This is a genomic window from Flavobacterium cupriresistens, from assembly GCF_020911925.1.
Classification (GTDB): domain Bacteria; phylum Bacteroidota; class Bacteroidia; order Flavobacteriales; family Flavobacteriaceae; genus Flavobacterium; species Flavobacterium cupriresistens.
The window spans coordinates 2651735-2882420 of sequence record NZ_CP087134.1 but is presented as its reverse complement, the minus strand read 5'-3'; the positions used below and the strand labels follow the sequence as shown (position 1 = coordinate 2882420).

Below are 230686 nucleotides of genomic sequence, written 5' to 3'. Positions count from 1 at the left end.
TTGGATTGGCCGCATCTTTTGATAGTGGAGAAATTACCGGTATATTGTACGAATGCAATGCATTAGCGGTACTTTCTGCATTACCTTGATAAAAAGGTCCTACCACTGCATCGGCATCCTGCAATTTATTCTGTGCGATTAAACTCAATACATTAGAAGTACTTTTTGTTTCTTGCGAATCGTAAATCGACACATCAATTGGTAATTTTAAGGTCTTCGCCGAGTCAATTGCCATCATCGCTCCTGAATAAAAATCAAGAGTCATGTTCAAAAATTTATCGCTTTTAATTCTATTTGTAGTACTTACGGTATCAGTCTGCATTTTTGCCAAATTAAACGGCATTAATAAAACTAATTTTTTACGCTCACCTTGTCCTCTTTTTTTAGTCAACTCGACTATTTCAGGATTCGCAGAAGTCGTTTCCGATTTTACTTTTTCAACAATTTTTATTGCTCCTGAACCGGAATTATCAACTGGCTTTTCTACCGCTTTTTCAGTTGGTTGGTGCTGAACAATAATTGGAGTTGGTGCAAGGAATCCGGATGGCACTTTTAAAACCATTCCTTCTTTCACTCCTTCAGAAAGAGAAGGATTCAATTCTGTTAATTCTGCTTGAGTTAATTGAAATGTTCTTGACAAACTATAAAGTGTTTCTTTTGGTTTCACTTGATAGTCCATATAAGTTGTGCCTTTCTTTGAAGACTCATCAACTTTTTTAGTTTCAACCGGTTTTGCAACTTTAGCAACAACAGGGGTAGCCACTTCTGTTTTTGGAGCGGTTCCTTTAATCGTTACTCGGTGTCCAACTTCTAAATTTGCTACAATATCCGGATTACGTTTCTCTAAATCTTCAACCGTCGTATTGTATTGTTTTGCAATAGAATATTTGGTCTCTTTTGGTACAACATCATGATATATGTATTTTTCAAGAGCTGGTGTTTTAGTGGCTTTAGGACTTACTGCGGCAGTAGTTTTAACTGCAGCTCCTTTTGATGGAATAGTAAGCGTCTGACCAATTTGCAAACCATTAGTCACCAAAAATGGATTGGCGGCTTTTAATGCTTCATCCGAAATACCGTATTTTTTTTCGATCCCAAAAAGTGTTTCTTTAGGTTGTACTTCATGCACAATTGTTTTTCCTGATGTACTTGGCTTTATTGAAGTTACTTCCGTTTTAGCGGGTGTTGATTTATCACCTTTAGTCGGAATTAACAGTACGGTCTTAGGAGCTAAAGCTTTTCTGGCATCCGGATTTAACTGATAAATATCGTAAGGAGTTACCTTAAATTTTTGCGCAATCTGATTAATTGTTTCTCCGCTCGAAACTGTATATTTCACTACCTTTTCCTGAGAAAAAGCAGAACAGGTTACTAAAAAAACGAGAGACAATAATGTAAAATAATATTTCATAATGGGGCTTAAAACAATTTAATTTTTAATTCAAAAAACAAGATACTAATTTTTGCTTAAAGCAGGATTCAGACGGCTTGTTTTTTTTTTGATTATTGTCTTCAGTCCATTCCGATCTTAACAATAATCCTTTACTTATATAACTCCTGTTCTTCCTTTTTCTTGCATTTATTCGCATAAAAATTCATCCGTATTTTTGATATACGTACCGGAGTTAAGAAAATAAGGCGTTACAAATTGTAACGCCTTACTTTAAAATAATACTATTCCCACTCAATTGTTGCAGGTGGTTTAGAACTTATATCGTATACCACACGATTTACTCCTTTTACTTTATTGATAATATCATTTGATACTTTCATTAAGAAATCATAAGGTAAATGTACCCAGTCGGCAGTCATACCGTCGGTAGATTCCACGGCTCTAAGCGCTACTACTTTTTCGTAAGTACGCTCATCTCCCATTACACCAACACTATTTACAGGAAGCAGGATCGCTCCGGCTTGCCACACTTTGTCATATAATCCCCAAGATTTTAATCCATCGATGAAAACAGCGTCAACATCTTGTAAAATCTGAACTTTCTCAGGAGTGATATCTCCTAAAATTCTAATGGATAATCCTGGTCCCGGGAAAGGGTGTCTTCCCAATAATTCAGGGTCTATTCCTAAAGTAGCTCCTACTCTTCTTACTTCATCTTTGAAAAGCATTCTAAGTGGTTCTACAATTTTTAATTTCATATAATCCGGTAATCCACCAACATTGTGGTGTGATTTAATTGTAGCCGATGGTCCTTTTACAGAAACCGACTCAATTACGTCGGGGTAAATAGTTCCCTGAGCCAACCATTTTACGTCTTCGATTAAATGTGATTCATCATCAAAAACTTCAATGAATACACGACCAATTGTTTTACGTTTGGTTTCAGGATCACTGATTCCGGCTAATTCACCAAGAAAACGATCCCCGGCATCTACTCCTTTTACATTCAATCCCATTCCTTTGTATTGATCTAATACATTTTGGAATTCGTTTTTACGAAGTAAACCGTTATTTACGAAAATACAGTACAGGTTTTTACCAATTGCCTGGTGTAATAAAACTGCCGCTACAGTAGAATCTACTCCTCCTGACAATCCTAAAACAACTTTATCATCACCTAATTTCTCTTTTAATTCTGCCACCATTTCTTCTACGAAAGCACCTGGTGTAAAGTTTTGAGGAACTTCAGCAATGTTAACTAAAAAGTTTTCTAACATTTTTGATCCATCAGTAGAGTGAAAAACCTCCGGATGGTATTGAATCGCGTAAGTTGTCTCGCCTTCAATTTTATAAGCTGCATATTCTACATCATGAGTACTTGCCAATTTTACTGCATTTGTCGGCAAAGCTTTGATACTATCGCTGTGACTCATCCAAACCTGGCTGTTTTCTGAAACGCCGTTAAAGAAAACTTCATTCTCCTTAATATAAGACAAATTAGCTCTACCGTATTCTCTGGTATTAGAAGCAGCTACTTCTCCACCACTAAAATGCGCTAAATATTGTGCTCCGTAACAAACTGCCAACATTGGAAGTTTACCTCGAATTTGAGACAAATCAGGATGTGGAGCATCTTCTGCACGAACAGAAAATGGGCTTCCTCCTAAAATTACAGCTTTATAAGGTGATAAATCACTTGGAAAGTGATTGTAAGGGAAAATTTCGCAGAATATATTTAATTCGCGAACTCTACGCGCAATAAGTTGAGTATATTGCGATCCGAAATCTAAAATAAGTACGTTGTGTTGCATGCGCAAAAATACTTTTTATATTCGAATTTGAAAAATCAGAACAATGAAAAAACTAATATTTTTTTCATTGTTCTGATTTTAGCTACAAAGATTCGAAGTTACAAAGGTTTATAAGGTGTAAAAAAAACAAATAGCAACCCGCTTTTCCTTTTATACCTTTTAAATTTTATGTCTTTTTGAAATTATTTTGCAGCTTTTGTAAGAAGCTTTTTCTGTTTTACGATAACAAATTTCGCTTTAAATCCTGTATCCAGGTTGTTCCAATAATCAGATAAGATCAGATTACCTTCGGCATCGTAGATTTCAAATCCACCTGTATTTCCTCCAAGGCTTCCGATATTAAGTGCTTCTAATTCGAAAGTATTAAAACCTTCATTAAAAGTTATTTTAAATTGCTGATAGTTGGACTCTAATACCATTCTCTGCACTATAACATTTTCATTAAAAACGGCCTTTATCATATCACCATCGATCGCCCCGGCATCACGGCATTTTATTATAAAATAAGTAGAACTTGTATAAATATCACCAAATTCAAGGTTTTTTCTAACTAATGGTCCCCTGCCTTCTTTTAATCCCGCTTCTTTTACGGCCTTATCCAAATCCTTTTCCATTTTCCCAACATAACGATCTCCAGGATTGGCAAAATCAGTTTCGGTTGACATTGTAAAAGTACTTTTCTGCTCTCCTATTTGAAATTTAGACTTAGGAGTAATACTGGTATTATCAAAAACGTTAGGTGTTTTTATACTTGGAACATCTAAGTTAGTTCCCGCAGGATTTTTGATTTCCGGAGACGGGATCTTTTTAGGTTTCGCACTAAATTTTGGAGCCGGAATCGACTTAAATTTTGTACTGAATTCAGTTTGAGCTGATACAGTTACAGCAGTAAAAAATAATATGAAAAATAGAATTTGCTTCATTGAAAAAGTATTATCGAATAGGCTTTTATAATTTTTATAAAATCAAGTGTAGCTTCACAAAAATAGCATAATTTAATTAGGCACTACAACTTTAAGACTTTTATAACAATATATTAGGCTAATTTTTGGAAACAAAAAACCTGCCAAAAAATCAAAAAACTAAATTTTTAATACCACAAAAATATACCGATGCTATTTTACGTCTTAGTTAAATTCTTCTTTTAAAAAAATATATCATTTTGATAATTAACAACTTACTCCTAATTTCAATGTTTTAATCTACCTTTATTAAAAACTAGAAAAATGGATTATATCGACTACTATAAAACATTAGAAATTACAAAGTCTGCTACTGACGCCGAAATAAAAAAAGCCTATCGAAAAGCGGCTCGAAAGTACCACCCCGACTTGAATCCAAACGATAAAGAAGCGGAGAAAAAGTTCAAAGAAATCAATGAAGCCAATGAAGTTTTAAGCAATCCCGAAAACCGAAAAAAATACGACAAATACGGAAAAGACTGGAAACATGCGGACGAATTTGAAAAGGCAGGTTACAATCCCAATCAACAACAGCAAACCAGGCAACAAAGCAGTTCTGATTATAACGACTTTTCAGGAGGTGATTTCTCCGGTAGTGATTTTTCTGATTTTTTCAATTCCATGTACGGTTCAACTGGCGGCAACAAAAGGCAATCCAAATACAGAGGCCAGGATTATAATGCCGAACTACAATTGGATTTAGATTCTGCTTACAACACCCACAAACAAAATCTGACGGTAAATGGTAAAAATATCCGGATTACGATTCCTGCAGGAGTGGAAAACGGTCAAATCATAAAAATTCCGGGACATGGCGGACCAGGAGCAAACGGAGGCCCCAGCGGTGATCTGTACATTACCTTCACTATAGAAAACAATTCTAATTTTAAACGCGAAGGCAATAATTTATACGCCGATGTTGCTCTCGATTTGTACACCGCTATTTTGGGAGGTGAGATTTTCGTAAACACTTTTGACGGAAAAGTAAAAATAAAAGTTCCCGAAGAAACACAGCCCGGAACAAAAGTCAAATTAAAAGGAAAAGGTTTTCCGGTCTACAAAAAAGAAGGTCAGTTTGGAGATTTATACATTACTTATACTTTAAAACTCCCCACAAAATTATCCCAGAAGGAAAAAGAATTATTTGAAGAATTATCTAAAATAAGCAATCATGAGCAGTAAAAACCTAATCCAAATCAAACAATTTTGTACGTATCACGAAATTGAATACACCTTTATAACCGAACTAAATAATTACGGATTGGTAGAAATTATTGTTCAGGAAGATGATGAATATCTGCACCTTAAACACTTGCCTGCCATAGAAAAAATGATCCGGTTGCATTATGATCTGAAAATTAATTTTGAAGGGATTGATGCCATAGCGCATTTATTAAGTAAGATTGAAACGCTACAACAAAACTTAACGATAACTCAAAATAAACTTCGTCTTTTCGAACACCATCAAACCAAGTAGGTCTTAAAAAACGATTTCTTAAAATATCACAAAAAAGCTTGATTTTGAAATTGATTTCAAATAAAATTTGCGCTTTTCAGTTTCCTATTTTATAAATTGCAGCCTAATTAACTAACCGGGATTTGTTTTAAAAAAGGAATAAAACAATTCAATAAAATACTACCAAATGAAAAGAGAAAACATCTTAACAGGATCACCTTGGGAAGACAAAATGGGATATTGTCGCGCTGTACGCATTGGCAATATCATTGAAGTTTCAGGAACTGTGGCAATTGTTGATGGCGATAAAGTAAAAGCTGACGATGCGTATGCACAGACTTTTAATATTCTGGAACGTGTAGAAAAAGTGCTGGAAGATCTAAATGTTGGAATGAAAGATGTAATCAGAACTCGTATTTTCACAACCGATATTACCACTTTTGAAGAGGTTGCCAGAGCGCATTCTTCTTTTTTCAAAGATGTAAAACCGACAACGGGTTTTTATGAAATCAGTAAATTGGTTGCTCCAGAATATTTAGTTGAAATTGAATTTACGGCTGTAGTTCAGTAATTTTTTTTTCCACGAATTAAACTAATTGCGTTAATTACTTTGCCACAGATTAAAGGATTAAAATGATTAAACAATCTGTGCGAATCTTTTTAATCTGTGGCAAAAAAAATAAAATTCGTGTACATTTGTGAAATTCGTGTTTAAAAAAACTAAACCTACAAATGGCTCTACCTGATTCTAAAACTACACTCCTGACAGTCCTTAAATGGATTCTCATTTGTCTTTTAATAGGCTTTTTTTCAGGATCGGCTTCAGCATTTTTTTTAGTTTCGTTAGAATGGATTACACAATTTAGAATCCACCACAACTGGATCATCTGGTTTTTACCCATTGGCGGATTACTTGTTGGATTGAGTTACTATTACTGGGGAGAATCTGTTGTAAAAGGCAATAATCTATTGTTGGAAGAATACGAAACCCCAAAGAAAACCATTCCGTTCAAAATGGCTCCTTTGGTCCTTGCGGGAACCTTACTTACCCATTTATTTGGTGGTTCTGCCGGACGCGAAGGTACAGCAGTACAAATGGGAGGCGCTATTGCCGATCAGTTTACAAAACTTTTTAAATTAGAGCAATCAGAGCGAAAAATTCTGATTATTCTCGGGATCAGTGCGGGTTTTGCATCTGTTTTCGGAACGCCTTTGGCAGGAGCAATTTTTGCTTTGGAAGTACTGTACTTTAGTAAAATCAACCTTAAAAGTATTATTTTATCCTTCTTAGTAGCTTACGCCGCTTATTTTACGGTTGAATTCTGGCAGGTCAAACACACGCATTACCGTATTCCCGATGTGCCCGAAATCAATCTTACGAACTTATTTTACACCGTCCTTATTAGCGTCTTATTTGGCATTGCAGCTTTGCTGTTCTCGAGAACTACTCATTTTTGGAGTTCTTTATTTTCAAAAAACATTAAATATCCGCCATTGCGTCCATTTGTTGGAGGAATCGTTTTGTCCATTGCCATTGCAGGTTTCGGATTTACCAAATTTGCTGGTTTGAGTGTCCCTGTCATTGTGGATTCCTTTTCAAATGCAAATCCGTGGTATGACTTTTTACTCAAAATTCTATTTACGGGATTCACGTTAGGAGCTGGTTTTAAAGGTGGAGAAGTAACTCCGTTATTTTTTGTCGGAGCTACATTAGGAAGCGCACTTTCTCTTGTCGTCCCTATGCCAATAGCCCTTTTGGCCGGAATGGGTTTTGTAGCCGTGTTTTCGGGTGCTACCCACACTCCCATTGCCTGCACCATTATGGGAATGGAGTTATTTGGAATCCAACCCGGGCTATTTATTGCGATCGCCTGTACCATTGCTTATTTTTCTTCAGGTTCGGTAGGGATTTATAAATCGCAGATTGTCAAGGGTGCTAAATATAAGTTGTATCAGAAGTGGCTTTGATTTTTTTTTTGTGGTTCAAGATCAAAATTATGAAATGTGAATTGAAGACTGAGACTGAGACCGAAAACTAAGAACTTAAACCACGGCTATAAACTGAAACCCAAGAATCTCTAAAATCTTTTCAGCATTACATTAAAAAAATGTAAATTCGCACACTATGAAAATACAAGATATTCAAGCGATACAATTGTTGCTCGCAACCCCAAAGAAAATCGCTATAATCCCGCATAGAGGTCCAGATGGTGATGCCATGGGATCTACGTTGGGTTTATACCATTTTTTATTAAAAAACAATCATCAGCCAACGGTGATTGCACCTAATGATTTCCCTGATTTCTTAGCTTGGTTACCAGGTTCGGAAACCGTAAAAATATTTGAAAAAGACACCGAAAACTGTACTAAAATATTAGAAGAAGCAGAGATCGTATTTACACTCGATTTTAATGCTTTTCATCGTACGGGTGAAATGGAACACACTTTAGCCAAGCTAAAAGTTCCGTTTATTATGATCGATCATCATCAAAGACCTGATGATTATGCGACTTATATGTACTCTGATACTACTTTTGGTTCTACTTGTGAAATGGTTTACAATTTCATTTCCTTTTTAGATAAAAAAGAAGATCTAGACCAAACCATTGCTACCTGTATTTATACCGGAATCCTAACCGATTCAGGTTCTTTTCGCTTTCCCGGAACTACCGGAAATACACACCGCATTATAGCCGAATTAATTGATTTGGGTGTCGAAAATACGCAGATTCCAGTACTTTTATTTGATAATAGCTCGTACAGCCGTTTACAATTGTTAGGTCGCGCTTTGCAAAACATGAAAGTATTTGAAGAGCATAAAACCTCTTATACAACGCTTACACAAGACGAATTGGATTCTTTTAACTACATAAAAGGCGACACAGAAGGAATAGTTAATTATGGATTAAGCATCAAAGGAATTAATTTCACAGCTATTTTTATAGAAAACAGAGACGAGAAAATCATCAAAATATCATTTCGTTCGCAAGGAGGATTTGATGTAAATCAGTTTGCCAGAGACCATTTTAATGGTGGAGGTCACAGCAATGCCGCTGGTGGAAGATCTGATGTTTCTATGGAAGAGACCATCAAAAAATTTGAAGATTTAGTAACTAAACTAAAAATATAACCCCATATGAACTACTTAAAACTAAGCAGCTGTGCCCTACTTTTTGCCGTTTTATTGGTAGGCTGTAAACAACACGAAGAAGCCAGAAGACCTATTTCAAGAACTTCGGGTACATTCATGAAAAAATCAGCTGATCGGAACAAAAAATTAGTTGCCAGTGAAGAAGATATCATCAAAAAAATAATCAAAAGTAATCCCAAAGTAAAGTATTTTGCTTCACAAAAAGGTTATTGGTATGCTTATGAGGAACAAAATCTGATTGATACGTTACGTCCAAAAAGAGGAGATATAGCTTATTATAATCTGGAAATAAAAGACATACAAGGCAAAATTATCTATCCCGAAGCTGAACTTGGCCCGCAAACGTATCATGTAGACAAACAAGAAATCATGATGGGATTGCGCGATGGAATTAAATTGATGCGCAAAAACGAAACTGTAAACTTCTTATTTCCATCACATATCGCTTATGGTTATCATGGAGACAATAAAAAAATAGGAACCAATCAATCCTTAATTTGTACCGTTACCCTTAAAAATTTCACACCTGAAGAAGCTCCAAAAGCAACGACACCGAGTACACAAACTCCAAAACCGGTTGCTCCAAAGCCAGTAGTTCAGACTAAAAAAGACACTTTAAACCCATAAAACAACATTTAAAAAATGAAAAAGAGTATTTTAATATTACTATTAGCCGCTACCTCGTTTTATTCTTGTAAAGACAAACACAGTGACTTACCGGATGGTTTATACGCTGAAATTGAAACTAATAAAGGAAGCATTATTGTTGAGTTAGATTATAAAAAAGCACCTATAACAGTTGCCAATTTTGTAACGTTAGCAGAAGGCAAAAATGAATTTGTAACGGATGAAAACCTAAAAAAGAAACCTTTCTTTAATGGATTAAAATTCCACCGTGTTATTGAGAATTTTATGATCCAGACCGGAGATCCTTTAGGAACAGGTTCTGGCGATACCGGATACAAATTTAAAGACGAGTTCACTGATTTAAAATTTGACAAAAGTGGTGTTTTGGCCATGGCAAATAATGGTCCGGGAACAAATAGCAGCCAATTTTTCATCACACATGTTGAAACACCATGGTTAGACGGAAAACATACTATTTTTGGTCATGTAGTGGACAAAGGAATGGATGTCGTTAATAAAGTCGTTCAAAACGATAACATCACCACTGTTACTATTATCAGAAATGGTGAAGCTGCAAAAAAGTTTGATGCTGTAAAAGTATTTCACGATTATTTTTCAGAAATAGCAAAAGAAAAAGGTAAATACGCAGAAGTTCAGAAAGAAAAAGTAGCTTATTATACTTCTTTAAAACCAAAAGCTACCAAAACAAGCACTGGTTTAGAATATGTTATTACTGAAAAAGGTACAGGTAAAAAACCGGCGATCGGAACACAATTGTACATTCATTATGCAGGATTTCTAGAAGACGGAACTTTATTTGACAGTAGTATCGAAGAGGTTTGCAAAACTTTCGGAAAATTTGATGCTGCAAGAGCTGAAGCAAAAGGTTACCAGCCAATTCCATTTCAGGCAGGTCGTAAAGACGGTATGATTCCGGGATTTATTGAAGGAATCGAGAAACTTTCTTTTGGAGACAAAGCGGTTCTTTTTATTCCGGCACACTTAGCTTACGGAGAAGCCGGAGCTGGAGGAGTTATTCCACCAAATGCGAATATCATTTTTGAAGTTCAATTATTAGAGAAACCACAATAATTAATATAGACTTAAATTCTAAATACAATGAAATTTAAATTTCTATTCTTATTTTGCTTGGCAGTAGTCAATATTCAGGCACAAGCAACCAAAAAACCGGCTGCAAAACCGGCCGCAAAAACAACTACAACAAAAGTAGCTCCGAAAGCAACAAATCCTGCTGAAGGAATTTTTGCAACAATTGCTACAACTAAAGGAACCATTGTTTTGTCTTTAGAGTATGTAAAAGCGCCTGTAACAGTAGCTAACTTTATCACTTTAGCTGAAGGAAAAAACCCTAATGTAAAAGTGGAAAAACTAAAAGGAAAGCCATTTTACGACGGATTAAAATTCCATAGAGTTATCAATGATTTTATGATTCAGGGTGGTGATCCGGACGGAAACGGTTCGGGAGGTCCTGGATTCTCTTTTAAAGATGAATTTGTACCAGATTTAAAATTTGAAAAAGGTGGTGTTTTAGCTATGGCCAATTCAGGTCCGGCTACCAACGGAAGTCAATTTTTTATCACACATAAAGATACGCCTTGGTTGAATGGCAAACACACTATTTTTGGTCACGTAGTTTCAGGAATGGATGTTGTGAATAAAATCGTTCAGGACGATGTGATGACCAAAATTACCATTACACGCAAAGGTGCTGCTGCTAAGAAATTTGATGCTTTAAAAGTAATCAGTGATGATGCTAAAAAAGGAGAAGCTAAAAAAGCCGAAAGTCAAAAAGTGGTAACCGAAAAAGCAGCTTACTTTGCCGCTACTAAAGCTACTGCAACTGCAACGGCTTCCGGTTTAAAATATAAAATCACTCAAAAAGGTTCCGGAGTAAAATTAGCAGAAGGAAGTAATATCTATTTCCACTATGCAGGTTATTTTGAAGATGGAAATCTTTTTGACAGCAGCATTGCCAATGTAGCAAAAGCCTATGGTAAATATGATGCGAACAGAGATGCGCAAAAAGGATATCAGGCTTTTCCGTTTGCAGTTGGTAAAAAAGACGGAATGATTCCAGGTTTTATCGAAGCATTAGACATGATGACCGACGGAGAAAAAGCAATCTTCTTTCTTCCTTCTAATTTAGCTTATGGAGAAAAAGGTGCCGGAGGAGTGATTCCACCAAACGCAACTTTAGTTTTCGAAATCGAAACTTACAATACGCAACCTGTGAAATAAATATTTCAGACTTCGGTTGTTATATAAAAATTAAACCATCAGGAATTGTTTTCTGATGGTTTTTTTATTGACTAAAACTTAAATCCTGTCTGCCAACATTTAACACATCTTCTTATCTCCTGCAAGCTCTTTTTTTCTCTCCATCGCCATTTCAACGAACGAGAAATCTCACTAAGAAAGAACTAGCCCCTGATACTTAAGGGCTAACAAGTTTATCACAGTTTTAACATTTAATCCTAAGCAAAATAGCTTACCTTTGCCGGCTTTAATTTTTTAAACTAAACAAGTCAGAATGTCACAAAACAATGTATTAAAAGGAGTATTTTTAGTTGCTTTAGGCGCTACAACTTTCGGAATGTTAGCCACTTTTGTAAAAATGGCCTATTCAGAAGGATATACCACAGCCGAGGTAACAACATCTCAATTTGTACTTGGAATTGCAGGGATTTTATTAATCAATGCCTTTCAGAAAATAAGAAATAAAAATCAAGTAGTAAAAGCTACTCCTAAAAATATCATTAGTTTAATGACAGCGGGAACTTCTCTGGGAATGACCAGTTTGTTCTACTACCTGGCTGTAAAGTATATTCCGGTTTCAATTGGTATTGTTTTATTAATGCAAACCGTTTGGATGGGGGTTTTACTTGAAATGATTTTAGAGAAAAAATTACCTTCTAAACAAAAAGTGATCGCCGTATTTATTGTACTGGTGGGAACTGTACTGGCAACCAATATCATTCAAAATGATGTAGTCCTTGATTGGAGAGGTATCGCCTGGGGGGTTATGGCTGCAGCTTCTTTTACGACAACAATGTTTACTGCTAATCGTGTTGCAACCGAAATTTCATCGGCACAACGTAGTTTGTACATGCTATTGGGTGGCGCTGTAATTGTGTTTTCTTTTGCTTTTTTTACTCAAGTAACACCTTTTAACCTTGCTATTTTCCTGAAATGGGGAATTGTATTGTCATTATTCGGAACGATCATCCCTCCAATGCTTATGAATGCTGGTTTTCCACTAACTGGAATTGGTTTAGGAAGTATCGTTTCAGCACTTGAACTTCCTGTTTCAGTAATGATGGCTTACTTCTTACTGAATGAAAAAGTAATCTTTTTACAATGGGTTGGAATTATCCTAATCATTCTGGCTATCATTATAATGAATGTAAATTTTAAAGGCAAAAAATAATCTATTTTATATAGTTCCAAAAAAAAGAGCTTAATAATACAATATTTGTTAATTTTTTTATAAATTCGTGATAAACAAGATATCATGAATTTACCTTGGCATTTATATTTAATGGCTTTTCTATATATAATTGCCGGAATTAATCATTTTAAAAACCCGGGAATGTACATCAGAATCATTCCCCCTTATTTTCAGAACCCCAAATTATTAAATAGTTTAAGTGGAGCTGCCGAAATTATTCTAGGCATCCTCCTCACCCTTCCTTTTTCGAGAGTTATTGCCGCTTGGGGAATTATAGCCTTGTTAATTGCTGTATTTCCTGCTAATTGGTATATGTTTCAAAGGAGTAAGAAGGGTTTTTCTTTGTTAAATTTCATTCTATTAGTACGCTTGCCCTTACAAGTCGCATTGATTTTATGGGCGTATCTATATACCCGTTAACAACTAAATATTAATTAAAATTATTTACTATGAAAAAATTATTTGCAGAGTTCTTCGGAACTTATTGGCTAGTTTTTGGAGGTTGTGGTAGTGCAATTTTTGCAGCAGGAATTCCTGATTTAGGAATTGGTTTTGCCGGTGTAGCACTTGCTTTTGGTCTTACGGTTCTGACAATGGCTTACGCTGTCGGGCATATCTCAGGCGGACATTTTAATCCCGCTGTATCATTTGGTTTATGGGCCGGAGGCAGATTTCCTGCAAAAGACCTGATTCCCTATATCATTGCACAATGCGTTGGAGCTATAGCAGCCGCTGGTACTTTGTTTACTATTGCATCCGGAAAAGCGGGTTTTGCAATCGACAATACCAAAGCCGGAGCCTTTGCCTCAAACGGATTCGGAGCTTTTTCTCCTGATGGTTATTCTTTGCAATCTGCCTTTATAGCTGAATTTGTTCTGACTTTATTTTTCCTATTGGTAATTTTGGGTGCTACAGATAAATTTGCCAACGGAAAATTCGCCGGAGTTGCAATTGGTTTGGCACTAACCTTAATTCATTTAATTAGTATTCCAATCACAAATACTTCTGTAAATCCTGCAAGATCTTTATCTCAGGCTGTTTTCACTGGTGGAGAACCATTATCACAAGTTTGGTTATTCTGGGTGGCGCCGATCTTAGGGGCTATAGTCGCAGGGTTTATATACAAAACCTTACTGCAGAATCACGACGAAGCGTAAAACGAAGATTCAAAATCAATTAATAACTTATAAAACATAAACTTATGGGCTTTTTATATTTTTTACTTATTGGAGCAATCTCAGGATGGCTAGCAGGTCAATTATGGAAAGGTGGTGGTTTTGGCCTTTTTGGTAATATTATTGTTGGAATAATTGGTGGAATCTTTGGCGGATGGCTGGCAGCTAAACTTGGCATTGGCGGTGGCGGACTGTTATGGCAGATTATTATAGCCGCTGGAGGTGCATGGGTTTTGTTGTTTATTATCAGCCTCATAAAAAAATCATAATCCCGAAATAAGTAGACATACAGTACTACTACAATCGCAAAAAAGAGAAAAGTGAAGTAACCCCTTCGCTTTTCTCTTTTTTTATGTTTAACTACTAACGAACATCATATAAAGCGACACAAATTCAAAAGTTACAGGACGTAAAAATCTCGCAAAGTCGCAAAATCGCAACCTTTTAATGAAAAAGCAGAAAAAAAAACTTTGAGACTCCATGACATTTCGAGAAACTAATAGTGGAAAACAAAAAGGTAAAGCTTAAAAATAAGTAGAAAAAACTTAGCGGCTTAGCGACTTTGCGAGATCGTAAAAGCGAAACAATCACTTCTTTTATCCCTATATTTCAATAAATTACTTAAATTTGATAAAATCCTTTATAGAATCATGAATGAAATAATAGCCTATTTTAGCACGATTCCCTCTTCCCACCGAAGTTTAATTCTGATTGGAGGAATAACCCTTTTTTGGTTAATTGAGAATGCCTTTCCCCTATTTCAAATGAAATACAAAAAATGGAATCATGCAGGTCTCAATTTCTTTTTCACCTTTACGACGATTATTGTCAATTTTATTCTGGCTTTTATTTTGATTCAAACTGCCAATTGGACTACGGAACATCATTTTGGATTTTTAAATTGGCTACCCGAAATCCCAATTGCATTATACACCATTATGGGATTATTACTTTTAGACTTAATTGGCGCTTATTTGGCCCATTTTGTACAGCACAAAGTAAAATTCATGTGGCGCTTTCACTTAATACATCACACCGATACCTGGATAGACACCACAAGTGCCAACAGACATCATCCCGGAGAAAGTGTCATCCGTTTTGTATTTACTACATTTGGGGTTTTACTGGTTGGAAGCCCGATGTGGATGGTGTTTTTATACCAATCCTTATCCGTAATAGCTTCTCAGTTCAATCATGCCAATATTTCGCTGCCTGTAAAGCTGGATGCTTTTTTAAGTTATTTTCTCGTTTCTCCCAATATGCATAAAGTACACCATCATTATGTTTTGCCTTATACAGACAGTAATTATGGAAATATATTCTCGATTTGGGACCGTCTTTTCGGAACTTTTACCTCACTTCCGAAGGAACACATTGTTTATGGCGTAGACACTCATATGCAACCCGAAGAAAATAATAAATTAAAAAATCTACTTCATATTCCCTTTCAGGAATCCAGATCAGCAAAAAACAGTTAAAAACACAAAAAAAATATACTCGATCGAACCAACTAATTATTTTTTTTATTAATATTGATATATAAATTGAAAATCAATCTACTAATCATTAACCCCTATTTTTGAATTAATTTTCACGAGATGAAAAAGAGTAACCGCAAAGAATTGAATTGGGAGCAAACGGAAAAACTTGTTTCGTTAGCCCTGGAAGAAAAGAATCCATTTGAAATTATCAAAAAAGAATTTGGATTGGCAGAAAAAGAAGTACTGGAAATCTTGAAGAAGAAGATGCCTCTTGAAAAATTTGAGATGTGGAAAAAGAAAGCTTTAGCAAATAAACCGAAACCAAAACCCGTTAAAATTGATGATTTTGATGAAGATTTGGATGGCAAATATTATATAAAGAACAAACTAGACTAAAATAAAGCTCCTGTGAATCAGGAGTTTTTTTTATTTTTAAAAGTTTCCTGACAATTCTGTAACAATTTTACATTTTGTCAGTCCAACACAGATAACTAAACTCAAACATAATGAAAAAAATAATTTACACTTTAGCGCTCGCCATAACATTATGGAGCTGTAAAACCGGTACTTCTTCCGGAGCTGCAAAATCAAATACGGTCGACGTTAACATTAACCTTACAGATGTTAAAGACGATAAGGTTTTAGTAACCGTTACACCTCCACAAATCAAGACAGACGAGGTAATTTACAGTATTCCTAAAACAGTACCGGGAACTTATTCTACTGATAATTACGGTAAATATTCTGATGATTTCAAAGCTTTTGACGCTAAAGGAAATGCATTAACAGTAAAAAGAATTGACGATAATTCATGGTCAATCTCAAATGCTAAAACATTAAAAAAAATCACCTATTTAGTTGGTGATACTTTTGATACTGAAAAAGGAACCGGATTTGGTAATGACGATGTTTTCTCACCAGCCGGAACTAATATCAACGCGGGAGTGAACTTCATGGTCAATACACACGGTTTTGTTGGGTATTTTAAAGATAAGTTAGATGTTCCTTATAAAGTAACCATCACACATCCTGAAGCACTTTGGGGAGCAACGTCAATGACAGACGAAGACGCAAGCAAAACAAGTGATGTGTTTTCTACGCCACGTTATGCCGTTTTGGTTGAGAATCCGATTATGTATTCTAAACCGGATTACACTACGTTTAATGTAAACGGAATGGATATTTTGATCGCAGTATATTCTCCAACAGGAAAATTTACGGCTGAAAGTATCACTCCGGAAATGAAAACGATGATGACCGCTCAGAAGAACTTTTTAGGAAAAGTAAATGCTACAAAAAAATACACGGTTTTGTTGTATTTATCAAGCATGGCTAAAGATGACGCTCATGGTTTTGGAGCTTTAGAGCATCCTACTGCTACAACAGTAGTTTTACCGGAATCTATGCCAAAAGAAAAGTTGGTAGAATCTATGAAAGATGTGGTTTCTCACGAGTTTTTTCATATCGTAACACCATTAACGATCCATTCAAAAGAAATTCAATATTTTGATTATAACGCGCCAAAAATGTCTGAGCATTTATGGATGTACGAAGGGGTAACAGAATATTTTGCGAATCTTTTTCAAATCAATCAAGGTTTAATTGATGAAGCTGAATTCTACACTCGTATTGCTGATAAAATCGAACAAGCTAAACGTTTAAACGACACGATGTCTTTTACGGTAATGAGTGCGAATGTTTTAGAGCAACCTTATAAAGATCAATACCTAAATGTATATCAAAAAGGAGCTTTAATTGGTATGTGTATTGACATCATCATCAGAGAAAAAAGCAACGGAGAAAGAGGAATCCTTGATCTAATGCACAAATTATCTAATGAATATGGTATAGACAAACCGTTTAACGACAATGAGCTTTTTGCAAAAATCACAGAATTGACGTATCCTGAAGTGGGTGAATTCCTGAAAACATATGTACAAGGTACTACTCCAATTCCTTATGACACTTATTTAGCTAAAGTTGGTGTAACAAAAGCAACAGAGAAAAAACCGGGTTCAATTTTCTTAAAAGGTCAAACTCCTTATATCACAATTGACAAACAAACCAAAGAGATTGCGGTTCGTTCGGATATCGAGCCAAATGATTTTTTCAAAAATCTAAACTTAAAAGGTGGTGATATCATTGTATCTGTAAACAATAAACCATACTCATTAACGAACATCTATGAGTTAATCACAGAAAGTGAAAACTGGAAAGAAAATGATGCTATCACGCTTCAAATTAAACGTGGTGGTGCAGCGCAAACTATAAAAGGAACTGTAAAATTACCGTATGAAGAGACAGAAACTTTTAAAGCTACCGATGCTTCAAAAGAGAAACTTAAAAATGCTTGGTTAAAAGGATAATCTTTTTAATCTGAATATATAAAAACCGACAAGTGATTGTCGGTTTTTTTGTTTATTATTTATAAAGAAAACGCTCTATTTGTCCTTTCGACGAAGGAGAAATCACACTAGTGGATTACACTCACTATTGTCGAATATTGGATGCGATTTCTCCTTCGTCGAAAGGACACGGTTTGATAAAAATCACTACAAACGAGCCAATTTATAACACATGGCTACCTCCCTAAAACAACAAAGGCTTTCAGTTTTACTAAAAGCCTTTGTTTTAAAATTATTTTTTTACTGGGAATTTCCAGTCAAATTCGTCTTTGTCGTTGATGATTGCTCCAACTTCAAATTTTACTACTTCATCAAATTCGGTTTGAAGAATAAACCAGTTGTCTTCGTTGAAGTAATTCTCGAAAGTATCAAAGGTTTCCTGATTGTATTTTGTGATTCCTTTTGTTGCCAAATCTTTCTTTACATCAGCAATTTTTCTTCCGATTAGTTTGAATCCAAAAACTTCTAAATCATTGGCTGAAGCTACTAAATAACCTAATCTCATGTCTTCTTCCTGATAAAAAGTCAGTCTGATTTTTTGGGCATTATATACGAAAATTACATTATCATCTTCGTCATTGTAATTTTTATCCGGTTTTCCTAAAGCAGCCGTTACATCATTTTGCTTCATTCCGAAAAGCAATTTATCAATTCCCGATTTTAGATTTATTTTCATAGTGATTGTAATTTTATTTGAAAGGCAAATTTCGTGAAGTTTTTTGCAAACTCCATTATGTTTGTCTTTTTTGTTTGCAATGTTTTTTTAGCCACGAATTGCGCTAATATTCGCAAATTTCAATACCATCCGATTGTCAGGCTGAGCGAAGTCGAAGCCCTGTTCGTTATAAAAGCCCTTCGACTTCGCTCAGGGGGACATTAACTTATGAGGAAATCTGACAGGTTTTAAAAACCTGTCAGATTAAAAATTCTTCTTTATTAGTTTTGGTACTTACAACCCATAACTCTTATTAGGTTTACTACTCATATAAAACGTAATTTTTCCTCCGTTAATCACATCTGAGTGTTTTAAGAAAGGTTTGGAAAGTAATTTTCCGTTTAGAAGAACTTTGCTCACAAACACATTTTTATCTGATTGGTTTACCGTTTCTACTTCGAAATTTTTACCGCTTTCCAGATTAAAAATCGCATTTTTTACTAATGGACTTCCTAAAGCATATTCGTCAGAACCGGGGGCAACAGGGTAAAATCCTAAACTACTAAAAATATACCAGGCGCTCATTTGTCCGAAATCATCATTTCCTCCTAAACCGTCTGCTCCGTTGCGGTACATTTTTTTCAAAATCATTCTAATCTTGTCTTGTGCTTTCCACGGTGAATTGGTCCAGTTGTACAGATAAACTACATGGTGTGATGGCTCATTTCCGTGAACATAATTTCCGATGATTCCTTCTCTTGTAATGTCTTCTGTATTTTCGAAATATTTCTCCGGCAGATGCATATTAAATAAAGAATCTAAACGAACCTTAAATTTATCATTACCCCCCATTAATTTTATCATTTCAGCTGGGTCGTGCGGTACATACAAACTGTAATTCCATGAATTTCCTTCAATAAAACCTTGTCCGTGTGTATCTAAAGGATCAAATTCTTTTTTGAAAGTTCCGTCATTTAATTTCGGGCGCATGAAACCTGTTTTGGCATCATACACGTTTTTATAGTTTTTTGACCTTTCAATAAATTCATTATAAATTTCGGTTTTGCCTAATTTTTTAGCGGCCTGAGCAATTGCCCAGTCGTCATAGGCATATTCTAAAGTTTTAGAAACCGAAGCTCCGTTTTTGTCTTCCGGAACGTACCCTTTTTTCATATAAAATTCTAAACCGTCGTAATACGGAACTTTAGCGGTATTTACACAAGCCTGAAGTGCCTTTTCGGGATCAAAATTGGTATTTCCTTTTACAATAGCATCTGCAATTACCGAAACGGAATGATAACCGATCATACACCAATTTTCGTTGGCATAATGCGACCAGATCGGAAGCATTTTATGTACACTTTGATCTGAATGTGCCAGCATAGAACTGATCATATCTGAATTTCTTGCCGGTTGTACAATATTAAACAACGGGTGCAAAGCTCTATAGGTATCCCATAAAGAATAACTGGTATAATTACGGAAATTATCGGCTTTGTGTACATTCATATCCAAACCTTTGTACGTACCATCAAGATCCATGTACTCTGTTGGCCCTAAGAAAGAATGGTACATCGCGGTATAAAAATTAACCAAATCTTCTTTTTGAAGGGCTTCAATTTGAATTTTATTCAACTCTTTGTTCCAAACTTCCTGACTTTGCTTTTTAACACGTTCGAAATCCCAGTCCGGAATTTCTTTCTTCATGTTTTCAAGAGCACCAGCGGAACTCACAGGAGATAAAGCCATTTTAATTTTGATTTTTTCGCCTTCTTGAGTATCAAAATCAAAAAATAATTTCAGGTCACGTCCGGCCATTTCAGGAAAATTCTTGGTTTGATCAAATCTTCCCCAAAAACCTCTGTACACACTTTTTTCAAGGGTACCTTGTCCGTAACTCTTAATAGGTTTATTGAAAGACATGGCAAAATAAACCGTTCTGGTTCTTGCCCATCCGCTGGTTTGGCGATATCCTGTTATTAAAGTATCGTTTTCTACGCGAACAAAAGTCCACACATTCTTTTTATCGTAGTTGTAAATTCCTGAAGTTAAATCGAGAATAATATGTGCCTCATCTGACTTAGGGAAAGTATACTGATGCATTCCGACACGCGTTGTAGCCGTGAGTTCTGCTTTGATCTTATGATCTTCCAGAAGAACACTGTAATAGGCCGTTTCTGCTTTTTCTGTTGCATGCGAAAAGGCAGATCGATAACCTGACAAAGGCTTGGAGGCTGTTCCGGGATTCAATTGTAATTTTCCGGTTGTGGGCATAATTAAAAAATCTCCCAAATCAGAGTGACCTGTTCCACTAAAATGGGTATGGCTGAAACCTACAATTGTTTTGTCTTCGTATTGGTAACCGGCACAATATTTATAAACTTCGCCATTGTACTTCCCGTTTGAAGCGTAAGCAATTGTATCGGTTTCGGGACTTAGCTGAACACTTCCAAACGGAACTGTGGCACCCGGATAGGTATGCCCCATTTTGGCTGTCCCAATCATTGGATCAACATACTGAATCAGATCTTTTAAATCTGTCTTTTTTTTCTGTGCTTCGATAGTGTAAGAACCTGCGATCATCAAAAATGATGACAACAAAAGGGTTTTACGATACTTCACAGCTTTTAAAATGCTTGGTTTAATCATTCTTTTGGTTTTATTATTCGTTAGAAAGTTAATACTCCTCCATAGAGGTTGTTTGTGCATATATTCGAAATATTAATTAGAGTCACTTTCAATTAAAGAATTAATAAATCGACCGGTTCCTAAAATGCGATTACAGCACTCTATTTTACGCCCAAAAAACAATCCATTAACCTACTGAAAATCAATTACAAAATCGATTTAGTAACTCAGTCTTAAAGTTTTAATTTCCGGGTAGAAAAATACAATAAAATTGGTTTCTAAAAAATTAAAATGACTGTAAATTAAATCCCTTTTGAATATCTTGGTTTAGCATCAAGTCAAATAGTAAGAGTTAAGTAGTTTTTTTTCGCCACGAATTGCACCAATTTGCACTAATTTCTTTGTGAACTGTGCATTGGCTAATTCATTCTAATCCTTTAATCAGTGGCAAAAAATTCCCCACAAAGAATATCAATAATTAATTCGTGAAAATTCGTGCAATTCGTGTTCAACTTTAATTACACCTAAAATTACAATTTTTGCTTTAGGTTTTCTTTTACCTCATCAAACCATTCGTTTCTTAGAATACTCAAAACAATAGAATCACGACGGATTTCACTATTAGCTGTTGGCATGTGGCTGCGTAAAACACCTTCGACTTTACAGCCGATACTTTTCATGGCGGCAATACTTCTTTGGTTATTATTATCGGCACGAAATTCAACGCGTTCCATCCCCAACGTTTCGAAAGCGAATTGTAGCAGTAAAAATTTACAATGTTTGTTAAGTCCTGTTCCTCTAAAGGCAGAACCGTACCAGGTATATCCTAATTGCAGGGTTTTATAGTCCAGACTCATATCGTAAAAACGAGTTGAACCTGCATATTTCTGAGACTTTTTATCGAAAACAATAAAAGGAAATTCCTTTTGATTTTCTCTTGCTTTTATGGCAGACTGAATATAGTTAATCAGATTTTCTTTCCCATCGGCACCAACCAAAGAATATTTCCAGGTTTCAGGTTCATTAATAGAAATTTCCAATAGATTTTCTACATCTAATTCCTGTAGCGGACGCAGTAGAACGGAGTCGTCTTCGAGTATTATGGTGGAGGTAAAACTAAAATTCATTGCAGTATTTATTTTAGAAAATCGTTCTTTTTTAATTTAATGAAATCCGATTACTCACTCATTTCATCATAACGTTCCGGTACTTGTGGGTCGTACAACGGGCATTTGAATTCTTCCATCAGGCTTACCAGCTGATTCATTGTTTTGCCTTCGGTTCCGTAACAGTCGATTCGTACACTTTGTGGAGTGGTGATTACTTGAAATGCTCCTTTTCCTTTTGGATTTTTCCAACTGTTCTCATCGACTTTTTCCCATTGAGAAAATACCGATTTGATTCGGTTCATAATTACATCTACCGGAAGTTTTTCAAGTCCATTTACCTCTTCGTTCTCCACAAGAGCTTCATAAACTTCATGATGGTTCAGGTAAATTTCGTCTAAATATCTCCAAAAAAGTAATTCGTACATAATCTAGTGTTTTTTTTAAACCATATAAGTTATGTAAGTTCATTTAAATTGTTGGCGTTGTGCCTGAATGAACTTACATAGCTTATCGGATTAATATTTTTTTTTAGCTCCTATTAGAAGCGTAGCTGTTTAATTAGAAAGCTCTCGGTCTCAGTCTCAGTCTCAGTTTTCAGTCTCAACTGTGCTAACAAATCTCAGAAACTTTGTAACTCAGAATCTTTGCTAACAAATCTCAGAAACTTAGAAACTTTGCAACTCAGAATCTTTACAAAAGTTTGCAGTCGCAGTTTTCAGTCTCAACTGCGCGAACAAATCTCAGAAACTTAGAAACTTTGCAACTCAGAATCTTAAAAAAATTAATACTCGAAAGTACCGTACTCGCTGGTGATCGTTAATTTTTTAGCATCAGCAGCTTCTACTCTACCTACAATTTGAGCTTCTACATTGAATGCTTTTGAAATCGCGATGATATCCTGTGCAATGTCTTCCGGTACATAGATTTCCATACGGTGACCGCAATTGAAAACCTGATACATTTCTTTCCAGTCTGTTTTTGATTGCTCCTGAATTAACTTGAACAATGGTGGAACCGGAAATAAATTGTCTTTTATAATGTGTAAATTCTGAACGAAATGTAAAATTTTAGTTTGTGCTCCACCACTGCAATGCACCATTCCGTGAATTTCGTTTGGTGTATAGGTGTCTAAAATTTTCTTGATAATTGGCGCATAAGTTCTTGTTGGAGAAAGTACCAACTGACCTGCGTTTATCGGGCTGTTTTCTACTTCATCTGTTAAGTTAACCTGTCCGGAATAAATCAATTCTTCGGGAACTGCAGCATCGTAACTTTCCGGATATTTAGCAGCCAAATATTTCCCGAAAACATCATGACGTGCAGAAGTAAGTCCGTTACTTCCCATACCGCCATTGTAACTTTTCTCGTAAGTTGCCTGACCAAAAGAAGCCAAACCAACAATTACGTCACCCGCTTTGATGTTTGCATTGTCGACAACATCGCTGCGTTTCATACGTGCCGTTACGGTAGAATCTACAATAATGGTACGAACAACATCACCAACATCTGCGGTTTCTCCTCCTGTTGAATGAATGGTTACGCCAAAAGATTTTAATTCGTTGATTAATTCTTCTGTTCCGTTGATAATCGCCGAAAGCACTTCACCAGGGATTAAGTTTTTGTTTCTTCCAATTGTGGAAGAAAGTAGAATATTATCGGTTGCACCAACACATAATAAATCATCTATGTTCATGATTAAAGCGTCCTGAGCAATTCCTTTCCAAACCGAAATATCTCCTGTTTCTTTCCAATACATATAGGCCAAAGACGATTTTGTACCGGCTCCGTCTGCGTGCATGATTAGGCAATAGTCTGAATCCTGAGTTAAATAATCAGGAACAATTTTACAAAATGCTTGTGGAAATAAACCTTTATCAATATTTTTTATGGCGTTGTGTACGTCTTCTTTTGATGCCGAAACACCTCTTTGTGCGTACCTTTTGCTAGAATCTGAACTCATGAAAATTAGTTTGTGTTGATGTGGTGCAAAGATAATCAGTTTTTTTAATTCTTTGGTTGATTCAATTGTTTGATTCGCAAAAAAATTCGGCATGTTTTTAGGCAATGCCGAATTCTGCTATTAAATCTGGTTTTGAAACTTTTAGCATTCCTTAAATCATTCCCAATCGGGCATCGAACTTCCCGAAAACAATACCTGTCTGGAATTGGCAATACCGATACTGGTTTTTAAAATATTTTTCGCTGAAATACCATCATTAGACGTGTTCGTGAAAATTAATTCAGATTCATTAGGCGAATAGCGAACATCTAAATCATTTGTTCCCGATGTCTTCTCCGTTACAATCTGGGTCGAAGTCGACGTTAGAAAACTATATTCAAAAATTCTGCTATCTAACTGTCGGTAGGTCGAATTTTCAAATCCTGAAACATCTTTGGTATAAACGAGTTTTTGTCCGGTAACTGAAAAATTCACACTGCCCAACGCTCCGTCTTCTCCCGAAATAATCGATGTTGTTAGTACTCCCGACAAATTAATGATATAAATTTCAGCACCATAACCATCTGAATCATTTACTTTCAAAGCAATTTTCTTTCCATCAGCACTCCAATCACATTCTGATATAAACTTACCTGTTGGTGTTTGGTATATTTTTGTGAGACCACTTCCGTCACTGCTTATTTTGTACAATTTATCGAAATTGGGGTAAATCAGTTCACTACCGGAAGTATTCCAAGAGAAGCCTACATAATTTGAATTGAAGCCGGCTATAGGAACTGAACTGGTTACTTTTTTTGCTCCTGTTCCGTCTAAATTCATGGTATAAATATCATTTTGAGAGCCATTTGTTGCGATGTAAGCAATTTTATTGGCCTGATTATTTCTCCTTGGACGCCAACTGTTTTTGTCGGAACTGGTTAATTGGTATTGTTTCCCGGTATCATCGGCTGCATAAATTACATTATTATCGTTTACTTTTTTAACCAATAAATAGCGTGCCGTTGGAAATGCCATTGTCGTAAAGCTACTTAAAGCACTTAAAACGGGAGTATTTACACCATCTGTCACCTCAACTTGCCAATAATATTTTACACCGTAGAGCAGATCAGTCAAGGTTAGTTTTTTCTCTTTTACGGCGTCATAGATTTTTACGTCACTGTTTTTATTGTTCCTTACTGTTATTTTAAAAGTCAGTTCGTCTGCATCGGGGTCGGTTACGGTCCAAGTCAAATCTAATGGAATCACCTGCCCTGTACTATTATCTGTTGGTGCCGCCAATACCGGAACGGTTGGCGGTTTGTTGTTTGCTGTTGATTTTTTAAGTTCGAATACAATTTCTGCCGCTTTATTAGCTCCAACCGTCACTGCTTCAAACTTGGCAATATACCCGTCTTTTTGAGCCTGAAAAGAATATTCACCCACTTTGACGTTTGGAATAGTAAATTTTCCATCAGCACCTGTAAATACAATACTGGAAGTTGGACTCGAAAATACTTTTACGTTTTCCATAGGGGTAAAAGTATCTGCTGAAACTACTCTTCCTGAAACCGTTCCAAACTGAGATTCGTCTATTTTTTCTTCACTGCATGCCGTCAAAAACAATAAAAAAAGTACGCTTGCTATTTTGTATAAATACTTCATTATTCATTTGTTTTTAAGTTTAAACTTCCTGCTGTCTCCTCCTTTATTTTAACGTATAGAGCACCCTCTTTTTTCGAATGCAACTCCATAGCTCCTTTTAGTTTTTCTTACTTGCTTTATTTTTATTTTTAGCAAAATAATAGGTCAGACCTAATCCGAATTTATAATAGTAATCGTCTCGGGTTCCAGCTTTTATATAATCGACATTGTCGCTAAAATTTACATTTTGTTCTGCGAATACTTTTATTCCGATTCTTCTCGATGCTAAATATTCAAGACCTAAACCGTATTGAAATTTGCCGTAAACGTTTTCAAATTTTCGATTCATCGCATATCCGCCACCTCCGTAAACATAAGGCGTAAACCGGTCTCGGGGCAGTATAATCCATTCCAGATTAAGATCGAAGGTGATGTAACCAACGTCGAGTAAGTTTTTATTGGCAAGATTTACCACGTTTGTGGAAGCACTGATATCTAAACTGGGAGAAATAAAAAACTTCAACGCTCCTCTACCAAAAGGTCTCACAATTGGATTGGCATAATCACCGTCCATTAATGTTCCTCCACCGGAAATTTCCATGGCAAATTTACTTCTGCGTTCTTCTAAAAGTCTTCCGTAAAGTGCCGTTGCTTCTGCTGTTTCGGTTTCTTTACTGTAGGCTTCCAACAGCGCATCAACTTTTTCTTTTGGTGCATCGGCCTGCCAGATATTGTCTTTAATTCCTTCTAAAACCAAAGATTCTACCGCTTTTTCTATCGCTTCTGTCACGGCCATATGAACCGGTTCATTAGTAGTATAACCGGTTTCTACTTCCAAAAGTCTTTTAAAATTCACATATCTAAATAAACTTTCATCAATTGCCTGTGATAAAATAGTCTTGGAAACATAAACTGATTTTAAAATTTTTCCATTGGAAGTTGAGATCATCCGCAAATAAACCGTCACCCGATCCTGACGGTATTTAACCGAACCTCCGGCTCCAAAATAACGCGCTCCAAAACCTCCGGTAATAATATTCGAATCGTACGAAACGATACCGCCTTCCAGTAAAACTCCGGCATACAGCAAAGGCGTTAATTGTGGTTCATTTGGATTTGCATTTTTAATATACTCCTGGCGGGTAGCCCGAATTAGATTTCGTTCCTGAAGTAAGTTGCCTATATTCTCCCTTTCGATAGGAATAAACCATTTGGAATCTTCAAGTGCTTTAATCAAAATTGAAGTGGCACCCTGAGTGACCGCCGTACTAAAGCTGCTTCCGTTTTCCTGCGGTTTATATTGTCCGGTCTGGTCTCTGAACTTATAGACTCCTACTATGACTGGTTCTTTTGGTTTAGGCAATTCTTTTAATAAGGAGGTCGCAGGCGTGCTCTCACCTAAAGTAGCTTTTTCTACTCCTGTAGGCTGATTGAAATAGGCACCGCAACCGGTAAAAAGAATTCCGACTAGGATACATAAATAGTGATGCGATCTCATGTTATTGATTTGGGATAATTACCTGAGTCTGCTCTCCTGTATTGGTATCTAAAATATTAAGTGTTAAACCATCTGCTGACGGGTAAACATCTATTGAAAAGCTCCCAAAAGTATAAGATCCTTCTTTGATTCCGTCTGTACCAAATTGCTGTTTGTAGAGTGTACTGGAAATCTGACTCAATAATTGCGAATTTAAATTGGCTTTAAATCGCTCTAAATCGGTTTGTGGGGTGGTATCTACTGTTTTATCCTTTTGCTTATTTTGGGCTTCTGCACTACTTAAAAGCCATTGATAATTAAAGGTATCTCCTCCAAAAGCCGGATTGACAGGTTTATACACCAAGGCCTGGGCTCTTATAGACAGAGGGATCAGAAATACTACTATTGCGGTGGTTAAAATAAATTTCATATCGCTAATAATAAAGTTAATACTGAGTGAAATATTTGCTTTGTTTTTCTTTCTCTTTAAAATAGGCATAGGTCGCGTTTACAGATTCTTCTGCGACAGCATCTAAAAAATCATCATCGGGTCTGGCTAAAAATTCATAAATAACTTCATTATCAATGGTAATTGATATGGAGGTATTTCGTGCAAAACTATATTCTTCGCCTATTGTTACTATTTTTTCAGCATTTATTCCAATATCATTGTATCTGTAATAATAGCGATCGTAAAAATCCTTTCCTATTTTAGTTTTCGTATCGTCTGTAATGATACCTCTCAACTCAAACCCGTCTACAGGGAGAACTTTCACATCATCTTTTTTTTTTCATCCCCAATCATCACACGATCTTTTGCTATGATTTGTTTATTTTCATCATAAAACAATAACAAAACTATTACTTCATCATCGGGTTCCAGATTTACCTGGGCAGTAGACAATTTTTTAATTTCGCTTGGCTGGAGGGTAAAAATCCCTTCCTGAGAATTATTAGACTGATTATTACTTTTATTATTATTTTTTATAGCAGACAATCTATAACTGGCACTTCTAATTACTTCTGTGAGATTTTCAGCACTGGCCGTAATTTTTACGTTTCCTTCTATTTTTTCAATCTCTATTTTTGCCTTTATTTTATCCTGAGGAACCTGTCCATAGGATATCGTGGTAAAGACAAGTAATAAAAGGGTTATATGTCTGTATAAAAAATGCATACTTACTTATTTATAAGAATTAATGAGGCACCATTTCCGGTTTGGGTAATCTTCATGTTTTTTGACATGGAATTGGTTCCGATACTTTTAATATTTTGATTATCTCCATTCTGAATCATCTGCGTATTTACCTTATAATTGGTATGCAAAGTGAAGTCAGAAATAGCATTGTCATTCCCTTTTTGGATAATATTCTGCGTAATTGTTTTTGCATTTTTGTCTAAAAACAATTCGTTGTTATTCCCTTGCTGATTAACCGAAACTTTTACTTCTGTTGCTTTTAAATTGGCGTTTACGGTATTATAATCTCCAATCTGTTGTATCTGAACTCCCGATTGGATTCTTGCATATAAATCATTCTGCGCTTTTTTATCCAAAGAAGAAATCACACTCAGCGCCACTTCTTTTGTATTAAACACAGAAGAACTGTATGGTCTGAAATAAGGACTGTCTTCTTTCTCCTGCGCATAAAATGCGGACGAAAAAAGCAAAAGCAAGACACTATTTAAAATGTAAGTTTTCATCTTTACTCTTTTAAAATTAAAAAATGAGATAGTCGTTCTACGACTATCTCATCTATTTCATTCCTTACATTCCTGATTGTGTCACCAAGATCGTATTTGAATTTCCTTTTGAGAAAGAAATACTACTGTGAGAAGCTCCTGTTTGAGTTACAGTTGCTTTGTTGTAATCTCCAATTTGTAGTGTGTTTTCAGTCAATTTAGTACCAGTTTGAGTACTTTTTGCTTCATTTTCATTTCCATATTGATAATGGTTGGAAACGTTTTTATCCGCTGCAGAAGTACCGGTTGGAGAAGTTTGAGTTTGCCAAGATTTGTTTTTAACTCCACCTTGACTAGCATAAGCTACATTGTTATCTCCATTTTGAGTTTGGGTTGCTTCGTTTTGGCTGTGAGGAGCAAACGGAACACTAACTGCTGCTGCATACCCCAATTGAGTAGCATTGAAAGGAAGTCCGGTTGGTTTTTCGTTTCCTGTTGTACCCTGATCTACGGTAGCTGAATTATAGTTTCCTGTTTGAGTTTGAGTTGCTTTATCCCATCCTCCAAGAGCTGAAGCCGGTGGTGCTATCTGATCTTGCCAGATAGTTGCGCCATTACTGTTTCCTGTTTGAGTTTGATACGCTTTGTTATCATGATTACTTTGAGAAATAAATGCACCATTGTTGTCTCCTTTTTGTTTTACATCTGCCATATTACTTTTAGCATTGTAAACTCCCGGCATAATACCTTGATAAACTTCTGATTTATTGGTATTTCCTAATTGATCAATTGTAGAAGCATTCGTTTGTCCGTTTTGATTTACGATACCTTGGTCAGAGTTACCAACCTGATTTACAGAAGAAGTGTTTCCCTGAGCAAAAGCTGCTGCACCTACAAATAGCATCGCGGAGATGCTTAAAATTACTTTTTTCATAATAAATATATTTAATTGGTTATTAATACAACTTATTATGTAGGCTAAAGCGAATCTTGGGGTGAAATTCTTTAAGAATCTAACATCATTTGAAAACAAATTTTTGCACTTATTTTCTCTTTTCTGATTCAAAATTAGAAAAAGTTACCCAAACAAAAATCAAGTACAAATACCTATTTTACAATACATTAACGTCTTTTCGATGAAATGTAACACTATCTCGACGAACTACTATTTTTGTTATTTTGGGTCGTCAGAAATTAATTACTTATTGCAATTTCCTTACATTTAATCCAAAACATTTGTTAAAATTAAAAAATAACCGACTTAATTTTAACATAATCGCAAAAAAGCCTGTCTTTTTGAGACAGGCTTTAAATAAATGTTCAGCAAATGTTATTTTGTAAACAACAATTCTCTGTATTTTGTTAATGTCCAGCTTTCATCATCTACCAATAATTCTAATTTATCACAGTGATTACGAATATCTTCAAAATAGGGTTTTACTTTATCGCAGTAGGCTTCTGCCATTTTTTGCGCATCTGTTAACTGGTTGGCTGTTTTTCTTTCGTTGGTCATCGCCTCAACTTTAGAATTAATTCCTTCAATGTGACCGGAGATTTCTTTAATCAAAACAATCTGCTCTTTTGCAATGGTTTCAAATTCTTTTCCGAAGATTTCTTTTAATCCTTTTACGTTTTCAATCAAGGTATTTTGATAACGAATTGCAGTAGGAATTACGTGGTTTCTCGAAATATCGCCCAAAACTCTTCCTTCAATCTGAATTTTTTTGGTGTATTCTTCCAATTCAATTTCGTAACGTGCTTCTGCTTCGATGTGATTTAAAATTCCCAATTCACTAAACAAATCTAAAGCCTGTTTAGAGACTTTGGCTTTAATGGCTTCAGGCGTAGTTTTAAAATTACTTAAGCCTCTTTTTTTGGCTTCTTTTTCCCAGGCCTCGCTATAACCGTCTCCTTCAAAAAGTATTTTTTTGGACTGTTTGATGTATTCTCTTAAAACATTAAAAATAGCATCGTCTTTTTTCATGTCTTTTGAATCGATCAACGAATCTACTTCTTTTTTAAAGTCTATTAATTGTTTGGCAACAATAGCATTTAGTGTAGTCATCGCGTTCGAACAATTGGCAGTTGAACCCACCGCTCTGAACTCAAATTTATTTCCTGTAAAAGCAAATGGTGATGTTCGGTTTCTATCGGTATTGTCTAAAAGAACATCCGGAATTTTACCAACCACATTCAGTTTTAAATCTGTTTTTTCTTCCGGTGATAATTTACCGGTAGTTACACTCTCTAATTCGGATAATACCTTTGTCAATTGTGCTCCGATAAAAACAGAGATAATGGCAGGCGGTGCTTCATTGGCTCCTAATCTGTGGTCGTTACTTGCTGTTGCAATAGAAGCTCTCAACAAAGTTTCATTATCATTCACCGCTTTAATTGTATTGATAAAGAAGGTTAAAAACTGTAAATTACTCATTGGCGTCTTACTCGGACTTAACAAGTTTACTCCCGTATCGGTTGCTAATGACCAATTGTTGTGTTTTCCGGAACCGTTTACTCCTTTAAATGGTTTTTCGTGAAATAATACTTTAAAATCATGACGCTCTGCCACTTTTTGCATCACGTCCATCAATAAAGAGTTATGGTCTACGGCAAGATTGGTTTCTTCAAAAATAGGCGCTAACTCAAATTGGTTAGGTGCTACCTCATTGTGACGGGTTTTTACCGGAATTCCCAATAACATACATTCTTGCTCTAAATCTCTCATATAAGTTAAGGCACGAGTCGGGATAGAACCAAAATAATGATCGTCTAATTGTTGCCCTTTTGCCGAAGTATGTCCCAACAAAGTTCTTCCGGTCATCATTAAATCCGGACGGGAATTTGCCAATGCTTTATCTATAAGGAAGTATTCTTGTTCCCATCCTAAAGTAGCGGTTACTTTTTTGACATTTTTATCAAAATATTTACATACTTCTGTTGCAGCCTCATCCATAACAGACAATGCTCTTAACAACGGAATTTTATTATCTAAGGCTTCCCCTGTATAAGCTATAAAAACGGTTGGAATACATAAAGTGGTACCATATATAAAAGCGGGAGAAGTAGGATCCCAAGCAGTATACCCTCTGGCTTCAAATGTATTTCTGATTCCTCCGTTCGGAAAACTTGAGGCATCAGGTTCTTGTTGTACCAATTGTGCGCCTCCAAATTTTTCAACAGGATCACTGCCATCATAAGAGGTTTCAAAAAAAGCGTCGTGTTTTTCTGCAGTTGTCCCCGTAAGTGGCTGAAACCAGTGTGTATAATGTGTTACTCCTTTGGCAAGAGCCCATTCTTTCATTCCCATGGCAATATAATCTGCCAGTTTTCTGTCTATTTTAGTTCCGTGCTGAACGGCGTCTCGTACCCCTTTTAAAGCATCCGAAGTTAAATATTGCTTCATTGCTTTCTCATTAAACACATTTGAACCAAAAATGTTAGACTTTCTGTCTATTTCCTCAAAATGTACCGGCTTTCTTGTAGAAGCTTCTTTTAAAGCTTGGAAACGTAATGTTGACATGTATATAATTTTAAAAATTCGTACTCATTTTCACTAAAAAAAAGAAAAACAAATATAACGAATTAAACCCCCTGTTTGAAACTTAAATCCCAGAATTTTATCCAACGATTTATCAACAGAAAAAGCATTTTACCAAGAATAATTAATTTGAATTGAATAAATATAACAAAACACCGCAGTATTCTTCATTAAACAAACATTTTTTCGCAATTCAGCAGACAGAAAATTCAATAAACAACCCCAATTTTTACGAATTTGCCTTTTTAAGCCTTTAAAAATGCTTTTTACAAAATACACCCCTATCAAAATTATGCTTTTCTAAAAAATTATAGTCATTCAAACAAAATAGCCCCCTAATTTTCAGGAGTAAAAAAATAAATATATCTTTGACCCAGCGAAAAAACAAAAAAACAAAAATTTATATTATTATGGCTAAAATTAAGTTAGAGTACATTTGGTTAGATGGATATGAACCAACTCAAAATCTAAGAAGTAAAACTAAAGTTGAAGAGCACGAAAATTTCAAAGGAACATTAGAAGAACTTGGAAACTGGTCATTTGATGGTTCGTCAACTAAACAAGCTGAGGGAGGTTCTTCAGATTGTCTTTTGGTTCCTGTTGCCATTTATCCAGATCCAACTCGTATTAATGGATACTTAGTTATGTCAGAAGTAATGTATGCGGACGGAAAGCCACACCCTTCTAACGGTAGAGCTACGATTGATGATGATAATGATGATTTTTGGTTTGGTTTTGAACAAGAGTATTTCATCATGGATACTAAAACTTTATTGCCATTAGGTTTCCCTGTTGGAGGTTATCCTGCTCCACAAGGTATGTACTACTGTTCTGTTGGTGGAAAAAACACACACGGAAGAAAATTAGTAGAAGAACATGCTGATTTATGTATTGCTGCGGGAATTAACTTTGAAGGTATTAACCAAGAGGTTGCTTGTGGACAATGGGAATTCCAATTATTCGCTAAAGGAGCTAAAAAAGCCGGTGACGAAATCTGGATTGCCAGATACTTACTGGATCGTTTGACTGAAAAATACGGTTACTATATCGAATACCACCCAAAACCACTTGGTGATACGGACTGGAATGGTTCTGGTATGCATGCTAATTTCTCTAACGAAGTTTTAAGAACATGTGGAGATCAGGCTACTTACGAAAGAATCTGTGAGGCTTTCAGACCTGTTACTGCTGAGCACATCGCGGTTTACGGAGCTTACAACGACTTACGTTTAACCGGTAAACACGAAACAGCTTCTATTCACGATTTCTCTTATGGAATTTCTGATAGAGGAGCATCAATCAGAATCCCTTTAATTACAGTTCAAAAAGGTTGGAAAGGTTGGTTAGAAGACAGAAGACCTGCTTCAAACGGAGATCCATACAAAATCGCAGCAAGAATTATCAAAACTGTAAAGTCAGCGTTGTAATTCATCGCTTAAATTATATTCAAAAGTGCCATCAAAATTGATGGCACTTTTTTTTTAGCCGTTTTCATTATCTAAACCTAACAGGTTTTAGAAACCTGTTAGGTTTTTAAAAACGATTCGTTGTCAGTTCGAGCGAAGTCGAAAACCTTTCCACCTTAAACCTAACAGGTTTTAGAAACCTGTTAGGTTAAAAAAAACGATTCGTTGTCAGTTCGAGCGAAGTCGAGAACCTTTTCATCTTAAACCTAACAGGTTTTAAAAACCTGTTAGGTTTAGAAATAACTTTTGAATAATTACTTTTTAAGTTTAATTTCAAAAACTATCTTTGTAAATCACTAATAAATAGCATCATGACAGTCTGGATTCTCTTCTTGTTAGCCGTAGTTTTTATTTTAGCTTTGGATTTAGGTGTTTTCAATAAAACGCCACATATTATTAGTACCAAAGAAGCCAGCAAATGGACCCTGATCTGGGTAACGCTTTCTTTTCTGTTCTCCGGAGTAATATACTGGTTGTACACTACCGACTATATTTCAAATCCCGACAATCTGAAACCTGCTGTGGCTTCAATGAAATTCATCACAGGATATTTAATTGAATTGTCCTTGAGCGTTGACAATATTTTTGTGATTGCTATTATTTTTGCTTCATTCAAAATACCTCAAAAATACCAACACCGCGTTTTATTCTGGGGAATTTTAGGTGCGATTGTCTTCCGCGGACTAATGATTTTCTTTGGTGTACTATTAATTAATAAATTCACCTGGACGACTTATGTATTTGGTGCTTTCTTGCTTTTTACCGCCATCAAAATGTTATTCTCGCGTGAAGAGGAAGATTTCAACCCCAAAGATTCTTTCGTATACAAAACCTTAGGAAAAATTATTCCGATCACTTCCCATATGGATCATGAGCGATTTTTCATCCTGACCGACAAAGGAAAAAAAGCCGCTACCCCCCTATTTGTTGCTTTGATCGTCATTGAAGTTATGGACGTACTTTTTGCCGTAGACAGCGTTCCGGCAATCCTGGCCATCACATCTGATCCGTTTTTAGTGTTTAGTTCTAATATTTTCGCGATTCTCGGATTGCGTTCAATGTATTTTTTCCTGGCCAATATGCTGGAAAAATTCAGTTATTTAGAATACAGTTTGGTGGCTATCTTAGCTTTTGTGGGATTAAAAATGCTGCTACATCATTATATCTACATTCCAGAGTGGGCTTCTTTAGGGTTTATCGCACTCTCGCTTTTAGTTGGGATTTTGGTTTCTTTGAAGTATGGTAAAACCAAGGAAGCTGTAGAAAAAGAAAAATAAGGTTTGCATCTGTATTTAGAGATACAAAAAAAGGAAATCTTACGATTTCCTTTTTTTATGTAAAAACTAAACTCTTAGTTTAGTTTCTTAACATTACTATCATCAATATTATATTTTTTAATAACTGCATTGTAATCTAAGTAATCAGCTTTGCTAGTTGATTTTTTCGCATTAATGTCGTCGTCACCTGGAATAATAACAATTCTAAATGTTTTCTTTGTTGTAAAGCTAGAAGGCAACCCAGACAGATCACTCAGACTACCCTTAATAAAAATTCTAACATTATTTTTGGAAAAAGTAAAATTATACTGGGCAGTTTCTGTCCCATTACTAAAGTAATATATCTGAGGTAATAATGCCCATCTATCAGCCTCATTTGAAGCACTAACTAACTCATACACTAGAATATTATCTCCCGACAACATTCCTGTTAGCGAAACATTCTTATCATAATTTGGACCAACAAAGTCAGTTGTAGTTTCAGTAACAAAAGCAATTGGAGCATCAAATCCATTTTGTCCCGGAGGCCCTTCAGGTCCTTCACAACTAGAAAACACAATTAATCCAACAACTGCGAATAAGGTAAGTATCTTTTTCATAATTTATATATTTTTAAGTTTCTATATATAAAGGTATTCCAAAAACCAAACCAAAAAAAGCGATTGAGGGTATTTTACCTTAATATTTTTTGCTATTTCTCATTATTTCTTGCTAACTACCTGATTTTTAAGTAGTATTTTATTAAAAAACAACACATGGTACGGCAATGAATTCTCCCAATAGTCCCAAGTGTGTGCTCCGGGGCGTTCGGTATAGTCATGATCTACTTTATTGTAAACCAATCTGCGGTGTAATTCTCTATTGGGCTCAATCAGAAAATCGTTAACACCACAGTCTATAATTAAAGGTAGCTTATTGGCTTTTAGTTTATCTGTCATCGCCAATACAGAATTCTGCTCGTACAATTCCGAATTACTGCTTTTATCACCAAAAACTGGCTGCATTAATTTTATCACCTGAGTAGAAGAATCCCTGTTGAGCATCGCGCTCATGTCTACTGCCCCACTCATGCTTCCGGCTGCACAAAACAAATCAGGGTGCCTGCCGGAGAGATACAAAGCACCGTGTCCGCCCATAGAAAGCCCTGTAATGACACGACCATTTCTATTGCTTATCGTTCGGTATGTTTTATCTACTTTCTGAATCACTTCCTGCGTGATAAAAGTCTCAAACTGACTTTCTTTGTTCATAGGACTATCCAGATAGAAACTAAATGTTTCTCCTTCGGGCATTACAATAATCATATTGTATTGGTCCGACAAATTTTGGACTAGCTTTTTATTCGGAGTGTTTTTCAACCAGTCACTAAAATGACCGTAGGCACCATGCAATAAATACATAACGGGATAGGTCGATTTGCTTTTAGCATAGGTATTTGGCAATACAACGGCGGCTTTGTAGGTCTTGCCCATCGCTGTACTTGCAATTTGTAAAGTATCTACTTTTGCAGCATAACTCACTGAGGTGATGCCTACAAGAAATACTACTACTAGAGCTCTGATCTTTTTCATATTGGTGTTTTTTTTGATTAGGGATTGTAAATATAACTTTTTCCAGGTAAAAGATTATTTGTGTGCGTGTTTTTTAACCGCAAGGGTCGCAAAGGGTTAACGTAAAGTTGGCTGAGATTTTTTATTCTGGAAATGGTTGCTTTTTTTTAAACTACAAGGGTAGCAAAAGCATAATTTTAGCTCGTGGAATCGTAAGGTTTTTTTCTCTGGCGAGCGAGCAGATTAAGCAGATTTATTTACCTTTTATCAACGCAACAAAAAAATCTGCCAAATCTGCGTGAAAAAAAATCAAGCACCTAAAAAAGTCTTTACTTGATAATTATCTTATGTTCATTACGGTACTGCGAGGCGCTTTTACCCGTATATTGCTTAAATGATTTGCTAAAGTGACTAAAGTTATTAAAACCACTTTCGTAGCAGACTTCATTTATGGTTATTGGTTTTTCCGCCAAAAGTTTTGAAGCATGAACCAAACGATATTCGTTTACAAATTCTGTAAATGTTTTGCTGGATATTTTCTTGAAATACCTGCAGAAAGAAGGCGTAGTCATACTCACTAAACTCGAAACTTCATCTATGGCAATCGATTCCTGGAAATGATCCTTAACATAATTAAAAACCACATTTATCCGGTCACTGTCCTGTGCATTTAATTCAAGAGAAAAACCATTAGCATTAAGCACTGTATATTCCTCTGAAGATTCTAACTCATCCAAAATACTCAGGAGTGTTAATAAACGTTCGAAAGGAAGCTGATCCCCCATCATTTCAATCTTTTTTCCAATATTTTTTTTAGTCTCCCCGCCAAATGCGATTCCGGCGTTGGCTTGGTTAATGACACTTAACACCCTTTTCATTTCGGGAGCGACAAAAAAATCATTTCCTAAAAATTCCGGTTTAAGATGAATCACGATTTCGTTTTTATTTCCTGTTTGTTCATTAGTAAAACCGCAATGAGGCATATTCGAACCGATTAAAAGTAAATCTCCATTTGTATAATACGAAATATGGCTCCCAATTTGTCTTTTTCCTGCTCCTCCGTTTATATAAACCAATTCAATTTCAGGATGATAATGCCACAAATGTGTTTTGCTATTGGTCTTTTCAGCATGTTTCGTATAGGTAAAAGAACTTCCGTATGAATTGGATATTATTTCAAGAGTCGGAACGATAGTCTTCATGCTAAGGATTTTAAAAAATAATAACAAATTTAACAAAAACGCCTAACATAATTTATATTTTAACCTATATCGGTTTCGTAAATAAGAATATAGTGCAAAAAATCCAAAATAGCCAAAGCTAAATAATCGTCGAAATAGTCATTTTTTTTGCATCTGATTTTTTATCACTACTTTTTTTTTACAAATCGTATTTAATCTGCTTATTTTATACAAATACGGTAATTTTTGTAAGAAAGTTGGAAGAAAAAATAAAACACTATATTCAATAAATAATTAAAAAATAATTACTCAATCAACCAAAACACCTACAATACTTTAAATTTTAACCTATAACGGTTTCGTAAATGAGAATACAGCATATAAATCAGTCAATAGAGTTGTGCAAAAAAAATTAAAATCGAAGTACTTTAGCAATAGAAATACAAGCATGGTAACATGCTGGTAGAGTTTATACTGCATAGTATAAAACGAGGTTTGATAGTTAGTAAAGTTTAAAAACATTTAATTGTTTTTCAAAACAGCTCTTTGTGGTTACTGAGCTGTTTTTTTATGCCTTATTTGGATCAGCTTCAAAAGGATCAAAACATATTGTTGTGGAGGAACAAATATCTTGTAACTCTGTAATTTCGAATCAAGTTAAAAAGTTGTGAAATAATTTTTAGAAATTTCTTTTGTTAGAAGTAGCAGATCATATACTTTTTGGCCAGAGCCTTTTATTAAGTACCTTATTTTCTAACTTCTCGCTTTGATGATCTCGCAAAGACGCCAAGCCGCTAAGTTTTTTCCTGTTTTTAAGTTCCACCTTTCTGTTTTCTACTTTCTCGCTTTGGATTTCTAAAAATAGTATAGAGTCTCAAATTTTTTTTCTGTTTTTTCATTAAAACTTTGCGATTTTGCGACTCTGCGAGATTTTTACTTCCCCACAACTTTAGGACTTGATCCTTCAAAGGTCAAAAAGGGACAAAAGGACAGAGGTTGAAAAAGCAGACAAAGACTTGGTCGCTTTGTATTATCCCGAACTACTATGTGACACAATAAAACGTCTTTTATTTCACTAGCACTTTTTTTGTAAGAATAATAGAAAAAAGTAAAAATCAACCCACCACACTCAAACCTTAAATAATAATATCATAATTAACAAAAACACCTAAAATAATTCAAATTTTAACCTATAACGGTTTCGTAAATGAGAATACAGCATCACAATTAGCCAATAGAGTTGTGAAAAATAATGTAAGACTGAAGTAATTTAGCACCATAGAATTAGAACTATTAATCTAAAAAACAACAGTCATGAAAAAGATTTTAAAATTAAGTTTAGTATGTGCAGTGCTTTTCACAGGAATGAGCTCTTATGCAATCGACGGGAATGAAGATTTTAATCTTCATGTATTAAAAGCAAACGGAAAACAAATTACGTTTGCATTGAATCAGGTTAAGAAAGCCCATTTGGCGATCTATGACAAAGAGAATACTCTTATTTATTCTGAAAATGCTTCGGGCACAGTTGGAATTTTGAGAACTTTTAACCTGGAAGAATTACCGCAAGGAACGTACTTCTTAGAAGTGGAAGATAATGCAAAAAAAGTAAGACATGAAATTACAATTACGGATGACACATCTGTTTTATCCCGAAAAGCAGTTTCATCTGTTTACAAAACCGGTTTGTCTGCCAAAAACAGCAGCATAGCGGTACGTTAAAAAACATACCTATTATCTGGTATAAAAATGTTTTTATATTGTTAGTTATATAAAACGATTGTTTAAGAAACAGCTCCTTGTTAATCATTGAGCTGTTTTTTTATGCAGAATGTTATTGAATATTTCACAAAAGCCTAAGCGAGCCTTGTGTTTCATTTTTTAACCGCAAGGGGGGCGAAGTTTAATTATGGTATAGTAAATCCTTTTAAATTTTGTACCTATTTTTTTTCACACAGATTTAGCAGATTAGACTGATCTGCTTACCTCTTATAAAAAATCTGTTCAATCTGCTAAATCTGCGTGAAAAAGAAAAACTTTGTAACTCTGAACCTCTAAGCCTATTTCCAAAAGCCTAACCCCTTGTGCACTTAGCGTTCAACACAAATAAAAGCCTTTGCGGACTTTGAGATTAAACTTCCTAATCGCAAAACCCACAAAGGTTTCGCAAGAAACACAAAGAACAATCTTAAATGAGCTTTTATCACTTATATGGTTAAAAAAAAATATCGCTGTTCTTTTTTGTATCCCGTCACAGATTAAAGGATCAAAATGATTCACTAATCTGTGCAAATCTTTCTAATCTGTAGCAAAAAATAATTCGTACCAATTCGATCAACGGAGCAGTTATTTTTGTCAGAAATTACATGATTTCAAAACATAATTCGTAGTGCTTTTTTTCATTTGAAAAATTATTCTTAATAATTTTTAAGATCCTGATTTGTACTGCATTAAAAAAAAACACCTACAAAAACATCCGGAAATCCAGTAATGACGTACATAGTTCGCACAAAACACCGAAAGCGTTTTAATTCAACTACTTATGTCTTTTAAAAAAATATTTTTTTTATATGAAATTCAATTTCTATTTGTAGTTTTGCGCGGTTCACGATTTAAATTTAAAAAAAATGACAAGATTTATCAAATTAGGCTTGGTTGTAGCCGTGTTTTTAACAACTGTATTTACTTATGCAATTGATGGAAAAGGGGATTATATCTTGTATATAAAAACCGGAAATGGAAAGGTAGTAAGCTTTACTATAAACACCGTTGAGAAATCAAGTTTTTCAATCTTCGACGTAAATAATAATTTAGTCTATACAGGAACTTCTGCTACAGATGAATTAGAAATTTCAAAAACATTAAGTTTAGAAGCTTATCCAGCTGGAACTTATACCTTGGAAGTAACTGAAAATGGTAAAATCACAAAGCATGAAATTACGGTTTCAACAAAGAAAACAAAAACCGTTAAACTTGACGAATCTGTAAATAAAAGTCCAGCATTCCGTCGTTAATTTTTTGCCTGAAAAAACAAAAGCAGCTCTTTACGGAGCTGCTTTTTTTGTTTACCACAGATTTTTATTTTACAATTACAGTATAATTAATGTCTGTTGTTTGACTTTTATAATAAGAAACAGCGATATCCTTAATGGCATTTACTCTTTGCTTTTCTAAACTAACTTCGTCGTTGTATTGTTTCATTTGAAAATCCCATTGTTTCTTTTCCTCCGCGTTCACTTTTGTTTCTACGGTTTTCGCCATAGTTTGTGACTCTTTAAAACAAGGGGAAGAAGGATCAATTTCAGCTAAAATATTCAACGCTCCAACATAATCGTTTGTTGCGATTGTTGTTCTCGCTAATTGCATTTGTTTCGCACAATTATTTTTCTGAAAACCTTTGTACGCTTCAATTGCTTTCACCTGAACTTGGCTATAACAACTCACAGCGTCAGGAATTGACATCAGTAAACCTAAAGCCTGTTCATATTGCTGCGTTTTTACAAATCCATCCGATTTTTTAATAAGCTCAGTGCATTTGGTTTCGTAATATTGAAAAATTTTCTTTTTACTCTCCTCAATAAACTTTTTGTAGCCCGGATCGTTTGTTGCAATTTTAGAAATCGCATTGGTGATGGCCAATTCTTTACTACTTCCACTCCCTTTGATTGCTTTGGTAATAGTCGAAAACAAAATATTGCTGTCTACTTGTTTCACAAACAAACTAAAATCAATAGTAACAACTGTTATATTTTGCATTCCGCCTTCCACAACATTAGTTTCGTTAACGGCAAATTTCGGATAAATCACAAAATTATTACCATAACCCGAATCCGACAAACCTGAACTTGTCACGATCTGAGAGATTTTTGTATCTAATTTTGAGAGTTGAGAATCGCCTAAATCCTCCATGTATTCAGGTACCACTACCGAAAGAGAAATTTTTCCGATATCATTGGTTGTTTGTGCTTTTGCCATTAATGAAAAAAGCCAAACAATTAGTATAAAGTAAATATTTTTCATCTCTATTTATTTAATTGTGATGTAAATAGTACTGCTTTTAACATCTTTTGCCGGTTGCAATCCTAATCCTTTGAAGAATTTAAAAAGCTCAAGCGCAAATTTATTTGGATTGTAATTATTACCCGTTGCTTGATCCTTTAATGGGATTTTAACATCGTCAAGTATCATTTTCAAGTCAGTTGTTCCCTGAATATGATAATTGTTTTTAAAGGCATTTTTTTCCATCCAGGCCTCGATTTGGTCAGATAATGGTAAACCATCAGAACCAATTTCCGACGCCATATTGTGCTGTGAACCCGCATCAAAACTAATGTCTACAATTACAGACTTACCATTATTTACAATGTCTGTAAATTTGGCTTGCATAACATTAAGAAAATCCTGAATACAACTTTCAACCGCTTTTGAGGCTAATTTGTTGTAATCTTCGGTGTAAAATCTTCCGCTTTCTCCAACTTTATTCGCCAATGAATTTCCGGTTGATGCTTCATAAGCCGTCAAAATTAACTTAACCGAATTTCCCGAACTTGTATTGTCAATGATAACTTCTGCCTGCACATAAACATCTGCACCGGACATTTGAATAATCTGCGACTTAATATCCGTTTGATTATCTGAGGTAAAAACGTGATTGTCTTTGGCAGCTTTTAATTTTGCAATAAAATCTACAGTTGTAAAACCTCTGCTGTCAAAACCTTCCTTTATTTTTGTTATGGCAATTCTTTTGTTTGGATCATCTTCTAAAACAGTCCTCAAATCTTCCCCTTCTCTTGTATAAGGGATTACCATTATTTTGGGTTGAACTGTTACTACTTGCCCACCGCTATTTGTTGCAGGATTTTGACTAAATGCAAAATTTGTAACGCATAACGTTACAAATAAAATCATATAATTAATATATTTATATTTCATAAATTTTATTTTAAAATCCAAACTTGCGGATTATGTTGTTTTGTTCAAGGTCTGTTCGCAATGCCGCCAGATTAACTTTGACATCTAAAGTCAGACTTTTTGCCCCTCCCTTTTGTTTTGCAAAATCGCTTACCGGAATACTCGACATAAAGAAAGTTTTATACCTTTTTTGAGTATAAAATTTTTCAAAATAGGTTTTATGCTTTTCGATCTCTTCTGACTCATGAGTTCCAACTAAGGCCGACTTCTGCTCTGATTCCGGAAGTCCTCTAAAAAGCAATACGTTAATCGCATTTTTTTCTGCTTCACTAATTGCTTCCATCTCATTTGAACCATTACCAATGGTTCGCATTGTAATTGTTCCTGCGTTTCCTGAAACATAATTAACCTCAGAAGTTGGAAGTATTTTTTGACTACAGCTATACGTGAATGAAATTAAAATCAGAAGAACTAAAACACCTATTCTTTTTGATAAAGTCATGTTGTACTTATTTTACGATTAGTTTACACGTCAATTTTTCTGCCGCATTAAATCTTGACAAAATTTCTTTCCCGCCGTCAGAAACAGCACATTCAGAGAAATCATTTCCGGCTACTTTAACCACTTTTAATTCTCCGATCTGAGATGGGTAAGGCTTACCGTCAATCAATTCGTTTTTTTCAACGATTAATTTGTCTCCTTCTTTAAAACCAAATTCTTTACCACCTGAAATTAAAACAACAGCAGCTGATTCTTTTTTTACGGTCAGGACTTTACTGATTTTTGTTGTTAACGGAAAGGTTTTGATAAAATACTCACTCAATTTAGGTTCAATAGACTTCAAAGCTTCGTTCACAGCACTTTCAGGTGATAACATCAACGGACTAACAGAGGTTTGAAAACTTTCTGCCTCAGTAGTTTGTCCTGTTTCTACTTCGTTTACTTTTAGCGTAAAAGCAACACTTGATTTGTAACCGTTTACACTACCGTCTGTATTTTTTATCGCGTAAACACTCATTTTTAGTATATTCCCAATAATCATATTTTGGGCCGCCAAAGCAACATCTTGTTTGGCAGTGTTTTTACTATCAAGAAAAGCTTCCGTTTTTTGAAACTCCAATTCCTCTTTTACTTTGTCATAACTTGTTCTGTCAACAACGGTAAAACGTCTTGTATTAGTAACAATCTGAACTACTTTTTCGGCAACTGCTCCCGAATATTTAGAATCTACTTCAGACGTAAAAGCAGCAACACCTACAACCGGTTTCGTTGCTGCTTGTGAATAGCCCACAAGGCTATTCAAAAGCAGTACTAAAAGAAAATATAAATTTCTCATATAATTAATAGTTTCCTGATGATTTCAAAGTAGAAATTAAATTGTTTACCACTTTTAAGTTTAAGTTTAATTCCGGTAAAACCAAAGCCATTACGTCTTTTGAAAAGTTTAATGATTTAGCTCCTTTTGGTGCTTGCATCATTCCAGCTCCTTTTAAATCTGTTGAAGCAGTAGCAACAGTTGCTGATGCCTCCGAAACTGTTTTGATTTGTGTAGCAATATTTAATCCTAGAGCATTAAGTTCGTCTAAAGTTGGTTTTTTAACGGTTACATCTGCAACACCGTCAACAGATTCTCCAACTGTTCTTTTGTACATTTCAGGAATCAATACATTTAATTCTTTTGAAGAAGTTAACATTTGTGATGAATTTGCTGCAAGTCCATCAACGCTTGAGATACCTGAAGGTTTTGGTGCAGATAATTTTTCCAATTTAGCTTTACGTTCTTCAGCATCTTTTGATTTCATTTCTGATTTCAAAACTTCACGTTCTGCTTTTAATTCGTCTTTTGTTTTGGCTTGTGCAAAACAGTTTTGTTGCATTACTAAAATTAAACCTAGGCAAATTGCTGCTTTGTAAACTAATTTTGTTAACATAATTCTTTTGTTTTTTGTTTTGATTTCCTTACTCTTTAGGATTTTCAGTTACTCCCCGTTTATTTAAGTGGTGTCTGAACTCCACCCTTATTTTGGCTAAACTAGGTATTATCTTCGGAATTTTTTTACGGTTTTCCACATTCTGGCTGTTTTAAATTTTATTTTTTAATAAAACTTAACTTACCGCAACATAAACAACTATTTTTTTGGAAATAAGTGATCACTTTTATAAAGATCTGATTATCCGAAACTACCCATAACAAAGGGGCTCGAAGAGCTATTAGTGCAAGTTTAAGGTCTCTTAATTTTTTATTATCAACTACATTCTATATGTAAGTGATCGCTTGATAAAGAGAAGTATTCTTTTGAAAATAAAAAAGGTGGGGAAATAATCCGGATTTGAATAGCCGTTGGTTTTAACCAACGGTCATGTATGTTTGAGTCAGGGGGTTTTAGCCAAAAAAAACTAAGAGTAAAGTTTTGGCTAAAGCCTTGCAGCTGTAACTTCTTAATCCGTTGGTTAAAACCAACGGCAATTCAAAAAGTACAATATTATTTAAATGTATGACGGGTATATTTGAAAAAAAATCTGCAAAATCCGCAGAATCTGCGTGAAAAATGTCTTAACTTAATGACTTTGGGCGCGAACGTCCCGCTCATGTACAACGATTTAATTTCAATTCTGTTATATAAACTTTGAGTTCACGAACAGCAAACTAGTGCCGGCAAAAGATTAACGACTACTATTTACAATCGTAAATTGAATAAACAGCAATCCACATACCACGATTAATAAATATATAAATCCCTTAATATCATTAATCTCTCGGTCTTCTTTCAGAATTAATTTTCTGAATTTTTCTGAAACTAAAACCAAAATCGAGCTGATCAGAACCAGACCAACAGCCAGGTTCATACCTATTCCAATTGGAAAACCTTCTGGTTTCTCTTGCAGAAAAAAAGGAACAATATCATATAAAAAAAGAAAATTCCAAGTCACAACAAAAAATAGAACAGCGCCTTTTTTTATTGGAAATCCTCCCTTGTTTTGTCTTTCTATAATTTCAAAATCATGTTCGCTTAATTCTGAGTTTGTGTTTTCTAAAAATCCTGTATTCTTAATTTCATTAAGTACCGTCTCTAGATTTTTAAAAGTCCAGAATATAACTTCTGAATTGTATTTTTCGACCCTGTGTTTAATTTTTATTCCATTTCCAATTATCGGAATCGAGGTATAGGCTTCTATAGAAATGATATCTTTTGGTAGAAAAACCAAATTCCCCACAATAGAAGCATTAATTTTTAAAACATCTTTATCAACATACAAATTAGCAAGCGGATAACTTGCGTTTGCTTTACCTATTCTTGCTCCTCCGGTAAGGGTATATTTTTCGCTCATCAATTATTATTTTTATTTGTATCAATCTGTCGTTGGCGCAGGCACAATGTCATTAAGTTAAGATATTTTTTCACGCAGATTCTGCGGATTAGGCGGATTTTTTTTATTTTAATCTGCTAAAATCTGCGTGAGACTATTTTTGATAATCCATAATATAATGACATTGGGCACGAGCGTCCCGCTCTTATACCGTTTCTAGTGTCCGAAAAAATCAGTAATAAATATCTAAAACAATCTTCTTATCAGAAGCATCAATTAGCTTCTCGATTCGTTTATAAAACCTTTCATTGACCATTGGACAACCGTAACTGTTGCAAATCGGGGTATCTTGTTCCTCATACGGAACCTTACTATACTTATGCAAAACAATATTTCTTAAAAAGGCATTGTCATTTGTCTTGTCTAAACCATGTAATTTGTATGCCTTTCCGAAATCTCCGTTATAACTATACCCAATGTAATATTTTCCTAATGATGTAGAAAGTGAATTATTGACATTGCTAAATTTCAATTCTCCTTCAACTTTTGTTTCAGATCCCGAACCGTGAGCCACTAAACCTTTATCAATTACTCTATTATTTTGTAAATCATAAACAAAGAATCTGTTCTTTCCCGAACTAATTTTCATGTCGATAAAAAAGGCAGTTTTGTTACTGTATTTAGAATCACTCGCAACTAGTTTTTTTACTGCACTAACTCTTTTGGTAAATTTATTGTCAGCTTTTTTATCAAAAACTTTCTCTTCTTTAGGATTCTTTACAAATAATATTATACCAAATAGCACAATTATAAGAATTAGCAAAGAGAGGATTATTTTACGCATGATTTTATATTACAGAAGTCGAAATATACTATAAATTAACTTTATAAAAATAAAAAATTAGTCGCATAAACATTCTTCCCTTAAAAAAAATGTTCTGAAATTAACTGTAAATTATTTCTTATAACCGCTTTAAAAAATCGATAAAACGAAAAAAAATCAGCCAAAAAACAAGTTATACTACTGATTTAGATATATTTGTAAACATAAGAATACCAAAAAAAATATTCAATAAAAAATGAGAATCAAAACTACTATTTCAAATTAATACTATGCAAAAAAACCTTATTGTTTTACTGGTATTAATTGTATTTTCATTTCGTGCCGCTGCGCAAAATCAAACTGTTTATATCACGGATAAAGTAAGCGACAAATATGCTTATGTTGACGTCATAAAAACATATGAAAAAATCGCTGCAAAAGGCTATAAATCAATAGACTTATTTCAGAAACTAGGAGATTCGTCTTATTCTCGCAATAAATTAGAAAAAGCTGCTGTGTGGTACGATCAATTATTTGCCATGACATCAGATTTAGAGGCTGAATATTATTACCGTTATGCAGAATCTCTAAGGTTTATTTGTCAAAATGAAAAAGCCGACGCTGTTATTAAAAAACTGCAAGGCAGATCTAAAACATCAATTAAAAAGAAGGTTTAATTTGTTTTTTGGACTTCGCGATCTGTTTTGTTTAAAATTTTGCTTTTAAATCCATTCTGTCATGAAGGATTCTTACTATTTGGATTTCAAGATTTTTAAATGTTCATTTGGATCGAAATCCTCCACTCTTCCACTATTTATTCCTTGCTGAATAGCATTTTTTAAAATTGAAAGTCTGCTTTCTTCTTCTTCCAAAAGATGTAAACCTGCCCGGACAACTTCACTGGCATTTTTAAATCTGCCATTAGAGAGGCTGTCTTCTATGAAATTTTCAAAATAACTGCCCAATGATATGGATCTGTTCTTTCTCATGAGATTAAAATTTTGAGTAAAATTAGAATCAATTCTAAAAGTTGTGGAGAAACAAAAATCTCGCGAAGTCGCAGAGTCGCAAAGCTAAAAAACAGCTTCCAAAAAAGCTGTTTTTATAAATAAATCTCAGTAGAGATTATTATTTTCCTTTTAATAATTTTTCTAAATATTCGATTTTGTCTTTTTCGGATTGAAGCAAACGTTCGTAGAGCTTTTTATTTTCTTCTACTGTCTCTATTAATTTATCTAACGGATTGAAAGTACACTGATTGTTATTCCCAAAATGACTGTTATTTACCGCTTCATTAAAACTATTGAAATAATTAATCGCAGCTTCTTCGGAAAAATTCTTAATGGCTTCAACCGTCACACCAAGCGCTTTTGCTACTTCAATAAGTTTTTCCTCATCAATCGTCTCACTATTTTCTATAGCCGATATAGCTTGTTGGTTTGTTCCTAAAGCTTGCGCCAAAGCTTCCTGTTTCATATCACGAAGTTCACGAATACGGCTTATTTTGCGCCCTATATGATTTGGTTTTGTTAGTGTGCTCATAATTCAAAGATAATAATTAAGTGTAATAATTGGTAAGATGTAAAAAACATATTTAGCGATGTACAATACGACCAAAAATGATTTAATACAGTAGAATCTTTTTCTTTCTTCGTCAAGTTAAACAAATGTACGATTTTTCTTTAAAAAATAATAAAACGTTTAACAAAACATAAACTAAAAATATATGCCTTATGGAAACAAATGAAATTAAAAATTTAGAGTATCTTAAAAAATTAGCTACCGAGCATTTTCAGACCTTAAAACCTGTAAATGACCAATCCCAAACCTACACGGCACAGATTAGAGTTCTTAACTATTTCGAATTGGGTTGTGTTATTACCGATCTGCTAAAGTTATGCATTTTAGCACTTCATCATAACAGGCATAAAATTTCAGAAAATAACGAAAAGGAATCTGTTGATGTTGCACTGCTTTTAGAAACCGTGCTCTCTCTGTTTCCTTTGGATGAGTTGGAGTTTTTGAGTTATGTTAGGGAGATGGTTGATGGGGATTTACATCTCAAATCGTGACAAATAGTCACGGTTTCAAACTTGACCAATATTCTTCAGGGTAGTTTTTCAGAGTTGACTACAATTTGTAGTCAACTCTAAACCCTGCTAGTGCTCAATGCCATTGAGTTAAGGGTTTTCAAAAAAACTCACGCAGATTTTAGCGCAATGAAAAAAAAAATCTGCAGAATCTGCGTTAAAAAAGATCTTAACTCAATGGCATTGCGTGCGAGCTGAGTTTTTAAATTGTGGCTAATAATTTAATTTTATTAATAAAATTCGTATTTTTTCATGTGTTTCCTTTTTAGTGGTCAAAATATTCTTTATCATTGCATTTTTACAGAAATCATGGAAGAAAAATCAAGAAGAAAAAGAGTTCATATTAAACCTGCTTCTAAAGGTGATATTGTAATTGATATAGAAGAATATAAAGAAAATTGCTCTTCTTCTAATGCAAAACATGTCGGAAGTCATTCTGAAAAAATTATAATTAATTTTTGGGTCGACAAGCACTATTCTGATCGAGACCAACATGGTGAAGATGATGGAACAAAAAGGGAGGATATTGGTTTATTGCACATTCAACCCTTAATTCAAAAAGCTTTACCTCATTTACTATATTATTCATTAAAACATAAATCATTTCATTTTATAAACCACCCACCTCCAGGACATAGAGCCTTGAGGGTCGTTTTAAAAGATCAATTTAATAATGAAACAACATTAAATATAATAGCTGAGTATCATTTCTTTGATACAAATATCTATGAAGTTACTGTTGTAACTGCGATGCGAAAAGAGGATTTTACAATTTCTGTTGGTCAATATGAATTAATATTTGATAAAAATCAGTCAACATTAAACTTAAAGAATGGAAACAACATTATGTTTATAGACCAATTCGAAGCATCATAAAATACTATAATCAAAGCAATTACTATAGTTATTAAATATCAAATTCAGTTGTTATATTTTACAATCTGCATTAAATTTGTTATTTAAAGAAATAACTGGGACAGAATACAAATTTGGGAAGCCAAAAGGCAGAATGCGTATTTGGGTAGTTCCAGCAATATAAAAAGAAGCTTCTAAATTTAGAAGCTTCTTTTGTTTCAAAACATTAATTGAGAAACTTTTTAATTTATCCTCTGCCAGTGCAAACGTCTGACTATTCAGAGGCAAAGAGAGAATTATTTTAATGATTTTTTTAAGACTTCGCGTAGCAATTGCAAACACTTCGTGGAGCTAGGTACTAATTGACTATAATATTTCCCTGAGTATCATAGACAAATTTCCATCCTGTTTCTTTTGTTGAGACATCGTCATGGTAATAGGAAGTCTCTGTATACTTTCTAAAATTATTTTTGGAAAGTGAACGATAAAAATATTCTTCTACTAATTGCATCCTCTTAAACGGATTATAAGAGGTATCATATTCTTCAAAAGTCCTTACGATTTTTCTTCCATCGCTCTTTCCATTATGTAACTCTGTATATTCTGTCTTCGTCAGGTTATTCTTGGCGTCGTAATAGAATTTCTCCGAAAATGTCAATATAAAATCGGTTTCATCATCCGGGTAGTAGGTCATATTTGGATAACTCGTTACGACCTCTGTAAGTTTTCCGTCTGAATATTTATAAACTAGCTTTTTGGAATTAATGGCAATACTATTTGGCACTTCTTTTTCGACAATGAGATTAGCACTGTTTAATGTATAATAGATCGTGCCTTTAGCAACTGCATATACATCTGAATCATAAAAATTTTCAACAGTAACCTTATTATTGCTGTAAACAAAGGATGTATATACCTTATTTGAAAAAATTCTGTCAAAACCAGTATTAGAAGAAATAGCTAAATAGCCGCCCACTTTTTTGGTTAATCTTTTGCTATTGTCGTATTCAAAATTAAAATTAATCTCCTGAGAATTAATCGCAAGACCAGTATTAGTAGCCCCATCAAATTTTATTTGTTTTACCAATGGATCGCTGTTAGTATCCGTTGCGTCATCTTCATTACTGCTGCAGGAAAAAAATAAGATTCCAATAAATAAAATTGTAAATAAATGCTTCATATCAAGTCTCTTTGTTTTCGTTAATTCGTCAGTAAATATAACACCGTTTGAATTTAATGACCAAAAATTGATCGCTTAATAAATGAATGTTTTTCTAATTGCTTTGTAACTATTTCAAGTTTATTCTAATTCTTTTTCAAGGATCAGGCTTTTCATATTAATCAGCTTCAGTAATAATTTTATACAATTCTTCGCAATAAGCAAATTTATCATTTTGTTGGTTTCTTTTACTTTCCTGCCCCGTTTCATAAACCGAAACCTGAAACCAATATAATACCCTAACAACCATATTCTGTAACAGAGGATTTTTGTCGTCTGACTTCATCATCTTCAAATCTTTAATTTCAGATTTCCAAAACTTAAAATTAGCCTTACCCTTAGCCGATTTTAATTCCTGATCAAAGCGAAGCGAAAGTTTATCTAAAAGTTTATTTTCTAAAATATTTATCTTCTCCATTTTGGTAACTTCCTCCTTATATTCTCTGGTTTTTTTGATTTCAGCAATCTTAGCTCTTAGAAAATTGTCTTCATTGGTATTAAAAAAAGTAATGCCTTTTTCATAGGCATTCATCGAGGAAACCATTTCTTTATTGGCCTTTAAACTATCGGCGATTTGCACATTGACGTCGTAAATTCTTTTACTAATGGTATCGTTCTTTGGTCTTATATTTTTTCTATAAGCCTGAATTTCCAACCAGTCAAATGCGCGAAGCATTTCAGATTGTTTGGGCCAAACGTGTTCCTCATGAGAAATAAAAAGGGTGTTCACCATCTTTGTGTTATCCAGCCATTGTTTATTTCCGATCATTTCCTGATAATTCATATCCCGATCGCCAACCATGCCTACATAGGAGAATTTATTAGAAGGAGGTATAAACTTATCCATATTATTAAAAGAAGCGCCACAAGCAATAACTCCTTGAAAAGCACCCGTAGATATCCCGAAATAACTGGCTAATCTTGCACCACCCGAAAAACCTGCTATATAAAGTTGTGAAGTATCAATAGCATAGGTTTGCAATACATCCTCAAATAATCTATTGGCAACAGCAATATTATCCTGAATAGATCCATTTCTTAACGTATTAGAACATACCAAAATATAATGATATGTTTCTGCAGCCAGAATAAAGGGTTCAATCCCTATTTTACCTCTCGCATCGGGTTCAAAAATAAAAACTAATGCCAATGGAGTTTTAGCATCGTATTTTTTAGGAAAATAGAGCGCATACGATTCCGTTGGAGCGGTTGTAATTTTCACCGAATCGATAATAACTCCCGTTGGTAACAATTGCTTCTCCTGAGTGTATCCAAAAACCGTAACAAAAAGAAACAGAATAGAATAGATAGTATTTTTCATAACACTAAAATAAAAAAAACCTCTCATTTCTGAGAGGTTTTCTGATATTAAAAAGATAATCATTTGAAGATAGTTCCGCTAAATGTTATTTAACACATAGAAACATAGTTACTCTCAACGGGTTGAAATAACTACATATTCCTTCTATACTGCCCGCCCACTTCAAACAACGCCGAAGTAATCTGACCTAAAGAACAAACTTTTGTAGCCTCCATTAAATGATCGAATAAATTTTCGTTTTTAATGGCTGCTTCCTGTAGTTTGCTTAGATGCTCGTTTACTTTTGCTTCGTGAAATTGATGCAAATTATCCAGCATCGTGATTTGATATTGTTTTTCTTCTTCGGTGGCGCGAATTACTTCTGCCGGAATAACGGTTGGTGAACCTTTTGAACTCAAGAATGTATTTACACCTACAATTGGGAAATCTCCGTTGTGTTTTAAGGTTTCGTAATACAAACTTTCTTCCTGAATTTTAGAACGTTGGTACATGGTTTCCATAGCACCTAAAACGCCTCCACGTTCTGTAATACGGTCGAATTCCTGTAAAACGGCTGCTTCCACTAAATCGGTTAATTCCTCGATGATGAACGAACCTTGAATCGGGTTTTCGTTTTTCGCTAAACCTAATTCTTTATTGATAATCAGCTGAATTGCCATAGCACGACGAACAGATTCTTCTGTTGGTGTTGTAATCGCTTCATCGTACGCATTCGTGTGCAACGAGTTACAGTTGTCATAAATCGCATACAAAGCTTGCAATGTCGTACGGATATCATTGAAATCAATTTCTTGTGCGTGCAACGAACGTCCCGAAGTCTGAATGTGATACTTCAACATCTGCGCTCTTTCGTTAGCACCGTATTTGTTTTTCATGGCTTTCGCCCAGATTTTACGCGCTACACGACCGATTACAGCATATTCAGGATCAACTCCGTTAGAGAAGAAGAACGATAAATTCGGCCCAAAATCATTGATATTCATTCCACGGCTCAAATAATATTCCACGTAAGTGAAACCATTTGAAAGCGTAAAAGCCAACTGCGTAATTGGATTGGCGCCCGCTTCAGCAATATGATACCCCGAAATAGAAACTGAATAAAAGTTACGAACGTTTTTGGTAATAAAATATTCCTGAACGTCACCCATTAAACGCAAAGCAAATTCGGTAGAGAAAATACAGGTGTTTTGCGCCTGGTCTTCTTTTAAGATATCGGCCTGAACCGTTCCACGAACTTGCGACAGGGTTTTAACTTTGATTTCGTTATACACTTCCAAAGGCAAAACCTGATCTCCGGTAACGCCTAAAAGCATTAATCCTAAACCATTATTTCCTTCCGGTAAATCGCCTTGATATTTAGGACGCTCTACTCCTTTTCCTGCATATATTTTATTGATTTTAGCTTCAACTTCTTTTTCTAAAGCATTGGCTTTGATATAATGTTCGCATTGCTGATCGATCGCCGCGTTCATAAAAAAGCCTAACAACATTGGTGCCGGTCCATTGATCGTCATACTTACCGAAGTCATAGCATGAACCAAATCGAAACCGGAATACAGTTTTTTAGCATCATCTAAACAACAGATCGAGACTCCTGCATTACCAATTTTTCCGTAAATATCGGGACGTAAATCAGGATCATTTCCATATAAAGTCACACTATCAAAAGCAGTCGAAAGCCTTTTTGCAGGCAATCCCGCACTTACATAGTGAAAACGTTTGTTGGTTCTTTCCGGTCCACCTTCGCCCGCAAACATTCTCGACGGATCTTCTCCCTCACGTTTAAACGGATACAATCCTGAAGCAAAAGGAAATTCTCCCGGAACATTTTCCTGCAAACTCCAACGCAAAATATCACCCCATGCCTCATATTTAGGCAAAGCAATTTTTGGAATTTGAAGGTGTGATAAACTCTCTGTATATGTTGCGATTTTGATTTCTTTATCACGAACTTTAAACGAGTAAACCGGATTTTTGTATTTGTTTACTTTCTCTTCCCAATTCAGGATAATCTCCCAGTTGTACGGATCTAAATCCATTTTTACTTTATCAAATTGATTGAGTAAAAGATTTAAGAAAATACGGTTTTCGTCGTGTTCTGCAATTCCTGTTGGCAATACAGTACTATCGTCGATTCCCGCTTTATTGATTTGTGGAACTTTTCCTGAAACAGATTCCAGCGTTTTAAAAATTCCGTATAATTTTTGCGCTACTTTTTGTTGTGAAAGTGCCGATTCATCATAACTTCTGTTGCTTTCTGCAATTTCAGATAAATAACGGGTTCTGTGAGGTGGAATCACGAAGATTTTCTCACTCATTTCACGTGTGATTTCAAAAGTCGAATGCAGCTCAGAAGCTGTTTTTTCTACAATTTTATCCATAATCGCTTTGTAAAGCGTGTTCATTCCCGGATCATTAAACTGAGAAGCAATGGTTCCGAAAACCGGCATATCATCCGGATTTTTATCCCAAAGATTATGATTGCGTTGGTATTGTTTTTTTACATCACGAATCGCATCAAGCGCACCTCTTTTGTCAAATTTGTTTAAAGCAACTAAATCTGCAAAATCAAGCATATCAATTTTCTCTAATTGTGTTGCCGCACCAAATTCAGGCGTCATCACATATAAAGAAACATCAGAATGATCCATAATCTCGGTATCCGATTGTCCAATTCCGGAAGTTTCCAGAATAATCAAATCGTATTTTGCGGCTTTTAAAACCTGAATTGCTTCGGCTACATATTTAGACAATGCCAAATTAGACTGACGTGTTGCCAACGAACGCATATAAACACGAGGGTTATTAATGGCATTCATACGGATTCTGTCTCCTAAAAGGGCTCCTCCGGTTTTTCTTTTTGAAGGGTCAACCGATATTAATCCGATTGTTTTTTCAGGGAAATCAATTAGAAAACGACGTACTAATTCGTCAACCAAAGAGGACTTTCCTGCTCCACCCGTTCCCGTAATTCCTAAAACCGGAATCTTAGAATCGGCATTGTTTTCATGAATCTGATCAAAAACAGGTTTTGCAATTTCAGGGAAATTTTCTGCGGCAGAAATCAAACGCGCAATTGCGGTTGGATTTTTACTTTCGATATGATCAATTTCTCCGTTTAGTTTATCTCCAATCGGAAAATCTGCTTGTTGCACCAAATCATTAATCATTCCTTGTAGTCCCAAAGAACGGCCATCATCCGGAGCATAGATTCTTGTAATTCCATATTCATGTAATTCTGAAATTTCACTTGGCAGAATTACACCACCACCACCACCAAAAATCTTAATATGTCCTGCTCCTTTTTCGTGAAGCAAATCATACATATATTTAAAATATTCATTGTGTCCTCCTTGATAAGACGTCATTGCGATCGCATTGGCATCTTCCTGAATGGCGGTATTTACAACTTCTTCAACACTACGGTCGTGACCTAAATGAATCACCTCAACACCGGTTGACTGAATAATACGTCGCATAATATTGATCGCAGCGTCATGTCCGTCAAAAAGTGAAGCTGCAGTTACAATTCTTACTTTATTTTTAGGAATATATGGTATTTGTTGTTCCATTTTATGAATATGATAATTTTAGAGGAGCAATTTACAAATTATTTTAATATTTGATCACTTTGATAGCTTTATGTTAACAAAAAAAATCGTTTTTTTTTAATCGAGGGGTAACAATTTAAACTTTCTACGTATATAAGGTATATTAACCTACAGGACATGGTAATTTCGAAACATTTAAAAGAAATACAACAACTTGAAAAACAACATAATACATAATTTAGTAGTGTAGAAAAACCCCAAATTTTTACCACGACTTTTCAAACTTAAGTAGTAACGTAAAAATTTAATGCAATGAAAACAATATATCTCTTCACCATCATTCTATTCACTGGTTTAATAACTTCTTCCTTTGATTTGAAAAAAAATGACCCTACAGAAAATAAGAAATCACAGGATCTTCCTTCTGCCTTTTCAACTAATTCTGATCCTTTAGTAGATAATGAGGTACTAAATGACTTTTTTAAAAGATATACCGATTTAAAAAAATACCAAAACAAAGTGGTGGCCTTGTACAAAAACAGATCGTATGAATCGATTTGGTTTGAAGACAATAAAATCAATGAATTTGGCCAGTTGTTACACCAAAAATTAAAATCAACACATGAAGAAGGATTAGAAATTGAAATTCCTTACGAAAATGAAATTGATAAAATTTTCAACAAAAAAGCGAAAGAAAGACCTTCGAAATCCGATTCTGATCTGTTGTTAAGTGCTGCTTACATTATCTATATGAGCCAGGTTTATGAAGGACTAGATGCAGAAACGGTAAAAAAAACCGGTTGGCTTCTACCTAAAAAACAATTGTCTTATGAAACTTTATTAGATTCTCTTATTGTAAATCCTGCTTTACTGGAGAAAAATGACGAACTGCTTTTTGATCAGTATTATAAATTACAAGGCGCTCTGGAAAAATACAGACAGATCGAAAAAGACGGTACATGGACACCAATTAGAACAGAAACTCCTTATAAAGATTTACGTCCTGATGCTGTTTCGAATACAATAGCTCAGGTGAGAACACGATTGATGGTTATGGGGGATTTAAAACAGGATTCTAAAAGTAATGTGTATGACAGAGAACTGATGGATGCTGTAATGAAATATAAATTAAGAAACGGTTTTAAACCTAACTACATTCTGGCCGAGGAACATATTAAAGACATGAACACGCCTATTGCCGATAAAATCAAAATATTGACGGTTAATATGGAACGTTGCCGTTGGATTTCTCCAAAATTGATCAAAGACAAAGAATATATCATGGTTAATGTGCCTTCTTTTGAATTGGTATATGTGAAAAACGGAAAAACAGCCTTAGCATCCCGCGTATTTGTGGGTTCAGCATTGACTAAAACATCAATCTTTAGCGGTAACATCGACCGAATTGTTTTTAGCCCATATTGGACTGTACCACAAAGTATTGTTGACAACGAATTAAAATTAAAAATGGCCGCTGATAAAAACTATCTGGCCGATCATAATATGGAAATGGTAAATGGTCAGGTGAGACAAAAACCGGGTTCTGAAAACTCTCTTGGATTGGTGAAATTTATTTTCCCTAACCCTGAAGATATTTATATGCACGACACACCGGCAAAAACGTTATTCGATTTTGAAAAAAGAACCTTCAGCCATGGTTGTATTAATGTAAAAGAAGCAAAAAATCTAGCTATCGCGATGCTTAAAGACTATCCTGAATGGACTACCGACAGAATAAACAAAGCTATGGAAGGGAAAGAAGAGACTACCTTTAAATTAGCGAACAAAGTACCTATTTACATCTGTTATTTTACTTCATGGGTGAATGAATCCGGGGAAATAAGCTTCTTTAGAGATGTTTATGAGAAAGATGATGATCTGAATAAAATTATGTATCAGGAATCTGTAGCATTTAACAACTAATATTTAAATTCAAAACTAACTGATTTTTAAATTTTTTAAACGGGGTAATTTTAAGTTTGTTTAAAATTTTGGGAGAAAAAGAATATCTTTCAAGTGTTAAACTTAAATTTAAAATTACCCTATTTTATTATGGAAGAAAATTACAATGAAGTTAAAAAAAATTGGTGGGACAGAAACTGGAAATGGTTTGTACCAACCGGATGTTTAAGCCTTATCGTGCTTTTTGGTTTGTTTATTGCCGGTATTTTTTTTGGAGTTACTTCAATGATGGAAGAATCAGAGGCTTATAAAAATGCAATGAATCAGGTTCGCCATAATGAAGTAGTAATTCAAAAATTAGGAAAACCTATCGAAATGGACGGACTACCTTCCGGCAGCATTCAAATAAATGGCAATTCTGAAAATTGTGATTTAGAAATTCCGATAAAAGGTCCAAAAGGTACGGGTACTTTGTTTGTAAGTGCCCAAAAAAGAGGAACCTGGGAATACCGTGAAATGGCTGTTTATATTAAAGCTACAGACGAAAAAATCGATTTACTAAAGAAGTAAAACTCAAATTTAAAACTCTTTACTAATGAACCTACGTGTCATTTTCTCCCTGCTTCTTCTAATTTTAAGTCTTTCTGTTTTTTCCCAAACCAAAAATAAAAGTACTTCAGCCACCAATAAAGAAGCTACCAATCCAGCATCGCAAGAAGATTATGTAACAGTATTGTGGCTGGACAAAAATCGCAACCTTCAACTTAATGATGACTTTATCAAAACAATAACAAACCAACAGCGCGCAGCATTAGGCTATATTGCAACTTCTATTGGTAACGAATGTTCTTGGGACGGGGATGAAAAACCGGACAAAAGTAATCTAAAATGTAAATTTCTATGGGCTCTTAATCTGGGTTACCAATGTTCTGACACGCATTTGTCTTTTTTAAAGAAATGGTTTAAAGAGGATGCAGCTCTTTTGCAAAACCTACAATATTGCAGTAAAACGGAATCTTCAGAAAAAAGTCAAGATTTTTTTATTGTATTAAAAATGGCTACCCTAAACAATACGATAAGAATTATTTATACTGCGGCTGGCTTTGACGAAAAAACACCTCAAAAATGGAGCTGGACGGAAGAATCTACCTATTCTTTTACAAAAAATGGAATTAAACAAATACACCGAAGAAATATCAATGGTGGTTTTAACTAAAATTATTTAAGAAAATAAACTCTTTTTTTCGATATAACACCTGTAACCATTTTGCTTTGCAATAGTGTCGAAAGATTTTTCTTATGATAACTACCAATCCTGAATTGGCATAAAAAACACATTCTCAAAAAAACTAAAACGTATAATATAGCCCCGATAGCAGTGAAAATCCTTTTGTGTCGGAGTTCGACGCAAAAGATTGCAACGGATAGCGGGACTACTGTTAATTCTAAAACAAATTGTTTCTGCTCCTGCAATAAAATTGTGGCTTTATTTTTGAATAAGTAGTATTTTTGAAACTTATAAAAAATAAAATTTAATGAAAAAAATTATCCTTTTAATGTTCGTCTTTTCTCTTAGTTCTAATGCCCAAGTGAAAGACATTCTAAATAAACTTCCAAAATCATCTTCAAAAGTTCTAGGGGTTGGCGGTATTGATATCGCTTCCGGATTAAAAGAAGCACTAAACAAAGGAATTACAGAACAGGTAAGTAAATTAACAGCCGTTGATGGTTTTTATAAAAATGAAGCGGTAAAAATTTTAATGCCCGAAGAACTTCAAAAAGTAGATGCTACTTTACGCAGATTTGGTTTGGGTTCTCTTGCTGATGAAGGTGTTAAAGTATTGAATCGTGCTGCAGAAGATGCGGTTAAAGAAGCGACTCCGATATTTGTTTCTGCAGTAAAAAACATATCGATTACAGATGCTAAAAACATACTGCTTGGAAACGAAAGCGCTGCAACAACCTATCTTCAGGGAAGCACCACAAAAGACTTATACGGAAAATTTAATCCGGTGGTTAAAAGTTCATTCGAAAAGGTAGGTGCCGATTCAATCTGGACAAAAATCATTACTAAATACAACAAACTACCTTTAGTTAAAAAAGTAAATCCTGACTTAACTGATTATACAACGAATCAGGCTTTAGCCGGTGTTTTTAAAATGATTGCCGTAGAAGAAAAAGAGATCCGCGAAAATATCAAATCCAGAACAAGTCCTTTGTTACAAAAAGTTTTTGCGATGCAGGATGCTAAATAATTACTTTTAATCGCAAGGCTCTAAGTTGCTGAGTGACTAAGAGCCTAAGATTTTAATTGTTTGAGCGCATAGTATAAACCTTTAAAGACTTTATATTTAAATCTAAAACCAAAAAACTATAAACAACCCGGAAAAAATGCAAAAAATAACCATTCTGATTCACTGCAAAGACCAAAAAGGAATTATCGCCGCAGTAACTACTTTTATCGCAAAAGTAGATGGAAATATTATCTATATTGATCAACATGTTGACGTGGAGCAAAATGTTTTTTTTATGCGTCTGGAGTGTGAATTTACCAATCCCAACAGTAGTATTGAAGTCATAAAAAATGAATTCAGTCAAACGATTGCCACCGATTTTCAAATGTCGTGGGATTTGTACAACCAGGAACAAAAGCCCAGAATGGCACTCTTTGTTTCAAAGTACGATCATTGCTTGTTTGATATTTTGGGTCGTTACAGTGCAGATGAATTGAATGTTGAAATTCCTGTAATTATAAGCAACCATAATGATCTGCGATCGATAGCAGAGCGTTTTGACATTCCGTTTCATTGTGTTCCTTTTACAAAAGACAATAAGGAAGAAGGGGAAGCAAAACAAATTGAACTGTTAAAAAAATATCAGATCAACTTTATTGTTTTAGCACGCTATATGCAGATTATTACGCCTAAGCTGATTTCGCTTTATGAAAATAAAATCATCAATATCCATCATTCGTTTTTACCTGCTTTTCCGGGTGCAAAACCCTATCATTCGGCTTTTAAACGTGGTGTAAAAATTATTGGAGCGACAAGTCATTATGTAACCGAGGAGTTAGATGAAGGTCCGATTATAGAGCAGGATATTGCACCGGTATCGCATATTCATTCCGTTGAAGATTTTATAATGAAAGGACGCGATCTGGAACGAATTGTTCTGGCACGTGCGATTAAACTTCATGCAGAAAGAAAGACAATGGTTTATAGCAATAAGACAGTGGTGTTTTCTTGATAAAGGTACTGAGGGGCTGAGTTGCTGAGGTTCTAAGTTTTCTCTCTGAACCTTTAAAAAATAACAAACCCGACAGGTTTTTGAAACCTGTCGGGTTTTATTTTAAATTTAAATTTCAACTTTGAATCTTTGTAACTAAACAATGGTGTTTTCTTGAAAAGGTACTAAGAGTCTAAGTTGCTGAGGTTCTAAGTTTTTTTCTACTTATCTTTAAACCCGACAGGTTTTTGAAACCTGTCGGGTTTTATTTTAAGTTTAAATTTCAACTTTGAACCTTTGTAAATAAACAATGGTGTTTTCTTGAAAAAGGTACTAAGGAGCTGAGTTGCTGAGGCTCTAAGTTTTTTCTCTGAACCTTTAAAATAACAAACCCGACAGGTTTTTGAAACCTGTCGGGTTTTATTTTAAATCAACTCTGAGTCTTTGCAACTAAACTCAGAAACTTAGTAACTCAGAACCTCCAAAAAAACTAAACCAAATCAAATCGATCTAAGTTCATCACTTTGGTCCAGGCAGCAACAAAATCTTTTGCAAATTTTTCTTTCGAGTCGTTTGAACCATAAATTTCAGCTACGGCGCGAAGTTCTGAATTAGAACCAAAGATAAGATCGGCTCGGGATGCAGTCCATTTGGTTTCTCCGGTTGCACGATTACGTCCTTCGAATGTTTCTCCGGTTTCGTCTGTTGCTTTCCATGTTGTCGTTAGATCTAATAAGTTAACAAAGAAATCATTACTTAGTGTCTCTGTATTTTTTGTAAAAACACCTTTTTTAGACCCGTCATAATTAGCATCTAAAACTCTAAGTCCACCAACCAAAACGGTCATTTCAGGAGCCGTCAGAGTCAATAATTGCGCTCTGTCCAGTAATAGTTCTTCTGTAATCGAATTATTATTGGCATTTTTATAGTTTCGGAATCCGTCTGCTTTGGGCTCTAATGCATTAAAGGAATGTACATCCGTTTGCTCTAAAGTAGCATCTCCTCTACCCGGTGCAAATGGAACTTCGAAATTAAAACCGGCGTTACTAACCGCTTTTTCAACTGCAGCAGAACCTCCCAATACAATTAAGTCCGCTAAAGAAACCGATTTTCCTGAATTTTCAAATTGATTTTGTATCCCTTCTAAAACAGCCAATACCTTTTTTAATTGATTTGGATTGTTGACTTCCCAATTAATTTGAGGCTCAAAACGGATACGTGCACCATTAGCACCTCCACGTTTATCCGAGCCACGGAATGTAGAAGCAGAAGCCCAGGCAGTAGAAACTAATTGCGCTATTGAAAGTCCGCTTGAAAGGATTTTATCTTTTAATACAGCTATATCATTTTGATTTAATTCACTTTTAGCCGCCGGAATCGGATCTTGCCAAATTAATATTTCACTAGGAACTTCAGGTCCTAAATAACGCGCAATTGGTCCCATATCTCTATGCGTCAGCTTATACCATGCTCTGGCAAACGCATCCGCAAATTTGTCAAAATTTTCAAAGTAATCTCTTGAAATTGGCTCATAAACAGGATCCAATTTTAAGGCCATATCAGCCGTTGTCATCATTGGAGCGTGACGTTTGTTCGGATCGTGCGCATCTTCTACTGTAGTGGCAGCACTTTCATCAGAAGGTTTCCATTGGTGTGCTCCGGCAGGGCTTTTTGTTAATATCCAATCGTATTTAAATAATGTTTCAAAATAACCATTATCCCAAGTAGTAGGATTTGGTTTCCAGGCACCTTCGATACCACTTGTAATGGCATCACCTGCAATACCGGTACCATACGTACTTTTCCAGCCCTGTCCCATTTCTTCAATACTCGCACCTTCGGGAGCAGCTCCTACTAAAGCAGCATCTCCTGCACCATGCGCTTTTCCGAAAGTATGACCACCGGCAACTAATGCTACAGTTTCTGCGTCATCCATCGCCATACGAGAAAATGTTTCTCTGATATCTCTTCCTGAACCAAGCGGGTCCGGATTACCGTCCGGGCCTTCAGGGTTTACATATATTAATCCCATTTGTACGGCAGCAAGTGGGTTCTCCAAATTTCGATCACCAGTATACCTGCTATTCGCTTTATCACTGGTAGCTAACCATTCTACTTCTGAACCCCAGTTTACATCTTTCTCAGATTCCCAAATATCTTCTCTTCCTCCTGCAAATCCAAAGGTTTTAAATCCCATGGATTCCAAAGCACAATTTCCTGTCAAAATCATCAAATCTGCCCAGGAGATTTTATTGCCGTATTTTTGTTTAATTGGCCAAAGTAAAAAACGTGCTTTATCTAAATTACCATTATCCGGCCAGCTATTTAGTGGAGCAAATCGTTGATTACCCGAACTTGCACCACCACGACCGTCCGATATACGATATGTACCTGCACTATGCCACGCCATACGAATAAACAAAGGCCCGTAATGACCATAATCTGCAGGCCACCAGTCTTGGGAGTTTGTCATTAGATCATAAATATCCTTTTTGATTTCACTTAGATCTAAACTTTTAAACGCAGCCGCATAGTCAAAATCCTCTCCTAATGGATTTGACAAATTAGAATGCTGACGTAATATATCAACGTTTAAGCGATTTGGCCACCAATCTTTATTAGATGTTCCTGACCCGGCCGTTTCTTTCACTTGTCCATTATGAAAAGGACATTTACTTTGATTTGATTCACTCATTTTGTTTGTTTTTTTTTGAGACAGCTGCCTGTTTTTTTGTGAAATGGTAATTTTTTCACAAAACCACATTACACTGATATTTAACGTTTTATCAAATATACAAACAAAAGCTTTCGATATTCATAAACAAAATTGATTGTTATTATATTTTAATAACCAAAAGTTATTTAACGCTACAGAAAGCTCAGAACAGCGTATTAAAAAATCTTAACTTATGTTCAACAAAGTAATAACAAAACCTTAACAGCAAACGATTCATATATGTCTGATCTTTGTAATGTAATAAACTGGTTATTTATTATTTTGGTTTTGGTTAGTTAAATGATGCCGGCGTCTTCGAGATGCCGGCATTCTTTTTTTGGTAGAAGTTTGAAATGTTTCAGGGTTGAAATGTTTCAGGTTTCAAGTTTCAAGTTTCAGGTTTCAGGTTGCTTGACTTTGCTTATTTAACCGCAAAGTACGCGAGGAGTTACGCAAAGGCCGCAAAGATTTTAATAAATACTTTGCGGCCTTTGCGTGAAAAACTTAACGATCCTTACGGTTAAACTTGAAACTTGAAACCTGAAACTTGAAACATTTCAAACTTGAAACCTGAAACTTGAAACTTTTAAGCTTCAAACAAATTAATTCTTCAACCTTTCATGAAGTAACTTAAAGTATGGAAAGGCTTTTAGCAATCTGCTACCATGCCACGAAAACATCTCACCGTCAACAAAAACAGTTTTGGCGTGATGGGTAAAACGTCCTATTTCGAAAGCATCTTCTTCTTTGAAAGGATAAGGTTCTGAGGAAAGAAAAACCAAATCGGGATCGCCTTCCAAACGCATTTTTTTGAGTTCGACTTCAGGATAACGTCCTTTGTCTTCGTAGATATTCTGAAAATGATTCAATTTCAGTAATTCATTTATATAGGTATCTTTTCCGGCCACCATGTGAGGATTCTTCCAAATAAAATAAGCTGCTTTTTTTACAGGGATGTCCTCAATATATTTTCTGAAATCGCTCAAGGCGAAAGCCAGTTTGTTATTCCACTTTTGAGCTTCGGTTCGGCAATTAAAAATTTGACCGAAATCTGAAATCATCTGAAAATTGTCTTCCAAAGTAACAATGTTCGTAACCCAAACCGGACAAATCTCACTTAATTGTGCTACAATTTCTGCCGTGTTTTCTTCTTTATTACAAATGATAATATCGGGTTGTAATAGTTTTATTTTTTCGAAATGAATCTTCTTTGTTCCGCCAACTACTTTTTTGGTCGCTTTTAAATGATACGGATGTACACAGAACTTGGTTATCCCGATGATTTTTTCTTCTAAACCTAAATCATATAATAATTCGGTTTGAGAAGGTACCAACGAAATAATACGTTTTGGAGCCGTTTCAAAGGTGTGTAAAGTTCCTAGCTGGTCGGGGAATTGTTTCAAAGGGAGATTTGTTTTTTTTGTTTCAGGTTTCAGGTTTCAGGTTTTCTTAACCGCAAAGGGCGCAAGGGCTACGCAAGGTTCGCAAAGGTTTTTTTCTTGCGATCTTTGCTTAAAACTTTGCGAACCTTGCGGTTAAACTCACAAAGCCGATCCGGCTGAGACCGAAAACCGAGACTGCAAACTTATTTAGTATTAATAATCGATTCCATTTCCTGCTGTACCTTCAAAGCTTCTTCTCTTGCTTTCTCTGCAAAATCAGTTCCTTTTGAGGCGTAGATAATAGCTCTAGCAGAATTTACCAACAGACCGATTTTATCATTCATTCCATATTTGCATACTTCAGATAAACTACCGCCTTGCGCACCAATTCCGGGAACTAACAAGAAACTATCCGGAACAATTTTTCTGATGTCTGCGAAGTATTCTGCTTTTGTAGCGCCCACCACGTACATTAGGTTTTCGCTGTTTTTCCATGTTTTAGACGTTTCCAAAACTTGTTTGTACAACTCTTTTCCATTTGTAGTTAACGTTTGAAAGTCGAAAGCACCTTCATTTGACGTCAAGGCTAACATAATAGTATGTTTGTTTTCAAAAGCCAAAAAGGGTTCAACAGAATCTTTTCCCATATACGGTGCAACGGTCACACTGTCAAAATTTAAATCTTCGAAAAAAGCTTTGGCATACATACTCGATGTATTTCCGATATCACCGCGTTTTGCATCGGCAATGGTAAAAATATCCGGATAATTGGCATTGATATAATTGATCGTTTTCTGAAGCGAAAGCCATCCTTTGATTCCATACGCTTCAAAGAAAGCCGTATTGGGCTTATACCCTACCGTTAAATCGTGTGTTGCATCGATTATCGCTTTATTGAATTCGAAAATAGGATCTTCAGTTTCTAATAAATGAGGTGGAATCTTCGTTAAATCAGGATCTAATCCAACGCATAAAAATGATTTTTTCTGAAGAATTTGTTCGTGTAGTTGTTGTGTTGTCATTCTTGTTTTTTTAATCCTTCCAATTCGCAAGAAATAATTCTTTTTTAGAAGTATGCAAAAATAAAAAAAGCCACTCAATTAAGAATGGCTTTTTGGTATTATATTCAATTTGGCTTATAAATTGCCTAAATAAACAATTTCTGTTCTTCTGTTTTCAGCTCTTCCTACTGCTGTTTTATTTGATTTTACCGGTTTTGAAGATCCAAATCCCTGAGAAGTCAAATTAGCAGGATTTACTCCTTTACTAATTAAAAGATCCATAATTGCTTTGGCTCTGGCTTCCGATAATTTTTGATTCGCTTTAGCATTACCAACATTATCCGTGTGACCGTTAATTGCAAATTTAGCATTTGGATAATTTTTCAGGATTTCTTTGATTGCATCTAATCTTCCTGATGTTTCTCCTTTTCTGGCATCGTTCAACGTTGCTTTACCTGTTGTAAAAAAGATCGATTTTGCTTCTACTTTTAATTGCTCTAATGTCGCTTTAGAAACTTCCGGGCAACCTTTATTTTCTTTTGGTCCCGCAATCAATGGACAATTATCTTCATTATCCGGAATACCGTCTTTATCTGCATCTAAAACCGGACAGCCTTTGTTTTCAACCAAACCAGGAACATCAACACAAGCATCATCTTTATCTAAAACGCCGTCTTTATCCGTATCTGGCCAAGGACATCCTTTGTTTTCTACAGGACCTGCCACTTTTGGACAAGCATCAACATTGTCTAATAAAGTATCGCCATCTGAATCTTTCCATGGACATCCTTTGTTTTCGATTGGGCCTTTCACATCCGGACAAGCATCATCTTTATCAAAAACGTTATCACCATCTGTATCCGGCCATGGGCAACCATTATTTTCTGCTGGTCCTGCTACTTTTCTACAAGCATCTTCTTTATCGATAACACCGTCTTCGTCTGTATCCTTAAATTTCTTTTGGTAAACCGGAATCTTCATACCCAAATGAAAATCGGCTCCTTTTGATTCTTTAGAAACTAAATTAGTCAACACAGATCCTGAACCAATAAAGAAAGCTCCTACGCGAATTCCTGAACCAACTTGCATTCCGCTGTATTCCATCCAGGTCATCGGCATATAAAAACTAAACCATCTGCTTTCGTAACGAGGAGTTAAACTTACTCGGTCTGCGATTCCGTAACCGTTTAGTTTATTAGCAGAAACCATATTGATATCTCCGTTCAAATTCAAATAGAATTTTCTGTACATATTCCAATCCACATCAGCATGAAGTGCGGTTGGCAAATTTGTTTTTGCTCCTTTTGAAGTTGATGTTTTCGTATAATGTTCGTTTAGAAAATCGTATAAATTACTCATGTCATCGATCATCTTTTCTGTCACAACACCAGTCACATTATAGGTATCCTGTTTTGCGTTTCTGTAATCTATAGATCCAATATCTGTAACAGACAATCCAAAGCGAAGTTTGTATTTGTTTAAATCTCTGAAATTATTATCAGCCGGTTTTGCATTACTCAAATCGTATTGCTCATAATCCGGTCTCCATTCGTAAACAAGTCCAAAATCAAAACCGAATCCTCTTGAACCGGAATCAAATTTGTAATCGTCATTGGCTTCAAAATCCTGACTTGCACCAATCGTAATTTCTCCTGTAGATGCCAGAACACCAGCCTGAGGATTAGTTGTATTTTCAACATACGCTACTTTTACATCTTTTCCTTGTACATAACCGTTTACACCACCTTGCAAATACTTAGCTGTTAAACCTCCTTTTAAGAAATGTTGGTTCTTTTGGTATAAAACTGCTGCATACGAAATTCCTAATTCAGCCCATGAGTTTGAAGCTGCATTTAGATTCCCGGCATCGAAGTTAAAATTGCCTGACATGTCCAATCCGTCCTTAACCTGATCTACAAGGTATCCGTTAATATTTCTAACATTAGATACTGATCTTGCTCTTGTAAAAACTGCCAAAGTATGCTTCGGAGCGATATTAAACATAAAAGACGGCCCCATAATATCAAAATTGGCAAGGCCACTATTTGAGCCAGAAGGCGTCATCTTTGCTTGTTTATCAAAATCATAACCATCCTTGTAAACATCAAAAAGACGTACCCCGTACAAATCGTTTTGTACCGATCCGCTCACTGAGAATATATTGATATCAGTTTTAAAACGAGAATCAGCTATAGAAGCCGGGTTAAAAAGTACACTTTGTACACCAGCATAATTATCATGAAAATAACCGGAATAAGATTGGGCTTTGACTGTAAAAGAGGCGCTGAAAGTTAATAGAATAAGTATTTGTTTTTTCATTCAAATCGGGGTTTAAGTTAATTCGGCGGCAAAACTACAATAAAGGATTCATTCGGAGGTTACCAAAACATTGAATTCCTGTAACATCTTTGTCAAATTCTATAAAAAATAAAACAGCTCTTTATGTTAAATTTGGAATGAACCGAAAATCAAGCGATTATGATTCCAAATATTGGTATTACCACAAAAAATTTAAAGAAAAGCACGAATATATTAGCCACAATTTTATCTAATGAAATGACATTATATGTAAAAACCAGGAAATTTCACTGGAATATTTCAGGAAACAGCTTCATGGAATTGCATAAATTGTTTGAAGAACAGTATCGAATTTTAGAAAACAACATCGATGAAGTGGCAGAACGCATTAGTCAATTGGGTGAAAAAACAATTGGAACGATGCACGAATTTATCGAAAATTCAACCTTAAAAGAATCTCCTAAAGTATATGCTTCACAGAAACATATGTTACAGGAATTACTCGATAATCATGAACAACTGGTGACCGAATTCAGAGCTTTTATTCCGACTTTCGAAAATGACAATCACGATGTGGGTTCTGCCGATTTTATTACGGGATTATTACAACAACACGAAAAAATGGCCTGGATTCTTCGTCGTTATCAGGTTTAAAATACCATAACTGTGAATAATGTAACATTCCTAAAAATCGATGTAAGAGATAAACGATGATTAATTTGCAATTTTACAATACTATTAATCATTAAAGAAAACTATTATGAATACTACAGAAATAAAAGGAAACTGGAATGAGCTAAAAGGGAAACTGAAACAAAAATTTGCCGAACTGACAGATGATGACTTAATGTATGCTGAGGGAAAAGAAGAAGAAATGTATGGAAAACTTCAGCAAAAATTAGGCAAAACGAAGGAGGAATTTAAGCAAATGTTATCTGATTTATAAACCTTTTTTGGCCCAGAGAGAATACCGTCTGAATTTTAAACTTAGACGGTATTTTTTTCGTTACGACAAACCATAAATTTTCAAGCCCCAAAATCTTAATTAAATCTATAAGCCAACAGTAAGCATGAAAAAAATAATTATCTTTAACCCTATTTTAATCCTATGAAACTATTTATAAAGTTCGATATCAATGCGATTTGTTCCCTTTTTTTACAAGAAAAGCTGGACGAACAAAATATAGACTTTAACACCCTGGGGTTTGGTGAAATTGAACTTACTAAAATGCTTGATGCAGAAGGACTTGAAAACTTAAAAAATTCACTAAGTCCATATGGGTTTGAAGTTGTTGAGAATCAAAAGAGTGTCTTGGTTCAGAAAATCAAAGATGCGATTATTGAACTGGTTTATGTAGATGACAATAACAACCTGAAAAGTTCTGTTTTTTTGGCGGAGAAATTAAATCATAGTTACGGGTATTTATCGAATGTTTTTTCGGAAGTAACCTATTCTTCGATTGAAAATTTCATCATTATACAAAAAATAGAAAGAGCCAAACAGTTGATGTTAGTCAATGAGATGAGTCTGACCGAAATTGCTTTTTTATTGAATTATTCGAGTGTTGCCCATTTGAGTACACAATTTAAAAACACTACCGGAATTACGCCATCGGCTTTTCAGAGGATTATAAAAAAGAGACGAGAAAATTTACAATAAATACAAATACCATAAAATAGATGCAAAAAAACGCATTACACATTTTACTCGCTGATGACGATGAAGATGACAGACTTTTTTTTAAGGATGCCTTTGAAGAAGTAAGAGTTCAAACCGATGTAACCTTCGTTCATGATGGTCTTCAATTGATGGAACATTTGAAAACGCCGGACATCAAAATACCTGATATTTTATTTCTGGATTTAAATATGCCGAAAAAAACGGGCAAAGAATGTTTGAAGGAAATCAAAAAAACCGAGCATCTTAAAAATATCATTATCGCTATATATTCTACTTCGTCTTCAGAAGAAGACATCGAAGATACCTTTATTGAAGGGGCTAATATTTACATCAAAAAACCAAGTGATTTTAGTACACTGAAAAAAATTATTAATGAAGTCGTTACCTTAAATTGGCACTATCACACGTCTGGTCTTAACCGTGATAATTTTTTGTTACGCCTAAAATAATAACATTCCATGAAATGGCTACCCAAGTTTAATTCTTCAAACTCATTGAGAGTTATTTTTGTAATTGCAGTTTTCATTCTGTTATTTCTTTCCTCTATTGCATACAAACACAACCAGGATCTAAACGAATCCAGTAAGTTGGTTATGCATACGTATGAAATAAACATTCAGCTGGAGCGGTTAATGTCGGCTATAAAAGATGCCGAAACCGGACAGCGCGGTTACATCATAACGCGCAATAATCGCTTCCTGAGCCCTTACCTTTATTCCCGGGACAAGGTAAATACTTCCTTTATTACTTTAAAAAAACTCACCGCAGATAACGCAAGGCAACAACAAAACCTTCGAAAACTATTTAAATTAATTATTCAACGTTTTACTTCGTTCGAAAATTGTTTTAAATACAGTGATCCAAAAACATACGACAAAAGAAGACTAGACAATTATATGTTCGGAGGCCGGATTCTAATGGAGAACATTCGCTTTCAGGTAGACAAAATGAATGATATCGAAAAAGAGTATCTCCAAAAACGTTTGAAAATTTACGATGAGGAAATTTCTTTGGGGCCTGTTTTTTCGATCTCCTTATTCCTGACCGCTTTAACCTTCATCATACTGGCTTACAGACAAATCAGCCGGGACATTCATCGTTTGATGGTCTACAACAAAAAACTCCTGATCTCGTCCCGTTTAATGGCAGAGTCTGAAATAACAGGTAAATTTAGCACCTGGCAATGGGACTTAGACACTCAAAAAATTGATTATTCCGACAATCAATATCGTTTACTGGGCGTTAAACCCAATTCATTTGTTCCCGAAAAAGAGACCTTTTTAGAGTATGTCCATCCTGATGACAGAGACGCTATTGCAAATTCTATGGACGGTATTTTGAACAAAAAACAATTGCCGTTTATCTATTATAAAGTTTTACGTGCCGATCATGAAATCAGACATTTTAAATCGACAGGAAAACTACTGACGGATCAACAGGGTGGTAAAATTTTACTCGGAATTAATTTTGACATCACAGACGAGCATTTGCTGAATATAGAACTGCAAGAGCGAAATGACGAATTGGAAAAAAGTAATAAAGAGCTGGCCTCTTTCAACCATGTAGCCAGTCACGATTTACAGGAACCGCTTCGAAAAATTCAAACCTTTATATCCAGAGTTTCAGATGCCGATAAAGCTGTTTTATCCGACAGCGCTAAAGAATACCTCAATAAAATTGAGGCCTCAGCCAAGAGAATGCGCGTTTTAATTGATGACTTACTATTGTTTTCAAGAACCAATACCACCAAAAAAGAGTTCATTAAAACCAATCTGAATGATATTTTTGAAAATACCAAATCGGAACTAACAGAAGTTATTGACGAGAAAAAGGCAACTATCACCGTTTCTAAATTGCCTAAGCTATCTGTAATTCCCTACCAGATCGAACAGCTTTTTATTAATTTAATTGGAAATTCACTAAAATACAACCGTCCGGGTATTGCGCCTGAAATTCAGGTTGAAAGTGAAAAAGTAAACTCAGCCGACTATCACAATTTGTTAGATCAAAACGTAAAAAAGTATCACAAAATCACATTTAAAGATAACGGAATGGGATTTGACCCGCAGTTTAAAGAAACCATTTTTGTGCTCTTTCAACGTTTACACTCCAAAACAGATTATCCCGGAACCGGAATTGGCTTAGCCATCTGTAAGAAAATAGCCGACAACCATAAAGGTTATATTATAGCCGACAGTACTCCCGACGAGGGCTCTTTATTTACTGTTTTTCTACCGGATTAAAACGCAAAAAACCGACCTATGAGACGTTATATAAGCCCATTATGGGAATTATATAACGTTTCTTTTTTATGCTGTAAAATAAAATAATCATTTCGGTGGCATCTTTGTAATGTAATACTTTATGAAGTTCTAAATGAAAGCAAAACCTGACGTAAAAGCATCTATTTTAAGAGTCTTTTTTTTATTGATTATGACCCTGTGCATTTCATCATGCAAAGAAAGTGATTCAATAGAAACGACTTTAAAAAATGAAGTTTTTATTAAAAGTGACAAAGAACATACTGAGGCTTATTTTCTAATTGCGACGGCAAATATTGGTAAGTCTATTATTTCTAAAAGTCAGATTGCCGAACAAAAAAGTTCACAAAGTAGTATCCGGGAAATCAGTAAAAGAATAGAAAGTCATCAGAATCTTTTGTTAGAGGATATAAACAAAATGGCCAATAACAGGCTTGTAATCGTTACCGATATAAACGCCAACAACACGCCAGGTTTACGAGAACTAATTGATAAAAATGACGTTGACTTTGATGAAGCTTATCTTAATTCGATTGCAAAATTATTAGAACAGCAAATCAAGTTATTTGAATCCATTTCTAAAGACACAAACGACAGAGTGATTTTAAAATTTGTATTACAGTATCTACCGGAAAATTATCAGTTTTTAAGAGAAACTGCGCAAATCAGAGAACAAATAAACTAAACGCCTTTAATTAATCTATCTACTATTAACTAAATTATTTAACTATGAAAATGCAAACCAATTTTTTATACGCCTTGACCCTTTTTTTAACAGCCTCATTTGGAATGCTGCACGCTCAGAACAATAATGTGAATACAGAGTTTGGTGTAAAAGGAGGATTCAACATGTCTAACTTATACAGCAACGACGCTGACGATGAGAATATATTGTACGGCTTTAATGCCGGTCTTTATGCAACATTACCTATTTCGGACTTTATCGCTATTCAGCCCGAGATTCTGTTTACCACAAAGGGTTCAAAACTAGACTACAATAACGCTTTCGCAAGTGGAAATACGAAGTTCAAATTAAGCTACATCGAAGTTCCCTTGTTAGTACGCGTAAATATTACCAAAAATTTTAATGTTCATGCCGGTGGTTATGCTTCCTATCTGGTAAGCTCCAAAGTCAGCGGTGAAGGAGACTTCAACTTTACCCAAGACATAGACACCGATGATCTAAACAAATTTGACGCCGGTCTGTCAGCAGGTGTAGGAGTTGACTTTAACCCTCTAAGTGTCGGATTACGTTACAATTATGGTCTTACTACAATTGGTAAAGAACGAACAGTAGCAGGAACAACCTATACTTTTCCTGATGCCAAAAACAGCAATTTGACTTTATACCTCTCGTATAAGTTAAATTAAAAACAATAACTGAATATTAACCCTAAATATAAAAGCCATGTCAAACTTACTATACACAGTAGCATTGATTTTAGTTATTCTTTGGGCCCTTGGATTTTTTGTTTACAGCCTGGGAAGTATTATTCATATTTTATTAGTCATTGCTATTATCGCTATTTTATTGAGGCTTATAAAAGGCCGTGAAGTTTAAAACAACACTAATTAATAATCCAATAAATCAAATATTATGAAAACGAGCACCACAGTTTTAGGAATTTTAGGAGCCGCAGCGGCGGGAGCATTTTTAGGAGTATTATTTGCACCGGATAAAGGATCAAATACAAGAAAAAAAATCTCAGATAAATCGAAAGATTACAAAGATAATTTAAAAAGCAAAGTTGATGATATCATGCACACCATCTCTTCAAACGGTAAAGAAATTATCGAAGAAGGTAAAGCAAGATTCAACGCTGCCAAAGAAGACTTCAACACCATTAAGGAGGAAGCAAAAACCGTAAAAACGAACTACTAGAAAAAGGGAATTTTTCAAACCATAAAACCAAATATAATGGAACCGAATGCAACAACAAACGAGAACCTTAATCTTTATGAAAAGGCTGAAAATTATACCAAAACGAGTTTTGAATTAATCAAACTCAAAACAGTGTCGTCGTCTGCAGACGCGCTGTCAACCTTAACATCCAGAATAGCAGTTGGCGCTGTTGTTGCATTCTTTACCTTGTTCCTGAATATTGGACTTAGTTTATGGATTGGGAGCGAACTGGGACAGTATTATTACGGTTTCTTTATCATGGCACTGGTTTATCTGATTGCGGCCATCGTATTGCATAAAATGCAACACAAACTAATCAAGACTCCGATTGGGAATATGATTATTTCCAGTATTTTAAAAGATGAAAATACAGAAATAGATCCTGATTTAAAGTAACGTTAAATCAAAAAAGACTGTTATGGAAACTTATACTATTGATACCTTAAATCAGAGGATTCGACTACTCGAAAACCGACAGGACAGAGAATGGTGTGCCATAAAAGAGGAAATCGATGAGATCAGAGACAATCTGAAACCTCTTAACCTCATTCGGAATACCGTTGAAGAAATCAACGAAACAGTCGGTTTTAAAAGCAATTTAGCACAATCTGCGGTTAGCATCGTTATTGGCTATCTCGCCAAAAAAATCGTAGTCGGAAAAAGTGATTCTAAAATCAAAAATATCTTTGGTACACTCTTACAGTTTGCCGTAACCAATATCGTTTCTAAGCCGCACGAATCATCAAAGGAGTAATTGTCTAACTTAAATCTTATAGTATGGAAAAGTTCAATGAAGTACTTATAAAAAATGGTGTGCAACTCTACTCTAATCTATATAAATGTTTTGAATTTACGAGAGTATTTTTTGGAGTCTAGGTTCTTTGCTTAGTTGCAAAGGCTCAGAGTTGCAAAGGTTCAAATTTGAAATTTAAAATAAGACCCCGATAGATTTTAAAAAATCTATCGGGGTTTTTGTTTTTTTGTTACTAGAAAAAGGAAGGCTTTTTCTTTGTTTTTCCGCAGCGTAACCACAATCTTGTCATTTCAAATGAGAAATCACACAAGGCGCTCCATTTCTATTTTCCACAATTTTGTCATACTGAGGAACGAAGTATCTTCGCAAGTAATTCCGCAAAGTAAAGCGCAACGGTATCGATTCAGCAAACGAAGATCCTTCGTTCCTCAGGATGACAAACTGTACGGAGTTTCTTGTGCGATTTCTCGACTTCGCTCGAAAGGACACAAATGACCAAAAAAAAGGCCGTTTCACAAAGTGAAACAGCCTTTTCTATAAATCTTAGCATCTCAGTAACTCAGAACCTCAGCCCCCTTAGAAAACCTCCGAAGCTTCCTTCAATTTCTCCATATTATTCACCAATTGCAGCTCAGCCACAATTTTCTGAATATCACCATTCATAATATTTCCTAAATCGTATAAAGTCAATCCAACTCTGTGATCCGTTACACGACCTTGTGCGTAGTTGTAAGTACGAATCTTAGCCGAACGGTCACCTGAACTTACCTGAGAAGTACGTTTTGTAGCATCCTCAGCCTCTTTCTTAGCCAATTCTTGTTCGTATAAACGAGAACGTAAAACCGTTAACGCTTTGTCTTTATTTTTATGTTGCGATTTCTGATCCTGACATTGCGCCACCAATCCGGTCGGAATGTGCGTTAAACGTACCGCAGATTTTGTAGTATTTACAGACTGTCCACCAGGTCCTGACGAACAGAAGAAATCCACACGAACATCGTTCATATCAATCTGTACATCAAACTCTTCCGCTTCCGGCAAAACCATAACGGTAGCTGCCGAGGTATGCACACGACCCTGAGTTTCCGTTTGAGGAACACGTTGTACACGGTGTACACCAGCTTCAAACTTCAAAGTTCCGTAAACATCTTCACCCGTAACCTCAAAAATAACCTCTTTAAAACCACCCGAAGTTCCTTCGTTCATATCTACAACCGAAGTTCTCCAACCTTGATTTTCACAGTATTTTGTATACATTCTGAACAAATCCCCTGCAAAGATACTCGCCTCATCTCCACCCGTACCAGCACGAATCTCGACCATCACGTTTTTAGCATCTTCAGGATCTTTAGGAATCAACATAAATTTAATTTCTTCCTCAAGTTCAGGCAGTCTTTCTTTTGCTTCATCCAATTGCATCTTGGCCATTTCGGTCATATCTGCATCACTTCCATCAGCAATAATTTCGTTTGCCTCTTCTATATTAGCCATCAACAGCACATATTCATCACGCTTTTCAGCCAATGCTTTCAAGTTTTTGTACTCTTGATTCAATTGCACATAACGTTTCTGATCCGAAATAACATCCGGCTGGATAATCAAATCCGAAATCTCGTCAAAACGTTGTTTTACTATTTGAAGTCTATCTAACATTTTATAATCCCTTTTATTTGGAGTGCAAAATTACGAAATTTTTGTTTATAGTTGTATGTTTCATGTTTCAAGTTTTTTAGAAGCCTATTCTCACTTAACATTAGGAGACTTATATTCTTTTTCAGGAGCTATTTCCTGCTATCCGCTGTATCTTTTTAGGCAGCGATTTTATGGTTGAATTAGACGATTTTGACTGCCTAAAAAGGATGCCGCTGCTATCAGGGCTAGGGCAATTATTTTCAGAAAAACTTCTATACTTTCCTATAAGACTCAGAACAAGAGGACATTATTTTAACAAAAAAGAGTAAAAAGCAAACTTTATTCTGTCCGTATTTTCTGTATCAATTTATATATTTGATTCTTACCAAAAACCTATTTTTTAATTATTTTTTCTAACGCTACTACTAATGAAAGAACTTACTAAAATCGGTCGTCTGTTTTATGGCATCGGCATTGTTGCTTTGGGCATACATCAACTTATTATCAAAGATTTTCGTTCCGAAATTTTATCTCCTTTTCCAGAATGGGCACATCACTTTAACATCTTCCCTATTCTTACCGGAATAGCCTTAATACTGACAGGAATTATCATTTCAGGATTATTTAAAATCAAATTTGTTGACACCAAAAAAACGTGCCTCTATTTAGGATTTTGTTTTCTTGCCCTCGTACTAATTTCTCATCTTCCGTATATATTCATACCCAGTCCTAAAGTTTCAGGACCACAAATTTTGATTAGCGCTGTCGAAGAGTTAGCCTATAGCGGTGGTGCGTTTGTCATGGCAGGCTCATTTCCAACGAACGTTTCTGATAAAAACCAAACAAGCTCCTTTACCTCATTTTTAGAAAAACTAATCCCATGCGGACGGATTTTTTATTCCCTTCTTATCCTATTATTTGGATGCAGTCATTTTCTTTTTGCTGACTTTATCGCTACCATGATTCCTAAATGGTTACCGACACCTATGTTTTGGACTTATTTTACAGGTGTTGCTCTTATCTGTGCCGCCATTTCAATTATTTTTAAAATAGCGATCAAACCAATTACCTTTCTTCTGGCAATCATGCTGTTTCTTTTTTTTCTCCTCTTCCATATGCCTTACGCCATTGCAAATCCCTCAACAGAAGGTGGAAATGAAATTGTACGTACCATTATTGCGTTGCTATTTTGTGGTATTGCGCTGGTGATTGCGGTGACAAATGGTTCTAAAAAAGACTCTTTTAGTTGAGACAATATAAAATCGGTCTTATCGCTGATTTGTGCGTGTCTTTTACGAAGTCTTTCCTATCTCGGTCGTTATCGGGACTGGTATTTTTATAGCAGTAGTTTTTAAGAAAATAGAAATTTCTGATTACCTAAAAAAAGACCGTCTTCATCTAAGATAGGTATAATCTTTTTTTTTAGAGACTTATGGTTTTCCGTAAAGTACTGATATTAAAAGTAATTACTTTTGAAAAACAGTTGTAAACCAGAACTAAAAATTAAATCAGTATGAAATCAATCTTATATGTTTCACTTCTTATTATTCTAATCATTGGCTGTAAACACGAAGAACAAAAAGAAACGGATTTAGAAATAAAAACTCAAGTTCAAGAAATTAAAAAAGTTAAAAAAGTACTTTTAAAAAATTTCACTTACGAAGATATTGCCAGATATACAATGGCTTCGATTATGGGACAACCAACGAAGACAATTAAAGTGATAAAAAAAGACGAATTGTATTTCGTGTCCTACATTAGAAAATCTGACAATGAAAAATTCGATTACAAAATAAAGTTTGATGGAAACAAAATTCTTTGGGCTAATCTTGATGGACGATGGAGGAATTCAAAATATGATGAAAAAATAACTTTTGTCGAAAAAGAAAACAAAGTACATATTATTCAATCCTTCGATGACAATTCGCAAAATAGTAAAGAATTTAAAAAAGGAGATTAAAATCTGATAATACTAATTTTTGTTTTCTTTTTTGTTCTAAAATCAGGTATTTATACGTGGTGATTAATTTGAATTAAAGGCGATGTTTGTTTTTATATTAAAATTTATGTAAAATCAATTGTTATAAATGATTTTATGTAATAGCTCGAAAAATAAAAACTTAATTTTTTCAGACATAGCACTCCAATTAAGGAGTGATAAGTCTGATATCACCAGACTTATATAGAAGTTGGGCGGCATTTAAAAAAAACGACGAGAAATGATAGAAACTCCAATATTAGAAGACTTAAAAAAACACAGAATAGAATTCTCGGATTCAATGGCTTGCATTGTTATCGCTCCAAAATTTAGTAACAAAGGTTATTCTGATATTATGAATAGAATTGGTTACTTAAATTTAAGGTCAGGTGAAAATTTGCATTTTTATTGTGCTGGCTACGGAGCATATTTACCTCCTTCTTATGCACCAGATATTGAAGAGTTACCAGATGGAAAAATTTATGAAGGTACTTTTATACCTTGGAATTTTAGTCAAACTCTTTTTGCCAAATTTATAAATGAATTAGAAGATGAAACTAACTGGAAATATTCGGGAAATACTGAACTAATATTGTTGAACAAAAATTTAGATTTTAAGAACTGCATAGTATTTAAAATTGATGAAATGATAAAAGACAAAATAATTGAAAGCGCTAATGATATTATTGAAGCCTTAATTCAAGCATCTAAACAAAATTCAAGTGTTTCTAAAGTAAGTTTAGAAGGATTAGGAAAAGTATCTATTGAAGAAACAATTACAGCTATTTTGACTTATTTACCAAAACCTTTCGAAAGTATTTGGAATGTTTGGAAAAAGGGTCGACATTTTACTTTAGTAGATTTAAAATAAACGTTTCCTAACAGCCTTTACATGAGATTTGAGTATTAGACTAAATTTGAAGATCGTTTGTATTTGAAAAATTTGTGAATAATAAAAAAACCTCAAGTCTTTAATTTCAAAGCTCATGTAGCGCCAGAACGTTATATACAATAGTAATCACCAACACCTAAAATATGACGCTAGTAAAGCCTTGTTCTCTTGAAATAGATAGTAGTTTAAAAAAATGGGACAGTTTAGAAAATTATGTTTTACAAGAAAGTAGTTTAAAGAAATTGTTTACGCAAACATATCCACTGAACGAAAATATAGATGATGTTCTAATAAAAGTTTGTTCACTTAATGATTTTTATAGCACAAATATTTACTCCCCTTTTTCAGTAGCCAAACACATCGTTTCATTAAACATAGATGAAAAGCTTAATGCTAATGATTTAAAAATTGTAAATAAGATTGCCGAAGTTCAAATGCCAGGAGATAAGAAAAGAAAATTTTACTCATTTGCATCAAAATATTGTAGTCATCACAAGCCTAGTATTTACCCAATTTATGATTCTTTCGCTGAGAAAATGCTTTGTTATTTTAAAGAAAAAGATAAGTTTCATAAATTCAGCAAAATAGATTTGAAAGACTACGAAACTTATAAATCGATTATTCAAAAATTTATTGAATATTATGGTTTAAATAATTATGATTTAAAACAAATTGACAAGTATTTGTGGATAAAAGGGAAAGAGAATTTTCCAAAAGACTATAACAAAAATAGAATTATTGCACATAGCAGCCACTTGGCGAGATCGTAACTTTAGTGGAAATATCGTTTTTATTTGTATATTCATTCAGCCGAAAATACCCAGCTCCCGCCTCTTGAAAATGTTCTTCCAATACTGCGATCGCTGTGCGAAATCTCCCGACTTCGCACACACTGCTATATTCCGCTACAACTTTTTTCACTCATTGGAACAGGTACTAAGTCAGCAGACTTCGCACAGCAGAAGGTATTATCTTTTAGCAAAATAAAATACGCATTGCATCATTTGAGAATTAACCAAATAAACCCATAAAACAAACTTAAATTAAAAAATAATCAATTATGAAATATTTCCTTTTACTTCCTTTTCTATTAATTTTCACCAAAAACTTTGCACAAGAAGCTAAAATAAAAAAGGAAAAATGGCATTGGAACAATGAGGCAAAACAAGATACCGATATTGGTTATACTCAAGTTTTAAAAGTTGACAATGTTCTTTACATTTCCGGTGCTGTAACAACCGAATTAACTCCTGAAGGAATCACAGCTGTCTATAACGATTTAAAAGCGTCACTATCGAGTTATGGTGCCACATTTGAAAATGTTGTAAAAGAAAATCTATATACAACAGATATAGAGACAATGAAAAAATACAATAACGTTAGAAAAAAATTCTATAATGGTGATTTTCCTGCTGCTACATGGATTCAAATAGTACAATTATACCTACCAAATGCAAAATTAGAGGTTGAATTGATTGCACATCTACCGAAATAATTTGATTCAATTGGGATTTCAGCGAACAGATAGGCCTCGCAAAATTTAGTTTGAATATGAACTTATTTTCTTTCCTCATAAACGTCCTCAGCTTTGTTTTCTACTTGTAAAACTTACTTTGTCAGTACGCTATTGCTCGGGCATGCATAGTGGGGAAAATTTATTTTTAAGAATATAAAACAGAAACTAATTTGGTCTAATATCGAAAACCGGACACTCTTTCTAAACAATAACAATAGAAAAATAAAAGTGGAGTTCAGAAACCACATAAATAAACGAGAATTAACTAAAGATTGTAAAAATTAAAATTATGGAAACAAAAATGGAAACACCTAAAAAAACAAGTAAAGCGAAAACAATCATTTCAGCAATAATTTTTATCGGAGTTATATGGTATTTTTTTGGAGGCGGAATGGATAAACAAGTTGCTAACGATATGCAAAAAATAGAGAATCAAGTTGCTTTGGATGCCGAACAACAATATGAAATAGCAAAAAATGGAGGTGATAAAATGCAAACTTATGTACAAGCAAGTTTGGTTGCTGCAGCATATTTACAAGCAAAAGATGAAGTGAATTATAATAAATGGAAAGCTATAGAAAAAGAAGACGCTAAAAATGCGGGAATACCAACTGAATAAAACCAGTCTGCTGTGCGAAGTCTCCTGACTTCGCACACACTGCTATATTACACTACACCTTTTTTCGTTCATTGAAACGGATACGAAGTCGCGCGACTTCACACAGCAGCGTTAAATAACTTTATTAGTGTAACTATTCCTAAAAGGTACTTTTTAAAATTAAGATAAAAAATATGAAAAAACTTATTGGACTTTACGGAACTTCAAATGTTGGAAAATCTCAAACAATCAAATTGGTTTATAAAAAACTTCATGAAAAATTTCAAGGCTTTATCTTTCATGAAGACTTTGAACAAATAACCCACGAAAACGGAGATATTTCAGTTATCGTAATAATAAATGACAAAATAATTGGAATTGAAAGTCAAGGCGACCCAAATTCAAGAATATTTTTTTCACTACCAATATTTGCAAAATTAAAATGCGATATTATTTTATGCGCAACAAGAACAAGAGGCGGAACAGTTATTGAAGTTGAAAAACTAAATAGTGATTATGAAATAATATGGATCAAGAAAAATTGGGAACAAGAAAAAGCAAAACATGAAATTGAAAATGAGAAAATTGCAATTGACATTTTAAAAATAATTACAGAACAATTAAAATAAAAACTAATACCTACCCCAGCTTTTCAAAATGTTCTTCCAATACTGTGATCGCTGCGCGAAGTCTCCCAACTCGCAAACACTGCTCTACAACTTTCTTCGCTCATTGGAACAGGCACGAAGCCGGGAGAATTCACACAGCAGAGGTCTATTTAAAAATTTTAACAATGTTTTTATGTCAAAAATGGTGGTACTAATGGATGAAAATTTAAATAAAAGTCTTTCATTTCTTGTGTCATAAGATTCATAACTGATCCATTTTGCTGGCTTTCTAAAAAGCTTTGAAGGGTTTTATAAGGTTTAAAAAACACATCTGAGTTCGATGAATGTGCACTAAAAGAACCATCACTACCATGACCAAAAAGAATAAAATCCCCATCTTCAAATACCCCAACAAAATCTCCATCTTCATCAATCATCTTTTTATTACTCAAATCAAATTTTTTAGAGCACCCTCTAGTCGGTTGATCATTGTTATCATACCCTATGCCCGAAACATAATCTCCATTCTTATTAAAAACTTCTTTACTATATAAATTACTTAATTCTCCATCGTCGAAATAATTTCTCTTCCAAACATTATATCCGTTTATTACTTGTAAGTCATTCATAATTCCCCAACGATGTGATGGGTCGATTTGCGAAATTACATTAAGAATATTTTCAGAGGGATCCATATAATATACTCCTTCATTAATGACTCCCTTACCAAAATAGTGGAATGTTGTTTTTAACTTATTCGTATTTGAATCATAAACTAATTTAAAATGTTCTGATAAATTGTCTTTTTGTTGTTCTGTTATTATTGAACCAAAAGAGTCCTTATATTCTACTTTTGCACTCATTTTTTATTTTTAAAATTTAAATTCTATAAAATACCACCCGCTATTGCAAAGGCAACGTTCGTAAACACAGTATTTGAATCATTTGACTTTTCGCAACGGAAAAAGTAATCACAATCGACATACTCACGACAAACTCGAACAAATATAGATTAATACTTTTCAAAACAAAAAAAGTCTAATCACACAGATATACCCACTCCGCTAGTACGAGCATTCCAATCGTGCACACAACCTGACTTCACAAAGCAGAGTTTTAGTCCGAATTTAAAGATGGTTTTACACTTGAATAATTTGTGCATAATTGAAAAAACTCGCATCTTTGATTCAAACCACCGCTTACGCGAACGTCCCGCTCGTGAACGCAATCTAGATAAAAACTAACACTAAAAGAATAACCAAAAAACCAAAATGAAAAGAGTAACACTACTAGGACTATTAGCTTTGTTAACATTCACCACTAAAACTTTCTCCCAATCAAAACCGGATTCTTATTTAGAAAAAGCAATTGCTATAATGGAACAAAACTCGGTCAACAAAAAGAAAATAGATTGGGCAAAAATAAGAACTGAAGCCAAACTTGAAAATAACAAATCGAATTCAATACAAGACACTTATCCAATTATCAAGAATATTTTGAATGAATTGGGTGACCAACATTCGGGCTTTTATGAGCCACAAGTGGTGGAATTTTATTTAAAAAGATACAAGGACAGCGGTTTGCCTTTTCCTTATGCAAAAGACAGTATAATAAACGACAAATATGCCTACATCACCATTCCTGCCATTGGAAATCTAAACCAGGAAGATTGGGAGGAATACGTGAGTTCTTTTTACAAAAAAATTAAAAAACTGGAAAAGATAAATCCAAAAGCCTGGATAATTGATGTGAGAGAAAATGATGGAGGAATGTTTTCGCCCATGTTTAAATCCATTTATCCTTTTTTAGATGCTGTAAATGTGGTGGGTTCAATAGATAATTCGGGAGAAATTGGCTACTATAGTAACACCAATTCGAACATCAATTTTAATAAAACTGTAATTGCGACCTTTCAAACACCGGATATAAAAATCAAAAAAAAGAACAAACCTATATACATTTTAACGAGTAAAAAAACAGCGAGCTCGGGAGAATTTATTGTTGCCAGTTTCAAAGGACAAAAAAACGTAAAAATAATTGGCTGCAATACACAAGGATTAACTTCCGATAACTCAGAATTCAGACTTTCTGATAATGCAATTTTAAAAATAACAACGGGTATTCTAATGGATCGAAACAAAACAGAATATCGTGAAATTGGAAAAGGAATTGCTCCGGATATTCAGGTTGAAACAACGGGCTTAAAAAATTACATCGAAAAAATTACTAAATAACAATAATAATAATAATAATAATAATAATATTCGTGTTCCGCTCGTGAATACAGTTTAAATAAAGGCTAACATTAAAAAAAGTCATGAGCGGGGCGCACAAGCTCAACGTCATTAAATTAAGGATTATCAAAAAAATCTCATGCAGATTTTAGCGGGATGGAATAAAAAAAATCCGCAGAATCCGCAGAATCTGCGTGAAAAAATTTTAAAACTTAATGACAGTACCCAAGATCTAGCCGGAAGAAATCTTATTGGTTCACTTTACACAATACCATAGAAGAAATATGTTCTCGAAAATCCAAATGTTGAATGTTTTTCCAACAGAATAAATTTAGAAGAAAAATATCTAGCAAAAAACAGTCCATAACAGCCGTTACAACTCAGCTGTGTTTTGTACTTACAAAATTTGTGCATAATGGAAAAAACTCGCATCTTTGATTCCAAACCTCGTCTAGCGTCAGAACGTTAGCGGCTATTAATACCTCAACAACCAAAAAAAACAACCAAAACAGAATAAAATCTATGAAACTATTACCGTTAATTTTTGCTTTAAATTTTGGACTTATCACATTCGGACAAACTCAGAAAACAAAAATTTTATTAATTGGAACTATCCATTTTGAAACCCCACATAAAGATAGTTTTGAACTAAAAGTGGACGATTTTTTTAATGCTAAGCGACAAAATGAATTAGAAGACTTAACAAATGTTCTATCTCAGACAAAAGCGACTAAAGTGATGATTGAAAGACCATTTGAAAATCAACGTTCCAGCGACAGTTTGTATCATTTATATTTAACCGATCATTATAAACTTACCGTTTCAGAAAGAGAACAAATTGGCTTTAGGTTAGCAAAAAAATTAAAACTAAATCAAGTAAACTGTATAGACAAATTTTATGGGTTACACGATAGCTTAATGGCTGTAACCGCAAAAGAAAATAATCAACTTTATATACTAAAAGATTTAGGGACCCAGGCAAATGCAATGCTAAATGATTATAATAATAAAGTAAAAAAAAGCACCATAACCGAAGTTATAAAATACGTAAATAAACCCGAAGAGTTAAAAAGAAATTTATCCATTTATCTAAAGTTTTTAGTAAAGATTGGAGGAGGCAAAAATTATGCAGGAGCACAATATGTATCAGAATGGTATTTAAGAAATCTTGCTATTTATTCAAATATTATAAATCAAGTTGAAACCTCGGACAAATATGTTATTTTAATTTTTGGACAAGGACACATACCAATAATAAAACATTTTTTAGAAAACAACGATAACTTTGATGTTGTGGAACTTAAGGATGTATTAAAATAATAGCCGCTAACAGTCATTTTGAGCGAGTTACAATTTAGTAAAATCACTGTTTCTTATCCAGTTTTCGTTCAGCCGAAAACGGAGCGTATGCGAATTCTCAGTCGTTTCAAAGTGGCAAAATGTTGTGTGTCACTTTATAGCAACAGAAATAACGAATAAACATTTAAAATTACAAAACTACAAAGATGCAAGACGAAATAATAAAACACACAAAAAAAATATACTCAGAGATGAACAATAAAAAACATTCCTTCAAAGAAAAAGTAAAAGAAATATTTACTGAAATTTTAATTATTGTATTTGCGGTTTCACTTTCAATATGGCTTCACTCTTGGAGCGAAGAAAAGCATCAACAGAAAGATGCACAAAAATTTTTAGTGGGATTGAAAGGAGATTTACAAAATGACATTTCGAACCTGGAAAACACAAAAAAGTTATTAAGTAAAACGCAAAAACAAATAGATTTTGTTTTACATCTTACACCAAAAAAAATAGACAGTATTGAAGCGAATCATAAACAGATTAATTCAGGTACAAATTTCATTAATACCTTAATAAATAATGGTAGCTATGAAGGCTTTAAATCTAGTGGAAAAATAAATACTATAGAAAATCAAAAGGTAAGAAATAAGATTTTGAGTTATTACCAGCAAACTATTCCACAAATAGCAATTGTCGAAGTTTCATACGAAAGACTTATTTCAAGATATGTAGATTTATTAATATCCGGAAAAGAAGATGAAGATATTAATACAACTGTATTGAAAAAGAAGACAAAAATTGTTTTATCGGGACTTAGTAAATTCACCCAATATAGTCAAGAACCTTATCAAAACGCAATTAAGGAAGCAAAAGAAATTATAAAAGAAATTGAAGCAGAAGAGGCTAAATAAAAAATGATATCTTGTAGTCTTTTATGCTGTTTTTATTAAAATCATGCAGCAGCAGTCTAGTTTTATAAGACATATATACTAGTTAGCATCAATTGTAAAACGACAAATAATATGGACATAGTAAAACATAATAAATTAGCTTGGGACAATTACGTCGACAAAAAAGACCGTTGGACAATTCCTGTTTCAGACCAAGAATTGGAAAATGTGAAAAACGGAAATTGGAGTATCGTTTTGACACCTAAAAAAGCGGTACCTAAAAATTGGTTTCCTACTTTAAAAGGTTTAAAAATATTAGGACTTGCCTCCGGTGGTGGACAGCAAGGTCCAATCCTTGCGACCTTGGGTGCAGACGTAACCATTTTTGACAATTCCGAAAAGCAATTATTACAAGACAAAACGCTAAGCGACAAATTCGACCTTGACATAAAAACTGTTCAAGGAGATATGAAAGACCTTTCTGTGTTTGCAGACAACTCATTTGATTTAATTTTTAATCCTTGCTCCATACTCTTCGTTGAAGATGTTTTGCCCGTTTGGAAAGAATGTTTTCGAGTTTTAAAACCCAACGGAATTTTAATGACGGGTTTGATGAATCCAATTTCACTTCAGCTTGACGAAAAAAACTTGAAGTTAATTTACAAGCAACCCTTTTCAGACCTGCATTCATTGCCGACAGAAGAATTAGAAGAGTTGAAAAAGAACAAGGAAGCATTGCTATTTGGACACAGTTTGACAGACCAAATTGGTGGACAACTAGAAGCTGGTTTTACAATAACTGCAATGTTTGAAGACTCTTGGGGCGGAGAAAATAAAATCGACGAATTTTTACCTGCATTCATTGCGACAAGAGCTATAAAACCAAAAGAGTGACAAAACAACTGCTGCTCACGGACGTTTGACAAAAAAGCGGGTTATTGAATGAATTGTATAAAAATGACCCGCTAGTAAACCAACGAAAACTGACTGTAGGACAAGGAATTGGTAAACAGCTACGTTGCAACGAAAAAAAAAGTTTTCTAAAAATTGAAATAAAAAACAGAAAAGATATGAATAGAAAAATCATAGCCTACTTTTTAATATTTGCAAGTTTAATTTTGCTCATTTTCAACATAAGTGAATTAAACTTTGACAACTTAAAAGAAAATCGATACACAAGTATTATTTCAAATTTGTTATTAATACTAGCAATGATTTTCACAATTCGGGATATCAATAAAAAGAAAAATGTATAAAATTTTAAGTCCTGTATTTGATAGTGCATGCGCTTTAAAAATTTATGCTTCGGGAAAAAACTTGCATATTTAATCCTCAGTTCTTCGAAGTGTTCTTCCAATACTACGATCGTTGTTCGAAGTCGGAAGACTTCGAACAACAGAGAGGATTTTGCACTACAAAATCAATTATTCTAAACCGTATTTTGCTACCATTTCTTGATAGTATATCTCTCCTACCGTTTTCCAGTGATCTAGTAAGTTTCCACTATTATCATATTTGTATATTTCTAAACTGGTTTCACCGACTGTCAAACAAGAATAAACAAGTTGACCACTTATGTTATATTCATTTTCCCAACCAACATGACTTCCTTTCTTGTATTCAATTTCATTCATAATATCACCAGTATCAAATCTGTCATATACCACAAATCCTGAAAACAATTTACCACCAACTAATACTTTTCTGGAACCATCATGATCCCAATCACCCCATTGAATATCTTGGAAATCAATTCTATTTCTATTTGGCAGCTTTAATTTCATAATATTTTTACATTAGTATAGATTCATGTTTTCTTTAATTCTTTGAATTCTGAAATTTATTAAACTCTTTATAGCAAGACTCGTTGTGCGAAATCTCCCGACTTCGTACCCACCCCATGATGTCTTGTCGTTTTTTGTGCTCATTTTATTAAAATCAAGTAGCAGCACAATCCACCTTTTTTAGCTGGACAATCTGCAAATCGATTATTTTCTGAGCCACAGTTCCTTTTTCAAACAAACGAATGAATTTGAAAATAGCACTAACAAAATAACCGGGGTTTGAAACCAATCGAGCGATTTCTGTGATTTTTTTATCTCTTAGTTGGATACAGGCTTCCGTTTGATTTTCGGGAAGTGCTACAAATTCATTGGCAAATTTCCAGGCACCATCTCTGGCGACTTCCATACTAAAATCAATAAAGAAGTTGTCCATTTTTCCTGTCCATTTTAGTAAGATCGTCAGCGTTGGCCAAATTTTAATTAAACATTGTTCGACGTTTCCTACCAGACTGCTCAGAATACCGTTTATTTTATCAAAATCACCTTTTAAGTCTCCGATGTCATCTACTGTACTGACCTGAGCTGCGGCTACTCCTAAATCCAAATTCACATGGGCATTAATCCCAAGCAATAAGTGTTGAACCACTATAGGCCAAAATTTTTCTGCTTGTTGAAACGAAAACTCCCAACATTCGGATGGCTTTTCTTTGGCTTTATATTGGTAATAAGCCTTTATATATCGATTGGCAAAAATGACATCGAGTTTCTCCATTCGCTCTCCGTTCTGAAAAGAATGATCCGCGATGCCTTCTTTTATTCTTACCGTAACTTCACGATACAACATAGTAAACAAACCTATAGCGCTTTGTTCTACTTTTGATATTTCTATTATCTCATCCAATAACTGAATGACCTCGTCTATAGTAGTGGCTTGTTTTATATTCATTGTAGTGGGTTGTGGTTAAATTAGCAACAACGAATATAATTCTTTTAATCTGTTAAAGCCTATTATTTTGAAGCAATTATCTTGTTATTTTTTCTACTTTTAATATTCAAATAATAACTAAATCCATTACATGTAATTGCTTTACAGCTTACCATACACCCGAAAATATTTCGTTGGTAACTCACTCCGGAAAAATGTATCTTCATAAAAAATTGGAATACCAGCAAAAGTTTTCCAACTTTACAGAACGGCACATTATTAAAAGAATAGACCATATGAACAACGACTTCTATTATAAATTCATTCTGCCGAACCAATCCATTAGCGATTTTGTAGAAAATATTGGAATGTTTCACAATCCGTCTGATAAAGCAAAAGAAGTCGTTCTAATGCCTGATGGAAGAGTTGATTTATTTTTTATGAAATCTCAATCAGACTCTTTTCATAGTACGCTTATCGGTTTGGAAACAGTACCGGAGCAGAGAACCATTCCGCCACATACCCTTGCTTTCAAAATTAGTTTTAAACCGTTGGGAGTCGAATATATTTTACAAACTTCTATTGCTGCTTTTTTAAACAGTGCTCAAAATCTACCTCCGGATTTTTGGGAATTTAATGCCGCTGACTTGAAAGATTTTGATGCCTTTCATAAAAAAGCAGTACAAAAAATAACAACCCTTTTACCAACTAAAATTGACGAAAGAAAACGCAAGCTATTTGAACTGGTTTACGCTTCAAACGGCGAAATAAAAGTCAAAGAACTTTCTGAAAAAATAGCCTGGAGCAGCAGAGAAATCAACCGCTATTTCAATAAACAGTTTGGACTTTCTTTAAACGCATTCTGCAAAATTTTACGTTTTAAAGCCTCCTTAGAGCATATTGCACAAGGCAAACTTTACCCCGAATTAAACTTCACGGATCAAACCCACTTTATCAAAGAGATCAAAAAATTCTCAGGTGTAGTGCCAAGTGAATTATTAAAAAATAAAGATGACCGATTTGTACTATTATCCGTTCTGAAACAGCAATAATTTTGTTCCGACCGAGGCAGATAAGCCAAACGGAATAAAATTAACGGAATACGATACAAAATGATACTACAAAATAAACAAGTCGCGATCATTGGCGGCGGTCCTGGCGGACTTACATTGGCAAGACTTTTACAATTGCAAAACGTAAATGTAAAAGTATACGAAAGAGATTTTAATAAAGAAGCACGAGTGCAGGGATCACCACTGGATCTGCATGACGATTCAGGACTGGCAGCGATTAGAAAGGCCGGTTTATTGAACGAATTTAAAACCAATTTTCTTCCCGGTGCCGACAAAACACTGATTGTAAACGAACATGCTGAAATATTTTTCAGTGACCACGAAACAAATGGTCAGGAGGATTTTGGCGATGAACATTTTCGTCCTGAAATTGACCGAGGTTCATTAAGAAAAATATTGCTGGAATCTTTACAACCGGAAACGGTAGTCTGGGACAGTCATTTTATGGCAATGGAAAAACAAAATGAAGGCTGGCTATTGCATTTCAAAAACGGTTTATCAATTTATGCCGATATTGTAATTGGTTCGGATGGCGCCAATTCAAAAATACGACCTTATATCACCGACATCAAAGCATTATATTCAGGTATAACAATGCTTGAAGGAAATATTTACGAATCTCAAAAAACGGCTCCTTATATTTCATCCTTACTCAATGGCGGAAAAATAATGGCCTTTGGAGATTCCCAAAATCTATTACTTGGACAAAAAGGAGACGGAAATCTTGGTTTCTATGCCAGTTTTAAAACCGATGAAAACTGGTCAATAAACAGTGGATTGGACTTTTCTAACAACACACAAATACTGGAATGGTTTAAAAAAGAATATCCGGAATGGAGCAGCATTTGGTATGAATTATTTCAAAATGTCAGTGTACCATATATCCCTCGTCCTATTAATTACATGCCCTTAGATCAGACTTGGAAAACTTTGCCTAATGCCACCTTAATTGGCGACGCTGCCCATGTTATGCCCCCCTTTGCAGGCGAAGGAGCCAATATGGCCATGCTGGATGCGTTGGAATTAAGTGAATGTTTAACCTCTGATCAACATGAAAATGTGCAAGAAGCACTCTCTTTTTATGAAAAAAATATGCGCAAAAGAGCCGCAAAAGCAATACAAGAGTCCCTTGAAAACGGTGAAAAAATGCATTCGAAAGACGCCTTAAAAACAATGTTAGATTTTTTCAAAGGAGAAAATTAAAAGCAAAAATGACTTTCACACCAACCTAAAAGCAGCCCAAATACGAGAAACTTAGCGTGTCTCTTCGAAAAAAAAACTTTGTATCCAAGTCTCTTTAACGCAAAACAATAAATACTTTAAAGTCCAGCTCCTCACATGCCAAAAAACAAAAAAACTTAGTGCCTTTATCCCTTTGTGGCAAAAAACTTCAATACCAATTTCTAAATCCCTAATTTTACCCCTTCAAATTAGAAGGAGAAAATGAAGGTCTGTATTGCTGAAAAACCAAGTGTAGCACGAGAAATAGCATCCGTTTTGGGTGCCAATACCAAACACGATGGCTATTACGAAGGCAATGGTTATGCGGTGACCTACACCTTTGGGCATTTATGCACCTTGAAAGAACCCAACGACTACAAACCACATTGGAAAAGCTGGGATTTGAACAATCTTCCGATGCTTCCCGAAAAATTCGAAACCAAAGTGGTACAGAATACGGGAATTCAGAAGCAGTTTAAAATCATAAAAACCTTATTTGACAAAGCCGAAGTAGTGATCAACTGCGGGGATGCCGGGCAAGAAGGAGAACTCATTCAGCGTTGGGTGATGAATGAAGCTCATTATAAAGGTGAAGTACAACGTTTATGGATTTCGTCCCTAACAACCGAAGCCATAAAAGAAGGTTTTGAGAACTTAAAACCATCAGCCAACTACGATAATTTATTCTACGCCGGATTTTCCAGGGCCATTGGTGACTGGTTATTAGGTATGAATGCGACCCGTTTGTATACCGTAAAACATGGTGGTTACAAACAGGTCTTGTCTATTGGACGTGTGCAAACCCCAACACTGGCAATGGTTGTAGATCGTTTTAAAGAAATTGAAAACTTTAAACCTCAACCCTACTGGGAACTTCAGACTTTATACCGAGAAGTGCTTTTTAGCTATGAGGAAGGTCGCTTTTTGAAAAAAGAAGATGGGGAACATTTAGCGAATAAAGTTAAAGAAAGTGAATTTGAAATTGTTTCTGTTGAAAAAAAGAACGGAAATGAATACGCTCCCAAATTGTTTGACCTAACAGGATTACAGGTTTTTTGCAATACAAAGTTTGGATTTTCGGCAGATGAAACGCTGAAAATTGCCCAAACCTTATACGAACAAAAAGTAATCACCTATCCCAGAGTGGATACGACATTTTTACCGAATGACATTTACCCGAAAGTGCAAGGCATACTGCAGAAACTAACGGATTATGCGACACTAACTCAGCCCGTTTTAGAAAAGAAAATCAAAAAATCACCTAAGGTTTTTAATGATAAAAAAGTAACCGATCACCATGCGATTATTCCAACAGGGATTCAAAGCAATTTGCAATACAATCAGCAACAGGTCTATGATATTATTACCAAGCGTTTTATTGCAGTGTTTTATGATGATTGTTTGGTTGCCAATACCACAGTAATTGGAAAAGCCGCCGAGGTAACTTTTAGAACTACCGGAAAAGAAATCTTAAAAAAAGGATGGAAAATTGTTTTCGAAGATCCTAACGGTAAAGAAAAAGAACCCGATTTGTTACCTAGTTTTGTTGTGGGTGAAAAAGGGCCACACGAACCATCATTTCTGGAAAAAGAAACCAAACCACCGAATCAGTTTACGGAAGCAACTTTGCTGCGCGCCATGGAAACCGCCGGAAAACAAGTCGATGATGAGGATTTACGCGAGTTGATGAAAGAAAATGGTATTGGTCGTCCGTCAACGCGGGCAAATATTATTGAAACGCTTTTTAAACGTCAATACATTGTTCGAAATAAAAAACAGGTTTTACCAACACCAACAGGGATTCAGCTTATAGAAACCATTCAAAATGAGTTGATAAAGTCGGCTGAACTTACCGGTTCCTGGGAAAAACAACTGAAAGATATCGAAAAAGGCACTTTTACCGCCGCCGCCTTTATTAGAAACATGAAACGTATGGTGGAAGCTTTGGTTTATGAAGTCCGAAGTGAAACCAAACATGCTAATATCTCGCATGTCGCCAATGTTCCCAAACCAGTTGCTAAAGTAGAAAAAAAGAAAGCTGCCGGAATTGCCGCAGAAGTTTGTCCAAAGTGTAAAAAAGCGACACTTATAAAAGGAAAAACGGCTTTTGGATGCAGTGAATACAAATCGGGTTGTGATTTTGTATTACCTAATGTTTTTGCCGGAAAAAAAATAACCGAAAGCCAATATTTGAGATTGCTTCAAAAAGGCTCAACGGTAAACATAAAAGGTTTTAAAGATGATTCGGGAACGGTTGAGGGTTTAATTCGTTTTGAAGAGAACTTCAAACTCAAATTAGAACCAAAGAAAACACCATCAAAGCCGACATCAGAGACCACAGCAGATTCTTTGACGTGTCCAAAATGTAAAAAAGGGACAATTCTAAAAGGAAAAACCGCTTATGGTTGTGGTGACTATAAATTGGGTTGTGATTTTAAAGTGACTTTTGATGATGTCAGAATCAAACTCGGAGACAATAAACCAACTAGAGAATTGGTTTATTCTATTTTGTCTGAAAGCGTTTAATACAAATAGTATTTTTTTGCCACAGATTAGAAAGATTAAAGTGATTTCTTTTCAACACTAATTACACTAATTTTCACGAATTGTTTCTTTGCTGTTGCGGGGAAAATCATTTTAATCCTGTAATCTGTGGCACTATTTATCCACCAATAATTTTAAAATTTAATTCGTGGAAATTCGTGTAATTCGTGGCAACATCTTGTTTGCATTGATCTAACTCCAAACTAGAAAATATTTTTGCCACAGATTAGAAGGATTAAAGTGATTTCTTTTTGCCGCGAATTACACTAATTTTCACAAATTGTTTCTATGCTGTTGCGGGTAAAATCATTTTAATCCTGTAATCTGTGGCATTCTTTTTCATGATTAATTCGTGTAAAATTATGCAATTCGCAGCAACCTTTTTTTTACTAACTTAGCTCATTAATCTAACACTAAATATCTCTAAATATGTTTCAGAAAATTACTCTTTTAGCGCTTGTTCTAGCCTCTGTTTCCTGCCAGAAAAAAGCAACTGTAGAAAAAGACAAAATCAAAGTAGCCGACTGGCTTATCGGAAATTGGGAGAATAAAAATCCGGATGGTGTACTTACCGAAAACTGGCAAAAACTAAACGACAGCACTTTTAGCGCTGCATCGTATTTTATAAAAGGAAAAGATACTATCCATTTTGAAAGCATCGTTTTGGCACAATTAGGCGAAACCTTAACGTACAAAGCAACCGTAAAAGGGCAAAATGATGGTAAAGCGGTTTCATTTCCTTCTACAATTTCAAACGATAAACAATTGGTTTTTGAGAATCCAAAACACGATTATCCTCAAAAAATTACTTATACCAAAGGAGCCAATAATACTATGACAGCCGAGATTTCCGGGAAACTACAAGGGAAATTGACTACGGAAAGGTTTATTATGACTAAGAAGTAGCTCTTTTTTTTGTGAAATTTTTTTTCTGTACCATGTGTCAACCTGAGCGAAGTCGAAGGCTTGTTAGATAAAAGGGGGGCTTCGACTTCGCTCAGCCTGACATATGGGGAAAGAAAACTTTGTGTCTTTGTGTCGTTGCAACTTTGTACCTCAGCAACTTTACTCTTCTACTCCTCTTCCTCTCCAATCTTATTAACCATCAAAATCATAAGTCCGCCTAGAAGGGCCATTATCAGAAAAGCCCATTTCATACTTAGATATTCTGAGATAAAACCAACCATTGGCGGCACAAGTAGAAATCCGAGATAACCTATTGTTGATATTGAGGTTAAGGCTGATCCGCTGCTTAATTTTGATGATCTTCCGGCGATACTAAATACCAACGGCACAACGCAGGAAACCCCTACTCCGATTAAAACATATCCAAAAATTGTTGGATAAATATAAGGTAACAAAAAGCAGATTAAAAATCCCACAGTGATAAAAACACCGCTGTTTAATAAGATATTCTTAATCCCGAATTTTGTTACAGCATAATCTCCCAAGAAACGTCCTAAGGTAACAGCAGTCATAAAAAATACAAATGCTGCGGTGGTTAATTTGGGAGAAGCATGTAATATATTCTGGAAATAAATCCCGCTCCAGTCGTACATGGTGTTTTCGCATGCCATGGAGACGAAGCAAATCATGGCAAACTTAATCAGGTTTTTTTCCGGCATAGAAAAGAATTTCTTTTTCTCGGGAACCGGTTCTGTATGAATACTCAGCGGGTAAAAACAAGCTGTAACGGCCAGCATCAAAATACTAACACCCAACAAATGCTGAGATGGATCGATGTGCTGCGTTACCATTACATAACCCAAACCCGCACCGGCAAATCCGGCTAGGCTCCAAACCGCATGAAAACGCGTCATAATTGATTTTGGATACAGTTTTTGCACTTCAAGAGCTTGCGCATTAATCGATAAATTGAAAATATTCCGTGACGCTCCAAAAACTAAAAGTATAATAATTAGCTGCCACACAAAAGCGGCAAAACCCGGCAAGGCCAATACAAGGTTAAACATCACCGCTCCTAAAAGCATGATGTAACGACTGCTGTATTTGTTTAACAGCTTTCCTGTAAAGGGCATTGTCAGCATTAAACCAATCGGGAATGCAAATAAAACAGCTCCAAATTGGGCCTCGGTCAAATGTAATTGTGCTTTGATGTGTGGAATCCGTGATGCCCAGGAAGAATATCCAAATCCGGACAGGAAAAAAAATACGGTATTGGCCAGTCTGTATCCTTTAGGAGAATGGCGAAGTTTATCAAAATAGGCTTTTATCATCGATTGTATCTGCACTTAATTAAGTTGCAAAAATAAGACTTTTTTAATCCCTGCCTAATGCAGTTGTAAAGACGATTCTTACTTTAATTACTGCAAAATCAACATTTAACAATTTCATCACCAAATTTTAAAGAATTACAATTGTTAAAATAATATTAATTTTTAAATTTGCACAGTTTTTATTTATTCCAAATAAAGATATTTTAATTAATTTAAATAACCATGAATTATCTAAACCCCAGAGTGCAACAAATTCTTTTTGTTTTCTTCTTATTCTTATTTTCAATAACTACTATTTCTGCCCAACAATCTTTCGGAAGTATTAAAGGAACCATAACAACTTCTGACGGCGAAAAGGCAGAAGATGTTTACTTGAACTTAAAAAATTCAAAATACGCTACAACTTCCAACGAATATGGCGCATTTGAACTAAACCGAGTAAAATCGGGAAGTTATACTTTACAAATTTCATTGGCCGGTTATGAAAAACTGACACAAGAAATAATCGTTACCGAAAATCAGGTTACTACACTACAATTACAGTTAACGGTTTCTAACAAACAATTAAAAGAGGTTGTAATTACCAGTAATAAAGGAAAGGCTTTTCCAAAGCAAAGTACTTACGTTTCTAAAATGCCATTGAAAAACATTGAAAATCCGCAAGTTTATAATGTTGTTTCTTCTGAAATAATGAAAGAGCAAGCCATTACCAATTATGAAGATGCCTTAAAAAATGTTCCCGGAATTCAAAAACTTTGGGAATCTACCGGACGTGGTGGTGATGGAGGATCTTACTATACTTTACGTGGTTTTGAAGTTCAAGCCAATGTTGTAAACGGATTGCCGGGCTTAACAAACGGAAGTCTTGATCCTGCCAATATAGAACGAATAGAAGTAATTAAAGGACCATCCGGAACTTTGTTCGGAAGCTCCTTAGTTAGTTATGGTGGTCTTATTAATACCGTTACCAAAAAACCATTTGTTGGTTTCGCCGGCGAAGTTTCGTATACAAGCGGAAGTTTTGGACTAAACAGAGTAACGGCAGATGTCAATACAGCGCTGGACGATAACGACAACATTTTGTTTCGCATCAATACTTCGTATCAAACAGAAAACAGTTTTCAGGACGCGGGCTTTCGTACAGCTTTGTTTGTAGCTCCTTCCCTTTCTTATAAGGTAAATGATAAATTGTCTTTCCTTATCAACACCGAGTTTATGCAGGAAGAAAAAACAACTCCGTCCATGTTGTTTTTAGGAAGAGACCAGCAGCTGCAATTTGCAAACCTTGGGGAATTAAATTACAACACCGATCTTTCTTTTTACAGCAATGATTTATCGATAAAAAATCCTCGTTTTAGTTTACAGGCACAGATGAATTATAAAATCTCTGATCAATGGACATCTCAAACGGTTTTATCACGAGGTTCTTCTAAATCAAACGGATACTACTCTTATATTTATGATAACGAAGATGGAAAAGGAGATTTTGCTTTTTGGATTAGCGACCAACAGTCCCAAACCAGTACAACAGACATACAACAGAATTTTGTAGGTGATTTTAAAATTGGGAACCTGCGCAATCGTATCGTGGCCGGTCTTGATTATTTTGAAAGAAATGTAACCTATGCAGGATCAGGATATGCAAAATTGTACAATATTACCGCACAAGGAGAAGTCAGACAATTTGATCCTTTAGCTCCAAATTACCTGACCAGAACATCGGTTGATAATGTTCTTTCTAAGGAAGCAGCACAAAACTTTAACCAACAAGATGCGACCTATAGTGCTTATGCTTCAGACGTACTTAACATTACGCCAACTTTATTGGCAATGGCCAGCTTGAGAGTTGATTATTTTGACACAAAAGGCGACATCAAAAATGACAAAGACGATTATACTCAAACAGCTTTATCTCCAAAATTCGGATTATTGTATCAGCCTATTGAAGATAAACTAGCTGTATTTGCCAATTATATGAATGGTTTTAGAAATGTTGCTCCAGGCAGTACTACTGATGCTAACGGAGATATACAACCTAAAACTTTTGAACCTGAACATGCCAATCAATTAGAATTTGGAGTTAAAGCCAATCTTCTTTCTGATAAATTAAATGCAACTGTAAGTTTTTATGATATTAATGTTGCCAATTTAGTAGTAAGCTCCAATACATTTACTGTGCAGGGAGGTGAATCAAGAAGTAAAGGTTTTGAACTTGACTTGAATGCGGCTCCAATAAAAGGATTAAGCATCATAGCAGGATATAGCTACAATGACAGTAAAATTACCAAAGGAAACGACGGTGATGTCTGGTTGGAAAATGGAAAAAGACCTTTCTGGGCCGGACCAAAAAACCTGATCAATCTTTGGGCTACTTACAAATTTGATTCCGGTACTCTTGAAGGATTTGGTTTAGGATTTGGAGGAAATTATGCCAGCGAAAACGCTATTTTGGACAGTCCAAAAACAGGGAAATTTGTACTTCCTGAATATACGGTTGTAAATAGTTCTGTTTTTTACAGCTCTACTAAATTCCGTGTGGCTTTAAATCTTAATAATATGGCTAACAAAGATTACTTTAACGGTGGCTGGTCTACCGTAAATCCACAAAAACCAAGAAATCTGGTAGCAAGCTTCTCGTATAAGTTTTAATCCATTTCAATTTAAATAAAAAGCCTCGAAATCCTATATGCAATTAGTGATTTCGAGGCTTGTTTTTTTATTAAAGTTAAAAGCTATTGCTTCAATTTACTAGGCAAATAGCCGAATGTCTTTTTAAAAGCTACTGTGAAATGATGTTGATTTTTATATCCCAATTCTTCTGAAACGGCAGAAATCGGATAGTCTTTTTCGACCAACAATTGTTTGGCATATTCCATTCTCACCATTGTCAGATAATTAAAAACAGTAGTATTATAAACTAATTTAAAATACTTTTTAATTTTAAAATTATTCAACCCAACCTCAGCGGCAATACCTGCCAGCGTAAGTTTCTCTTTGAATTGTGTTTTTAAGATATTCTCGACTTCCAGAACTTTTGCATAATCACCGGCGCTTATTTCGACACTTACTGAAGTGTTTTCCTCTTCGTTAATTATCGTAAACAAATACGAAAGAATCTCTACTATTTTTGACTCTAAAAAGGCTTTTTTGATCGCTCCCGAATAAGAACATTGCAGAATATCTTCAATCAAAATATTTAGTTTTGGCGAAATACTTTTACTGGTTTCCCACATGGCGTATGAAGTCTGGTTTGTTATTGCGTCTGCCAGCAATGGTATGGTAGTTTTTAAATTCGGATAAAATAACTTCTCTAAATACGCTTCCGTAAAAGTAATTTCGAGCGTTCTTCTTCTTTTGGTTCTGTAGTTTAGAACTCCTTTTATTTTGGGTAAATAAAATAAATTATAATGTCCTTGCGGAATGTAAATTCCACGCTGGGATTTATCTTCAGGACAATATTCGTTATCTCCCTCCATTTCAATATGAAGTTTTACAAAAGAAAAATCATGTTCTACTTCAATCGCATACGAATCATTCTCCATTGTCAAATCTCTCGCAACCACGTGAATTCCGTTTAGCATAATATCAGTGATTACACCTTTGATTCCTTTGTTGTCAAAATTGATTTTTTTCTCAATAAGATCTTCTTTATTAAATCGAATAGGATCATTTACAACCACCACTTCTTTTTTGAAGATATCACTTCTCATCATTGTTTTCATTGGCCCTTTTTTATCCACTTTTTTATTGCGTAAGATAGCGCTTACATTCCTTACAGCCGTTGCAACTAACTGAGGCTAGGCAAGTTTCACAAAATCCCTTTTGCGTTTATATTAATCCTTTTTGCGTTTATTAAGTTTTTGTTAACACATTACTTTTGCGTAAAATTATCAATTTATAACTAATCTAAATAAGGATAAAATGTTTTTTATTAAAACCAAAGCAAAAAAAATGTTAAACAAGCTATTTTTAGGGGCAATACTGCTGTGTCTGTCTATAACGCAGACATTTGCACAACAAAACACCGGTTCGATAAAAGGAACCGTAATCACAGCTGATGATCAAAATGCGGTATCGGTAAATGTAATTATAGCTGAATTAAAAAAATCAGCAACTACAGACGAAAATGGTGTGTTCCTTTTTCACAAAGTACCGGCAGGAACGTATCAGATTGAAATTAATATGACGGGACATACACCATCAAAACAAGAAGTAACCGTAACCACAGGAGAAACTGCTACAGTTTCTTTTCAGCTTCAGTCTTCGTTAAAAGAATTAAACGAAGTTGTTGTAGTCTCTGCAGCTAAAAAATTCGCTGAAAAGAAAAGTGAATTTGTTGCAAGACTACCAATTAGTAATCTTGAGAATCCTCAGGTTTATACGGTAGTGCCAAAAGAACTTTTCCAGGAGCAAATTGCAGTTGATTTTAGAAGCGCATTAAATTCAGCACCGGGATTAAATAATGTAACACAAAGTTTGGGATCAGGAGGAATTGGTCTGAGCATCAGAATGCGTGGTTTTAGTGGTGCATCTGCAGCAGGATCTATCCGTAACGGAATGAACACCAACTGGGTAACTTTAAGCGATCCTGTAAATCTGGAAAGCATTGAAGTAATAAAAGGACCATCTGCAACACTCTTCGGATCTGCTTTAACTACCTACGGAGGTCTTATCAACCGCGTAACCAAAAAACCATTTGAATTTACTAAAGGTGAAGTGAGTTACACTACCGGAAACTGGGCGTTAAGTCGAACAACTATAGATTTTAATACGCCTTTGAACGAAGAAAAAACAATGCTTTTTAGAGTAAATGCTGCTCTGGACAATCAAAAAACATGGCAAGATCAAGGAAAAAGCAACACCTTTATAATTGCACCGTCATTTACCTATAAAGTAAGCGATAAATTAACTTTAGATTTTGATGCAGAATTGTACAAAGGAAGTCGTAACTCAAGCTGGATAGGTCTTGGATCCGGGAATCCAACTGCAAAAAATATAGATCAATTGAATTTTGATTTCAAAAAATCATATACAACAGACGATTTACAGTCGGAGTCAAAAAACACTAATATTTACGCCAGAGCTACCTACCAATTGTCTGATAATTGGGTTTCACAGACCAATTTTTCAAATGCTTATACAGACAACAAGGCCAACTATTTGTTCCTCCTTTTTAATACCGCAGCCAATGGTGATGTAACGTTACAAAGAAGGCTAATGAACATCAATAGTGTTTTCAAAACAACACAATTGCAACAAAATTTTGTTGGAACATTTCATACCGGAAGTATAAAACACCGCGCATTGATCGGACTTGATTATACTTACATCAGTACCAACGATAACAGATGGGTCATTAATTCATACGATGCTGCGGCCGGAAATCCTGCATTGGCAATCAACGGAAATGCTGCTTTTATAAACATGGAAAAATACAAACAGCTGATTGCTGCCTTGCCGGCTCCAAGTGTAGTTGGTATCCGAGATTTCAGAACGTTAAGCGGTTATGTATCGGATGTAATTAACTTTACAGACCGATTTATTGCAATGGCCAGTGTGCGTGTTGATCGTTACGAAAACAAAATTGCGAAATACAATCAGATTGCCGTTTCTCCAAAAATGGGTTTGATTTATCAGGTGGTTAAGGATAAAGTCTCTTTATTTGGAAATTATATGAACGGCTTTACCAATGTAGGTCCAGGAACTACAGCTGCAAATCCAACGGAATTAACAGAATTCAAACCAGAACAAGCCAACCAAATTGAAGGTGGTGTGAAGGTTGAATTGTTAGGAGGAAAACTAAACGGAACTTTAAGCTATTATGATATTGAAGTAAAAGATAAAGTCCGTACCGACCCTACTAACAACTTGTATTCTATTCAAGACGCTACTCAAAGAAGCAAAGGTTTTGAGGCAGATTTAATCGCAAATCCAATTAGAGGTTTACACATTATATTAGGGTATGGCTACAACGAAAGTAAATTTACCAAAACAAATGCGGCAACTCAGGGAAAAAGACCTTATTCTACACCTGCCAATGTAGCAAACCTTTGGGTAAGTTATAAAATATTAGATGGTCAAGTAAAAGGACTTGGTTTTGGTTTTGGAGGTAATACACAAAGTGACACCTACATAAACGATACGAATACCTTTAAAGTAAACGGATATACGGTAATGGACGCCACTGTTTTTTACGAAAAACAAAAAATCAGATTGGGTCTAAAACTAAACAACATTGCAAACAAAGAATATTGGACGTCTGATTACTGGGCTACCATGATGCCAACAAGACAATTAGTTGCTAATCTTACTTTCAAATTTTAATACCACTTAAATTAGTTTTTTTCCAAGCTGGCTTATCGTTCTCGAAATGCCGGCTTGGTTTTTATCGCTTTCTATTATGACCAAAAATCCAATTAAAAGAACTGAAAAAAAAGTCAAACAAAAGAGCCAATGGAGCAAATTAAATCACTGGCTCCATTTATGGTTAGGACTAAGTTCGGGTATCATCGTTTTTATTGTTTCACTTACCGGAATATTATTTATTTTTTGTGATGATATTATAGACGGACTGGCTTCTGATGCTTTGTACGTTAAAGAAGTTAAAGAACAAAGATTAACTCCGGAAGAAATCCTAAAAGCTTTTAAAAAACAACATCCCGATCGAAAAGCGAGTTATTTTATTACGTATCGGGATCCAAAACGAAGTGTAAAACTTGCTTCTTCGACCAAAGAAAGAGATTTACAATTCTCATGGGTTGACCCTTATACAGGCAAAGTCTTAACTTCCGGCAAGGCTTACGATTTCTTTTATGTTGTGGCGCATGTTCACAGCGGTGAAATGCCCTTTGGAAAAACCGGAAATCTCATCGTAGAAATCTCCGTTTGGATATTCTTAATCGAACTAATTACAGGAATTATTCTCTGGTGGCCCAAAAAATGGAATCGCTCTACCAGACTTCAGAGTTTCACTATAAAGAAGAATGCCAGTTTTAAACGGCTGAATTATGATCTGCACAATGTACCCGGCTTCTATAATTTACTTCCGGCACTTCTCATTACCATTACCGGTCTGGTCATTGTAAACAAAACTTTAAACAAAACAACGCACAAAGTATTCGATGGTTTCCCTCGCTCTTATGCGGCAATGCGGGATATCAAACCGGAATACGACAGTACTAAAACATTTGCGGCATTAAATCCAATTGTAAAACGGCTGTTCTTAAAAGATGCAGCTGTAGAACAAGTCAAACTTTCTATAGCAGCAAAAGACAGTATCACAAGTCTCTCGGCTGTTGCCGCTAAAGACATTGGTCTGAAGGGCGTTCAAAACGGAAAAACATTCGCAATTAACCGCTACACCGGTCAGGAAATTGAAATTCCGGTAAAAGTGATTAACGGATTGTATATTGATGAAACAACCATGAACCTTCATATTGGCTTCTGGGCTGGATGGCTCGGAAAAATTTTCACGCTCCTTGTTGGTTTAGTCTGTATGTTTCTGCCTATAACAGGATTCTTGATTTGGTACGGCCGTCAAAATAAAAAGAAAAAAACTTCCCTTACTTAAATTAAAAATGAAAAAATTTCTCCTTCTCTTTCTCTTATTTTCGTTTACTGCTGTGTTTTCACAAGACAGCATCACTATTGGCAGTAAACACCGTATTTTTTCGAAAGCATTGAATGAAGAACGCACTTTTTGGATTTATCTGCCACCGGATTACAACAATTCTAAACTTGCTCCGGCAAAATACCCTGTTGTTTATTTGTTAGATGCCGAAAATAACTTCCATTCCTTTACCGGCCTTCAACAATCATTAGCCAAAGGACCTTATTCTATGACTCCGCAAATGATTGTAATAGGAATCACCAATACTAACCGCACAAGAGATTTAACTCCAACTGAAGCGAATCGTCAGGCCTTTTTTGATAAGACAAAAAAGCAGTTTCAACAAAGCGGCGGCAATAAAAATTTCATCACTTTTTTAGAAAAAGAACTCAGACCTTATATCGATACCACTTACAGAACTTCGGGTTACAATGTTTTAAACGGACACTCTTTTGGAGGCCTGACTGCCGTGAATATTCTACTGCACCACACCTCTTTATTTAATTCTTATGTTATCATTGACCCGAGTCTTTGGTGGGACAATGAAATTATGAACAAAAAAGCCGATTCTATTTTCAATAAAAAGGATTTTGCTAAAAGAAGTATTTATCTGGCTATGGCCAATAAAAAAAGCATCCCTCAGGATACTACAACCGATATGGCCCGAGGAATCAGGAAGTTTGAAAATTTGTTAAAAGTGAAAAAACCTAAAAATCTGCGATGGAATTTTAAATATTACGAAAACGAAGATCATGGAACTATTCCTATTCCGGCAGAGTATGACGGTTTGCGTTTTATTTTTGAAGACCATCTGGTCCAGGTAAAAGAAGCGGTACAAGATCCCTCCTTAGTAGAACAACAATATGCGAAACTTTCTGAACAACTTGGTTTTTCCTTTACCCCTTCTGAAAGTTATCTGAACTGGATGGGAAATTATTGTTTAGGAATTGACAAAATAGATAACGCTGTTCGTTTTTTTAAAATGGCAACCCATTATTACCCATTAAGTACAACTGCCATAACAGTATTAAATCAAACAGTAGAAAAGCAAAAAACAAAGGATAAAAAATAACTTAAAGAATAAACTTACTTCTTCATTCTCTTAACATTAAAAAACCATTCAGTTATAAACTATTATTAATATTTAATCTAAATAAGACTTGTTGAACTAATATTATATTTTACATTTGCAATTATTTTTAACAAGTCTAAATAATAACCAACGAATTTTATAAAATGAATGAATTGAAGTATTGCAAAAAATTTATACTGGTCTTAAGTATTTTTATGCTTTCTATAGGGACATCTTTTGCACAACAGGGAGGAACTATAAACGGTAAAATTGAAACCAGCGATGGTAAAGCGGCAGAAGGAGTATCTGTCTCTATTAAAGGTACAAACAAAAACACAATTGCCAGAAACAATGGATTTTTTGAGTTAAAAAATGTCCCTGCTGGAACTCAGACCTTAATTGTTACATTAGTGGGTTACAATGACCTACTACAGCAAGTAACCGTTAATGCAGGAGAAATTACTAATTTAAATTTAAAATTAGATTTATCGAATACCGAATTGAATCAGGTGGTGGTTTTGAGTAATAAAAGTGCTTTTAAAACCAATAGAATTTCATCTTCTCTTCGTTTGCAATCAGCCATTATTGAAATTCCGCAAAACATTCAGGTAATTACCGGAAAATTAATGCAGGATCAACAAATTTTTGATATGCTTGAAGGGGTTACCCGTAACGTGAGTGGGGCTACAAGAGTAGAACACTGGGATAATTATGCTAATATCACTATGAGAGGAAGTCAAGTTGCTGCTTTCAGAAATGGTATGAACGTAAGTACAACCTGGGGACCCTTGACCGAAGATATGAGCTTGGTAGAAAGAATAGAATTTGTAAAAGGACCGGCAGGTTTTATGCTTGCCAACGGAAACCCAAGCGGATTTTATAATGTTGTAACTAAAAAACCAAGTGGAAGAAACAAAGCAGAAGCGAGTTTATCTTACGGAAGTTTTGACATGTACAGAGGTACAATAGATCTGGACGGAAAATTGACCAAAGACGGAAAACTTTTATACCGTTTTAATGCGATGGGCGAAAAGAAAAACAGTTTCCGTGATTTTGATTTTAATGACCGTTATACTTTTGCTCCCGTTTTAAAATATTTAGCAACAGACAAAACGGCTATAACACTTGAATATACGCAGCAATTTTCTAAAGTAAATGCGATTGGTAGTAACTATTTGTTTATGCAGAATGATTATCAGGAACTGCCAAGAAGTTCTACTACCTCAGAGCCAAATTTAGATGCAACAACAATGCTTGAGAGAAGTATTTTAGGAATTATCGAACACAAATTTGACGATAACTGGAAGGTAACTTTACAAGGGTCTTATCTAAATTTCAAGCAACAAGGACTGTCTTTATGGCCTACTGGCTTTGAAAAAAATAAAGTTGGAATCCTTAAAAGAGCCGGAAGTATTTGGGATGTTTTAGGAAAAACCTATATGATACAAGCTTTTGCAAATGGTTCTTTCCAAACGGGACCTATTTCTCACAAAATATTGGGAGGAATAGATATGAGCAATAAAGCGTATTATCATGATTTCGGGCAATCTTTTGTAATGTCAGATTTGGACATCTACAATCCGGTACATGGAACTCTTGCTGAATCTCCTGTTTTTGACAGAAGCAAAAGCATAAAAGAAAGAGGCACAGCATACAAGAATAGTTACACCGCAAGCTACGTACAAGATGAAATTGGTTTTTTTGAAAATTCACTTCGCTTGACATTAGCGGGAAGATTTACCTTACTACAAGCCTCTAATGATTATTCTGGCGGAACCTCTAATGAAAAATTTACTCCTCGTGTGGGATTGAGTTATTCTTTAGACAAAAACAATGCTTTTTATTTTGTACGTGATCAATCTTTTACAGAAAATTATGGAACAGATGTGAACGAAAAAAGTTTTAAACCACAAACGGGAACTAATTTAGAACTAGGTTATAAAAGAGACTGGTTCAACGGAAAATGGAATTCTGTTGTTGCGGCTTACCAAATTACGATGAACAATGTACTTACACCGGATTTAGAAAATCCATATAGTGGAACTAAACAAAATTTCAAAGAAAATGGTCAACAAAAAGTAAAAGGTGTTGAGGTCGATGTTAGAGGAGAAATCCTTAAAAACTTTGATGTTATCTTAAATTATGCCTTTACACAAGGTAAAATAACAAAAGATAGCCATGAAAATCTGATTGGAAATCAAATTCCGGGATCTACAAGACATATTCAAAACACTTGGTTAAACTATAGATTTGACAATGGTCTACTAAATGGATTTGGTGCATCATTAGGTTACCAATATCAGGTAAAAAGAGCTCCTTGGTTTATTTCAAATGGTAACAGTGGTACTTTACCGGATTATTTCCGTGTAGACGGAGGTCTGTCTTACCAAAATAAAAAAGTTTCAGTAAATCTTATTGTTAATAACATCTTTAACAAATACTTATACTCAGGAGGTTATTACGCCTATTCTGACATGTATTACCTACAAGCCGAAGCAGGAACCAACGCAAGGGTAACTGTTACTTACAAATTCTAATCCTAAAATAAGATCCCTTATTACTCAAAAGGTTTAAGGGATTTCTTTTAACTATTAATTTTAATCCTAATTTATTATGAAATCAAACACTTTAAAAACAATAACATTTTTATTTTTAATGTTCGTTGCTGCCCCTCAATTATTTGCTCACGCACTTTGGATTGATACTAAAGCTACCGGAACAAAAGGAAAAGCACAGGAAATTTCAATTTACTTTGGAGAATTCTCTGAAAACGATATTACAAAAGCAGATAAATGGTTTTCTGATTTAAAAGATTTCTCTTTGGTATTGATCAGTCCATCGAAAAAAGAAACTAAGCTAACGGCAAAAGCTTTAGACAACAGATACCAAGCCTTTTTTACTCCCGATGAAGACGGTGTTTATACGGTTGTGATGCACCATACCGTAAAAGATGTTTACGGTACAATGAAATTAGATTACAATTCAAGTGCAACAGTAGTAGTTGGAAACAAAACTGCCGGAAATACTGCTACAGCAAACAAAAATACAATTAGTGTATTTTCTGAAAATGCCGATGTTGCTAAAAAAGATACCAAAATAGCAGGACTTGCTTTATTTGATGGTGCTATTGCAAAAGAGACCAAAATTAAAGTAATTGCTCCAAACGGTTGGGAAAAAGAGCTTTGGACGAATGACAAAGGAGAATTTTCATTCACTCCGATCTGGTCAGGAAATTACATGGTAGAATATGCACACACTGATAAAGCAGAAGGTGAGCATAACGGTAAAAAATACAATGAAATCTGGAAAATGGCTACTTACCAAATTACAGTAAAATAAAAACAACAAATACGAATAGCTATAATTCAAATACTTACAAAAATTCAATGAATTACTAGCTCGATTAAATATACATTTTCCTTAAAAACGAGACCTACTTAAAAAATAGGTCTCGTTTTTTATTTACAAGCAATTCCTTGTTCAATACTGCCGTAGATTAAAATAAAACAAGAATAACGTTAATAAATCCTAAGACTATCTTAAGACAACCTTAAGACAAATAAGTTTTAATAACGAAAGTCCAAGCCTACTTTTGCGCAAAATTATTTTTATTTATTCTAAATAAGTTACCAATGAAATATATTCTACTCTTCGGATTATCCATTCTAAGCTTAACCTCTTACGGTCAGCAATATACAAACAATGATAGTGGTAGTTCGATAAACGATACTGTTAAAAAAAGAAAAGGTGAAGAGCTTAAAAGCGTTATCATTACAACTAACAGAGAGCCTAAACCAGTTACCGCAGTTCGTTCGGGTTTAAAACCAATGGACAACCCACAAAGCATACAAGTGATCGGTTCTGAAGTAATCGAACAACAACAAGCCATTCGTTTGAGTGATGTTATAAAAAATGCCAATGGTGTTTATGTGAGCTCTGCTCGTGGTGGCGCGCAAGAATCTTTCTTCTCAAGAGGATATGATATGTCTGCCAATAATATGTTTAAAAATGGATTCCGTTACAATTCGGGCTCTATTCCTGATGTTTCAGGTTTAGAGAAAGTGGAATTTCTAAAAGGGGGTTCTGCACTATTATTCGGAAATGTAGCTCCGGGTGGAATCTTAAACCTGGTTACTAAAACTCCATTATTTAAAGCAGGTGGTGAAATCTCCATGCAAATGGGAAGTTATGCTTTCTACAAGCCTTCTTTTGATTTTTATGGTCCGCTTAGTAAATCCGTTGCTTTTAGAATAAACGGTTCTTACGAAAACTCGGAAAGTTTCAGAGATGTTGTGAAAAACGAGCGTTTGTACATCAATCCGTCTTTACTTTTTGTGATCAATCCAAAAACACAAATTACTGTTCAGGGAGATTACCTGACAGCAGATTGGACTCCTGATTTCGGAACAGGAATTATAGGAAAAGAAATCCTTGATTTACCTCGTAATGCTTTTTACGGATCTCTTTGGTCTAATGGTACTACCAAATCAGCCAGTGCTTCGGTTTTATTGAACCATGATTTTAATAAAAACTGGAAACTTAATTTCAATAGTTCTTTCCAAAGTTACGATAGAGCTCAATTGTCAACAGCTCAATTATCTGGCTTAGAAACCTATGCAACTCCTGGTGATTGGAATAGAGGTTTGTCAAAAACTAAAAACCTAGAGCAAATACTTGGAGACCAATTGAGTTTACAAGGAAATTTCTATACCGGATCGGTAAAACACCAATTATATACGGGTGTCGATTGGGAAAACTCTTTCGCGACTGCTTATACCTATACATTTGACGAAAAATATGTTCAAACAGGTACAAAGAATGGACTACCAGTATATGGACCAACATTGTACGACACCATAAACTTATTTACGTTTGATCCTAATACTCAAAGAAAAGATATCCCTACTACAGACAGAGCAACTGCAATAAGCAAAACTGACACTAATCGTTTTGGGGTTTATTTTCAAGATTTAGTTTCGATTACAGAAAAATTCAAAGTACTGGCTGGTCTTCGTTGGTCTTGGCAGGAAACAGAAGTTAGTACTTATTCAGAAATATTAAATGCTGCTAAAACGGCTCAAGTTGTAGCTCCAGAAAACGCGACAGCTGTTGTTGCTCCTAAAAAATTAGACAATGCTTTTTCTCCAAAAGTGGGATTAATCTACCAACCAATAAAAGAAATCTCTTTATTTGGTAGCTACTCAAGCTCGTTTACACCAAATACCGGAACAACTGTTGACTCAAAACCAATCGCCCCTTCTATTATTGACCAATACGAAACAGGGATTAAAATAGACTTCTTACAAGGAATGTTGACTACAAACGTTACCGTTTACCAAATCACCAACAGTAACCTGGCACAAACAGCAGAATTTGACGCAAACGGAGCTCTTAATGTAAATTCACAATTAAAAGTATTAGGCGGAGGAACAAGAAGTAAAGGTGTGGAAATTGATGTTACAGCAACTCCAGTAGAAGGTCTTTCTGTAAATGCAGGTTACAGTTATAACGATATGCGTTATACCAATACTTCAGGAACAAACGGAAGTTTTGTTGAAGGGGATCGTGTAGCAAGAACGCCACAGACTACAGCTAATTTAAGTTTCTTCTACAAACTAAATGACGGAATGTTTAAAGGTCTTTCATTCGGAGCCATCGGAAACTACATCGGGAATCGTTTAGGCGGATGGAATGATGATTATTTATGGACAGAAAATAAACCTGCAACAAACCCGAAAACATACACCGTAACTATTAGAGATCGTGATATTCCTTTAGAAGCATATACTACTATTGATGTATCTGCCGGTTATGAGTGGAGAAAATTCTCTATTCTATGTAAATTATCTAATGTTACAAACGAATTAAATTATACGGTTCACGAAAATTACAGCGTAAACCCAATCGCACCGCGTCAGATTATGACAAGCCTTAAATATAAGTTCTAAATTTTTTGAATTAGATTTTTAACTTCCAAAGCTTTTTCTGTACTCGATCTCGGGAAACAGAAAAGGCTTTGGTCTTTTATAGCAATTAATACATTTTAAAAACACCAAAACCTCGTTTAGTCCTAGACGAGGTTTTTGGCTTTAACAAAAGATTATTTTTTTATTATAACTACTTTTGCTCACCAAACAAAACCATTACAAATGATAGATTCCAAAAAAAACCAATTAAAGAAAAGCTTAGGATTAAGTTTTAATATTGCCGTCTTAATTGGGGGAACCATTGGAGTCGGAATTTTACGAACTCCCGGTACAATCGCTTCCTTACTGGACAATTACTGGCTTATTATTATTTCATGGCTCATTGGCGGATTGTATGTGCTTTTAGGGGCAAACTCTTATGCCGAACTGGCCACCATGCTTCCAAAAGCGGGAGGTTCCTACAATTATATCAAAAGAGCATTTGGGGACTATGCCGGTTTTTTATCGGGCTGGTTTGACTATATTACTAATGTAATCCCACCTGCTTTTTACTGTATCGTAATCAGCGAATATATCATTATTTTATTTCCCGATCTGGCCAGTTATTCTACCGCGATTGCGATTTCGTTATTACTTACCTTTGTACTGCTGCATTTAAGCGGTGTAAAAAACGGAAGTGCCATTCAGCAAATCACGAGTTTTATAAAAGTGATTTGTTTCGTCTGTTTATTGGTTGCTTGTTTTATGTATTCGGGAGTAAAATTGCCTGCTATTCCAAAAGACAATTCGTTTTTTCAGATGGGACTTCTGCTTGGTTTTTTCAAATCACTCCAATTGATCATCGGAACTTATAATGGCTGGAATGGCGTTTGCTTTTTTGCAGAGGAAAATGACAATCCGGGTAAAGACATTCCACGTTCGCTATACAGTGGCGTGTTATTGGTAATTGCCATTTATGTTTTATTGAATGTTGCTTTTTTCCATGTACTGCCGGTCGAAACTTTAGCAAAATCTAATTTGGCTGCCGCAGATGTAGCGAACATTATTTTCGGAAAAAACGGTGCTATCATCGTTACCGTTATTTCTATTTTTTCATTAATCAGTATTCTAAATGCCTTTATGATGATTCCGCCAAGAATCTTATACGGACTAAGCAGAGATGGCTTTTTTGTTGACAAAGGAACAAACGTCAATAAAGGCGGAACTCCAATTGTAGCGCTTTTAGTTTCTTCTTTGTTCAGCTTAATTTTAATCTGTATTGGTTCTTTCGAAGCCTTATTTTCGTTTGCAGCCTTTACCTCTATTATTGTTTGGGGACTAGCCTATCTTTCGTTATTGAAACTTAGAGCAAAAGAACCTGATTTACCAAGACCTTACCACTCTTTTTGGTATCCTTGGTCTACTATTATTGCTATTATCGTTTCACTGGCGTTATTAATTGGTTTTATATACAGTGATCCGAAAAGTTTTGGAATTATTGTGATTATCACCTTAATTTCCTATCCTTTGTTTTTGATTTTAAATCGAATAAAAAATAAATAAAAAAATAAACCCGACAGGTTTTTGAAACCTGTCGGGTTTTGTATATTTAAAAAATCTAATTCTTACTTCAAACCGGTTAAGCTCTGCTCGATTGTAGCAATTTTTGCTAAGGCATCAGCTTCTTTTTGTCTTTCGTTAGCCAGAACTTTTTCCGGTGCACCGGCAACAAATTTTTCGTTTGCTAACTTAGATTGAACCGATTTTAAGAAACCTTGAGTATAAACTAACTCTGCATTCAATTTTGCAATTTCAGCTTCTACATCAATATTTCCTGTAATCGGAATAAAATATTCGTTTGATTTTACACGGAAAGACAAAGCTCCGTCTACTTTATCAGAAACATATTCTAATGCTGTAATATTTCCTAATTTCGTTATTACAGTATCAAAATAAGTAGAAGCGTTATCGTTGTTTACCGCTTTCAATTCAATAGCATCTTTAAACGGAATATTCTTGTCTTTACGAATCGTTCTGATTCCCGAGATTACTTCCATTGCATTTTCAAAATCAGCAATTAATTTTGCATCAAATGGCTTCAATTCCGGCCAGGTCGAAACAATTAAAGCTTCTTCCGACGTTCTTTCAGCAATTAAATGCCAGATTTCCTCGGTAAGGAAAGGCATAAACGGGTGAAGCAACTTTAAGTTACTTTCTAACATTTCGATAGCGCTGTCAAACGTCTTTTTATCGATTGGTTGTTGGTATGCCGGTTTAATCATTTCAAGGAACCAAGAACAGAAATCATCCCAAACCAATTTGTAAATGGCCATTAGAGAATCAGAAATTCTGTATTTCTCAAAGTTATCTTCAATGTCAACTAGCGTTTGCTGCAATTTTGCTGCATACCACTCGATGGCTACTTTTGATGATTCCGGTTGTGGAATCGTTTCTGAAACTTCCCATCCTTTTATCAATTTAAAGGCATTCCAAATCTTGTTAGAGAATGCTTTTCCTTGATTACATAATTCTTCATCAAACATAATATCGTTTCCGGCAGAAGCACTTAAAAGTAATCCTACACGAACACCATCGGCACCAAAGGTGTCGATTAAATCTAAAGGATCAGGAGAATTTCCTAATGATTTAGACATTTTGCGACGTTGTTTATCACGTACCAAACCGGTTAAATACACATTGGTAAATGGTTTTTCGCCGGCATATTCGTAACCTGCAATAATCATTCTCGCTACCCAGAAAAACAAAATATCCGGACCGGTTACTAAATCATTTGTTGGATAATAATATTTGTAATCTTCGCTTTCAGGATCCATTATTCCGCCAAAAACGGACATTGGCCAAAGCCAGGAAGAGAACCAGGTATCTAAAGCATCAACATCTTGTCTTAGATCTTTTGTTTCAAGTTTCAAGTTTGATGTTTTCTCTTTAGCTAACGCTAAAGCTTCTTCGATAGTTTCTGCTACTACGAAATCTTCTTTTCCGTCTCCATAATAATAAGCCGGGATTTGTTGTCCCCACCATAATTGACGAGAGATATTCCAATCACGAATATTGTTTAACCAATGTGCGTAAGTGTTTTCGAAACGTTTTGGGTGTAATTTAATATCACCATCAACCAAAACTGATTGAATTGCCGGTTTTACTAAATCTTCCATTTTCAAGAACCATTGGTCTGATAATCTTGGTTCGATTACCGCTTTGGTTCTTTCAGAAGTTCCCACTTTATTTAAATGGATTTCAGTTTTTGCCAAAGCTCCAATTTCTTCCAGTTCTTTTGCAATTTCAGTACGAACAACAAAACGATCCTTACCTTGATAATGTAATCCGAAGCTGTTTAATGTAGCATCTTCATTAAAAATATCAACGATTTCAAGGTTGTGTTTCTCTCCTAAGGTTTTATCGTTCATATCGTGCGCAGGAGTCACTTTTAAACAACCTGTTCCGAACTCCACATCTACATACTCGTCTTCAATAATAGGAATTACTCTTCCGCAAATTGGAACGATGGCGTTTTTACCTTTTAAATGGGTGAAACGTTCGTCATTTGGATTGATACAAATAGCAGTATCTCCAAAAATAGTTTCCGGACGGGTTGTAGCGATCGTTAAGAAATCTTCTGAACCTTCAATTTTATAGTTTAAGAAAAATAATTTTCCTTGTTGTTCTTCGTAAATTACTTCCTCGTCAGACAAAGTAGTTTTGGCTTCCGGGTCCCAGTTTACCATTCGGTATCCTCTGTAGATTAATCCTTTGTTGTACAAATCAACAAAAGAACGAATTACAGATGCAGACATATCGGGATCCATAGTAAACTTGGTACGTTCCCAATCGCAGGAAGCACCTAATTTTTTAAGCTGATCTAAGATTACCCCACCATATTTATCTGTCCATTCCCAGGCGTGAGCTAAAAACTCTTCACGTGTTAAATCATTTTTATTGATTCCTTCCGCTTTCAATTTAGCCACAACCTTTGCTTCTGTAGCAATCGATGCGTGATCTGTTCCGGGAACCCAACAAGCATTGAATCCTTTAAGACGCGCTCTTCTGATTAAAACGTCCTGAATGGTATTGTTCAGCATATGCCCCATATGCAAGACTCCTGTGACGTTTGGCGGCGGAATTACAATTGTATAAGGCGTTCTATGATCTGGCTCTGAATGAAAATAATTATTTTTCATCCAGTAATCATACCATTTATTCTCGATCGTTTTAGCGTCAAATTGTGCTGGAATTGTCATTGTATATTGGATATGTTATTTCTGTTTAATATTCATTGGTCCTGCTTGTTTTTTTGGCTCTAAAATAACCAATAAACACATTGACCTGTAAACTTTTAGACTTTGGTTTAATTTTTGTATTTATTATTGACAGCAAAAGTAAATAATTAAGTACACTATAAAAAGCGAAATAATAATTTGTGTATTAATTAAAAGAAAGTATATTTACTTACAACTCAAAAATAATTTCAAAATGAAAAATGTAGCCACTTTTATCGTAATCGCATTGTTTACCACAATTGGTTATACGCAAAACGGCCCAAAAATTGAATTTGCAGCCTCGGACAACACAATTGATTATGGAAAAATTTCTAAAGGTGATAATGGACTCCGCTCTTTTGAATTCACCAATACAGGAGATGCACCACTATTGATTACTGGCGCTGAATCTACAGTTAGCTCCATTATTGTTACCAAACCAGCCGCAGCAATTTTACCCGGTAAAAAAGGAAAAATTGATGTAAAATATAACATGGCTGCCGGCCCGATTCGTAAAACAATCACTGTTGAAACTAATGCCGTAAATTACCCTGACGGTAGAGTCGCCCTAAAAATTAAGGGAGAAGTTTTATAAAAAAATTAAAATCAAAAATAGTAAAAGCCGTTTCTTAAATTGAGAAACGGCTTTTTTTCTGCTTTTTTTTATTTAAATAACTACTTTGACTCTTCCACACAGTCTACAGTTGTAAATTTATATTTAACGTTATCAAAATCGATAGGTTTATCTTTTACCAAATAAGTTACGCCCATCGTAGTCTGCATTGTTCCATTTCCTAAAATAAGCTGTTTGTCTCGTTTTAAAAGAGCCATCGGATTTTTGAATTTGGTATTCTTGTTGGTCTTGTCACTAAACGTATAATCTACAAATAAGGTATCTCCATGAAATTCTCCTTTGATATCGCCAATCTTCTCTGCTGCCTGAGCAACCTTCATTACCATGTTACCCGTTATTTTACCATCTTTCAAAGTATTCAACTTTAAGTCAATAGTATCCTTTTCGTATATTGCTTTGTAACATTGAACACTTACAACTTTTTCAGCTTCAGTTTTGGCAGCTTCAATTGCTTTCCACTTTTCATCATTTTTACAGCTTTGGAATCCAATACAGGTTAAAAGCAGGCAGGATAAGGCTAGATTTCTCATAGTTAAATATTTAATTTCATGGTTATTTTATAAAATTAAATAAAAAACGTTCCAAAAAAAAGATTTCTAAATTAAATCTCAATTGATTTAACTCGATTTAATAAACCGTATTGATTTTCAATCGAATAAGAAACTAAATTATAAATTCTTAATCACAAATTCGCTTCGTCTGTTTAATTCGTGCTGCTCTTCTGTGCAGGAATCATCGGTTTTACATTTTACAATTGGGATTGATTCTCCATAACCTTTAGCAAGTACTCTCTTGGGCTCAATTCCGGATTCTAATAAAAACTCTCTGGTCGAAGAAGCTCTTTTCTGAGATAATTCTTCATTAAATTTAGCATTTCCTCTCGAATCTGTATGGGAACCTATCTCAATAACCATCTCCGGATATTTTTTCATCAGGGCAACAACTCTGCCCAAAACTACTTTGGACTCTTTACGAATGTACCACATATTGTAATCAAAATAAATCGGATCGGTTTTTATAAGCAATCGGTCCTTTTCTTTTACAACATCTTTTTCTTGTTTTAAAATCTGGTCCTCTTTTTCCTTTTTCTTAATTTCTGCCGCTACAATTTCCTCAGCTTTTGCTTTTTTCTCTGCCTCTTTTAAAGCGATAACTGCCAACGCTTCTTTCTCTTTTTTCTGTTCAGCCAGTCGTTGCTCTTCTTTTCTTTTATTTTCGGCTATTTGTTGTTCTTCTAATTTAATAGCTTCTATGGATCGGAGCGTCATCGAAGCATCATTACTGGCATTTCTGGTTTTTCCCGATGTTACCGCTCTTGATTCGTTGGTGTATTTTTCTTTGAATGCCAGAACGATAAACGAGCTTTCACAGCCAACTGTAAAACTAAACTTTCCATCTGCGGCAGTAGTAGCTGTACTTATTGTTTTTTTCTCTGAATCTTGTAACATTACCGTTGCATTTTCCAATACCTGTTTTGTATCAAAATCAGTAATGATTCCCGCAATAAACTGTTTACAATCTTCTACAATTAATTCTTTAGTTTCGGTAAATTGATAAATATCGTCACTCCCCTTTCCTCCTTCTCTGTTTGATGCAAAATAACCTTCTTTAGTTCCTGAAATCGTAAAAGAAAAATCATCTAAATTAGAGTTTAAAGGCAAACCGATATTTACCGGTTTTGAATAGTCATTTCCATTAATTTCTGAAACAAAAACATCCAGTGATCCATATCCTAAATGACCGTCCGAAGAAAAATAGAGCTTATTATCTTCCGAAACAAAAGGAAACTGTTCTCTTTTGTTGGTATTAACAGCAGGTCCAAGGTTTTTTGGAGTATCAAATGCTCCTTTATTGATGTTCACCGAAAAAATATCAAAAGACCCTAATGTTCCCGGCATATCTGAAGAAAAATACAGTACTTTTTCATCCGCACTTAAAGCAGGATGTTCAACGGAATAATTCGGACTGTTAAACGGAAGTGCCGTTAAGTTTGTCCATTTTCCCTCAACTAATTCGGCTTTAAAAATTTGAAGGTTTGAAATTTTCTGTTCGTTTTTTCTTTTCTTTCCGTTTTTCGAATTGTTACGGGTAAAATAAATGGTTTTGCCGTCTTTTGTAAAAACGGCATTCGATTCGTGCATTCCGGTTTTTAATTCATCTGCAAAATATTGTAACACTGCCTCTTTGGAATTACTGTTTTTTGTTGGTACTGCAACTAAATTTAAATAGGTTTCATTATCCCATTTAAACTTTTTATCAAACAGACCCGGATTTAATTTAACCCCGGCAAAAACCAAATTGTCTTTGTACTCCACCGCCCCAAACTCGGAATTAGGGGTATTTATAGCTAAATTTTTAATCTCAAATCGATTCCCGATGGCAGAGACATTTTCCAGTTCTTTTAATTCTTTCTCAAAATAAACAGCCTCTTCTGCATTGGCTGATTTGGCATAATATTCTCTTAGCGCAGCATTAGCCAGATCGTCACTGTTACTGGCTTTTAATGTTTGTGCGTATCGGTAATAATATTCTCTGTCTAAATCTTTATTGTAGCTATTTATCAAAAGTCTGTAATAACGCTGGGCTTTTATCAAATCATTGGTGTAATAATAAGAATCTGCCAAGTTTTTAATCACTTCCTGAGACGGTTTATCCACCGCTAGTTTTCCATATAATACGATAGCTTCACTGTAATACGTTTTATCAAAAAAACGTTTGGCTCTTACCAAATCCTGATCCTGGGCCTTTATAAACTGTATTGAAAATACGAATATAATAACGAGTAGTTTTTTCATATTTTTCATTTTAAAAGAATCTTGGTGATTTATCAAACCCTTTTCCTAATAAGTCCAAATCAAAAAGCAGCATAATTTCATGGGTACCTGAATTAAACTGTCCTAAATTAGAAAGCGTGTAGTCGTAAGCATAACCTACTCTAAGGGTTGGTGTAATATTTATATTTGCCAAAATACTCACTGCATCATCTAATCGGTAAGCTGCTCCTAACTCAAACTTTTCATTGTATAAAACGTTTAACGATAGATCTAAAGCAATCGGAGCTCCTTTAACAAATCTTGACATAAAGGCTGGCTTTAATTTTAACATGTCATTCATTTGAAAAACATATCCGGCCGTTAAAAAAGTATGAACATTTTCGGACCCGAAAGCATTTATTCCGGATCTTTCTTCAATATGTTTAGTCTTCAATAAACCAGGGGACGATATTCCTACATATAAATTATCTCTGAAATAATAAGCACCTACTCCTATATTAGGTTTGGTTACATTAACGTCTTGAGCAAAAGCCAAATCGGTATTGGCATTTCCGCTTTGCAGTAAGAAACCGTTAAAATTGGTTTGCAAGGACGTAAATCCGGCTTTTAATCCAAGTGAAAGTTTATTTTTCCCACCTAAATTTAAGACATAGGCAAAATCAGCATAAAAATTATTCTCTTTTTTAGCGCCATCTCCAATATCATCAGAGATCAGCGACATTCCTACTTCTACTTTATCACTCACGGCTGTATGTCCAAAAAAGGTAAATGTTTTTGGAGCACCGATAGCTCCAACCCATTGTGTTCTATACAAACCACCAACATTCAACATCGCAGGTGTACCTGTTGCATAAGCGGGGTTTACGACGCTCATATTATACATATAATGCGTATACTCCGGATCTTGCTGTGCTGAAACTGAGGTTATATAAAAGAGGAAACTTATAAAAAGTATTATTTTTTTCATTTGAAAATCATATTAAAGAACGCAAAAATCAATTATCTGTTTAAATAAAGACGTCCTTGTTTTGGTGGTTTGTTTCCTTTATTAAAATAGAGCACATAAAAATAAACGCCGTTCGGTGCTATTCCGCTGCTAATGCCACTGGCTTCATAATTTAATCCGTCCCAACCCGGTTTATTCTTAAATCCTTTATACATTTCGTTTCCATATCTGTTGAAAATCTGAAGTGTATAACTCGGATACAAAAAGTCGATATCCTGAATTACAAAAGAATCATTTACACCATCTCCATTAGGCGAAAATCCATCAGGGATAAAAACATTTTCTAAAGAATCACATTTTGTTAAAAACACAACAACTTCAAGACTGTTCTCCGAAATACAACCTGTTGTACTTTCAAAATCGAACCCAAAATAATGTCCATTTTCAACCAATGGCGTAGTTGATGACACTACATTTCCATTGACACGAGCGTCATACCAAACGACCGATAAGGGTGAATTGGTTCGATTAGTCAAATCTGCAATCGTAGGCCTATCTAGTCCACAAAAACCTGCTCCCTCTGAATTTAATACCGGAGCCGCAGAATCATTTATCGTAACCGCAATCATCGTTGGTTCTGATGTACAACCGGCACTGGAAGTTTCCCTTACATAATAATTCTCTGATTTCAGAATGTATGTTGCGGCAAGTGGTGTAGTTGCTGTTTCAGAAATATACCATTTATATGGAGCTCCATTAGGTTGTAAGTTGGCAATTGTCGGACCGTCAGCTTTACAAAAAGACTGAGGATTTGCCGATGGAGCAACAGGAATCGCATTTATCAAAAAAACATCTGACAAATTGGTTATATTGGTACCACAACCTGTTATATTATTAGTCAGTCTCGTAATCGAAACAGTATAGGTTCCCGGATTTGTCGCGGGACCGGAAGGAAGTACAAAACTTGCATTGCCACCCGATACAGGCAAACTAACGGTTAACGGTGTAGAAGTGGTGTTATCTGCTACAGTATACGATAATGAAATATCTGTTAAAGTTCCTAGTCCACTAACTTGAACAGAAACAGGCTCTCCAAAACAAACGTCTTTAATTTGCATTCTTACTGTTGCTGTAGCTGGTAATGGATTTATCAAAATATCACCACTCAAATTAGCAGTATTGGCACATTGAGAAATCACATGACTGATATTTGTAATCGTTAATACCGCAGTACCCGCATTGGAATTTAAAATAGCCGGAAGCGAAAAACTCGCATTGCCAGCCGTAAATGTAGCTCTTGCTATTTGTCCGGTGGCCGTATTGGCTCCCGTTAAATTATAAACAAGATCATAGGTTCCGTCTGTAATTTTTATGGCATCAGAAATCTGCACTGTTGCACTCTCGTTCTGACAAGTTGTAATTGGTGTAATTTTGGCATCACTTAAATCCGGTATCGCATATACAACTAAGTCATCGGATAAATTATTGATAATATTGGTACATTTCCTGGAACTATTAAATGCAAAAATATCCAGAATACTTACGTTAAAGCTTCCTACCTGTTGAAAAAACTTTGAATCTAATGGGAATATAAGAACTCCGTTAGTAAAATTTGCTATTACCTCTACCGCTCCTCCATTTGGCCCTGACACCTTATATTGTACAAAATAGCTTCCATTGGGAATAACGGCGTTTCCTTTTCTTATTGTAACGGAATAATTTGCCGTTGCAATCTCCGTTTCACAGATATCCGTATTAACAGTAAGGGTAGCTCCTGTAAAATCAAGCTTTTTTTCAAGCCTAAACCATACGATTGTCTCTTCTGGGTCGCAAATTGGTTTTGGAGATAAAACCCTATAGGTAAAGTAAAAATAACCTTCTCCAAATCGGTCGTATATCTTTTCCATATCTACAAAATGGTCGCCTGAAAAAGTTAATTCTCCTGTATTTATGCGGTTACTGTCACTCCAAGTTCCACCTGCATCCTGATCTTTTAGCAATGTATAAAGATCAAAATTGGTATAAGCAGACAAACCATCACTTGCACACAAAGACAAACGTATTGGTTCTCCTGATTTCGGTGCCCTGACAACGGTTATAACAGCCGATGATGATACAGCAGGACAGCTACCAATGGCGGGCATTGTATAGGTAAATTTATAATCTCCTTCAAAATCAGTAATATTAATTGAAGCATCAACATTTTTATTGGTCGTGTTATCGAACCATTGTCCATTATACTGTGGTCCTAAAAAGAGACCATTAAAGGCTTCAAAAAGATTAAAACTGCCGGTTGCGCTACACTGTGTTGAATTTGAGGTAATCCCCGAATAACCACCAATGGTTACCGTTACTGTGGCAGAATTATCTGTACAGCCAGCCCCGCCATTAACTGTATACGTATAATGGTAAATTCCGCTTTGGCGAATAAGATGTACATTTAAAACTCCTGTTGTCGCATTTAATCCCCCTGTCTCATCGTCATCTGACCATACTCCTCCCGCTGTTGGTGTTCCTCCCAATGCTGCATATAAATTAATCGATTGATTAGCAGGATTAGGAATATCACATACCGTAAGATTACCATCATTCCCGGCACATTGTGCAAAAACTGAAGAAGGCATAAACGAGAAAAAGACAAAAAACAATATAAAATATAAGAATTTGATGTGATTTTTGAACATAGATTCTATTTTTAGACAAACATATGAAAATATTAATCCCTCGTAAATAAAAAACAAAATTTTCTTGTTAATTTTAACTTAAAATTGAAAAGATTAACATTCCTTAACCCCTAATAAACCTACTTTATCGACAAACGACCTACAATTCGTCTTCAAGCTTAAATCTGAATTTCAAAATCAAACTATTTCGCTCTACTTCTAAAGTAATCCAAATATCATCTTCCGATTTTAAAAGCGCATTTATTTGTTGAAGCGAATATTTGTATGGCAATACACTATTGATACTCACAATAATATCTCCTTTCATCAAACCGCATTTTTCAGCAGCCGAAAACTTGCGGATGTTTACGATTTCAAAAACGGGCTTTAAACTAAATTTGTACCTAAAATCATTTCCTTTTCTTGCATTTGCTTCCATCTCACCCAGAGATGATGTAACTTGCACCGTTTCTAAGTGAACAGTCTCCTGTACCCATTGCAAACCATTGTGTTGAACTGTAATACCGCTTTTATTATAAGTGAACGGTTCCGAAAATTTGCTGTTTTTTTTCAGAAACAGCTTTTGATCTGCATAGTCTAACACCACTGTAAATCTTTTTAAAACTTCACCCCCAAGAGAACCAATACGCCCGGGAACCATTTTTACATTCCGAACTGATGTTGAATCGGGAAAAGAAACAATTGGATTTTTAAACTCAAAGTCCGCGATCGAAAATTTTGAAATTTTTGCCCTGTGTCCCTCAATGTCCCCACTGAAGCCTTTTCCTAAAAAATCAGGAAAGTTTTTTGTTGGCAATTTTATTTTATCATTTTCAAAAACCCAAAAAGCATCACTGTTGCCAATATCAATAAGCAGTTTAGCAGGAATATCCACACCGTCAACAACAGCCGTTGATTGTATATAAGGTTTGGATCGTTCAATTGTTATTGGAATTGTTTCAAATTTTTTCTCAAGTCTCTTTCTGGTCTTTTCGTTATTGAGATGTATAGTAACTTTCTTTTTTTGATAATTAATTTCAACTAAATTATTTTTAAAAAATTTATAGCCAATAATTCCATTTACGGGAATTCCGATATGTGAGGACAAATTAAATTCCTGATCGAGAATAATATAAAGCAATTGATTTATAGATTTCAAGCCGTGGGTTTCTAAGACGTTGTTGGTCGATTTCAATCCTTCAATTTCTTCGTCACCTCCTAATCCTCTCAGTTTTATTTTTTCAACATTATTAAAATGAACTTCTTGTCTTTCGTCCATACTAAACAAGATGGTTTCTTCTACACCGGAATCCAGTAGAAAATTTAATTCTACTCCATTTACCTTTATAGGAATAAAAATAAGATTGTTGATCAATTTAAAAGGGATAGTAACCTTCGAGCGCTGGTTTTCTATCATAAAATCATTTTGAGCATTTAATAGAAAAGGTGTTAAAAGCCCAAAAAACAACACTATATATTTTTTCATTTATAATATTTTAGTATAAATTTAGTAAATATATTCATAATTGTTACATTTTCATAAGTCACTATAATGTTTACGTTAAATTCGAAAAAAAAATGCAAATTTGCACTTCAATACAAATAGCTCATGCCAACAATTTCGCAAAAAGGCATCAACATGCCCGAATCACCGATACGTAAACTTGCTCCTTATGCAGATATTGCAAAGCAAAAAGGACATAAAGTGTATCATTTAAACATTGGTCAACCGGATATCAAGACACCCGAAGTAGCCATCCAGGCGGTAAAAAATATTGACTTAACTATTATAGAATACAGCCCGTCTGCCGGCTATGAAAGTTATAGAAAAAAACTAGCACAGTTTTACCAACGCCAAAATGTAAATGTCAACTCTGAAGATATCATTATCACTACCGGTGGTTCTGAAGCCTTATTGTTTGCGTTGGCCACTATAACAGATCCGGGAGATGAGATTATCATTCCGGAACCTTTTTATGCTAATTATCATGCCTTTGCATCATCAACCAGTGCTACTGTGGTTCCTGTTATTTCGACTATCGAAACGGCATTTGCATTGCCAAGCATTGAAACAGTTGAAAAATTAATCACACCAAAAACAAAGGCCATCTTAATCTGTAATCCGGGGAATCCAACAGGATACCTATACTCCGAATCAGAAATTAAACAACTGGCCGGTTTGATTAAAAAATACGACTTATACTTAATCGCCGACGAGGTTTATCGTGAATTTCTGTACGATACAGATGATGTTCATTACTCGGTAATGAATTTAGATGACGTACAACAAAATGTAATTATGGTCGATTCTGTTTCTAAACGTTACAGTATGTGTGGCGCAAGAATTGGCTGTCTGGTTACCAAAAACAAAGAAGTTTTGGCAACCGTAATGAAATTTGCTCAAGCAAGACTAAGTCCTCCGACGATCGAACAGATTGCCTGTGAAGCTGCTATAGACACTCCTCAGAGTTATTTTGACGAGGTTATTTCAGAATACAAAGAGCGTCGTGATACTTTGATTACAGAATTAAATAAAATAGAAGGCGTAATTGTAACCAAACCCAAAGGTGCTTTTTACTGTATTGCTCAATTACCAATTGATAATGCTGATGATTTTGCACAATGGCTTTTGGAAAGTTATGATTTGAATGGAGAAACCGTAATGGTCGCTCCTGCCGCAGGTTTTTATTCTACTCCCGGAATGGGACTGAATCAGGTTAGAATTGCCTATGTCCTGAACAAAAAAGACTTAGTTAGTGCCGTAAATGTTCTTAAAGAAGCTCTTTTAGTTTATAACAGCAAAAAATAAGACCACTCCAATAACATCAATCGCAAAAGACAATAACAGCTTAAAGTTATTGTCTTTTGTATTTTAAATAAAGCGCTCTTTGGTTTTAATTTAAACGATATCCAAAAAGTAGGCACTAAATAATAAAAACGATAGAAAAGGTTTGCTTTTTATTAATTATCTTTACCGCCTTAAAAAGATTTACCACATATAATAGTAGTTTTTAATGATAAATAACGAAGATTTTTTAGACGAAATGGGTGACAATCACTTTAGCAGTAATGCGCAAAACCCTCTTAGAAAGGACGCTTTTGACTTAAGTGACGATGAAAAAATAGAAAAAATAAAAAAAGATGTCGAAAACATTCTGCAAACGCTTGGAATGGATTTGACGGACGACAGCATAAAAGGTACTCCAAACCGAGTTGCTAAGATGTTTGTAAAAGAAATTTTTGGTGGTCTTAATCCTTCCAAACAACCAAAAGCTTCTACTTTTGATAATAATTACAAATACGGTGAAATGTTAGTTGAAAAAAACATTACCGTTTATTCTACCTGCGAACACCATTTATTACCAATCATCGGAAGAGCTCATGTTGCTTATATTTCGAGCGGAAGAGTTATTGGTTTATCTAAAATGAACCGAATTGTTGAGTATTATGCCAAAAGACCTCAGGTTCAGGAGCGTCTAACCATGCAGATTGTTCAGGAATTACAAAAAGCTCTTGGTACAGAAGATGTTGCCTGCGTGATCGATGCCAAACACCTTTGCGTTAATTCAAGAGGAATCAAAGATATCGAAAGCAGTACCGTAACCTCAGAATTTGGTGGAAAATTCAAAGATCCGCAAACCAAAAGAGAATTTCTTGATTACATAAAATTAGAAACTCAGTTCTAGGTTAATCGTTGATTTGTTTAACTGTTTAACCGATTAAACAAATCAACAATTAAACGACTAAACCAAAACCAATGTACGTTTTTTCATTTGAAAAGTTAGAAGTTTGGCAAAACTCATGATTTTTTACTTTGGATATTTACAAATTAACTAGTAAATTTCCATCAAATGAATTATTTGGAATTACATCTCAAATAAGAAGAAGTACTTCGTCAATCGTTACCAACATTGCAGAAGGAACATCAAGAGAGATACAAATAAAGAGAAAGCTTGTTTTTTGACAATTTCATACGCATCAGCAATGGAAACTTTAAATCATTTGATTCTTTCAAAAAATTTAGGTTACGTTTCGGAAGAAAAATATATTCAATGCCGCGAAAAACTTGAAAAAATTTGCAATCAGATAAATAATCTAAAAAAATAGTATCTTTCAAAAGAATAAAATTGACCAATCCGGATTAAACGAATTAACACTTTAACAGTTAAACGATTAAACAAAATAACATTATGCCACTATACACAAGTCAACCTCTAAAAATATACAACTCACTTTCGGGTGAAAAAGAAAGTTTCAACCCTATACATGTAGGAAATGTTGGAATGTATGTTTGCGGACCTACGGTTTATAGCAATGTACACTTGGGCAATGTTAGAACCTTTATGTCTTTTGATATTATTTTCAGATATTTTTCGCATCTGGAATACAAAGTGCGCTACGTAAGAAACATTACCGATGTTGGACATATTGTGGATGATGTGGATGAAGGAGAAGATAAAATTGCCAAAAAAGCACGTTTAGAGCAGGTTGAACCAATGGAAATTGTACAACGCTATACGGTAGATTTTCATGATATTTTAAGATCATTTAACTTTCTGCCGCCAAGCATTGAACCAACTGCTACGGGACACCTTATTGAGCAAATTGAAGTCATCAAAAAAATAATCGATACCGGAATCGGATACGAATCTAACGGATCGGTTTATTTTGATGTTGTAAAATATAACGAAACCAAAAATTATGGCATATTAAGCGGCAGAAACATCGAAGATATGCTTGCTAATACACGTGATCTTGACGGGCAGTCTGACAAAAGAAACCCACAGGATTTTGCGCTTTGGAAAAAAGCAGAACCGGAACATGTTATGAGATGGCCGTCTCCATGGAGTGATGGTTTCCCTGGCTGGCATCTTGAATGTACTGCCATGAGCACCAAATATCTGGGTAATCATTTTGATATTCACGGAGGTGGAATGGATTTAAAATTCCCGCATCATGAATGTGAAATCGCACAAAATGAAGCTTGCACGGGTCACTCTCCGGTTAATTACTGGATGCATGCCAACATGCTTACCCTAAATGGTAAAAAAATGGCAAAATCAACCGGAAATAACATTTTACCGGGTGAAATATTAAGTGGAGACAACAATATTCTAAGCAAAGCCTTTTCGGCTTCTGTGACCCGTTTCTTTATGTTACAGGCACATTACAGAAGTATTTTGGACTTCTCTGACGATGCTATTGTAGCCGCAGAAAAAGGGTATAAAAGATTAATGGAAGCCGTTAACGCTTTACCGGCAATCACTTCAAGTGCAACAAGCTCTATAGACATTACATCTTGGAAACAGTTGTGTTATGATGCCATGAATGATGATTTTAACACGCCTATCTTAATCGCACAACTATTTGAAGCTGTTCGTTACATCAACTTATTAAAAGAAGGAAAAGAAACTATTTCTGAAGAGGATTTAGCAATCTTTACCGCTGCCATCAATGCTTTTGTTTTTGATGTTTTAGGTTTGATTGACGAAAAAGCGGAGGGTAATAATGACAAATTAGACGGTGTTGTAAATATGCTTATCGGAATGAGAAATCAGGCCAGAGCAGATAAAAACTTTGCTCTTTCTGACCAGATTCGTGACCAGTTAATTGAACTTGGTATTCAATTAAAAGACGGAAAAGAAGGCACCAGTTTTTCCTTGTAAACATTCAATTTCTAATAAACCATGAAAGTAATCACTCCATTTGTTTTATTAGTGCGTTTTTATCAAAATGCCATTTCGCCCTTTACACCGGCAAGTTGCAGATTTGAGCCAACCTGTTCCAGTTATATGATTCAGGCGCTGCAGATGCATGGATTATTTTATGGTGGTTACCTCGGAATTAAACGTATTTTGAGTTGTCATCCCTGGGGAAAAACCGGTTACGATCCTGTTCCCGAAAAGAAATGTTTGCACAAACATTAACTTTTAATAAAGACTTACTCTGTTATAAATATTTATTTTTACAACACAAAAAAAACAATTCAACATATGACACATGCCTTAAACATCATTTGGAATCCTTCAGAAGGAATCGATTTAGGATTTTTTATGATTCGTTATTACAGTTTAATGTTCGTAATCGCTTTTGGATTAGGATGGTACTTAATGAAAAAGATTTTCGAACGCGAAAACGAACCGATCGACAAATTAGATTCTTTATTTGTATGGACTGTTTTAGCCACTTTAATCGGTGCACGTTTAGGTCATGTTTTATTTTATGATTGGGAATATTTCAGAAATCATTTACTTGAAATCTTTCTGCCTTTTAGATTTGAACCAAAGTTTGAATTTACAGGATTCCAGGGATTAGCAAGTCACGGCGCTGCAATTGCCATCATTGTGGCCATGTATTATTTTAGTAAAGTAGTTTTAAAACGTCCTTTGTTATGGATCTTAGACCGAGTTGTAATACCGGTTGCCAGTGGTGCTATTTTTGTTCGTTTAGGAAATTTTTTCAATTCTGAAATCATCGGACACGAGACTACTTCTCCATTTGGAATTCGTTTTCTTCACGATCAATTCAGCAAAGCAGAAGCTGTAAATGCGACCAGTATACAAAATCCTAAAGAAGCTTATAATGCTATCGTAGCAGATCCAAAATTTGCCGATTTGTTAGCACAAGTACCAGCAAAACATCCGACACAATTATATGAAGGCTTTTGTTATATTTTTGTGTTTGCAATCTTATTTTTCTTGTACTGGAAAACAAATGCAAGACTTAAATCAGGTTATCTGTTTGGACTATTTTTAGTATTGTTATTTGCGGTTCGCTTTGTTGTCGAGTATGTAAAAGAAAGCCAAGGCGGAATCGAAGAAGAACTTGGTCTCTTCTCAACAGGACAATGGCTAAGTATTCCATTTATTATTGTTGGACTATACTTTATTATCAGAGCACAAAGAAATCCTTTAGCGACTTCTTAATCACAATAAAGTCAAAAATACAAGCGAGGCTGTTTCAATACAAATGAAACAGCCTCGCTTTTTTTGTGTTCACAGGTTCAGGGGCAAAAGCTGGAAAATTTTTAAACCATATAAGTAATGTAAGTTCATTTTAGATTTACTTTGCGTTACTTACCGAAAAAGGATCAAGTCCAAAAGTTGTGCGGAAAATCATAAGGTAGAAAAATCAGCAACTTAATATTCATCGAAATCAAGTTCTAGAACTTTAATCCTTCCCAAGAGAATACGAAACACCAAACTCAATATTCTTTGTATTATAGCCCGCATTTGAGCTTCCTAGACCTGCATTAGAAACATGCCTGACACTTGGACGTACATCAAAATGGAATCTTTGCGCTTTCACCGAAAATCCAAGCGCTAACACATCAGCAAAAGCAAATCCTTCAGACATGCGTTCTGTTTCTGTGTCTGTGATCATCGGACCAATGCTTCCTAAAAAATAAACGGAAAGACTTTTATTTATCGGCTTTCGGATCAAAAAACCAATATTCAGCACATATTCATGAATGTTTTTTAGTTTCGTATAAACAGCACGTTTTTCAAGATAATCAGGCTCCTCCGGTTTAACAAAATAGAAATTCAGCAATTGGTGCGTTCCAAAATTAACTTCGGGCTGGACCAAAACTTCGTATTGAAAATGTCTTGTTTCTTTTAACCGGTAATACAATTGAGCTTTATAAAAGTGATTGGTGAAGGTGTAATTCCTATTCTTTAATTCACTTCCAAAACCATAATTAAACCCGACCCTCAAATTACCCTCACGCTCTTGTCCGCACATCCTGAAGACACCTAAAAAAACCAACAAACCCAATAGTAATGTTCTACTCATAAATTACATTTATAAATTTAAATATAGCACAAAAAAAAAGGATCCAACTTTCGTTGAATCCTTTTTTTTATATAAAACTTAATTATTATTCTTTATTGTGCTTGTCTTCGATATTGTGTTTATCATCTTTAGAAATTGTATCCACCAATACCGGTGTAGCAATAAATAGAGAAGAATAAGTTCCTACTACAATACCAACCAACATCGCGAAGATGAATCCTCTAATTGACTCTCCACCAAAAATAAACATCGTTAACAATACAATGATCATCATTAATGAAGTATTCAATGTTCTTGACAATGTAGTATTAATAGAAGCGTTTACAATATCTTCAAAACTACCTTTACGGTTTCCGATGATGAACTCTCTAATTCTGTCAAATACAATTACAGTATCATTCATAGAATAACCAATCACCGTAAGAATCGCAGCGATAAAGTGCTGATCCATTTCCATGTGGAATGGCATGAATTTATAACATAAAGAGTAGATTCCCAATACAAAGATAACGTCATGCGCAACAGCTGCAATCGCACCTAATGAATATTGCCATTTACGGAACGATACCATTAAGTATAAGAAGATCGCTGCCATAGCACCTAAAACTGCCCAGTAAGAGTTCGTTTTAATATCCTCAGAGATAGAAGCTCCAACTTTAGAAGCTTGTAATACTCCAACTTTTTTACCATCGTAAGTATTAGTAAATTTATCATAAGAAGTATTAGGATAGTATTTTGCTAACGCTTTGTATAAAATTTGATTTACTTCTTCATCAACCGCTACTCCATCTTGTTGGATCTTGTATTTAGTTGTGATTTTCAACTGATCGTCATCTCCTAAAATTTTAGCCTCAACCGGAGTTCCGAAAGCAGCAGATAATTCATCTGAAACTACAGTAGCATCAATTGGTTTTTCAAATTTAACCTGGAAAGTTCTTCCTCCAACAAAATCAACACCTTCATCTAATCCGTTAACGAAAAAGATAGAAACCAAACTTACTACAACAACAATTGAAGAGAAGATGTAAGTGAATTTTTTAATTTTGATAAAATCAAAGTGGAAATTAGTAAACCAGTTTTTAGTAATATTAGTAGAGAAAGTTAAATCTCCTTTACCTGCAATGTTTCTATCAATAAAGATTCTCGCAATAAAGATTGACGTAAACATAGAAGTTACGATACCAATAAGTAATGTTAAAGCAAAACCTTTAATTGGACCTGTTCCAAAAATAAACAAGATTGCTCCAGTTAAAACATGCGTTACGTTTGCATCAATGATAGAACGCATTGCTCCGTGCCATCCGTAAGAAGCAACAACTGCTTCAGACAATGATTTACCTTCACGTAATTCTTCTTTTGCTCTTTCAAATATAATAATGTTCGCATCTACCGCCGTACCTAATGTTAATACGATACCTGCGATACCTGGTAATGTTAATACAAAACCAAAACTTGCCATAATTCCGAATAAGAAAAGTAAGTTTAATAATAACGCAAGATTAGCATACCAACCTGCTTTACCATAATAGAATACCATCCATAAACAAACTAATAAAAATCCTAATACAGAAGAAATTGTTCCTGCATCAATAGCTGCCTGACCTAAAGATGGTCCTACAACAGTTGATTGAATAATGTCTGCAGAAGCCGGTAATTTACCTGCATTTAATACGTTTGCTAAATCTTTAGTTTCAGCTACATCAAAAGAACCTGTAATTTCAGATCTTCCACCTGCAATTGGACCACTAGTAACACCTGGCGCAGAATACACGATATTATCTAAAACAATAGCAATATAACTTTTCTGAGAAAAAGCTCTACCTGTTAATTCTTCCCAAACTTTAGCACCTTGGCTGTTCATTTGCATAGAAACAGCTGGTTTACCCATTTGGTCAAATGTATCTTTCGCATCTGTTACAAGACCACCGTTCATAGCTGGTACATTGTCTCTGTTTCCTTTTAAAGCGTATAATTCAACTACTTCAACATCTTTTGCTTTTGCATCTTTTATTGTAGTTGGTTTACTCCAAACAAATTTTGCATAATGTTGATCAGCAGCTAATAAAATTCTGATTTCCGGTCTTTTAAAATAAGCATTGATTGTTGCTGTATCTTTTGGAGCAAAATAACCTAAAACCGGTCCACCACCTTGTCCAACAATTTTGTCAAATAATGGGTCGTTTCCTTTTTTAGCTTTAGTTGAATCTTGTGTATCAGTCAATAAAGCATTCAATGAATCTTTAGCAACTGTTTTAGTTTCTGTTTTTTTGATTTCAGTCTTTTTTAAAGCTTCGTTAGTTGCTACTAAAAAGTTTCCGATTTCTTCAATCTTATACGTTTCCCAAAACTCTAATTGAGCTTTTCCACCTAATAATTTTTTAATTCTATCCACATCTTTAGCACCTGGAAGCTCCACTAAGATTCTTCCTGTGGCACCTAATTTTTGGATGTTTGGTTGTGTAACACCAAATTTATCGATACGCTCTCTTAATACTTTGTAAGCACTTTCGATAGACTCATCTACTTTTTTTCTAATTACTTTCTTAGCTTGAGCATCAGACATTTCAAAAGCAATTCCGCCTTCACCTTGCAAGTTTCTGTTAGCAAAGATTTCAGGAGAAGCTAATTTTGTTGTTCCGCTTGAATTTGCATCAAAAGCCTCAAAAAATTTATCTAAATAACTTTTGTTACCTTCTAAATTTGCAGTCGCATCAGCCAATGATTTATTAAATACCGGATTTTTAGAATTGTTGGCTAATCCTTTCAAAACATCTTTAATAGAAATTTGAAGAATAACGTTGATTCCTCCTTCTAAGTCAAGACCTTTATTGATTTGTTTGTTTTTTACTTCATCATAAGTAAAATCCGTAAATCCAAGATTCAGTACCTTTACTTTACCAATAGAATCTAAATATTTTAGCTCTTTATCAGGATTATCTCCTGCAAAAGCTTTGGCCTCACTTTTGACATTGCTTGCCACGTAAGTGAACGAAAGTTGGTAAATACTTACCAACGCAAATAGAATTGCGAAAAATTTAATAAGTCCTTTATTCTGCATTATTACTAAAAATTAATTAAGTTTTATTGTTTGTTTTTGTTTTAAAGTCCTATAGAATAAGCCCTGACATGATTTTTTTAAAACTAAAAAACTAGATCACGAATTACAACATTTTTTTTAAACCGAGCAAATATATAATTTACGAAAAGATTAACCAATTTATTTATTAATTAATCTCAAAAAAAAGACTGCAAAAGTGCAGCCTTATCTTTTTTTTATCAAAATCATTATACTAAAATCGATTTTAGAGCATCATTCATCCCTCTAACTGCATCAGCACTTTTAGCAAATAAAGCTTTTTCTGCGTCGTTTAACTGGATATCCAAAATTTCTTCAATTCCATTTTTACCAATTATACAAGGTACTCCGATACAGATATCATTTTGTCCGTACTCTCCTTCTACATAAACAGAACAAGCAATCATTTTCTTCTGATCGTTTAAAATACTATCCACAAGATACGCTACAGAAGCTCCCGGCGCATACCACGCTGAAGTTCCTAAAAGACCTGTAAGAGTTGCTCCTCCTACCATCGTATCTGCAGCCACTTTCGCTAACACTTCTTCAGAAAGAAATTCGCTAACCGGAATTCCGTTGTAAGATGCCAAACGTGTCAAAGGAATCATAGTTGTATCACCATGACCACCTATAACCATAGCAGAAATATCATTTGCCGGTTTGTCTAAAGCCAAAGAAAGATACGTTCTGAAACGTGAACTATCTAAAGCTCCACCCATACCTATAATTCTGTTTTTTGGTAATCCGGTAGATTTTAAAGCCAAATAAGTCATTGTGTCCATTGGATTAGAAACCACAACAATAATTGTATTTGGTGAATGTTTTAATACATTCTCAGCAACTGTTTTTACAATCCCTGCATTTATACCTATTAATTCTTCACGGGTCATTCCTGGTTTTCTTGGAATTCCGGATGTAATTACTACTACATCACTCCCGGCAGTTTTAGAATAATCGTTGGTTACACCTGAAACTTTGGTATTAAACCCTGTATTTGTAGCGCATTGCGTGATATCTAATGCCTTTCCTTCAGCAAAGCCTTCTTTAATATCCAACAATACTACTTCACTAGCAATTCCTCTATAAGAAATAACATCTGCACATGTAGCTCCAACATTTCCTGCTCCTACAATGGTAACTTTCATATTTTATACTTTATCGGTTATTAATTAATTTGTATGTCTTTAAATTGACAATTCGTTTAATCGTTTAGTAAATTTAAACAATTAAACGAATTGACCTATTAAACTTTTATTTTATGCGTCAATATTTGCATAAACAGCGTTTTTCTCGATAAACTCTCTACGTGGCGGTACTTCATCCCCCATTAACATAGAGAAAACTCGATCTGCTTCTGCAAGACTATCAATCGTTACCTGACGTAAAGTTCTGAAACTTGGATCCATGGTTGTTTCCCATAATTGCTCCGCATTCATCTCTCCAAGACCTTTATAACGTTGAATAGCAGCACTTCCTCCCATTCTTTCGTTGGCCTGATCACGTTGAACATCATTCCATGCGTATTCTTTCTTATTTCCTTTTTTAACTAAGTATAAAGGTGGTGCTGCGATATAAACGTGACCTTCTTCGATCAATTCTTTCATGAAACGGAAGAAGAACGTTAATATTAAGGTAGAAATGTGACTACCATCGACATCCGCATCACACATGATGATTACTTTGTGGTATCTTAGTTTTTCAAGATTTAATGCTTTACTGTCTTCTGCTGTACCAACAGTAACTCCCAAAGCGGTAAAAATATTACGGATCTCCTCGTTTTCGAATACTTTATGATGCATCGCTTTCTCTACATTCAGAATCTTACCACGTAATGGTAAAATCGCCTGAAAGTTACGATCACGACCTTGTTTTGCTGTTCCACCAGCCGAATCTCCCTCGACAAGGTAAACCTCACATCTTGCAGGATCCTGCTCCGAACAATCTGATAATTTTCCAGGTAATCCACCGCCACCCATAACGGTTTTACGTTGTACCATTTCACGTGCTTTTTTAGCAGCATGACGGGCCTGAGCAGCCAAAATTACTTTTTGGATAATTACTCTTGCATCATTTGGATTTTCTTCCAAATAATTCTCCAACATTTCTCCAACAGCTTGAGAAACCGGAGAAACTACCTCTCTGTTTCCAAGTTTGGTTTTGGTTTGTCCTTCGAATTGTGGTTCTGCAACTTTTACCGAAATAATAGCTGTTAATCCCTCACGGAAGTCATCTCCCGCAATTTCGAATTTCAATTTATCCAACATTCCGGAAGCATCTGCGTATTTTTTAAGGGTTCTTGTCAAACCACTTCTAAAACCTTGTAAATGCGTACCTCCTTCGTGAGTATTGATATTATTTACATAAGAAAATATATTCTCTGTATAACTTGTATTGTAGATTAAAGCCACCTCAACCGGAATTTCACCTTTATCGTGATCCATGCTGATTACGTGAGAAATAATTGGTTCACGGTTACCGTCCAAATAACGGATATATTCTTTCAAACCTTCTGTTGAATGAAAAACTTCACTTCTGAAATTCCCGTCTTTGTCTACTTCTCTTTTATCGGTGAAAGTAATGGTGATTCCTTTATTCAAAAAAGAAAGCTCACGCATACGAGCCGACAATGTATCATAAGAGAACTCTGTTGTCTGAGTAAAAATAGTATTGTCAGGGTAAAAAGTCTGGCGTGTACCTCTCTTATCTGTTTCTCCGATTTGTTTTACCGGATACATTGATTTTCCTCTTTCATACTCCTGCTCATAGATTTTTCCTTCTCTGAATACAGTTGATTTCATATGAATCGAAAGGGCATTTACAACCGAAACACCAACTCCGTGCAAACCTCCTGAAACCTTATACGAATCTTTATCAAATTTACCTCCGGCACCAATTTTGGTCATTACAACCTCAAGTGCAGAAACTCCTTCTTTTTTGTGTAAATCGACCGGGATACCACGACCGTTATCTTCAACCGTTACCGAACCGTCTTCATTTATTGCAACACCAATGGTATCACAATGTCCTCCCATCGCCTCATCAATCGAGTTATCAACAACCTCATAAACCAAATGGTGTAGCCCTCGAACTCCTACATCTCCAATATACATCGATGGACGCATTCTTACGTGCTCCATTCCTTCTAATGCCTGAATACTATCTGCTGAATAATTGTTCTTCTTGATTTCTTCGCTCATATAATTTATTCTAAAAAATGTAATTATTGTCTAACACGCAAATATATAAAAACGCAAATTATATATCCGTTAAATTACGATTTAAAGCGTGTAAGTTATCAACACAATTGTGATAAATTCCAAAAAATAAATTCCAAATTCCAAAAAAGCAACCTCTTTTTATTAAAAAGGCACTTTTTTAAAATTCCAAATTCCAATTTTGAAATAGAAAATCCGAAACAAACATTTAAAATGTTGTTTCGGATTTTAAAAAATGTTTCAAATCCACCCAAAATTTGGAATTTGGAATTTGAGGTTTTGGAATTTATTTTTTAGTAAAGTCCCCTACATAAATAGAAGTCATTTTATCCAGACTGATATACTTTTTCAATACCGTATTTACTTCCTGAATTTTCAATGCTTTAACTTTGCTTTCTAAATCATCGTAATCTTCCAATGGGATTCCGTAAATAAGATGTGTATTCACAAGCCCCATCAAAGTATCATCGCTTCCTAATCTGGTTTTTCTTCCATTCTGCCAGCTTACTAAGTTTGTTTTTAATTCCTCCTCCGTAAATCCGTCTTTTAGTGCTTTTGTGATTTCTTCTTTTGTAGCCGCTTCAACCGCTCCTTTTTTAGTTGGATTTAGAAAAGCATAATATTCCCAAAAAGCAACATCATTATCAACCGGCACATTGATAAATGAACCAGCTCCATAACTAATTCCTTCTTTTTCTCTTAATCGCATTGGGATTCTTGCCGTCAAAAAGCCACCACTTCCAATGATTTCATTCACCATAATAAAGGCTGGATAATCCGGACTTTTTCGATCCATTTTTAAGCTGATTTTTCCAGTTGCCACAGCATTTTCTTTATCCGGAGTAATATAGTCTTTGTCGACTTTCTGACTATCAAAATAAGTTGGTTTTGCACGTTCGTATTTAGACTTCGAATTCCACTTCCCAAAAGTATTTTCAAGAATTTCGACTGTAGTTTTAGTATCTAAATCTCCAATAACACAACCTACCCCATTATTTGCTCCTAAAATGTTTTGGTAAAAATCTACTAACTCGGATTGTTTTATCTTTTTAAACGCATCTATTTGTTCTTGAATTGTTGCCGTGTAGAAGATATTTCCTTTCGGATATTTAGCCGTTAATCTTGAAATTTCATTAAAGGCTATCGCCTGAGGATCATTAAGATTGGATTCTAAGTAGGTATTGTATTCTGTAATTGTCTTTTGCAGCTCATTTTCAGGAAAGGTAGAATTAACCAGTAAATCACCTAATATGCCCATTACATCTTTGAAATTCTCTTTATAGGTATTAATATTAACCGATAAAACTTGTTCTGAGAAACCAAAATTCACACTAGACTTCAATTGATCTAACTGATCCTGAATTTGTTCTTTTGTTCTGGTTTTAGTACCTGTTTTAAGCAATTGTGCCAAAATTCCTCCAACATCTGCTTTACCCTCTAAATCCTTCTCATTACTTACATAGAATTTAAAACTCGCCTGAACCTTGCCTCCTTTTATTTCTTTTTTAACCAATCCGTATTTTGCACCATTACTTAATTTGCCTTCAACAAGATTTTGCTTTAAATTTTTTATGGAAGCTTCAAATGGAGCTGCTTCTTTTTCGATTGCTTTTCCTTTGTAGTCTTTCGTTAAAGCAACCAATTGTTCGTCGGTATATTCTACCGCTTTCAGTCTTTGTTCGTCTTTTGACGGAATAAATATACCTACTGTTCTGTTGTTACTTTTAAAGTATTTTTCTGCTACTCTTTGTATATCTTCCTTTGTCAGTTTTTCAACCGCATCTCTATAAATAAAACCAAGTCTGTAATCTCCTGCTCCAATAATTTCTGTCAGACCAACTGCAAACGAAATAGTATTGTTTTTTACACTTTCAATTTGTTTAATTAATTTTGCTTTAGCTCTGTTTACATCTTCATCTGTATATTTTGTAGTTGTAATTTTATCTAATTCTGCTCTTACGATATTTTCGGTCTCTTTAATATCTTTATCGTTTGGCACTGCAACTCCAAAATACATAAAACTTGCATCTTTTACGGTAGGCTGCCAAGTGTAGATACTTGAAACTTTACGTGTTTCTACCAAAGATTTATACAGATAACCTGATGGATCTGCCGTTAAAATTTCAGCCAACGCATCAATTGCAGCATAATCTTTATCTGCATATGGTGCGGTATGATACACTGCCCCAACATTTTTGCTTTCACCTGCTCTTTTTAGTTCTACAAACTTTTCTCCGTCCTGAGCCGGTTCGAGTGTGTAAGGCTTAGCCAAAACTCTTTTCGGTTTTGGGATCACAGCAAAATACTGTCCAATATATTCTAATGCTTTCTGCTCATCAAACTTACCTGCAATAACCAAAACTGCATTATCAGGCTGATAATACTTTTCGTAAAAAACTCTTAATGTATTTGCTTTTACACGTTCAATATCTTCTTTACTTCCAATAGTACTATTTCCGTAGTTATGCCATAAATAAGCTGTTGACAGGATTCTTTCTTGTAAAACTGCGTCGGGATTATTTTCACCTATTTCAAATTCATTTCTAACAACAGAAAATTCTTTATCTAAATCTGCTTGTAAAATTGTCGAATTAATCATTCGGTCGGCCTCCATCTCGAGACTCCATTTCAGGTTCGCATCACTGGAAGGAAAAACTTCATAATAATTGGTTCGGTCAAACCAGGTCGTTCCGTTTGCATTTCCTCCTTTATCGGAAAGCATCTTTTTTATGTCTCCCAAATTTTTAGTACTCTTAAAAAGCATGTGCTCCAACAAATGCGCCATTCCTTTTTCGCCGTATCCCTCATTAATCGACCCCACTTTGTAAACGATATTTACAATCATATTACTTTGTGAAGCGTCCGGAATTAAAAGAACTTTTAATCCGTTATTTAAAGCATATTCCTTTACCCCTTCTACATTTGTAATGTATTTAGGCTGTTCTTTTTTCTGAGCGTAAACAGAACTTATTACACCCAATGAGCAATACAAAATTCCCCCAAGCACTAATTTTTTCATATTTTTATTCAATTATAAAGTAAACTATTCTTTTATGACTTTATCAAATATAGTGCTTTTCAAATACAAAATAAATAATTTAAAATCCACTTTAATAAAAAAATCCGAAACAAACAGTTAAAATGTCGTCTCGGATTTTCTGAAATTATCGAAATTCAATTGGGGTTTGAATTTTATTTTCTACTCTATTAAATTTTAAAATTACACTGCTGCGCCGGAGTTTGTTGTTGCAACAGCTGCCTTTAAATGGGCTGCATTTGCACGTCCGCTTGGGTCTTGATTTTCCTGCCATTTTGGTATCCATTTTCGAACGGTTTGCGCCGCACTAACCTGTGGATAATATTTATGAAAAATGGAACGGTACAAATAGGCTTCTTTGGTAGTAGGAGAATTATACGGAAACTCTGTATTTGCTCCTTCTAATTGCTGATCAGAAACCTGAGTCGCACAATATTCGATTAATTCATCAATCCAATTATACCCCACTCCATCCGAGAATTGTTCTTTTTGACGCCATAAAATATCCGATGGCAAATAAGGCGTTTCCGGGGTATCAAATGCTTTTCTTAAGATGTATTTTTCGATTCCCTCGTATGTTTTAGGCTGTTTTTCTTCGGGTTTAATCAACATCGTAACATCCAGAAAGTTTCGGTCTAAAAACGGAATTCTTGTTTCTAAACCATTTGCCATTGTAGATTTATCGGCACGCAATAAATCGGCCGTAAATAATTTTTGGACTCTCTCGATACTTTCCTTTTGAAATTCTTCTGTTGATGGAGCATTTCTGAAATACAAATGTCCTCCAAAGATTTCGTCAGCACCTTCTCCGGAAAGAATTGCTTTTACTCCTTTATCGGCAATCGCTTTAGACAACAGGTACATGGGCACACTGGCTCTAACCGATATGATATCGTAGGTTTCGATATGAAAAATTATTTTTTCTAAAAGTCCAATTCCTTCTGCTACTGAAAAATGAACTTCATGATGGTCTGTTCCCAAAAATTCAGCCGCTTTTCTGGCAGCAATAGCATCGGGTGCATTCGCATCTAAAGCAATCGAAAAAGTTTTCAGTTTTTTTCCTTTGTCAGCTTTCAGTCGGGAAGTGATGGCCGCAATTAAAGAAGAATCCAAACCACCGGAAAGCAGTGCTCCAATGGGCACTTCACTCATCAAACGTTTACTCACCGCTGCTGTAAGACTTTCTCTGATCAAAGACAATTCAAGATCCTGACCTGCTTTTTCATAATCCTCATACTCCGGACGGTAATATTTCACAAAACCTGTTTTTGGAGTATAATAATGCCCCGGAGGGAAAGTTGAAAATGTTTTGCATTGATCTGCAATTGGCTTCATTTCTGAAGAAAAGTAAATTCTTCCTCTTTCGTCCAAACCATAATACAGCGGTTTTACTCCCAATGGGTCTCTGCCGGCAATATAATCATCACCGTCAACGATTACGAAAGTCCAGTCACCATCTAATTTGTTACAAAAATCATATCCATACTCTTCGTACAAATGCACGATCACTTCTGAGTCTGATTTTGTTCTGAAAGTGTGGTCTTTCAAAATTCCATTTCTTAATTCCTGGTAATTATAAATTTCACCATCGTGCACCATCCAGGCTTTATTAGTCCCCTGAATAGGTTGTTTCCCTGAATTAAGATCTATAATCGACAAACTCTCGTGACAAATAATGCTTCCATTTTCCATGATCTGATAACCTCTTTCATCAGGACCACGGTGCGACATTCTTTCAGAAAGCGCTCTAACGAGCTGGGGATCTTTTCCTTTACCGATAACAGCTAATATTCCGGACATACTATTCTTTTTTTTATTTCTAAATGTTATTCAAAGTAAACATAAACCTCATTTTATGCCACTTTCTAAATTAAACTTAAATCACTCTCTTGAGTAATGTCAAATATAAAAAAGAAAGTTAAATAATTCCCAAATTATTATCTCAAGTAGCTGAAATAATACAATTTATTATCTTAAACCAAGAAAACGTCCTTACAATTAAGAACGTCTTTCCTGATACTAATTAATAAACAAAACCCCTTTATGCTTTAGCGTAGGCATCATCATGAACGCTGGCAACAGCTCTTCCTGATGGATCATTCATGTTTTTGAAAGCCTCATCCCACTCCAAAGCGATTTTGGTACTACATGCTACACTGGCTTCCTGAGGTACACATAATGCTGCTGCATCACTTGGGAAGTGTTCTGCAAAAATAGAACGGTAGTAATATTCTTCTTTTGAAGTTGGCGTCTGCAACGGAAATTTAAATCTGGCATTTGCCAATTGTTCATCTGAAACTTCTCTTGCTACTACTTCTTTCAAAGTATCAATCCAGCTGTATCCTACTCCATCAGAAAATTGTTCTTTTTGTCTCCACGCCACACTCTCGGGCAACATTTCTTCAAAAGCTTTACGAACCACCCATTTTTCCATCGGATGTTCTTTGTTGATCATTTTATCTTGTGGGTTGATGCGCATGGCAACATCCATAAATTCTTTATCCAAAAATGGTACACGTCCTTCGATTCCCCAAGCTGCCAGACTTTTGTTGGCACGCAAACAATCGTACATATGTAGTTTCCCTAATTTGCGTACGTTTTCTTCGTGAAATTCTCTTGCGTTTGGTGCTTTATGAAAGTATAAATAACCTCCAAACAATTCATCAGCTCCTTCTCCCGAAAGGACCATTTTGATCCCCATTGATTTAATAACTCTCGCCATCAACCACATCGGAGTCGATGCTCTCACTGTAGTTACATCATAGGTTTCTAAGTTATAAATCACATCACGAACTGCATCTAAGCCTTCCTGAATTGTAAATTTAATTTCATGGTGAATAGTTCCGATATGATCTGCAACAACTCTCGCAGCTGCCAAATCAGGTGAACCTTCCAGTCCAACTGAAAAAGAGTGCAATTGTGGGTACCAGGCATCTGTAGTATCGTCTGACTCAATACGTTTTTGTGCATATTTTTTAGCTACTGCTGAAGTAATAGACGAATCTAAACCTCCGGAAAGTAAAACTCCGTAAGGAACATCACTCATCAGTTGTCTGTGAACGGCTGCTTCCAATGCTTTTTTAATTTCAGGAATACTTGTTTCGTTGTCTTTTACCGCATCGTAGTCCGTCCAGTCTCTTTTATACCATTGTACAAATTCACCGTCTTTACTGGTCATATAATGTCCCGGAGGAAACAATTCAATTTTTGTACAATACCCTTCTAAAGCTTTCAATTCTGATGCTACATAAAAAGTTCCGTCCTGATCCCAACCAATGTATAACGGAATAATTCCCATATGATCACGAGCGATAAAGTACTCATCTTTGTCTACATCATAAATTGCAAATCCGAAGATTCCGTTCATTTCGTCAATAAAATGAGGGCCTTTTTCCTTGTAAAGTGCTAAAATAACTTCGCAATCACTTTCGGTTTGAAAGTCGTATTTTCCTTCAAATTGTTTGCGTAATTCTCTGTGGTTATAGATTTCACCGTTTGCTGCCAAAACCAATTTTTTATCTGCTGTAAACAAAGGCTGTTTCCCCGAAGCCGGATCTACAATTGCCAAACGCTCATGAGATAAAATTGCTTTATCGTTGCTATAAATACCGCTCCAGTCCGGTCCACGGTGACGGATGATTTTAGACATTTCTAAAACTTGAGGTCTTAAACTTTCTGCTTTTTGCTTCAGATCAAAGGCACATACAATTCCACACATAACTATATCTTTTTATTTTATAAATTTTATTTTGATAAGGCAAAGATGCAGTAATGGTTACAATTGAAAAACACAAAAGCTAATTTCAGTTATAATTTAAAACCATAAAATCAATTTTACATATAAAATGTAAAATTTTAGTATAAAAAACAGGTTGGAACTTAAAAATTTTAATTTTTAAAAATAATTCTGGAAGAAATATAGTCTGGCAATTTAGAAACAGCCACTTGCAATTTAGATTGATTTAGCTTTTTTGCATTTTCATCTTTCAAATTGTAATTATAATTATCAAACAAATAATACATTAATACTCTATTATAGTCGTCCAAATCAGTATCAACTATCATATTTAGCAAATTCATTTCCACTACTGTAGGATTGGAACTTTCAGAAAGAGCACGCCCAACCCTATTTATATTGGAGAAATAATGGTTCTCGGATGGATTTTCTATTCTTAAAGATATCCCTAAAATCAAATCTAAAACATTTATATCTAAAACCTCAATCTCCTTGATATACGTATTTCTTGCCCCTTGAGCATAACTCCCGTCACTAGCCCTGTCAAAACGATCATTCATTATATTAAGGTGAGATCGAAGAAAAATTTCCCATTTTGTAGTTTCTGCAGAAAGCATTGCAATATTCAAAGCATGTACTCTTGGGCTGTCATCCATACTACAGCCACCAATAACCCGCCTGTTTCTTTTTAATTCGAGTTCTTCCCTTTTTCCAATAAAACGACCTACATATTCTTCAAATTCTTCGTCTGAGGATTTATTTATTTTCGCTTCAATAAATGCTTCATTCAACATTAAATCAAAATTTTTATCAGCCTTTTCTATAGAATCTAATCGAGTAAATTTTACGGATTCCCATTTTTCTAAATTCTTTTGGTAAACCTTATATTCTTTTTCTGCAAGCTCTTTATTCGCTATATTCTCTTTATTCTTTTTCATTGAATCAGCATCGAAAGCCATTTCGTCATAACCATAAATAAGAGATAATTTCTCATAGCTAAAACTTGGCTTTTTCAAAGTATTATTAACATACTCTTTAAATTTTGTTGCCTTGTTTGGCAAACTATCGAAATATCTAACACCTGAGTTTTTTGCATCTTTATAAAAAATTTGCGCAGTTGTGTCTATTAAACAATCCGCATACTGAATTAATTTAGCATACTTATCTACAATTGGTTTTGACTTAAATTCTTCTATAAAATAAAAAGCACGTAATGACTCCTTTGAATACTTTGTTTTTTCCTGATATTCAAAAACCCATTTACCTTTAAAATTATTGTTATAAGAATCTATCTCATTTTGACTAGAACTTATTGTCTGTCTTTGCCTTTCCCCTAATTCTAAGCTTGAAAAATTTACATTTTTCACATGTTCATAATTAGTGTAGTGAGATTTTATCACAACTAAGTTCTCATCAAAAGTAGCCTTTGGATACTTCGTTTTAAAGTCGGAATACGATATATTATTTTCCAGATCTTTTTTAGCTTCTGATGCATCGGATTTGTTTATCTCAATAAAATTGACTTTTGTCTGGGCAGAGGAAAGAAAGATCTTCTTGAAATCACATACTTTAAATTTCAAATTCAACGAATCAACAATATGCTTCAGTTTTCCAACTGAGTTTTCAGAATAAATCAGTCCATTATCGTAAACTTTAAATTCTGTATTCTGAGCAGTTAAATCCATGCAAAACAAAACCATCAAAACAAAAAATATTCTCATAACTTTCTTCTTTTAAATTAATTACAAAACACTTTCAATAGTATAATGTGTTTTATTAATCTCAAATTCAAACCCTACTTTATTACCCATTAAATGATTCCCCAACGGAGATTGAGGCGAAAGTGCAATAACGTTTATACCATCAATTGTAATTTTAGGAAGTGCTACACTGAGGTATAAATAAATTCCGTTAGCCTTTACCAAACTCCCTAAAACTATATTTTCTGTACTTTTTGATGCTTCAATTTTATCTAAAACGGCTTTTTGGGTTATGGCTTCTTTTAGTTTATTCGTTAACTTCTCTTGCTCAATATGCATCATCGACAAAGCGGTTTCGTGTTTATCGCCGGCTGATCCTTTTGCATCGTTTTTAGAATCTTCGGTCAAGGCCGAAATCATGTCTCTAAAAACATCAATGCGGTCCTGAACCATTTGTAGATAATGGGAATATATTTTTTCTTTGAAAGTCATTTTTTTTTTGAGGGGCTAAGTTACTGAGGTTCTAAGTTGCTAAGATTTTTGTTTAACCGCAAGGTACGCGAAGGTTTACGCAAAGATCGCAAATTAATCTCATTTTATTTCTAAAAAAAATTAGCCGCGAATTAACGAATATCATTAAAGAATAATTCGTTAATTCGTGGCTAAAAAAACTTCGCGTTCCTTGCGTAAACCTTCGCGCACCTTGCGGTTAACCCACTATACTTAAAAGTCGAACTTATAATTTCCTCCTCCTAAAACCTGGAAGCCCTGCACCGGATAATTTAGCCATTTTTCATAGGCCTGATTACCAATATTATTAAGTTTCAAAAAGAAAGTCAAACGTTCGCTGAACTTATACCCTACGTGAGCATTGGCATCAAAATAGCTTTTTAAAGTAACCGGAGTTGCAACGGGTGCAATAGTCAAATTAGTCTGCATGTCTTTACGATCTCCCACATAAAAAACATTTAAACCGGCGTACCACTGTTTTGTAATAGTAACATCCAGATTAGAACTCAATTTAACCGTTGGTAAATTCCATGCTTCTAATTGGCCGTCATTTTTGTAACTATTGAAAGTTCCATTGATTCCAAAACTGACATTCTCGGAAAAATCAGCTTTTAATTCTCCATAAAAACGGAATGTTCTCAGGTCCTGATAAACCACTCCAAAAGAGTTTCCGTAAGCATAGTTTTCATTTGAGATAACTTCTGTATAATCATTACTTTTAAACAAGGCTCTGTCTTTTTCATTCAAATAAGATCCTGTAATGTTGTAATTGATATTATTAGCCAATTTTCCTTTTAAACCTGCAAAAACAGTGTATTGATTGTTTGTAGGTTTCACAGCGAGCGTTGGTGATAAAAACGGATTTTCGGTCACAAAATCAGCATAGGAATTCTGATTTAGTCCACCATTTACTCCCGTATAAAAAATCATCAAATCCCCTACTAATTTATACGAAGCATTTACTTTTGGATACAGATAAAACTTATTTCCACTGTTTTCAGAATCTAAACCATAAAATATTCCGGCTCCTAATTCCAAGGTCCAATCATTTTCCAGAATCACAAAACTAGGTTCAATTCCAAAATTGGTAAGGCTGTATTTTAAAGGCTTCGTATTATCACGGGCATAATTATTTTCGAACGAGCCGCTTACATGATCAATAATAACATTTGTATTTATAGATTGATCCATTACCTCTACTTTAAACGACGGCTTTACATAAAACCGGTTTTCAGAAGAAGAAAAACTATCTGAGAAATTAGTAAACCTTGCTTTTACTTTGCTAAAAATGCCTTCATTAAATTCAATATTTCCACCTAAAGAAATGGTATTATAAGAATGATTTGGATTCATTTTATTCACTAAATCAAAACGCTCACCCGGAAGCAATGTCGCACCAAATTCGGCAGGTAAACCGTACCAATTGTATATTTGATTCTGGTATCCTAAATCTACCGCCCAGGACATATCGCGATTGTCAACACCATACCCAACATTTAAGGCTGTGTCGTAAAATTCATCATTTAATTCTATATCCTTGATACCTCCCTGAGAAGAATGATGGCGAAACATTCCAGTAATATAATCGCTGTTTCCCAGATCCTGCGTTACAAACAATTCCCCGTTTAGAGTTCCATAATTTCCAACTCCAACAGTGGCGTAATTACTGAATAAACGTTCTTGTTTTGATTTTTCAACCCCTTCTGCTTTTCCTTTTGAGGGTGTAAAAGTCGAAGCCACCGGAACCGATAAAATACTGTATTTGATCGTTTCTTTAGGTTGATTTCCTGAATCGTCAAGCGAAGGAGTTTCTTTTACTTTAAAGGCATCCGAAATGGTTGGTGAATAAGGTTTTACAACATTTACCGTTTCTGTCCCAATGCTCTCCTCTTTCTTCTGCGAAAAGGAAAGCTGAAAAGCAAACAGCATTATCAAAATGATGGATTTATTCTGGAAATTAATTTTCATATTTCTCTTATTTTGTAAAAGGTGTTTTCGTAAAATGTAAAAGGTCTTTTTAAGGCATTTTACATTTCACTTTTCACAAATTACATTTTACATTATCTTATTTCTTAATTTATCTTTCTATTCTAAACTTCCCAATCACCCTTGGCGATAAACTGACTTTTGCCTCCAATTTGTATGGCAAAATTATCTTCTGTTAATGCTCCTTTAAAATAAATCTGCGACGGACGGTTTATATAATCCCCCTGCTGATTTATTGTTTCAATCTTAGCCGAGTGGTATTTTAAAAGAAAAGCCTGTAAACACGTACTGGCACTTCCCGTTGCAGCATCTTCAACCAATTGGTTGTGTTCTACGCATAACATTCTGCTTATTATTTTTGAATCTTCCCAAACATAAAAATAAAGAGCCCTGTGGTTTGTTTTGCAATTCTTTATCAGCCAATCGTTCATTTTATCTTTATCGAGAACCAAAGCTTTTAAGACTTCTGTGTTTTTTAAAGGAACAATTACAAAAGCACTTCCCGTTGTCACTTCCTGAATTGGGTATTGCACATAAAAGTCATCACTTTTCAGATTACTGAAGGATAAAAAACCTTCCTTATCAAACGCCTCTAAAAACTCCGGTTGAGCTGCTTTTAACCAAATCAAATCCTCCGTTTTATGAATCGGAATTTCACCAATCGGAACCTGAAGTGTAATTGCTTCAGGAGCATTTTGGAATATTTTATGCATCAACACCCAAGAAGTTCCAATAATCGGATGTCCGGCAAACTTCATTTCGTGTGCCGGCGTAAAAATTTTAATCTCTGCTTTATTGTTTTCAAAATCAAGCTTTGTAATAAAAGTGCTTTCAGCGAAATTTATCTCTTTGGCTATTTTTTGCATTTCTTCCGAACTAAGATTACCCGCCTCTAAAAAAACCGCCAACTGATTTCCGGCGTATTTTTTTTCAGCAAAAACATCAATAATATAAAATGGTAAAGTCATGTTTGTAAAATCTATTTTGTGAGATGTACTTTGTGATTTGTGAATTGTAAAATGTATTTTGTGAGTTGTAAAATGGAAAACATTTCACTTTTAACTTTTAACATCTCACATTCAACATCTCACCTAAAAAAACTATTTCGTAATTGATGAATTTGTTTTTGACTCCTCTAACTTAATAACACTTAGTTCTTTTTTAGCTTCCTCTACTACATCCGGATAATCAGTAAAATTGTTAATTACATTATCTAAAATATAAGTCGCCTGATAACTGTCTTTTAATCCGTAGAAATTTTCGGCCATCAAAACCAAACTCTTTGCTCCGTAATACTTATAAGCGGAGTAGCTTTTGGCTAATTTCTGAACGGAAACATTTGAGGCTTCAAATTTGCCTTCTTTCGTTTTAAAATAGGCATCATAATACAAGGCTTCGGCTGCTAATTCTCCTTTTGATGTTGCAGACAATTTTGCATACGCTGCTTTTGCTTTGTCCTGATCTCCGGTTTGCATGGCAGCACGTGCTACAATAATTTGTGCATCTGATTTTACATTGGCATCAGCTTTTGGATTTTGCAAAACCTTATCTGCATAAACTACCGAATTGTTATAATCTTTTTTATCATAATAACACTTCATTAAATTCGCCTGAGCGAAAGTTTTATTCTGAGGAAAGTCGGCTTCGTCCTCTAAACGAACCAATACGGGAATTGCTTTGTCACAGTCTTTTGCTTTCAAGAAAATCTGAGACAATCGGCTTAACGACTGTTCTGTGAATTCATTTCTTGGCTGATCAATCACATATTGGTAATTGGCTACCGATTTATTTTCGGAACCTTCTGCATAATACAACTGTGCTACGTGAAAATTAGCCTCCACTGCATGAATCCCGGATGGAAATTTAGCGATGTAACCTGCAAGACCTGTAATAGCGGCTTTGCTGTTATTTTGACTGTACTGTTTAAAAGCTCCTTCGTACGTATCGTTATCCAATTCTGCATCTGTAACCGCAACAAAGTCCAATGTTCGTACCCAGGTAGCATATTCATCTACTTTTCCTGAGTCAACGTAGATTAATCTTGCTGTTGAAACGGCTTCTAAAGCTTCTGATGTTTTTGGAAATTCAGCCGCTACTTTTTTAAATTTAACTAAAGCCTGTTCGTCACGATCTGTATTGTAATAAATCAGACCTTGTTTCAGAATAGATTTTGAAGTAAACGAACCGTTTTTGTACTCAGAAATTAACTGATCGTACGTTTTAATCGCTAAATCATTCTTTTTCTGAGCAACGTAGGTATTCCCCAATTCATATAAAACATCATCTCGGTACGATGATTTTTTATACATCAGCAGGAAATTATTCAGTTCCTCGATTTTTTTGTCGTTTTTAGACATAAAACCATACGAAAGTGCTTTTTGATATTGTGCATAATCGGCATCAACGCCTTTTGCATCAATTGCTTTTGCATAAGCTTCCATCGCAGGAGCATATTTTGCAGTTACAAATCGGCAATCCCCTAAGCGTAAATACGAATCATTCAAACGTACTTTGTCTTCTTTTGAATTGTCAATTTGTGCTTGAAAAGAATTTCCGGCCTGATCGTACTCTTTTAGTTTAAAATAAGCGTAAGCAATATTATAGTTAATGTTTTTGTATTCTTCTGTCGTTTTAGCACCCGCCAAACCAGCAAATTGTTTGTAACTCAACAATGCCGATTGAAAATCGTCAGTTACATATTCTGATTCTGCCTTCCAGAAAGTTGCACGTGCTGTAAACTCAGGATTCTTTTGCTCTTTGATCGCAGTATTGAACATCTTTAACGCTTCTGCATAATTGGATTCCGAATACAATTCCAGACCTCTATAAAAAAGCACTTTTTGGTAAGCTAGTTTGTTTTCCGCAGATCTGTTTTTCTCTAATAAAACCAAGGCTTCTTTATAATTTTTAGAAGAGATATAAGAATCAACTAATAATTTTTCTACTTCACCTTTACTGGAATTGTTTGGGTATTTTTTCAAAAAATCAAGCAAAATTCCCGGAACCGTTTGATATGCATTCCCGATTTCATAGCTCAACTTAGCGTAATTCAAAGCGGCATCTTCCTGAATTTGAGTATTGAACTCCATTTCAGACGCGTTTTTAAAAGCATTCAGAGCTTCTTGTTTTTTACCCGTATTCAGGTAACTTAAACCTAAATGATAGTAGGCATTTTGTGCAACGAAATCTTTTCCTTCAATAATTTTATTAAATTGAGAGATAGCACTTTCGTAGTTTTTTTGCTCGTAATAGGCATATCCTAATTGATAAAAATCGGTGTTGTTCCACTTTCCTTTTTTTCCTTTGTATTCTTCTAAAAACGGAATCGCTTTGTCGTATTGTTTTAGATTGAAATAACACTCTCCGATGATTTTATTCAATTCTGATTTTTCAATTTCATTTGATTTGTTCATTGCTTTTTGCCCTAAATCAATTGCTTTTTGAAAATTTCCTAATTTAAAATTCATATCAGCCTGATAGTATGAAAGCTTTTCTTTGTACTTTTCTTCGCCTGAAACCTCATCAAAATATTTGGTTGCTTCTTTATAATCGTCGCCTTCATAGGCCATAAATCCTAAGTAATATTTGGCCTGAGAACCAAACTCGGCGGAATTAACCACTTTATTAAAATACGTGGTGGCTTCCTTCTTCTTTTTAGCATTAAAATAGCTGTAGCCTTTTTGAAAATTAAACTTATCCAGATCAGACTTGCTCATGTAACTTTCGTCAACTTTATCAAACCATTGCAACGCTTTTGGATAATTTCCCTGCTCAAAGAAAAAATGAGCAACTTCAATATAAGCCTGATTCTGCTTAGTACTGGTTGGATAATCGGTTACAAACTTTTCCATCAGTTCATCTGCATTCGGCTGATTGGTTCTAATGGCACAGTTGGCGATATAATAAGCACAATCGGACTGAACTTCTTCTGTCGTTGCATTGTTTTTTACATATTCAAAAATAGGTTTTGCCGAAGCATATTGTTTGTCTTTGTATAAAGCCAGTGCTTTGTCAAAATCCTTTAAATCGTAGGTATAAATAGCTGATTTTTGTGCCGAAACCGTCGTCGAAATAAGGATAATTTGGAATAAAAAGAACCAGGAAAGTCTACGCATTTTAGTTTTATTTAGTATTCAAATTTATCATTTTCTACCGTTTATAACGAAACGTTTCAATCTTTTATTATGATTCTTTTTTTTAATCGTGCTTATTTAACAGCTTATTAATCCTCAAAATATTGGTTCTCAAATGTTCTAAAACTATTATTTTTTATAACGTTTTCTTCAGAAATGATTAAAATTTATTTTGAATCCAACCGTTATCTTATTACTTTTACCATTCAAATCAATTTATTATGTCACAAACCGTACTGTCTCTTAAAGAAGTAACTATATATCAGGAAGGAAGAAAAATTTTATCTCATATTAATTTAGATGTCCAACACGGAGAATTCATCTACATAATTGGAAAAACCGGTTCCGGAAAAAGTAGCTTCATGAAAACTTTATACGGTGATTTGCCTTTAAGCGAAGGAGAAGGTCACATTGTTGAATTTGATTTGGCTGCTTTAAAAGAAAGCGAAATCCCGTTTTTGAGACGTAAAATCGGAATCGTATTTCAGGATTTCAAATTGCTACCGGACCGCTCTGTAAAAGACAATATGCTTTTTGTTCTAAAAGCAACGGGCTGGCATGAAAAAGAGGCAATGGAGCACAAAATTGATGAAGTTCTGGACAAAGTAGGTATGAAGGAATTTGTGAACAAAATGCCACACCAACTTTCGGGAGGTGAACAACAACGTGTTGCCATCGCAAGAGCTTTACTAAACGATCCTGAATTTATTTTGGCCGATGAACCAACCGGAAACCTTGATCCACAAACAAGTTCTGAGGTTTTAGAGGTATTGAAAAAAATCAATGCTAACGGTAAAACGATTATCATGGCCACTCACGATTATGCTTTATTGATGAAATTCCCTTCGAAAACATTAAAATGTGAAGATGAGAGGATTTTTGAAGTCGTGCAAAGATCAGTGTAAACTTGCTTAATTATTTTTCGAGAATTAGAATGTCCTGGTAGTCAAACAGATTTTTATTTTGTCTGTTTGCCCAGCTTCCATATATTTTCTTTTTTAATTTTAAATTACTTTGAGTAATCATATTCAATAAATACTCTTCCTCGAAAGCTATGTTTGCTGAAGGAACTTTTTGATTCATAAGTCTGTAACCTTCCTCTTTATAAGGAAAATTGAATGCCGAATTTTGTTTTGAAATGGCAGTTTCTATTTCATCATTATAAATAAAAAATGTAGACAAACATTTTCCTCCGGGTTTTAATACTCTACTAATCTCATTGAGATAGTTTTGAACCTCGACTGGCTGCATGTGTGTGAACACTGAAAATAAAAACACCGTATCAAAAGAATGGTCACGGTATGGAAATACAAAATTTTCAGCCTTTTGACTTGTTAAATAATACAAATCGTTATTTAAAGGAATGTATTGGAAATTAAAATTAGGGAAATCTTTAGTTATATTTTTTTTGCACCAAAGAATTCCTTTTTTAACCACATCAAAACCTTCATATTTAGCCTCATTCTTCAAAAATTGTGTCAATGGAACGGCTGCTCTTCCAATGCCGCAACCTATATCCAGGACTGCATGATTAGATTGCAAAGAAGCTAACTGTTCTAAAAGCATTAAATGATGTTTTCCCTGAGCAACAAAATCACCCGAGCCAATAAAAATATCTCCTTTATTTGGAACAAACTTATTCTTACGGCCTCTAAGTAAATCAAAAAAATCTATTGGAAAATAGTATATTTTTCTAACCAGAAGTCTCGATTTTGGTGAAATTGTATAATAAACAGATCTTAGATTCATTTGATGTTTTATTTTTTTTTCAGAACTTTGAAATCAATTTTGTAAACATAAGAAATCGTTTAATAAAAAACATTTTCTTTACAATAATAATTAAAGAAGATTTTTTTCATGCTGTCGATACTTATTCCGGTTTACAATTATAACGTTTATCCACTTGTTTTAGAAATCAAACAACTGGCTGATGCTTTAGGAATCAAATATGAGATCTTAGTGCAAGATGATTTAAGTCAAAAATTTATTATCGAAAATACGGCAATAACTGCATTGCAAAATTGTAGTTATTCTATAAACCACCAAAATTTAGGCAGAGGAAAAAACATTAATTTGTTATGCTCAAAATCAAAATACGAATATGTTTTAATTTTGGAAGCGGATAGTTTCCCTTGTACTAAATTATATCTGAAAAACTATGTTGTGTTACTCTCAAGATCAACTACAATAATTTTTGGCGGTGTTAAATACACTGATAGTATTCCTCCGAAAGAAAAAAAACTTCGATGGAAATATGGCTTGTACCGAGAAACCAAGTCTCTAAAACACAGACTTAAAAATAATTACGATTTTGTTTTTACCTGGAATTTAGTTTTAAGAAAAGATATCCTTTTAAAATACCCATTCCCCGAATTCATTACTGAATATGGTTATGAAGATTTAGTTTTCATAAAAAACCTACAGTTGAATTCTGTACCCATACATCATATTGAAAATCCACTAATACATGACAATACTGAATCCAGCAAAGATTTTATAGCAAAAACAGAAACAGCTGTAACTACTTTATATACCTTAATAAACTCTCAAAAGTTAGCTTACAAAGATGCTAAACTAACTTTAATCTACTTATTTTTAAAAAAAGCAGGTTTAATTGGGATTATTAAAGCTATTTACACAAAAAGCAAGCCGTTCCTACTTAAAAATCTAATGTCTGACAATCCTAATTTATACCTGTTAGATTATTACAAATTAGGTTATTATTGTAATCTAAAAAAATAAGCACATGGCATTTTTTTCTGTAATTATTCCGTTATACAACAAAGAAGACTATATTGAAGACACTATAAAAAGTGCTCTCAATCAAACTTTTACTGATTATGAAATCCTTGTAATTAACGATGAATCTACGGATAAAAGTAAAGATCTAGTGCTTGGGTTTACTTCTGAAAAAATTCATCTTTACAATCAAAAGAATCAAGGAGTTTCTGTAGCCAGAAATCTTGGAATTGAAAAATCGAAAGGTAAACTTATTGCTTTTTTGGACGCTGACGATTTGTGGTTTCCCAATCATTTGGAAGAACTATCCCGTTTGTATCATAATTTCCCTCATTGCGGAATTTACTGCTCCCGATATAAAATAAAAATGACTAAAAATCATTTTCAAATCCCTTATTTCAATGGCATGGATAATTCGTATAATGGAATCGTAAAAAACTATTTTTTATCCAACAGTCCTTTCAGGGTTACATGGACTTCTTCTTTAGCTATTCCAAAAGAAGTTTTAAAAAAAACAGGTGGGTTTACTCCTGAAGTATCTAATGGTCAGGATTTAGAATTATGGACAAAAATTGGAATTCACTATCCAATAGCTGTTACAGATCAAATTACGGCGATTTACAACAACACTATTCTAAACAGTTTATCTAAGAAAAACATTAATTCGATGAAATTAATGAACTTTGATCAGTTTAAAATTTTAGAACAGCAAAATTCTTTTCTGAAAAACTTTCTTGATTTATACCGAATAGAATATGCCCTGCGCTTTTATACATTTGGATACAGGGATAGAAAAAACTTTTATTTAAAAGAGGTAGACAAACAAAATCTCAGCCTTAAAATCCGATTTTTATTTTGTTTACCCCCTTTCATTTTACGTCTCTTTTTAAAGCTTAAAAATACTTTAAAAAAGGCCGGAGTTGATTTTTCTATTTACGGTTAACATATTTTATAAATTCATCAAAATCTCTGATATAATCATCCTCTATATATATTTCAGAAGCAACAACCAAACAAACTGATCCTGAAGAAAAATTTTTCAATTCTCTCCACACACCTGAGTTAATCAATAAACCAACATTTGGTTTATTTAGTGTTATTGTATTTTCTTCTTCCCCATTGTTTACAACCACATCAAAACTTCCTGACACTGCTATTAAAAACTGACGTAAATTCTTGTGGGCATGACCACCTCTTACTGAACCACTTGGAATATCATAAACGTAATAAACTCTCTTAATTTCAAAAGGAATTATTTCATTTTCTATTACAGAAAGGTTTCCTCTTCTGTCTTCTATTTTAGGAAGTGCTATAATCTGTATTCCTTTACTGCTTATTTCCATTTTGAATTATTCTAATTTTTTTACTTCCTTCTTTTGCACTTTTAAGGACTGTCCTAATATCCCTGAAACTTAACCTATTTTGCTTTAAATCAAAAAATAACTTTATCATTAACCATAAAAAATATTTTCTTGCGAAAATCCTTGTAAACAATGCTCCTTGCAGATGATATTTTTCGATTCTATTTTGCTTCTCAGAAGAGGTTAATTTCTCATGTTTGGCTATTATTTGCGGTACAAAAACAAGTTGTTGTTTTCTGTTCTTTAAATCAAACAAAAAAACAGCTTCTTCTCCAATTTCAAAAATTGCTCCTAATCCAAAGCTTTCGTCAAACCGAATATTGATTTTATCAAGAACCTCTCTTTTTAAAGTAATTTCTATTGAACTTGCATTAAGGATATCGAAACTACTTAAATTTTCTTTTGAAACTAAAGGGTATTTTTTCATCAATTCTCCCCTTGTTTTTAAAATACTAAAATTAATTACGGCGGCATTTTTAAATTCATTATGCGCCTTAATTATTTTAGCAATAAACCCCTCTTCATATACGACGTCATCATCAGCGATAAGTAAAATCCTTCCAACAGCATTTTCAATGGCTAAATTCCTGCTTCTGGACAACCCTCTTTCCAGCGAATTTATTACTCTAACATTGGAATGATCTGAATTTAAAAATTTTCCTTTTTGAGTTTGATTTACTATTAAAATAGAAAAGTCAGAAAAAATGGAAAATGGAAACATTGGTACCAAAAAATCTAATGAATCTCTGTCCATTGTCGAAATTAAAATTTCTACCTCTTGCTCTCTAATAAAATTTTCCAATTTCTTTATCTTTAAAACAAATGTAAAAATACTAAACTAAAAGAATCAATTTTAAAGACTACTTTTTGGTTTCTTCCGTTTTAATGATTAAAATAGTACGATAAACTACTTTTATATTTCCTATTTTTGAGTACTTAATAAAGTAATTTTAATCTAGTAATTTCGGTTATTTTTATGCAAAACCATCCAGTAGTCAGCGTTATATGTTTGTGTTATAATCATGCACCGTTTATAACAGAGTCACTCAACGCTGTATTAAACCAGACTTACAAAAACGTAGAATTGATAATTGCTGATGATTCTAGTACTGATAATTCTATTGAAACTATTAAAAATTGGCTTAAAAATCACCCTGACATTAAGTTTATCTTTAATGAAACCAATTTAGGAAACACAAAGACTTTTAATAAAGCATTACAATTTGCAAAAGGAAAATACATCATAGACTTAGCTGCAGATGACATATTACTCCCTAATTGCATTGAAAAACAAGTAAATACGTTTTTAGAATCAGAGCCAAAAAATATAGGAATTGTTTATGGAAATGCAGAATTAGTAACTCAGGATAACAAACACCTGCGTTATTATTATGATGTCAATGCTAAAAAGGAAGTATTAGAGAAACCTCCATCCGGCAATATTTATCTGGCAATGCTTAGTCAAAGCAGTATGATTTGTTCCGTTTCTTCAATGATAAAACGAGAAGTTTTGGAACAGTTAAATGGCTATGATGAAAATTTAGCCTATGAGGATCTAGACCTTTGGATTCGGGTATCCAGAAATTACGATTTCGAATTTATTGATTCCATTTTAATTCGAAAAAGAGACCTTGAGAATTCACTTGGAAATCAATTCTTTAAAAAATTAAGTACACGAACCAGAAAAATGAATCATTCCACTTATCTGATAATCAAAAAAGCAATTGTATTAAACCAAACAAGAGAAGAAAACAAGGCCCTGTTAAAACGACTTCACTATGAAATGGTAAAAGCTTATGAGACCATAGATATTTTACTTTTTATCCGATATATTCCTTTAGAGCTGCGATTAAGGTTTTGTTGAAAGGGTATAAGTATTTTTTTTAGGTTTATAGTTTAAAACATTATTTACATCATACTTTTTAAAAAAATACGTAATATTTAAATCCTCTTTTATACCATTTCTATAATCATATTTAGAAACCATTTTAAAAGACTGACTATCAATAACCCTGCCTTCTTCTTCAATTAAATAATAATCTCCAAATCGATTATAGAAGTATTGAATTTTTATTCTATCTCCTCTTATTTCGAATCCTCCCCAATCCCATATCTCTGCATTCTTATTAACAAAATTAGTTTTAACTTTGAAAAAATAATCATAATTATCAATCATACATTCAAGATTTTCAAAAGAACTTTCATAGGTATTATTTTGAATATTATTACAGCGCTTTTTAAAGTAATCACTATCTGATTCTGAACTCACAACTCCAATTTGCTTGTACAGCCCGTTTTTAAATAGTATTCTTACAGTGATTGATTTACTATCTTGATTTTTTGAAAAATTATAAGCATAATAATACCCATTAGTCTGAATTCCATCAATAATCTGCCCTTCTTTAAAATTGAAATCATTCCTGTTATGTACTATCGGTGCACAAGAATAATTAATAACAAAAAATAGTAAAGTTAAATAGTTTACCATAAGGTATATTTATTTTACGTTTGGTATTGAGAATAATCGACCCAATTTGTACGATACTTACCAATCTGCTTTAAATTTTGTATTTTCACCATGTAACTTATGCTTTAAATAAATATATCTTAAGGATGTTTGTTTATCTTCCAAAAACAAAGTATCAGCATGAACTTTTAGATAATATTGCTTTTTCCCTAAATTATAAGTTTCATCAATTGGAACAATAATTTCAATTACTGTGTCTTTCTGCTTGATAAAAGAAATCCCCCTAGACCCCCTCTTTAATGGATCTAATTTTGGCAAATTAAATAAGCTATCTTTATTAATTACAAAATTACTCACACATCCATTTCCATAAAACTTTAGTCCATTTATAAAACTGTTAAATCCTTTTTGAGAATTAAAGAATTTATCTTTTGGATCTAGATAAAAGCTCTCAATATAAACAGAATTAATATCTATCATTTTTAAAAGCGCTATTTCATATTTATTCCTATAATTTTTATGAAAGAAAAATTTATCTACAGGGATTTTGCTAATTCCATCATCTAGTTTTTTATATTTAATTGTCTCACATGAAACAAAAAAAAATCCTAATATTAAGCAAAATTTCACCATGTTGCAAATGAATTATTTGTTCTATATTGAGAATAGGGTCCTATTAAATCTGAATAACTATAGAAGCCAGGTTGAGAAGACATATACCAATGAGCTCCAATATCTTGAATTGGATGGCGAACATATCTATCTGAATTTATACCAACTCTGTAATTCCCATAGCCAACATAAGCAGCTCCTAATCTATAAGGATTGCCTGTTTCTTTTACAAATCCTCCAGGCATTTTCTCGCTGTAAGCTCCATACTAAGTACCCTTTCCCATTTCAGCCGTATCTCCTGTATAATCAGTACGACTACCCGTAAATAAATTAAATCCTGCAGAAAGTTTCCCTACACTTAAAGACAGTACAGCTGTTCTATATCTGTCAAAACCATCGCCATAAATTCCGCCAAAAAAATTTTTCTTTTGAAATGGCGAACCATCATTCTCATACATAGCCCTAAAATCTCCAAAATGTAATCCCAAAACCCCTGTCTGTTGTTTAAATTCTTCCATTCCTTTACTTCCACTCCAGAAATTTGTTCCTAAAGAAACCCCTGTTTTACCATCATCATAAGCAGCAAGAATAGACTTTCGTATTTCTAACCCGTTCTTACCAAATCCGTTATAATTACTATTACTCATAATACCAATTCCAGCTGAAAAACTAAAATCACCACTACTATATCCTACAGAAAGACTAGCCCCAATACCCGAAGTATTTCCAAAGGCAATAGCAGGAGAAATATTAAAACTCCAATCTCCAACCTGTACTCCATAGGAAGGTAAAATGGCAGACACGAAACCAGTTGCAACAGCTTGCCCTACAGAATCCACACTTAAAACACTACTTGAAGGATCCACACCTCCAGTTATTGCTCCAATAGCAGCTCCACTTAAAACAGAAATACTAAATTGTCCCCAACTCCAGAAAACCAAGTAAATACTAGACTTTCTTTATTTTGTACTTCCCTTTACCAATCTGGCTTAGTAACTCTTATATTTTTAGGTATTCGCTTTTTTATGAAAAATGATTTTATTTGAGAATTTTCTATTCCCCTATATAAACTTATTAACGTATCATTTTCAACTGAAAATTTCACTGTATTTAATTCTGAAGAATTAGCATTACTATTATAAAATTGAACTATAATGTTTTCACCATCATAATTATAATAACCCATATACCCTTTTCTTGCCTCAAGAATAGTATCTATCTTTAAGTTTACGTTTCTATCATAAAATTCAGCAATTCTTCCATGATTATAAAACTTGCAATATTTGGATATCATAGAGCCCGTAACATTTGTCATTTCTTCTTTATACAATATATATACAGAATTGGTGTCAATAATTGAATAAACTTCATTATTAGTATTAGGCCTAATAGTGAACTTAGATAATCCAACTCTATAAAAACCAAAATCATTATGCCTCATGCATGAATTAAAACATACAATCATAAAAACAAAAAATAAAAACCTTACCATGATGTAAATATATTAGAGGTTTTATATTGTGAATACCCATTCCAATCCCATGATTGGTTTTCAAAACCTTGATCATGAATTAATCCATGTATTGTTCTATCTTGAATAGTATGTCTAACATGTTCACTATTCACTCCTATCCTATAGGCTCCATAACCCATTGTTAAAGCACCTAATCTGTATTTTTTACCTTCTTCCTTCACATAGCCGTAATTATATTTTCTTCCATAACCATCTGCAATTTTATTCTCAGGAGATCCTCCTCTAGGAATATTCTCCCTCTTACCAGTAAAGAGATTAAACCCAGCACTAAATTCTCCAACGGACAAATTCAAAGCTGCAGTTCTGTAAGAATCCCCCGCATCTCCCAATCCTTTCTTTAAAACTGGCCCACCATCATTTTCATATACTGCCTTAAAATCACCCAAATGAATGCCAAACATTCCTGTTCGCTGTGCAAAATCACCTCCCCACATATTACTCCCTAAAGAAACCCCTGTTTTACCATCATCATAAGCAGCAAGAATAGACTTTCGTATTTCTAACCCGTTCTTACCAAATCCGTTATAATTACTATTACTCATAATACCAATTCCAGCTGAAAAACTAAAATCACCACTACTATATCCTACAGAAAGACTAGCCCCAATACCCGAAGTATTTCCAAAGGCAATAGCAGGAGAAATATTAAAACTCCAATCTCCAACCTGTACTCCATAGGAAGGTAAAATGGCAGACACGAAACCAGTTGCAACAGCTTGCCCTACAGAAGCCGCACTTAAAACACTACTTGAAAGATCCACACCTCCAGTTATTGCTCCAATAGCAGCTCCACTTAAAACAGAAATACTAAATTGTCCCAAACTCCAGAAAACCAAGTAAATACTAGACTTTCTTTATTTTGTACTTCCCTTTACCAATCTGGCTTAGTAACTCTTATATTTTTAGGTATTCGCTTTTTTATGAAAAATGATTTTATTTGACCATCAGTCTTAAGATATTTTTTAATTGAAACCATTGTATCATTTTCAATAACAAATATTTCAGTAGTCAATTCCGAAGCATTAGCATTACTATTATAAAACTGTACCGTTAAGTTTTTTCCATCATAATTATAATACCCCATGTAACCTTTTTTGGCTTCAAGAATCGTATCTTTTTTTTAATCTACATTTCTATCATAAAATTTAGAGTATCTATTCACCATTGAGCCACTAATCTTTCTCCTTTGCTCTTTATACAATATATATATGGCATTAGTATCAATAATAGAATAAGCCCTATCATCCAAGTTTGGTGTTATAGTAAACTTTGATAAACCAACTCTATATTGTCCGTATTCATTATATCTCATACATGAACTAAGACATAAAATTACAAAAGCAGAAGTTAAAATTTTACCAAGATGTAAACGTATTAGGTGTTTTATATTTTGAAAATCCATCAATTCCTAGATATAATCATACACTTCTTTTTACCAATTAATTTTATACTTTTTCCATTCTTTAGGAATTATAAATCTAATATAAACATGATTTTTTTTTCCATTTTCTAAACTAGTTAATGTATCTCCTTCTTTACTTAACTTGTATTTTAGAATAACAAATTGTCCTCCGTTACCATTTGTAAAAACCTCATGTTTTATTTCTTTATTTTTTTCATTATATATATAATAACCTTTATTAGCATAATTTGGATCAAGACTTTTTTCTTCTAATTTAGCAGTTCCAAAGCTATAAACTCTACCATTTGAAATGAATTTTTTATAGCCTTTCCATCCATCTGCTGCTTCATCTTCAATTAAATTATTATTACTATAATAACCATAAAATTCATATACGTTTATAGTATCTAATTCTTTTGGAATTTTATCCCCTTTTTTACCTTTCAAAGTATAGTTCGGGTTGTTTGGAATATAAATACCATATTTATCATTATGTCCTGAACTACAAGACAAAATGACACAAAGTATAATTAAATAAAATAGTCTTACCATGTTGTAAATATATTAGAGGTTTTATATTGAAAATACCCGTTCCAGTCTCCGTTCTGCATTTCAAACATTCTTTGATTAGCTATAAAAGTTCCATGAATAGCAACATTTTGTATGGCATGTCTTATCCATTCACTATTTACTCCTACTCTGTAAGATTTGTAACTAAAATAAGCCGCTCCCATTCTATAAGGCGTTCCTCTTTCATGAACGAACCCATTTTTATAATATTCTCCAAAACGACCAATTGAAAAATTTCCTAATTTACCACCTGACATATTATTATCTTCGTAATAATAGTCTTCCTTAGTTCTAGTTCCTGTAAATAAATTAAAACCTGTACCAAATTCTCCAACACTTAAAGACAAAGCTGCCGTTCTATACTGATCATTACCATCAGCAGATATCCCGCTAAAGGGTTTACCATCATTTTCATATTGCGCTCTAAAATCCCCAAAATGTAATCCTAATGTTCCTGTTTGTTGTTTAAAATCGCCACTCCAGAAATTTGTTCCTAAACTAACCCCTGTTTTACCATCATCATAAGCAGCAAGAATAGACTTTCGTATTTCTAACCCGTTCTTACCAAATCCGCTATAATTACTATTACTCATAATACCAACTCCAGCTGAAAAACTAAAATCACCACTACTATATCCTACAGAAAGACTAGCCCCAATACCCGAAGTATTTCCAAAGGCAATAGCAGGAGAAATATTAAAACTCCAATCTCCAACCTGTACTCCATAAGAAGGTAAGATGGCAGACACGAAACCAGTTGCGACAGCTTGCCCTACAGAAGCTGCACTTAAAACACTACTTGAAGGATCCACACCTCCAGTTATTGCTCCAATAGCAGCTCCACTTAAAACAGAAATACTAAATTGTCCCCAACTCCAATTTCCTGTTTGTATTGCCTGTACACCATAACCAACTGCACCAATAATAGCACCAATGATAGCACCTGCAATGATAGGTGCCCATACAATCTCTCCACTTGGATCAGTATATTTTAAAGGATTATTCCAGCAATATCCATAGCGATTATAGTTCTGAGTATTTGAAGGGTCTTGAATATTATTATCCGGCTGTAAAAAACGATGCAATTTAGGGTCGTATAAACGACCGTTCATATTTATAATGCCTACAGTTTGTAAATGTTCGTGTCCTGTATAACCTCTATCTAGAACCGTTAATTCCGTCAATATATTGCCTGCTCCGTCTTGTACTTTTATAATAGCACCCCAAGCATCAAATAATCTCTTTTCTATAATTGCTCCTGATTGATCTGTTATCGCCAATATAGAGCCCTGATAATCACGTTGTAAATATAAATACTTTTGGGTTTCTCCGTTACTTTTCATCACTATTGGAGCAGAATAACCATCTCCTCCTATATAGGTTGTAAACTCAAAAACTCCTGTAACAATATTATGTTTAATCTCCATACTGCCATCGGCAGAATAATATTTACGTTTGGGTCTTAAAAGCTTATCATCTTGAACACTTCCATAAAACATTGCCGTACGATCGTTCCCGTCATTATAAACAAAACTTATTTTATCAATTCCTGTTTCTTCTATTTGTACAGGGCTTTTAAAACTATTATAACTAATAAATTGCTTTTGTTTTAACGTATAATAGTCCAATGCCTCATTTGTAGGATTAATTTCTGTATTTTGATATGGATTGTCTGTTTTTGTATACTTATACGTTCCTAAATTGTTCTGTGTTATCCTACCCCTATCGTCATAAACTTGTGTTTCTTGTACGCCTTGAACATTCTTAAACTTGGTTAGACGATCCAGAGCATCGTATTCAAAACTTTCATTCCAACCAAATAAACTATTCGAACGACTTGTTAAATTTGACTTCTTAACATCAAAAATAGTATTTAAAGTCAGGATGTTTGTTAAACCATTGGTTTTATCATATTTAGATTGTGATACAAAACCATATGTATCATAAGTATTTGTTATCGTTATTGGCCCGTTTTGAGCAGTCAATAATTGTCCTCTATCATTTACAGAATTGGTTTGCCATAATACAGCATTGGTCTCATTATCGAGTATTTGCCAATGTGAACCATTTTTGTAGGTATTTCTCACTATTTTTCCACTACTTTTTCCTCCAGCTGCCGCCACTGAACTTTCGGTATCTACTCTGCCAAATCCGTCATAAGTTAGCTCTTTGGTAAATACAGCATACGGTGTCGTCTCTGTAGTTTTATTAATTCTTTTTGAATTGTCATAGGTATAAACAGTAGTGATCGTATTAGCTCCGTTTGTTAAATCTTCAAACTTGCTACTTACTATAAGCTTAGTTGAAGAATCATATGTATAAGTAGATTTTGAATTGGTATTAGTTCCTGATATTGTTTTTTCTTCTAATTTTCCAACATTGTTAAATTTATAATTAGTTATTCCATTAGGTGTCGACTCTTTTAAAGTTTCTCCAAAAGCATTGTACTCATAAATATAAGTACCTGCCGATGAATCTACCAATCTTGTCTTCCTGCCCCAACCATCTTGTGTAATAACCGTTTTTGCGCCTGCATAATCGGATTCTTTTAGGTTTCCGTTGGCAAAATAAGTATAATTAACAGTTCCACCAGGTGCATCAGTTATAGATACAACATTACCGATAGCATTTTTAGTTATAATCTTGTTTTTTGTACCATCATTTATTGTAGTAGTAAGACTTGAATAACTAGTATTAGTAATCTTTCCTGTATAATCAATATTCTGAATAGTTCTCCCATATACATCAAATTTAGTTTCATTAAATTGGATTGGAGAAAGCCCAAAAGTAGGTTGGCTTACTTTATAATTTCGATCATAAATATCATAATAGTAAAAAACATTTGAATATGTACCCATAATGTTTTTAGACCCTATTTTTATTTTTCTTCCCAAGTCATCGAATATTTCTTCTGTCGAAGATCCATCTTCTCCCGAGCCGGTAATAATTGTTTTCTCACTACTACGTGTATAATTATAAGTTTTACTTTTACCTAAATAATCAGTTGTTTTTGTTTTCTTGAAAAAAGAATCATACAAATATACGGTGGTTAATCCATAAGGATCTGTTTCTGACATTAATAGTCCATTACTCAAATTATATACAAAATCTACAGAAATCCCTTCTATATCAGTACTTTTTATCAAAAAACGACCAGAAGTATCATAAACATAATTTGTGATTCTAGTTGAAAGTCCTGGTACGGTAATATTTTTTTTAGTAATATTTCCAAATACATCATAAACATTATCCTCTGTAATATAATCTGTATTTGTTCCTTTTTTCTTAACCTGAGTTAACAAACTATTAGAATAAGTATAGAGCTCCTCTGATGACATAACATCTGTTGAAGTTTTTACAGTTTGTACTTTGCCAGCTGGTCTACCAACTATATAAGGAGATTGAGAAGAAGGGTGATAAGAAATATTTGAAAGACTTGTTTGTACAGTCCTAGAGCCTTCTTTTAAATTTGTAGTTGATTTTATTGGATTATTATTAGTGTCATATTCTGTTATGCTCTCACTACCAGTACCCTCTAAATTATTAAATTGTTTTAATTTCGTATTTTTAATTTTAAAAACTTTATTCGGTAATAATTCACTTTCGTATGTCAATAATGATTTTGTTATAAAATCACTTGGAGTCCCCAACGAAGTACCAAAATTAGCATCTTCATTTATTGTTGCAGAAAATGTGCTTCCTGATTTTACCCACATGTTGGATTTTAATGTAATACTCTGTGTAGCAACCAGATTTTCCGTACCTGTTACAGTATAAGTTCCTTCTTTGATTATTGTACTAGGAGTTGTTATTTCATTAGGTTTTGGAATTAATGGAGTATTAAGACCTAATACCGTATAATTTTCTACATTTGCCCCCCTTAAAGACATGTCATTTTTTGAAATGCTCGAAATAACAGCAGTATTATCATCGTGCCAATTAGTACGAACTGTAGAACGAAAACCCATAAAGCCTAATCCTTCTAAATTAGAAACCGCTCCACTATAGAGAAACAATTGCTTTTTATAAACATTTTTACTGCTCTTTTCAAGCTTAGTCACCATTTTTAAACTTGGTGCTATTGTAACATCAATATTTGGAAAAGTTTCGACAAAAAGAGTTGGTGTATAAAAAGGTTCATATTCATCTTGCTTTAATGCATTATATGTTATCTTTTCTTTCACACCATTACCTGTCGTAATAGAATTTACTAAAACATCTTTTCTATTATCTTTAGGACCGTTAAAAGTTACAATCTTATTATCGCTTATTAAACTGTATTCTAAATTTTGATTTACCTCATTATGATTTGTAAATACTGCAATAGGATATCTTCTAATTCCTGCCACTTGAGTTGGTGTATTAATCATTGAAAAATTAATCACATTACCTGTAACCAATTTATTTTCTAATAGAACTAATTTTGTCAACTGTGGGGTTCCTCTATTATCATATTTTTCTCCTTCACGCTCAACGGTTAGATTTTGTTGATATAGAATATCCGTTTTGCCATCTCCATTATAATCATTAGCAATATAACTTCTCTCATTTAAACTATATGTATCATTTAGACTCCAACCTTTTACACCATAGAATCCAAATTCTGAAGTTTTATATTCTAATCCAATAGCCCCATTTACCTTATTGAAACTTACTCCATTCGATAAATAAAAATTCCAACTATCTTGATTTACTGCATTTGGTATCACAAAATCTGTTTTTCCGTCTCCATTATAATCCCCCATTAAAACAGGCCTGTCTAACATTATTCCTGAATCTGAAGTTGTATTTTGGTACATCAATATCAATTTATTTGTACGATCTAAAGTATACACTTTTACAAACCCTGAATCAAAAACTATAAAATCGGATTTACCATCTCCATCAAAGTCAATTACTTCTACTTTAGAACCTGATACATCTGAAATTAATTCTCCTGAATCATGCAAAAAATCTACTGTATTATCTCTTTTTAAATCAATAAAATACACCTTTTTTGATCTCATTTCTTGTGGAGTAGTAGAAGTTCCACAAACCCCCATAGTGGGGTCATAAATACAGTTATTGAAATAGTCTAGCTTAGTGTCAATAGCAATGACATCTGTTAAACCATCCCCATTAAAATCTCCGGATAAAATTCTCTTTGAAAAAATTCCATATCTTTTCCCTAGTACATTACAATTCAAATCACAGTCATCACTCATAACAACCGTAGGAAAGTTCACTACCCTATTGTATTGTTCTGATATATGAGATGTTGAGCCAATACCATAAGTTGTAAAAGTATAACTTGTATCTGTTTTTTTCGAAATTACCCATCCTTGAGGCAACACCTTATTATTTGAACTTAAAAATGTAGAAGGAAAAATTTCTTCAAACTTACCTACATCATGCATAGAACTTATATTAGCACTACCTGCAATAATATTATTATACAGCCAATACTTTTTTTTAGCATCAGTGCCAGTTGGAGAATATAAAATTATATCTATTTTGCCATCAGTATCAAAATCTCCTGAAATATACCCTGTATTCACAAAATTAATCCCTGAAAAATCAATATTTGCAGGTTCTTTTGCTCCTAAAGGTAAAGAGCTATTTGCCGATGATTGATATTCAAAAACAGTTGGATTATAACTTTTACTACCATCTCCACTTTTTTCTGTTATAGAAACTAATCGTTGATAATCTAAAGATGTTTTATCATAATCTAAAATATAATTTCTAAAACCTACTGCGTTTCCAATTACTTTAAGCTCTTTAAGTATCGTATCTCTTACAAGACTTAATCCTCCAATATAAGCTTGCTCTGGTCTTTGTCTAGTCTCATAAACAAATTGAATTTCGTTTATAGGTGCACTTGTTGTTCTTGCCCCATATTTTATTGAGCTTATGTTTAAAATATTATTGCTTAATACATATGTATAACTTATTCGAACGCCCTGAGGATTTTCCCAATAGGAAATTGACCAATCTGTCGCTGAACGACAATCTGTAGAATTACCATAATACGATTTTGATCCATCTGGATATTCTACTATAAAATAAGCTGGTCCATAATTAACCCCACTGGGGTGAGAACCATAAGATGTTATTTTTACATTTGAAAAATTTTCAGTTTCATAAACCGTTCCATCAGCCCCATAGACTCCAGCAGTTCCGCTTTTTACTATTAATCTTTGACCATCAAAAGCAAATCTATCTAAAATATCAAAATCTACAGGGTCAATTGTTCCGTCGTGATATTTTGTAGATGAAGTTCTTGTAATCGCAGAGACTCCCGAAATGTTCCAACCATATCCTGCAATTCCATTACCTCCCTGGCTATTATAAACCAAACTTACTTGTGGTAAAACTCCATTAATTCCTGGTGGAACTGCAATAGGAACAGTATAATTTGCTCCACCTGATAGTGAGACTGATAATTGGCCTTCGGTTATTCCAACTTCTGTTGAAGATCCCGTTGGAGAAGTTTGCGCTGAAATAATTAAACTAATAAATAAAAGTATAAGGACAAAGTGAAATTTCTTCATAATCTTTTACTGTTTAACAATTTTTATAGACTTATCTTCACCTGCTTTATATGAAAGTAGTACAATATAAACTCCTGAAGGGAAGCTCTGAAAAGAGATTATCAAGTTTTTTGTAGTTTCATTTGTTTGATAGTTTCTTAAAACTTGTCCTGTCATAGAATAAACCTGTACAAATTTTACATAATTATCTTGGGCAAGCTCCCACTGAAGATAGAGTTCTTCTTTTACAGGATTCGGATAATAAGAAATCACATCTTCTTTTGAAAACTTTTCTAAATCGTCTTCAACAATAGCTTTAACTTCTTTTACAGATTTTGAGGTACAATTAATGCATAAAATTCTGCTTATTTGGTTTCCTGCATCATCATAGCTAAACTTAATTTTTGTTTGCGCTTTAGACAATAACGAAAAACCTAATACCAATAAGGTTATATAGTATTTCATACTTTAAACAATTATATTTATTAAAAAAGAACACATTATTTTTTAATAGTTAATAATGCTTTAACTTGTAGTTTTAATTCCTCAATTTCCTTGTTTTGCTGAATCAGGTAAAGAGTAAGTTCTTCGATTTTTTCCTGTTGAATTCTTGCCATCTCACCTAATTGTAAACCATTCTCTGTGATCTCTTTAGCAGATGGCACATTGGGTAAGTGGCCATTCTTAGCAATAAAAGCTTCAATTTCACTTAAAGCAGGTAATTTATAAGACGGGTTAAAAACATAATCTGCCCAAGTATTGTATACTTTTATTTCCTCGGCTCTGATTTTTCCTTTTACTGAAAGACGATACATATCTCCTCCATCAACAAAATTGGTTGTTCCGATACCTATGTTTGAAGCAAAATAGCCCGTACCATTTACGGAAAGGGTATTGGTATTAGAGGTATCAGGAGTCCATTGATCATATCCAATTTGCAATCTGCTGTTAATTTGTGAAATACCATCAATTAATGCTGCGGGAATAGAACAAAGCCAAATGTTTTGTTTGTTATCTCTACCTAAACTCAAAGAAGGGTATGGCATTCCGGAAATATCATTTGATATTCTTAATCCAACATCTGTAATACCGCTTGAAGTTGATCCCGTTACAGTACCCCATCCTTTAAATAATTCAAAAAACTTCCCAGCGGCAACAGTTTTTCCACTTATTGCAATGCGATAAAACTCGGTGTTAGTTGTAGATACTGCTACTGGATCTGAAGTAATACTTTTTGCAAATGTTTTTTGTCCTGCAAATATTTGATTTCCTGTTGTAACTAATCCCGTAGCTGTTGAACTAGCGTATGGAATATTCAAAGTTATTATAGGAATTGTGGTACTGTTTACGACAGTAGAGGTTACATTTGTACCGTCGGTACCAATAGTTAATGCACCAACTGAAGTGACTGTGCCCGTTTGACCAAAAGAAAACATTGCTCGTAAAAATATCACCAGCAGTAAGACTAACTTTTTCATAAATTATTATTTACAAGATTTTTTCTACAAAAATAAACAAATTAAAGATATATCCTACAAAAAAATTACCTATTTCCTATAATAAATACACAGTATAATCAGATAAATAAAATTAGTAAAGGCCTGAACCATTACAACGCTTTAGCTTTTGAAGTAGAAAAAAAAAAGCAACCTTGAAAAGAATAAAAAAGGAGAAAGAGTAACATTAAAATAATATTTAAGAAGACGGTTAGTCTTTTAACAAAAACCAATATCTCAGAATTAGCGAAATGCCTTCAAAAACAATTGCCAAACCTCTTTAAGCTCCTCTAATTTCAATAACCAACAAATAAACAAATAGGTTATCGGCCCAAGAATAGCACCTAAAAATAATTGTAAGACCAAATTCTCTATAAAGTAAATCATACTATATACTAAAATCGACATTCCTATCGTAGCAACAATAAAAGGCAGCGTGTCTTTTATTTGCCTAATTGCTCCATAGCCATACAATTTTCCTGGCAAGTAAGCATTGAAGACAAAAAACAAAGCCGATGTAACAACATGCCCGATTACTATGGCTTTTACACCAAGAGGAATGGTAATAATCATAGCTAATACTGTGAAAGGCAGCTTAGACAAATCTACCTTTAGAAACAAATCAGAACGTCCGATTGCCTTTAGTAAATTTAAATTTATGGCACTCATAGGAAGAAAAACACGTGAAAAAACAATCCATTGCAAAAGTGGAATTAAAGAAATCCATTTTTCGGTAAGAACTATTACAACGATCGGTTTGGCCAACAGCGCGATGAGCGTCATTAGTGGGATAATCACAAAAGCAGACATTCGAATCATTCTGCTGTAAATAGAAACCAATTTCTCTTTATCATGTTGTACTATAGTAAGAATTGGAAATGTGGCCTGTTGCAGAATACTTGTAATTGTACCTGCCGCTATATCAGCAAAACTCTTTGCTCTGGTGTAATACCCTAATGAAACCGTTGAGTAAAATTTCCCTAAACAAATTGTATATACATTATTTAAAATTTGAGCATACAAACCAGCTGCTAGTAATTTTGAACCATACCCAAATAATGATTTAAATGATTTTCTTGAAAAAGCAATAGAAGGAACCCAATTACTAAAAAACCATAAAGACACAGACGAAGCAAAAGAACCAACCAGTATTTGAACAACCAAAGACCAGACTTCATATCCATTTATAGCAGCCAGCACTCCACATACGCCTCCTGAAAGCATTCCGATTATATTACTTTTTGCTATAGATTTGAAATCAACTGCAATTGTTAGTTTCGTTCGTTGAACGATTGCAAAAGCATTTATAAGCAGACTTAAACTCAACATTCTCGCTAGATTCGTTAATTGAGGTTGTTCAAAAAAAGAGGCGATAAATGGTGCTGATAGAAATAACAGCAAATAAAAAAAACTACTTACAGCCAAATTGAAAACAAATAGGGTCGAAAAATCAACCTCTTCCCTGTCTTGGCGTTGAATTAGTCCGATGTTCAATCCACTTTCAATAAAAGTTTGTGATAAAGCTATAAAAATGGTTAACATGCCTATTAAACCAAAATCTTCGGGAACCAAAATTCTGGCAAGTATGATACTCGCTATAAATTGTCCGAATTGAACAGCAAATTTATCCACCGCTGACCAAAAAATTCCTTTTGTTGCGGCTAATTTTATAGAAGTATTTTGCATTTAAGACAATTAAAATTTAGTTGTATTTAACTTTTTTCAATCCAATTATGACTTTTATCCTCATTATTACTTGTTTTAAAAAAAGTAAAAATACAGTTTTAAATTACGAAAAGATTTGACGCTCTAAATACTCCAATATGTTTTCAGAAGCAGTCTTTCTATTTTTTGGAATTAAAATATTCTGAACAAAATTATCACGTTCTTCTTTCATCCAATCCTTTTCATTCAATACCACTTTTTCAATAAAATCGACTACCTGTTTTTTATTTCTGGACTGATAATGCGCTGCTACTGCTTTCTCCCCAAAAACATTCCAGTATTCCATAACCGATTCCTCTCTGACCATAAAAAGGGAAGGCTTTCCTGTGATCAGATATTCCCCCATAAATGAACCGCAATCGTGAATCAATGCATCTGAAGTTAAAAAAAGAGCTATATAATCACCATTGTCAAATTGGCCATTCTCTAAGCTTGACCATTTATTATAATAGTTGTCTGTTTTTTCTTTGCCCCAATTAACGTCTTGTTCTAATTTAACTCTTAACAGATGGTGTGGTTTAAATGCAATTTGTACCTTATCCTTATACTTTTCAGCCAATTCTAAAAAAAAGTCATGGTATTCTAAAAAATTTGCTACTCTATTCAACTCAGTCATTGAATGATGTGGTGCCCATATAATCTTTTTCAGCGCTAAATTTTTATTTTTCCAAACTGTATGATTTAGATTTTTATTGATTAATAACGGATCGAATCCCGGATAGCCTGTTACAATAGTATTCCTTCCTTTATTTTTTTGTTTTTGCAATGCGATTTCTTTATGAAGTGGAGTTTCGGCAAAAATTTTCCAAACAAGATTATGAAAATTTAAATTATAAATAAATTCAAAATTAACTGTCATAACAGCATAAGGTACATAACAAGTTAAGGTTCTTGAAAACTGTTTTATGTAATACCGATAATCCTGCAATCCTTCGTACGGATTGGTATAAAACACAAGGTCCGGTTCGAAACTTTTTTTTATATCCAAGTACTTTTTTGCTTCATTATCATAGGTTTTAATAACATCATAGCCTTTATTTTTAAAAGCTCTGAATGTTTTATCCATTTCAAACTGCATGTTTTCCACGCCATAATCTACCACAGGACAAACGAATAGAAATGGTTCAAATTTTGGATGTTTTAGCATTAAATCAAAAAGAACATCATATTTCCAAACTGATTCATGAGTCAAAAAGAAAGCAACTTTTACTTTTTCTTTTCCTCTCACAAGCTGAAGTGCTTTTCGGTGCTTTTTAGGTGCTTGTTTGATTTCATACCAATCAAAAGCAGCTCTTAATTTGGTGAAATTATAAATCCTGATTAACGAAATCCATAGTATTTCAGGTACGAACTTTTTAATAAATAATTTTAATTGTGCCATTTTTATCCAATCAAAATTAATACTTATTTAAAATCTCAACAATAAAATCTACTTCTGAATCCGTCAAGACCGGGCTCATTGGCAAACTCAAAACTTCATCATGAATTTTCTCCGTAATCGGAAACGATAACTGATTCCAATTCGGGAATGCATGCTGTTGATGTGGCGGAATTGGATAATGAATAACCGTCTGAATATTGTTTCGTACTAAATATTCTTGCAAATCTTCTCTATTTCTTGTTCGAACAACAAATAAATGAAACACATGATTTTTCGACAAATCCCAAACAGGAAGTATTATTTTATCGTTTTTAATTTCTGCCAAATACCGTTTTGCAATGACACGACGTTTATCATTATCAAGATCTAAATTGGGCAGTTTTAAGTTCAAAAAAGCAGCTTGCAATTCGTCTAATCTCGAATTTACACCAATAAATTCATTATAATATTTTTTTTCAGAACCGTAATTGCGTAGTGAAAACAGCACTTTTGCCAATTTGGGGTCATTTGTTGTAATAGCTCCACCATCGCCTAAAGCTCCCAAATTTTTCCCCGGATAAAAGCTGTAGGCGACTGCTGATTGTAGATTGTTGTTTCGAGTCTTTTGACTTTCGACTTTAAACTTTAAACTTTTTCCTGCCCCGTGAGACTGTGCTGCATCTTCAATAATTAACAAATTATTCTCTCTTGCAATGGCATTGATCTGATCCATTTCTGCCAATTGACCATACAAATGAACTGCTAAAATGGCTTTCGTTTTTGAAGTGATTTTTTCCGAAATTAAATCCGGATTTAGCGTATAGGTCTCTAATTTGGGTTCGACTAAAACCGGAACCAAATCGGCTTGCAAAATGGCTAAAATACTCGCAATATAGGTATTGGCAGGAACAATAACTTCGTCTCCTTTTCGGAGTTTCCCTAATTGAATATAGGCTTTAAAAATCAATGTCAAAGCATCCAGACCATTCCCCACTCCAATACAATATTCAGCATTACAATATTTAGCAAAAGCCTTTTCAAATGTCTCGGTTTCTTTCCCTAATATATACCAGCCGTTATGCAAAACCGATTTCAGTTTTTCCTGAAAAGCAGCTTCGTACGGCTCGTTTATTTTTTTCAGATCTAAAAAAGAAATCATATCAAAACGTTATTTAGTAAGCTATAATTGGAAGTTTCAACTTCGTAAAAATCGTGAATTATAGTGCTGGCTCCGAAGCTTTCCTTCCAATAGGACAATCCTTCATTTAGTTTTTTGCCCTGATTTTCATTAGAAATCCCAAAGTCAAAAAAACGCTTTTTGGCATATCTTTCCTGAATAAGATGTTGATATAAAAAATCTAAACTTCCTAAACGATCGTCTTGTTCCAACTTCGAAATATACTGGCAGTGTGCTACTGTTTCTGTTTCAAAAACAGTTGTTCCCCCTACGATTTTGTCTTCAAAATAAACGTTAAACTGACGAATATTATCGGGAAAAAGTACCTTTAACCGACTAATTTCTTCTAAGGAATGAACCGGTATTGCCTTGTGTTTTTTATCCAGATTGGGAATCAGAATTTCATTCCAGAACAATTCAAAATCATTTTCTTCTTTGATATGCAACTGATTTGAAACTGCTTTTTGAAAACCTCTTTTTCTAATTTTTGAAACCGTATTTTTTTGCGACAAATCAATAACAGAAAGGGAATCCCGACGGATCAACTTCCCTTGAGCTACAAACAAAACATATAAAATTTCTTCGGCGGGTTTTAAATGATAAATTGAAGGAAGCGTTTTAACAATTATTTTTTGAATTCCACTTTCATTCAAAAAAAACAGAACAGACTGAAAAACAGCAAGCACTGTGCTCAACTTGGTCTGATCCTTATAAACCAAGCCTCCGTAGGTAAGTCCCTGATGCGAATACACCAAATCACCTTCTTTATTAGCCGGTAAAACCGCTATTAATTTTTCATTTTTAAAAACAAGAAGCGAAAAATCTTCAAAACGATCCTGATGATACTGCATAAAATTACGATGAAATAAAAAAGTTGCATTTTTGGCCTTCGCAAGGAAGTCATTCCAAATTGCAAAATCATTTTGATCGTATTTTTTTACCGTATATTTCGTCATCCCTGATTTAACTATTTGTGATCAAATGCTTTCAGATACCATTTGTATTTTACCGCCATCAGCCTCACTATAATGATTACCAAAGAAGTTATCAAATACAAAAGATCATCCTCCAGATTCATTTTTTTTAGTATAAAGAAAACGGCTCCTCCTAAAATACAGATCGTAGCATAAATTTCTCTTCTGAAGATTGTTGGAATCTCCGTACATAAAATATCACGAATAACACCTCCAAAACAAGCCGTCATGGTGCCAAGAGCAATACAAATTATGGGATGTAAACCAATTGAAATTCCTTTTTCTAATCCAATTAAGGTAAAAACGCCCAACCCGATGGTATCAAAAAGAAACAAAGAAGTTCGTAGTCTGTCAAACTTTTTTCTGAAAAGAATGGCCAGAAAAAACCCGAAAGTAATAACGTAAACATATTGCAGATCTTTCATCCATCCAACCGGCGTTCTGCCTATTAAAACATCACGCAGGGTTCCTCCTCCAACGGCTGTAACAAAAGCAATAATAAAAACCCCAAACGGGTCTAATTTTTTATGCATTGCTGTTAAAGCGCCGGACATCGCAAAGGCCATCGTACCGATCAGGTCTAATAAATGGAACATTTTTTATTTTTAGTTACTAAGATTCAAAGGTGCATAGGTACAAAGATTTGACTAAATTATTTTACTTTATTCCTTGTTTTTACAGCGAACTCGCCATTATTTTTTGGTATAAATCGGACTTCTTTTCAATAAATACGAAACAGAATCGATCCAACTGTCTTTTATACTGAACAAAGGTTTTCTGGTTTGAGAATATATTTTTGTGTTGTTTTTGTACATATCAAAATATACTGTGTAGTAGTAATACGTCTGGGTATTGGTACTGGTTGTCCCAATATCGCTTGTTTTTACCTTTTTATTGTTATCGCTAATTTTAGCATTCCCACTATTATAGGCTACTGATGTTGCGCTTTCGGCCGTTGTAAAAGAAATTTTGGCAGCCACGATGTTGTCAACACCAAGAATTTTTTGAAGGTCTTCAATCGGAGTTTCGTCAATGTTTTTATAATCAATTCCGGCTTTGTGCAACAAACTGTTTGTTGTTCGCAAATCCTGAACCGTAAGCGGGAAAATATTAGAAGACTTATCTAATAATTTGTTATAAAGATCGTTTTGAGCAAATTTAGACATCTCCTCAGAACTTTGCAGATTGTCCGCATTTACATAAGGAACGGGCAATACCGCAATAGTATTGGGCTTCATATCGGCACTGGCTAGCGTTTGATTTGAGTTGCTGTTTGTATTAGTGCTACTTACCACATTACTGGTTGTAGAAACATCAAAGGTCTGAGAACGACCACTGGCAAAATCAATTCTGGCAATTTGGGAGATATCCAGTGAAATTTGCAACGTCTCACCCGGTAAAGAATATTCTACCGTTTTATCAGACATTTTTGCAATAGTACATTCAATAATCTGGTAGTCACGTTTTATTATTTTATCTAACTTTTTGCTTCCATTTTGAGCAAAACCTGCAATCGTAACCAATAACATAATTATCGCAAAAAACTTTGTAGTTTTCATAATCTTAATCATTTAAATTACCCTACTCTTATGGCTTTTCGGTGACTCCATTCAAAATACAGACAACAATATTATTACTTGCTAGATTAATTGATAAGCAGTATTTATGCGCTTATAATTGTTGCAATTTGATTAGTCAAAGTTATCAATTTAGAGGCTCGCAAAAAATGATATATGTCATACCTTTTGAATGCAATTAATTTCACCACATAGAGACATAGTCAACAAAACCTAAAAAAGACGTTTCACTCCAAATAAATCACGTAAGCCTATGCGAAAAAATTATGTTTTTCTTAAAACACTTCAAAATAGTTTTTTACCGCGAATTGACGCGAATTTTTAAAGTTTGACGACTATTATAATTCGTGTTAATTGTTGAAATTCGTGGCAACCCTTATTTTGTTCCCTGCCCCCTACATATTCTGCGTGTAAAAATTATAATCTTTTAAAATTACTCTTAGAAAATCACGTTCATTGCCGGATTGATTTTTGATTCCGGTAACACTTTCAATTTTAGTAACCAATTTAGTAATGGTTTCATAGTCGTTTTTAAGATCTGCTTTTTGAAATGTTTCCTTTATAATTCGCATATCATTATCAGACAATTTTATCACCAAAGGATAAGTCGGAATATAAGCGTCTCCTATCTCTTCGAGAATGGTATGACTTATATTAATTTTATTCTTTAAAGTAATAACAGCAGTTCCCGCCACCATGTCTCCCAAACGTTGTCCTTTTTTACTCGAAACTACAGCTACCAAAGCAATAACACCGCTAAAAATAGAAATATCTACAAGTCTGAAAAACCATCGCATCAAGTAGTCTCCAAAACCGGCCTGATAGCCATCAATTTTCACCACTTTTATCTTAACCAGCTTTTTTCCGATCGTTTGACCTTCAAAAATGCTTTCTAATGTGAGCGAATAAATGACAACCGGGAAATAAAGCAGCAAAAGGATCGATATTCTGGACCAGTTATCCATACCATCTAATGCCATATCTAAATGGAATGCGTAAAAAAATATCCCGTAAATGACTATGAGATAGGCAAATTTAATAATCAAATCGATAAAATAAGAGCCGATCCGCTCGCCGGCAGATGCTGCTATAAAATTTATTTTAACATTTTGCGTAGTATTTATTGATAATTCTGACATATTTTATATTTTAGCCCATAATGAGAGAGATCGCCTTCATAAAACAAAATAAAGAAAAATGGCTGGAATTTGAGCTAGCTATTTTCGGTAAAGCTAAAAAAAATCCTGATGAGTTAGCCAATTTGTACATTCAAATGATGAATGATTTGTCTTACGCCCAAACGTATTACCCAAAAAGCAAGACTGTCGTTTATCTAAATCATTTGGCTTCACAGATCTATCAGAAAATTTACAAAACCAAACGAGCCGAGAAAAACAGGTTTCTGGAATTTTTCAGAACCGAAGTGCCTTTGCTGGTGTACGAATACAGAAGATATCTCTTGTATTCATTTGTCTTATTTTTTATAACGGTGGGCATTGGTGTTATTTCGGCACGATACGACACTAATTTTGTTCGCTTAATTTTAGGAGACGGTTATGTAAACATGACTTTAGAAAACATTAAAAAAGGAGATCCTATGGCCGTTTATGCCTCTGGAAGTAATTGGGGAAGTTTTATTGGCATCACCATGAACAACCTTTATGTAGGAGCCAGATGTTATATTTACGGTCTTTTTGCAGGAATTGGCACTTTTTACATTGCCATGCAAAACTGCATTATGCTAGGGGCTTTTCAGTACTTTTTTTACGAACAAGGTGTTTTCTGGAAAAGCGTTCGTGGAATCTGGATTCATGGTTCTATGGAAATTTTTGCCATCGTAATCGAAACCGCTGCCGGATTTATTCTCGGAGCCTCAATATTGTTTCCAAAGACATTTTCCCGGGTAAATTCTTTTAAAATAGGTTTCAAAAACAGTTTCAAAATCTTCCTGAGCACCTTTCCTTTTACCATTGGTGCAGGATTCCTTGAAGGTTTTATCACCCGATATTCAATCGATATGCCCAACGTATTAAGCAGTTTTATCATACTGTTAACCTTAGGTATCATCTCTTTTTACTATTTGGTTTATCCTTTTATCGTACACAAAAAAACACAACAACTATCAGCCAAATTGATCTAATCAGTACCGATAATGAATAAAATTTTCTTTGTTTTATCTTTTCTTTTTTTCTTTAGCATCACAAATGCTCAAGATACCTTGGTGACTGTCGATCCGCCAAAAATTACTTCGGTAAAATATACGGAGAAAGATATCATAATCGATTCGGATACGGTTGAGGCCAAAACTTTTCATACAGATTTCAAGAAAAAATATACTTCCTCAGATTTTGTATACGAATACAAAGCCCCTGAGAAAAATCTCTGGGATCATTTTAAAGAATGGCTGGCCAGTATTTTAAGAAATCTCTTCACTTTCAGCAACCCGCAGGCCGCATTAAATTTTGTGTCTATTTTATTGAAAGTGCTCGCCGTACTGATTATTGTTTTTGTAATCTATCTGATCGTAAAAGCAATAATTAATAAAGAAGGTAAATGGATTTTCGGAAAAGATTCTCATAAAAAGACCATCTATTATTCTGAACTCGAGAAAAACATACATCTGTTAGATTTCAAAAAACTCATTCAGGAGAGTATCGAAAAAGGAGAAAGAAGAATCGCAATACGCTACTATTACCTTTGGTTATTAAAAGTTATGGCGCAAAACCATTATATCGAATGGGATATCGAAAAAACCAACTCCGATTATTTATACGAGCTTCAAAGTCCCGTTTATAAAGAAGAGTTCACTTATTTATCCTATTTGTACAACTATATTTGGTATGGCGAATTTGAAATTGATGAAACCACTTTCAAAAAAGCAGAAAACCGTTTTAAGAATTCAATAAAAACCTTTAGCAATGAATAAATCCGTCAAAATTTACATCGCTATTCTGGTTTTTGTTTTTGCTCTTATTGTAATAACCAGTGCCAATAAACCCAAACCGATCGATTGGAGACCAACCTACTCTGTCAATGATAAAATTCCATACGGATTATATGTTTTTGACAAAGAAATTGGTGGCTTACTAAAAAAGCAAAAAATCGAACGCATAGCTACTATAACTCCTTATGAGTTTTTAGATTCAAAATACATTCCCGATACCATTTCCGGAAAATACAGCATTAAAGGTACTTTTTTCAATATAGCCGAACTTGGCGATATTGACGATCAGTCCATAACCGAACTTTTTTACTTTGTATCTCATGGAAATAATGCTTTTTTGAGCATGAAAACATTTCCCCAGTCCATATTAGATAGTTTGAAGATTGAGATAAACACCAACTTTCAAGCTGCGCCTAATGCAAAGGTCTGGATGGCTAACGCAAAAGTAAGTTCCAAAAAATACCTGCTTAAAGATGTTGGTATTGAAAATTATTTCACAAAAATAGATACGGCAACGACTACCATTTTGGGCTATCAGGGAAATCAAAAAGAAAAACATGTCAACTTTATAAAAGTCCCTTATTCGGGTGGCTATTTTTATTTGCACATGCAACCTGTTGCTTTTACCAACTACCATTTATTAAAAAAGGATCATTATCAGTATGCCGAAAATGTACTTTCGTATATGCCAAAGGGAAACATTTACTGGTACACCAAAGGACAAAACAGCGAATCCATTTCTGATTCGCCGTTGCGATACATTTTAAGTCAGCCCGCACTAAAATGGGCGTGGTACCTGTTGCTAATTGGAATCCTGATTTTTATTCTTTTTAATGCCAAACGAAAACAGAGAATCGTTCCAATCTTAAAACCGCTCCCTAACTTAACCGTTGATTTTACCAAAACTATCGGAAACTTATACTACCAGGAAGGCGATCATGATAACATTATCGATAAAAAAATCATTTATTTCCTCGAAAGAATACGAAATGAGTACCTAATCGACACTACAAAACTCGACGATACTTTTATCCAGAAACTGCATCACAAATCAGGAAAAGAGGAAAAAGACATCCGCGAACTTGTATTTTTGATCAACGAATACCGACGAAGTTATCACGGAAGTCTCGAAGAAGATTTAATTCGAATTAATAATGCCATCGAGAAGATTTTAAATTAATACTTTTAACAGAAATTCATTCAAAAGAAAACATACCACAACATGGACGATATAAATACAACAAAAACAGAAATTACAAACGAAAATGTAAATTTTGAAACCCGACTAAACCTAACGCCACTTTTAGACCACGTTAGCAGTATCAAAAAAGAGTTGGAAACGGTAATTGTAGGTCAGCATAAAATGATTGATCAGCTTTTGGTTGCTATACTATCAAACGGACATGTTTTGTTGGAAGGAGTTCCCGGAGTTGCTAAAACCATTACGGCAAAATTACTGTCAAAAACGTTAAACATTGGTTTCAGCCGAATTCAATTTACACCTGATTTAATGCCTTCCGATATTTTAGGAACTTCGATTTTTAATCTGAAAAACTCTGAATTCGAATTTAAAAAAGGACCAATTTTCTCTAATTTAATCCTAATTGATGAGATTAACCGTGCTCCTGCCAAAACACAGGCTGCCCTTTTTGAAGTTATGGAGGAACGTCAGATTACTATTGATGGCTCTGCCTATAAATTAGAAACTCCCTTTTTGGTAATTGCCACACAAAACCCTATTGAGCAAGAAGGAACGTATCGTTTACCTGAAGCACAATTAGACCGTTTTTTATTCAAAATCACCATCGATTATCCAAAATTGGATGAAGAAATTCAAATCATTCAAAGAGAACATTTGCTACAAGATCACGGCAAACTGGAAGCGATAAAAACGATACTTTCTGCAGTAGAGATCAAAGCCTACCAAGCATTAATCAAACAAATCAGAGTAGAACAAAATCTATTGGAATACATTGCCAGAATCGTAGTAAACACACGTGAAAATGCCTTCTTGTACCTTGGAGCCTCTCCTCGTGCCTCAATCGCAATTCTGAATGCAGCCAAAGGTTTTGCAGCCATTCGCGGTCGCGATTTTGTAACACCGGAAGACATTAAAGACGCAACTGTTCCTGTGCTACAACACCGTGTTATCGTCTCACCGGAACGCGAAATGGAAGGAATCACAAGCTCTGAAATCATCAAACAAATCATAGAAACCGTTGAAATTCCAAGATAAATGTTCCTTGTAAAATGTAAAAAGTAACACGAAACATCCTAAACGTGAAACCTGAAACAAAAAAAACCTGAAACAAAAAAACTTGAAACAAAAAAACCTGAAACCATTAAAAACGTGAAATTCATAAAAAGTCTATACATCAACAACTTCTTCTTCTATGTGCTTCTGGGTATTGTCGGACTGTTTTTTTGTGCTTTTATTTTTCCAACTTTATATAACGGTGTTTGGTTTATAGTTTTAGTTCTCACTACTTTCTTAGTATTAGACATTTTACTCCTGTATTTAGCAAGAACCGGTATTGAAGCATCGAGAAATACGCCCGAAAAACTATCAAATGGCGATTTAAACCCAATACAAATTACAATCAAAAATCAATATACTTTTCCGATTTCGGCGAAGGTCATTGATGAAATTCCGTTTCAATTTCAAGTCCGTGATTTCAAAATTATAAAAAATATAAAAGCCTCCGCTCAGGAAGAAATCGGATATGATTTGCGTCCGACGGAACGTGGCGAATACTATTTTGGAAACCTTAATATTTATGTTTCTTCCCCATTAAAATTAATCTCCCGAAGGTTTACTTTTGACAAAGACCAAATGGTTCCAACCTATCCGTCTTATATTCAATTAAGGAAATACGATCTCTTTGCTATTTCGAACAACCTGTTTCAATACGGAATTAAAAAAATTCGCCGTATTGGACATACCATGGAATTTGAACAAATCAAAGAATATGTTCAGGGCGATGATCTGCGAACTATAAACTGGAAAGCAACAGCAAAGAAAAATGCTTTGATGGTAAATCAATTTCAGGACGAAAAATCACAATCAGTTTATCTGGCAATTGACAAAGGACGTGTCATGCAAATGCCTTTTAACGGCTTAAGTTTATTGGACTATGCTATAAATTCAACTTTGGTTTTATCGAATGTAATTCTAAAAAAACAAGACAAAGCAGGAATTTTTGCCTTCTCTAAAAAAGTCGAAAACAGAGTTTTTGCCGAAAAAAGAGGCTCACAAATGCAAAAGATCCTCGAGACTTTGTACAACATCAAAACCGATTTTTTTGAGAGTGATTACAGCCGTTTGTATGTTGACATCAAGAAAAACATCAACCAAAGAAGTTTGATCATTCTGTACACCAATTTTGAAACAATGGATGGTCTAAACAGGCAATTACCTTATTTAAAAGGAATTGCAAAAAGCCATTTATTAGTGGTGATTTTCTTCAGCAATACTGAACTGAATGAAATTATCCATAAAAAAACGGGTACGATACAGGAAATATACGATAAGGTTATTGCTGAAAAATTCATGTTCGAAAAACGACTAATCGCCAACGAACTTAAAAAGTACGGAATTCATTCGATACTTACACAACCCGAAAATCTGACTTTGGACGCTATTAACAAATATCTGGAAATTAAGTCGAGAGGGATTTTGTAATGTGAGTTAGATGTTTTTTGTGAAATGTGAAATGGTTACTAAATTTAAAATATAAAACTATGAAAAAAGTAATTTTGATTGTATTCGTTTTAACTGGCTTTTTATCGAGCGCACAAAAAACAGAAAATATTATTATCATCACCACAGACGGTTTTAGGTGGCAGGAAGTCTTTAAAGGGATGGATACCGCAATTGCCAACGACAAAAAATTCAATCAGGGAGACAGTACCTACATCTACAAGAAATATTACAGTGCTGACGGCAATGAAAGTCGCAAAAAAATAATGCCCTTTTTCTGGTCTGAAATTGCTTCGAAAGGGCAAATTTATGGCAATCGCGATTTCGGAAATAACGTTGACGTTTCCAATCCATACTGGTTTAGTTATCCCGGATACAGTGAAATCATGACTGGAAACGTAGATTTGCAGATCAATGCTAACTCTTACAAAGCCAATCCAAATGTAAATGTTTTGGAATTTTTAAATCAGCAGCCAAAGGAAAAAGGAAAAACGGTTGCTTTTGGTGCCTGGGATGCTTTTGACAGAATTCTAAACGAAAAAAGAAGCAACTTCCCCGTAATTTCGGCCTTTGATAAAGTAGGCGGAAAGAAGCCAACAGCAAATCATAAATTATTAAACGAAATGCGTGATAACTCGTTTAAGCCTTTTCATGAAGACGAATGCCTTGATGTTTTCACCCATTATGAAGCCTTAAACGAACTCAAAACCAACAAACCAAAAGTACTCTATATTGCTTACGGAGAAACCGATGAATGGGCTCATGCAGGACATTACAAATCGTATCTGGATGCCGCAAACCAAGTTGATAAATGGATCAAAGAAATCTGGAATTTCGTACAAAATGATCCACAATACAAAAACAAAACGACACTACTAATTACGGTAGATCACGGTCGCGGAGACAAAACAAAAGCACAATGGACCGATCACGGTAAAGATATTGAAGGAGCCTCACAAATCTGGTTTGCCGCAATGGGCCCTGAAATAGCGCCAAAAGGAGAAATCAAAACAGCTACGCAATTGTATCAAAAACAATTCGCACAAACCATTGCCAAAATCATGGGATATACTTTTACAGCACCCCATCCCGTAGAAAAAGAAATAACAGAATTGTTTAAAAATTAAGCAATCCGTAAGATAATTTTTTGCCACGAATTTCACGAATTCACACGAATTATAATAGTAGTCAAACTTTAAAAATTCGCGCCAATTCGTGAAATTCGTGGCAATCTTTTAAACCTTTTACTAAACTCTGCAGCTTTACCTCTCTGAGCCTTTGCAGCTTTAAAAAAAACTCAGAACCTTAGCAACTCAGTACCTCAGCACCTCAAAAAAAAACTCTGCCACTTTGCAACTCAACCCCTATACAACTTTAAAAAAAATCTCAGTACCTTAGCCCCTCAAAAACTTAGTTCCTTTAAAAAAAATGAAACAAATTACCTCAATACAAAATCCGTTTATCAAATCGCTTGTTTTACTTCAGGAAAAAGCAAAAGCCCGCAAACAAACCGGAACATTTTTGATTGAAGGTTTACGTGAAATTTCTATCGCCATAAAAGGAGGGTATGAAATTGAAACCGTTTTATTTTTACCCGAATTAGTAACGGAGAGTCAAATCAATAAAATCGTTAACTCGCCGGTTCAACTCATCGAAATCAACAAAGAAGTCTACCAAAAATTGGCTTATCGCGATACTACAGAAGGTATTTTGGCAGTAGCCAAAACCAAATCAATGCAATTATCGGATTTAAAATTATCCGATAACCCCTTAATTTTAGTAGCCGAAGCTCCGGAAAAACCCGGAAATATAGGAGCCCTTTTACGTACCGCAGATGCTGCTAATTTAGATGCCGTTTTAATTGCCAATCCAAAAAGCGATTTATACAACCCTAATATTGTGCGTTCCAGTGTAGGTTGTTTGTTTACCAATCAAATTGCCACAGGAACTACTGCAGAAATTATCGCTTATTTGAAAGAAAAAAAGATTGATTTTTACTGCGCAACGTTGCAAAATTCGACCTCTTACCACACACAAAACTTCACAACTCCAACCGCTTTGGTTGTCGGAACAGAAGCCACAGGTCTAACACAAGACTGGCGTGATGCTGCTACACAAAATATCATTATACCAATGCAAGGCGAAATCGACAGTATGAACGTGTCTGTTGCGGCAGCCATTTTAATTTTCGAAGCCAAGCGCCAAAGAGGATTTAATTAACACCAAATTTTAAATAATTATGAATTACAAAGTATCACTTTTAGCTTTATTATTTAGTTTTTCAGTTTCAGCACAAATTACCAATCAGGAGGTCGATGAATTGGTCAATCGAACGATAAAAGCCTTTGATGTCCCCGGAATTTCAGTTGCAATTGTAAAAGATGGAAAAGTAGTTCTGGCAAAAGGATATGGCGTAAAATCCGTTATAACCCAACAAAAAGTAGATGCCAATACTTTGTTTGGAATCGCCTCAAACAGTAAAGCTTTTACAAGTGCCGCACTGGCTATGTTGGTAGATGAAGGCAAAATAAAATGGGATGATAAAGTCGTAAAATACCTCCCGGATTTTAAAATGTCAATCGATTATGTAACGGAGGAATTTACAATCCGTGATTTACTAACCCACCGCAGCGGACTTGGACTTGGTGCCGGAGATTTAATGATCTGGCCTGATGGAAGTGATTTTACCGCTAAGGATATCATTCATAATTTACGCTATTTAAAACCGGTTTCCAGTTTTAGAACAAAATACGATTATGACAATTTAATGTACATCATTGCAGGTGAAATTGTGCATGTTGTAAGCGGTCAAAGCTGGGCAGAGTTTGTCGAAACCCGCATTATGAAACCGTTAGAAATGAACGAAAGTGTCGCGTCGATAAAACGTCTAAAAGATACTTCAAACGTAATTACACCTCACGTTCCTGTTGATGGAAAGTTAAAAACAATCAAAAGATACGAAAACCAACTTTTTGATGGAGCAGCCGGAATTTATTCAAGTGTAAACGATTTGAGCAAATGGGCTATTTTACAAATCAACAACGGAAAATATGGTGATAAACAACTGTTTTCAGAAAAAGAGCACGACGAAATGTGGCAATTACAAACCATCATCCCTGCCAAAACAAGACCTCCCTACAACACGCATTTCTCAGGATACGGTTTAGGTTGGTTTTTGAATGATGTAAAAGGCTATAAACAAGTTTCTCACACCGGTGGTTTAGAAGGAAACGTAACACAAACCACTTTAATTCCTGAAATAGGTTTAGGAATTATTGTTTTGACCAATCAACAATCAGGAGCAGCGTTTAGCGCCATTACCAATACGATCAAAGACAGTTATTTAGGCATCAAACCCGAAGATTACGTAACGCTTTACAGCAACAGAGTAAAAGCCAACGAAGCATCTGCCGATAAAGTTACCGATGAAGTTTGGGCCACGGTTGCAAAAAACAAAAAAGACAAACTTAAAACAGATTTCAGTAAAATTACAGGAAGCTACCAGGACAATTGGTTTGGAAAAATCACTATTACAGAGAAAAAAGGAAAAGTATACTTTGCTTCTCAACGTTCACCACAACTGGCAGGCGAAATCTTTTTCTATAAAGACGGCAACTATGTCGTAAAATGGAACAATGCATTTTTCCATGCCGACGCTCATCTCTTATTTAAATACGATGAAAGTGGAAAAGTAGCGAATCTAAAAATGCTCCCTATTTCTGAATTAACGGATTTCAGTTACGACTTCCAGGATTTAGATTTTACTAAGGAATAGTTTTCAGTCGCAGTCGCAGTCTCAGTCGCAGTCTCAGTTCTGCGTTTTCAAAGTTAAATTGAAAACGCAGAACTGAGATTTTTTTTTAATTCTTATCCCACGTTCTAAACCGGACTGAAAACTGAGACTGAAAACTGCGACTGAAAACTATTCCCTTCAAAAAACTAAAATCTAAAATCTGAAATCAACACGCTATTCCCTTGCGTATGTTCTAACTTATTCTTATTTTTAGTACTTGAACTATGCCGTTATGATAGAAATAGATATTGAAAAAGAAAACAAAGCAATTGCCCAAGAATATAAAGAATTACTTCGGATTAGCTACCAGACTTTATCACCTACCGACAAAAAACTGATTCGAAAAGCTTTTGATGTAGCAGTTGATGCACATAAAGAGCAGCGACGCAAATCCGGTGAAGCCTATATTTTTCATCCTATTGCTGTTGCAAAAATTGTAGCCTCCGAAATTGGTTTGGGAGCCACCTCTATTGCTGCGGCTTTATTGCACGATGTTGTGGAAGATACCCCAATAACGGTGGAAGATATTGAGCGTTTATTTAATCCAAAAGTAGCGCAATTGGTCGAAGGACTAACCAAGATTTCGATGGTTCAAAGAGATTTGAATGCCTCAATGCAGGCAGAAAATTTCAGAAAAATGATTCTGACGCTTAACGATGACGTTCGCGTGATCTTAATCAAACTAGCAGATCGTTTGCACAATATGCAGACTATGGATTCTATGGCTGAATACAAACAGACCAAAATTGCCTCAGAAACCCTGTATATTTATGCGCCTCTTGCCCATCGTTTAGGATTGTACAACATCAAAACAAAACTGGAAGATTTAGGTTTAAAATATACCGAGCCGGCAGTTTATGAAGATATTGTCAGCAAAATAAGAGAAACCAAAGAAGAACAGGATGCTTATATCAAAGACATTTCTGATGTTTTGAAAAAATCTTTAGACGCCGAAAATGTGGATTACATTATTAAAGGCCGTCCAAAATCAATCTATTCGATCCGTCGAAAAATGCGTGCACAAAATGTAAGTTTTGACGAAGTATACGACAAATTTGCCCTTAGAATAGTCTACAAATCAGATCCACACGATGAGAAATTTATCGCCTGGAAAATTTATTCTATCGTAACCGATCATTACAGACCCAGCCCAAGTCGTTTACGTGACTGGATTTCCTCTCCCAAATCAACAGGTTACGAAGCCCTGCACATTACCGTTATGGGACCAAAAGGCCGTTGGGTTGAAGTACAGGTTCGAAGTGAACGTATGGATGAAATTGCCGAAAAAGGATACGCAGCCCATTACAAATATAAAAACGGAGCCACAGAAGAAAGCGGATTAGATGTTTGGTTGAATTTGCTTCGCGAAGCTTTAGAAAATCAGGAGACAAATGCGGTTGATTTTGTGGAAGATTTCAAAATGAATTTATACTCAAAAGAAATCTTCATTTTTACTCCAAAAGGAGAAATAAAATCACTGCCAAAAGGAGCCACTTCGCTTGATTTTGCTTTTAGTATTCACTCCGAAATTGGAATCAAAACCAGAGGAACACGTGTAAACGGACGTCTTGTTCCTTTAAATCACGAATTAAAAAGTGGTGATCAGGTTGAAGTTATTACTTCTGCAAATCAGAAACCAACTATAAACTGGTTAGAATATGTAACCACTTCCAGAGCAAAAACCAAGATTAAAAATGTTCTGAACGAGAACACTAAGAAAATCGGTGAGGAAGGAAAAGAATTACTTACCCGAAAACTAAAACATTTAAAAATAACCATCAACGAACAGGTTATTAATGAATTAGTTAACTTTTTTAAACTAAAAACAAGCTTAGATTTATTTTACAGAGTTGGAATTGGCGCTATTGAAAATCAGCAATTAAAAGATTATGCTGCTCAAAAAAGCAACACCTTTATCAATTTCTTTAAAAATAAAATCAAAAGAAATAAAGATACCGCAGCCGACGATATTCATAAACCTGTTATAAGTAGCAATTATGATATGTTGGTTTTTGGAACCGAGCATGACAAACTCGATTATAAACTTTCGCAATGTTGTAACCCGATTCCGGGGGATGATGTTTTTGGATTTGTAACCATAAACGAAGGAATTAAAGTTCACAAAAAGGACTGTCCAAATGCGATCGGAATGCAGTCAAATTATGCTTACCGCATCATGAGTGCCAAATGGATCGATTCGTCTCAGGAAGAATTCAAAGCCATTATCAACATTACCGGAATGGACGTTTTAGGACTTACAAACCAACTGACAAGAGTAATTTCGAACAATATGAGTGTCAATATTCAGAGTATTTCTTTGAGTACCGATGCCGGAATTTTCCACGGTCAGATTGCGGTGATTGTTCAAAACAACACCATTTTGAAGAAAATGATTAATGCCATTAAAAAAATTGACGGAGTCGACAAAGTAACTCGCGAATACCGAACCTAAACCGATACCCCTACTCTATTTATACTAAAATTATACTGATGAAAAATAATTCCTTAGAAATTCCGAAATTAAATTTTGACGCAAATGGAAGCCTCGTAATTGTCGCTTCTGAAACTTCCTCAAAACATGATTTTGACTTTTTTCAGGGAAAATCTATTATTCAAAACAGAAAATTAAAAAAAAGATTTGCCAATTGCACCGAATGGATTGAATTTCCCTCCACACAGGAAATGTACAAGATCCTAAACGGAATTGGTAATATTGATAATTTCCTCGCCACGTTTAATGGCGAACCATTTGAAGGAATGACAGTTCGTTTGTTTAATCCTGCCACAAAATTGTGGAGTATTTATTGGTCCGATTCAACAACGGGGGTTTTAGACCAACCTGTAATCGGTTCCTTTGAAGACAATGTGGGACACTTTTTCTCAGAAGACACTTTTGAAGGTCGAAACGTAATTCAGGTATTCCGTTGGGATGCCCGCGATAAAAAAAAGCCAATCTGGAGCCAGGCCATGAGTGACGACAAAGGCAAAACATGGGAATGGAACTGGTTTATGTTTATGACAAAAACCAACTAAAAATTTTGTTAGTATTATCTCAAATAAAAATAAATATGTTAATAAAGCGAACTTAAACCGGTAAAAAAAAGTAACGCAAAACCCTTAAACAAGAGCTTTTGCCACACATAAACTCCGATTTGAAAGTTAAACTTTAAACCTGAAACTTTTATTCATTAAAATAAAAAATTATCTTTGCCAGATTATGACACTAATTTCAACTGACAATTCTAAAAATCAAGAAATTGTAAAAAATGTTTTTACGATGTATCTTGAGCAAAAAGGGCATCGCAAAACTCCTGAGCGTTATGCTATACTTCAGGAAATTTACGATAGCGAAGAGCACTTTGATATAGAAAATCTTTATATCAAAATGAAGAACAAAAACTATCGTGTGAGTAGAGCAACTTTATACAACACGATCGAGTTATTGTTGGACTGCGCTTTGGTTAGAAAACATCAATTTGGGCAAAATCAGGCTTACTATGAGAAGTCTTATTTTGATAAGCAACACGATCACATTATCATGACTGATTCCGGTGAAGTGATCGAATTTTGTGATCCAAGAATTCAAACCATCAAAAAAACAATCGAAGAAATCTTTGACATCGAGATCACCAATCACTCTTTGTATTTCTACGGGAACAAAAAACAAAAACAATAGTCCGAAAGGAATTATTTTAAAAATAAAAGAAGAAAATTAACTACATTAATCAGTAGGGCAATTTAAATTGTCTCAACGCAAATTAAAACAGAATGACCGTAGACTTATTACTAGGATTACAATGGGGAGATGAAGGTAAAGGAAAAATTGTTGACGTTCTTACCTCTAATTATGATATTATTGCACGTTTTCAAGGAGGACCAAATGCAGGACATACATTAGAATTTGACGGAATCAAACATGTATTAAGAACCATTCCTTCCGGGATTTTTCATAAAAAATCAGTAAACATCATTGGAAATGGTGTTGTAATAGATCCGGTAGTTTTTCAAAAAGAAATCGAAGGTTTAGCAAAATTTAATCTTGATATTAAATCTAAATTGATCATTTCAAGAAAAGCACATTTAATTTTACCAACACACCGTTTGCTAGATGCCGCTTCAGAAGCATCAAAAGGAAAAGCAAAAATCGGTTCTACACTTAAAGGAATTGGCCCAACTTATATGGACAAAACCGGTAGAAACGGATTGCGCGTTGGAGATATCGAATTAGAAGATTTCAAAGAAAGATACAGAGCATTAGCAGACAAACATGAAGCAATGATTGCTTTTTATGATGTTGCGATCCAATATAACTTAGACGAACTTGAAAAAGAGTTTTTCGAAGCTATTGAAGAATTAAAAAAATTAGATTTTATTGACAGCGAAGAATACATGTACCAAGCTCAAAAAGCAGGTAAATCTATTCTATGCGAAGGAGCTCAAGGTTCTTTGTTAGATGTTGATTTCGGAACTTATCCTTTCGTAACATCTTCAAACACTACTGCAGCCGGGGCTTGTACTGGTTTAGGAATTGCTCCTAACAAAATCAAAGAAGTATACGGAATCTTCAAAGCTTACGTTACACGTGTAGGTAGTGGTCCATTCCCAACAGAACTTTTTGACGAAGTTGGTGCCACTATGGCAAGAGTTGGTAACGAATTTGGTTCTGTAACAGGAAGACAAAGACGTTGTGGATGGTTAGATTTAGTAGCTTTAAAATATGCTGTTCAGGTAAATGGTGTAACTCAATTAATGATGATGAAAGGCGATGTTCTTTCAGGATTTGAGACCTTAAAAGTATGTACGGAGTACAACTACAAAGGAGAAAACATTTCTCACTTTCCTTACAACATCGAGCCGGAAAATGTAACTCCGGTTTACAAAGAGTTCAAAGGATGGCAAGCTGACTTAACTGGAATGACAACTTACGATCAATTGCCAATTGAGCTAAAAGAATATATCGAATTTATTGAAGCAGAAGTTGGAGTGCCAATCAAAATTGTATCGGTTGGGCCAGACAGAAAGCAAACAATAACGAAATAATTAATACTAAACGCTCTGATCATCAGAGCGTTTTTTTTATGCAAAACATTTTTTCCTATGACAAATCCTAAAATTAAAATAACAGAAACTAAATTATTATCAGACAATTGGTATACTTTAAACAAAGTAACTTTTGATTATCAATTAGGAAATAAAGAAACAGAATCCCACATCCGTGAAGTCTACGATCGCGGGAACGGAGCTGCCATTTTACTTTATAACAGAACAAAGAAAACGGTAGTGCTAACGAGACAATTCCGCATGCCAACTTTCCTTAACGGAAATAAGACCGGAATGATGATCGAAGTTTGCGCCGGACTTTTGGATCAGGAAAATGCAGAAGCAGCCATCATTCGCGAAACCGAAGAAGAAACCGGATACCGATTAAGCAAAGTAGAAAAAGTGATAGAAACTTATATGTCACCAGGCTCAGTTACGGAAATATTATACCTCTTTACAGGTGAATATGACGAGACCATGAAAACAAACGAAGGTGGCGGACTGGACCACGAACAAGAAAATATTGAAGTTTTAGAATATACTTTTGATGAAGCTTACAAAATGATCGAATCTGGTGAAATTTTGGATGCCAAAACGATTCTTTTACTACAACATGCTAAGATAAAAGGGTTAATTTAGTATTTATACCTATTTATTTAACACATAGAGACATAGATCTGGAGCTAACATTTTATACATTATAGTTTTCCCGCAAGGTCTTTTTTGACCTTGTAGGCATCCTTATTTACGCTTTACACCTGCACCAAAAAGACCTTGCAGGAGAGAACACACATATAAAATACCTTTTCTATGATTCAAAAAAATCTTAGAAAAATGCAAATCAAATAAACTATTTCAGGAATTGTGTAATTAATTCCGGCATTAAAAACAGAACTTTAGTACTCTAAAATATTCTGTATGAAAAAGTTACACAACACCCCATTCGTTCTGATTTTAATCCTCTTGATTTTATTTTCTTGTAAAAACGAACGCACTACCAAAACTACAATTAAAGAGAAGAAAACGATAACATATAAAAAACCTGAATCTTCAGTTTCCTACCACTTTGAAAACACCAAAGAATGGTTAAAAACAAACAAGACCGACAGCAGTAAGTTAAGTATTGCTTGCGCCGTAAACCGAACTGACAAGGCCAACCTTACCAAAATGGACTCTATTATTGTCCCAACTGATTTTAGCGGTGATTTGGTTTATTACCTCCCCTTTCCGTTGCATGTTGCTTCTTTAGAAAACGTTTCAAAAGTCCTGATTTTCTCTTATCCGGCTCAGGCATTTGCCGCTTATGAAAACGGCGAATTGGTTTATACCGGTCCAACCAATATGGGAAGAAAAAAAGATCCAACACCAACCGGTTTATTTTTCACCAATTGGAAAGCTGAAAAAACAACCAGTACTTTTAATGATGAATGGGACTTAAAATGGAATTTTAATATCGAAAATAAACTGGGAGTTGGTTTTCATCAATACGAATTACCGGGTTATCCTGCCTCTCATTCTTGCTTAAGACTTCTTGAAAAGGATGCTAAATATCTATACAAATGGGCAGACGAATGGATTTTGAAAGACAGCGAAAATGTAAAAGTAAAAGGAACTCCGGTTATTGTTTTTGGCAATTATCCGTTTGACGGACCAAAACCCTGGTTCGAATTGGTTCATGATCCGAAAACATTGAAAATTTCGGAGTCAGATATAGACAAACAAGTTGAACCTTTTTTAAAGAGTATTTTAGACAATCAAAAAGTTCGAGAAATAGCTCAATAATTTTTTTCTAGGAGAATTGTATTTTTTTAAGTTTGAACATTGATTTCTCGTAAAGTCGCAGCGTCGCAAAGTTTTTATTACTTTTCATAAAACCCTGTTATCTCATGGTCATCCTCAAAAGGCAATTATAAACTTGTCATTTCGAAGCATGAGAAATCACACACGCAGCTCACACCCAGTTTGTCATTCTGAGGAACGAAGAATCTTCGTTCGCTGAATCAATTGTCTTGAGCTTTACTTTGCGGAGTTTCTTGTGAAGATTCTTCGTTCCTCAGAATGACAAAGTTATGGAAAAGGTTTGCGGAGTTTCTTGTGTGATTTCTCGACTTCGCTCGAAATGACAAAAAAAAAGCTGTTTCACGAATTGTGAAACAGCCTTTATATTTCTATAAAAAAACTCTAATTATCTAGAATAATTTGGAGCTTCTTTAGTAATCGTAACATTATGCGGGTGACTTTCTGTGATTCCGCTAGAAGTGATTCTAACAAAACGTCCAGTCTCTTGCAAAGTTGGAATATCTTTTGATCCACAGTATCCCATTCCAGCACGAAGACCACCGATGAACTGAAGCATGCTTTCGTTTAATTCTCCTTTGTAAGGAACACGACCAACAATTCCTTCCGGAACTAATTTTTTAACGTCGTCTTCAACATCCTGGAAATAACGATCTTTAGATCCACCTTGCATAGCTTCAACAGAACCCATTCCACGGTAAGATTTGAATTTTCTTCCTTCGAAAATGATTGTTTCTCCTGGAGATTCTTTTGTTCCTGCTAATAATGAACCTAACATTACACAGTCAGCTCCGGCAGCAATAGCTTTAGGAATATCTCCTGTATAACGAATTCCACCATCAGCAATTACCGGAACTCCTGTTCCTTTTATAGCTGCTGCTACTTCAAGAACCGCAGAGAACTGAGGGAAACCAACACCGGCAACGATACGAGTTGTACAGATAGAACCAGGTCCGATTCCAACTTTTACACCATCAGCACCATTTTCCACTAAATATTTAGCCGCTTCGGGAGTTGCGATGTTACCTACAATTACATCAATATTTGGGAATTTTGTTTTTACTTCTTTCAATACATTCACAACACCTTCTGTATGTCCGTGAGCGGTATCGATGATAATAGCGTCTACTCCTGCAGCAACCAAAGCTTCTGCTCTTTGAACGGCATCTCCTGTAACTCCAATTGCAGCAGCAACTCTTAAACGTCCAAAAACGTCTTTGTTTGCGATTGGTTTTTGAGTTAGTTTGGTAATATCTCTAAAAGTTATTAAACCAACTAATTCGTATTTATCATTTACAACCGGTAATTTTTCGATTTTGTGGCCTTGTAAAACTACTTCTGCCTGCTCTAATGAAGTTCCTTCTGCAACGGTAACCAAGTTTGTACTTGTCATTACCTCAACAATAGGCTTGGCACCATTTTTCTCAAAACGCAAATCACGGTTTGTAACGATCCCTTTTAAAATTTTATTCTCATCAACAATTGGGATTCCACCAATTCCGAATTCTTTCATTGCATTTTTTGCATCTGCAATTGTTGAAGTCAACGGTAAAGTTACCGGATCGATAATCATACCTGCTTCAGCACGTTTTACTTTTCTAACCTTTGCAGCTTGCTGCTCAATCGTCATATTTTTATGCAAAACACCAATTCCGCCTTCCTGCGCCATAGCGATTGCCATTGCACTTTCGGTAACGGTATCCATAGCAGCTGATACTATTGGAACGTTTAATGTAATGTTTCTTGAAAATTTTGATTTGATGCTCACTTCGCGTGGAAGCACATTCGAGTAGTTAGGTACTAATAATACATCGTCATAAGTTAAACCTTCGCCGATAATCTTGGAGTTGTGTGCTATCATGTTGCAATTTCTAGTTGAATTGCGTGCAAATATAGTGAATAAATTGGAAACTTGTTCACTAACTTATTCATAAAATTTAATTTACAAGAAAGAACTTACAAAGAAAAAGTACTAGATTCTGTATTATAACACCGCTAATGCTAGCGTAAAGAATGACACAAAGACGAGATAAATAACTTATTTTTTTTGAACCATATAAGTAATATAAGTTCATTTAAATTTTGCTTCCTTTTAAAATGAACTAAAAAAAAACTCTAATCTGAACCAATTAAGACAAGCTATTATATGAATTTACATTACTTATGGTGACTTAATTTTTTAAACCATATAAGTAATGTAAGCTCATTTAAATTTTGCTTTCTTTAAAATGAACTAAAAAAAACTCCTATTCGCACCAATTAAGCCAAGCTATTATATGAACTTATATCACTTATATGGTTAAATATAGCATTATAACATTCAAATTTATTCAATCATAGCCAATGCAAAGAATAACACAAACGAAATAGGTGACTTAAATTTTGAACCATATAAGTAACATAAGTTCATTTAAATTTTGCTTTTTTCTAAAATGAACTAAAAAAAACTCCTATTCGCACCAATTAAGCCAAGCTATTATATGAACTTATATCACTTATAAGGTTAAATATAGCATTATAACATTCCTATTTATTCAATCATAGCCAATGCAAAGAATAACACAAACGAAATAGGTAACTTAAATTTTTGAACCATATAAGTAACATAAGTTCATTTAAATTTTGCTTTTCTCTAAAATGAACTAAAAAAAACTCCTATTCGCACCAATTAAGCCAAGCTATTATATGAACTTATATCACTTATATGGTTAAAACACATCACAGTAAAACACATCATTCATCACTATCCTGAAAAACAAAATTAAATCCGAATTGAAATGCCAGACTTTTGGCTTTTGTAACATCTTTATATTCCAAAACATTATTAACAAGAGCATAAAGATTAAATTTTCCGATTGTTCCCGAAAGTCCTAAACCGATATTTTTCTTAGAAAAAGTATCAAATGTATACGTAACTTTTGCATCCAGTTTTTCAAAAATACTACGTTGATAAAAAGCGGTAAAAGCAGCAAAAGGAGCTTTTGGCATTGACATCATAAACAACTGACCTCCCACGGCGTTTACATATTTTCTCCCCACGCTTCCTTTACAATTACAATCCTCATCTGAGCGGGATTCTCCGAACGAATACTGCATAGAGGAATAAAATTTAACCGGTCTCCAAGTGGTGTATTTCGAATAAAGTGTATCGCGTGGAATGGCTTTTTTGAACTCATCAAAAGCATTTTCAGGGTCATTAGTACCCGAAAAAATAGGATTTACACCATCATACTTGTAAAATCCTTTGTACGTATAAGTCTGAACATCTTTGGATTGTTTAATAAAACCGACATCCACAACACTCGCTGTAAATTGAAGGTTTTCTTTAAAATAATACGTAAGTCCGGCATCGAAACCGAGGCCTAAACTTCCGTCAAGAAAGGTATTTCGGGCAAGATCGCTTGCTATATTTCCATTATAGTCGTCTTCTCTAAAAGTAGCAATTCCTGCAGTTCTGATTTCGAGGTTGGAGGAAATAGCCTGATTGTAAAAATTGGGTGTTCCGGCATTTTGTCCGGTGTAAATATAACCCGAATTCTTTGTCGCTGTTATGTTGGCACCACTTGAATAAATTTTAGCACGGCCACCAAGAACTAACTTCTCACTTACCTTTTTATGAAATCCGATGTGAAAAACAGAAAGTACTTCTGCTTTAAGATTTAAATCTCCTAAATTGAATGATTTTCCAATATGATTCCGATTTCCGTCTAATGCCAAAACAGCTACATCTTTGGGGAAATACATCAAGAAATCAAATTCCTGATACACTCCAAACGAAACATACGATTTACTGTCCCTGTCTCCCACTCTAAAACCTCCTGAGAATACTTCGAGCTGTTGATTGATATGTGTTTTATCCGTATTCGATGATCGGTTTACGATGCTTCGGACTTTATCATTAAAATCAACTCCATTATCAGCGAATAAATCATAGGCCGAAAAGCTCTTTGATCCTATATTAGCAGAAACTCCGGACAATAACGGAACTCCAAAATAAAATTTGTATGAGACATCAGCACCCGGATTTACAAGTGATGATTGCGGAATGGAGGTGAAATTATACAGTACTTCTTTGTTCTGAGAAAAAGAGGAAAACTGAAAAAGCATTATTAAAATTAACCCTATCTTCTTCATTCTATTTCCATATAAACTGTTGCACCTGATCTCAATTTTAAACTTCCCGGACTATTTTCATTTAAAGGTGGCCCAGCGTCCATTTGTAATACAAAGCCAGCTTTAGTTGTTTGCTTTAACAATGCTAATCTTTGATTTTCAAATACTTCTGTAGGGTACTTTATTACATTTGAACTCCCTGAGTAAGCAGGAACTAAAAGTGTTATCGTTTCCAGCGTTTTGTTATCCTCACTAATAAGCAATAATTTTACCGTAAAAGCTCTGTTTATTGTATTTTCAATTTCAAAATCAAACTCAGCTTTCACCACATCATCCCGTAAAAACTTTTCCTTAAAAACATCAAACTCCTGTACATCAGATGTAATTATTTGCTCAACTCCATTATCAACAAATTGATTCGCGGGAACATTAAAATAAGCCAAATTACCGACCAAGACTGGTTGCAACTTAAAGTCATCAACTTGATCAAAATTTAAATCACTTGAACAGGAAACGAAGAATAAAGAAAAAATAATAAATGGAAGTATTTTATTTTGAAAGTACAATTTCATGACTACCTGATAATTAGATTTTAAAGAACTCCAAATTGAGAGTTACTGATTATTATTTTCTATGTCAAACAAAAATACTTCATTTTTAATGATATTTCCCAAACAATTTTGAGGCTTCATTATAAGCACTTTCAAAACTTAAAGAATTTAGTTCTGTTCTTTTTTTGTTTGCGGTAAAATAAGAAATCAACTTTTCTGTAGGCATATTTCCGGTTAGTTTATCAGTAGCCATCGGACACCCGCCAAACCCCTGAATAGCGCCATCAAAGCGGATGCAACCTGCTTTATACGCGGCATCTATTTTCTCAAACCAACTATCGGGCGTCGTATGCAAATGCGCTCCGAATTCTATTTGTGGGTATTTCGGAATTAAATTCGAAAAAAGATACGTAATCACTTCCGGTGTAGAACTTCCGACCGTATCGGAAAGCGATAAGATTTTCACTCCCATTTTAGACAACTTTTCCGTCCACTCCCCTACTATTTCAACATTCCACGGATCACCATACGGATTTCCGAATCCCATAGAAAGGTAGGTTACTACTTCTTTGTTTTTTTTATCGGCAATTTCAAGAATTTCTGATAACGTAACTAAAGATTCTGCGATAGTTTTATGTGTATTTCGCATCTGAAAATTCTCTGATATAGAAAAAGGAAAACCCAGATATTGAATAGGTTCGTGCTCTGAAGCTGAAATGGCGCCTTGCGTATTTGCAATTATAGCCAAAAGCTTACTGGTTGTTTGAGATAAATCAAGCTGAGCCAACACTTCTACCGTATCCTGCATTTGCGGAATCGCTTTTGGAGATACAAAACTTCCAAAATCAATGGTATCAAATCCTACTCTAAGCAAAGCTTGTATATAGGAAACCTTATTTTGAGTCGGAATAAAATCCTTGATACCTTGCATAGCATCACGTGGACATTCGATAATCTTAATTTCTTTATTCAAAGCTTATTCTTTTATGAAGGCTAAGTTAGTTTCTTTTTTAAAGAAATAAAAACTATAATTTTCTTTAATGCTAAAATTACACGATTGTGTAACATTTGAAGATGTTACACAATAACGTAACAATGAAAAATGTTACACAAAAACGTAACATTTAAAAATATTGCGTACTTTTGTAATACTATTATTATTTATTATATTTGAATCTATGACTAGTGTAATCACAGGAGACTTAATTGACTCCAGAAAACAGAAATCAAAAGATTGGGTAGAAGGTTTAAAAAAGATCCTGTCTTTATTTGGCGAGACACCCCTGCAATGGGAAGTATACAGAGGAGACGAATTTCAAATTGAAATAAAGAACCCTGAAGACGCTTTATTGTCGGCGATTTTAGTAAAAGCACATTTAAAATCTATCAAACTCGATGCGAGAATGAGCATTGGATTTGGCGACAAAACACATGCTGCTGAAAAAATATCTGAAAGCAATGGCTCTGCTTTCATCCATTCGGGGGAACTTTTTGAGACTTTAAAGAAACAAAAACTGACTTTAGCGATACAAACAGGCAACCCACTAATCGACGAAAAAATGAATCTGATGCTTCAGTTAGCCCTTACTTTTATGGACAACTGGTCGGCACAATCTGCCGAATTTGTGGCTATTGCAATAGAAAACCCGAGTTTATCTCAAGAAGAATTAGCACCGAAGTTAGGCATCAAAAGAGCTGCTGTGAGTCGCAGACAAAAACGTGCCCAATTTGATTTGATACTAAGTCTGGATCGTTATTTTAGAAAACAAATAAATACTTTATAGTCTTATGCTTTTATTTATAAAATTACTTTTAGCCCACCTATTAGGCGATTTTATAGGCCAGCCCAATTCATGGGTAGCCGATAAAGAAGCTAAAAAACATAAAAGTATTTATTTATATCTTCATATTCTTCTTCACGGAGTTTTGACGGCCATTCTTGTCGGAGAAATTCAATTTATACCCTATGCCGTTTTTATTACCATTTCACACGGAATTATTGATCTGATCAAACTGCATTTTCAAAAAAATAAAACAAAACGCACCTGGTTTATAGTAGACCAAATTCTGCATGTTTTAGTCTTAATCGGAGTTGTTTTTCTCTATCAAAACAAATCAATCGACATCAGCTGGTTTGGCAATCAGTTTTGGATATTAATCACAGGAATTTTATTGGTCACAAAACCAACTTCCATTTTTATCAAGATAATTATTTCCATCTGGAGCCCTGAAAGTAGCAATGCGCATAGCGATAATTCACTAGCTAAAGCCGGAAACTATATTGGTATATTAGAGCGTCTGTTTGTTTTCTGTTTTATACTGACGGGTCACTTTGAAGCCATTGGATTTTTATTGGCTGCAAAATCGGTTTTTAGATTTGGTGATCTAAAAGAAGCCAAAGACAGAAAACTTACCGAATATGTTCTAATTGGTACTTTACTGAGTTTTGGCACCGCAATCCTCACCGGACTTATCGTGCAGGCATTACTTTTACAATTGCTTTAAAATCTTTTTATTGATGGCTTTTATCAAGGCCGGGCCTTCATAAATAAAACCGGTATACAATTGTACCAGACTTGCTCCTGCATTTAACTTTTCGATGGCATCATCCGCAGAGTGAATACCTCCTACTCCAATAATAGGGAATGCTTTATTACTTTTTTCAGAAAGAAAACGAATAACTTCTGTAGAACGCTTCGTTAAGGGCTTCCCTGACAAACCACCCATTTCTGTTTGATTCGCAGCTTGCAATCCGTCACGTGAGATTGTAGTATTGGTAGCAATTACGCCCGCAATCTGAGTTGTTTTCACAATATCAATAATATCCAATAACTGCTCATCTGTTAAATCCGGAGCAATCTTCAATAGAATAGGTTTTACTTTTTGACTGCTTGTTTTTTGCTTTTCTATATTTCTGTCCTGCAACGTCTGCAACAAAGCTGTTAGTGGCTCTTTGTCTTGCAGCGCTCTTAAATTTGGAGTATTTGGAGAACTTACATTCACCACAAAATAATCAACATGATCAAATAAGGCATCGAAGCAAATAATATAATCGTCTACCGCGTTTTCGTTTGGAGTGACTTTATTTTTACCAATATTACCTCCTATTAAAACATTTGAATTCTTTTTTAAACGTTCTACAGCTTCCAGAACTCCGCCGTTATTGAATCCCATTCGATTGATAATCGCGTGATCTTCTTTTAAGCGAAACAAACGTTTTTTAGGATTTCCTTCCTGACCCACTGGGGTAACGGTTCCAATTTCAATAAAACCGAATCCAAAATCAGAAAGTTCTTTATACAATTTAGCATCTTTATCAAATCCAGCTGCAAGTCCTACGGGGTTTTTAAATTTAATTCCAAAAACTTCTCTCTCCAGACGATTGTCTTTTACTTCGTAAACGGATTTAATTATTGACGAAACTCCTGGTATTTTTGAAATGAATTTAACGAAAGAGAAAGTGAAGTAATGTACTTCTTCCGGATCAAACCAAAAAAGTATCGGGCGAATTATCAATTTATACATAGTGTGTTGTTGTTGTTGTTTTTTCGGTGGCAAATTTAATTATAATACTTGAAAGTGTCCCTATGATAGTTTAATACTGCTACAAAAATTTACTTAAAAACCGGAATTAAATGCACTTGTTCGTTAAAATCAGTTTAATTTTTAAATATTTATACGTTTTTTTTTATAATTTAGTGAACCTAAAACACTGAAGATGAAAAATATAAAAAATGCAATTAAAAAGTTGGCAGTCCAATGCTTGATAGGCTCTTTTTTTCTAATTTCACTTGACGGTATGGCACAACGTCATGGAGGCGGTGGAGGACATGTCGGCGGCGGTGCACATCGCGCAGGCGGAGCTACTCAGGCCAGACCAGCACCAAAAGCCAGACCGGCAAACACAACAAGACCAACAAGGCCAGCTACAGGGAACAAAACCTCCACAATCAACAGATCTGGCAACACTAACAACAAAGTAACCAGACCCAATAATTCCGGAACAAAAATTGGAGACAATAAAGTAACCAATAACAGAGGGAATGCTACAACAAACAGAAACAAAACCGGCAACAGAAACAACATTAGCGGTAATACTGTTAATAAAAACAGAAACAACGTAAACATAAATGTAAACAACAGCGTTCACGTTCGTAACAATCGTAATACGGTTGTAAGAAGAAACAATGTTGCTTATGGTCGTCCCGCATACCGATATGGCGGATACCGATACAATTGTTACCACCCTTATTTCTACCATCCGTACAGACCTTTTTATTGGGGACCGGTTTGGCATCCATGGGGATTCTTTATTACCTCTTTGGCCGTTACAGCAATTGTTGTTAGCGTAGAAAGCACACAATACCACTATGATCAAGGGGTTTGGTACCAATCATCAAGCGGAGGTTACACTGCCGTACCAGCTCCGGTTGGAGGAACTGTCAATAATATTCCGAGTGGAGCCCAGACGGTCAATACAGGAACGGTCAACAATTATTATTACGGCGGAACCTATTATGAAAAAGACGGCAGCAATTATAAAGTAGTAGCGCCAACAGCAGGAACAATAGTCGAAAGCCTGCCTGAAGGTGGTGAAGAAGTTACCGTTGGTGATGTAAAATACATCAAATTTGGTGAAACCTACTATCAACCCGTACAAGTTGACGGTAAAGACAAATACGAAGTAGCTCTTGTTGAAGAAGATAAATAGTTCTGATGAAAAAATAAAATAATTCAGATAAAAACTATTTACTCTATAGAAACAGTAGAATTTTTATATATTTGAAATGAAATTAGATAACCTTATTAAACGAATTGTATTTAATAAGGTTATTTTTTTATATCATAGGCATTATTACCCTATACAACAATACCATTCAAACCAAAATCACCCAAAATGAAAACTAAAACTTATTGGATTTTTGCTATACTTACCATCTCCATTATTACTCTTGCTTTCGGTTATACCACTTTTAAAAGTCCGAAAGAAAAACTGGCTGCCGTAGATTGTGCTGAAACTCCAAATACTACAGCCGAATCTGATTTTAAACCAACCATTGCAAACAAAACTCCTGCCCCCTCTAAAGCACCAAAAGGAATGGTTTGGATTCCTGGTGGAGAATTTTCGATGGGCAGTAATGTTGAAGATGAAAGTTTGTGCAGTATAAAAGGCGTAACAAAAGACGCTGCTCCTATTCACCGCGTTTATGTAGACGGTTATTTTATGGATAAAACCGAAGTCACCAACGAAGAATATGCAAAATTTGTAAAAGCCACCGGATATGTAACTGTTGCGGAACAGAAACCAACTAAAGAAGAATTTCCAACGGCAGCCGAAGAAGATCTAATAACAGGATCTGTTATATTTACTCCGACACCAGCCGCAGTTAATCTCAACAACTTTTTACAATGGTGGTCCTATGTTGGCGGTGCCGACTGGAAACATCCCGAAGGCCCTCAAAGTAACATTAAAGGAAAAGAAAAATATCCCGTAGTCCACATTACCTATGAAGATGCTGCTGCCTATGCAAAATGGGCCGGCAAAAGATTACCTACTGAGGCGGAATGGGAATTTGCTGCCCGTGGCGGTAAAACCGGAAACTTATACGCCTGGGGAAATACATTAAAACCAAACGGGAAATTTCAAGCCAATATATATCAGGGACACTTTCCAATCAAAGACGGAGACACCGGTGAAGATGGTTTTAAAGGAATTGCACCAACCGCACAATTCGAACCAAATACCTATGGCCTCTATGACATAGGCGGAAATGTATGGGAATGGGTCAACGATTGGTATAGTGTAGACTACTACCAAACGTTAGCCGGAGATGGTAAAATCACCAAAAACCCACAAGGACCGAAAGCTTACAATGACCCAAGCGATCCAACAGAGAAAAAAAGAATACATCGAGGCGGATCCTTTTTATGCACCGATCAGTATTGCACACGCTATATGGTCGGCACAAGAGGAAAAGGAGAAATCAGATCTGCAGCCAATCATCTTGGGTTTAGATGCGTTAAAAGTATCTGAAAATAAAACACAACAAAAGGGTTCTACAAAACAGAATCCTTTTTTATTTGAATTTAGATATTAAGAGCTACAATTTTACAGCTAAGAAAAATGTCTATATTTGCTAAAAAATAAAAAAATGCAACATATTATTGATCGTTTTATAAGTTATGTAACAATTGATACAGAATCTGATCCAAATTCAAAAACAACTCCAAGTACAGAAAAACAATGGAACCTTGCCAATAAATTAGTCGAAGAACTAAAAACAATTGGTTTAAAAGACGTTACAATAGACGACAAAGCCTACATCATGGCTACTTTACCAAGCAATGTAGATCATGAAGTCCCTACAATTGGATTTATTTCGCATTTTGACACTTCTCCGGATTTTAGCGGAGCTAACGTAAAACCACAAATTGTTGAAAATTACGACGGAAAAGACATTGTTCTGAATGCCGAAAAAAACATCATTTTATCACCTGACTATTTCAAAGATTTATTACAATATAAAGGGCAAACGATCATCACAACTGACGGAACAACGCTATTAGGTGCCGATGATAAAGCCGGAATTACTGAGATTGTTTCAGCAATGGAGTATCTGGTACAGCACCCTGAAATTAAACATGGTAAAATCAGAATTGGATTTACCCCTGACGAAGAAATTGGTCGCGGTGCGCATTATTTTGACGTAGAAAAATTCGGAGCGCAATGGGCTTACACGATGGACGGAAGTCAGATTGGCGAATTAGAATACGAAAACTTTAACGCTGCAGGCGCCAAAATTACTTTTAAAGGAAAAAGTGTTCATCCGGGTTATGCAAAAGGAAAAATGATCAATTCAATGCTGATTGCAAATGATTTTATCAATGAACTTCCAAAAGGAGAAACACCACAACAAACTAAAGGATACGAAGGCTTCTTTCACGTTCATCATATTGCAGGACATATTGAAGAAACCGTTTTAGAACTTATCATTCGCGATCACAACAAGAAAAAATTCGAAAAACGAAAAGAGTTAGTCGAAAAAATTGCGAAGAAAATTAATAAAAAATTCGCCAAAAAGTTCGGCGAAGACATTGTAACTATTGAAGTAAAAGACCAATATTACAATATGAAAGAAAAAGTACTTCCCGTAAAACATATCGTTGACATAGCCGAAAAAGCAATGAGGGAATTAGACATAAAACCGATCATAAAACCTATTCGTGGTGGAACTGACGGTTCACAACTATCTTATATGGGATTACCATGTCCTAATATTTTTGCCGGCGGTCATAACTTTCACGGAAAATATGAATATGTTCCCGCAGAAAGCATTCAAAAAGCAACTAATGTCATTGTAAAAATTGTCGAGTTAACAGCAGTACCGGGAATTTTTGATGCACCTGAAAAACCTAAAAAAAGGAAATAATTGGAACCAGCATCCGATAAAAAACACGTTTGGGACAAAGTCAATAATTGGGAGGAAGAATTACTTCTTCTTCAATCAATTATTGACAAAACCGAACTGATTGAAACTGTAAAATGGGGCGGCCCGGTTTATGTTTACAATAAAAAAAATGTTATCGGAATTGGGGGTTTTAAGGATTATTTTACCATTTGGTTCTTCAATGGCGTTTTCTTGAAAGACGAGAAAAAGAAACTCATCAACGCTCAGGAAGACAAAACAAAATCATTACGTCAATGGCGTTTCACCTCTAAAGAAGAGGTAAACGAAAAAGAAGTTCTAGAATACATTCTCGAGGCTATTGAAAACGAAAAACAGGGAAAAGTCATCAAACCAACAAAAAAAGAAACGATCGTTTCTGAGTTGCTGGAAAAAGAAATGAGTCAGAATCCGGCTTTAGCAAAAGCTTTTCAGGCTTTTTCTCCTTACAAACAATATGAGTTTTTAGAATATATTGAAACTGCCAAACAGGAAAAAACTAAACTTTCAAGAATCAAAAAGATAATCCCGATGGTTTTAGGACATATTGGGTTGAATGATAAATACAGGTAGTTAAATTCCAAATTTTTAAAATTCCAAATTCCAATATTTTTAAATTCCAAATTCCAATTGTTCGGGAACTAGGTGTTGTTGTTTACTCGTTTCTACTTGAGAAAAAAGAATGATAACTAAAGTCTCCTACTGATTTTCCAGATTAAATTTGCTTAACACAACTTTTATACTTTAAAGCTACGAAAAATCACAAAAGTCAAACACACGCAGTTTGTGGAATATTGAATGCGATTTCTCGTACCTCGAAAGGAACAAATGTGGCTTGTTAATTTTCTAACTTACACTTTTACTTGATTCCGTGTCATTTCGACGAAGGAGAAATCACACCAGGAATTCCGCATAGTAAACGACCATTCTTTGTCGAGTTACGCGTGTGATTTCTCGTACCTCGAAATGACAAAAAAAGGACTGAAATTCCAATACTAAAATTCCAAATTCCAAACTTCTCCCAAATGTCACCCTGAGCGAAGTCGAAGGCTTATTCTCGAAATCGCCTATCTTTTAAACATAATACCTCTAAATTTGAAATGACAAGGTTAGACAAAAAAGCTAGACAAAGATGAGTGTACGCACAGTTTGTCCTTTCGACGAAGGAGAAATCACACTAGGAATTCCGCATAGTAAGCGACCATTCTTTGTCGAGTTACGCGCGTGATTTCTCGTACCTCGAAAGGAACAAATGTGGCGTGTTATTTTTCTAACTTACACTTTTATTTGATTCCGTGTCATTTCGACGAAGGAGAAATCACACCAGGAATTCCGCATAGTGAGCGACCATTCTTTGTCGAGTTAAGCGTGTGATTTCTCGTACCTCGAAAGGAACAAATGTGACCTCTTATTTTTCTAACTTACACTTTTACTTGATTCCGTGTCATTTCGACGAAAGAGAAATCACATCAGGAATTCCGCATAGTGAGCGACCATTCTTTGTCGAGTTACGCGTGTGATTTCTCGTACCTCGAAAGGAACAAATGTAGCCTGTTATTTTTCTAATTTACACTTTTACTTGATTCCGTGTCATTTCGACGAAGGAGAAATCATACCAGGAATTCCGCATAGTAAGCGACCATTCTTTGTCAAGTTACGCGTGAGATTTCTCGTACCTCGAAAGGAACAAATGTGACCTGTTATTTTTCTAACTTACACTTTTATTTGATTCCATGTCATTTCGACGAAGGAGAAATCACACCAGGAATTCCGCATAGTAAACGACCAATCTTTGTCGAGTTAAGCGTGTGATTTCTCGTACCTCGAAAGGAACAAATGTGGCCTGTTATTTTTCTAAATTACACTTTTACTTGATTCCGTGTCATTTCGACGAAGGAGAAATCACACAAGAAACTCCGCATAGAAAATCGCCAATCTTTGTCGAATATTGGATGCGATTTCTCCTTCGTCGAAATGACAAAAAAAAGGGGCTGAAATTCCAATACTAAAATTCCAAATTCCAAACTTCCCCCAAAATGTCACCCTGAGCGAAGTCGAAGGCTTATCCCTGAAATCGTCAATCTTTGCCGAGTTACATATATAATTTCTCACATCTCCAAATGACAAAGTCATAGCAAATACTAGTTTTCAGCCATAAAAAAATCCCAAATTCCAGTATTACAACTTTGGAATTTGGGATTTTAAAAATTTTTGGAATTTAAAAAAACTATGCTTTTTTGTTCAAAGCAGCGCTCATTTCCATAGAAATTGCAGAACGCTCTAATTTTAATTTTCCTGACATTGTTTCAATGATTACGGTAGTTTCTGCAAGTTCAACTACTTTACCGTGAAAACCACTTTTTGTAATTATTTTGTCACCTACTTTTAGGCTGCTTTCAAATTCTTTTTCGTTTTTCGCTCTTTTTTGTTGTGGTCTGATCATAAAGAAATAGATTACCACAAACATTAATAGAAATGGCGCAAATTGAGTTAATTGTCCCATAATTTAAATTCTTTTTTGTTTATTATTAATATTCTTTTTGGAATTTGAAATTCTAGTTTTTGAAAATTACTTTCAATTACATCAAACCTCTGCCAACTTTAATCATCTTTTTGTTAGCTTCCAGCTCTTTAACTAAATTATCTAAAATTCCGTTGATAAAAATACTACTTTTTGGTGTAGAATACTCTTTGGCAATTTCTAAATATTCGTTAAGAGTTACTTTTACAGGAATTGAAGGGAATTTTAAAAACTCGCAAATTGCCATTTTTAAAATAATAGTATCAATTTCAGCAATACGATCACTGTCCCAGTTTGGTGTTTTATCATCGTATTCTTTTGCAAAAATCGACTCGTTTAAAACAGTTCTTCTAAACAAATCTTTTGCAAAATCTTTATCCTCTACATCTTTGTACAATTTTGGCACTCTAAAATCGTCCGGATCTTGTGTTTTAATCGCTTTCAATTGCTTGATAATATGCGTGTTTACAACCGGAATATCATCAACCCATGTTAATTTATCGTCTTCCAGATATTCATACAATTTATCATTCGGAACAATAACATCAGCGAACAAATCAATTACAAATTGTCTGTCTTCTTCAAAAGTATTGGTCGCATTGCTCATGTATTTAGCATACAATTCGCTTGATTTAACATCATTTAAAAGCAATAAAATATAATCATCATTTAATGACCAGTTATTGATTTTACGATTTTCTAAAGCGATACTAAGTGAATTACTTTCGGCAAGTAGTTGAAAAATTTTATTATTGATAAATTTTTCGTTCGGATTACGTTCTGCAGCAGTTGCAAGATGTTTTTTACTTGAAAGATGTAAAAAAACAGACTCTTTTTTACAAATTTCTATCAACGAAGAAAGCATTATAAGGTATAAGTCCTGAATATTATCTATGCTATAAAAAAGAAACTTCTCTTCTTTTTCCATATTATCAGAACCGCTTTGATGCATTGCATAAATGGATTGCATTACTTTAACGCGTATGTGTCTTCTATTTACCACCTTGTAAGAACATTTTAAAATTAGGGTGCAAAAATAAGAATTAAACAGGTTATAATAAAATTTAATCCAATAAAAAACACAATTCGTAATCAATTAAGTTTTAGTCGTAGGGGGAAAGTCGCAGTTTTCAGTCTCAGTCACCGTTTTCAGTCTTACTCGCGGCCTTTAAAATGTACTGGTAAATAAAGGAAAGTCGCGGTTTTCAGTCGCAGTTTACAGAATCTATCAATAATCTGAGTTCGATTCTTAAGTATCTGATTTTCATATATTCTATTTTTCCTGCGAGGTCTTTTTTTGATCTTACAAGGGTAAAACATCAATCATGATACCTACAAGGCCAAAAAAAGACCTTGCAGAATCTGTTATTTAAACTTTAGTGAATAAAAAAAGTCTCAGTTCCCAGTCACAGTCTTCAGCGTATACTGAGAACCGGGACTGAAAACTGAGACTCTAAAGACTAAGTCTTAAAAACTACTTCTTAGCGTTCTCGATTTTTCTTTGATCGATACGATTCTGAGCAATTGTAAGCGCTGCTTTATGTGTAGTCATTCCGTTTTTCACAGCGTAATCGATAATTTCTAAAGTTGTATTGTAGATATTTTCGGTTTTACTCATGATTTCGGCTTTACCGTAGTGCTCTAATTCAGCGTAAACATTGATAATTCCACCCGCGTTGATTAAGAAATCCGGCGCATATAAAATACCTCTTTCCTGTAATCTTGCTCCGTGTACATTCTCATCTGCCAACTGATTGTTAGCTGCTCCGGCAATAACTTTAGCTTTTATTTTGTTTACAGTATCATCGTTGATGGTTGCTCCCATTGCACATGGTGCATAAATATCAACATCTGCAGTATATAAATCTTCTCCGGTATAAATTGTAGCATTGTATTTTGAAGCTACTTGGTACAATTTTTCTTCGTTGATATCGGTAATAGTCACTTGTGCTCCTTCTTTAGTCAAATACTCAACCAAAGTTTCACCCACGTGTCCAATTCCTTGAACCAAAACTTTTTTACCATCTAAAACATCAGAACCAAACTGACTTTTTGCAGCCGCTTTCATTCCTAAATAAACACCGTAAGCCGTTACAGGAGAAGGATTTCCTGAACCACCTCTTTCTTCAGAGATTCCGGTAACATAAGGTGTTACATCTCTAACGGTATCCATATCTTTAGTCTCCATTCCAACATCTTCAGCTGTAATATATCTACCACCTAAAGAGTGAACAAATTCGCCAAACTTACGCATTAACTCAGGAGTTTTTTGCGTTTTGGCATCACCAATAATTACTGCTTTTCCCCCACCAATATTCAGTCCGGTAATTGCAGATTTATAAGTCATACCTCTTGAAAGACGCAAAACATCGTTTAAAGCTTCCCATTCAGTATTATAATTCCACATTCTAGTACCTCCTAAAGCTGGTCCCATAACTGAATTATGAATACCAATAATTGCTTTTAAACCTGTATCTTTGTCATTGCAAAATACAATTTGTTCGTGATCGTTAAAAGATAACTGACCAAAAACAGGATCCATTTTTTGAAGTTCCTTTCCAGTTGTGAAAGTTGCATCCATAGCGCTACTATTTATTTGTTAAAATTATGAATTTGTCAAAAAGACATCTCAAACATAAACAAAAAATACACATGTGCTATTTTTTTGTCTTTAGAATAACAAATTAACAATCAATTTATTGTGAACAAATTGCGTTTTCTATTGCTTTTTATTTAAAGCAATTCACAAAACCAATATCATTTTAACATTGAATATCTTAAAAAAATGAAAGAATTACGCTATTTAAACAAATACTTCATCAAATATAAATATAGTTTCTCTTTAGGAATTTTAATCACCATAATCGCACAAATTTTTTCATTATTCACTCCAAAGCTAATTAGCAGGTCATTAAGTGCTATTGAAAAGTTCGACAAATTACCAAAAGCCGACCAGGCATCGAAAACAATTATCGCTTCATACCATCAGGATTTGATTCATAATGTACTGCTAATCATAGCTACTACCATTGTTGCGGGCTTCCTGACCTTCTTAATGCGTCAGACTTTAATCGTAATGTCACGTCATATTGAATTTGATCTAAAGAATGAAGTCTTTAAACAATATGAAAATCTCTCCCAAAATTTCTACAAACAAAATAGAACCGGAGATTTAATGAACCGAATCAGCGAAGACGTATCAAAAGTACGTATGTACGTTGGCCCTGCCGTTATGTATACGATAAACACATTCATCCGTTTTGCCATCGTGATTATCTATATGTATAGTGTATCTCCCTTACTGACTTTGTATACGATTTTACCCTTACCTATACTCTCTTATTGCATTTTCAAACTAAGTTCAGCCATCAATAAAAAAAGCACCATCTTCCAGCAATATTTATCTAAAGTTTCGAGTTTCTCTCAGGAAATCTTTTCAGGAATACGAGTAATAAAGGCTTATTCTTTAGAAAATCAACATCAAAACAACATGGTTGCTCTTGCTGACGAAAGCAAGAAAAAGAGCTTGGATCTAGCCAAAGTACAATCCCTTTTTGGTCCCCTAATGATTGCTTTAATCGGAATCAGTAACTTGGTGGTGATTTATTTTGGCGGTGTTATGTACATTAATGGCACCATTCAAAGCATCGGAACTATTGCTGAGTTTATCTTATATGTAAACATGTTAACCTGGCCTGTTGCTTCATTAGGATGGGTTTCTTCTATGGTTCAGGAAGCCGAAGCTTCGCAAAAACGTCTAAATGAATTTTTGAAAATTGAACCGGAAATCAAAAATAACAATCAAAATCCATCTGATATTCAAGGCTCCATTTCTTTTGAAAACGTGAGTTACACCTATGAAGACACCAATATTGAGGCACTTAAAAATGTAACTTTCACAGTAAAAAAAGGAGAAACTTTAGCTATTTTAGGAAAAACCGGTTCCGGGAAGTCAACAATATTATCACTCATTTCACGTTTATATGATGTTACGCAAGGAAAAATCACAATTGACCAACATGAAATAAGTACTTTAAATTTAAATGATTTAAGAAACAACATTGGAATTGTTCCTCAGGATGCTTTTTTATTTTCAGATACTATTAAAAATAATATCAAATTTGGAAATCAGAATGCGACAGACGAAGAAGTTATTAAAGCTGCACAAAACGCTGTTGTTCACGACAATATAATTGCTTTCAACAAACAATATGACACTGTATTAGGAGAAAGAGGTATCACCCTTTCGGGCGGACAAAAGCAACGGGTTTCAATTGCGAGAGCGATTATTAAAAATCCGGCTATTTTACTTTTTGACGATTGCTTATCTGCAGTCGACACAGAGACAGAAGAGACGATTTTGAACAATTTGTTCGAAATTTGTAAAGATAAAACGACAATAATTGTCAGTCATCGGGTTTCTTCAGCGAAAAATGCCGACAAAATTATCATCCTTGAGGACGGTAAAATCATCCAACAAGGCTCTCATAATCAATTAATAAATCAGGAGGGTTATTATTCTTCGTTATATTTGAAACAACTTTCGGAAAAAGAATTACTTTAATTGTTGTGTAATCGATAATTTTTTATGATTTTTGAGTACTATTAATTCCAAAAATGATAGAACGTATTATGAGAGAAAATGACATGTTAGAAAAAGAAGAGATTTTTTCTAAAGTATTACGAGCAGGGAGAAGAACTTATTTCTTTGATGTGAGAGCGACAAAGGCTGACGATTATTATATCACAATTACCGAAAGCAAAAAATTTACTGAAGAAGATGGTTCATTTCACTTTAAAAAACACAAAATCTACTTATACAAAGAAGATTTTAGTGCTTTCGCTGAAATACTTGAAGAGATGACTTCGTATGTCTTGAACCACAAAGGCGAAGAGGTAATTTCTGAAAGACACCAAAAAGATTTTAAAAAAGAGTACGGTTCTGATAAACCTGAAGGACAGAGATCTAGCTTTACTGATATTGATTTCGACGATATTTAGTCCTAAAAATAGCTTTTTAAAAAGTACGAGTCCAACATGTCCTGCATTTTGGACTTTTTTTATACCTTTAAATTATCGCTTCCTTTTCCAAAACCCGCAACAATGAAAAAAAAACTGCTACTTCTCTATTTCTTCTTTACTGCAAGTATCCTTTTTGCTCAAAAAACGGAGTATGAAATAAAATCCAATATTCAGTATTACGATTCTGCAACAAATAAAAATGACAATTACATTAACCAACGTTGCGTATTAGACATATATTATCCTAAAAACAAAAAGGGCTTCGCAACGATTCTTTGGTTTCATGGCGGGGGCCTAAGCGGAGGGCATATGGAAATTCCGGAAGCTCTGAAAAACAAAGGTTTTGCCATTGTAGGTATCAATTACAGATTATCGCCAAAAGTAAAAGCGGCTAAATGTATAGAAGATAGCGCAGCTGCCGTTGCCTGGGCTTTTAATAATATTGCAGATTACGGAGGTGATCCGGAACTGATTTTTGTTTCCGGACATTCCGCTGGAGGCTACCTGACTTCAATGATTGGTCTGGATAAAAAATGGTTACAAAAAGAAGGCATTGATGCCAATAAAATTGCAGGACTTATCCCTTTTAGTGGTCAGTGCATTACTCATTTCGAAATCAGAAAAGAAAATGGAATTCAAAATACACAAGCAACTATCGATAATTACGCACCAATTTATCATGTTCGTTCCGATGCTCCACCAATCTTACTAATAACCGGAGATCGTGAAATGGAAATGTTGGGTCGTTATGAAGAAAACGCTTATATGGCCCGTATGATGAAACTTGTGGGACACAAACAGACCAAACTTTTTGAGTTAGACGGTTATGGTCACGGAATGACTGAACCGGGCTTCCCATTACTCTTAAATGAAGTTAACCGAATTATAAAACAACGCGAAAAATAACCTTTAAAAACAAATCCACGGCAATGGAAACAAATTTATTAATACTACCCGGACTAGGAAACTCAGGCGAAAAACATTGGCAAACTTTCTGGCATGAAAAATTCAAAAACTCCAAACGAATTGTACAGGACAATTGGGATGAGCCTATTCGTACCGAATGGATCGAAAGATTAAACGAGGAAATTTCCAAACTAAACAGTCCAACCATTCTTGTAGCGCATAGCTTAGCCGTCTCATTGGTATTGCATTGGGCCACTTCAAATTACAACAAAAATATTGTCGGTGCACTCTTAGTAGCTCCCGCAGATGTAGACTCTCCTGAACATACTCCGGAATCCATCAGAAATTTTTCTCCAATACCAACTATAAAATTACCTTTCCCGTCTATTGTTGTAGCCAGCGAAAACGATCCTTACGCCTCTTTTGAGCGAAAAAAATACTTTGCCCAAATGTGGGGAAGTGAACTTGTCAACGTAGGACAAAAAGGCCACATCAATTCAGATTCCGATTTAAAATACTGGGAAGAAGGACAGTTAATTTTACAACAATTAGTTGCGAAAATTAGTACTATTTAGTCTCAGTTTTCAGTCTCAGTCTCGAAAAGCGGAATTGTGGTTGCGAAATGTAACCTGTAAGATGTAAAATGTAAAGCGTCTAATCTAAACTGAATACTGAGACTGAGACCGTGACTGAACACTGAGACTGAGACTGAGACTAAAAACTAACCAATCCGCAAGCCATTTTCGATTTTAAAATCAGGAGCCAGTAAAATCACATCACCCTCATCACCTACAGCACCAAGAACCAGGCATTCACTATTGAACTTCCCTATTTGTTTTTTAGGAAAATTAACAACGGCTACAATCTGTCTGTTAAGCAGCTCTTCTTTTGTATATCGTTTGGTAATTTGTGCAGATGATTTTCTGAGGCCAATTTCCACACCAAAATCAATTGTAAGCTGATAAGCCGGTTTTCGGGCTTCGGGAAAATCATTTACACCGATTATGGTTCCTACTCGCATATCGGTTCTTTCAAATTCACTCCAGGTTAAATCCATTTTTATGTCGTCTTTATTTACAAACCTAAAAATTTTGTAATTATTGCCAGCAATTCTATAACTTTTTTTTGCACTTCATTTTTAATTTTACTAATCAAATTAGTATTGCCAACATTAAAAAATACGAAAAATGGAAAATAGTTTTATAAATACCTTCACTTCTTTTAGAGATACCGATCCTGATCTTGATGTAAAAGCACGAAACACTGATAAATACATACAAACTGCTCAAAACGTAAAACTATATGTAAGGGACTATGGCAAAGGGAAACCGGTCATTTTAATTCATGGCTGGCCACTGTCTAATGAGATGTGGGAATACCAAATTGATTTTTTGGTTCAGAACAACTTCAGAGTAATTGCCTATGACCGACGTGGATTTGGAAAATCTTCACAACCTTGGGATGGCTACGATTTTGACACTTTAACAGATGACCTCAACGAAATAATCGAACAACTTCAATTGGGCGATTTTACACTGATTGGTTTTTCTATGGGCGGTGGAGAAGTCGTACGTTACTTTAGCCGACATGACGGAAGAGGCGCTACTAAAGCGGTTCTAATCTCCTCAATTATCCCTTTTCTTTCAAAAACGGAAGACAATCCCGATGGCCGTCCAAAAGAGAAAGCCGATGCCACTGCTGCCGCAATCAAGGAAGACCGAATTGGTTTTCTGGATAATTTCGGAAAGACATTTTTTGGCGTAAATGTGATCAACAAACCGGTAAGCAATGCTTTATTAGAATATTACCGCATGCTTTGTTCCTTTGCTTCGCCACGAGCCACTTTGAAATGTGCCGAATCGCTTACGAATACCGATTTTAGGAGTGAGTTAGATACTATAAAGGTTCCAACATTACTCATTCACGGAACAGATGATAAAACCGTACCGATTGACCTAACATCAAAAAAAGCAGCGGAATCAATAGTAGATAGCACCTTCATTACCTATGAAGGCGCACCACACGGATTGTTTTATACCGAAAGGGATCGCTTAAATAAAGATCTGGTGAATTTTCTAAATTCTTAACTAATTAACTAATGCCCAAAGTGCTAATGTATTTTACAATAATAGCTTCTTTGGGCATTTTTATACCATTGCGCTTTCTTTTACAGAATTTAAAGGTTATTTTTGGATAAATATATTCCTAAAATGGCACGAACTTCTTCCAATATGATTCCGCTTGGAACAGCAGCTCCAAACTTTAATCTAAAAGATACGAATTCAAATAATACGTATTCTTTTGACGAATTAAAGGGAACAAAAGGCACTTTGGTTATATTTATGTGTAATCATTGTCCATTTGTACTGCATGTTATTCCCGAAATTATCATGATCGCAAATGATTATCGTGTTCAGGGAATTGGAGTAATTGCGATTTCCAGCAATGATATTGAAAAATACCCGCAGGATGCTCCGGAACTCATGACGGAATTTGCTTTTCAACACAAAATAGATTTCCCCTATTTATTCGACGAAACACAGGAAGTTGCAAAAGCTTTTGATGCTGCCTGTACTCCCGATTTTTATCTGTTTGATGCCAGCGATCGTTTGTTTTATCGTGGGCAATTAGACGATTCAAGACCTAATAACGGAATTCCATTAAGCGGGAGCGACTTACGAAGTGCTATAGATGCGTTAATATATAACCGAACTTTAAAAGATTTACAGAAGCCAAGTATTGGTTGTAACATCAAATGGAAATAACCGTCCTAACTTTTCAAAAAGTTTAAGTATCTTTACGAATTCACCCAAACGATCACTCATGGCGAGTATTATACTATCAACCGTTTTTATACTACTGTTTTCTTTCAGGAGAAAACCGCTTGCCGTTGCATTTATTTCACATAGTAAGGCCTTTATTAATTAGGCCTCCGTCTACTTCAATTTCTTCTTTCAGGCGGAGGATTTACCTCTTTTTTAATTTGTTTATTTGAAAGAAGCTCTCTTCTGTCAAATAATCCTGTTTCAACCAACATCCCATTTACATTCATTTACTTCTAGTCACAATCTGTATATTTTGTACATGTTGAGAACCGGAACCATTACTTTTTTTTCAAATAAATAAACAATAATAACACTATGAAACCAACCCCTATTTTCAGCTCCACAGATTATCAATTACTTCGGGAATTGATTTTAAAAAGTAAAAATGCTATTAATGCAAAAGAAATCGGTCAGCTTTCTCATGAACTAGACCGTGCGATTATCAGTAAAGACAGCACTCCTGATCCTTTAGTGATCCGAATCAATTCATTTGTCACTATTGAAGATGTAAAAGCCAAGAAGCAAATGAAAATTCAAATTGTACTACCTTCATTGGCAGATGTAAAAGCGGGGAAAATTTCTATACTGGCTCCTTTAAGTGTAGCCATAATTGGATTTAAAGAAAACGATGAAGTCGATTGGGAGTTACCTGCCGGAATAAAATCTTTAAAAATAATTGCAGTGAGCAATACTTAATCTTTTAAACACCTCTTTTATGCAGGTGTTTTTTTATGTCTTGTAGGAATAAAAAAAAAAGCATCCCGATTACAGCATGCTTTTTTAAGTCGTTTACAATTGTGAATTAATATAATTCGTAATAGAAGCCATTTGAGTACCGTCTAAATGCGCTTTTTTACCCATTCTTACTAAGATTGGAGTCCATTCTTCCTGTGTAAATTTTTTAGGTTCGTACAATTTATGGCATTTTGCACAATTGTTTGAATACAAGTTTTGACCTTCCGCCAACTCAGGTGTCAATGTTACCCCTTTAGCAGTTTCAGTTGGTGGTACGGCTGGCTCAGTCGCAGCAACCGGAGCTGACTTTTGAGTACCGCAAGAAGCCAAAAATAAGGCCAACGCGGCAAAGGTTAAAAATGTTGATTTCATTAGCTTTGTTTTTTAAGTAAATATAAAAAAATCCCATTCGTAAATGAATGGGATTTATTATTTAGACAGTATTTAAATTAGAACAAAGCGGTCTAATTTCTTATTTTACTTCCATTAATTCAACGTCAAAAATCAAAGTTGCGTTTGCCGGAATAACTCCTCCTGCACCTGCAGATCCGTATGCTAAATGAGAAGGAATAACAAAACGAGCTTTGTCTCCAACTTGTAATAAAGCAATACCTTCATCCCAACCTTCGATAACCTGACCTTGACCTAATCTGAATTCGATTGGTTTTTTACGTGGGTAAGAAGAATCAAAAACTTTTCCTGTTTCTAAAGAACCTTCGTAATGTACCGCAACTGTTTTACCAGCTTCAGCTCTTTTACCATCTCCTTTTTGAATCATTTTGTAACGTAACCCACTTTCTGTTTTATCAAAACCAGCAGCAAGTTCTTCCATTTTAGCTTCAGCAGCCGCTTTTTCATTTGCTTCACGTTTAGCACGAGAACCTTCAAAAGTTCTGAAAGCTTCGATAGCATTCCATTTTTGAGCTTCTTCTCCTACTCTTACAATTTCTAAAGTTTCAAGAGCATCTCCCTGAGCAATTGCATCAACGATATCTTGTCCTTCAATTACGTGACCAAAAACAGTATGTTTTCCGTCTAACCAAGAAGTTGGAACGTGAGTGATGTAAAATTGAGATCCGTTTGTTCCTGCTCCTGCATTAGCCATAGCCAAAACTCCCGGACGATCGTGTTTCAAACTTGGGTGAAATTCATCATCAAATTTGTAACCAGGACCACCTGTTCCAGTTCCCTGAGGACAACCTCCCTGAACCATGAAATCAGGAATTACACGGTGAAATGATAATCCATCGTAATATTTATTCCCTTGTGGTTTGATTTTATTTTCTAAATTTCCTTCTGCCAATCCTACGAAGTTACCAACTGTACCTGGCGTTAAATCGTGAGTCAATTTTACTAAAATTGAACCTTTGCTAGTATTGAATTTAGCGTATATTCCGTTTTCCATTGTTATTATTTTTAATTTTGATTGCAAATTTACAAATTAATTCTATATCAACTTGTGCTTTCTATTTTTTCGATTTTGATTTATAAGTAACTCCATAAACTATCAATGCCAGTAGGGCCAGAACAGCACATCCGATGGTCACAGCATGCCATCCGCCTAATTTCCACAATAACAATCCGTAAGCCGATCCTGCCGCAGTTCCCAAGAAACTAAACGACATAAATACGGTATTTAATCTGTTTCTCGCTTCAGGCAAAAGCGAATAAACGCGGGTTTGATTTGAAATGTGAACGCCCTGAATTCCAATGTCAATAAAAACAATTCCGATCACAATTCCGATTACACTTTCTATTGAAAAATAGAAAACCATAAAACTGATTAACATCAACAAACAACCGTAACCCACTGCAACTCTAGGATTTCCTTTGTCTCCCATTTTACCAACCAAAGGTGCTGCTAAAGCTCCTGAAGCTCCGACAATTCCAAAAAGTCCTATTGTGGCACTATTAAATTTAAAAGGCTCACCTGAAAGCAATAACACCATTGTGGTCCAGAATGCTCCAAATTGTGCGAAACAAAACACATTGATTAGAGTAGCTTCCCGTAAAACCGGTTGTGTTTTTATCAGTGTAAACAGTGATTTAATTAATTGACCGTAAGAACCATCAAATTGAGGTTTATTGACCGGTAATTTCTTCTGAATGGCAAAAAATATCAAAGTACAAATTCCTGCTGCAATCCAAAACATCGATCTCCATCCGAAAAGCTGGCCAATGAATCCGCTTAATGTTCGGGAAAGCAAAATACCAAGTAGTAATCCGCTCATAATTGTTCCAACAACTTTTCCACGTTGTTCCGGAGCAGTTAAAGAAGCTGCCAAAGGCAAAATAAGCTGTGGCACTATCGAAGTGATTCCGATAAGCAATGATGCAATTTGCAGAACAAAAAAGTTTGTAGACGTCGCAGCAATAATTAAAGCAATTACCGTGGCAAAAGTCGTCATTAAAATTTGCTTTTTACGTTCGATTTTGTCCCCAAGCGGTACCATAAAAAACAGTCCGATCGCATAACCTGCCTGAGTCAGATAGGTAATGGTTCCGGCACTTGCTTCGGGAATTTTAAATTCGTTGGCGATTAAAACAATCAAGGGTTGGCAGTAATACAGGTTTGCAACTATCAGTCCGGTGCAAGCTGCCATGAATAAGACATTCGTTTTAGATAAATTCATTTTGCAAAAATACTATTCTAATTTCAACCTAAACTTTAAAAAAATTATAATTTTTTAGGTACTTTTTTCTTGAAGGGCAAAGGTTCGGAGGTACAAAGGTTCAGCGTTTCTTTGAATCTTTTTTTCAAACCTTTATCCCCTTGTATTTTTTTTAAAAGCTCAATCTCTATGTCAGACTGAGCGGAGTCGAAGCCCTTTTTGCCTAACCAGCCTTCGACTACGCTCAGGGTGACAATAGTTCATAAAAGAACGTTTAATTGATATTTAGAAGGCGTTTTTAACGAAACAAACAGAGAAGTCGCAGCGTCACAAAGTTTTTTTCACTTTTCACTTTTTAAACCGCTGTACCTTTGCGCCTTTAAACCTAAAACTTCATAAAATCTTCCCGCATTGGGCTAAAAACATCGGTTAAAAGTCCGCTTTCTAAACAAACAACACCGTGAATGGCATGAGGAGGAATATAAAAACTGTCTCCTTCTTTTAAAGTCTGTGTGACACCATTAATTGTAACATCAAATTTACCGCTTGCAATATAGGTTACCTGCGAATGATAGTGTTCGTGCAAAACGCCAATTCCTCCTTTTTCAAAATGAACATTCACCAGCATGACTTTATCATCATAAGCCAGAATTTTACGCTTGATACCTTCCCCTACTACTTCCCACTCTATTTCATCGCCTTTTATAAACATTTTACTCGATCCGAAACTTTGCATATTTGTTTTATTTTTAATTGAATTCTTTCATTTGTTTTTCAAAATTCCTGATAAATTTAAGAAGGTTGAGCAACGTTTTTTCATCCGTAATATTTCCATCCAAATCTAATTTGCCTCTTATTCCCTGTATCAAAAGTTGAGTTTCCTCATTAAATTTAGCTTCAATAGTTTTCATTATTAACTCTAATTGCTCATGGCCTTTTTCTCCGGACGCAGAAGCCGTGATCAAACCTACCTTTTTATTTGAAAACACCGTAGTAGAAACACACCATTCTAAGGCATTTTTCAAACTTCCGGGCAAACTAAATACATATTCGGGAGTACAAATTATGACCCCACTTGCGGTCTCAATTTTATTTCTGAAAGCCTGTACTTCTTCGGGTGGATTTTCGGTATCCAGATCCGGATTAAAATGAGGAATACGTTCTAAATCTTCGAATATTTCTACCGTAAAATCACTGCTTATGTTTTCCGAAATGAATTTCAGAATTTTAAAGTTATTCGAGTTCTTTCTCGTACTTCCTGAAATAGCCATTATGATTTTCTGCTCGCCCATTGCCTTTATTATTCTGCAGAAACAGCAAATTCTACCGCCGCTTCCGAATGAATTTTTGTCGTATCAAAAACCGGAACCGGAACGTCTTCCTGACTAATCAGCATGGGAATTTCGGTACAACCCAAAATTATTCCCTCTGCTCCGTTTTCAATTAATTTTTCAATAATTGAGAGATAGGCTCTCTTGGTTTGTTCTTTTATTATTCCTCGTCCTAATTCTTCTTTTAAGGTTTGCTGCACAAAATCTCTTTCTTCCTGAAGAAAAGGAACAATGGCTTCTATGTTATTTTCTGCCAGTTTTTTGAAGTAAAAATCCATTTCCATAGTGAATTTCGTTCCCAACAAACCGACTTTTTTCAATCCTTGTTTCTTTATTGCATTTGCTGTGGCGGTCACTACATGTACAAATGGTAAATTAATTTCCTGCTCCAGTCTGTCTGAAACCGCATGAGCCGTATTGGCACACAAAACAATGGCATCGGCACCGCTTTTTTCGAGGTTTTTGCAGGCATTTAAAAGCAAATCAAAAGTGGCATCCCAATTTCCGTTGGTGTTATTTCTTTGAAAATCATCAAAATTCACCGAGTAAATAATGCATTCGGCGAAATTAAGTCCACCTAACTTTTCGTTGATGCCTTCGTTGATAAATCGGTAATAATCAATTGTCGAAATCCAACTGATTCCGCCTACAAGTCCTATTTTTTTCATAGTTGTATTTTTCAATTCTAAGGTTTTATTTTGGTTATTAAAATCGAGTACTCGCAAGATCGCGTTTCATTAACTGCAATTCACGCATCAAATTATTTCGCTCAAAATAAGTTGCGAGTTCATTCAATCTTTTTTTGTTATCGTATTTTAAACCGGAATTTATTTTTTTCTGACAGTTTGAGCACAATCGGATAGAATGTTCATCTGTCTCCGGGATACTATTTGTTCCATTCATCACGCAATTGGCCTCAATACAATGGGCTAATCCAAACATGTGCCCGAGTTCGTGTGAACTTACTTTCAACAATCGAGATAAACACAGATTGAAATTGGCCTCTGTTAATTTTTCATCTTGTAATCTATAAATGGAACTTACTCCTATTTTCTGTGTGTACGACGCTAATCCAAAAACGTAATTCCAACTAGAGGAAGGAAATAAATCCAGTTCTGTCAATCCCATTACGGCAATTCGGTTTAATGGCTTATCCTTTTTTAAAACACTGTCTAAAATATAACCTGCCAACAGCTGCTCCTGCTCTTCTCTTCCTATTCTTCTGGCATGATCAGGAATAATATTATTTGAAGCGGTTTCCAAAATTTTGGTGTCCAATTGAAAATAGATTTGCAGATACTCCCTCGTCAATTCAATTTGTTTGGTTTGCAAAGCCGTAAAACTGCCAATTGGTTTTATATAAATAATATTCGCCTCTTTGGTTGGAATAATGTGTTTTGATTTCATGAATTTTTCAAAACTCTGCCCTTTTTCGTCACGATCATACAACCAGTCGCCGGGCGCAGGTGGAGCAAGCGCAACATCATTCTCTTTTATATCTTCGAAATAGGCATTTTCTTTATTTGAATTACAGGAATAAAAAAGTACAATAACTAAAAGAAAAAATTTTCTCATATAAGCTTTGGTGTGAGATTAAAGGATTGGAAATAGATTTACGGTTTATTTTTATAGCATTAAAGAAATAAAATAATTTTAAATTGACTGTTACCTGGCTGTTATGAATCATAAAAGCGCTTCCGAAATTCTATTCCGGGTCTTGAATTCAAAAAGTAAATCTAGCTTTATTTATCAGAATTTGAATCATCAAAGTTGTCAAAATAGGTAAAATCCTGTGTTATTTTTCCTTTATCAATTGTAAAAATCTTGCAGATTGGTAGTTTAAATTTTGTGCTATCAGCAGCTGTACCTGTTGAGACTAGTTCTACAATTATATGTTGTTCATCTGAGGGATAAATTTTAACGATTTCACTATGCAAATCGGCAAACAGGGTATTTAGCTTATTGTATTTAGTAATGGTTTGTCTCCGGGTTTGAATGGTCATCTCGGGTCCAAATGACGGATCCTTAAAATCTGCTATTGGCGAATACAGCGTTGCCAGTTCGTTCCATTGGTGGTTATTGTAATATTCGAAATATTGTTTTACTATTCTTTCCTTCTTTGACGGATCCAAATTGGGTGTTTTTACCTGATCCTTGCAGGAGTACACTATAAAAATCATACTGAAAAGCAGCGCTACATTTTTCATACTAAAAGGATTATTTTAAGTCCGACCAACTTCTTCCTATTTAAATTAAAAATACTAAAAAACATCCGATAAATCTTTATGTCATTAAATGTTTGGCTATTTTATTTCAACCATAAATCTTCAATTTTTAAATCTTTAAAATTTCGCTACTTTTTACTTTGTATCTTTGCCGCACAGAACTATTGAAGAAAAGAAATGCGAATTGATATTATAACGATTTTGCCGGAATTATTAAGAAGTCCGTTTGAGGCTTCCATTATGAAACGTGCTATTGACAAAGGTTTGGTCGAAGTACATTTTCATAATTTGCGTGATTATACGACAAACAAACAAAAAAGTGTCGACGATTATCCGTTTGGCGGTGGTGCCGGAATGGTGATGACGGTTCAACCTATTGATGCCTGCATCACACATTTGAAAAGCGAACGTGAATACGATGACATCATCTATATGTCTCCGGATGGTGAAACTTTAAACCAAAAAATGGCCAATACCATGTCGATGTATGAAAATATCATCATTTTATGCGGTCACTATAAAGGGGTTGATCAAAGGGTTCGCGATCATTTTATTACAAGAGAAATCTCGATTGGTGATTATGTTTTATCGGGTGGAGAATTAGGTGCTTTGGTTTTATCCGATGCTTTGATCCGATTAATTCCGGGTGTTTTGAGTGACGAAACCTCTGCATTAACAGACAGTTTTCAGGACAATTTACTTTCGGGTCCGATCTATACCCGTCCCGCAGATTATAAAGGATGGAAAGTCCCGGATGTTTTAACCAGCGGACATTTTGCCAAAATTGATAAATGGCGTGAGGATATGGCGTATGAGCATACTAAGAACAGGCGTCCGGATTTGTTAGAGGAGCAGTAGGTTGTAGTCTCAGTTTGCAGTCTCAATCCTAGTCTCAGTTTGCAGTCTCAGTCTCAACCTTCAGGATAAAAAAACAGGAATTAAAACTAAAAAAATACAAATGTCACGCTGAGCGAAGTCGAAGCGCTTCGCTCAGCCTGACACTAAATTATTACTAAGCACCCAGACTAAAAAACTTCAAAATAATTACTTGTACGTTTTTAGCTTTTTTCATACATTTATAAGATTGAATTTCAACAATTTAAAAAATAGAACTATGAAAAATGCGCTACTAAAACTTACTTTTTGCCTTGTGTTTCTAATTTCGTCTGCGGGTATTGCACAGGCTTTAAACAAAAAGTCCTTAACCTCTGAATTAGGTAAAACAGAAGGAATTTCTTTAGACGCCAAACAAAAAAGCAGTTTTGACAAAGCCAATAATGACCTTGTTACCGGATTATTTGACCTCGACAAAAAGAAACTGCCACAAGCAGACCGGGACAGTAAAATAGATGGTTTGTTTGACAAAAGAGATAAAAGCTTATCTTCTTCATTAGGAGCTGACAAATACACCGATGTGAAGAAAAAAACAGATAAAAACATCAAACAACTGAAACGAAAAGTTAAATTAGCCAAGCTCGTTCTGTAATTATCAATCAGAAAATTTCTTTGGTCGAAACGTTTGAGAACTAGTTTACAGTCTCAGTTCTCAGTCTCAGTACGAAAACCAAAATTAGCAACTGACAGTCAGAATCTTACTTCTGAAAAACACTTAAAATTACAGACAATAAAAAAGTTGCAAATTAAAACTAAAGTTGTATTTTTGCAGCCGAATTAGACTAACCTCTGGCGAGATCCGTGAATGTTACTCTATAAAAAAACCATAATTAAAATTATCATGGCAGATTTAATGAAATTCGTTCAAACCGAATTAGTTGCTAAAAAAGATTTCCCTGTTTTCGGAGCTGGAGACACTATTACAGTTTTCTACGAAATTAAAGAGGGTGAAAAAACAAGAACTCAGTTTTTTAAAGGAGTTGTTATTCAAAGAAGAGGTTCTGGTAACACAGAAACTTTTACTATTCGTAAAATGTCAGGAGCTATTGGAGTTGAGCGTATCTTCCCAGTAAACTTACCAGCTTTACAAAAAATTGAAATCAACAAAAAAGGAGCTGTACGTAGAGCTAGAATTTTCTACTTCAGACAACTTACTGGTAAAAAAGCTAAGATTAGAGATAAAAGAAGATAATCATTTATCTTTTTGTCATAAAAAATCCGTTTCATATTATTTGAAACGGGTTTTTTTTATGCCTTCTTTTTAAATTAATAAAACCGTAATTTTTTAATATCAAAACGATCAATTTGATAATTTAAAGACTTCGAAATAACAATCTGATAATTTGTTTAATTCTCCTTAAAACGCAACCGTTTTCGGAGTGTTTTTATTATATTTGCTCCGCTCATTTTGAGCCGACTATACCTTTTAATTACCATTTCGCGGTAATACGATTATAAAAAAAAAGAAAATGACACAAAATTCAAAAATTTTTTACACCTTAACTGATGAGGCGCCATTGTTGGCGACTTACTCTTTTTTACCTATTGTTCAAGCGTTTACCGCAACGGCTGGTATTGCAATTGAAACAAGAGACATTTCGTTAGCAGGCAGAATTTTATCTAATTTTCCTGAGGTTTTGACAGATGCTCAAAAAACGGTTGATGCTTTGGCTGAACTTGGTCAATTGGCAACACAACCGGAAGCCAATATTATCAAATTACCAAACGTTTCTGCTTCAGTACCGCAATTAAAAGCGGCTATTACTGAATTGCAGTCACACGGTTATAACATTCCAAATTATCCGGAAGAGCCTCAAAACGATGCTGAAAAAGAAATCAAAGCTAAGTATGCTAAAGTTTTAGGTTCTGCTGTAAATCCTGTTTTACGTGAAGGAAACTCTGACCGTAGAGCGCCAAGAGCGGTAAAAAACTTCGCAAAATCAAATCCTCATTCCATGGGTGCGTGGTCTGCTGATTCTAAAACCAAAGTAGCTTCTATGCCAAATGGTGATTTCTACGGAAGCGAAAAATCACTTACTGTAACGGAAGCAAATGATGTAAAAATCGAATTTGTTGCTAAAGATGGATCAACTACAGTTCTTAAAGCCAGCACTCCATTAAAAGCAGGTGAGATTATTGACAGTTCTGTATTACACTTAAATGCTTTAAAAAGTTTTGTTGCTGAAACTATCACAGAGGCAAAAAAAGAAGGTGTTTTACTTTCTGTTCACTTAAAAGCGACAATGATGAAAGTTTCAGATCCAATTATCTTTGGCGCTATCGTTGAAGTTTATTTTGCTGATCTTTTCAAAAAATACGAAACTTTATTCAATGAATTAAACATCGACACCAGAAATGGTTTGGGTGATATTTATGCTAAAATTGCAGGAAGACCTGAGCAAGCTGAAGTAGAAGCTGCTATTGACGCTGCGATCGCTAACGGTCCTGCATTAGCAATGGTAAATTCTGATAAAGGAATTACCAACCTGCATGTTCCTTCTGACGTTATTGTTGATGCTTCTATGCCGGCAATGATCCGTACTTCAGGACAGATGTACAATAAAGAAGGAAAACAACAAGATACTATCGCTATTATCCCGGATCGCTCTTATGCCGGAATTTATACTGCAACTATTGATTTCTGTAAAAAACATGGTGCTTTTGATCCTAAAACAATGGGAAGTGTTCCTAACGTAGGTTTAATGGCTCAAAAAGCAGAAGAATACGGATCTCACGATAAAACTTTTCAAATGAAAGAAGAAGGTGTTGTTCGTGTAGTTGATAAAAACGGAACTGTTTTGATGGAACAAAGTGTTGAAGCAAATGACATTTTCAGAATGTGTCAGGCTAAAGACGCTCCAATTCAGGACTGGGTTAAACTAGCGGTAAACAGAGCTCGTTTATCTGATACTCCGGCTGTTTTCTGGTTAGACGAAAACAGAGCGCATGACAGAGAATTGATCGTAAAAGTTCAAAAATATCTTAAAGACTACAATACTGTAAACTTAGACATCCGTATTTTAAATCCGGTTGCTGCTACAGAATTTACTTTAGACAGAATCATCAAAGGATTGGATACAATCTCTGTAACAGGAAACGTTTTACGTGATTACTTAACGGACTTATTCCCAATTTTAGAATTAGGAACTTCTGCTAAAATGCTTTCTATCGTTCCGTTAATGAACGGTGGAGGATTGTTCGAAACCGGTGCAGGTGGTTCTGCTCCTAAACACGTTGAGCAATTTACAGAAGAAGGTTATTTACGTTGGGATTCATTAGGAGAGTTTTTAGCACTTGGAGCTTCATTAGAGCACTTAGGTCAGACTTTAGACAATTCTAAGGCGCTTGTTTTATCTGAAACTTTAGATCAGGCCAACGACAAATTCTTGGCAAATGATAAATCTCCGGCACGTAAAGTAGGTCAAATTGACAACCGTGGTTCTCATTTTTACCTTGCTTTCTATTGGGCACAGGCATTAGCTGCTCAAAATAAAGATGCTGAATTAAAAGCAATTTTCACTCCAATTGCAGCTCAATTTGAAGCAAACGAAGCTAAAATTGATGCAGAGTTAATCAGTGCTCAGGGGAAACCTCAAACACTGGGCGGATACTATCAGCCAACTCCTGAATTAGTAAGCAAAGTAATGCGTCCGAGCGCTACATTCAATGCAATTCTTGCTGAAATAAAATCATAAGCAGTTTTTATTATATTGCTATTAAAGAAGACAACCTCAAACGGTTGTCTTTTTTTATTAACTCATATTTAACAATCGTTCGACACTATATTTTAATAAGAATTGTTAACTATGTATATCAAAACCACGACAATGATTCCAAAAAAAATTAACCTTTTTATTCTTCTTGTTCTAACGGCTCTCACTTCATTTTCTCAAGAAAAATTCACATTAAGCGGTACCATAAATGACTTTAAAAATAATGAAACCTTAATCGGGGTAAACATTTATATTCCTTCCTTAAAAATCGGAACTACAACAAATGAATACGGTTTTTATTCCTTAACTATTCCCTCCGGTAAACACGAAATCGAAATCAGTTATGTGGGCTATCAAACCATTCAAAAAACAATTGACTTAAATCAAAACACTAAAACTAATTTTTCGCTACAGGAAGGTGGTGAAGAACTTCAAGAAGTTGTAATTACGGATAACAAAGGTAAGATCAACATCAAATCGCCTGAAATGAGCACCAATAAACTTTCGATTTCAACCATCAAAAAGATGCCGGTTGTTATGGGTGAAGTCGATGTTTTGAAATCGATTTTGTTGCTTCCGGGTGTTACCAATGCCGGTGAAGGCGCTTCGGGATTTAATGTCAGAGGCGGTGGAGCAGATCAGAATTTAATTTTGTTAGATGAAGCCACTATATTTAACTCTTCGCACGTATTTGGATTCTTTTCGGTTTTCAATCCCGATGCTATTAAAGATTTAAAACTATACAAAGGCGGAATTCCGGCACGATACGGCGGAAGAGCCTCCTCTGTCCTCGATATTTACCAAAAAGACGGAAGCAGCAAAGGTTTTCATATGAATGGCGGAATCGGATTAATCTCAAGCAGATTGCTGGCAGAAGGTCCGCTGGTAAAGGACAAAGGTTCTTTTTTGATTGGAGGAAGAGCCTCTTACGCCCATCTGTTTTTAAAATTATCCGAAGACCAAAAAGACAATTCTGCCTATTTTTATGATTTGAATACTAAATTGAGTTATAAATTAAATGACAACAACAGTTTGTATTTATCAGGGTATTTTGGTCGAGATGTTTTTAGCATTAATAAAAGCTTCTCGAATACTTACGGAAATACAACTTTAAATCTTCGTTGGAATCATCTGTTTTCCAGTAAAGTATTCTCCAATTTATCTTTAATTTACAGTGATTATTACTACGGTCTTGATTTAGATTTGGTAGGTTTCAAATGGGATTCCGGAATTAAAA

The 230686-nt window shown here is 34.7% G+C and carries 201 protein-coding genes and 1 pseudogene (2 of these 202 cut by a window edge); 106 read left to right on the top strand and 96 right to left on the bottom strand.

Translation table 11 applies throughout. The features are described 5' to 3' along the window. From LNP23_RS12385 to LNP23_RS12375, 3 genes are all read right to left on the bottom strand, one after another. Positions 1–1411 carry the 5' portion of a LysM peptidoglycan-binding domain-containing protein gene (locus tag LNP23_RS12385; RefSeq protein ID WP_230001246.1) on the bottom strand. 692 nt of this gene lie to the left of the window's left edge, so 1411 of the gene's 2103 nt are visible here — the first part of the coding sequence; it begins with the start codon at positions 1409–1411; its stop codon lies beyond the left edge, outside the window. Positions 1412–1674: 263 nt separating this feature from the next. Then, positions 1675–3204 carry a glutamine-hydrolyzing GMP synthase gene (gene guaA / locus LNP23_RS12380; protein ID WP_047775709.1) on the bottom strand — a complete coding sequence of 510 codons (1530 nt, stop codon included), beginning with the start codon at positions 3202–3204 and terminating at the stop codon, positions 1675–1677. A gap of 182 nt (positions 3205–3386) precedes the next feature. Further along, entirely contained in the window at positions 3387–4127 is a 741-nt protein-coding gene (locus tag LNP23_RS12375; protein ID WP_230001243.1) for a hypothetical protein, read from the bottom strand. A 303-nt stretch (positions 4128–4430) separates the two neighbouring features. On the opposite strand from LNP23_RS12375, the gene LNP23_RS12370 reads away from it, so the two are divergent. The 15 genes from LNP23_RS12370 (at position 4431) to LNP23_RS12300 (ending at position 17891) form a co-directional block, all read left to right on the top strand. After that, the gene (locus LNP23_RS12370; RefSeq protein WP_230001241.1) at positions 4431–5348 is read left to right on the top strand and encodes a DnaJ C-terminal domain-containing protein; all 918 of its coding nucleotides are present in this window, start codon (positions 4431–4433) and stop codon (positions 5346–5348) included. Further along, entirely contained in the window at positions 5338–5643 is a 306-nt protein-coding gene (locus LNP23_RS12365) for a chaperone modulator CbpM (protein ID WP_230001239.1), read from the top strand. Before LNP23_RS12370 ends, LNP23_RS12365 begins: the two co-directional genes overlap by 11 nt. A 166-nt stretch (positions 5644–5809) precedes the next feature. Next, positions 5810–6193: a RidA family protein gene (locus LNP23_RS12360; RefSeq protein ID WP_047775703.1), complete on the top strand. Its 384-nt coding sequence runs from the start codon at positions 5810–5812 to the stop codon at positions 6191–6193. 161 nt (positions 6194–6354) lie between these two features. Then, on the top strand, positions 6355–7590 hold the full coding sequence (locus LNP23_RS12355; RefSeq protein WP_230001226.1) for a voltage-gated chloride channel family protein: 1236 nt from the start codon (positions 6355–6357) through the stop codon (positions 7588–7590). 157 nt (positions 7591–7747) lie between these two features. Further along, positions 7748–8752, top strand: a complete 1005-nt coding sequence (locus tag LNP23_RS12350) for a DHH family phosphoesterase (protein ID WP_230001223.1) — start codon at positions 7748–7750, stop codon at positions 8750–8752. A gap of 6 nt (positions 8753–8758) precedes the next feature. After that, positions 8759–9400 carry a gliding motility-associated peptidyl-prolyl isomerase GldI gene (gene gldI / locus LNP23_RS12345; protein WP_230001215.1) on the top strand — a complete coding sequence of 214 codons (642 nt, stop codon included), beginning with the start codon at positions 8759–8761 and terminating at the stop codon, positions 9398–9400. Between the two features lie 15 nt (positions 9401–9415). Continuing rightward, positions 9416–10492: a peptidylprolyl isomerase gene (locus LNP23_RS12340; RefSeq protein ID WP_230001213.1), complete on the top strand. Its 1077-nt coding sequence runs from the start codon at positions 9416–9418 to the stop codon at positions 10490–10492. Positions 10493–10519: 27 nt separating this feature from the next. Then, entirely contained in the window at positions 10520–11659 is a 1140-nt protein-coding gene (locus LNP23_RS12335; protein WP_230001212.1) for a peptidylprolyl isomerase, read from the top strand. 292 nt (positions 11660–11951) lie between these two features. Beyond that, positions 11952–12848 (top strand): EamA family transporter, encoded by an 897-nt coding sequence (locus tag LNP23_RS12330; protein ID WP_230005122.1) that lies wholly within the window; start codon positions 11952–11954, stop codon positions 12846–12848. Between the two features lie 84 nt (positions 12849–12932). Further along, a complete protein-coding gene (locus LNP23_RS12325; protein ID WP_230005121.1) occupies positions 12933–13289 on the top strand; it encodes a DoxX family protein in 357 nt (118 codons plus the stop codon). A gap of 29 nt (positions 13290–13318) precedes the next feature. Next, complete coding sequence (gene aqpZ, locus LNP23_RS12320) at positions 13319–14026, top strand: aquaporin Z (protein ID WP_047775690.1); 708 nt, start codon at positions 13319–13321, stop codon at positions 14024–14026. A gap of 44 nt (positions 14027–14070) precedes the next feature. After that, complete coding sequence (locus LNP23_RS12315) at positions 14071–14313, top strand: GlsB/YeaQ/YmgE family stress response membrane protein (protein WP_047775688.1); 243 nt, start codon at positions 14071–14073, stop codon at positions 14311–14313. Positions 14314–14694: 381 nt separating this feature from the next. After that, on the top strand, positions 14695–15522 hold the full coding sequence (locus LNP23_RS12310; RefSeq protein WP_230005120.1) for a sterol desaturase family protein: 828 nt from the start codon (positions 14695–14697) through the stop codon (positions 15520–15522). Between the two features lie 120 nt (positions 15523–15642). Then, positions 15643–15921, top strand: coding sequence for a DUF2805 domain-containing protein (locus LNP23_RS12305; protein ID WP_047775685.1), 279 nt, complete (start codon positions 15643–15645; stop codon positions 15919–15921). 110 nt (positions 15922–16031) lie between these two features. Further along, the gene (locus LNP23_RS12300; protein WP_230005119.1) at positions 16032–17891 is read left to right on the top strand and encodes a M61 family metallopeptidase; all 1860 of its coding nucleotides are present in this window, start codon (positions 16032–16034) and stop codon (positions 17889–17891) included. A gap of 271 nt (positions 17892–18162) precedes the next feature. Here the strand turns inward: LNP23_RS12300 and LNP23_RS12295 are convergent, their stop codons facing one another. The 13 genes from LNP23_RS12295 to LNP23_RS12235 all read right to left on the bottom strand — a co-directional run bounded on the left by LNP23_RS12295 (position 18163) and on the right by LNP23_RS12235 (position 32579). Further along, positions 18163–18606, bottom strand: coding sequence for a hypothetical protein (locus LNP23_RS12295; RefSeq protein ID WP_047775680.1), 444 nt, complete (start codon positions 18604–18606; stop codon positions 18163–18165). A 273-nt stretch (positions 18607–18879) separates the two neighbouring features. Beyond that, the gene (locus LNP23_RS12290; RefSeq protein WP_230005118.1) at positions 18880–21234 is read right to left on the bottom strand and encodes a GH92 family glycosyl hydrolase; all 2355 of its coding nucleotides are present in this window, start codon (positions 21232–21234) and stop codon (positions 18880–18882) included. A 509-nt stretch (positions 21235–21743) separates the two neighbouring features. Continuing rightward, the gene (locus LNP23_RS12285; RefSeq protein WP_230005117.1) at positions 21744–22340 is read right to left on the bottom strand and encodes a GNAT family N-acetyltransferase; all 597 of its coding nucleotides are present in this window, start codon (positions 22338–22340) and stop codon (positions 21744–21746) included. A 50-nt stretch (positions 22341–22390) separates the two neighbouring features. Continuing rightward, the gene (locus tag LNP23_RS12280; protein WP_230005116.1) at positions 22391–22747 is read right to left on the bottom strand and encodes a hypothetical protein; all 357 of its coding nucleotides are present in this window, start codon (positions 22745–22747) and stop codon (positions 22391–22393) included. 356 nt (positions 22748–23103) lie between these two features. Further along, positions 23104–24282, bottom strand: coding sequence for an AIR synthase related protein (locus LNP23_RS12275; protein ID WP_230005115.1), 1179 nt, complete (start codon positions 24280–24282; stop codon positions 23104–23106). A gap of 156 nt (positions 24283–24438) precedes the next feature. Next, positions 24439–25923 carry a carboxypeptidase regulatory-like domain-containing protein gene (locus LNP23_RS12270; RefSeq protein WP_230005114.1) on the bottom strand — a complete coding sequence of 495 codons (1485 nt, stop codon included), beginning with the start codon at positions 25921–25923 and terminating at the stop codon, positions 24439–24441. Positions 25924–26020: 97 nt separating this feature from the next. Next, positions 26021–27400 carry a CsgG/HfaB family protein gene (locus LNP23_RS12265; RefSeq protein ID WP_230005113.1) on the bottom strand — a complete coding sequence of 460 codons (1380 nt, stop codon included), beginning with the start codon at positions 27398–27400 and terminating at the stop codon, positions 26021–26023. Between the two features lies 1 nt (position 27401). Next, positions 27402–27809, bottom strand: a complete 408-nt coding sequence (locus LNP23_RS12260; protein ID WP_230005112.1) for a curli production assembly/transport component CsgF — start codon at positions 27807–27809, stop codon at positions 27402–27404. A 16-nt stretch (positions 27810–27825) separates the two neighbouring features. Continuing rightward, positions 27826–28155: a CsgE family curli-type amyloid fiber assembly protein gene (locus tag LNP23_RS12255; RefSeq protein WP_230005111.1), complete on the bottom strand. Its 330-nt coding sequence runs from the start codon at positions 28153–28155 to the stop codon at positions 27826–27828. Next, a complete protein-coding gene (gene csgH / locus LNP23_RS12250; RefSeq protein WP_230005110.1) occupies positions 28152–28556 on the bottom strand; it encodes a curli-like amyloid fiber formation chaperone CsgH in 405 nt (134 codons plus the stop codon). Before csgH ends, LNP23_RS12255 begins: the two co-directional genes overlap by 4 nt. 2 nt (positions 28557–28558) lie before the next feature. Further along, the gene (locus tag LNP23_RS12245; RefSeq protein ID WP_047775668.1) at positions 28559–29080 is read right to left on the bottom strand and encodes a hypothetical protein; all 522 of its coding nucleotides are present in this window, start codon (positions 29078–29080) and stop codon (positions 28559–28561) included. Positions 29081–29144: 64 nt separating this feature from the next. Further along, on the bottom strand, positions 29145–29993 hold the full coding sequence (locus tag LNP23_RS12240) for a hypothetical protein (protein ID WP_047775666.1): 849 nt from the start codon (positions 29991–29993) through the stop codon (positions 29145–29147). Between the two features lie 396 nt (positions 29994–30389). Beyond that, on the bottom strand, positions 30390–32579 hold the full coding sequence (locus tag LNP23_RS12235; RefSeq protein WP_047775665.1) for a glutamine synthetase III family protein: 2190 nt from the start codon (positions 32577–32579) through the stop codon (positions 30390–30392). A gap of 428 nt (positions 32580–33007) precedes the next feature. Here LNP23_RS12235 and LNP23_RS12230 point away from each other — a divergent pair, with 428 nt between their 5' ends. Next, entirely contained in the window at positions 33008–34024 is a 1017-nt protein-coding gene (locus LNP23_RS12230; protein ID WP_047775796.1) for a glutamine synthetase beta-grasp domain-containing protein, read from the top strand. A 350-nt stretch (positions 34025–34374) separates the two neighbouring features. Further along, a complete protein-coding gene (locus LNP23_RS12225) occupies positions 34375–35340 on the top strand; it encodes a TerC family protein (protein WP_230005109.1) in 966 nt (321 codons plus the stop codon). A 74-nt stretch (positions 35341–35414) separates the two neighbouring features. Here the strand turns inward: LNP23_RS12225 and LNP23_RS12220 are convergent, their stop codons facing one another. The 3 genes from LNP23_RS12220 to LNP23_RS12210 all read right to left on the bottom strand — a co-directional run bounded on the left by LNP23_RS12220 (position 35415) and on the right by LNP23_RS12210 (position 38092). Continuing rightward, positions 35415–35939 carry a hypothetical protein gene (locus LNP23_RS12220; protein WP_230005108.1) on the bottom strand — a complete coding sequence of 175 codons (525 nt, stop codon included), beginning with the start codon at positions 35937–35939 and terminating at the stop codon, positions 35415–35417. 102 nt (positions 35940–36041) lie between these two features. After that, positions 36042–36911 carry an alpha/beta hydrolase gene (locus tag LNP23_RS12215; protein ID WP_230005107.1) on the bottom strand — a complete coding sequence of 290 codons (870 nt, stop codon included), beginning with the start codon at positions 36909–36911 and terminating at the stop codon, positions 36042–36044. 308 nt (positions 36912–37219) lie between these two features. Then, entirely contained in the window at positions 37220–38092 is an 873-nt protein-coding gene (locus LNP23_RS12210) for an AraC family transcriptional regulator (protein WP_230005106.1), read from the bottom strand. Positions 38093–39385: 1293 nt separating this feature from the next. Between LNP23_RS12210 and LNP23_RS12205 the strand changes: the two genes are divergently transcribed. Both LNP23_RS12205 and LNP23_RS12200 read left to right on the top strand, forming a co-directional pair. Further along, positions 39386–39793 carry a T9SS type A sorting domain-containing protein gene (locus tag LNP23_RS12205; RefSeq protein WP_230005105.1) on the top strand — a complete coding sequence of 136 codons (408 nt, stop codon included), beginning with the start codon at positions 39386–39388 and terminating at the stop codon, positions 39791–39793. A gap of 905 nt (positions 39794–40698) precedes the next feature. Then, a complete protein-coding gene (locus tag LNP23_RS12200) occupies positions 40699–41085 on the top strand; it encodes a T9SS type A sorting domain-containing protein (protein ID WP_047775656.1) in 387 nt (128 codons plus the stop codon). 64 nt (positions 41086–41149) lie between these two features. On the opposite strand, the gene LNP23_RS12195 is transcribed toward LNP23_RS12200, so the two are convergent. The 7 genes from LNP23_RS12195 to LNP23_RS12165 form a co-directional block, all read right to left on the bottom strand. Then, the gene (locus LNP23_RS12195) at positions 41150–42091 is read right to left on the bottom strand and encodes a hypothetical protein (protein WP_230005104.1); all 942 of its coding nucleotides are present in this window, start codon (positions 42089–42091) and stop codon (positions 41150–41152) included. Positions 42092–42097: 6 nt separating this feature from the next. Next, a complete protein-coding gene (locus tag LNP23_RS12190; RefSeq protein WP_230005103.1) occupies positions 42098–43003 on the bottom strand; it encodes a DUF6175 family protein in 906 nt (301 codons plus the stop codon). A 10-nt stretch (positions 43004–43013) separates the two neighbouring features. Next, positions 43014–43484, bottom strand: coding sequence for a hypothetical protein (locus LNP23_RS12185; protein ID WP_230005102.1), 471 nt, complete (start codon positions 43482–43484; stop codon positions 43014–43016). Between the two features lie 7 nt (positions 43485–43491). Continuing rightward, positions 43492–44319, bottom strand: coding sequence for a penicillin-binding protein activator LpoB (locus tag LNP23_RS12180; protein WP_230005101.1), 828 nt, complete (start codon positions 44317–44319; stop codon positions 43492–43494). Between the two features lie 4 nt (positions 44320–44323). Beyond that, positions 44324–44914, bottom strand: a complete 591-nt coding sequence (locus LNP23_RS12175) for a hypothetical protein (protein ID WP_047775651.1) — start codon at positions 44912–44914, stop codon at positions 44324–44326. Between the two features lie 733 nt (positions 44915–45647). Further along, positions 45648–46313 carry a hypothetical protein gene (locus LNP23_RS12170; protein ID WP_230005100.1) on the bottom strand — a complete coding sequence of 222 codons (666 nt, stop codon included), beginning with the start codon at positions 46311–46313 and terminating at the stop codon, positions 45648–45650. 211 nt (positions 46314–46524) lie between these two features. Beyond that, complete coding sequence (locus tag LNP23_RS12165; RefSeq protein ID WP_230005099.1) at positions 46525–47136, bottom strand: murein L,D-transpeptidase catalytic domain-containing protein; 612 nt, start codon at positions 47134–47136, stop codon at positions 46525–46527. Positions 47137–47405: 269 nt separating this feature from the next. On the opposite strand from LNP23_RS12165, the gene LNP23_RS12160 reads away from it, so the two are divergent. Continuing rightward, positions 47406–47792, top strand: a complete 387-nt coding sequence (locus tag LNP23_RS12160) for a hypothetical protein (RefSeq protein ID WP_047775645.1) — start codon at positions 47406–47408, stop codon at positions 47790–47792. A gap of 75 nt (positions 47793–47867) precedes the next feature. Here LNP23_RS12160 and LNP23_RS12155 read toward each other — a convergent pair whose 3' ends face one another. Both LNP23_RS12155 and LNP23_RS12150 read right to left on the bottom strand, forming a co-directional pair. Further along, positions 47868–48104: a type II toxin-antitoxin system ParD family antitoxin gene (locus tag LNP23_RS12155; RefSeq protein WP_230005098.1), complete on the bottom strand. Its 237-nt coding sequence runs from the start codon at positions 48102–48104 to the stop codon at positions 47868–47870. Positions 48105–48243: 139 nt separating this feature from the next. Further along, positions 48244–48657, bottom strand: coding sequence for a helix-turn-helix domain-containing protein (locus tag LNP23_RS12150; protein ID WP_230005097.1), 414 nt, complete (start codon positions 48655–48657; stop codon positions 48244–48246). A gap of 191 nt (positions 48658–48848) precedes the next feature. Here LNP23_RS12150 and LNP23_RS12145 point away from each other — a divergent pair, with 191 nt between their 5' ends. Beyond that, on the top strand, positions 48849–49187 hold the full coding sequence (locus LNP23_RS12145; protein ID WP_230005096.1) for a hypothetical protein: 339 nt from the start codon (positions 48849–48851) through the stop codon (positions 49185–49187). Positions 49188–49514: 327 nt separating this feature from the next. Continuing rightward, entirely contained in the window at positions 49515–50081 is a 567-nt protein-coding gene (locus LNP23_RS12140) for a hypothetical protein (RefSeq protein ID WP_230005095.1), read from the top strand. Between the two features lie 337 nt (positions 50082–50418). On the opposite strand, the gene LNP23_RS12135 is transcribed toward LNP23_RS12140, so the two are convergent. From LNP23_RS12135 to LNP23_RS12125, 3 genes are all read right to left on the bottom strand, one after another. Further along, positions 50419–51240, bottom strand: coding sequence for a hypothetical protein (locus LNP23_RS12135; RefSeq protein WP_230005094.1), 822 nt, complete (start codon positions 51238–51240; stop codon positions 50419–50421). Positions 51241–51397: 157 nt separating this feature from the next. Continuing rightward, on the bottom strand, positions 51398–52600 hold the full coding sequence (locus LNP23_RS12130) for an alpha/beta hydrolase family protein (protein ID WP_230005093.1): 1203 nt from the start codon (positions 52598–52600) through the stop codon (positions 51398–51400). Between the two features lie 131 nt (positions 52601–52731). Next, a complete protein-coding gene (locus tag LNP23_RS12125; protein WP_230005092.1) occupies positions 52732–56172 on the bottom strand; it encodes a methylmalonyl-CoA mutase family protein in 3441 nt (1146 codons plus the stop codon). A 291-nt stretch (positions 56173–56463) separates the two neighbouring features. Here LNP23_RS12125 and LNP23_RS12120 point away from each other — a divergent pair, with 291 nt between their 5' ends. The 5 genes from LNP23_RS12120 to purU all read left to right on the top strand — a co-directional run bounded on the left by LNP23_RS12120 (position 56464) and on the right by purU (position 61299). Then, positions 56464–58074, top strand: coding sequence for a L,D-transpeptidase family protein (locus tag LNP23_RS12120; RefSeq protein ID WP_230005091.1), 1611 nt, complete (start codon positions 56464–56466; stop codon positions 58072–58074). A 129-nt stretch (positions 58075–58203) separates the two neighbouring features. Beyond that, positions 58204–58623 (top strand): cytochrome c oxidase assembly factor Coa1 family protein, encoded by a 420-nt coding sequence (locus tag LNP23_RS12115; RefSeq protein WP_047775792.1) that lies wholly within the window; start codon positions 58204–58206, stop codon positions 58621–58623. A gap of 25 nt (positions 58624–58648) precedes the next feature. Further along, positions 58649–59269 carry a hypothetical protein gene (locus tag LNP23_RS12110; protein ID WP_230005090.1) on the top strand — a complete coding sequence of 207 codons (621 nt, stop codon included), beginning with the start codon at positions 58649–58651 and terminating at the stop codon, positions 59267–59269. Between the two features lie 319 nt (positions 59270–59588). Continuing rightward, positions 59589–60308 (top strand): DUF4197 domain-containing protein, encoded by a 720-nt coding sequence (locus tag LNP23_RS12105; RefSeq protein WP_047775635.1) that lies wholly within the window; start codon positions 59589–59591, stop codon positions 60306–60308. A 136-nt stretch (positions 60309–60444) separates the two neighbouring features. Beyond that, a complete protein-coding gene (gene purU, locus LNP23_RS12100; protein ID WP_230005089.1) occupies positions 60445–61299 on the top strand; it encodes a formyltetrahydrofolate deformylase in 855 nt (284 codons plus the stop codon). 469 nt (positions 61300–61768) lie between these two features. Here purU and katG read toward each other — a convergent pair whose 3' ends face one another. The 4 genes from katG to LNP23_RS12080 form a co-directional block, all read right to left on the bottom strand. After that, entirely contained in the window at positions 61769–63973 is a 2205-nt protein-coding gene (gene katG / locus LNP23_RS12095) for a catalase/peroxidase HPI (RefSeq protein ID WP_230005088.1), read from the bottom strand. A 623-nt stretch (positions 63974–64596) separates the two neighbouring features. Then, entirely contained in the window at positions 64597–65397 is an 801-nt protein-coding gene (locus LNP23_RS12090; protein WP_230005087.1) for an ABC transporter substrate-binding protein, read from the bottom strand. A gap of 182 nt (positions 65398–65579) precedes the next feature. After that, on the bottom strand, positions 65580–66398 hold the full coding sequence (gene pyrF / locus LNP23_RS12085; protein ID WP_230005086.1) for an orotidine-5'-phosphate decarboxylase: 819 nt from the start codon (positions 66396–66398) through the stop codon (positions 65580–65582). A 114-nt stretch (positions 66399–66512) separates the two neighbouring features. After that, positions 66513–68696 carry a DUF5723 family protein gene (locus tag LNP23_RS12080; RefSeq protein WP_230005085.1) on the bottom strand — a complete coding sequence of 728 codons (2184 nt, stop codon included), beginning with the start codon at positions 68694–68696 and terminating at the stop codon, positions 66513–66515. 159 nt (positions 68697–68855) lie between these two features. Between LNP23_RS12080 and LNP23_RS12075 the strand changes: the two genes are divergently transcribed. The 11 genes from LNP23_RS12075 (at position 68856) to LNP23_RS12025 (ending at position 75274) form a co-directional block, all read left to right on the top strand. Further along, a complete protein-coding gene (locus LNP23_RS12075) occupies positions 68856–69329 on the top strand; it encodes a Dps family protein (protein ID WP_047775629.1) in 474 nt (157 codons plus the stop codon). A 106-nt stretch (positions 69330–69435) separates the two neighbouring features. Continuing rightward, complete coding sequence (locus LNP23_RS12070) at positions 69436–69621, top strand: CsbD family protein (protein ID WP_047775628.1); 186 nt, start codon at positions 69436–69438, stop codon at positions 69619–69621. A 162-nt stretch (positions 69622–69783) separates the two neighbouring features. Continuing rightward, positions 69784–70335: a helix-turn-helix domain-containing protein gene (locus LNP23_RS12065; RefSeq protein WP_230005084.1), complete on the top strand. Its 552-nt coding sequence runs from the start codon at positions 69784–69786 to the stop codon at positions 70333–70335. Positions 70336–70355: 20 nt separating this feature from the next. Next, complete coding sequence (locus LNP23_RS12060; RefSeq protein ID WP_047775625.1) at positions 70356–70805, top strand: response regulator; 450 nt, start codon at positions 70356–70358, stop codon at positions 70803–70805. Positions 70806–70814: 9 nt separating this feature from the next. Beyond that, positions 70815–72599, top strand: coding sequence for a CHASE3 domain-containing protein (locus LNP23_RS12055; protein ID WP_230005083.1), 1785 nt, complete (start codon positions 70815–70817; stop codon positions 72597–72599). A 133-nt stretch (positions 72600–72732) separates the two neighbouring features. Continuing rightward, positions 72733–73302: a DUF4142 domain-containing protein gene (locus tag LNP23_RS12050; protein ID WP_230005082.1), complete on the top strand. Its 570-nt coding sequence runs from the start codon at positions 72733–72735 to the stop codon at positions 73300–73302. A gap of 44 nt (positions 73303–73346) precedes the next feature. Further along, positions 73347–73988: a porin family protein gene (locus tag LNP23_RS12045; RefSeq protein ID WP_230005081.1), complete on the top strand. Its 642-nt coding sequence runs from the start codon at positions 73347–73349 to the stop codon at positions 73986–73988. A gap of 37 nt (positions 73989–74025) precedes the next feature. Continuing rightward, on the top strand, positions 74026–74178 hold the full coding sequence (locus LNP23_RS12040; RefSeq protein ID WP_117610295.1) for a lmo0937 family membrane protein: 153 nt from the start codon (positions 74026–74028) through the stop codon (positions 74176–74178). Between the two features lie 36 nt (positions 74179–74214). After that, complete coding sequence (locus tag LNP23_RS12035; protein ID WP_047775618.1) at positions 74215–74499, top strand: YtxH domain-containing protein; 285 nt, start codon at positions 74215–74217, stop codon at positions 74497–74499. Between the two features lie 36 nt (positions 74500–74535). Next, positions 74536–74916, top strand: coding sequence for a hypothetical protein (locus tag LNP23_RS12030; RefSeq protein ID WP_047775616.1), 381 nt, complete (start codon positions 74536–74538; stop codon positions 74914–74916). Positions 74917–74938: 22 nt separating this feature from the next. Further along, positions 74939–75274 (top strand): hypothetical protein, encoded by a 336-nt coding sequence (locus tag LNP23_RS12025; RefSeq protein WP_230005080.1) that lies wholly within the window; start codon positions 74939–74941, stop codon positions 75272–75274. A gap of 576 nt (positions 75275–75850) precedes the next feature. Here the strand turns inward: LNP23_RS12025 and prfA are convergent. Beyond that, positions 75851–76927, bottom strand: coding sequence for a peptide chain release factor 1 (gene prfA / locus LNP23_RS12020; protein WP_047775612.1), 1077 nt, complete (start codon positions 76925–76927; stop codon positions 75851–75853). A 407-nt stretch (positions 76928–77334) separates the two neighbouring features. On the opposite strand from prfA, the gene LNP23_RS12015 reads away from it, so the two are divergent. From LNP23_RS12015 to LNP23_RS11985, 7 genes are all read left to right on the top strand, one after another. Next, positions 77335–78156: a DoxX family protein gene (locus LNP23_RS12015; protein ID WP_230005079.1), complete on the top strand. Its 822-nt coding sequence runs from the start codon at positions 77335–77337 to the stop codon at positions 78154–78156. Between the two features lie 263 nt (positions 78157–78419). Beyond that, the gene (locus tag LNP23_RS12010) at positions 78420–78866 is read left to right on the top strand and encodes a hypothetical protein (protein ID WP_230005078.1); all 447 of its coding nucleotides are present in this window, start codon (positions 78420–78422) and stop codon (positions 78864–78866) included. A gap of 259 nt (positions 78867–79125) precedes the next feature. Then, the gene (locus LNP23_RS12005) at positions 79126–79755 is read left to right on the top strand and encodes a hypothetical protein (protein ID WP_230005077.1); all 630 of its coding nucleotides are present in this window, start codon (positions 79126–79128) and stop codon (positions 79753–79755) included. Between the two features lie 164 nt (positions 79756–79919). Then, on the top strand, positions 79920–80546 hold the full coding sequence (locus LNP23_RS12000) for a hypothetical protein (protein WP_230005076.1): 627 nt from the start codon (positions 79920–79922) through the stop codon (positions 80544–80546). A 290-nt stretch (positions 80547–80836) separates the two neighbouring features. Continuing rightward, on the top strand, positions 80837–81271 hold the full coding sequence (locus LNP23_RS11995; RefSeq protein ID WP_230005075.1) for a RidA family protein: 435 nt from the start codon (positions 80837–80839) through the stop codon (positions 81269–81271). 310 nt (positions 81272–81581) lie between these two features. Continuing rightward, positions 81582–81911, top strand: coding sequence for a hypothetical protein (locus LNP23_RS11990; protein WP_230005074.1), 330 nt, complete (start codon positions 81582–81584; stop codon positions 81909–81911). 173 nt (positions 81912–82084) lie between these two features. Then, positions 82085–82519: a hypothetical protein gene (locus LNP23_RS11985; RefSeq protein ID WP_230005073.1), complete on the top strand. Its 435-nt coding sequence runs from the start codon at positions 82085–82087 to the stop codon at positions 82517–82519. Between the two features lie 170 nt (positions 82520–82689). On the opposite strand, the gene LNP23_RS11980 is transcribed toward LNP23_RS11985, so the two are convergent. Then, entirely contained in the window at positions 82690–83361 is a 672-nt protein-coding gene (locus LNP23_RS11980; RefSeq protein WP_230005072.1) for a hypothetical protein, read from the bottom strand. A gap of 408 nt (positions 83362–83769) precedes the next feature. Between LNP23_RS11980 and LNP23_RS11975 the strand changes: the two genes are divergently transcribed. The 5 genes from LNP23_RS11975 to LNP23_RS11955 all read left to right on the top strand — a co-directional run bounded on the left by LNP23_RS11975 (position 83770) and on the right by LNP23_RS11955 (position 88180). Further along, positions 83770–84732, top strand: coding sequence for a S41 family peptidase (locus tag LNP23_RS11975; RefSeq protein WP_230005071.1), 963 nt, complete (start codon positions 83770–83772; stop codon positions 84730–84732). A 522-nt stretch (positions 84733–85254) separates the two neighbouring features. Continuing rightward, complete coding sequence (locus LNP23_RS11970) at positions 85255–86052, top strand: DUF5694 domain-containing protein (protein ID WP_230005070.1); 798 nt, start codon at positions 85255–85257, stop codon at positions 86050–86052. Between the two features lie 185 nt (positions 86053–86237). Then, a complete protein-coding gene (locus tag LNP23_RS11965; RefSeq protein WP_230005069.1) occupies positions 86238–86945 on the top strand; it encodes a DUF6090 family protein in 708 nt (235 codons plus the stop codon). Between the two features lie 111 nt (positions 86946–87056). Next, positions 87057–87818 (top strand): class I SAM-dependent methyltransferase, encoded by a 762-nt coding sequence (locus LNP23_RS11960; protein ID WP_230005068.1) that lies wholly within the window; start codon positions 87057–87059, stop codon positions 87816–87818. Positions 87819–87862: 44 nt separating this feature from the next. Next, positions 87863–88180 carry a hypothetical protein gene (locus LNP23_RS11955; RefSeq protein WP_230005067.1) on the top strand — a complete coding sequence of 106 codons (318 nt, stop codon included), beginning with the start codon at positions 87863–87865 and terminating at the stop codon, positions 88178–88180. Positions 88181–88348: 168 nt separating this feature from the next. Here the strand turns inward: LNP23_RS11955 and LNP23_RS11950 are convergent, their stop codons facing one another. Both LNP23_RS11950 and LNP23_RS11945 read right to left on the bottom strand, forming a co-directional pair. Then, the gene (locus tag LNP23_RS11950) at positions 88349–88708 is read right to left on the bottom strand and encodes a hypothetical protein (protein WP_230005066.1); all 360 of its coding nucleotides are present in this window, start codon (positions 88706–88708) and stop codon (positions 88349–88351) included. Between the two features lie 154 nt (positions 88709–88862). Then, positions 88863–89654, bottom strand: a complete 792-nt coding sequence (locus tag LNP23_RS11945) for a DUF5995 family protein (RefSeq protein WP_230005065.1) — start codon at positions 89652–89654, stop codon at positions 88863–88865. A gap of 275 nt (positions 89655–89929) precedes the next feature. Between LNP23_RS11945 and LNP23_RS11940 the strand changes: the two genes are divergently transcribed. The 4 genes from LNP23_RS11940 (at position 89930) to LNP23_RS11925 (ending at position 95377) form a co-directional block, all read left to right on the top strand. Continuing rightward, positions 89930–90685 carry a helix-turn-helix domain-containing protein gene (locus LNP23_RS11940; protein ID WP_230005064.1) on the top strand — a complete coding sequence of 252 codons (756 nt, stop codon included), beginning with the start codon at positions 89930–89932 and terminating at the stop codon, positions 90683–90685. A gap of 60 nt (positions 90686–90745) precedes the next feature. Continuing rightward, positions 90746–91909 (top strand): FAD-dependent oxidoreductase, encoded by a 1164-nt coding sequence (locus LNP23_RS11935; protein ID WP_230005063.1) that lies wholly within the window; start codon positions 90746–90748, stop codon positions 91907–91909. Between the two features lie 240 nt (positions 91910–92149). Next, a complete protein-coding gene (locus LNP23_RS11930; protein WP_230005062.1) occupies positions 92150–94453 on the top strand; it encodes a type IA DNA topoisomerase in 2304 nt (767 codons plus the stop codon). Between the two features lie 447 nt (positions 94454–94900). Then, positions 94901–95377, top strand: a complete 477-nt coding sequence (locus LNP23_RS11925) for a DUF6265 family protein (RefSeq protein WP_230005061.1) — start codon at positions 94901–94903, stop codon at positions 95375–95377. Positions 95378–95544: 167 nt separating this feature from the next. Here the strand turns inward: LNP23_RS11925 and LNP23_RS11920 are convergent, their stop codons facing one another. Further along, entirely contained in the window at positions 95545–96708 is a 1164-nt protein-coding gene (locus LNP23_RS11920; protein ID WP_230005060.1) for an MFS transporter, read from the bottom strand. A 222-nt stretch (positions 96709–96930) separates the two neighbouring features. Between LNP23_RS11920 and LNP23_RS11915 the strand changes: the two genes are divergently transcribed. After that, positions 96931–99357, top strand: coding sequence for a TonB-dependent siderophore receptor (locus LNP23_RS11915; protein ID WP_230005059.1), 2427 nt, complete (start codon positions 96931–96933; stop codon positions 99355–99357). A gap of 83 nt (positions 99358–99440) precedes the next feature. Here the strand turns inward: LNP23_RS11915 and LNP23_RS11910 are convergent, their stop codons facing one another. Further along, on the bottom strand, positions 99441–100430 hold the full coding sequence (locus tag LNP23_RS11910; RefSeq protein WP_047775569.1) for an AraC family transcriptional regulator: 990 nt from the start codon (positions 100428–100430) through the stop codon (positions 99441–99443). A gap of 229 nt (positions 100431–100659) precedes the next feature. On the opposite strand from LNP23_RS11910, the gene LNP23_RS11905 reads away from it, so the two are divergent. The 7 genes from LNP23_RS11905 (at position 100660) to LNP23_RS11875 (ending at position 112858) form a co-directional block, all read left to right on the top strand. After that, positions 100660–103032: a TonB-dependent receptor gene (locus LNP23_RS11905; protein ID WP_230005058.1), complete on the top strand. Its 2373-nt coding sequence runs from the start codon at positions 100660–100662 to the stop codon at positions 103030–103032. Between the two features lie 76 nt (positions 103033–103108). Then, the gene (locus LNP23_RS11900; protein ID WP_230005057.1) at positions 103109–104278 is read left to right on the top strand and encodes a PepSY-associated TM helix domain-containing protein; all 1170 of its coding nucleotides are present in this window, start codon (positions 103109–103111) and stop codon (positions 104276–104278) included. A gap of 7 nt (positions 104279–104285) precedes the next feature. Next, positions 104286–105389: an alpha/beta hydrolase gene (locus LNP23_RS11895; RefSeq protein ID WP_230005056.1), complete on the top strand. Its 1104-nt coding sequence runs from the start codon at positions 104286–104288 to the stop codon at positions 105387–105389. 164 nt (positions 105390–105553) lie between these two features. Next, a complete protein-coding gene (locus tag LNP23_RS11890) occupies positions 105554–107926 on the top strand; it encodes a TonB-dependent receptor (RefSeq protein ID WP_230005055.1) in 2373 nt (790 codons plus the stop codon). A gap of 76 nt (positions 107927–108002) precedes the next feature. Next, complete coding sequence (locus LNP23_RS11885; RefSeq protein ID WP_230005054.1) at positions 108003–108728, top strand: DUF4198 domain-containing protein; 726 nt, start codon at positions 108003–108005, stop codon at positions 108726–108728. A gap of 293 nt (positions 108729–109021) precedes the next feature. Beyond that, on the top strand, positions 109022–111337 hold the full coding sequence (locus tag LNP23_RS11880; RefSeq protein WP_230005053.1) for a TonB-dependent siderophore receptor: 2316 nt from the start codon (positions 109022–109024) through the stop codon (positions 111335–111337). Positions 111338–111538: 201 nt separating this feature from the next. Continuing rightward, positions 111539–112858 carry an APC family permease gene (locus LNP23_RS11875; RefSeq protein ID WP_230005052.1) on the top strand — a complete coding sequence of 440 codons (1320 nt, stop codon included), beginning with the start codon at positions 111539–111541 and terminating at the stop codon, positions 112856–112858. A 62-nt stretch (positions 112859–112920) separates the two neighbouring features. Here the strand turns inward: LNP23_RS11875 and LNP23_RS11870 are convergent, their stop codons facing one another. Further along, a complete protein-coding gene (locus LNP23_RS11870) occupies positions 112921–115554 on the bottom strand; it encodes a valine--tRNA ligase (protein ID WP_230005051.1) in 2634 nt (877 codons plus the stop codon). A gap of 232 nt (positions 115555–115786) precedes the next feature. Between LNP23_RS11870 and LNP23_RS11865 the strand changes: the two genes are divergently transcribed. Then, complete coding sequence (locus LNP23_RS11865) at positions 115787–116167, top strand: DUF1573 domain-containing protein (protein WP_230005050.1); 381 nt, start codon at positions 115787–115789, stop codon at positions 116165–116167. A gap of 80 nt (positions 116168–116247) precedes the next feature. On the opposite strand, the gene LNP23_RS11860 is transcribed toward LNP23_RS11865, so the two are convergent. From LNP23_RS11860 to LNP23_RS11840, 5 genes are all read right to left on the bottom strand, one after another. Further along, complete coding sequence (locus LNP23_RS11860) at positions 116248–116736, bottom strand: hypothetical protein (protein ID WP_230005049.1); 489 nt, start codon at positions 116734–116736, stop codon at positions 116248–116250. A 138-nt stretch (positions 116737–116874) separates the two neighbouring features. Continuing rightward, entirely contained in the window at positions 116875–119001 is a 2127-nt protein-coding gene (locus LNP23_RS11855; protein ID WP_230005048.1) for an OmpA family protein, read from the bottom strand. 10 nt (positions 119002–119011) lie between these two features. Beyond that, complete coding sequence (locus LNP23_RS11850) at positions 119012–119947, bottom strand: PorP/SprF family type IX secretion system membrane protein (RefSeq protein WP_230005047.1); 936 nt, start codon at positions 119945–119947, stop codon at positions 119012–119014. Between the two features lie 32 nt (positions 119948–119979). Continuing rightward, entirely contained in the window at positions 119980–122610 is a 2631-nt protein-coding gene (locus tag LNP23_RS11845; protein WP_230005046.1) for a T9SS type B sorting domain-containing protein, read from the bottom strand. 139 nt (positions 122611–122749) lie between these two features. Next, positions 122750–124075 carry a PDZ domain-containing protein gene (locus LNP23_RS11840; RefSeq protein ID WP_047775550.1) on the bottom strand — a complete coding sequence of 442 codons (1326 nt, stop codon included), beginning with the start codon at positions 124073–124075 and terminating at the stop codon, positions 122750–122752. A 123-nt stretch (positions 124076–124198) separates the two neighbouring features. Between LNP23_RS11840 and LNP23_RS11835 the strand changes: the two genes are divergently transcribed. The 7 genes from LNP23_RS11835 to lgt all read left to right on the top strand — a co-directional run bounded on the left by LNP23_RS11835 (position 124199) and on the right by lgt (position 129515). Continuing rightward, positions 124199–125398 carry a pyridoxal phosphate-dependent aminotransferase gene (locus LNP23_RS11835; RefSeq protein ID WP_230005045.1) on the top strand — a complete coding sequence of 400 codons (1200 nt, stop codon included), beginning with the start codon at positions 124199–124201 and terminating at the stop codon, positions 125396–125398. 205 nt (positions 125399–125603) lie between these two features. Next, positions 125604–126275: a GTP cyclohydrolase I FolE gene (gene folE, locus LNP23_RS11830; protein WP_047775547.1), complete on the top strand. Its 672-nt coding sequence runs from the start codon at positions 125604–125606 to the stop codon at positions 126273–126275. 128 nt (positions 126276–126403) lie between these two features. After that, positions 126404–126553 carry a four helix bundle protein gene (locus LNP23_RS11825; protein ID WP_230005044.1) on the top strand — a complete coding sequence of 50 codons (150 nt, stop codon included), beginning with the start codon at positions 126404–126406 and terminating at the stop codon, positions 126551–126553. Positions 126554–126573: 20 nt separating this feature from the next. Then, entirely contained in the window at positions 126574–126696 is a 123-nt protein-coding gene (locus tag LNP23_RS11820; RefSeq protein WP_230005043.1) for a four helix bundle protein, read from the top strand. 83 nt (positions 126697–126779) lie between these two features. Beyond that, the gene (cysS, locus tag LNP23_RS11815; RefSeq protein ID WP_230005042.1) at positions 126780–128255 is read left to right on the top strand and encodes a cysteine--tRNA ligase; all 1476 of its coding nucleotides are present in this window, start codon (positions 126780–126782) and stop codon (positions 128253–128255) included. Between the two features lie 21 nt (positions 128256–128276). After that, positions 128277–128516, top strand: coding sequence for a membrane protein insertion efficiency factor YidD (gene yidD, locus LNP23_RS11810; protein WP_047775542.1), 240 nt, complete (start codon positions 128277–128279; stop codon positions 128514–128516). 66 nt (positions 128517–128582) lie between these two features. Then, positions 128583–129515: a prolipoprotein diacylglyceryl transferase gene (gene lgt / locus LNP23_RS11805; RefSeq protein ID WP_230005041.1), complete on the top strand. Its 933-nt coding sequence runs from the start codon at positions 128583–128585 to the stop codon at positions 129513–129515. 244 nt (positions 129516–129759) lie between these two features. On the opposite strand, the gene LNP23_RS11800 is transcribed toward lgt, so the two are convergent. From LNP23_RS11800 to LNP23_RS11745, 12 genes are all read right to left on the bottom strand, one after another. Further along, a complete protein-coding gene (locus LNP23_RS11800) occupies positions 129760–130383 on the bottom strand; it encodes an acyloxyacyl hydrolase (RefSeq protein ID WP_230005040.1) in 624 nt (207 codons plus the stop codon). 85 nt (positions 130384–130468) lie between these two features. Beyond that, positions 130469–133441: a protein translocase subunit SecDF gene (secDF, locus tag LNP23_RS11795; protein WP_230005039.1), complete on the bottom strand. Its 2973-nt coding sequence runs from the start codon at positions 133439–133441 to the stop codon at positions 130469–130471. Positions 133442–133668: 227 nt separating this feature from the next. Beyond that, positions 133669–134604, bottom strand: a complete 936-nt coding sequence (mdh, locus tag LNP23_RS11790; protein WP_230005038.1) for a malate dehydrogenase — start codon at positions 134602–134604, stop codon at positions 133669–133671. A 111-nt stretch (positions 134605–134715) separates the two neighbouring features. Next, positions 134716–136656 carry a DNA topoisomerase (ATP-hydrolyzing) subunit B gene (gyrB, locus tag LNP23_RS11785; protein ID WP_047775536.1) on the bottom strand — a complete coding sequence of 647 codons (1941 nt, stop codon included), beginning with the start codon at positions 136654–136656 and terminating at the stop codon, positions 134716–134718. 304 nt (positions 136657–136960) lie between these two features. Then, on the bottom strand, positions 136961–139693 hold the full coding sequence (locus LNP23_RS11780; protein ID WP_230005037.1) for a M16 family metallopeptidase: 2733 nt from the start codon (positions 139691–139693) through the stop codon (positions 136961–136963). Positions 139694–139894: 201 nt separating this feature from the next. Next, positions 139895–141511, bottom strand: coding sequence for an asparagine synthase B (gene asnB / locus LNP23_RS11775; RefSeq protein WP_047775533.1), 1617 nt, complete (start codon positions 141509–141511; stop codon positions 139895–139897). Positions 141512–141752: 241 nt separating this feature from the next. Then, the gene (gene asnB / locus LNP23_RS11770; RefSeq protein WP_230005036.1) at positions 141753–143429 is read right to left on the bottom strand and encodes an asparagine synthase B; all 1677 of its coding nucleotides are present in this window, start codon (positions 143427–143429) and stop codon (positions 141753–141755) included. A gap of 170 nt (positions 143430–143599) precedes the next feature. After that, positions 143600–145168, bottom strand: coding sequence for a hypothetical protein (locus tag LNP23_RS11765; RefSeq protein ID WP_230005035.1), 1569 nt, complete (start codon positions 145166–145168; stop codon positions 143600–143602). Between the two features lie 21 nt (positions 145169–145189). Further along, positions 145190–145639, bottom strand: a complete 450-nt coding sequence (locus LNP23_RS11760; RefSeq protein WP_047775527.1) for a hypothetical protein — start codon at positions 145637–145639, stop codon at positions 145190–145192. A 231-nt stretch (positions 145640–145870) separates the two neighbouring features. Further along, positions 145871–147625, bottom strand: coding sequence for a TonB-dependent receptor (locus LNP23_RS11755; protein WP_047775772.1), 1755 nt, complete (start codon positions 147623–147625; stop codon positions 145871–145873). A gap of 122 nt (positions 147626–147747) precedes the next feature. Further along, the gene (locus LNP23_RS11750; protein WP_230005034.1) at positions 147748–148611 is read right to left on the bottom strand and encodes a PhzF family phenazine biosynthesis protein; all 864 of its coding nucleotides are present in this window, start codon (positions 148609–148611) and stop codon (positions 147748–147750) included. 132 nt (positions 148612–148743) lie between these two features. Beyond that, entirely contained in the window at positions 148744–151758 is a 3015-nt protein-coding gene (locus LNP23_RS11745) for a tetratricopeptide repeat protein (RefSeq protein ID WP_230005033.1), read from the bottom strand. A gap of 239 nt (positions 151759–151997) precedes the next feature. On the opposite strand from LNP23_RS11745, the gene LNP23_RS11740 reads away from it, so the two are divergent. Continuing rightward, complete coding sequence (locus tag LNP23_RS11740) at positions 151998–152681, top strand: cell division ATP-binding protein FtsE (RefSeq protein WP_047775522.1); 684 nt, start codon at positions 151998–152000, stop codon at positions 152679–152681. Between the two features lie 10 nt (positions 152682–152691). Here LNP23_RS11740 and LNP23_RS11735 read toward each other — a convergent pair whose 3' ends face one another. Continuing rightward, complete coding sequence (locus LNP23_RS11735) at positions 152692–153525, bottom strand: class I SAM-dependent methyltransferase (protein WP_230005032.1); 834 nt, start codon at positions 153523–153525, stop codon at positions 152692–152694. Between the two features lie 108 nt (positions 153526–153633). Between LNP23_RS11735 and LNP23_RS11730 the strand changes: the two genes are divergently transcribed. After that, positions 153634–154518 carry a glycosyltransferase gene (locus LNP23_RS11730; protein WP_230005031.1) on the top strand — a complete coding sequence of 295 codons (885 nt, stop codon included), beginning with the start codon at positions 153634–153636 and terminating at the stop codon, positions 154516–154518. A 4-nt stretch (positions 154519–154522) separates the two neighbouring features. Next, on the top strand, positions 154523–155458 hold the full coding sequence (locus LNP23_RS11725) for a glycosyltransferase family 2 protein (protein WP_230005030.1): 936 nt from the start codon (positions 154523–154525) through the stop codon (positions 155456–155458). Here the strand turns inward: LNP23_RS11725 and LNP23_RS11720 are convergent. Both LNP23_RS11720 and LNP23_RS11715 read right to left on the bottom strand, forming a co-directional pair. Then, positions 155445–155858, bottom strand: coding sequence for a sugar 3,4-ketoisomerase (locus LNP23_RS11720; protein ID WP_230005029.1), 414 nt, complete (start codon positions 155856–155858; stop codon positions 155445–155447). The genes LNP23_RS11725 and LNP23_RS11720 overlap by 14 nt on opposite strands. Then, positions 155842–156678: a glycosyltransferase family 2 protein gene (locus tag LNP23_RS11715; RefSeq protein WP_230005028.1), complete on the bottom strand. Its 837-nt coding sequence runs from the start codon at positions 156676–156678 to the stop codon at positions 155842–155844. The genes LNP23_RS11720 and LNP23_RS11715 overlap by 17 nt, the downstream gene beginning before the upstream one ends. Positions 156679–156852: 174 nt before the next feature. On the opposite strand from LNP23_RS11715, the gene LNP23_RS11710 reads away from it, so the two are divergent. Beyond that, the gene (locus tag LNP23_RS11710; protein ID WP_230005027.1) at positions 156853–157740 is read left to right on the top strand and encodes a glycosyltransferase family 2 protein; all 888 of its coding nucleotides are present in this window, start codon (positions 156853–156855) and stop codon (positions 157738–157740) included. On the opposite strand, the gene LNP23_RS11705 is transcribed toward LNP23_RS11710, so the two are convergent. The 17 genes from LNP23_RS11705 to LNP23_RS11625 all read right to left on the bottom strand — a co-directional run bounded on the left by LNP23_RS11705 (position 157726) and on the right by LNP23_RS11625 (position 178421). Continuing rightward, the gene (locus tag LNP23_RS11705; protein ID WP_230005026.1) at positions 157726–158364 is read right to left on the bottom strand and encodes a hypothetical protein; all 639 of its coding nucleotides are present in this window, start codon (positions 158362–158364) and stop codon (positions 157726–157728) included. The two genes, LNP23_RS11710 and LNP23_RS11705, sit on opposite strands and share 15 nt — an antisense overlap. 57 nt (positions 158365–158421) lie before the next feature. Beyond that, positions 158422–158976 (bottom strand): hypothetical protein, encoded by a 555-nt coding sequence (locus LNP23_RS11700; protein ID WP_230005025.1) that lies wholly within the window; start codon positions 158974–158976, stop codon positions 158422–158424. Between the two features lie 245 nt (positions 158977–159221). Continuing rightward, positions 159222–159896 carry a polymorphic toxin type 23 domain-containing protein gene (locus LNP23_RS11695; RefSeq protein WP_487320893.1) on the bottom strand — a complete coding sequence of 225 codons (675 nt, stop codon included), beginning with the start codon at positions 159894–159896 and terminating at the stop codon, positions 159222–159224. Between the two features lie 35 nt (positions 159897–159931). Further along, positions 159932–160396: a hypothetical protein gene (locus tag LNP23_RS11690; RefSeq protein WP_230005024.1), complete on the bottom strand. Its 465-nt coding sequence runs from the start codon at positions 160394–160396 to the stop codon at positions 159932–159934. 44 nt (positions 160397–160440) lie between these two features. Then, positions 160441–161310: a polymorphic toxin type 23 domain-containing protein gene (locus LNP23_RS11685; protein WP_230005023.1), complete on the bottom strand. Its 870-nt coding sequence runs from the start codon at positions 161308–161310 to the stop codon at positions 160441–160443. 50 nt (positions 161311–161360) lie between these two features. Beyond that, positions 161361–161573, bottom strand: a complete 213-nt coding sequence (locus tag LNP23_RS11680) for a hypothetical protein (protein ID WP_230005022.1) — start codon at positions 161571–161573, stop codon at positions 161361–161363. A 348-nt stretch (positions 161574–161921) separates the two neighbouring features. Beyond that, positions 161922–162443 (bottom strand): hypothetical protein, encoded by a 522-nt coding sequence (locus tag LNP23_RS11675; RefSeq protein ID WP_230005021.1) that lies wholly within the window; start codon positions 162441–162443, stop codon positions 161922–161924. Beyond that, positions 162437–168994: a polymorphic toxin type 23 domain-containing protein gene (locus tag LNP23_RS11670; RefSeq protein WP_230005020.1), complete on the bottom strand. Its 6558-nt coding sequence runs from the start codon at positions 168992–168994 to the stop codon at positions 162437–162439. The genes LNP23_RS11675 and LNP23_RS11670 overlap by 7 nt, the downstream gene beginning before the upstream one ends. Before the next feature lie 6 nt (positions 168995–169000). Further along, positions 169001–169438 carry a T9SS type A sorting domain-containing protein gene (locus LNP23_RS11665; protein ID WP_230005019.1) on the bottom strand — a complete coding sequence of 146 codons (438 nt, stop codon included), beginning with the start codon at positions 169436–169438 and terminating at the stop codon, positions 169001–169003. 35 nt (positions 169439–169473) lie between these two features. Continuing rightward, positions 169474–170451 carry a hypothetical protein gene (locus LNP23_RS11660; RefSeq protein ID WP_230005018.1) on the bottom strand — a complete coding sequence of 326 codons (978 nt, stop codon included), beginning with the start codon at positions 170449–170451 and terminating at the stop codon, positions 169474–169476. Positions 170452–170712: 261 nt separating this feature from the next. After that, the gene (locus LNP23_RS11655) at positions 170713–172155 is read right to left on the bottom strand and encodes a lipopolysaccharide biosynthesis protein (RefSeq protein WP_230005017.1); all 1443 of its coding nucleotides are present in this window, start codon (positions 172153–172155) and stop codon (positions 170713–170715) included. A 103-nt stretch (positions 172156–172258) separates the two neighbouring features. Next, the gene (locus LNP23_RS11650; RefSeq protein WP_230005016.1) at positions 172259–173575 is read right to left on the bottom strand and encodes a CDP-glycerol glycerophosphotransferase family protein; all 1317 of its coding nucleotides are present in this window, start codon (positions 173573–173575) and stop codon (positions 172259–172261) included. Positions 173576–173591: 16 nt separating this feature from the next. After that, entirely contained in the window at positions 173592–174713 is a 1122-nt protein-coding gene (locus LNP23_RS11645) for a DegT/DnrJ/EryC1/StrS family aminotransferase (RefSeq protein ID WP_230005015.1), read from the bottom strand. Further along, entirely contained in the window at positions 174710–175687 is a 978-nt protein-coding gene (locus tag LNP23_RS11640; protein ID WP_230005014.1) for a GNAT family N-acetyltransferase, read from the bottom strand. Before LNP23_RS11640 ends, LNP23_RS11645 begins: the two co-directional genes overlap by 4 nt. A gap of 11 nt (positions 175688–175698) precedes the next feature. Next, a complete protein-coding gene (locus LNP23_RS11635) occupies positions 175699–176301 on the bottom strand; it encodes a trimeric intracellular cation channel family protein (RefSeq protein ID WP_047775506.1) in 603 nt (200 codons plus the stop codon). A gap of 96 nt (positions 176302–176397) precedes the next feature. Continuing rightward, entirely contained in the window at positions 176398–177264 is an 867-nt protein-coding gene (locus tag LNP23_RS11630; RefSeq protein ID WP_230005013.1) for a hypothetical protein, read from the bottom strand. A 413-nt stretch (positions 177265–177677) separates the two neighbouring features. After that, on the bottom strand, positions 177678–178421 hold the full coding sequence (locus LNP23_RS11625; RefSeq protein WP_047775503.1) for an RDD family protein: 744 nt from the start codon (positions 178419–178421) through the stop codon (positions 177678–177680). Positions 178422–178441: 20 nt separating this feature from the next. Between LNP23_RS11625 and LNP23_RS11620 the strand changes: the two genes are divergently transcribed. From LNP23_RS11620 to LNP23_RS11555, 14 genes are all read left to right on the top strand, one after another. Continuing rightward, complete coding sequence (locus tag LNP23_RS11620; RefSeq protein WP_230005012.1) at positions 178442–179422, top strand: stage II sporulation protein M; 981 nt, start codon at positions 178442–178444, stop codon at positions 179420–179422. 12 nt (positions 179423–179434) lie between these two features. Then, positions 179435–180208 (top strand): DUF4129 domain-containing protein, encoded by a 774-nt coding sequence (locus LNP23_RS11615; protein WP_230005011.1) that lies wholly within the window; start codon positions 179435–179437, stop codon positions 180206–180208. Further along, complete coding sequence (locus LNP23_RS11610; protein ID WP_230005010.1) at positions 180201–181406, top strand: DUF4350 domain-containing protein; 1206 nt, start codon at positions 180201–180203, stop codon at positions 181404–181406. Before LNP23_RS11615 ends, LNP23_RS11610 begins: the two co-directional genes overlap by 8 nt. Positions 181407–181448: 42 nt before the next feature. Then, on the top strand, positions 181449–182462 hold the full coding sequence (locus tag LNP23_RS11605) for an AAA family ATPase (RefSeq protein WP_230005009.1): 1014 nt from the start codon (positions 181449–181451) through the stop codon (positions 182460–182462). Positions 182463–182576: 114 nt separating this feature from the next. Next, positions 182577–183908, top strand: coding sequence for a DUF58 domain-containing protein (locus LNP23_RS11600; RefSeq protein WP_230005008.1), 1332 nt, complete (start codon positions 182577–182579; stop codon positions 183906–183908). A 59-nt stretch (positions 183909–183967) separates the two neighbouring features. Next, positions 183968–185053, top strand: coding sequence for an alkaline phosphatase family protein (locus tag LNP23_RS11595; RefSeq protein ID WP_230005007.1), 1086 nt, complete (start codon positions 183968–183970; stop codon positions 185051–185053). A gap of 301 nt (positions 185054–185354) precedes the next feature. After that, complete coding sequence (locus LNP23_RS11590; protein ID WP_230005006.1) at positions 185355–186146, top strand: TrmH family RNA methyltransferase; 792 nt, start codon at positions 185355–185357, stop codon at positions 186144–186146. A gap of 19 nt (positions 186147–186165) precedes the next feature. Next, positions 186166–187701, top strand: coding sequence for a serine hydrolase (locus LNP23_RS11585; RefSeq protein ID WP_230005005.1), 1536 nt, complete (start codon positions 186166–186168; stop codon positions 187699–187701). A 250-nt stretch (positions 187702–187951) separates the two neighbouring features. Beyond that, complete coding sequence (locus tag LNP23_RS11580; RefSeq protein ID WP_047775487.1) at positions 187952–190171, top strand: RelA/SpoT family protein; 2220 nt, start codon at positions 187952–187954, stop codon at positions 190169–190171. A gap of 38 nt (positions 190172–190209) precedes the next feature. Continuing rightward, on the top strand, positions 190210–190752 hold the full coding sequence (locus tag LNP23_RS11575) for a hypothetical protein (RefSeq protein ID WP_082210612.1): 543 nt from the start codon (positions 190210–190212) through the stop codon (positions 190750–190752). A 184-nt stretch (positions 190753–190936) separates the two neighbouring features. After that, positions 190937–191395, top strand: coding sequence for a Fur family transcriptional regulator (locus tag LNP23_RS11570; protein ID WP_047775485.1), 459 nt, complete (start codon positions 190937–190939; stop codon positions 191393–191395). Positions 191396–191487: 92 nt separating this feature from the next. Further along, positions 191488–192759: an adenylosuccinate synthase gene (locus LNP23_RS11565; RefSeq protein ID WP_047775483.1), complete on the top strand. Its 1272-nt coding sequence runs from the start codon at positions 191488–191490 to the stop codon at positions 192757–192759. A 57-nt stretch (positions 192760–192816) separates the two neighbouring features. Further along, positions 192817–193398 (top strand): NUDIX domain-containing protein, encoded by a 582-nt coding sequence (locus LNP23_RS11560; RefSeq protein WP_230005004.1) that lies wholly within the window; start codon positions 192817–192819, stop codon positions 193396–193398. Positions 193399–193677: 279 nt separating this feature from the next. After that, the gene (locus LNP23_RS11555; RefSeq protein WP_230005003.1) at positions 193678–194541 is read left to right on the top strand and encodes a L,D-transpeptidase; all 864 of its coding nucleotides are present in this window, start codon (positions 193678–193680) and stop codon (positions 194539–194541) included. Positions 194542–194944: 403 nt separating this feature from the next. Here LNP23_RS11555 and guaB read toward each other — a convergent pair whose 3' ends face one another. The 4 genes from guaB to LNP23_RS11535 all read right to left on the bottom strand — a co-directional run bounded on the left by guaB (position 194945) and on the right by LNP23_RS11535 (position 200193). Beyond that, positions 194945–196417, bottom strand: coding sequence for an IMP dehydrogenase (gene guaB / locus LNP23_RS11550; RefSeq protein ID WP_047775477.1), 1473 nt, complete (start codon positions 196415–196417; stop codon positions 194945–194947). 872 nt (positions 196418–197289) lie between these two features. Next, positions 197290–198690 carry a DUF5723 family protein gene (locus tag LNP23_RS11545; RefSeq protein WP_230005002.1) on the bottom strand — a complete coding sequence of 467 codons (1401 nt, stop codon included), beginning with the start codon at positions 198688–198690 and terminating at the stop codon, positions 197290–197292. Further along, the gene (locus LNP23_RS11540; RefSeq protein ID WP_047775474.1) at positions 198687–199241 is read right to left on the bottom strand and encodes a hypothetical protein; all 555 of its coding nucleotides are present in this window, start codon (positions 199239–199241) and stop codon (positions 198687–198689) included. Before LNP23_RS11540 ends, LNP23_RS11545 begins: the two co-directional genes overlap by 4 nt. An 85-nt stretch (positions 199242–199326) precedes the next feature. Beyond that, positions 199327–200193, bottom strand: a complete 867-nt coding sequence (locus LNP23_RS11535) for a beta/alpha barrel domain-containing protein (RefSeq protein WP_047775472.1) — start codon at positions 200191–200193, stop codon at positions 199327–199329. A 205-nt stretch (positions 200194–200398) separates the two neighbouring features. On the opposite strand from LNP23_RS11535, the gene LNP23_RS11530 reads away from it, so the two are divergent. After that, entirely contained in the window at positions 200399–201004 is a 606-nt protein-coding gene (locus tag LNP23_RS11530; protein WP_230005001.1) for a hypothetical protein, read from the top strand. Between the two features lie 4 nt (positions 201005–201008). Continuing rightward, entirely contained in the window at positions 201009–201725 is a 717-nt protein-coding gene (locus tag LNP23_RS11525; RefSeq protein ID WP_047775469.1) for a DUF3307 domain-containing protein, read from the top strand. Here the strand turns inward: LNP23_RS11525 and LNP23_RS11520 are convergent. Next, positions 201711–202745, bottom strand: coding sequence for a quinone-dependent dihydroorotate dehydrogenase (locus tag LNP23_RS11520; protein ID WP_230005000.1), 1035 nt, complete (start codon positions 202743–202745; stop codon positions 201711–201713). The two genes, LNP23_RS11525 and LNP23_RS11520, sit on opposite strands and share 15 nt — an antisense overlap. Positions 202746–202938: 193 nt before the next feature. On the opposite strand from LNP23_RS11520, the gene LNP23_RS11515 reads away from it, so the two are divergent. The 4 genes from LNP23_RS11515 to LNP23_RS11500 all read left to right on the top strand — a co-directional run bounded on the left by LNP23_RS11515 (position 202939) and on the right by LNP23_RS11500 (position 207238). Continuing rightward, entirely contained in the window at positions 202939–203931 is a 993-nt protein-coding gene (locus LNP23_RS11515; protein ID WP_230004999.1) for a DUF6515 family protein, read from the top strand. Positions 203932–204117: 186 nt separating this feature from the next. Continuing rightward, positions 204118–205254, top strand: coding sequence for a formylglycine-generating enzyme family protein (locus LNP23_RS11510; RefSeq protein ID WP_230004998.1), 1137 nt, complete (start codon positions 204118–204120; stop codon positions 205252–205254). A gap of 118 nt (positions 205255–205372) precedes the next feature. Further along, positions 205373–206650, top strand: a complete 1278-nt coding sequence (pepT, locus tag LNP23_RS11505; RefSeq protein ID WP_230004997.1) for a peptidase T — start codon at positions 205373–205375, stop codon at positions 206648–206650. Beyond that, the gene (locus LNP23_RS11500; RefSeq protein WP_230004996.1) at positions 206651–207238 is read left to right on the top strand and encodes a YdeI/OmpD-associated family protein; all 588 of its coding nucleotides are present in this window, start codon (positions 206651–206653) and stop codon (positions 207236–207238) included. A 1654-nt stretch (positions 207239–208892) separates the two neighbouring features. On the opposite strand, the gene yajC is transcribed toward LNP23_RS11500, so the two are convergent. The 3 genes from yajC to LNP23_RS11485 all read right to left on the bottom strand — a co-directional run bounded on the left by yajC (position 208893) and on the right by LNP23_RS11485 (position 211767). Beyond that, complete coding sequence (gene yajC, locus LNP23_RS11495; RefSeq protein ID WP_047775458.1) at positions 208893–209168, bottom strand: preprotein translocase subunit YajC; 276 nt, start codon at positions 209166–209168, stop codon at positions 208893–208895. A gap of 76 nt (positions 209169–209244) precedes the next feature. Then, entirely contained in the window at positions 209245–210156 is a 912-nt protein-coding gene (gene nusB / locus LNP23_RS11490) for a transcription antitermination factor NusB (RefSeq protein WP_230004995.1), read from the bottom strand. 504 nt (positions 210157–210660) lie between these two features. Continuing rightward, positions 210661–211767 carry a Glu/Leu/Phe/Val family dehydrogenase gene (locus LNP23_RS11485; RefSeq protein WP_047775457.1) on the bottom strand — a complete coding sequence of 369 codons (1107 nt, stop codon included), beginning with the start codon at positions 211765–211767 and terminating at the stop codon, positions 210661–210663. A gap of 204 nt (positions 211768–211971) precedes the next feature. Between LNP23_RS11485 and LNP23_RS11480 the strand changes: the two genes are divergently transcribed. From LNP23_RS11480 to LNP23_RS11465, 4 genes are all read left to right on the top strand, one after another. Then, positions 211972–213750, top strand: coding sequence for an ABC transporter ATP-binding protein (locus LNP23_RS11480; RefSeq protein ID WP_230004994.1), 1779 nt, complete (start codon positions 211972–211974; stop codon positions 213748–213750). A 68-nt stretch (positions 213751–213818) separates the two neighbouring features. Continuing rightward, positions 213819–214187, top strand: coding sequence for a PUR family DNA/RNA-binding protein (locus LNP23_RS11475; RefSeq protein WP_029268690.1), 369 nt, complete (start codon positions 213819–213821; stop codon positions 214185–214187). Positions 214188–214289: 102 nt separating this feature from the next. Further along, entirely contained in the window at positions 214290–215114 is an 825-nt protein-coding gene (locus LNP23_RS11470; protein ID WP_230004993.1) for an alpha/beta hydrolase, read from the top strand. A gap of 23 nt (positions 215115–215137) precedes the next feature. After that, positions 215138–215689, top strand: coding sequence for an RBBP9/YdeN family alpha/beta hydrolase (locus LNP23_RS11465; protein ID WP_230004992.1), 552 nt, complete (start codon positions 215138–215140; stop codon positions 215687–215689). Between the two features lie 146 nt (positions 215690–215835). On the opposite strand, the gene LNP23_RS11460 is transcribed toward LNP23_RS11465, so the two are convergent. After that, positions 215836–216171, bottom strand: coding sequence for a tRNA-binding protein (locus tag LNP23_RS11460; protein WP_230004991.1), 336 nt, complete (start codon positions 216169–216171; stop codon positions 215836–215838). Positions 216172–216301: 130 nt separating this feature from the next. On the opposite strand from LNP23_RS11460, the gene LNP23_RS11455 reads away from it, so the two are divergent. The 3 genes from LNP23_RS11455 (at position 216302) to LNP23_RS11445 (ending at position 218635) form a co-directional block, all read left to right on the top strand. Continuing rightward, complete coding sequence (locus LNP23_RS11455) at positions 216302–217201, top strand: alpha/beta fold hydrolase (RefSeq protein ID WP_230004990.1); 900 nt, start codon at positions 216302–216304, stop codon at positions 217199–217201. A 123-nt stretch (positions 217202–217324) separates the two neighbouring features. Next, positions 217325–217879, top strand: coding sequence for a thioredoxin family protein (locus tag LNP23_RS11450; RefSeq protein ID WP_230005157.1), 555 nt, complete (start codon positions 217325–217327; stop codon positions 217877–217879). A 375-nt stretch (positions 217880–218254) separates the two neighbouring features. Continuing rightward, positions 218255–218635 (top strand): GreA/GreB family elongation factor, encoded by a 381-nt coding sequence (locus LNP23_RS11445; RefSeq protein WP_230004989.1) that lies wholly within the window; start codon positions 218255–218257, stop codon positions 218633–218635. A gap of 93 nt (positions 218636–218728) precedes the next feature. Here LNP23_RS11445 and LNP23_RS11440 read toward each other — a convergent pair whose 3' ends face one another. The 8 genes and pseudogenes from LNP23_RS11440 to LNP23_RS11405 form a co-directional block, all read right to left on the bottom strand. Continuing rightward, the gene (locus tag LNP23_RS11440) at positions 218729–219046 is read right to left on the bottom strand and encodes a cytochrome c (RefSeq protein WP_230004988.1); all 318 of its coding nucleotides are present in this window, start codon (positions 219044–219046) and stop codon (positions 218729–218731) included. Between the two features lie 100 nt (positions 219047–219146). Then, the gene (locus LNP23_RS11435) at positions 219147–220079 is read right to left on the bottom strand and encodes a peptidylprolyl isomerase (RefSeq protein WP_047775443.1); all 933 of its coding nucleotides are present in this window, start codon (positions 220077–220079) and stop codon (positions 219147–219149) included. A gap of 61 nt (positions 220080–220140) precedes the next feature. Then, positions 220141–221307 carry an MFS transporter gene (locus LNP23_RS11430; RefSeq protein ID WP_230004987.1) on the bottom strand — a complete coding sequence of 389 codons (1167 nt, stop codon included), beginning with the start codon at positions 221305–221307 and terminating at the stop codon, positions 220141–220143. A 364-nt stretch (positions 221308–221671) separates the two neighbouring features. After that, positions 221672–222022: a cupin domain-containing protein gene (locus LNP23_RS11425; RefSeq protein WP_230004986.1), complete on the bottom strand. Its 351-nt coding sequence runs from the start codon at positions 222020–222022 to the stop codon at positions 221672–221674. A 13-nt stretch (positions 222023–222035) separates the two neighbouring features. Then, complete coding sequence (locus LNP23_RS11420) at positions 222036–222578, bottom strand: NADPH-dependent FMN reductase (RefSeq protein ID WP_230004985.1); 543 nt, start codon at positions 222576–222578, stop codon at positions 222036–222038. Between the two features lie 8 nt (positions 222579–222586). Next, positions 222587–223285, bottom strand: a complete 699-nt coding sequence (locus LNP23_RS11415; protein WP_230004984.1) for an aspartate/glutamate racemase family protein — start codon at positions 223283–223285, stop codon at positions 222587–222589. A gap of 37 nt (positions 223286–223322) precedes the next feature. Continuing rightward, on the bottom strand, positions 223323–224192 hold the full coding sequence (locus tag LNP23_RS11410) for an archaemetzincin (protein ID WP_230004983.1): 870 nt from the start codon (positions 224190–224192) through the stop codon (positions 223323–223325). Positions 224193–224359: 167 nt separating this feature from the next. Further along, positions 224360–224662, bottom strand: a pseudogene (locus tag LNP23_RS11405) (nuclear transport factor 2 family protein); the annotation flags it as partial. A gap of 357 nt (positions 224663–225019) precedes the next feature. Here LNP23_RS11405 and trmD point away from each other — a divergent pair. The 5 genes from trmD to LNP23_RS11380 form a co-directional block, all read left to right on the top strand. Beyond that, positions 225020–225700 carry a tRNA (guanosine(37)-N1)-methyltransferase TrmD gene (trmD, locus tag LNP23_RS11400; protein WP_230004981.1) on the top strand — a complete coding sequence of 227 codons (681 nt, stop codon included), beginning with the start codon at positions 225020–225022 and terminating at the stop codon, positions 225698–225700. Positions 225701–225956: 256 nt separating this feature from the next. Next, positions 225957–226328, top strand: coding sequence for a hypothetical protein (locus tag LNP23_RS11395; protein WP_230004980.1), 372 nt, complete (start codon positions 225957–225959; stop codon positions 226326–226328). A gap of 249 nt (positions 226329–226577) precedes the next feature. Beyond that, complete coding sequence (rplS, locus tag LNP23_RS11390; RefSeq protein ID WP_047775758.1) at positions 226578–226928, top strand: 50S ribosomal protein L19; 351 nt, start codon at positions 226578–226580, stop codon at positions 226926–226928. A 277-nt stretch (positions 226929–227205) separates the two neighbouring features. Beyond that, a complete protein-coding gene (locus tag LNP23_RS11385) occupies positions 227206–229431 on the top strand; it encodes an NADP-dependent isocitrate dehydrogenase (protein ID WP_230004979.1) in 2226 nt (741 codons plus the stop codon). A gap of 132 nt (positions 229432–229563) precedes the next feature. Next, positions 229564–230686, top strand: the 5' portion of a protein-coding gene (locus tag LNP23_RS11380) for a TonB-dependent receptor (RefSeq protein ID WP_230004978.1). 1259 nt of this gene lie beyond the right edge of the window; the window shows 1123 of its 2382 coding nt (coding positions 1–1123); its start codon is at positions 229564–229566; its stop codon lies off the right edge, out of view.

What these genes read in the sequence shown, in the direction of transcription:
- LNP23_RS11945 (WP_230005065.1), bottom strand. Translation starts at nt 89,654, where the DNA reads ATGAATATAAAACAAGCCACTACTATAGACGAGGTCATTCAGTTATTG.
- nusB (WP_230004995.1), bottom strand. Translation starts at nt 210,156, where the DNA reads ATGCAATCCATTTATGCAATGCATCAAAGCGGTTCTGATAATATGGAA.
- LNP23_RS12040 (WP_117610295.1), top strand. Translation starts at nt 74,026, where the DNA reads ATGTCAAACTTACTATACACAGTAGCATTGATTTTAGTTATTCTTTGG.
- LNP23_RS11430 (WP_230004987.1), bottom strand. Translation starts at nt 221,307, where the DNA reads ATGAATTTATCTAAAACGAATGTCTTATTCATGGCAGCTTGCACCGGA.
- LNP23_RS11800 (WP_230005040.1), bottom strand. Translation starts at nt 130,383, where the DNA reads ATGAGTAGAACATTACTATTGGGTTTGTTGGTTTTTTTAGGTGTCTTC.
- LNP23_RS11995 (WP_230005075.1), top strand. Translation starts at nt 80,837, where the DNA reads ATGAAATATTTCCTTTTACTTCCTTTTCTATTAATTTTCACCAAAAAC.
- LNP23_RS11840 (WP_047775550.1), bottom strand. Translation starts at nt 124,075, where the DNA reads ATGAAAAAATATATAGTGTTGTTTTTTGGGCTTTTAACACCTTTTCTA.
- LNP23_RS12000 (WP_230005076.1), top strand. Translation starts at nt 79,920, where the DNA reads ATGACGCTAGTAAAGCCTTGTTCTCTTGAAATAGATAGTAGTTTAAAA.
- LNP23_RS12260 (WP_230005112.1), bottom strand. Translation starts at nt 27,809, where the DNA reads ATGAAATTTATTTTAACCACCGCAATAGTAGTATTTCTGATCCCTCTG.
- LNP23_RS11915 (WP_230005059.1), top strand. Translation starts at nt 96,931, where the DNA reads ATGAATTATCTAAACCCCAGAGTGCAACAAATTCTTTTTGTTTTCTTC.
- LNP23_RS11680 (WP_230005022.1), bottom strand. Translation starts at nt 161,573, where the DNA reads ATGGGGTATTATAATTATGATGGAAAAAACTTAACGGTACAGTTTTAT.
- LNP23_RS11560 (WP_230005004.1), top strand. Translation starts at nt 192,817, where the DNA reads ATGACAAATCCTAAAATTAAAATAACAGAAACTAAATTATTATCAGAC.
- LNP23_RS12200 (WP_047775656.1), top strand. Translation starts at nt 40,699, where the DNA reads ATGACAAGATTTATCAAATTAGGCTTGGTTGTAGCCGTGTTTTTAACA.
- aqpZ (WP_047775690.1), top strand. Translation starts at nt 13,319, where the DNA reads ATGAAAAAATTATTTGCAGAGTTCTTCGGAACTTATTGGCTAGTTTTT.
- LNP23_RS11725 (WP_230005030.1), top strand. Translation starts at nt 154,523, where the DNA reads ATGGCATTTTTTTCTGTAATTATTCCGTTATACAACAAAGAAGACTAT.
- LNP23_RS11570 (WP_047775485.1), top strand. Translation starts at nt 190,937, where the DNA reads ATGACACTAATTTCAACTGACAATTCTAAAAATCAAGAAATTGTAAAA.
- LNP23_RS12150 (WP_230005097.1), bottom strand. Translation starts at nt 48,657, where the DNA reads ATGAGCACACTAACAAAACCAAATCATATAGGGCGCAAAATAAGCCGT.
- LNP23_RS12070 (WP_047775628.1), top strand. Translation starts at nt 69,436, where the DNA reads ATGAATACTACAGAAATAAAAGGAAACTGGAATGAGCTAAAAGGGAAA.
- LNP23_RS11920 (WP_230005060.1), bottom strand. Translation starts at nt 96,708, where the DNA reads ATGATAAAAGCCTATTTTGATAAACTTCGCCATTCTCCTAAAGGATAC.
- LNP23_RS11420 (WP_230004985.1), bottom strand. Translation starts at nt 222,578, where the DNA reads ATGGGCGAGCAGAAAATCATAATGGCTATTTCAGGAAGTACGAGAAAG.
- LNP23_RS11975 (WP_230005071.1), top strand. Translation starts at nt 83,770, where the DNA reads ATGAAAAGAGTAACACTACTAGGACTATTAGCTTTGTTAACATTCACC.
- LNP23_RS12290 (WP_230005118.1), bottom strand. Translation starts at nt 21,234, where the DNA reads ATGATTAAACCAAGCATTTTAAAAGCTGTGAAGTATCGTAAAACCCTT.
- LNP23_RS11615 (WP_230005011.1), top strand. Translation starts at nt 179,435, where the DNA reads ATGAATAAAATTTTCTTTGTTTTATCTTTTCTTTTTTTCTTTAGCATC.
- LNP23_RS12335 (WP_230001212.1), top strand. Translation starts at nt 10,520, where the DNA reads ATGAAATTTAAATTTCTATTCTTATTTTGCTTGGCAGTAGTCAATATT.
- LNP23_RS12280 (WP_230005116.1), bottom strand. Translation starts at nt 22,747, where the DNA reads ATGTACGAATTACTTTTTTGGAGATATTTAGACGAAATTTACCTGAAC.
- LNP23_RS12265 (WP_230005113.1), bottom strand. Translation starts at nt 27,400, where the DNA reads ATGAGATCGCATCACTATTTATGTATCCTAGTCGGAATTCTTTTTACC.
- pyrF (WP_230005086.1), bottom strand. Translation starts at nt 66,398, where the DNA reads ATGACAACACAACAACTACACGAACAAATTCTTCAGAAAAAATCATTT.
- yajC (WP_047775458.1), bottom strand. Translation starts at nt 209,168, where the DNA reads ATGGGACAATTAACTCAATTTGCGCCATTTCTATTAATGTTTGTGGTA.
- LNP23_RS11565 (WP_047775483.1), top strand. Translation starts at nt 191,488, where the DNA reads ATGACCGTAGACTTATTACTAGGATTACAATGGGGAGATGAAGGTAAA.
- LNP23_RS11520 (WP_230005000.1), bottom strand. Translation starts at nt 202,745, where the DNA reads ATGTATAAATTGATAATTCGCCCGATACTTTTTTGGTTTGATCCGGAA.
- LNP23_RS12065 (WP_230005084.1), top strand. Translation starts at nt 69,784, where the DNA reads ATGAAACTATTTATAAAGTTCGATATCAATGCGATTTGTTCCCTTTTT.
- pepT (WP_230004997.1), top strand. Translation starts at nt 205,373, where the DNA reads ATGCAACATATTATTGATCGTTTTATAAGTTATGTAACAATTGATACA.
- LNP23_RS11580 (WP_047775487.1), top strand. Translation starts at nt 187,952, where the DNA reads ATGATAGAAATAGATATTGAAAAAGAAAACAAAGCAATTGCCCAAGAA.
- LNP23_RS11690 (WP_230005024.1), bottom strand. Translation starts at nt 160,396, where the DNA reads ATGAGGCATAATGATTTTGGTTTTTATAGAGTTGGATTATCTAAGTTC.
- LNP23_RS11610 (WP_230005010.1), top strand. Translation starts at nt 180,201, where the DNA reads ATGAATAAATCCGTCAAAATTTACATCGCTATTCTGGTTTTTGTTTTT.
- LNP23_RS12105 (WP_047775635.1), top strand. Translation starts at nt 59,589, where the DNA reads ATGAAAAAAATTATCCTTTTAATGTTCGTCTTTTCTCTTAGTTCTAAT.
- LNP23_RS11780 (WP_230005037.1), bottom strand. Translation starts at nt 139,693, where the DNA reads ATGAAAAAATTAGTGCTTGGGGGAATTTTGTATTGCTCATTGGGTGTA.
- LNP23_RS11675 (WP_230005021.1), bottom strand. Translation starts at nt 162,443, where the DNA reads ATGGTAAGACTATTTTATTTAATTATACTTTGTGTCATTTTGTCTTGT.
- prfA (WP_047775612.1), bottom strand. Translation starts at nt 76,927, where the DNA reads ATGTTAGATAGACTTCAAATAGTAAAACAACGTTTTGACGAGATTTCG.
- LNP23_RS11630 (WP_230005013.1), bottom strand. Translation starts at nt 177,264, where the DNA reads ATGAAAACTACAAAGTTTTTTGCGATAATTATGTTATTGGTTACGATT.
- LNP23_RS11960 (WP_230005068.1), top strand. Translation starts at nt 87,057, where the DNA reads ATGGACATAGTAAAACATAATAAATTAGCTTGGGACAATTACGTCGAC.
- LNP23_RS12185 (WP_230005102.1), bottom strand. Translation starts at nt 43,484, where the DNA reads ATGACTTTATCAAAAAGAATAGGTGTTTTAGTTCTTCTGATTTTAATT.
- LNP23_RS12140 (WP_230005095.1), top strand. Translation starts at nt 49,515, where the DNA reads ATGGAAGAAAAATCAAGAAGAAAAAGAGTTCATATTAAACCTGCTTCT.
- katG (WP_230005088.1), bottom strand. Translation starts at nt 63,973, where the DNA reads ATGAGTGAATCAAATCAAAGTAAATGTCCTTTTCATAATGGACAAGTG.
- LNP23_RS12330 (WP_230005122.1), top strand. Translation starts at nt 11,952, where the DNA reads ATGTCACAAAACAATGTATTAAAAGGAGTATTTTTAGTTGCTTTAGGC.
- LNP23_RS12195 (WP_230005104.1), bottom strand. Translation starts at nt 42,091, where the DNA reads ATGAAAAATATTTACTTTATACTAATTGTTTGGCTTTTTTCATTAATG.
- LNP23_RS12270 (WP_230005114.1), bottom strand. Translation starts at nt 25,923, where the DNA reads ATGAAGTATTTATACAAAATAGCAAGCGTACTTTTTTTATTGTTTTTG.
- LNP23_RS12135 (WP_230005094.1), bottom strand. Translation starts at nt 51,240, where the DNA reads ATGAAGCATTTATTTACAATTTTATTTATTGGAATCTTATTTTTTTCC.
- LNP23_RS12010 (WP_230005078.1), top strand. Translation starts at nt 78,420, where the DNA reads ATGAAATCAATCTTATATGTTTCACTTCTTATTATTCTAATCATTGGC.
- LNP23_RS11730 (WP_230005031.1), top strand. Translation starts at nt 153,634, where the DNA reads ATGCTGTCGATACTTATTCCGGTTTACAATTATAACGTTTATCCACTT.
- LNP23_RS11895 (WP_230005056.1), top strand. Translation starts at nt 104,286, where the DNA reads ATGAAAAAATTTCTCCTTCTCTTTCTCTTATTTTCGTTTACTGCTGTG.
- LNP23_RS11760 (WP_047775527.1), bottom strand. Translation starts at nt 145,639, where the DNA reads ATGACTTTCAAAGAAAAAATATATTCCCATTATCTACAAATGGTTCAG.
- gyrB (WP_047775536.1), bottom strand. Translation starts at nt 136,656, where the DNA reads ATGAGCGAAGAAATCAAGAAGAACAATTATTCAGCAGATAGTATTCAG.
- LNP23_RS12315 (WP_047775688.1), top strand. Translation starts at nt 14,071, where the DNA reads ATGGGCTTTTTATATTTTTTACTTATTGGAGCAATCTCAGGATGGCTA.
- LNP23_RS11425 (WP_230004986.1), bottom strand. Translation starts at nt 222,022, where the DNA reads ATGCAAAGTTTCGGATCGAGTAAAATGTTTATAAAAGGCGATGAAATA.
- LNP23_RS11575 (WP_082210612.1), top strand. Translation starts at nt 190,210, where the DNA reads ATGAAAAATAATTCCTTAGAAATTCCGAAATTAAATTTTGACGCAAAT.
- LNP23_RS11545 (WP_230005002.1), bottom strand. Translation starts at nt 198,690, where the DNA reads ATGAAGAAGATAGGGTTAATTTTAATAATGCTTTTTCAGTTTTCCTCT.
- LNP23_RS11455 (WP_230004990.1), top strand. Translation starts at nt 216,302, where the DNA reads ATGGAAAATAGTTTTATAAATACCTTCACTTCTTTTAGAGATACCGAT.
- LNP23_RS11980 (WP_230005072.1), bottom strand. Translation starts at nt 83,361, where the DNA reads ATGAGTGCAAAAGTAGAATATAAGGACTCTTTTGGTTCAATAATAACA.
- LNP23_RS12030 (WP_047775616.1), top strand. Translation starts at nt 74,536, where the DNA reads ATGGAACCGAATGCAACAACAAACGAGAACCTTAATCTTTATGAAAAG.
- LNP23_RS11910 (WP_047775569.1), bottom strand. Translation starts at nt 100,430, where the DNA reads ATGAAAACAATGATGAGAAGTGATATCTTCAAAAAAGAAGTGGTGGTT.
- LNP23_RS11700 (WP_230005025.1), bottom strand. Translation starts at nt 158,976, where the DNA reads ATGGTGAAATTTTGCTTAATATTAGGATTTTTTTTTGTTTCATGTGAG.
- LNP23_RS12180 (WP_230005101.1), bottom strand. Translation starts at nt 44,319, where the DNA reads ATGAGAAATTTATATTTTCTTTTAGTACTGCTTTTGAATAGCCTTGTG.
- LNP23_RS11765 (WP_230005035.1), bottom strand. Translation starts at nt 145,168, where the DNA reads ATGAGAATATTTTTTGTTTTGATGGTTTTGTTTTGCATGGATTTAACT.
- LNP23_RS12035 (WP_047775618.1), top strand. Translation starts at nt 74,215, where the DNA reads ATGAAAACGAGCACCACAGTTTTAGGAATTTTAGGAGCCGCAGCGGCG.
- LNP23_RS11510 (WP_230004998.1), top strand. Translation starts at nt 204,118, where the DNA reads ATGAAAACTAAAACTTATTGGATTTTTGCTATACTTACCATCTCCATT.
- LNP23_RS12060 (WP_047775625.1), top strand. Translation starts at nt 70,356, where the DNA reads ATGCAAAAAAACGCATTACACATTTTACTCGCTGATGACGATGAAGAT.
- LNP23_RS12165 (WP_230005099.1), bottom strand. Translation starts at nt 47,136, where the DNA reads ATGCGTAAAATAATCCTCTCTTTGCTAATTCTTATAATTGTGCTATTT.
- LNP23_RS11950 (WP_230005066.1), bottom strand. Translation starts at nt 88,708, where the DNA reads ATGAAATTAAAGCTGCCAAATAGAAATAGAATTGATTTCCAAGATATT.
- LNP23_RS11625 (WP_047775503.1), bottom strand. Translation starts at nt 178,421, where the DNA reads ATGTCAGAATTATCAATAAATACTACGCAAAATGTTAAAATAAATTTT.
- lgt (WP_230005041.1), top strand. Translation starts at nt 128,583, where the DNA reads ATGACACATGCCTTAAACATCATTTGGAATCCTTCAGAAGGAATCGAT.
- trmD (WP_230004981.1), top strand. Translation starts at nt 225,020, where the DNA reads ATGCGAATTGATATTATAACGATTTTGCCGGAATTATTAAGAAGTCCG.
- LNP23_RS12050 (WP_230005082.1), top strand. Translation starts at nt 72,733, where the DNA reads ATGAAAGCAAAACCTGACGTAAAAGCATCTATTTTAAGAGTCTTTTTT.
- LNP23_RS11745 (WP_230005033.1), bottom strand. Translation starts at nt 151,758, where the DNA reads ATGCGTAGACTTTCCTGGTTCTTTTTATTCCAAATTATCCTTATTTCG.
- LNP23_RS11835 (WP_230005045.1), top strand. Translation starts at nt 124,199, where the DNA reads ATGCCAACAATTTCGCAAAAAGGCATCAACATGCCCGAATCACCGATA.
- LNP23_RS11710 (WP_230005027.1), top strand. Translation starts at nt 156,853, where the DNA reads ATGCAAAACCATCCAGTAGTCAGCGTTATATGTTTGTGTTATAATCAT.
- LNP23_RS12160 (WP_047775645.1), top strand. Translation starts at nt 47,406, where the DNA reads ATGCAAAAAAACCTTATTGTTTTACTGGTATTAATTGTATTTTCATTT.
- LNP23_RS11750 (WP_230005034.1), bottom strand. Translation starts at nt 148,611, where the DNA reads ATGACTTTACCATTTTATATTATTGATGTTTTTGCTGAAAAAAAATAC.
- LNP23_RS12240 (WP_047775666.1), bottom strand. Translation starts at nt 29,993, where the DNA reads ATGAAAAAAGTAATTTTAAGCATCTCCGCGATGCTATTTGTAGGTGCA.
- LNP23_RS11480 (WP_230004994.1), top strand. Translation starts at nt 211,972, where the DNA reads ATGAAAGAATTACGCTATTTAAACAAATACTTCATCAAATATAAATAT.
- LNP23_RS11440 (WP_230004988.1), bottom strand. Translation starts at nt 219,046, where the DNA reads ATGAAATCAACATTTTTAACCTTTGCCGCGTTGGCCTTATTTTTGGCT.
- LNP23_RS12300 (WP_230005119.1), top strand. Translation starts at nt 16,032, where the DNA reads ATGAAAAAAATAATTTACACTTTAGCGCTCGCCATAACATTATGGAGC.
- LNP23_RS12355 (WP_230001226.1), top strand. Translation starts at nt 6,355, where the DNA reads ATGGCTCTACCTGATTCTAAAACTACACTCCTGACAGTCCTTAAATGG.
- purU (WP_230005089.1), top strand. Translation starts at nt 60,445, where the DNA reads ATGCAAAAAATAACCATTCTGATTCACTGCAAAGACCAAAAAGGAATT.
- cysS (WP_230005042.1), top strand. Translation starts at nt 126,780, where the DNA reads ATGCCACTATACACAAGTCAACCTCTAAAAATATACAACTCACTTTCG.
- LNP23_RS11665 (WP_230005019.1), bottom strand. Translation starts at nt 169,438, where the DNA reads ATGAAATACTATATAACCTTATTGGTATTAGGTTTTTCGTTATTGTCT.
- LNP23_RS11965 (WP_230005069.1), top strand. Translation starts at nt 86,238, where the DNA reads ATGCAAGACGAAATAATAAAACACACAAAAAAAATATACTCAGAGATG.
- LNP23_RS11645 (WP_230005015.1), bottom strand. Translation starts at nt 174,713, where the DNA reads ATGATTTCTTTTTTAGATCTGAAAAAAATAAACGAGCCGTACGAAGCT.
- LNP23_RS11585 (WP_230005005.1), top strand. Translation starts at nt 186,166, where the DNA reads ATGAATTACAAAGTATCACTTTTAGCTTTATTATTTAGTTTTTCAGTT.
- LNP23_RS11640 (WP_230005014.1), bottom strand. Translation starts at nt 175,687, where the DNA reads ATGACGAAATATACGGTAAAAAAATACGATCAAAATGATTTTGCAATT.
- LNP23_RS12145 (WP_230005096.1), top strand. Translation starts at nt 48,849, where the DNA reads ATGGAAACAAATGAAATTAAAAATTTAGAGTATCTTAAAAAATTAGCT.
- LNP23_RS12055 (WP_230005083.1), top strand. Translation starts at nt 70,815, where the DNA reads ATGAAATGGCTACCCAAGTTTAATTCTTCAAACTCATTGAGAGTTATT.
- mdh (WP_230005038.1), bottom strand. Translation starts at nt 134,604, where the DNA reads ATGAAAGTTACCATTGTAGGAGCAGGAAATGTTGGAGCTACATGTGCA.
- LNP23_RS11470 (WP_230004993.1), top strand. Translation starts at nt 214,290, where the DNA reads ATGAAAAAAAAACTGCTACTTCTCTATTTCTTCTTTACTGCAAGTATC.
- LNP23_RS11635 (WP_047775506.1), bottom strand. Translation starts at nt 176,301, where the DNA reads ATGTTCCATTTATTAGACCTGATCGGTACGATGGCCTTTGCGATGTCC.
- LNP23_RS11930 (WP_230005062.1), top strand. Translation starts at nt 92,150, where the DNA reads ATGAAGGTCTGTATTGCTGAAAAACCAAGTGTAGCACGAGAAATAGCA.
- LNP23_RS11530 (WP_230005001.1), top strand. Translation starts at nt 200,399, where the DNA reads ATGACTAGTGTAATCACAGGAGACTTAATTGACTCCAGAAAACAGAAA.
- LNP23_RS11460 (WP_230004991.1), bottom strand. Translation starts at nt 216,171, where the DNA reads ATGGATTTAACCTGGAGTGAATTTGAAAGAACCGATATGCGAGTAGGA.
- folE (WP_047775547.1), top strand. Translation starts at nt 125,604, where the DNA reads ATGATAAATAACGAAGATTTTTTAGACGAAATGGGTGACAATCACTTT.
- LNP23_RS11650 (WP_230005016.1), bottom strand. Translation starts at nt 173,575, where the DNA reads ATGGCACAATTAAAATTATTTATTAAAAAGTTCGTACCTGAAATACTA.
- LNP23_RS11905 (WP_230005058.1), top strand. Translation starts at nt 100,660, where the DNA reads ATGTTAAACAAGCTATTTTTAGGGGCAATACTGCTGTGTCTGTCTATA.
- LNP23_RS11595 (WP_230005007.1), top strand. Translation starts at nt 183,968, where the DNA reads ATGAAAAAAGTAATTTTGATTGTATTCGTTTTAACTGGCTTTTTATCG.
- LNP23_RS12015 (WP_230005079.1), top strand. Translation starts at nt 77,335, where the DNA reads ATGAAAGAACTTACTAAAATCGGTCGTCTGTTTTATGGCATCGGCATT.
- LNP23_RS11985 (WP_230005073.1), top strand. Translation starts at nt 82,085, where the DNA reads ATGAAAAAACTTATTGGACTTTACGGAACTTCAAATGTTGGAAAATCT.
- LNP23_RS12215 (WP_230005107.1), bottom strand. Translation starts at nt 36,911, where the DNA reads ATGAAAAAGATCAGAGCTCTAGTAGTAGTATTTCTTGTAGGCATCACC.
- LNP23_RS11865 (WP_230005050.1), top strand. Translation starts at nt 115,787, where the DNA reads ATGAAAAATGTAGCCACTTTTATCGTAATCGCATTGTTTACCACAATT.
- LNP23_RS12005 (WP_230005077.1), top strand. Translation starts at nt 79,126, where the DNA reads ATGATAGAAACTCCAATATTAGAAGACTTAAAAAAACACAGAATAGAA.
- LNP23_RS11880 (WP_230005053.1), top strand. Translation starts at nt 109,022, where the DNA reads ATGAAATATATTCTACTCTTCGGATTATCCATTCTAAGCTTAACCTCT.
- LNP23_RS11820 (WP_230005043.1), top strand. Translation starts at nt 126,574, where the DNA reads ATGGAAACTTTAAATCATTTGATTCTTTCAAAAAATTTAGGTTACGTT.
- LNP23_RS12205 (WP_230005105.1), top strand. Translation starts at nt 39,386, where the DNA reads ATGAAAAAGATTTTAAAATTAAGTTTAGTATGTGCAGTGCTTTTCACA.
- LNP23_RS11925 (WP_230005061.1), top strand. Translation starts at nt 94,901, where the DNA reads ATGTTTCAGAAAATTACTCTTTTAGCGCTTGTTCTAGCCTCTGTTTCC.
- LNP23_RS11485 (WP_047775457.1), bottom strand. Translation starts at nt 211,767, where the DNA reads ATGGATGCAACTTTCACAACTGGAAAGGAACTTCAAAAAATGGATCCT.
- LNP23_RS11970 (WP_230005070.1), top strand. Translation starts at nt 85,255, where the DNA reads ATGAAACTATTACCGTTAATTTTTGCTTTAAATTTTGGACTTATCACA.
- gldI (WP_230001215.1), top strand. Translation starts at nt 8,759, where the DNA reads ATGAACTACTTAAAACTAAGCAGCTGTGCCCTACTTTTTGCCGTTTTA.
- LNP23_RS11890 (WP_230005055.1), top strand. Translation starts at nt 105,554, where the DNA reads ATGAATGAATTGAAGTATTGCAAAAAATTTATACTGGTCTTAAGTATT.
- LNP23_RS11540 (WP_047775474.1), bottom strand. Translation starts at nt 199,241, where the DNA reads ATGAAATTGTACTTTCAAAATAAAATACTTCCATTTATTATTTTTTCT.
- LNP23_RS11735 (WP_230005032.1), bottom strand. Translation starts at nt 153,525, where the DNA reads ATGAATCTAAGATCTGTTTATTATACAATTTCACCAAAATCGAGACTT.
- LNP23_RS11555 (WP_230005003.1), top strand. Translation starts at nt 193,678, where the DNA reads ATGAAAAAGTTACACAACACCCCATTCGTTCTGATTTTAATCCTCTTG.
- LNP23_RS11940 (WP_230005064.1), top strand. Translation starts at nt 89,930, where the DNA reads ATGAACAACGACTTCTATTATAAATTCATTCTGCCGAACCAATCCATT.
- yidD (WP_047775542.1), top strand. Translation starts at nt 128,277, where the DNA reads ATGAAAGTAATCACTCCATTTGTTTTATTAGTGCGTTTTTATCAAAAT.
- asnB (WP_047775533.1), bottom strand. Translation starts at nt 141,511, where the DNA reads ATGTCCGGAATATTAGCTGTTATCGGTAAAGGAAAAGATCCCCAGCTC.
- LNP23_RS11740 (WP_047775522.1), top strand. Translation starts at nt 151,998, where the DNA reads ATGTCACAAACCGTACTGTCTCTTAAAGAAGTAACTATATATCAGGAA.
- LNP23_RS12370 (WP_230001241.1), top strand. Translation starts at nt 4,431, where the DNA reads ATGGATTATATCGACTACTATAAAACATTAGAAATTACAAAGTCTGCT.
- LNP23_RS11885 (WP_230005054.1), top strand. Translation starts at nt 108,003, where the DNA reads ATGAAATCAAACACTTTAAAAACAATAACATTTTTATTTTTAATGTTC.
- LNP23_RS11395 (WP_230004980.1), top strand. Translation starts at nt 225,957, where the DNA reads ATGAAAAATGCGCTACTAAAACTTACTTTTTGCCTTGTGTTTCTAATT.
- LNP23_RS12045 (WP_230005081.1), top strand. Translation starts at nt 73,347, where the DNA reads ATGAAAATGCAAACCAATTTTTTATACGCCTTGACCCTTTTTTTAACA.
- secDF (WP_230005039.1), bottom strand. Translation starts at nt 133,441, where the DNA reads ATGCAGAATAAAGGACTTATTAAATTTTTCGCAATTCTATTTGCGTTG.
- LNP23_RS12350 (WP_230001223.1), top strand. Translation starts at nt 7,748, where the DNA reads ATGAAAATACAAGATATTCAAGCGATACAATTGTTGCTCGCAACCCCA.
- LNP23_RS11410 (WP_230004983.1), bottom strand. Translation starts at nt 224,192, where the DNA reads ATGAGAAAATTTTTTCTTTTAGTTATTGTACTTTTTTATTCCTGTAAT.
- LNP23_RS11525 (WP_047775469.1), top strand. Translation starts at nt 201,009, where the DNA reads ATGCTTTTATTTATAAAATTACTTTTAGCCCACCTATTAGGCGATTTT.
- LNP23_RS12080 (WP_230005085.1), bottom strand. Translation starts at nt 68,696, where the DNA reads ATGAAAAAACAAATACTTATTCTATTAACTTTCAGCGCCTCTTTTACA.
- LNP23_RS12325 (WP_230005121.1), top strand. Translation starts at nt 12,933, where the DNA reads ATGAATTTACCTTGGCATTTATATTTAATGGCTTTTCTATATATAATT.
- LNP23_RS11415 (WP_230004984.1), bottom strand. Translation starts at nt 223,285, where the DNA reads ATGAAAAAAATAGGACTTGTAGGCGGAATCAGTTGGATTTCGACAATT.
- LNP23_RS12175 (WP_047775651.1), bottom strand. Translation starts at nt 44,914, where the DNA reads ATGTTAACAAAATTAGTTTACAAAGCAGCAATTTGCCTAGGTTTAATT.
- LNP23_RS12075 (WP_047775629.1), top strand. Translation starts at nt 68,856, where the DNA reads ATGATTCCAAATATTGGTATTACCACAAAAAATTTAAAGAAAAGCACG.
- LNP23_RS11660 (WP_230005018.1), bottom strand. Translation starts at nt 170,451, where the DNA reads ATGAAAAAGTTAGTCTTACTGCTGGTGATATTTTTACGAGCAATGTTT.
- LNP23_RS11445 (WP_230004989.1), top strand. Translation starts at nt 218,255, where the DNA reads ATGAAACCAACCCCTATTTTCAGCTCCACAGATTATCAATTACTTCGG.
- LNP23_RS11605 (WP_230005009.1), top strand. Translation starts at nt 181,449, where the DNA reads ATGGACGATATAAATACAACAAAAACAGAAATTACAAACGAAAATGTA.
- LNP23_RS12125 (WP_230005092.1), bottom strand. Translation starts at nt 56,172, where the DNA reads ATGGAACAACAAATACCATATATTCCTAAAAATAAAGTAAGAATTGTA.
- LNP23_RS11705 (WP_230005026.1), bottom strand. Translation starts at nt 158,364, where the DNA reads ATGGTAAACTATTTAACTTTACTATTTTTTGTTATTAATTATTCTTGT.
- guaB (WP_047775477.1), bottom strand. Translation starts at nt 196,417, where the DNA reads ATGATAGCACACAACTCCAAGATTATCGGCGAAGGTTTAACTTATGAC.
- LNP23_RS11720 (WP_230005029.1), bottom strand. Translation starts at nt 155,858, where the DNA reads ATGGAAATAAGCAGTAAAGGAATACAGATTATAGCACTTCCTAAAATA.
- LNP23_RS11860 (WP_230005049.1), bottom strand. Translation starts at nt 116,736, where the DNA reads ATGAGAAATCTAGCCTTATCCTGCCTGCTTTTAACCTGTATTGGATTC.
- LNP23_RS11590 (WP_230005006.1), top strand. Translation starts at nt 185,355, where the DNA reads ATGAAACAAATTACCTCAATACAAAATCCGTTTATCAAATCGCTTGTT.
- LNP23_RS11435 (WP_047775443.1), bottom strand. Translation starts at nt 220,079, where the DNA reads ATGGAAAACGGAATATACGCTAAATTCAATACTAGCAAAGGTTCAATT.
- LNP23_RS12110 (WP_230005090.1), top strand. Translation starts at nt 58,649, where the DNA reads ATGAACCTACGTGTCATTTTCTCCCTGCTTCTTCTAATTTTAAGTCTT.
- LNP23_RS12285 (WP_230005117.1), bottom strand. Translation starts at nt 22,340, where the DNA reads ATGAATTTTAGTTTTACCTCCACCATAATACTCGAAGACGACTCCGTT.
- LNP23_RS11465 (WP_230004992.1), top strand. Translation starts at nt 215,138, where the DNA reads ATGGAAACAAATTTATTAATACTACCCGGACTAGGAAACTCAGGCGAA.
- LNP23_RS12365 (WP_230001239.1), top strand. Translation starts at nt 5,338, where the DNA reads ATGAGCAGTAAAAACCTAATCCAAATCAAACAATTTTGTACGTATCAC.
- LNP23_RS12340 (WP_230001213.1), top strand. Translation starts at nt 9,416, where the DNA reads ATGAAAAAGAGTATTTTAATATTACTATTAGCCGCTACCTCGTTTTAT.
- LNP23_RS11855 (WP_230005048.1), bottom strand. Translation starts at nt 119,001, where the DNA reads ATGAAAAAACTACTCGTTATTATATTCGTATTTTCAATACAGTTTATA.
- LNP23_RS11475 (WP_029268690.1), top strand. Translation starts at nt 213,819, where the DNA reads ATGAGAGAAAATGACATGTTAGAAAAAGAAGAGATTTTTTCTAAAGTA.
- LNP23_RS12235 (WP_047775665.1), bottom strand. Translation starts at nt 32,579, where the DNA reads ATGTCAACATTACGTTTCCAAGCTTTAAAAGAAGCTTCTACAAGAAAG.
- LNP23_RS12305 (WP_047775685.1), top strand. Translation starts at nt 15,643, where the DNA reads ATGAAAAAGAGTAACCGCAAAGAATTGAATTGGGAGCAAACGGAAAAA.
- LNP23_RS11620 (WP_230005012.1), top strand. Translation starts at nt 178,442, where the DNA reads ATGAGAGAGATCGCCTTCATAAAACAAAATAAAGAAAAATGGCTGGAA.
- LNP23_RS11670 (WP_230005020.1), bottom strand. Translation starts at nt 168,994, where the DNA reads ATGAAGAAATTTCACTTTGTCCTTATACTTTTATTTATTAGTTTAATT.
- LNP23_RS11900 (WP_230005057.1), top strand. Translation starts at nt 103,109, where the DNA reads ATGACCAAAAATCCAATTAAAAGAACTGAAAAAAAAGTCAAACAAAAG.
- LNP23_RS11870 (WP_230005051.1), bottom strand. Translation starts at nt 115,554, where the DNA reads ATGACAATTCCAGCACAATTTGACGCTAAAACGATCGAGAATAAATGG.
- LNP23_RS12230 (WP_047775796.1), top strand. Translation starts at nt 33,008, where the DNA reads ATGGCTAAAATTAAGTTAGAGTACATTTGGTTAGATGGATATGAACCA.
- LNP23_RS12210 (WP_230005106.1), bottom strand. Translation starts at nt 38,092, where the DNA reads ATGAAGACTATCGTTCCGACTCTTGAAATAATATCCAATTCATACGGA.
- LNP23_RS11385 (WP_230004979.1), top strand. Translation starts at nt 227,206, where the DNA reads ATGACACAAAATTCAAAAATTTTTTACACCTTAACTGATGAGGCGCCA.
- LNP23_RS11450 (WP_230005157.1), top strand. Translation starts at nt 217,325, where the DNA reads ATGGCACGAACTTCTTCCAATATGATTCCGCTTGGAACAGCAGCTCCA.
- csgH (WP_230005110.1), bottom strand. Translation starts at nt 28,556, where the DNA reads ATGCATTTTTTATACAGACATATAACCCTTTTATTACTTGTCTTTACC.
- LNP23_RS12360 (WP_047775703.1), top strand. Translation starts at nt 5,810, where the DNA reads ATGAAAAGAGAAAACATCTTAACAGGATCACCTTGGGAAGACAAAATG.
- guaA (WP_047775709.1), bottom strand. Translation starts at nt 3,204, where the DNA reads ATGCAACACAACGTACTTATTTTAGATTTCGGATCGCAATATACTCAA.
- LNP23_RS11850 (WP_230005047.1), bottom strand. Translation starts at nt 119,947, where the DNA reads ATGAAAAAAATAATACTTTTTATAAGTTTCCTCTTTTATATAACCTCA.
- LNP23_RS12295 (WP_047775680.1), bottom strand. Translation starts at nt 18,606, where the DNA reads ATGAAAATAAATCTAAAATCGGGAATTGATAAATTGCTTTTCGGAATG.
- LNP23_RS12130 (WP_230005093.1), bottom strand. Translation starts at nt 52,600, where the DNA reads ATGAAAAATACTATCTATTCTATTCTGTTTCTTTTTGTTACGGTTTTT.
- LNP23_RS12225 (WP_230005109.1), top strand. Translation starts at nt 34,375, where the DNA reads ATGACAGTCTGGATTCTCTTCTTGTTAGCCGTAGTTTTTATTTTAGCT.
- LNP23_RS12120 (WP_230005091.1), top strand. Translation starts at nt 56,464, where the DNA reads ATGAAAACAATATATCTCTTCACCATCATTCTATTCACTGGTTTAATA.
- rplS (WP_047775758.1), top strand. Translation starts at nt 226,578, where the DNA reads ATGGCAGATTTAATGAAATTCGTTCAAACCGAATTAGTTGCTAAAAAA.
- LNP23_RS11935 (WP_230005063.1), top strand. Translation starts at nt 90,746, where the DNA reads ATGATACTACAAAATAAACAAGTCGCGATCATTGGCGGCGGTCCTGGC.
- LNP23_RS11845 (WP_230005046.1), bottom strand. Translation starts at nt 122,610, where the DNA reads ATGTTCAAAAATCACATCAAATTCTTATATTTTATATTGTTTTTTGTC.
- LNP23_RS12025 (WP_230005080.1), top strand. Translation starts at nt 74,939, where the DNA reads ATGGAAACTTATACTATTGATACCTTAAATCAGAGGATTCGACTACTC.
- LNP23_RS12170 (WP_230005100.1), bottom strand. Translation starts at nt 46,313, where the DNA reads ATGAGCGAAAAATATACCCTTACCGGAGGAGCAAGAATAGGTAAAGCA.
- LNP23_RS12275 (WP_230005115.1), bottom strand. Translation starts at nt 24,282, where the DNA reads ATGAGTTCAGATTCTAGCAAAAGGTACGCACAAAGAGGTGTTTCGGCA.
- LNP23_RS11875 (WP_230005052.1), top strand. Translation starts at nt 111,539, where the DNA reads ATGATAGATTCCAAAAAAAACCAATTAAAGAAAAGCTTAGGATTAAGT.
- LNP23_RS12190 (WP_230005103.1), bottom strand. Translation starts at nt 43,003, where the DNA reads ATGAAATATAAATATATTAATTATATGATTTTATTTGTAACGTTATGC.
- LNP23_RS12245 (WP_047775668.1), bottom strand. Translation starts at nt 29,080, where the DNA reads ATGAAAACTTACATTTTAAATAGTGTCTTGCTTTTGCTTTTTTCGTCC.
- LNP23_RS12310 (WP_230005120.1), top strand. Translation starts at nt 14,695, where the DNA reads ATGAATGAAATAATAGCCTATTTTAGCACGATTCCCTCTTCCCACCGA.
- asnB (WP_230005036.1), bottom strand. Translation starts at nt 143,429, where the DNA reads ATGTGTGGAATTGTATGTGCCTTTGATCTGAAGCAAAAAGCAGAAAGT.
- LNP23_RS12115 (WP_047775792.1), top strand. Translation starts at nt 58,204, where the DNA reads ATGGAAGAAAATTACAATGAAGTTAAAAAAAATTGGTGGGACAGAAAC.
- LNP23_RS12155 (WP_230005098.1), bottom strand. Translation starts at nt 48,104, where the DNA reads ATGAGAAAGAACAGATCCATATCATTGGGCAGTTATTTTGAAAATTTC.
- LNP23_RS11515 (WP_230004999.1), top strand. Translation starts at nt 202,939, where the DNA reads ATGAAAAATATAAAAAATGCAATTAAAAAGTTGGCAGTCCAATGCTTG.
- LNP23_RS12220 (WP_230005108.1), bottom strand. Translation starts at nt 35,939, where the DNA reads ATGAAAAAGATACTTACCTTATTCGCAGTTGTTGGATTAATTGTGTTT.
- LNP23_RS11755 (WP_047775772.1), bottom strand. Translation starts at nt 147,625, where the DNA reads ATGAAAATTAATTTCCAGAATAAATCCATCATTTTGATAATGCTGTTT.
- LNP23_RS12375 (WP_230001243.1), bottom strand. Translation starts at nt 4,127, where the DNA reads ATGAAGCAAATTCTATTTTTCATATTATTTTTTACTGCTGTAACTGTA.
- LNP23_RS11655 (WP_230005017.1), bottom strand. Translation starts at nt 172,155, where the DNA reads ATGCAAAATACTTCTATAAAATTAGCCGCAACAAAAGGAATTTTTTGG.
- LNP23_RS11990 (WP_230005074.1), top strand. Translation starts at nt 81,582, where the DNA reads ATGGAAACAAAAATGGAAACACCTAAAAAAACAAGTAAAGCGAAAACA.